A 228,162-nucleotide genomic window follows, 5' to 3' on the forward strand; every position below is an offset into this window, starting at 1 on the left:
GGAACGGACTCTCGACAGAGAGACCGGTCCGTAGGGCTTCAACGGTACCTGTTTCCGCGGGTCTACGGTACGCCGCGCGCATCACATACCCCGGTACAGAACCATCGAGGTGCCCTTTCCTCGCTGGTCAATCGCGATTTTAACCTCTTCTCGAGGCCCGACCCGCCGAGGGGCGTGAGCGAAGTCTCCCCGCGGTCGCTCCGTGGCCCTCCCACGGACGCTCCACGGACTCCTCACGGTCACCCCGCGGCGGGCCGGTCCCCGGTACGGCTAGGCGCGTCGCGCGTCCGCCATGCGCTGCTCGGCGATCCGGTCGGACGCCGCGGCCGGCGGAATCCCATCGGCCTTCGCACGTGCGAAGATCTCGAGCGTGGTGTCGAAGATCTTCGTCGCCTTCGCCTTGCAGCGGTCGAAGTCGAAGCCGTGCAGCTCGTCGGCGACCTGGATCACGCCACCGGCGTTGACCACGTAGTCGGGCGCGTAGAGGATCCCGCGCTCGACGAGGTCCTTCTCGATGCCCGGATGGGCGAGCTGGTTGTTGGCCGCGCCGCAGACGATGCTCGCGGTGATGAACGGGACGGTCTCCTCGTTCAGGGCGCCGCCGAGCGCGCAGGGCGCGTAGATGTCGAGACCCTCGACGCGGATCAGCGCCTCGGTGTCGGTGACGACGGTGACCTGCGGGTGCTTGTCGGTGATCCGGCGCACCGACTCCTCGCGCACATCGGTGATCACGACCTCGGCGCCGTCCTCCAGGAGGTGCTCGACGAGGTAGTGGCCGACCTTGCCGACGCCCGCGACGCCGACCTTGCGGCCGCGCAGCGTCGGGTCGCCCCAGAGGGTCTGCGCGGAGGCGCGCATGCCCTGGAAGACGCCGAAGGCGGTGAGGACGGAGGAGTCGCCGGCGCCGCCGTTCTCGGGGGAGCGGCCGGTGGTCCAGCGGTTCTCGCGGGCGACGACGTCCATGTCGGCGACGTAGGTGCCGACGTCGCAGGCCGTGACGTACCGGCCGCCGAGCGAGGCGACGAAGCGCCCGTAGGCGAGGAGGAGCTCCTCGGTCTTGATCTTCTCCGGGTCGCCGATGATGACGGCCTTGCCGCCTCCGTGGTCGAGACCGGCCATGGCGTTCTTGTACGACATGCCGCGGGCCAGGTTGAGGGCGTCGGCGATCGCCGCGGCCTCGTTGGCGTACGGGTAGAAGCGGGTGCCGCCGAGGGCGGGGCCCAGGGCGGTGGAGTGGAGGGCGATGACGGCCTTGAGGCCGGTGGCGCGGTCCTGGCAGAGCACGACTTGCTCGTGGCCACCCTGCTCCGAGTGGAACAGAGTGTGCAGTACATCAGCAGGAACGCCGGTCACATCGGTCACGGTGGTGACTCCCAAGTACGAAGCGGCGGTTGCGGACCTCCCTAGGGGTGGGGGAGGACCAGTTCGGCAAGAGAGTAAGTCCTACCTGGGCGTAGATCGGCAGCAGTGCTCAGGATCACCCCCTCCCGGAGTACCTCCGTGGAAGGATTCGCGACATGTCGGTCGCCTCCTCGGTCCTCATCCCCTACGCGTCCTATCTGCGGGTGTACGAGCCACTGGCCGCGTTCCCCGAGCCGGAGCGGACCCACTGGGCCCGGTACGCCGGCCGGGCACGCACCCCGGGAGCGCAGGAGGAGCTGCGGCGCTCGCTGGCCGACCTGCTCCCGACGCCGCCGGTCCCGGTGCCGGTCCACGAGAGCGGGGAGGCCTTCGTCGCCCGTCTGGACGGGGTGGTGGTGATCTGTCCGTGGCGGACCCGGCTGCGGGGGTGGCTGGCGCTCCAGGAGCTGGCCGGCCAGTTCCCGGAGCCGGTGCTCGACGCGATGCTGCCGCCGGTGGTGCGCGTCCAGGTGGAGAGCGACTACGAGCGCTGGCTGAGCAGGAACCCGGACGCGCGTCCGTGGATCCGTACGGCGGTCTGGCAGGTGCCGCTGCGCTGGTTCGCGCTCTTCGGGGACGAGGACCGGGAGTACGAGCCGGGGGAGCGCCCGTCCGGTGCGGGCGCGGGAGGCGCGGACCCGGAAGGCGCGGGCCCGGAAGGCGCGGCCGCGGGCGGGGACGGCGCGGGGAAGGCTCCGGTGCTGCGCTACCGGACGACGATGGCGCAGGCGCGCCGCCGTCTCGCGCGGGCGCTGCGGGCCCTGCGGGAGTCGATCGACGACGGTCCGATGACGGAGGGCCTGATCGAGGTGGGGCGCTGGCTGGAGGAGTTCCATCCGCGGGCGCTCGTGGAGCTGGACTTCGGCGGTCTGGTGCACGCGGTCCCGGAGGAGTGGCTGGCGGCGGACCGGTCGGCGGCGCAGATGGCGGAGGGGATCGCGGCGCTGCGGGCCGGCGACGGCGAGCGGGCGAGCGAGGCGTACGGGCGGCTGGCGGAGCGCTGGCGGACGGTCCGGGATCTTCGCTTCGCGAATTGACATCAGTCGGGCATCTTCGTCAGGTCGGTATCGACAAGACATGTCCGACGGGTGTAAATGATCTTCAAGGGTGTCCGGATACCGCCTGCCCGGTTTTGTATGCCGGGGGTGCCGGGCCTTTCGGCACCCGCTGGGCGGGGACGTTGGTCCCGATCCGGGCCTTTGGCTCAAGCGTGACGGACAGCACGTAACGCACCCTTGCGCCCATCACCCACCCTCGTGCCAAAATAGGACAAGGAGTCCGGGGAGGGTTCCTTCCGTCCATCTATGGGCGGAACGCTCAGCATTGCACTCTATGGGGGGTCTGAGGACTCCTGATCGCTCTGTGACTGATCGTCACAGTGGCGTGACTGTCCGTTATGGCATGGTCCATCGACTTCCGCCGCTGATGAACACCTGCGAGGGCAATTCCATCGGTTTGGCCGACGTGGCTGGACGGATGGTGTAGTTGTAGTGCCGAGGACAAGCCGTTCGTCCTATAACCGACTCGGCCCGCTTCTGCCATTTCGGGCAACGCGGGTCAAGGTGCAGAATTTAGAGGAAAGAACCGAGATGGTTCGGTTCTCCCGAGGAGGCCGCTCATGACCGCTCGCACCCCTGATGCCGAGCCGCTGCTGACCCCTGCCGAGGTTGCCACGATGTTCCGCGTGGACCCGAAGACGGTGACCCGTTGGGCGAAGGCCGGGAAGCTCACGTCCATCCGCACCCTGGGTGGGCACCGCCGGTACCGCGAAGCTGAGGTTCGCGCGCTGCTGGCGGGTATTCCGCAGCAGCGCAGCGAGGCCTGAGGTCGCGCAAACACCCCGCAGTACCCCGTAACACCGGGCCTGTCCGGATCCCCCAATCCGGTCGCCCACACCTAGCTCTGCCGACGGATTCCTGCCCCAACAGGCCTTCGTCAACGATCGCGCTGGACTCCGCCGGGTCTGGCGCGATCTTCTTTTGTGCCCGCGCCACTCCTTGGAGGGTGGTGCAATTGCACATATTAAATCGGGCCGGTGTAGGGAGGGTGTAAGTGAAGCGGTTTCTGAAACTGCCTCAGTGACTCCCGTCACACTGGCGAACTCTTGCCAAAGAACAGCCTCCCACTTCGCGGAACGGCCTCAACCCGCCGTTGGTCATGGGTCGGTGGGACTTTCGTCCCCACGGGCGTCCGCCCGCCCCGCGGGCCCCTCTCCCGGCCGGCTCACGCCTTCCGGCCCGGCCGGCGCCTCCTCCGGCGTCTCCCAGGCCCCCTCCGCCGCTTCCCCGGCCCCCTCCGGCTCCTCCTCCGGCCCCTCGGGCTCCGGAAGGTCCATGGAGAGCCGCAGAAGGCGATGACAGACCACGCAATGGCGGGTGAGGTGTCCGTACCGGGACGCGGCCGCCAGATGGGCGCGCAGCAGTGCTCTCGTCTCGTGCCGTGCTGCGGACGCCGCGGCCATGCGCGACCACCTCCGGTGTGGGCCCCCGAATCCCTGATGTCCGGGGTACCGGCGGTCCCGTGGCCCCGTCAAGACACGGGAACACAAAGAAAGGCCCGCATCGCGAGATGCGGGCCTTTCGGTGAGGCGAACCTGACGGGACTTGAACCCGCGACCTCCACCTTGACAGGGTGGCGAGCTAACCAACTGCTCCACAGGTCCTTGCTTGCGGCCCCTCGTGAGCGGCTGCAAGCAAGACTGTACAGCAGGTCAGCGGTCGGGTCGAACTCACCGTCGGCCGCCGCACCGCGACGCCCGGCTACGGGGCCGCCGCGTCGATCGCCTTCACGATCCGCTTGTCCGAGATCGGGTACGCCGTGCCCAGCGCGTGCGCGAAGTAGCTCACCCGCAGCTCCTCGATCATCCAGCGGATGTCGGTGACCTCGGACGGCACCGGGCGCCCCTTGGGGAGCTGTTCGAGCAGCCAGGCGTACTCGTCCAGCATCTCCTGGACCTTCTCCGTCCGGGTGGTGTCCCGCTGGACCCCGGTCGGCATCTGCTGGAGCCGCCGGTCCACCGCCACCAGATAGCGCATCAGGTCCGGGAGCCGCTTCAGGCCCGTGCGGGTGACGAAGCCGGCCGGCATCAGCCAGGCCAGCTGGGTCTTCACATCGGTCAGGTTGTTGATCAGGGCCAGGCTGTTCGTCGACTTCAGCCGGCGCTCGCACGCCTGCCAGGCCGCCAGGATCTGCTGGACCTGGCCCACCGTCCGTACGGTCGTGTCCACCAGGTCCGCGCGGACCTTGTCGAACAGCTTCCGGAACGACTCCTCGTCCCACGCCGGACCGCCGTGCTCGGCGATCAGCTTGTCGGCCGCCGCGGTGGCGCAGTCGTCGAACAGGGCCTGGATCGAGCCGTGCGGGTTCGAGGACAGGGCCAGCTTCTGCTGGTTGGTCAGCTTGTCCGAGGCGAACTTCGCCGGGTTCACCGGGATGTTCAGCATGATCAGCTTCCGGGTGCCCCGCCACATCGCCAGCGCCTGCTCGGCCTCCGTGTCGAAGAGCCGCACGGCGACCGTCGCGCCCTCGTCCACGAGCGCCGGGTACGCCTTGACCGGCTGACCGCCCCGCTTGGTCTCGAAGACCCGCGTGAGCGTCCCGATCGTCCAGTCCGTGAGCCCCGTGCGCTCCAGGGAGGGCCCGGAGCCGTCCGGGCCCCCGGTGGCCGCCGCGGCGGCCTGCGAGAGGGCCTTGCGGGCCTTCGGGCGCAGCCGCAGGCGCAGCGTCTCCAGGTCCTTGTCCTCCGCGAGCTTCCTGCGGCGCTCGTCGACGATCCGGAACGTCACCTTGAGGTGCTCGGGCACCTTCGCCCAGTCGAAGTCGTCGGCCGTCACCGGGACGCCGACCATCCGCTGGAGCTCGCGGGCGAGCGCCCCCGCCAGCGGCTCCTGCACGGGCACGACCGCGTCGAGGAAGCGGGTCGCGAAGTTCGGCGCGGGCACGTAATGGCGGCGGATCGGCTTCGGCAGGGAGCGGATCAGCTCGGTGACGACCTCAGTGCGCAGACCCGGGATCTGCCACTCGAAACCGTCGTCCGTCACCTGGTTGAGGACCTGGAGCGGGACGTGGACGGTCACACCGTCGGCGTCCGCGCCGGGCTCGAACTGGTACGTCACCCGGAACTTCAGCGGACCCTGCCGCCAGGAGTCCGGGTAGTCGTCCTTGGTGACCCCGGCGGCCTTCTCGTTGATGAGCATCTCGCGCTCGAAGTCCAGGAACTCCGGCTCGTCGTGCCGCTTGTGCTTCCACCAGGAGTCGAAGTGGGCTCCGGACACGACGTGTTCGGGCACGCGCTTGTCGTAGAAGTCGAAGAGCGTCTCGTCGTCGACCAGGATGTCCCGGCGCCGCGCGCGGTGTTCCAGCTCCTCGACCTCGGTGAGGAGCTTGCGATTGTCCGCGAAGAACTTGTGGTGGGTGCGCCAGTCGCCCTCGACGAGCGCGTTCCTGATGAACAGGTCGCGGGAGACATCGGGGTCGATCCGGCCGTAGTTGACCTTGCGGTCGGCGATGATCGGGACGCCGTACAGCGTCACCTTCTCGAAGGCCATCACGGCCGCCTGGTCCTTCTCCCAGTGCGGCTCGCTGTACGTCTTCTTCACCAGGTGCTGCGCGAGCGGCTCGATCCACTCGGGCTCCACGCGCGCGTTGACCCGGGCCCAGAGGCGCGAGGTCTCCACCAGCTCGGCGGACATGACGAAGCGCGGGGGCTTCTTGAAGAGCGCGGAACCGGGGAAGATCGCGAACTTGGCGCTGCGGGCGCCCAGGTAGTCGTTCTTCCCGGTGCTCCTCCCGTTCTCACCCCCGGCGTCCTTCACGTCCTTCATGCCGATGTGGCTGAGGAGCCCCGCGAGGAGCGAGACGTGGACGGACTGCTCCGGCGCGTCCTCTTCGTTCACATGGATGCCCAGCTGCTTCGCGACCGTCCGCAGCTGCGCGTAGATGTCCTGCCACTCGCGGATGCGCAGGAAGTTCAGGTACTCCTGCTTGCACATCCGGCGGAAGGAGCTGGAGCCGCGCTCCTTCTGCTGCTCGCGGACGTACCGCCACAGGTTGAGGAAGGCGAGGAAGTCGCTGGTCTCGTCCTTGAACCGGGCGTGCTGCTGGTCGGCCTGCGCCTGCTTCTCCGCCGGCCGCTCGCGCGGGTCCTGGATGGAGAGGGCGGCCGCGATCACCATGACCTCGCGGACACAGCCGTTCTTGTCGGCCTCCAGGACCATCCGGGCGAGCCGCGGGTCGACGGGCAGCTGGGCGAGCTTCCGGCCCTGCTGCGTGAGCCGCTTCTTCGGGTCCTTCTCCGTGGGGTCGATCGCGCCCAGCTCATGGAGGAGCTGCACGCCGTCGCGGATGTTGCGGTGGTCCGGCGGGTCGATGAAGGGGAACTTCTCGATGTCGCCGAGACCGGCCGCGGTCATCTGGAGGATGACGGAGGCGAGGTTCGTACGGAGGATCTCGGCGTCCGTGAACTCCGGCCGGGAGACGAAGTCGTCCTCCGAGTACAGCCGGATGCAGATGCCGTCGGACGTACGGCCGCAGCGGCCCTTGCGCTGGTTGGCGCTGGCCTGGCTGACCGGCTCGATCGGCAGCCGCTGGACCTTGGTCCGGTGCGAGTAGCGGGAGATGCGGGCGGTGCCCGGATCGATCACGTACTTGATGCCGGGGACGGTCAGCGAGGTCTCGGCGACGTTCGTCGCGAGGACGATGCGGCGGCCGGAGTGCGCCTGGAAGACACGGTGCTGCTCGGCATGGCTCAGCCGGGCGTAGAGCGGGAGGACCTCGGTGTTGCGCAGCTGCCGCTTGAGCAGGGCGTCCGCGGTGTCACGGATCTCGCGCTCGCCGGAGAGGAAGACGAGGACGTCGCCGGGGCCCTCGGACTGGAGTTCGTCGACGGCCTCGCAGATCGCGGTGATCTGGTCGCGGTCGCTCTCCTCGGAATCCTCCTCGAGGAGGGGCCGGTAGCGGACCTCGACCGGGAACGTACGGCCGGAGACCTCGACGATCGGGGCTTCGCCGAAGTGGCGGGAGAAGCGCTCCGGGTCGATGGTCGCCGAGGTGATCACGACCTTGAGGTCGGGGCGCTTCGGGAGCAGCTGGGCCAGATAGCCGAGCAGGAAGTCGATGTTGAGGGACCGCTCGTGTGCCTCGTCGATGATGATCGTGTCGTAGGCGCGCAGCTCGCGGTCCGTCTGGATCTCGGCGAGCAGGATGCCGTCCGTCATCAGCTTCACGAAGGTCGCGTCGGGGTTCACCTGGTCGGTGAAGCGGACCTTCCAGCCGACGGCCTCGCCCAGCGGGGTCCGCAGCTCCTCGGCGACCCGCTCGGCGACCGTGCGGGCGGCGATCCGGCGGGGCTGGGTGTGCCCGATCATGCCCCGGACGCCCCGGCCGAGCTCCAGGCAGATCTTCGGGATCTGGGTGGTCTTTCCCGAACCCGTCTCACCGGCGACGATCACGACCTGGTGGTCGCGTATCGCCTCCAGGATCTCGTCCTTCTTCTGCGAGACGGGCAGCTGCTCGGGATACGTGATCGCGGGCACGCGGGAGGCGCGCCCGTCGACGCGCTCCTTGGCCTTGGCCGCCTCGACGGCGATCTCGTCCAGGACGGCCGCTCGGGCCTCGGGCTTGCGGATGCGGCGGGCGCCTTCGAGACGGCGGCCGAGCCGGTGGGAGTCCCGCAGCGAGACCTCGGCCAGGACGGACTGGAGGGCGGCGAAGGAAGTAGACATACGGAATCCAGGATCGCACCTGCGGCCGAGAAGCGGCGAACCGATTTACGAGCGGCGTCCGGCGACGGCTTCCGGCGAAGGGCGTCGTCCGGGCGCCGTCCGGGTGCGGGGTGGTGGAGTGCGTACTATTTCGGGCACGTCGACCGGACCGGAGAGGTTTCGTATGTTCCGCACCACCCGCGTGCCGGCGGCGTTCGCCGCGCTCGTGGGGCTGGTCCTCGGACTCCTGGTGTGCGGAGCGACGACGGTCACGCCCGCGGGGGCGGCCCCGGTCGTCCTGGGCGCCGCCGTACCCGGCTGCGACCCGGGCCACCCCGTCGACGAGGGGGCCGCCGGTCCCGTCGTCCCGCCGCGCGCGCACGCCTTCGCGGAGCTGCTGCCGGCCCTGGCGGCCGACCGCGCGCCGTGCGGGGCCCGGGAACAGGACGCGGCGGGCCGTGGCGTGTCGGCGGGTCGTGAGCCACCCGCGCGCGTACCCCTGTCTCCTGTGGAGCTCTCGGTCCTGAGGGTCTAGACGGACGGCCGTCCTCCGCCGTCCTCATCTCCCCCCTCTCCTCAGGAGCGCTTCCGCATGTCCAGGTCCAAGCCGATCGTCGTCGTCTCCGGGGTGGCCGTCGCCGCCGTCCTGCTCGGCGTCGTCTCGTACACCGCCACCCGGCCCGCGTCTCCCGGCGCCGCCGGTTCCTCCTCCGTCGCCGAGGTCTCCGCCGACCCCTCGGCCGGCGTCTACGCCGAACTGGAGGCGTACGCCCGACGCGACGCCTCCGACAAGCTCGCCCTCGGTCGCGCCGACGCGCCCGTCGTGCTGATCGAGTACGCCGACTTCAAGTGCGGCTACTGCGGGAAGTTCGCCCGGGACACCGAGCCGGTCCTGGTCCGGAAGTACGTCGACAACGGCACCCTGCGCATCGAGTGGCGGAACTTCCCGATCTTCGGCGAGGAGTCGGAGGCGGTCGCCCGCGCGTCCTGGGCGGCCGGGCAGCAGGGCCGGTTCTGGGAGTTCCACAAGGCGGCCTACGCGGAGGGCGCGAAGGAGAAGGGCTTCGGCAAGGACCGGATCGCGGCCCTGGCGGAGGAGGCGGGCGTCCCCGACGCGGCCCGGTTCGCGAAGGACAGCGAGGGGGCGGCGGCCCGCGCGGCCGTGAGCGCGGACCAGGAGCAGGGCTACTCCCTCGGCGCCACCTCGACCCCGTCCTTCCTGATCAACGGCCGGCCGATCGCCGGCGCGCAGCCGCTGGAGACGTTCACGCAGACGATCGAGGCGGCGGCGAAGGCGGCCGCGGCCAAGGGGAAGGGGAAAACGCCGGAGGCGGGTCACGGCACCGCGAAGCCGGGCGCCGGGCAGTGACCTCCGGCATCGGCTATTTCGCCGCCTTCCTCGGCGGGCTGCTCGCCCTGCTCAGCCCCTGCAGCGCCCTGCTCCTGCCGGCCTTCTTCGCGTATTCGATCGACACGCGCGCGAAGCTGGTGGCCAGGACCGGCATCCTCTACGCGGGTCTGGCGACCACCCTCGTCCCGCTCGGTGCGGCCGGCTCGTTCGCGGGCCGCCTCTTCTACGGCCACCGGGACCTGCTCGTCACCGTCGGCGGCTGGCTGATCATCGGCCTCGGTGTCCTGCAGATCCTCGGCCTGGGCTTCGCCTCCCGGCGGATCGCCGAGGCGAGCGGCCGGATCCGGCCCACCTCGGCGCTCTCCGTCTACGCCCTCGGCCTGGTCTACGGCCTCGCGGGCTTCTGCGCGGGCCCGATCCTCGGCAGCGTCCTGACGGTCGCGGCACTGAGCGGCAGCCCGGCGTACGGGGGACTGCTCCTGGCCGTGTACGCGCTCGGGATGGCCGTTCCGCTGTTCGTGCTCGCGCTGCTCTGGGAGCGGTACGAGCTGGGGCGGCGGTCCTGGCTGCGCGGCCGGCCGCTCCGGCTGGGCCCGCTCACGGTGCACTCGACGTCGCTGCTCTCGGGCCTGTTCTTCGTGGCCCTCGGGACCCTCTTCCTGGTCTTCGACGGGACGACCGCGCTGCCGGGCCTGCTGTCGGTGGACGACTCGTTCGCGGTGGAGCAGCGGGTGGCCTCGCTCGGCCGGGCGGTCCCGGACTGGGCGCTCCTCGTCGCGGTGGTGGCCGTGGTGGCACTGGTGCTCGCGCTGCGGGCGCGGCGGGGGAGCCGTTCGGGGGAACGCGAGGAGGTGTGACGGTACGGGGGGAGGCCGCCGCCTCTCCCCGTACGCGTCTCCGCGCGCCGACACACGAAGAAGGCCCCGTTCTTTCGAACGGGGCCTTCTGTTTGTGGCTGGGGCCGGGGTCGAACCGGCGACCTATCGCTTTTCAGGCGATCGCTCGTACCAACTGAGCTACCCAGCCACGAAGCTGTTTCCAGCTTCAGCGACTCTGACGGGACTTGAACCCGCGACCTCCACCTTGACAGGGTGGCGAGCTAACCAACTGCTCCACAGAGCCAAGCTTGTGCGCGATCACTAGTCTCGCACACGGTACTGCGTGCCCCCAACGGGATTCGAACCCGTGCTACCGCCTTGAAAGGGCGGCGTCCTGGGCCACTAGACGATGAGGGCTAGAGGCTCACCTGGGCGCTTCGCAGCGCGTCGGGGACGTGAGAAGCATATGGGATGGCGGGCGCTATCGCCAAAACGGTTTCCGGCGGGGGGACAATGGGCGCGTGCTGGAGATGACGCGCGAGGAGTTCGAAGAACTGGTCGCCGAGGCCCTGGACCGGATTCCGCCGGAACTGACGCGGCTGATGGACAACGTCGCGGTGTTCGTGGAGGACGAGCCCGCCCCGGACGATCCCGACCTGCTCGGGCTCTACGAGGGGACGCCGCTGACCGAGCGCGGTGAGTGGTACGCCGGTGTGCTGCCGGACCGGATCACGATCTACCGGGGGCCGACGCTGCGGATGTGCGAGTCGCGCGAGGACGTGGTCGCGGAGACCGAGATCACGGTGGTGCACGAGATCGCCCACCACTTCGGCATCGACGACGAGCGGCTGCACGCCCTGGGCTACGGCTGAGCGGACCCCCGGGCGCACGCCCGGGCCCTTTCGGGCGTGTCCCTTGCGGCGCCACGGGAGTTGGGCAGTGCGACGCGTTCCGTTCCTGCCCGTTGTGTCCCGGAGGTGCCCCCGTGCCCCATTTGCCCACCCGTGTCAGATGGGCCGCCGCCGCGCTGGCCGTCGCGGCCTGCGCCGGCCTGAGCGGCTGTATGAGTGTGAGTGACGAGGGGGCGAAGCCGACGCCCGGCGCGTCCGGGGGGAAGCGTGGCGTGGCGACCGACTCCGGCGGCGGTACGGCCGGCGGGTCTGGCGGTGACGCCGGTTCGTGGAACGGCCGGCCGGGCGCGGGCGGCCCCGACGTGACCGGCTCCGGTGCGGAGTCCCCGGTGCCGAGCGGCTCTCCCTCGGGCACGGCGAAGCCCTCTCCCGGCGCGGTGCTGCCGGTGGAGGGTCCTGGCGGCCCCGCGGGCCCGTCGAAGCCGCAGCCGACGGGCGGTCAGGACGGTCCGGGCGGCGCGGGCGGGTCCGCCGGGAACGGCAGCGGCGGCGGGAACGGCGGCGGGGCGAACGGCGGAGGCTCCGGCGGACCGGGCGGCGGGGGCACGCCCACGCCGGAGCCGACGGCGGAGCCGACTCCCGAGCCGACGCCCGAACCGACGGCGGAGCCGACTCCCGAGCCGACGCCGGAGCCGACCTCCAACCCGACCGATCCGCCGGCGCCCGGACCGGACACCCAGATGGGTGCGATGCGTGCGGCGGACGGGCCGGGAGCGACCCCGGAGCCGGTGGCGTCTCCGCAGGTCGGACCGGTGTGAGGGAGTCCGATTTGCCATAGGTGGGGGAGGGTGCGTATGGTGGTAGATCGTTTGATCCCATTGCCCGGCGCCGACACAGAAGAGCGCCGCGTGGCGCGTACTCTCCCTAGCCGTGGCTGACCGCATTGAGGCGGTCGTTTGCGAAATCACGGAGTTGACGGGCGCGTGCCGAGACTCCGGAAGGTTTCGCATTTCGCATGTCCATTTTCAGTTCTGACCACGCCGTCATGCCCGAGAACGACGAGATCGTCGACGCCGCCGAGGCTGTCGCGATCGTCGAGATCGACACCGACGACCTCGCCGAGGCCGTAGAGGCCCTCGACATCGACATCGACCTCGACGACGACTCCGCCGAGGAGCCCGCCGAGCCCACCGTCACCTTCGGAGACCTCGGTCTGCCGGACGGCGTGGTGCGCAAGCTCGCCCAGAACGGTGTCACCACCCCCTTCCCGATCCAGGCCGCGACCATCCCGGACGCCCTGGCCGGCAAGGACATCCTGGGCCGTGGCCGTACCGGCTCCGGCAAGACCCTCTCCTTCGGCCTGCCGCTCCTGGCCGGTCTCGCCGGTGGCCACACCGACAAGAAGAAGCCCCGCGGCATCATCCTCACGCCGACCCGTGAGCTCGCGATGCAGGTCGCGGACGCCCTCCAGCCCTACGGCGACGTGCTCGGCCTCAAGATGAAGGTCGTCTGCGGCGGTACCTCCATGGGCAACCAGATCTACGCCCTGGAGCGCGGTGTCGACGTCCTCGTCGCCACCCCGGGCCGTCTGCGCGACATCATCAACCGCGGCGCCTGCTCCCTCGAGAACGTGAAGATCGCGGTCCTCGACGAGGCCGACCAGATGGCCGACCTGGGCTTCCTGCCCGAGGTCACCGAGCTGCTCGACCAGATCCCCGGCGGCGGCCAGCGCATGCTCTTCTCCGCCACCATGGAGAACGAGATCGGCACCCTGGTCAAGCGCTACCTGACCGACCCCGTCACGCACGAGGTCGACAGCGCCCAGGGCAACGTCACGACCATGACCCACCACGTCCTCGTCGTGAAGCCGAAGGACAAGGCGCCGGTCACCGCCGCCATCGCCGCCCGCAAGGGCCGCACCATCATCTTCGTCCGCACCCAGCTGGGCGCGGACCGCATCGCCGAGCAGCTCCAGGACTCGGGCGTCAAGGCCGACGCCCTGCACGGCGGCATGACGCAGGGCGCCCGTACCCGCGTCCTCGAGGACTTCAAGAAGGGCTACGTCAACGCGCTCGTCGCGACCGACGTCGCCGCCCGAGGCATCCACGTCGACGGCATCGACCTCGTGCTCAACGTGGACCCGGCCGGCGACCACAAGGACTACCTGCACCGCTCGGGCCGTACCGCCCGCGCCGGCCGCTCCGGTGTCGTGGTCTCCCTGGCCCTGCCGCACCAGCGCCGCCAGATCTTCCGTCTGATGGAGGACGCGGGCGTCGACGCCTCGCGCCACATCGTCGGCGGAGCCGGCGCGTTCGACCCCGAGGTCGCCGAGATCACCGGCGCCCGTTCGCTCACCGAGGTCCAGGCCGACTCGGCGAACAACTCGGCCAAGCAGGCCGAGCGCGAGGTCGTCGACCTGACCAAGCAGCTGGAGCGCCTGCAGCGCCGCGCCGTCGAGCTCCGCGAGGAGGCCGACCGCCTGGTGGCCCGCGCCGCCCGTGAGCGTGGCGAGGACCCGGAGGCCGCTGTGGCCGAGGTGGCCGAGGCCGCCGAGGCCGAGATCGCCGCCGCCGCCGCGGAGGCCGAGCGTGCCGCTCGGGCCGAGGAGCAGCGTCGCGAGGAGCGTCCGGCCCGCGACGAGCGGGGCAACTACGAGCGCCGTGACAACCGTGGTGGCGACCGCGGTGGCTTCAACCGTGACGACCGCGGCGGCGACCGTGGTGGCTTCCGCGGCGGTGACCGTGGTGGCGACCGTGGTGGTTTCCGCCGCGACAACGACCGTCCGTCCGGTGGCTTCCGTCGTGACGACCGCCCGTCGGGTGGTTTCAACCGCGACGACCGTGGTGGCGACCGTGGTGGTTTCCGCCGCGACAACGACCGTCCGTCCGGTGGCTTCCGTCGTGACGACCGCCCGTCGGGCGGCTTCAACCGCGACGACCGCGGCGGCCGTTCCTTCGAGCGCCGTGACAACGACCGTCCGTCCGGCGGTTTCCGTCGTGACGACCGCCCGTCGGGTGGTTTCAACCGCGACGACCGCGGCGGCGACCGTGGTGGCTTCCGTCGTGACGACCGCCCCTCGGGTGGCTTCAACCGTGACGACCGCGGCGGCCGTTCCTTCGAGCGCCGTGACGACCGTCCGGCCGCCGGCCACCGTGGCAGCGACCGTCCGTTCAACCGCGACCGTCGTGACGACCGTCCGGCCGGCGGCTTCCGCCCGGGTGGCGGCGACCGCCCGTACGGCCGTCGTGACGACCACCGCGGCACCGGCTCGACCGGCTCGACCGGTGGCTCCTTCGGCCGCCGTGACGACAAGCCGCGCTGGAAGCGCAACGGCTGACCTGGCGTAACACGCTGAGCGGGGCCCGTACGACACTTCGGTGACGTACGGGCCCCGCTGCGTCGAACGGGTGGCGACGGCACCTCCGGCATCCGGGTGAAGCCCGGCGGCGGGAGGCAGGCCTCCAGGACGCTTTCTGACGAGTGCCCAGGGACCGGCTCGGGACCCGTCCCGCGCGATGTCCTGGCGACGGTCCCGAGCCGTCCGCGTATACCCGATCGGTTCGGGGGATCTCTCGGGCTATGCTGCACGGGTGTGCTTGTCCACGGGCCGTTAGCTCAATTGGCAGAGCAGCGGACTTTTAATCCGTTGGTTGTGGGTTCGAGTCCCACACGGCCTACGTGTGGCAGGCGGGGGTTTCGGTCTCCGAGCTGCCGAGACGCGCCCCGACCGGTTTCGACCGGTCGGGGCGTTTCCGTACCCGGGACGCGGCGCGCGGCACCGTGGGTGAGCCTGGTTCGTGGACGCTGAGCGTGGAGGTGGGGACCGTGACGGTGAACAGATCGGGTGATCCGATGGGCCAGGCCCGGACGCTGGCGCGGTGGGCGCTCGGCGCCGCCGCGGCGGCGGTCGTGCTGCTGCTGACGGGGCTCGGCGGCGCGGGGGTGCTGGTCCTGCTCGGCGCGCTCCTGGGGCTCGCCTGCTCGGCCGTGGGCATCTGGTGGTTCCTCGCCCATCGCGGCCCGCTGCGGGTGGCCGGCGCGCTGCTCGCCGTCGCCGCGCCGATCGCCGTCCTCGTCCTGTACGTCGTCTGGGGCCCCTGGCTGACCGCGCTCGGGGCCATCGCCTCGTGGAGCGTGTCGCTGGTCTGCGCGCGGGCCGCGCTGCGCCTCATCCGGGACGCGAACGGCGCGCCGAAGCGCCCGAGGCCGAAGCGACGGCCCCGGCCCAAGCGGCCCGTGCTGATCATGAACCCGAAGTCCGGGGGCGGGAAGGTCGCCCAGTTCGGTCTCGTCGAGCGGGCCGAGAAGCTGGGCGCGCGGGTCGTCCTCATCGACCCGTCGGTCGAGACCGATGTCGCCGCGCTCGCCCAGGAGGCCGTCGCCGACGGCGCCGACCTGCTCGGGGTGGCCGGCGGGGACGGCACCCAGGCGCTGGTCGCCGCCGTGGCCGCCGAGCACGACCTGCCGTTCCTCGTCATCTCCGCCGGAACGCGCAACCACTTCGCCCTCGACCTGGGCCTGGACCGCACCGACCCGGCGACCTGCCTGGACGCCCTCGTGGACGGCGAGGAACTCCGCGTCGACCTCGGCTCCGTGTCCGGGCGGCCGTTCGTCAACACCGTCTCCTTCGGTGTGTACGCCGATGTCGTCCAGCGCCCCGAGTACCGCGACGCGAAGGCCGGCACGGCCGTCGAGGTCCTCCCCGACCTGCTCCAGGGCGGCGGCGGCGACCGTCTCGACGCGACCGCCGACGGTCTCCGGCTCCCCGCCCAGCAGGCCCTCCTCGTCAGCAACAACCCGTACGCCGCGCCCGATCCGTTCAGCGCCGCCGCCCGGAGACCGCGCCTGGACGGCGGCGAGCTCGGGGTCATCGCCATCCGGGTCGACGGGGCCGCGCAGGCCGCCGAGATGGCCGTACTGGGCACCCAGTCGACCGGGCTGAACGTCCTGACGGCCGGTCGTGTCGAGGTGACGGGGAAGGCCGCGGCGCCCGTGCCCGTTCCCGCCTCGGCCTTCGTCCCCGCGCCGACCCGCGCCCCCGGCGCCCCCGGCACCATCGCCGTCGCGGTCGACGGTGAGGCGCTGACCCTCCCCACCCCCGTCGTCTGCACCCTGCGCCCCCGCGCCCTGCGGGTGCTCGTGCCGCGGCACCGGCCCGGCGTCATCGAGCCCCAGCCGCCTCTGGACTGGCGGCGCATCACCGAAATCGCCTTCCAGCCCACTTCGAGGAGCAGCGGTTCATGACCGGCACCACCCCCACCCCCGCCCCCGCCACGAACTCCGTCCGGGCCGTCCTCCGGGACCTCCGCGCGATCGACGGGGCCGTCTACGCCGCCGTGGCCGCCACGCCCACGCCCACCCTCGACACGGGCCTCCGCAGGCTGTCGCGCGCGGCGAACCACTCCAAGATCTCGTTCGCCGTGGCGGCCGGGCTCGCCCTGGTACCCGGGCGGCCGCGCCGCGCCGCCCTGGCCGGCGTCGGGGCCGTGGCCGTCGCCTCGGCCACGGCCAACCTGCTGGGCAAGCGGCTCGTCCGCAGGCCGCGGCCGGACCGGGAGGCGGCCCGGGTCGTGGTGGGGCGCCATGTGACGATGCCGGACTCGGCGTCGTTCCCCTCCGGGCACACCGCGTCGGCGGTGGCCTTCGCGACCGCCGTGGGGGTCGTCTTCCCGCCGGTCGCCGTGCCCCTGCAGGTCCTGGCGATGGCTGTCGGCTACTCCCGCGTCCACACCGGGGTGCACTACCCGGGCGACGTCGCCGCGGGCGCCGTCCTCGGCGTCGCGAGCGCCGCCGTCTCCCTGACGGCCGTGGCCTCCTTGGTGCCCGCCAGGGGGAAGTGACCCGGGCACCGGGAGACATCCCTCACCTCGGCCCGCTGTCTCGGTACGTCGCGCGGGCCTCAGTACGTCGCGCGGGCCAGGTCCTCCTCCGCGAGGTCGAGTGTCGCGAGCCGCTCCGGGTCCGCCAGGACCTGGAGCTCGACGATCCGGTCCCCGGCGATCGTGAAGGACATGAGGACGGTCGGGCGGCCGTCGGCGACCGCGACGAACGCCGGCGCCCCGTTGACCACGACCGGCAGTGAGGCCTGACGGAACTTGGCGTACATGAGGGCCTGCGAGATGACGGCCTCGGCGCCCCGTACGACCTTGGAGACGGCCGCGAGCGTCCGGCCGCCGTCCGCGCGCAGCACCACGTCCGGGTCGAGGACGGCGAGCAGCCCCTCGAAGTCGCCGCCCTGCGACGCGGCGAGGAAGGCGTCGGCGATCTCCCGCTGCCGGCGGGCGTCGGGACCCGGGGCGGGGGTGGCGTCCTGGACACGGCGGCGGGCGCGGCTGGCGAGCTGGCGGGTGGCGGCCGGGGTGCGGTCCACGATCCGCGCGATCTCGTCGAAGGAGACGGCGAACATGTCGTGCAGGACGAACGCGAGGCGCTCGGCCGGGCCCAGGGTCTCCAGGACGACGAGGAGCGCGAGGCCGACGGACTCGGTCACCTCGGCCGCGTGCTCCGGGTCGGTCGTGCCGGCGACCCGGACGACGGGGTCGGGGACGTAGTACTCCAGCGGGTCCTCGCGGCGCGAGCCGCGCGAGCGGAGCATGTCGAGGCAGACCCGCCCGACGACGGTGGTCAGCCAGCCGCTCAGGTTCTCCACCGCGCTGATGTCGCTGCGGTTGAGCTTGAACCAGGCCTCCTGGACGGCGTCCTCCGCCTCGCTGAGCGAGCCCAGCATCCGGTACGCCACCGCCCGCAGATGACCCCGGTCCGCCTCGAAGCGGCGGGCCAGCAGGTCTTTGCCGTCGGTCTGGTTCTCGCGGTTCTGGTCCACTCGTCGATCTCCCCGTTCGCGTCCCGTCATGTCGTCATGACGGATCAAACCTGGCCGATGTGACGCCGCCTGTCACCCTCCTTCCGACGGGGCATCGGCGGCCGCGGGCATTCCGGTACGTGAGATCCACGCCGCCTCGCGTCCGACGCCCGGGATTCCCCGGCCGATGCCTCGCAGCGCCGGGGATCATCCCTTCAACGTGGTGATCATGATCCCTAGATTGGTCCTCATGACGACGACGACTTCGCAGGTCAACGCGGTACTCCGGACCCCGCCGGCCTCTCCCGCAGCCGCTGCCGCGTTCTTCTCCGCCAGCCTCGCCTTCCACGCCGATGTCTCCGACGTCGCCTCCGTGCTGGCCGCCGCGGCCGCCGACGGCACCGACCCGGGCTTCGTGGTGATCGACTCGCGCTCGACCGCGTCCTGGGACCAGGGGCACGTCCCCGGCGCCGTCCACCTGCCGACCGCGCTCATCCCGGAGCAGGCCGAGCGGCTGCTCGACCGGTCCGTGCCGGTCGTCACGTACTGCTGGGGCCCCGGCTGCAACGGCGCCACGCGCTCCGCGCTGGCCCTCGCGGAGCTGGGATTCCAGGTCAAGGAGATGCTCGGCGGCTTCGAGTACTGGGTGCGCGAGGGCTTCGCGTACGAGACCTGGGAGGGGCCCGCGGAGAAGGCCGCGGACCCGCTGACGGCGCCGGTGGACTCGGACGACTGCGGCTGCTGACGGAATCCGATTTCCGGATCGCCCCGGTCATGCCGTAGAGTCGTATCTACCGACGCGGGGTGGAGCAGCTCGGTAGCTCGCTGGGCTCATAACCCAGAGGTCGCAGGTTCAAATCCTGTCCCCGCTACTCAGTAGCAACGAAGGCCCGGATCCAGTCACTGGATCCGGGCCTTCGTCGTTCCCGCGCGGCTCCCGCAGGTCGGTGCTTGACCTTTACGCAACGTCAAGATCTAGCGTTCTCGGTATGGAGTGGTCGATCCAAGAGATCGCCAAGAAGGCCGGCACCACCAGTCGCACCCTCCGGCATTACGGGGACCGCGGACTGCTGGAGCCGAGCCGGATCGGCGCGAACGGTTACCGGTACTACGACCAGGCGGCGCTCGTGCGGCTGCAGCGGATCCTGCTGCTGCGCGAGCTGGGGCTCTCGTTGCCCGCGATCGCCGAGGTCCTCGCGGGGCAGCGGGACACGTCCGCCGCCCTGCGCACCCATCTCGCGCTCCTGGAGCAGGAGCGCGAGCGCATCGGACGGCAGATCGCCTCGGTGCGGACCACTCTGCACAAGACCGAGAACGGAGAAGAACTCATGGCCGACGAAGTGTTCGACGGTTTCGACCACACGGTGTACGAGGCGGAGGTCACCGAGCGCTGGGGCCGCGACGCCTACGAGAGCGGCGACCGCTGGTGGCGCTCGCTCACCCCGGCGCGGAAGAAGGCGTTCATGGACGAGCAGGCCGGCATCGCCCGCGACTTCGCCCGGGCGCTCCAGGACGGTCTCGCCGCCGACAGCGACGCGGTGCAGGAGATCGCGCGGCGCCAGGTCGCGTGGCTCTCCACCACCACGACCCCGACCAAGGAGTACGTGATCGGTCTCGGCCGCATGTACGTCGACGACCCGCGCTTCACCGTGAACTACGACCGGCACGGTGAGGGCACCGCGGTCCTCGTCCGGGACGCCATGGAGATCTACGCGGAGCGGAACCTCTAGCGGTGTCTTGCCCGAAGCGCCCCGCCGCCGCAGGCGATCGGTGGTTCGCGCCGCCGGAAGCGATCGGTGGTTCGCGCCGCCGGAAGTAAACGGTGGCCAAAACCGCGCCTGTCACTTTGTGCGCCGCGCTGCCCCACCGTAGTGTCACGCGCACCATGAGTGACGAACGCGTGACTGACGTACGCCGGCGGGCGCCCGCCGTGCTCGTCCTGCTCGCGCTCCTCGCCCTCCTCGTCAGCGTCTGCCACGGCTCCCACGGGCACCTGCTGCCGCCCTCCGGCTCCGCGGCCGTCGTCTCGGCCCCCGCGCTGCCGCACGGTTGCGAGCGGTCGGGGGAAGCGTGGTCCTTCGACGTCCACCTCCCCGCGCAGACGGCCGCCGCCCCCCTCGCCGCGCCGGACGCCGGCGGAGCCGTACTCCTGCCGTACGCGGCCGACCTCCGCACCGACCCCCGCGCGCGCTGTGTCCGGGGCAGGGCGGGACCCGGCCCCGAGCCGGGCCGGCTGCTGATCGCCCTCGGAGTGGACCGGAACTGAGCCGGGTCTCGCCCCCGCGTGACCAGGCCCCCTTCCGCGTACTCCCCAAGGACGTCCCACCCATGAACAACCTGCTGTCCGGCAGCCTGCTGCCCGTCGCCGAGCAGACCGTCGGCAACACCCCCGTCCTCCGCACGGACGACGGCTACTGGGCCAAGCTCGAAGGCTTCAACTTCGGCGGCATCAAGGACCGCGCCGCCCTCTACATGGTCGAGCAGGCCCGCCGGCGCGGTGAGCTGCGGCCCGGCGCGCCGATCGTCGAGTCGACCTCCGGAACCCTCGGCCTCGGGCTCGCCCTCGCCGGGGTCCTCCACGGCCATCCGGTGCACGTCGTCACCGATCCCGGCCTCGAACCGATCGTCGAGCGGATGCTCGTCGCCCACGGCGCCCGGGTCCATGTCGTACGGGAGCCGAGCCCTCGGGGCGGCTGGCAGCAGGCCCGGATGGACCGGGTCGCCGAGCTGCTCGTGAGCCTCGACGGGGCCTGGTGGCCCAATCAGTACGGGAACCCCGACAACCCCGACGCGTACGCGGGGCTCGCCGCCGAGCTGTCCGGGCAGCTCGACCGGATCGACGTCCTCGTCTGCGCGGTCGGCACCGGAGGCCACTCGGCCGGGATCTCCCGGGCCCTGCGCGCCACCAGCAGCCCCGCGCTCGAACTCGTCGGCGTGGACTCCGTCGGCTCCACCGTCTTCGGCCTGCCGGCCGGGGAGCGGCTGATGCGCGGGCTCGGTTCCTCCATCCACCCGGGCAACGTGGACCACGGCGCCTTCGACGAGATCCACTGGGTGGGACCGGCCGAGGCGGTACGGGCGGCCCGCCGCCTGGCCTCGCGTCAGTTCGCCACGGGCGGCTGGAGCGTCGGCGCGGTCGCGCTGGTTGCCCGGTGGCTGGCCCGGACCCGGCCGCGCGGGACACGGATCGCGGCGATCTTCCCCGACGGGCCGCAGCGGTACTTCGACACCGTCTTCAACGACGAGTTCTGCGCGGCCCACGGCCTCCTCGACGGGCCCGTACGGGAGGATCCCGCCGGGTACGTCTCCGCGGACACGGTCAGCGGCTGGACCCGCAGGGTCATGGACCGGACGGAGGCCGCGCGGTGACCACGACGACAGCGCCTCCCCGGGGCGGCGTCTGGAGGCAGAGCCGCACCTTCGAACCGGCCGTCCGGCTGCTGTTCCTCAACCAGCTCACCATCAACCTCGGCTTCTACATGCTCATGCCGTACCTGGCCGCGCACCTCGCGGACGGTCTCGGCATGGCGGCCTGGGCGGTCGGGCTCGTGCTCGGCGCCCGGAACCTGTCCCAGCAGGGAATGTTCCTCGTCGGCGGGGCGCTCGCCGACCGGCTCGGCTTCAAGCCGCTCATCGTGGCGGGCTGCGCCCTGAGGACGCTCGGCTTCGGGGCCCTGGCGTTCGCGCAGTCGCTGCCGATGCTCATCGCCGCCTCCCTCGCGACCGGGCTCGCGGGGGCGCTGTTCAACCCCGCCGTCCGGGCCTGTCTCGCGGCCGAGGCGGGGGAGGAGCGCCGGGTCGAGGCCTTCGCGCTGTTCAACGTCTACTACCAGGCGGGCATCCTGCTCGGTCCGCTCGTGGGGGTGGCCCTGACGGGGGTGTCGTTCCGGCTGACGTGCGTGGTGGCGGCGGTGCTGTTCGCCGGCCTGACGCTGGTCCAGCTCCGGTTCATGCCCGCACGGGGCGAGCGGCGGGAGCGGGACGGGGAGGGGACGGGGCAGTTCCGCACGGTCCTCTCGCACCGCACCTTCTGGCTGTTCTCGCTCGCGATGACCGGCTCGTACGTGCTGTCCTTCCAGGTCTATCTGGCGCTGCCGCTCGCCGCCGGCGGCACGGGGCCCACGACGGCGCTCTTCGTCGTGTCCGCCCTGGTCGCGCTCGCCGGGCAGCTGCGGATCACCGCCTGGTGCAAGCGGCGGCTGAGCCGGGAGCGGTGTCTGGTCCTCGGGCTCGCCCTGATGGGCGGGGCCTTCCTGCTCCCGGCGGCCCTCGGCCGGGGTCTGGTGGGGCTGCTGCTGTGCGCGGCGGTCCTGGCCGTCGCGAACGCGGTGCTCTACCCGTACGAGATGGACACGGTCGTCGCGCTGTCCCGGGGGCGCTGGGTGGCCACCCACTACGGGCTCTACAACACGGTGTGCGGGATCGGGATCACCCTCGGGAACCTGGGGACGGGCGCGCTGCTCGACGTGACCGGGTGGTCGGCTGTGCCGTGGCTCGCGCTCTGCGCGGTGGGGCTGGGGTGCGCGGCGGCGATGGCGCTCCTGGCGCGGGGCGGGCGGCTGGCGGAGGGGACCGCCACCGACTGACCCCCGCGCGCGTGGCGGGGCCGCCTCCCTCCGCCCGCGTGGCCGGGCCGTCCGCCACCGCGTGGTGCCCGCACGCGCGCGTGGCCGGGCCCTGCCCCGGTCCGTACGCCAGTCGGCCCCACGGAGGTCGCCGCCCCGGGCGGCGACGGCCACCCTGGGAGGGCGCGGTACGGGCCGCGGCCGGGTACGGACCGGGCAGGAGACCACAGGTGGGGCACCCTCCAGGAGTGACCGACGGGCGGCGTACGGGCGACCCCCGCCGCTCGTACGGGGGCGCCCGGAGGTTCATCCGGGCGCTGCCGCCGCTGATCATCGTGGGCGGTGTCTTCTTCGACGTCCTGACGCCGCCCAAGTACAGCGCGGCGCCGCTGTTCTCCGCCGCCCCGCTGATCGCGGCACCGTTCTTCTCCACCCTCACCACGCTGCTCACCGGGATCGCGGCCGTCCTCGCCTCCGTCGGGCTGCACCTCTACAACGGCACCGCGAACCAGGTCTCGTCGCTGACCGAGTTCCTGACCGTGTTCACGGTCGCCGCGCTGGCCATGCTGATCAACCGGGTCGTCCTCCGCAGCGGCGAGCGGCTCGCCTCGGCGCGGGTCATCGCGGAGACCGCGCAGAAGGCGGTGCTCCCGACGCCCGCCGAGCGGATCGGCGGACTGCAGTGCGCGGCGCGGTACGAGGCGGCGCAGGCGGACGCGTTCATCGGCGGCGACCTGTTCGCCGTCCAGGACACCCCCTACGGGGTACGGCTCGTGGTCGGCGACGTCCGCGGCAAGGGCATGGACGCGGTCGAGGCCGTCGCCGTCGTCATCGGGGCGTTCCGGGAGGCGGCCGAGCAGGAGCGGACCCTGGAGGGCGTGGCACAGCGGCTCGAACGGGCCCTCGCCCGGGAGGGCACCCGCCGGCACGGGCTCGACGCCTTCGAGGGGTTCACCACGGCCGTCCTCGCCGAGATCCCGCGCGGTGACGGGAGCGGCACCTTCGACGGGTTCGTACGGGTCGTCAACCGCGGGCACCCGCCTCCGCTGATGCTGTACACGGACGGGCGCCTGGACACGCTGGAGCCGGGCGAGGCGGCGCTGCCGCTCGGGATGGGCGATCTGGCGGCGTGGCCGGACCGGGCCGAGGCGCGGCCGTACCCGCCGGGCGCGACGCTGCTCTTCTACACCGACGGTCTCTCGGAGGCGCGGAACGCCGAGGGTGTCTTCTACGACCCGGGGAAACGGCTCGCCGGGCGGATCTTCCCCGGGCCCGAGGAACTCCTCGACGCTCTCGTGGACGACGTACGGCTGCACACCGGAGGCGGGTCGACCGACGACATGGCGCTGCTCGCGGTGAGCCGTCCCGCGACGGGGCAGCCGGAGCGGCGTCGGACCATGCCCGTGGTGCCGCAGGGCAGGCCCTGAGGGCCCCGCGGCGGGTCCGGTCACCGGCCGTAGTCGCGAGGTGTCACTGCGATAACAATTGACATAACGTCAGATCGCGAGGGTTTCGGCGTCCCTTACTGAAGGGGGGTCAACTCGGACCATTCCCTCCCAATTCAATGAATGATCAAGAGGAACGGCTTGGAATCGGGACCCCGTGTCTATTAACGTTCGATAACGCAGCGCGGTCGTCCCAGCCGTCGCAAGAGGCGGCACCGTGCGCACGCGCCGAATCCTGAAAAGGAACCGGGGAACCACTACTTGGGGTGAATCGGGCCCTTCGCACTCGTGCGACCGTGCCCGTAGGAGACCTTCCTGCTCCGAACCCGTCAGCTAACCCGGTAGGCGAGAAGGAAGGAAAGGAGCGCGCCTTCGTGGCGTCCAACACTCCCGCACCCGAAGCCCCCTTCGATGCCTTCGGTGGTGGTGCGGGTCCTGCCGCCCCGGACACCGAGTGGAACCCCACCGAGGGATCCCTCCGCTCCGGCGGCCGCCACCGTGTCGTCAAGCAGCGCTCCAACTTCGCCCGTTCCTCCACCGTCCTCGGCGTCGGTGTGATCGCGGCCGTCGGTGCGGGCGGCCTCGCCACCGCGCAGGAGAAGCCCCCGGTGGCCATATCGCTCCCGGACCTTCCCGACCTCAACCTGCCGGACGCCCACGACCTGCCCGGCGTCGGCGACCTCCTCCCCGAGGAGACCCACGAGACGGTCAGCGCAGACCGCGCCAACCCGAACCCGCTCACCGTCGCCACGTACGCCACCCTCGACGACGAGCAGGGCACGCACACCCCGCGGATGACGCAGGCCGGCCTGGTCACCCAGGACGGCCCGGCCGCGCAGTCCGCGCCCGGCGCCCACGACGCGGGCGAGGCCCTGCGCGCCCGCATCCTCCAGCAGGCCGAGCAGCAGCAGGCCTCCGCCGACGCAGCCGACAAGGCCGCGGCGGAGAAGGCGGCGGCCGAGAAGGCTTCGGCGGAGGCCGTGGCCAAGGCCGACGCCGCGGAGAAGGCGGCCGCCGAGGCGAAGGCCAAGGCCGAGGCGGAGGCCAAGGCGAAGGCGGAAGCCGAGGCCAAGGCGAAGGCCGAGGCGGCGGCCGAGGCCGAGCGCCTCGCCAAGCTGGCCGCGAGCTACTCGCTGCCGCTCTCCTCCTACAGCCTCAGCGCCACCTACATGCAGTCCGGCTCGATGTGGTCCTCCGGCTACCACACCGGCCTCGACTTCGCGGCCCCCACCGGCACCCCGCTCAAGGCGGTCCACGGCGCCACCGTCAAGTCGGCCGGCTGGTCCGGCTCGTACGGCTACCGCGTCGTCCTGGAGCTCTCGGACGGCACCGAGATCTGGTACGCCCACATGTCGTCCATGACCGTCTCCGCGGGCCAGACCGTGGGCACCGGCGAGACGATCGGCCGCGTCGGTGCCACCGGCAACGTGACCGGCGCCCACCTCCACATGGAGGTGCACACGCCCGGCGGCTCCGGCCTCGACCCGGCGGAGTGGCTGCGCTCCAAGGGCCTGACCCTCTGACCCCTCCACCCGCCCCGAGAACCGACGGAACGGTCCTGAGGGAACGTGCCTGAGGGAACGGCCCCGGCGGACGGCCCCGGACGGCGCCCACGGGAACGGCCCTCACGGAATAGCGCCGGCGGCGCGGACGGTTGTCTCGACCATGACGACTCTCCGCCCGCTGGGCAGCTCCGATCTGCATGTCTTCCCGCTCGCCCTGGGTGGCAACGTCTTCGGCTGGACCGCCGACGAGGCCCAGTCCTTCGCCGTCCTCGACGCCTACACCGCCGCCGGCGGCAACTTCGTCGACTCCGCCGACGTCTACTCGGCCTGGGCCGAGGGCAACGAGGGCGGCGAGTCCGAGACCGTCATCGGCCGCTGGCTCGCCTCGCGCGGCAATCGCGCCGAGGTCGTCGTGGCCACCAAGGTCGGCGCCCACCCCCACTTCAAGGGACTGTCCGCCACCACGATCAAGGCGGCCGCCGAGGAGTCGCTGCGCCGCCTCGGCACCGACTACATCGACCTGTACTACACGCACTTCGACGACGAGTCCGTCCCCGTCGAGGAGATCGTCACCGCCCTCGACCGGCTGGTGAAGGACGGCACCGTACGGGCCGTCGCCGCCTCCAACATCTCCCCCGAGCGACTGCGCGCCTCACTCGACTTCGCCGAGTCCGAGGGCCTCGCCCGTTACGTGGCCCTCCAGCCGCACTACAACCTGGTCTCCCGCGACACCTACGAAGGCCCCCTCCTGGAGACCGTCGAGAAGGCCGGGCTCTCCGCCGTCCCGTACTACGGCCTCGCCTCCGGCTTCCTCACCGGCAAGTACCGCCCCGGCACCACCGTCGACAGCGCCCGCGCCGCCGGGGCCGGCGGGCACCTCGACACCGAGCGGGGCCGGGCCGTGCTCTCCGCGCTCGACACGGTCGCCGAGGCGCACGGCGCGGAACTCGCCACCGTCGCCCTCGCCTGGCTCGCCTCCCGCCCGACCGTCGCGGCGCCGATCGCCTCGGCGCGTACGGTCGAGCAGGTCCCGGCGCTGGTCGCGGCGGCGGAACTCACGCTCACGGACGCGGAGCTGGCACTCCTGACCCAGGCGTCGGCCGGCTAGGGCCTGTCGGCACACTCCCGTCTGCCCCGCGACGCCTGGCACTCCCTCTGCCGCCCCTCGGCTCCTGCCCGACCCGTGAGAGCCGTGCAAGAGACGCTCTAGCTCCGGTACGGGTTGAAGCCGTCGTAGTCCAGGTACTGCGGCGGCGCCCAGACCTGGCCCGTGGCCCGCGCCGCGTACGTGAGCGCGGGCGACGCGACCGCCCGGCGCTGCCACAGATGGTGCAGCAACTCCTGCTCCCGGGCCGGGAAGTCTGGCCCCGCCGTCCCCCGGCGGGCCCGGTCCCGAAGGAACGCCAGGGTTGTCGCGAAGGACTCGTACTCACCGACGGCCCGCGCCGCGGCCTGCCCGTACGTCCGGGCGGCGAAGGAGCGGGCCAGCTGGCGGGCGCGCATCGAGGAGAGCGCGAGCGGCTCGGCGGGGGAGAGCCACCCGGCCGCCGCGTACGCCGGGAGCTCGCCGGATATCGTGCGCAGCTCGCGCTGCCGGCTCCAGACCGCGAGCCAGGTCAGCAGACCGAAGGCCGGGACCATGAGCGCCCCGTACACCGCGTAGAAGGCCAGCGGGCCGCCGAAGGTGGCCGAGCCGTTCCAGGCGGCGTGCAGGCCCATGGCGAGCAGCAGCCCGGCGAACGGCAGCAGCACCCGGCGCAGACGCCTGCCGCGCGGCGCGAGGGCGGCGAAGCCGAAGCCGATGCCGGTGAGCACGGTGAAGAGCGGATGCGCGAACGGCGACATCACGACCCGGACGAAGAAGGTCGCGGCGGTCACCGAACCGAGGCCGGTGGCGCCGAACTCCTGGTCCTCGCCGAAGGCGTTGCCGAGGTAGAGGATGTTCTCGGTGAAGGCGAAGCCGGTCGCGGTGAACCCGGCGACCACGACCCCGTCGACGAGCCCGCCGAAGTGCCTCCTGCGGAAGAGGAACAGCAGCAGGATCGCGGCGGCCTTCGCGGTCTCCTCCACCACGGGTGCGACGACGGTCGCGCCCAGGGTGTCCGCCGAGGTGGGATCGGCGGTGGCCGTCGCGATCCAGCGGACCGCGAAGGAGTTCGCCAGGATCGCGACGAGCGCGGCGGCGAAGGCGCCCCAGGCGAACGCGAAGAGCTGGTTCTTCCACGGACGGGGCTCGACCCGGTCGAGCCACCGGAACGCCGCCATCAGCAGCGGTACGGGAAGCACGGCGAGGCCCAGACCGACGAGGAAGCCCTCGGTGCCGGTCTGCTCCCGGACCAGCCCGAGGATGAACAGCGCGCAGATCGCGAGCACGGTGACGAGAGCGACGGCCCGGACCAGCCGGCTGCGCCAGAAGTGCCGGCGGGGCCGGTAGCGCCACTGGGACCGGTCGGCGGCGGCCGGGAACGCCGGCTCCTCGGTGTCCCGGTGGGGGACGGGAGCGGCACCGGCTTCGGTGGGGTCGGGGAAGGACACGTGAGCGACCCTAACGACCGCCACCGACACCGGGAAAAGGGTTAAGCCCGGTGCGAAGGCCCCGGGTCACTTCCTCCGGAAGAGGAGATCGTTCACGACGTGGCCCTTGTCGAGCCCCTGCCCCTCGAAACGGGTGAGCGGCCGGAAGTCGGGCCGCGGCGCGAAACCGCCGTCCGCCTGGGTGTTCTCGAAGTCGGGATGCGCCGAGAGCACCTCCAGCATCTGCTCGGCGTACGACTCCCAGTCGGTGGCGCAGTGCAGCACGCCGCCGGGCTTGAGCCGGGTCGCGAGGAGGCTGAGGAACTCGGGCTGGATGAGACGCCGCTTGTGGTGGCGGGCCTTCGGCCACGGGTCCGGGAAGTAGACGCGGCAGCCGTCGAGGGAGTCCTTGTCGAGCATCTCGCGGAGCAGGATGATCGCGTCGCCGTTGGCCACCCGGACGTTGGTCATGCCGTTCCGGTCGGCGAGACCGAGGAGATTGCCCTGACCGGGAGTGTGGACGTCGACCGCGAGGATGCCGGTGCCGGGGTCGGCGGCGGCCATCTGCGCGGTCGCCTCGCCCATGCCGAAGCCGATCTCGAGGACGACGGGAAGCCCGTCGAACATCTCGCCGAGGTCGAGGACCCGCTTGCCGTCGATGTCGAGACCCCAGTCGGGCCACCGCTTGAGCAGGGCCTCGGCCTGACCGGTGGTGACACGGCTGCGCCGCGGCTGGAAACTGCGGATCCGCCGCTCGTGATGAGACCCGGCGGGATCGGGCAGGGGCCCCTCACCGGGCGCGAACCGCTGACTGCCCCGCTGCGAGACGGGACGGACGGTCTCGGCGGGGTCGGCGGTGGGACGCGCGGAGTTCTCTGGCTGCTCAGACACAATGCCCCAATCCTACGGCGAACCCCGCCGCCCGCCGGGCGGTGGGCTACAGCCGCGCCAGCGCCCTCCCCGCCACCTCTCGGCCGATCGGCAGGGACGCCGTCGCCGCGGGCGAAGGCGCGTTCAGCACGTGGACCGTCCGCGGGGCCTCCCGGATCAGGAAGTCGTCGACCAGCGTCCCGTCCCGCAGCACCGCCTGCGCCCGCACTCCCGCGTCCGCCCGTCTCAGGTCCGACTCCGACACCACCGGCAGCAGTCGCCGTACCGCCTCCGTGAAGGCCCGCTTCGACACCGACCGCCGCAGCTCACCGGCTCCGTACCGCCAGTGCGCCCGGGCGATCGCCCACGAGCCGGGCCACGCGAGCGTGCCGGCGAGTTCGCGCGGGCGGACGACGGACCAGCCGTACCCCTCGCGGGCGAGCGCCGGGACCGCGTTCGGCCCGATGTGGACGCCGCCGTCGATGCCCCGCGTCAGATGCACCCCGAGGAACGGGAAGGCCGGGTCCGGCACCGGGTAGACGAGGCCCCGCACGAGAGAGGGGTCCCGCAGCTCGTAGTACTCCCCCCGGAAGGGCACGATCCGCATGCCCGGGTCGTCGCCCGCGAGACGCGCGATCCGGTCGCAGTGCAGCCCCGCGCAGTTGACCAGGACCCGCGCCCGCACCACGCGGCCGTCCGCCGTGCGGACGGCGACGCCCCAGGGCCGCCGGTCGATGACGGTGACCTCCGCCCCGTAGAGGATCCGGGCCCGGGAGGATTCGGCGAGCCGCCGGGACACCGCCCCGTAGTCGCAGATGCCGGTCGTGCCGACGTGGATCGCGGCCAGGCCCCGCACCCGGGGCTCGTACTCGCTGATCTGGGCGGGGCCGAGCTCGCGCACCGGGATGCCGTTCTCCCTGCCGCGCTGCACGAGCGCGTGCAGCCGGGGCAGCTCCTCGCGCGAGGTGGCGACGACGAGCTTGCCCGTCACCTCGTACGGAATGTCCCACTCCGCACAGAACTTGACCATTTCGGCCGCGCCCTCGACCGCGAAGCGCGCCTTGAGCGACCCCGGCCGGTAGTAGATCCCGCTGTGGATCACCCCGCTGTTGCGCCCGGTCTGGTGGCTCGCGAGCGCGTGCTCCTTCTCCAGGACGGTGACCCGGGTGCCGGGAGCGGCGCGCGTCAGGGCGTACGCCGTCGACAGACCGACGATCCCGCCGCCGATCACCAGCACGTCACAGTCAAACACCAGCGCCACCTCCCACCCCCGATAGTGCACTGGCCCACTGACAATCCCGTGAAACCTCGCGCGACGTCACGAGACGCAGGTCACGCCCGTCGCGTCGGGGGCGACGAGCGGCGCCCCCGCTCCTCACGCCGGTGTGACGAGCAGCGGCCTGGCCCGCTCCCGCAGTTCCATGACCCGGGGCTCGTCCCCGTACGGCTCCAGCCGGTGCAGCAGATCCCGTACGTACTCCGTGGTCCGCGCCGACGAGATCCGCCCCGCCACCTCCACCGCGCGCGTGCCGGCCGCGCAGGCGGCGTCCAGATTGCCCGATTCCAGTTCGGCGACGGCGGAGACCACGAGGCGCAGCCCGTGCGAGCGGACGAACTCCTCCGTCGGCCGTGAGAGCGCCTGCTCGGTGAAGCGGCGCACCTCGCGGGGCGCCTTCAGGTCGCTGTAGCACTCGGCGGCGTCGGCGCAGAACCGGTCGTACGAGTAGAAGCCCAGCCAGGTCGGGTCTCCGTCGCCCTCCCGGGAGCGCTCCAGCCAGCCCTCGGCGGACTTGAGCGCGGCCGCCGCGGCGCCCCCGTCGCCGGCCTTCGCGTGCGCGCGTGCCTCGACCAGCCGGAAGAAGGACATGGTGCGAGCGGTGGCGAGCCCCCGGTTCCGTTCGAGCGCGGCCTGGGCGAGGTCGACACCCTCGTCGGCGAAGCCCCGGTAGGTGGCCTGGAGGGACATCGAGGCGAGGACGTAGCCGCCGAGGGGCACGTCGGCGGCGGCGCGGGCGAGCCGCAGCGCCTGGATGTAGTAGCGCTGGGCGGCCTCCTGCTGCCCGGTGTCGAAGGCCATCCAGCCGGCGAGCCGGGTGAGCTCGGCGGTCGCGCCGAAGAGGGCCCGGCCGACCTCGTCGGAGTACGAGGCGAGCAGCAGCGGGGCCGCGTCCACGCGTAAGCATTCGGGGACCATGGACGAGCGCCAGTCCCCGCCGCCGTACTTGGAGTCCCAGCGGCGCGCGTCCTCGGCGGCCTCGCGGAGCTTGGCGACGTCGCTGTGCCCCACGCGCACGTGCTCGCCGACGGCCGCGGCCGTCGCCGCGCCGCCCGTGACGCCTCCGCCCGTGATCCCGGCCCCCGGCGGGCGCGGTGCCTCGCGCTCCACCGACGGGTCGGCAGGGGTGATCAGCCAGCGGGACGCGGGCGTCGCGTACGCGCTCACCGCGAAGGAGCCGGCGAGCGACTGCCAGATCCCGCCCCCGCCGGCCCGCCGCCCGGCGAGATCCAGCCGGTACAGGTCGGTCGCGGAGCGCACCGCCTCGCCCACGTCGCGCGGGAACGCGAGGCCCACCTCGGGCGCGGGGTCGGCGTCGGCGAGCCCGATCTCGTGCAGCGGCACGGGCCGGCCGAGCTTCTGCCCGATCGCGGCGGCGATCAGATGCGGCGCGGCGCCCTGCGGCACCATGCCCTTCGACACCCACCGGGCGACCGAGGTCTTGTCGTACCGAAGCGTCAGGCCCCTTTGCGCACCGAGGTCGTTGACGCGCCGGGCCAGCCCGGCGTTGCTGATTCCCGCGAGGGCGAGAACCGTGCCGAGCTTTTCGTTCGGCCCGCGTTGCTCCCTGGACATGACGCCACCCCTCGACAACCCAGACGGCCGCCACGACGCCGGGCATAGGCGTGCGGCATTCGTAAACACAGCGTAGTTCGCCGCATCCCTACCGTTAAGGGGCGGTGTTCCGTATGGCGAGATTGTTGTGTGAAAGACCGACAGCCTGGCCTGGCGGACCGGCTCGTGCTCCCGCCGTGTGGCCGTGCGCCCGGCCGTGCGCTCTCTCGGCATGGCCGGGGGAGCGCTTCCATGAGTAGCGCGTGGGTCGGCCCGCTCGGCCGGGAGAGTGTCCCGGACCAGTGGGCTGGGGGATACCGCCGCCCCATTCCCCGCGGGCGGCGGACGGCGCCGGGAGGCGGGAGCGCCTCCCGGGCTGCCGGTGGCCGGTGTGAAGCGGTGTACGTGGGCGGGTGCCCCGGACGCTTCTCACCCCCACCGAAGAGGGGCGATATTTGGCCGAATGACGCCGGTGTTCAACTGGCCCATGCCAGGGGCGCATTCGGCTTTCGCGCGCGTGCACCCGGACTCCGCCCCGTGCGCCGTTGTCGTGGCAGCATGTCTCCCACCGAAACGGATGTGGAGGCGCCGATGCGATGGCTGGTGGGCTGGAGCAGTGTCGCGGCGGGCTTCGCAACGACCTCCGGGACCCGGGCGGGCTCGGTGAGCGGCTCGTACGGCGGCGGATACGGCTCCGGACCGGGCGCCGGCCACGTCCCGGACCCGACCGCCGGCTACGTCTCCGGCTCAGGCTCCGACCACGGCTCTGGCCACGGACCGGGCAGCGGTTCGAACGGCGGCTACGGGGGCGCGTCGAACGGCTACGGCTACGGCTACGGCTACGGCCGCGCGGCCGCCACCGAGGGGCGCACGGTGCAACCGGTCGGCGCACAACTCCTCTGGGGCGACCCGGATCCGCTGTGGGCGGTCGGCGACTGGCGCCCCGACGAGGTGCGGGTCGTAGCCGTCGACGACCACACCCGTCTCGCCGTCCTCGGCTGTTGCGCCGCGAGCGACGAGGAACTGCGGATCGGCCTGCTCACCGCGCGCGGGGGCGCGTTGCGGCATCTCACGGCGTGGCCCGGAAGCTACACCGCCGTCGTCAAGGCCGGCCGCCGCGTCACCGTCACCGGTGACCTCGCGGGCGCCCGGCCGGTGTTCCACACCCCGTGGGCGGGCGGCACCGCCTTCGCCACCGCCGCCCTGCCCCTCGCCGACCTGGTCGAGGCCCAGCTGGACATCGGCCATCTCGGAGCACTGCTCGCCTGCCCGGAGACCCCGGAGGCGCTGCGCGACTCCACCCCGTACGAGGGGGTCAGGCGGGTACCGCCGGGCCACGCGCTGATCCTGCGGGAGGGCTCGCGCGAGATCACCGGGTACGAGCAGGTCGCCTCGCTCGCGGTCGCGGCGGCCGAGACCGACCCCCGGCAGGCCGTCGAGGGCGTCAGGGACGCCCTGATCGAAGCCGTACGCGCGCGGCTCACCGCCCCGCGGCACGCGCCCGAGGCCCCGCTGCCCGACCCGGGACCGGTGCCCGGCATGGGGCCCGCCGACCGGCGCGCGGCCCGGGGCGCGGGCCCGGCGCCCGGCATCGGCGCCGACCTGTCGGGCGGCAGCGCCTCCGGCACCCTCGCGCTGCTCGCGGCGGGTCTCCCCGGGGTGCCGGGCACGATCACCGGGCAGGGCACGGGCGCGGGGGAGCGGCTGCTCGCCGTCACCTTCAACGACCTGGCCACGCGCGCGGGTTCGGAGCGGGAGGACGAGCTGAAGCGGGCCGGGGTGATCGCGGCCGACCCGCGGCTGCACCACGTGGTCGTCGCGGGCGGTGAGGAGGCGCTCCCGTACGCCGCTCTGGACGGACCGCTCACGGACGAGCCGGGGCCCTCCCTCGTGACGGCCGAACGGCACCGGAGGCGGCTCGCGGGCGGCAGCGCCGACCACTTCACCGGCATGGGCGCCAAGCAAGTCCTGGACGCGCACCCGGCGCGGCTCGCGGACCTCCTGATGGACCGCAGGCGCCGCTCCCTGGTACGTCCGGTGACGGCGCTCGCGAAGGCCTCGGGGCCGTCGGCGGGCTCGCTCCTGGTGCCGCTGACGGTGTACCGGGCGGCGCGGAAGCTGGCCCGAACCCCGTACCGGACGGGCCTGGAGGCGGCCGCCCAGCGGGTCCTCGAGGCGAACCGCACGGCCCCGGACGGCTTCGGCCCCCTGGAGGCGTCCCTCTCGGCGCTCACCTGGTCCCGGCCGGGTCCCGCGGCGCGCTGGATGACAGGGGAGGCGCTGGCGGAAGTATCGGTTCGGCTGAACCGGGCGGCGACCCTGCCGACCTCCGTCCAGCGCCCGGGCGAAGCACGCGCGCGTGCCGCGCTCGCGCGTGCGGCGGCCGACCACAGGGTCCTGGAACAGGCCGCGGAGATCCGCGGTCAGCGGCTGCACGCCCCCTTCCTCGACAACCAGGTCGTACGTGCCTGCCGCGCCCTCCCGGAATCGCTCCGGGTCCAGCCGGACGCCCGCGCGGGGGTCCTGCGCACGGTCCTGTCCGGTGCCGGCATCCACGACCTCCCACCGGGCTGGGGCGCCCCCCACCCGGCGGTCCCGGCCGGGGCAACGCGCGCGGGTCTGCGCGCGGCGCTCCCCCATCTGATCGCCCTCTTCGACGCCCCGCTGCTCGCCGACGCGGGCCTGATCGAGGCGCGCGTGGTCCGCGAGGCCCTCCGCACGGCGGCGGACGGCGCCCCCGTCCCCCTCGACGGTCTCGCCGACCTCGTCTCCACCGAACTCTGGCTCCGCCGCCTCATGTCCCGCCGGGGCTCCTGCTGGACGAACACCACGGAACCCCGCGCGCACCGCGCGGTCCAGGGCCCCCTGATCCCGGCGACGCGCTCCCTCCCGGCGTGAACCCCTGACCGGGAGCGCCGGGAGGGGGCAGCCACGACCACGGTGGAACAGGCCTTCGACCCGTCTGCGCGCCGATGGCGTCCGCCGTTCTCTCGGCGACGGCCCCGGCCACCCGGTCCGCCCACAAGCCGGGGACGGCGGTCCGCCTCCCCAGCCGCGCGGTCCCGCCTCCCTACCCGCGCGGTCCCGCCTCCTCACCGGCGCGGTCCCAGGCCCTGGCATCCGCGCGGTCCCAGGCCCTGGCATCCGCGCGGTCCCAGGCCCTGGCATCCGCGCGGTCCCAGGCCCTGGCATCCGCGCGGTCCCAGGCCCTGGCATCCGCGCGGTCCCAGGCCCTGGCATCCGCGCGGTCCCAGGCCCTGGCATCCGCGCGGTCCGAGGTCGCGGCTCCGAGGACACTCCCGGGTAAACCCCGAGGCGTACGTCCGTGCCGCCCGACACAATGAGCCGGTGCGGTATCTCATCCTCGGCACCACCGAAGCCCTCGACCCCCTCGGCCGCCGCCTTCCCGTCGGCGGCGCCCGGCTGCGCGCGCTGCTCGCCGCGCTCGCGCTGCGCGGCGGACGTGCCGCGTCCGTCGCGGAGCTCGCCGACGACGTGTACGGGGACTCCCCGCCGCAGGACGCCCCCGCCGCCCTCCAGGCCCTCGTCGGCCGCCTCCGGCGGATCATCGGCAGCGACGCCGTCGCCTCCACGCCCGGCCCCGGCTACCGGCTGGTCGCCGCCCCCGAGGACATCGACCTGTACGTCTTCGAGCAGCACGTCAGGGACGCCGGCGCCCATCTCGACGCCGGCGAACCCGCACAGGCCTCCGCCCTCCTCGGGCTGGCCCTCGGTCTCTTCCGCGGCCCCGCCCTCGCCGACCTGTCCGACGCGGCGGGCATCCGCCCGGAGGCGCAGCGGCTCGCGGCACTGCGCCGGCGCGTCGAGGCCGATCTGCGCCGGGGCGCCACCGACGGACTCGTACCGGAGCTGACCGGACTCACCACCACGTACCCGTACGACGAGGCCTTCCACGCCCAGCTCATCCGCGCCCTGCGGGCCGAGGGGCGGCACGCCGACGCCCTCGCCGCCTTCGAGTCGGCCCGCCGTACCCTCGCGGACGCCCTCGGCACCGACCCCGGCCCCGAACTCGCTTCCCTCCACCAGGAACTCCTCGCGGCGCCCCCGCCCCGGACGGACGGGCCGCGGGGGCCTGCCCCGTCCACCCGCCCGCGACCGACGACGGCGCCGGACCCGCGGCAGAGCCCCGGGGCGGCGGGGGAGCCCCACTCCGGGCCGCCCGCGGCGGACCGCACGCGCCTGCGTACCGCCGCCCCCGGCAACATCCGACCCCGTCTCACCTCCTTCGTCGGCCGGGAGCCCGAGCTGGCCGCGATCCACGCCGACCTGGACCGGTTCCGGCTCGTCACGCTCACGGGCCCCGGCGGTTCCGGCAAGACGCGGCTCGCCGAGGAGGCCGCCCTGAGGGTCTTCGCCCCGGCCGCCGCTCCTGCCTCCCCCGCCGCTCCCGCCCCTGAGCGTGAGCACCCCGCCCCCGGCTCCTTCACCCCCGACTCCCTGGCCCCCGCCGCCTGGATCGCCGAACTCGCCCCGCTCGACGACCCCGAGGCCGTCCCCGGCGCCGTCCTCTCCGCGCTCCGGCTCCGCGAGGTCAACCTGATCACCCGCGAGGGCGCGACCCCCCAGGACGACCCCACGGCCCGTCTCGTCGAGCACCTCGCCCGCCGTCCCTTCCTCCTCGTCCTCGACAACTGCGAGCACGTGATCGACGCGGCCGCCGCCCTCGCCGAGACCCTCCTCACCGACTGCCCACAGCTCCGCATCCTCGCCACCAGCCGCGAACCCCTCGGCGTACCGGGGGAGTCGGTCCGCCCCCTCGAACCCCTGCCGCCTGACCCGGCGCACCGTCTCTTCGCCGAGCGCGCCCGCGCCGTACGCCCCGACGTCGACCTCACCCAGGGCGGCGGGGCCGTCGACGAGATCTGCCGCCGTCTCGACGGCCTGCCCCTCGCCATCGAACTGGCCGCCGCCCGTCTCCGGCTGCTCACCCCGCGCCAGATCGCCGACCGCCTCGACGACCGCTTCCGTCTCCTCACCTCCGGCTCCCGCACGGTCCTGCCCCGCCAGCAGACCCTCCGCGCGGTCGTCGACTGGTCCTGGGACCTGCTCGACCCCGGCGAGCGCACCCTGCTCCGCCAGGTGTCGGTCTTCGCCGGCGGCTGGGACCTCGCCGCCGCGGAGGCCCTCTCCCCGCGCGCGGCGGACCAGCTCGGCGCCCTGGTCGACAAGTCCCTCGTGGTCGCCGCTCCCACCGAGGGCGGCGAGATGCGCTACCGGCTCCTGGAGACCATCCACGAGTACGCGGCCGAGCGCGCCGCCGAGACCCCGGCGGTTCTCGCCGCGGCCGAGGCCGCCCACACCGCCCACTTCACGGCCCTCGCCGAGACCGCCGAGCCCCTGCTCCGCTCGGGCGAGCAGCTTCCGTGGATCGAGCGGATCGAGCGCGACCTGGACAACATCCGCGCCGCCCTGCACCGCACCCTCGGCACCGCCCCCAAACTCCCGGCCTCGCCGGAGCAGGGGGGATCCCCACCCGACGAGACCGCCGCCCACCGTCTGGTCTTCGCCATGGGCTGGTTCTGGTGGCTGCGCAACTACCGCCCCGAGGGCCTGGCCTGGGTCGAGCGCGCGGTCGCGCTCGGCGACGACCCGGCCGATGCCGACGACCCCCGCTACTGGCCCCGTATGCGCCTGCGCATGCTGCAGTTCTTCCTGGAGGTCGAGAGCCGCACGCTGCGGGACTTCCAGGAACCGGAGGCGATCGCGCTCGCCCGCCGCGTGCGGAGCGCGTTCGGTGAGCCGCCCGGCCCCGAGGGCGCCCGGTTCCCCGGTCTGCTCTGGCCGTTCACCGCGTACCTCACCGAGGAACCGGCCGTGGTCCGTGCCCTCCTCGACGAGGCCGTCGCCAACTGCCGCCGTCACGGCGGCGACTGGGAGGTCGGCGTCAGCCTCATGTTCCGTACGCACATGGTCGTCGACATGCCCGGCGGCATGCCCGGCATCGACGAGGACCTGGCCGAGCTCGAACTCCTCGCCCGGAGCGTCGGCGACCGCTGGATGGGCGCCCAGATCGCGAGCGCGGTGGGCGAGGCCCAGATGCTGCGCGGCCGCAGCGAGGAGGCCGGGGAGGCGTACGAGGAGGCCCTCCGGCTGGCCAGGGAGGTCGGCGCGCACGCCGAGTCCCCGTTCCTTCTGGCCCGTCTCGCCGAACTCGCCTACCAGACGGGTGACATGGAGGCCGCCGAGAAGGGCCTCGAAGAGGCCTCACAGGAGGCGGAGCGCTACCGCGTCCGGGACACGGGGGTGTTCGTGTGCTTCCTGCGGGCCGCCCTCGCCCTGTACCGCGGGGAGACCGCGGAGGCCCGCGCCCAGCTGGAGGAGGCGGGCCGGACGGTCGCGACCGGAGCGCCCCCACCGCACTTCGAAGCGGTGCTCGTGGGTCTCTCCGCGCGCGTCGAGGCGGTCGAGGGGCGGGCTTCCGCCGTCGCCACCGCCATCGACGCGCTGCGCGGCGCGCGGGACGCGCAGTGCGCGGACTTCATCACCTCGGGACTGGCGGAGGGTCTCGCGGTCGTGCTGTCCTCGGCGGGCGAACCGGCCCTGGCGGTACGGATCATGGCGGCCGTCGAGAGCTGGCGCACCGACCTGCCCCGCACGGTCCCGGGCCTGCGGGACCTCCGGGCGGTGAACGACCGGGCGCTCGCCGCGCTCGGTCCCTCGGGTGTCGCCACCGCCCGCGCGGCGGGGGAGGGCCTCGGCGTCGACGAGGTGCTGGACCTCGCGGAGAGCGTCGCCACGAGGCCCGCACCGGGCGAGGACGGGAGCGGGAGCGTCAGGAGCAGCTGATCCGGGACTGCGCCCAGTCGGCCACCGCGGCCCGCCCGAACGGCGTGTGCTCCTCCACGACCAGCCGGATCGTGCTGCGGCCCGAGATGTCGACATGCACCGGGACCGGCGGGTCGCCGGCCCGGACCACGTCCGAGCGCCAGAGCCGTTCCTCGTCCCCGTACACGGAGAACCGGACGCCGCCGACGCCCAGCAGGGCGCTCAGGTCGTCGACGCCGACGACCGCGTCGTACCGCGTGCACTGGCGGTTGAGGTCGATCAGCAGGGACGAGGGTGCGTGGACGCTCACCCCGTGTGCGTACGGGGTGCCGCCGATGGACAGGTCGTCGCGCTGCCACATCCAGCTGCTGTCGGAGAGGGCGACCTCGGGCTTGGTGCCGTCGCCGAAGATCCCGTAGTCCAGCTCGTTGACCTGGTAGACCCTCGGCGGGGCGGGCGTCGGCTTCGGCTTCGGCGAGGGCTTCTCGGGCGGCGGGGTGGGCGCGGGCGTCGGCGTGGGGGTCGGCTTCGGCGGGGGAGTCGGCTCCGGTGACGGCTTCGCGGGCGCCGGCTTCGGCGTGGGCTTCGCCGGCGGGGGCGTGGGGGGCGGCGTCGGGGTGGGCGCCGGCGGTTCGGACGTCACGGGCGGGGGCGGTGGTACGGGCTTCGGCGTCGGCTTCGCCGTCGGCGCGGGCGCCGCCGGGACGACGGGGGTGACGACGGGCTGGGTGGGTCTGGGCGCGGCCACGGGCTGCGGATCGCCGGCCATGGCCCAGACGAGCCCGGCGGCCGCGGCGACGGCCACGGCGGCCGCGATGCCTGCCTTGGCGGGAGCGCCGATTCCCTCGGCCGCGGCGCCCGAGGCCGCGCCGCCGGAGGATCCGGTGGCGGCGGCCGCCGCACCGGCGGCGCCCGCGCCGACGGCGCCACCGGCGACGACGCCGGCGGCCTTGAGCGCGTACCCGGCGGCGAACCAGCCGATGACGGCGACCGGAAGCAGCGCGGGGATCCCGGCGTTGACATGGGCCAGCTCACCGGCGGCGACCCGGCACTTGGCGCACTCGTCGAGGTGCTTGCGCAGTCCGCGTTCGGCGCGCATCCGCAGGCCGCCGCGCGCGTAGGCGCCGAGCCGGTCGGCGTACCGGGCGCAGTCGCCGCCGGCCGTCAGGGACTGGCTGACGTGGGCCTGGAGGTAGGCCTGCTTGAGGCCCTCGCGGGCCCGGCTGGCGAGGACGGCCGTGGCGTTGGCGGTCAGTCCGAAGAGCGGTGCGACCTCACTGGGGGACTCCTCCTCGACGGTGGTGTGCCACAGCACGGCCTGCCAGCGCTCGGGCAGCGAGCGGAAGGCCTGCATGGCGAGCGACTGCTCGGCCTCGTGCATGGCCAGGACGTCGGCGCCGAGGTCGAGGCCCGCCCCGAAGGACGCGTTCGGGTCGGAGCCCTCGGCGGCGCGGGCGGCCTCGTCCGCGAACACCGCGAAGTCCTCGACGAGGTGTTCCCGCTTCTGTGTCTTCGTCCAGTTCGCGGCCACGCGCCGGACGGTGGTCATCAGATAGGCGCGCACGGCCTGTTCGGGACCGGCTCCGCCGCGGACCGCCTGGAGGGTGCGGGCGAAGACCTCGGCGGTCAGGTCGTCGGCGGTGTGGGCGTCCCGGCAGCAGGTTCTGGCGTACCGGCGCACGGCGTCGGAGTGTCTGCGGAAGAGTTCCTCGTACGCGGAGTCGTCGCCGTCCCGCATGAGCTGGACGAGCTCGGAGTCGGAGGGCGGCAGTTCGACGGGCGGCGGAAGGACGGTGTCGTGCTCGTGGTCGTCCTCGGCGGTGGCATCGGGACCGGCCGGGTCGGGTCCGGCGCCCGTCCCCGAACCGGCGCCCCACCCGGAGGCCTTGCCCTCGCGTTGTGGCGGCACGCTCGCGTCGAGCGGCTCGGCGGCGCCGGCCGGCGCCGCAGCCTGCGGATCCGCGCCCGGGGACCCCGTACCGGCCTTGTCCGGGGCGCTGGAGAGGCCTCCCGGCCCACCCTGGCTCGGCACCTGCGGGGAGGGCGGATCCCCCGCCTCGGCGGGGCCGCCCAACGGCTCGTCCCGACTGTCACCGCTCATCGCGGAAGCCCCCGTACGCACGCTCGGACCCGAACAACGGCCAAGCCTGCCACAGAGCGCGGGCACGCCGAGGCGCCGCGTCCACTTACCACTCGTCCGGGGCGACTTCGTGTATCCGGGCGTAACCGCTCACACGTTCGTGTCATGCTCGTTGATCCACCCGGACCACGCAGACACCGGACCACGAAGACCCGGGACCACGAAGTCCCAGAGTCACGAAGTCCCAGAGTCACGAAGACCCACGGCTACTAAGCCCCCGGCCCGCGCCGGGGCGCGGCCGGTCCGTCCCTACCGGGAGCGCAGCCCCTCGATCAGGATGTCGAGGAGACGCGTCGAGGCCGCCGCCTGCTGCACCGCGTCCGGCAGCGCCGGAGCGGCCGTGGCGATGACGAGGAGGACGTCGGCCACGGTCACGTCGGTCCGCAGCTCACCCGCCTCACGCGCCCGGTCGACCAGCCGGCCGACGACCTCGAGCAGCTCCGCGGCACCCGCGTCGTCCTTCTCCTCGGCCGGTACGGCCCGCGGTGCGACCACGCGCGCTTCGGTCTGCTCGACACCTCGCTGGTACGGCACCCGCGCCACGTCGTCCGGGGCGTGGGAGTCACCGCCGAGCGGCAGCACCGTGACGTCGTCGACGCCCACCCGCAGCACCTGCGGCGGAAGGAGCCGACCCGCGCCCGAGGCCACCGAGGTCCGCAGGAACCGGGAGAGCGCCGACCACGGCTCGTCCTCCTGGCCGAGCGCGGCCCGCGCCTGCTCGGTCAGCCGGGAGGTCTCCTCCTCGGCTATCCGCCTGACCAGCACGTCCTTGCTCGGGAAGCGGCGGTAGACGGTGCCGACCCCGACGCGGGCGCGGCGTGCCACGTCCTCCATCGGAGCCCCGTAACCGAGCTCGCCGAAGACCTCGCGCGCGGCGCGCAGGACATGCTCCAGATTGCGCTGGGCGTCCACCCGCAGCGGCGCGGACCTGCCGGACACCGGTGCGCCGTTGCGCTCGGAACCGCCGACGCCCGCGTGCGGGCCGTCGTCCACGGTCGCCGTCCCGGCGCCCGTCTGCCATCGTGAATCCTGAATATGCATAAGCGTTCCCCCGCTCATGATGTCTCCCCCCGGAGACTCCCCGCCCTGAAACGGGGCTCCCGGAGGACGAGCGCTTCGGTCCACGCGCTCCCATCCGACACCCCGACGAAGTACGAACATAGTTGAGTCCGGGTCAATTCAGAAGGGGGAGTTCCGTACGGTGCGCCCCCCGATCGGAGCAAGGACCGGAACACTCCCGATTCCGGCCCTCCACCGAACCCGGCGCGGCTAGCCTGACCTGCGCCGTTGCGCCCGTACTCCCCTCGTGCGCCACCCCGCGCCTCCGTACCCCTCCGGTCACACAATTTGCCGGGGCTGTGGACAAACCACGGACGGGGGTGCGTCATGGGACAGTGACGGAACCTGCGCGCATTCTCGTGGTCGGCGGTGGCTACGTCGGCATGTACACCGCGCTGCGCCTCCAGCGGCAGCTCAGGGCCGAGCTGAGAGCCGGCGACGCCGAGATCGTCGTGGTCACCCCCGAGCCGTACATGACGTACCAGCCGTTCCTCCCCGAGGCCGCCGCCGGCTCGATCTCCCCGCGCCACGTCGTCGTGCCGCTCCGCCGGGTCCTCGACCGCTGCCGGATCGTCATCGGCGAGGTCCTCTCCGTCGACCACGCCAAGCGGACCGCGACCCACTCCACCCTCGCGACCGCCGAGGAGGGCGCCGGCGCGGTCGACCTCACCTACGACGAGCTGGTCATCGCGCCGGGCTCGGTCTCCCGCACCCTCCCGGTCCCCGGCCTCGCCGACCACGGCATCGGCTTCAAGACCGTGGAGGAGGCCATCGGCCTGCGCAACCACGTCATCGAGCAGATGGACATCGCCTCCTCGACCCGCGACCCCGCGATCCGCGACGCCGCCCTGACCTTCGTCTTCGTCGGCGGAGGGTACGCGGGCGTGGAGGCGCTCGCCGAGCTGGAGGACATGGCCCGCTACACGGCGCGGTACTACCACAACATCAAGCCGGAGGACCTGCGCTGGGTCCTCGTCGAGGCCTCCGACCGGATCCTCCCCGAGGTGGGCGAGGAGATGGGCAGGTACGCCATCCGCGAGCTGCGCGGCCGGAACATCGACGTACGCCTGGAGACCCGCCTCGAAACCTGCGAGGACCGGGTCGCCGTCCTCAGCGACGGCACCCGGCTGCCCACCCGCACCGTCGTCTGGACCGCGGGCGTGAAGCCCGCCCCCGTGCTCGCCGCGACCGACCTGCCGCTGAACGAACGCGGCCGGCTCCGCTGCACGGCCCAGCTCGCCGTCGAGGGCGTCGCCCACGCCTGGGCCGCCGGGGACGCGGCCGCCGTCCCCGACGTGACCGCGAAGGAACCCGGCAAGGAGTGCGCGCCCAACGCCCAGCACGCCGTCCGCCAGGCCAGGGTCCTCGCCGAGAACATCGCGGCCTCCCTGCGCGGACAGCCGCTCAAGGACTACGCGCACGCGTACGCCGGATCCGTCGCGTCCCTGGGCCTCCACCAGGGCGTCGCCCACGTCTACGGACGGAAACTCAAGGGATATCCGGCCTGGTTCATGCACCGCGCCTACCACCTGAGCCGGGTCCCCACCTTCAACCGCAAGGCCCGGGTCCTCGCCGAATGGACCCTGTCCGGCCTGTTCAAACGGGAGATCGTCTCCCTCGGGTCGCTGGAACACCCACGCGCCGAATTCGAACTCGCCGCCGCTCCGCCACCCGCCCACGGCGACAAGCCGACGTCCTGACATCACTGTCAGTGCACTCGTCCACACTGGACGTGTGACCATAGGTGGGCTCACACCTGCACAGCGTGACTCTGCACGGCACCGACACCACGAGGCATAGAGATCCGTGAACTTCACCCGTTGGAGCGCCCGGCTCCCCGGTACACAGCGCCGCGCGGCGCGGGGGACCGAAGGCTCCGTGCCCGCCGCCCGCGGTGAGTACGCGCAGCAGCTGGAGCACCTCGCCCACGAGGCTGCCGCGACCGGCGAGCCCGTCGACGTACCCGCCCTGGAGGACTTCTCCGTACGGGAGCTCCTGGGCCGGCTCCCCGGCCTGGTCGCCCTCGCGTACGGCCCGGACCACCGCATCGCGTACGTCAACGACGCCTATGCCGCGGCCTTCGGCCACCGCCCCGCGGGCGTGCCCCTCGCCGACTCCTGCCCGGAGGCGGAGGAGCTCGGCCTGCTGCCGCTGATGGACCAGGTGCTGCGCAGCGGCAAGCCCCGTACGGTCAAGTCCCGCCGCACCCAGGACGGCGGCTCGTACACGGTGACGTGCCTGCCCGTGGACAGCGCGCACCTCGGCGGCGGCGGAGTCCTCGTGCACGCCGCCGACGTCACCGACCACGCGGAGGCCGCCGAGCGGCTGCGGGCCAGCGAGCGCCGCCACCGCGAGACCGCCGTCACGCTCCAGCGCTCGCTGCTCCCGCAGGACCTGGAGCAGCCCGACGACCTGCGGATCGCCGCCACCTACCAGCCCGGCGGAACCGACGCGGCCGTCGGCGGCGACTGGTACGACGTGATCACCCTCGGCGCCGGCCGTACCGCGCTCGTCATCGGCGACGTGATGGGCCGGGGGGTGCGGGCCGCCGCCGTCATGGGCCAGCTCCGCACCGCCGTACGGGCCTACGCGCGCCTGGACCTGCCCCCGCACGAGGTGCTCCAGCTCCTCGACGGCCTCGCCGCCGAGATCGACGCCAGCCAGATCGCCACCTGTGTGTACGCGATCCACGACCCCAGCGAGGGGAAGCTGGTCTACGCCTCGGCGGGCCACCTCCCGATCCTCGTCCGGGACGAGGACGGCAGCGTCCGGTGCGCCGAGGACCCGACGGGACCGCCGCTCGGCACAGGCGGCTGGCTGCACGCCTCCGGCTCCATCGCCCTGCCGCCCGGCTCGACCGCCGTCCTCTACACCGACGGTCTGGTCGAGCGGCGCCGCGAGGACATCGACGAGGGCGTCGCCGCTCTCGCCCGCGCGCTCTCCGGCGCCAGCGGCACCCCGCAGGTCGTCTGCGACCGGCTGCTCCGCTCCCTGGGGGTCACCGCGGAGCACGACGACGACGTGGCCGTCCTGGTCGTCCAGCATCCGTCCCGCAAGGGGGCGGACGCCGAGCTCTTCCACAACGCGGCCCTGGAACTCCTCGGCGGGGTGGAGGCCGCTCCCCGCGCGCGTGCGTTCGCCTCCGGGGTCCTGTCGTCCTGGCGCTTCCCGGTCGAACTGCGCGACCTGGGCGTCCTCGCCACCAGCGAACTCGTGGCGAACTCCCTCCAGCACGGCACACCGCCCATGCGACTGCGCCTGCGCCGCACCGACCGCCGACTGATCATCGAGGTCACGGACGGGGACGACCACCTGCCGCGCCGCCGCAGGGCGGAATCGGAGGACGAGGCGGGCCGCGGCATCTCGATCATCGCGACGATCGCCTCGTCCTGGGGGAGCCGCCGCACACCGGGCGGCGGCAAAGCGGTCTGGTGCGAGTTCGCCCTGCCCGACCAGTAGGTCAGGCGGCCGCCGTCTCCTTCTCGGGCAGGTGCTGCGCCACGACCAGGGACGGCTTCACGGCGAGCGACGGCTGGTTCTGCTCCGGGGTCAGCTGCTTGCCCAGCCGCACCGCGAGGAACGTGATGCCGAGCGAGAAGAGCACGAACGTCACGATGTACGGACCGTGCAGCGCGGCCCCCATGGGCCCGCCGACGGCCGGCCCGACGGCCAGCGCCAGCTGCTTGACCAGCGCGAACGCCGAGTTGTACTGCCCGACCATCGACTCCGGCGCCAGATCGGCGACCAGCGGTGCCACGGTCGGCGACAGCATCGCCTCACCGAGCCCGAACAGGGCGTAAGTCGAGACGAAGGCCGCCGTCGCCATGGCCTGGCTGCCGTGCCCGAGGCCCGCGTACCCGGCGATCAGCCAGGCCACGGTCCAGATCAGACCGACGGCCGCGATCACCCGGGTCCGCTTGCGGCGCTCGACGAACTTCAGCACCAGGAACTGGGCGGCCACGATCACCGCGGTGTTCGCGGCCAGCGCGATACCGAGCGTCGACGGCTGGATGCCCGCGGCCTCGGTGCCGTACGCGGCGAGACCCGACTCGAACTGTCCGTAGCAGGCGAAGAAGAGGACGAAGCCGAGGACGCAGAGCTGCACCATGGCCTTGTGGCCGAGCAGCGCGCGGAGGCCACCCTTGCCGCCCTCGGAGGGACGGGCACCCTGGAACGCCGGGGAGCCCGGCATCCGCACGGTCCCGACGATCGCCGCCAGCACCAGGAACATCGCCGCCTCGATCGAGAACAGCAGGATGAAGCTGCCCGGCCGGGTGGTGTCGACCAGCAGACCACCGATCAGACCACCGACACCGAGACCCAGGTTCTGCAGGAAGAACTGCATGGCGAACGCCCGGGTGCGCCCGACCGGCGTCGAGCACCAGACGATCATCGTCGCGAGGGCCGGCTGGAGCACGGCCGTACCGGCACCGAGCAGCGCCGCGGCCCCCACGGCCGCGGGCACGCTGGAGGCGAAGCCCATCGCCACCGCACCCACGGCGGCGACGACCGAGGCGACAAGGAGGACCGGCACGGGCCCGCGCCGGTCGATGGCCCGCCCGCTGAAGGGCAGCACCACCAGTGCGGCCATGGCGAAGACGGCCAGGACGATGCCCGCCGTGGCCGCGCCCAGATCCCGCACCTGCGCCACGTACACATAGAGGTACGGCACGGTGAAGCCGAGTCCGAACGCGCTCAGCGCGCTGCCTGCCTGAATACGGCGCATCGCTGCGCCCCTCGCCTTGGTCACACTCACCCACTTCGGTCGCAGGTTCAGAGGTGTAGCCCTGAACCTTGAAGACTTCAACACTAAAGTTCGAGCCTTAACAATACACACCGAAGGACTTCAACGCCAACGAGACCCGTGGGATACTCGGCCGCATGTCCGACAACCCCGAGCGGTCCGGCCCGCAGGCTCCGCAGGAGCCGAGCCTCGACGAGCAGATCGCCGCCTATCAGCGCGAGTTCCGCGACCTCGACCTCCAGGTCGAGAAGGTCGTCTCCGCCCTCGGCCGGCTGAACCGACGGATGAACGTGGCGTACGGACGCCAGCTCGCCGACCTCGGCATCAGCAACGCCGAATGGGAGGTCCTCAAGACCCTGGTCCTCGCGGGCGAGCCCTACCGGCTGGGTCCGGGCGAGCTCGCCAAGCGGCTGGGCCTCACCCCGGCCGCCATGACCCACCGCATCGACCGCATGGCCGGCGAAGGCCTGGTCACCCGCGACCGCGACGAGAACAACCGCGTCCGCGTGATCGTCGAGCTCACCGACGAGGGCCGCTCGAAGTGGCTGGAGGCCATGCGCATGGCCACGGACTTCGAGGAGGAGCTCCTCCAGGACCTCACCTCGGACGAGCGGGGCGTCCTCGGCGAGGTCCTCATCCGGCTCCTCCGCCGCGTGGAGCTCACCCAGCCCGATGCCGGCGGCCGTCTGACGGACCTCGACTGAGCTTCCGAGAGGCCACGCGGCCCCATCCGAGGGGGGTTGACACGCCCCTCCCGGATGCGTAGTGTTCTCCGAGTTGTCACAGAGCCGGAACGGTTCTTCGACAACCACCTCCGCCGCTGAGAGCGGCACCTCTACTCCGCACGATCTCCCCACCGGGACGAATTTCGGCATGCCGAAATTCATTTCGAATGACTCGATTATGAGCCGCCGGGGAAATCCGCTAGAGTTTGAGACGTCGGAACGGCCCAACAGCCGGAAAGACAAACCCCGCTGACTGGGAATCAGACGCCGAAAGGTTCTGATAGAGTCGGAACCGCCGGAACGGCCCGGAGCGAAAGCAAAAGGGGCCGGAAAGCACCGAGGAAATCGGATCGAAAAGATCTGATAGAGTCGGAAACGCAAGACCGAAGGGAAGCCCGGAGGAAAGCCCGAGAGGGTGAGTACAAAGGAAGCGTCCGTTCCTTGAGAACTCAACAGCGTGCCAAAAATCAACGCCAGATTAGTTGATACCCCGTCCATCTTCGGATGGCGAGGTTCCTTTGAAAGTCCTGCGGGCCCTTTGTGGTCGGCAGGCAACATACACAGCGAGGACGCTGTGGACAGTCGGCCTTATTCCGGCATGACTGTCCCGCTCAACGCGAGTGTCACCCGATTACGGGTAAACATTCACGGAGAGTTTGATCCTGGCTCAGGACGAACGCTGGCGGCGTGCTTAACACATGCAAGTCGAACGATGAAGCCCTTCGGGGTGGATTAGTGGCGAACGGGTGAGTAACACGTGGGCAATCTGCCCTTCACTCTGGGACAAGCCCTGGAAACGGGGTCTAATACCGGATAACACCGGCTTCCGCATGGGAGCTGGTTGAAAGCTCCGGCGGTGAAGGATGAGCCCGCGGCCTATCAGCTTGTTGGTGGGGTAATGGCCTACCAAGGCGACGACGGGTAGCCGGCCTGAGAGGGCGACCGGCCACACTGGGACTGAGACACGGCCCAGACTCCTACGGGAGGCAGCAGTGGGGAATATTGCACAATGGGCGAAAGCCTGATGCAGCGACGCCGCGTGAGGGATGACGGCCTTCGGGTTGTAAACCTCTTTCAGCAGGGAAGAAGCGAAAGTGACGGTACCTGCAGAAGAAGCGCCGGCTAACTACGTGCCAGCAGCCGCGGTAATACGTAGGGCGCAAGCGTTGTCCGGAATTATTGGGCGTAAAGAGCTCGTAGGCGGCTTGTCACGTCGGGTGTGAAAGCCCGGGGCTTAACCCCGGGTCTGCATCCGATACGGGCAGGCTAGAGTGTGGTAGGGGAGATCGGAATTCCTGGTGTAGCGGTGAAATGCGCAGATATCAGGAGGAACACCGGTGGCGAAGGCGGATCTCTGGGCCATTACTGACGCTGAGGAGCGAAAGCGTGGGGAGCGAACAGGATTAGATACCCTGGTAGTCCACGCCGTAAACGTTGGGAACTAGGTGTTGGCGACATTCCACGTCGTCGGTGCCGCAGCTAACGCATTAAGTTCCCCGCCTGGGGAGTACGGCCGCAAGGCTAAAACTCAAAGGAATTGACGGGGGCCCGCACAAGCAGCGGAGCATGTGGCTTAATTCGACGCAACGCGAAGAACCTTACCAAGGCTTGACATATACCGGAAAGCATTAGAGATAGTGCCCCCCTTGTGGTCGGTATACAGGTGGTGCATGGCTGTCGTCAGCTCGTGTCGTGAGATGTTGGGTTAAGTCCCGCAACGAGCGCAACCCTTGTCCTGTGTTGCCAGCATGCCCTTCGGGGTGATGGGGACTCACAGGAGACCGCCGGGGTCAACTCGGAGGAAGGTGGGGACGACGTCAAGTCATCATGCCCCTTATGTCTTGGGCTGCACACGTGCTACAATGGCCGGTACAAAGAGCTGCGATGCCGCGAGGCGGAGCGAATCTCAAAAAGCCGGTCTCAGTTCGGATTGGGGTCTGCAACTCGACCCCATGAAGTCGGAGTTGCTAGTAATCGCAGATCAGCATTGCTGCGGTGAATACGTTCCCGGGCCTTGTACACACCGCCCGTCACGTCACGAAAGTCGGTAACACCCGAAGCCGGTGGCCCAACCCCTTGTGGGAGGGAGCTGTCGAAGGTGGGACTGGCGATTGGGACGAAGTCGTAACAAGGTAGCCGTACCGGAAGGTGCGGCTGGATCACCTCCTTTCTAAGGAGCACAGTACCGATTGCAGACAAATGTTCTGCACGGTCAGCTCATGGGTGGAACGTTGATTAGTTGGCACGATCTCGAGGATCACTTCACAAGTACTGCTTCGGCGTGGAACGTGATGATGGACCGACGGGTCGTGCTTGGCACGTTGTTGGGTATCTGAGGGTACGGCCGTAAGGTTTGTATCTTCGCGATGCCGGCCCCAGTGAACTCATCTGCTTGTCGGGTGGGGTGATGGGTGGCTGGTCGTTGCTTGAGAACTACACAGTGGACGCGAGCATCTGTGGCCAAGTTTTTAAGGGCGCACGGTGGATGCCTTGGCACCAGGAACCGATGAAGGACGTGGGAGGCCACGATAGTCCCCGGGGAGCCGTCAACCAGGCTTTGATCCGGGGGTTTCCGAATGGGGAAACCCGGCAGTCGTCATGGGCTGTCACCCATGCCTGAACACATAGGGCATGTGGAGGGAACGAGGGGAAGTGAAACATCTCAGTACCCTCAGGAAGAGAAAACAACCGTGATTCCGGGAGTAGTGGCGAGCGAAACCGGATGAGGCCAAACCGTATGCGTGTGATACCCGGCAGGGGTTGCGCATGCGGGGTTGTGGGATCTCTCTTTCACAGTCTGCCGGCTGTGAGACGAGTCAGAAACCGTTGATGTAGGCGAAGGACATGCGAAAGGTCCGGCGTAGAGGGTAAGACCCCCGTAGCTGAAACATTGACGGCTCGTTTGAGAGACACCCAAGTAGCACGGGGCCCGAGAAATCCCGTGTGAATCTGGCGGGACCACCCGCTAAGCCTAAATATTCCCTGGTGACCGATAGCGGATAGTACCGTGAGGGAATGGTGAAAAGTACCGCGGGAGCGGAGTGAAATAGTACCTGAAACCGTGTGCCTACAAGCCGTGGGAGCGTCGCTCATTGAGTTTACTCAATGGGTCGTGACTGCGTGCCTTTTGAAGAATGAGCCTGCGAGTTTGCGGTGCGTTGCGAGGTTAACCCGTGTGGGGAAGCCGTAGCGAAAGCGAGTCCGAACAGGGCGATTCAGTAGCGCGCTCAAGACCCGAAGCGGAGTGATCTAGCCATGGGCAGGTTGAAGCGGAGGTAAGACTTCGTGGAGGACCGAACCCACCAGGGTTGAAAACCTGGGGGATGACCTGTGGTTAGGGGTGAAAGGCCAATCAAACTCCGTGATAGCTGGTTCTCCCCGAAATGCATTTAGGTGCAGCGTCGTGTGTTTCTTGCCGGAGGTAGAGCACTGGATAGGCGATGGGCCCTACCGGGTTACTGACCTTAGCCAAACTCCGAATGCCGGTAAGTGAGAGCACGGCAGTGAGACTGTGGGGGATAAGCTCCATGGTCGAGAGGGAAACAGCCCAGAGCATCGACTAAGGCCCCTAAGCGTACGCTAAGTGGGAAAGGATGTGGAGTCGCAGAGACAACCAGGAGGTTGGCTTAGAAGCAGCCACCCTTGAAAGAGTGCGTAATAGCTCACTGGTCAAGTGATTCCGCGCCGACAATGTAGCGGGGCTCAAGCGTACCGCCGAAGTCGTGTCATTGCAGCATGAGGGCCAACGCCCGCTGTGATGGGTAGGGGAGCGTCGTGTGCCGGGTGAAGCAGCCGCGGAAGCGAGTTGTGGACGGTTCACGAGTGAGAATGCAGGCATGAGTAGCGATACACACGTGAGAAACGTGTGCGCCGATTGACTAAGGGTTCCTGGGTCAAGCTGATCTGCCCAGGGTAAGTCGGGACCTAAGGCGAGGCCGACAGGCGTAGTCGATGGACAACCGGTTGATATTCCGGTACCCGCTTTGAAACGCCCAATATCGAATCAGGCGATGCTAAGTCCGTGAAGCCGTTCCGGACCCTTCGGGGAAAGGAAAGTGGTGGAGCCGACGAACCAGACTTGTAGTAGGTAAGCGATGGGGTGACGCAGGAAGGTAGTCCAACCCGGGCGGTGGTAGTCCCGGGGTAAGGGTGTAGGCCGTGTGATAGGCAAATCCGTCACACATTAAGGCTGAGACCTGATGCCGAGCCGATTGTGGTGAAGTGGATGATCCTATGCTGTCGAGAAAAGCCTCTAGCGAGTTTCATGGCGGCCCGTACCCTAAACCGACTCAGGTGGTCAGGTAGAGAATACCGAGGCGTTCGGGTGAACTATGGTTAAGGAACTCGGCAAAATGCCCCCGTAACTTCGGGAGAAGGGGGGCCACGTCTGGTGATCGGATTTACTCCGTGAGCTGGGGGTGGCCGCAGAGACCAGCGAGAAGCGACTGTTTACTAAAAACACAGGTCCGTGCGAAGCCGTAAGGCGATGTATACGGACTGACGCCTGCCCGGTGCTGGAACGTTAAGGGGACCGGTTAGCTCTGTTTCGACAGGGCGAAGCTGAGAACTTAAGCGCCAGTAAACGGCGGTGGTAACTATAACCATCCTAAGGTAGCGAAATTCCTTGTCGGGTAAGTTCCGACCTGCACGAATGGCGTAACGACTTCTCGACTGTCTCAACCATAGGCCCGGTGAAATTGCACTACGAGTAAAGATGCTCGTTTCGCGCAGCAGGACGGAAAGACCCCGGGACCTTTACTACAGTTTGATATTGGTGTTCGGTTCGGCTTGTGTAGGATAGGTGGGAGACTTTGAAGCCGTGACGCCAGTCACGGTGGAGTCGCCGTTGAAATACCACTCTGGTCGTGCTGGATGTCTAACCTCGGTCCGTGATCCGGATCAGGGACAGTGTCTGATGGGTAGTTTAACTGGGGCGGTTGCCTCCCAAAGGGTAACGGAGGCGCCCAAAGGTTCCCTCAGCCTGGTTGGCAATCAGGTGTTGAGTGTAAGTGCACAAGGGAGCTTGACTGTGAGACCGACGGGTCGAGCAGGGACGAAAGTCGGGACTAGTGATCCGGCGGTGGCTTGTGGAAGCGCCGTCGCTCAACGGATAAAAGGTACCCCGGGGATAACAGGCTGATCTTCCCCAAGAGTCCATATCGACGGGATGGTTTGGCACCTCGATGTCGGCTCGTCGCATCCTGGGGCTGGAGTCGGTCCCAAGGGTTGGGCTGTTCGCCCATTAAAGCGGTACGCGAGCTGGGTTTAGAACGTCGTGAGACAGTTCGGTCCCTATCCGCTGCGCGCGCAGGAATATTGAGAAGGGCTGTCCCTAGTACGAGAGGACCGGGACGGACGAACCTCTGGTGTGCCAGTTGTCCTGCCAAGGGCATGGCTGGTTGGCTACGTTCGGGAGGGATAACCGCTGAAAGCATCTAAGCGGGAAGCCTGCTTCGAGATGAGTATTCCCACCTCCTTGAGAGGGTAAGGCTCCCAGTAGACGACTGGGTTGATAGGCCGGATGTGGAAGCCCAGTAATGGGTGGAGCTGACCGGTACTAATAGGCCGAGGGCTTGTCCTCAGTTGCTCGCGTCCACTGTGTTAGTTCTGAAGTAACGAACTGTGCCGATATCCGGTTGGTTAACTTCATAGAGTTTCGGTGGTCATAGCGTTAGGGAAACGCCCGGTTACATTCCGAACCCGGAAGCTAAGCCTTTCAGCGCCGATGGTACTGCAGGGGGGACCCTGTGGGAGAGTAGGACGCCGCCGAACAATCATTGTGGGAAAGCCCCGCACCTTATGGTGCGGGGCTTTTCTGCGTTTACGGGCCGGAACCCCTGTGGGGCCCTTGCGGGCCCCTTTCGGGTCAGGCCGGCGTGACCAGTTGGGTGTCGTACGCCAGGATCACCGCCTGGACACGGTCCCGGGCGCCCGTCTTCGCCAGGATGCGGCCGACGTGGGTTTTCACCGTCGATTCCGCGAGGTGGAGGCGTTCCGCGATCTCGGTGTTCGTCCAGCCCTGGCCGATGACGGTGAGGATCTCGCGCTCCCGCTCCGTGAGGGAGGAGAGCCGCGGGTCCTCTGCGGGCGGGTCCGTCGTGGCTGAGGCCGGCAGATGGTGGATGTAGGCGTCCAGGAGGCGGCGGGTGAGGCTCGGGGCGACGACCGCGTCGCCGCTCGCCACCGCGCGTATCCCGGCGAGGAGTTCCTCCGGCTGGGCGTCCTTCACCAGGAAGCCGCTGGCGCCGGCCCGCAGACCGTCGTACGCGTACTCGTCCAGATCGAAGGTGGTGACGATCAGGATGCGGGTGCGGGCGCCCGTGGCGACGATCCGGCGGGTGGCCTCGATGCCGTCGAGGCCGGGCATCCGGATGTCCATCAGGACGACGTCGGGGTGGTGACGGTCGACCAGCCGGATCGCCTCCGTGCCGTTCGCGGCCTCGCCGATGACGGTCATGTCGTCCTGGCTCTCCAACAGCATGCGGAAGCCGAAGCGTTGCATCGGCTGGTCGTCCGCGATGAGAACGGTCGTCACGAGGGGGAGTCCTCCCGGGGGAGTCGGAGTCCGACGCGCCAGCCGCCGGTCGGCAGCGGGCCGCTTTCAAGGGTGCCGTCGTAGAGTGCCGCGCGCTCGCGCATGCCCGTGAGCCCCTGGCCCGTGAGCCCCTGGCCAGGGGGTGACGCGGGGGCCGGGGCTCCCGTGTCCGTGATCTCCACGCGTACCTCCTGGGGGGTGTGGGCCAGGAGGACCGTGGCCCGCGCGCCGGGGCCGGCGTGCTTGAGGGTGTTGGTCAGGGCCTCCTGAACGGTCCGATAGACCGTCAGCTGTGCGCCGGGCGTGAGCGGTCGCGCCCGTGGGGAGTCGCGGAGGTCGAGCCGTACCGGCAGGCCTGCCTTCCGTACCCCGGTGATCAGGGTGTCGAGGTCGGCCAGGGTGGGCTGGGGGTCTCGGGCCGCCTCCTGCTCGTCGTCGCGCAGGACGCCGAGCAGTCGGCGGAGTTCGGCGAGGGCCTCGCGGCTGGTCGTACCGATGGCGTCGAGTGCCTGGGTCGCGCGCTCGGGGTGCTTGGCCGCCGCGTACCGGCCGCCGTCCGCGAGGCCCGTGATGACCGAGAGGTTGTGGCCGATGATGTCGTGCATCTCGCGGGCGATCCGGGTGCGTTCGGCCGCGGCGGCGAGCCGGACCTCCTGGTCGCGTTCGATCTCCAGTCGGCGGGCCCGGTCGACGAGGGCCGCCGTGTGGTCCTTGCGGGAGCGGACCGCGATGCCGAGGAGGGCGACGAGCGCGTACGACGACAGGGTGGGGACGACCTGCTGGTCCCAGCTGCCCCGGGGGAAGCGGACCGCCCCCGTCAGCAGCGGTGGCAGGAGCAGGGCGGAGGCCCACAGGAGGGCCCGGGGCGGGCGGGTGAGAGCGATGTGGAAGACCGGGACCAGCTGGAGGTAGCCGGCCTGGAGGGAGGCGCCCGAGGCGGCGCTGACCAGCGCCGCGCAGCTCATCACGGTGAGGACGGCCAGAGGGTTCCGGCGCCGCAGGTACAGCGGGAGGGAGAGACAGAGGCTCAGGGTGACCACGAGCCAGGAGGGGACGGTCGGGTCGGGGGCGGTGTTCCGCCAGCCGCCCGACGCGTCCACCGCCGCCGCCGCCGTCCAGAAGAGCGTCAGCGTCGCGTCCCACGGCCAGGGGCGGTGGGCGTCGAACGCGCGGACCCGCGCGAGGAGTTGCTGGAGGGAGCGGCTGAGGCTCGTCGTGGCGGTCGCTTCCGTGGTCACCCGCTCATCATCCTCATACGTCCCGGCGCTTGAGCAACACCGCGGGGAGTGCGATCGTCGCGGCCGCCCAGAGGAGCAGGGCGAGGAGGGCGCCGCCCGGGGAGGCCGCTCCCGGGAGGGGGGTGGCCGAGCCGAGGGCGCCGGCGGCCTGGGTGGGGAAGTAGCGGACGGCCGTCTCCACCGCGTCGTACGGGAGCATTCCGAGGACCTCGGGGAGGATCATCACGCCGCCGACGAAGGCGCCGATCGCGCCGGGTACGGAGCGGAGGGTGGCGCCGAGGCCGAGGGCGATCAGGCCGAGGAGGGTGATGCCGGCGGCGTTGCCCGCGAGGGCGGCGAGGACACCGTCGTCGGTGAGGGAGGCGGCCTGGTCGGAGTCGGAGAGGAAGATCTGCGCGGTGACGAAGGTGAGCAGGTTGGTGACGAAGGTGAGGGTGAGGACCGTGCCGGTGTAGACGGCCGCCTTCGCGCCCAGGACGGGGAGGCGGGCTGGGACGGCGGTGAGGGAGGCGCGGATCATGCCTGTCGCGTACTCGCCGGCCGTGACCAGGATGCCGAGGACGGCGAGGGCGATGGCGCCGAGCTGGCTGCCGTAGAGGGTGAGGATGACGGTGTCGACGTCGGAGTCGCCGCCGTCGGAGGTGTAGGTGGCGCCCATGAGGATGCCGACGCCGAGGACGAGTGCCGTGGCGGTGAGGACGGTGATCCAGGTCGAGCGGACGGTCCAGAGCTTGTGCCACTCGGAGCGGAGCACGCGCGCGTGGGTGAGGCGCGGGGTGACGGTCGGGGTGGCGTCCGGGCTGAGGGTCGGGGTGCTCATGCGAGGGCTCCTTGGTATTCGACGGAGTCGTGGGTGAGGGCCATGAACGCCTGCTCCAGGGAGGCGGCCTGAGGGGTCAGTTCATGGAGGGGGAGGCCGTGGGCGGCGGCCGTGCGGCCGATCTCCGGTGCGTCCGGGCCGGTGACGAGGAGGGTGTCGGGGGCCTCCAGGGTGACGGCGGCGCCGGGGAGCAGGTTCCGCAGCCGGTCGGCCTCCGGGGTGACGACCTTGACGGAGGCGCCGCCGGAGGCGCGGACGAGTTCGTCGACGGTGGTGTCGGCGAGGAGCCGGCCCTTGCCGATGACGATCAGGTGCTCGGCGGTGAGGGCCATCTCGCTCATCAGGTGCGAGGAGACGAGGACGGTACGGCCTTCGGCGGCGAGGGACTTGAGAAGGGTGCGGATCCAGAGCACGCCCTCGGGGTCGAGGCCGTTGACCGGCTCGTCGAGGACGACGGTCGCCGGGTCGCCGAGGAGCGCGGCGGCGATGCCGAGGCGCTGGCCCATGCCGAGGGAGAAGCCCTTGACGCGCTTGTCGGCGACATGGGTGAGGCCGGTGACGGCGAGGACCCGGTCGACGCGCGAGCGCGGGATGCCGTGGGTGAGGGCGAGGGCCGTGAGGTGGTGGCGGGCGGAGCGGCCGGGGTGCACGGAGCGGGCTTCGAGGAGGGCGCCGACGCGGGTGAGCGGGGCACCGTGCCGGGCGTACGGGCGGCCGTCGACGGTGGCGTGGCCGCGGGTGGGCGCGTCGAGGCCGAGGATCATGCGGAGGGTGGTGGACTTTCCGGCGCCGTTAGGGCCGAGGAAGCCGGTGACGGCGCCCGGGCGGACGGTGAAGCTGAGGTCCTGGACGACGGTGGTGTCCCCGTACCGCTTGGTGAGGTTCTCTGCTCGGATCATGCTGACGACGCTAGGGAGCGGGCGGCGGGTGTTCGTCCGACCGGGGGCGGGAGGTGGGGCGTCGGCGTAGTACCGGGGTACGACGGGGCCTCCGCGCAGTAATTGTTGTTGTCGGTGGGGCGGCGAAGGGCGAGGATGCCGGGCATGGACCTTTCGATACGTGTCATCCGTTCCGACGAGTGGGAGAAGGCGCGGGAGCTGCGGCTCGCGGCGTTGCGGGACCCGGTCGCGCATCTCGCGTTCCTCGACACGTACGAGGCGGCCGTCGTGCGCCCGGACTCGTTCTGGCAGGAGCGGACGGAGGGCGGTTCCGAGGACGGTCCCGGTACCGTGCGCCAGTTCGTCGCGGAGGCGCCGGACGGCCGGTGGCTCGGCACCGCCTCGGTGCTCGTGGAGCGGGCCGGGGCGGAGTCGTTCTTCGCGGACGTCCCCGAGGGCGAGCAGACGCATGTCGTCGGGGTCTTCGTGCGGGAGGAGGCGCGGGGCTCCGGAGCGATCGACGCGCTGTTCGAGGCGGCCGTGGAGTGGTCGTGGTCGCTGGCGGAGCCGCGGGTCGAGCGGGTGCGGCTGTTCGTGCACGCCGAGAACGCCCGGGCCCAGGCGGTCTACCGGCGGCTCGGGTTCGCGCCGACCGGGGTGCGGGTCGCCCTGCACGGGAGCGAGGACGCGCACGAGGTGGAGTACGAGGTGCTGCGGCCGGCCGCGTAGACGCGGGTCCTTCCGGCGGCCCGTCTCAGCGGCTGAGCGTCGTCTCCGGCCACCGGGTGCGGGCCTGTTCCGGCGAGCGCATCAGGGCCAGGGTGGGGAGGCCCTGCGCGTGGCCGGTGGCGAGGAGCTCCGGGAGCTGGGGGAGCGGGGCCACGGCGGCGACGTCGTCCAGGACGAGGGTCATTGGTGGGTCGAGCCGACCGTCGGATGACCGTGCGGCCATGCGGCGGCCGTGCTCGACCACGCTTGCGGCGAGCGCCGTCAGGAGCGGCATCGCGCCGGGGTGGGTGCGGGGATCCTCGATGGGTTCCCCCACCACGTAGAGGGTGCCCCCTTCGGGGAGGAAAGATGCCAGCGCCAGCGAATCCGTTCGATTCGGGGTGCAGGCCTCCCGGATGTGGACCGAGGAGAGCGACGCCAGCGCACGGGCCGTCAGTTCCTGTGCCATGCGGCGGCTTTCCGGGTGCGCGGTGAGTGCCGACTCGAGCAGTCCCGCGTGGCCGGAGGCCGCCTTCGGGTGGCTGCGGAGGATCCGTACCGGTTCGTGCGCGCCGGTGCCCTGGGCCCAGCGGTGGACCTGGCGGAACGGGCGTCCGTCCACGGCGGCCGCGTGCAGCCAGCAGCGCAGGAGCGTTTCCGCAGTGTCCGCGGTGGCCGCGTCCAGGCGGGAGTGCGGGCGTACCGGGGCCAGCAGGGCGACCGCCCGTTCGGCGGCGACGGCCGGGTCCTCGCAGCGCTCGGACGGCGACCAGTGGAGGCGGGCGGGGGTGTCGCACAGGTGGCCGGGGTCGTGGACGAGGACCGGGCCGAGCTTGCCGCGGGCGTCCTTGGTCGCGGACCAGAGGCCGGGGTCTGAGGTGACGACCAGGACGGGGCCCTCGGCGTCCTGGACGGCCTGGACGGCCGCGGGGCGGCGGGCCTCCGGGAGGCCGTAGAACGTGCCTGTCGCCCGGCCGGCGGGGGCGGTGACGAGGCCGTGGGCGGAGGCGGGTGCCGGGACCGGGGCCGCCGCGGTCGGTGCCGGTGCCGGGACGGGGGCGGTGGGTGCGGTCGGCGTTGCCGGGGGTGGCGTCGGGATCGGGGCCGTGGGCGGCTCCGGTGCGTGCGTGGCGGCCGGGCGGCGGGGGGCCGGGGGAGTCGGAGCGGCCTCGTGCACGGGCTCCTCGCCGGCGGGCTTCTCGTGCGCCGGCTTCTCGTACCCCGGCTTCTCGTGCGCCGGCTTCTCGTACCCCTGCTTCTCGTGCGCCGGCGTGCGGGGGGCCCGTACCGGCTCCTCGCCCGCTGCGTACACCCCCGCCTTCCGGTTGGCGCGCACCGCGCGCCAACGGGCCAGGGTGCCCAGGGCGAAGACGGCGAGGACGAAGAGGAGCATCGCCTCGCCGATCAGCAGGCCCCAGAACAGGCCGTACCCCGACAGCTGGCCCGGCGGAGTGGTCGGCCAGGCCGCCGCGAGGTCCGTCGGGGCCGTGGCCAGCGAGCGCAGGGCCGAGGGCGTGCCCGTGTAGGCGACGTCCTGCGGCCAGGCGCCGTGGGAGAGGAGACCGGCCAGGCCGGTCGCCGTCCACACCAGGACCGTGAGGCAGAGAAGGAGGCCGAACAGGCTGAGCAGCAGCCCGTCGGAGATCCCTCCCCCGCCCTTCCGCGCCGATTCCATCTACGCCACCGTGGACTGCGACGTGCCGTTCATCTGCTGCTCGACGAGGATCGCGCGCTGCTCCGTCTCCCATTCGAGGTCCGGGTCCCCCGACGGGGCGGAGGCCTCCGTCATGGCGCGGTCCGTGTAGACCAGTGGGCGTTCTCGTTCGGTGATGAGGTGTTTGACCACCTGCACGTTGCCGTTGACGTCCCAGACCGCGATGCCGGGGGTGAGGGTCGGGATGATCTCGACCGCCCAGCGTGGCAGGCCGAGGACCCGGCCCGTATTGCGCGCCTCGTCCGCCTTCTGGGCGTAGATGGTCCGGGTGGAGGCCATCTTGAGGATCGCCGCGGCCTCCTTCGCCGCCGCTCCGTCGACGACGTCGGAGAGGTGGTGGACGACGGCGACGAAGGACAGGCCGAGGCGGCGGCCGAACTTGAGCAGCCGCTGGAACAGCTGGGCCACGAACGGGCTGTTGATGATGTGCCAGGCCTCCTCGACGAGGAAGATGCGCTTCTTCCGGTCGGGGCGGATCCAGGTGTGCTCCAGCCAGACGCCGACGATCGCCATGAGGATCGGCATGGCGATGGAGTTGCGGTCGATGTGGGAGAGGTCGAAGACGATCAGGGGCGCGTCGAGGTCGATGCCGACGGTCGTCGGGCCGTCGAACATGCCGCGGAGGTCACCGTCGACCAGCCGGTCCAGGACGAGGGCGACGTCCAGGCCCCAGGCCCGTACATCGTCTATGTCGACGTTCATCGCCTCGGCGGATTCCGCCTCGGGGTGGCGGAGCCGCTCCACGATGTCCGTGAGGATCGGCTGGCGGTGGGTGGTGTGCTCGACGACATGGGCGTGGGCGACCTTGAGCGCGAAACCGGAGCGCTCGTCGAGGCCGTGGCCCATCGCCACCTCGATGATGGTCCGGAGCAGGGCGAGCTGCCCGGTCGTGGTGATCGACGGGTCGAGCGGGTTGAGGCGGATCCCGGAGTCGTTGGCGACCATGGGGTCCAGGCGGATGGGGGTTATCCCCAGCTCCTGCGCGATGAGGTTCCATTCGCCGACGCCGTCCTCGCCCTGGGCGTCGAGGACGACGACCTGCCGGTCGCGGAAGCGGAGCTGGCGGAGCACGTACGTCTTCTCCAGCGCCGACTTGCCGTTGCCGGACTCGCCGAGGACCAGCCAGTGCGGGGCGGGGAGCTGCTGACCGTACAGCTGGAAGGGGTCGTAGATGTACCCCTTGCCGCTGTAGACCTCGCGGCCGATGATCACGCCGGAGTCGCCCAGGCCCGGGGCGGCGGTCGGCAGGTAGACGGCCTGGGCCTGCCCGGTGGAGGTGCGGACGGGCAGGCGGGTCGTCTCCACCTTGCCGAAGACGAAGGCGGTGAAGGCGTCGGTGAGGACGGACAGCGGATCTCGCATGGGTCTGTGCCCCTTCGGCCCTAGCGGCGGATGCCGGTCGCGAACGGCAAGGTGTTCACAAAGGCCCGGTGGTGCTCGCGGTCGCACCACTCCAGCTTCAGATACGACTTGCCGGCGGAGGCCCTGATCGTGCGCTTGTCCCGGGCCAGGGCCTCGGGTGAACGCGACGACACCGTGATGTACCCGACGAGGTTCACTCCGGCCGCGCCACTGGCGAGATCTTCACCCCGCTGGTCGAGCCGGCCGTGGGCGGCGATGTCGCGCGGGTCGACCGTGCGGTTCATCTTGGCGGCGCGGCTGGCGTCCGCCTCGTCGTTGGTCTTCTCGGTGAGCATCCGCTCGATGGCGACCTCGGTGGGCTCCAGATCCATGGTCACGGCGACCGTGCGGATCACGTCCGGGGTGTGGACGAGCAGCGGGGCGAGGAAGTTGACGCCGACGGGGGTCATCGGCCACTCCTTCACCCAGGCGGTGGCGTGGCACCAGGGGGCGCGTGTGGAGGACTCGCGGGTCTTCGCCTGGAGGAACGTGGGTTCCATCGCGTCCAGTTCGGCGGGCCAAGCGTTTCGTTTCGTCATGGCCTGGATGTGGTCGATGGGGTGGTCCGGGTCGTACATGGAGTGCACGAGGGAGGCGAGCCGGGACTGGCCGAGGGGCTGGCGGACGCGGATGTCGGCCTCGGCGAGGCGGGCGCAGATGTCGGTGAGCTCGCGGGCCATGACGACGGCCAGGCCGGCGTCGCGGTCGAGCTTGCGGGCGCCGGAGGCGTGCCTGGCGGCGCGGGCCATGGCGTTGGCCTCGGCGGCGAGTTCGCGCGTGTAGTGCATACAGGCGACGAGGTAGGCGCGGTGCTGCTCGCTGGAGGTGGAGACCATCGACTGGAGCTGGTCGTACGACTCCATGAGCCACACGGGCGCGTGGGGGTCGCCGCGCTGGCCGACGTCCTTGGCGTGGGCGTCCGGGTCGGCGGGGAGGGTGCGGGCCAGCATCTGGAGGCGGGTCACGAAGCCGTCGCCGTTGGCGACGTGCTTGAGGAGGGTGCCGAAGCGGTCGACCAGGGCCTCCTGGTCCTCGCTGTCGCGCAGGCCGACGCCGGGGCCCTCGATCTCGATGGCGGCGGTGACGGTGCGGCGGTCGGCGTGCAGGAGGACGGCGATCTCGTCGGGGCCGAAGGGGGCGGCGAGCCAGCCGACGCGGCCGATGCCGGGCGGCGGGCCGACCTCGACCTCGCGGCCGTCGAGGTGGGTGCCGGCCTCGGAGACGACGGAGCGGTAGGCCGTGCCGCGCTTGAGCATCCGCTTGTAGCTGCGGTTGATCTCGAACCACTTGTAGAACGTGCGGTGCTTGTACGGGAGGTACACGGCGGCGATCGCGAGCATCGGGAGGCCGGCGAGGAGCGCGATCCGCAGGGGGAGGAGGGGGACGAGGAGTCCGCTCATCATGCCGAGGAAGGCGCCGACGATGATCAGGGCGATCTCGCCCGTCTCACGGTTCTTGCCGACGATCGCGTTCGGCCGGGCGCGGCCCACGAGATACGTACGGCGGGGCGCGACCGGCTGGGACTGGGTCGTCAACGCCCTGCACCTCCAGAGTTCTTGCGGCTACTGTGCGGGGTTCCCGCGGTGGGACTGCTGCTGCGGGGCGGGGGCGGGGGAGTCGCGCCGCCGCTGCCGCCGCTTCCGCCACGGCTGCTGTGGGCGGCCATGCCGCCGGACATGGGGTTGGCGGGGCGGGCGGGCTGGGCGCCCTGGCCGCCACCGCCGTCGCCGCGGGAGCTGTGGGTCTTGATGCCCTGGGAGACGAGGGAGGCGGGGGAGGAGATGACGGCGGCGGCCGCGTTCTCTCCGGCGCGGTGGAGGCGGTTGTTGCGGGAGGCGGCGATCTCGTCGCCGAAGCCGGGGACGAAGCGGTAGATCATCGCGGAGGCGAAGATCGCGAGCAGGATGATCGCGAGGCCGGAGACCACGGCGGAGAACGAGTCGGGTCCGGTGCCGGAGGAGAGCGCGCCGGCCAGGCCGAGGACGATGACGATGACCGGCTTGACCATGATGATCGCGATCATGATGCCGGCCCAGCGGCGGACGTGGCCCCACATGTTCTTGTCGACGAGACCGGAGTAGACGACGACGCCGAGGAGGGCGCCGACGTACAGCATGACGGCGCGGAGGAAGAGCTCCAGGTAGAGCACGCCGGCGGCGATGACGGTCACCAGGGACACGATGATCAGCATGATGGGGCCGCCACCGATGCTGTCGCCCTTCTGGAGGGCCTCCTTGAAGCTGCCGAAGAAGACGTCGGTCTGCTTGCCGGTGCCGGAGGCGATGACCTCGGTGACGGCGTCGGTGGCGTTGACGACGGTGTAGAGGATCAGCGGGGTGAAGGCGGAGGCGAGGACCGTCAGCCAGAGGAAACCGATGGCCTCGGAGAGCGCGGTGGTGAGGGGGACGCCGCGGATGGCGCGCTTGGCGACGGCGAGGAGCCAGAGGAGGAGGGTGAGGACGGTGGAGGCGGCGAAGACGATCGCGTACCGGCCGAGGAACTCCGTGTTGGTGAAGTCGACGTCGGCGGTTTCTTTGACGGCCTTGGAGAGGTAGTCGATGGTGGCGATGGCGGCGTCGGAGAAGCCGCGGGCGAGGGACTTGAGGGGGTCCTGCTCGTTGTTGGTCTCGGGGAGGGGCACCGAACCGCCGTCGGGCTGGCTCCGCTCGCAGAGTGTCCTGGCTTCTCCGACCAGGAACCTGCATTCGTCCTTGCCTGCGCTCGCGCTCGGGGAGGGCGTGGGCGCCGATGGGGTCGGCGTGGGAGCCGCCTGGGCAGCCGAGGCGAGCAGGAGGGGCAGGAAGAGGAACACGGCCACCATGACGGTCGCCGCGCGTACTGCCAGGCTTCGCTCAGCGGGCATAGGTGAACCCTCCGTATCCCTCGACGGCTCCGGCGATCTCGTCGGCCATGGAGGCGCGGTTGTCGCCGTTCACCGGGGTGGGTCCCTCGCGCTGGTCGAGGGATTCCAGGCGCCAGTCGCCCTCGACCCACGTGAGCTTCTCCGTGATGGTGAACCACGTGGACGTGACGGGCTTGGTCGAGCCCGTGCCCGCGAGGCCGCCGAGGCTCGTGCACCAGACCTCGACCGTCGCCGAGTTCTCGGTGTGGTTCAGGACCTTCGAGCCGATCGGGATGGTGCGCGCCACGAGGGTCATGCCGGAGGGGGCGCTTCCGTCCTTGTTGAGTCCGGCGCTGGCCATGAGATCGGCCGTGTAGGAGGCGTCGAACTTCTTGAGGAGGTCGTCCACGACCGCAGGGGCGTGGACGGCGCGCACGATCTCTCGACGCTGGTCGGCGTTGAACATCTCGACCGACCCCAGCGCCACCGCGTAGTTCGTCGCCGCGCTCTGCGCCCCCTGCTCGTCCTGGGCGTAGCCCGTGGGGATCTGGCCGTTCTTGCCGGTGACCGGGCGGGTGCCGGTGGCGGCTGTGGGGGCCGAGGTGCCGGGGGTGTCGGAGGAGGGGCCCGTCGCGTCGGCCGGGTCGCCGCCGCCTCGGTTGGCGAAGGCGATGGCCGCGACGAGGAGGACCACCACGCCGACGACCGTGATGAGGGAGCGGGAGCTGCGGACGGGGCGGCGGGCGCCGCCGTACACGTCGCCGCTGTTGCCCTCGGGCAGGCGGGTCCGGGTCTGGCCCGAGCCGCCCACGCCGCCGAAGCTGTCGTGCTCGTCACCGGGACTCATGCCGGGAACGCCCCCTCACTGGTTCGCGGTACGGGCAGTACGGGCGGTGCTGCAACATGGCTGGTCTTGCTCGTCTTGCTGGACATCTGGGGAACGCATTTCTCGGTGGGCCGGTGTCCGACGGGGGGTCAGACCGCCATCCCGTACACGATGGTGAACAGCGTTCCCAGGGACCCGATGATGAAGACGCCGGTCAGACCGGCCACGATGAGGCCCTTGCCCTGTTCCGCGCTGAACGTGTCGCGGAGGGCGGTCGCGCCGATGCGCTGTTTGGCCGCTCCCCAGATGGCGATGCCGAGGCAGAGCAGGATGGCCACGGCCATCACCACCTCGATCATGATCTTCGCCTCGGCGCCCAGGCTGCCGAAGGGGCCCCAGTTGGGGGCGATTCCACCGATGATGGTGGTGATGTCGCCTTTTTCTGCCGCCAGGTACATGTAACTCACCGCCCCTGTATGGGTAGTTCGTCGCCCCTGCCGGACGGCATGGGTCATCGCCCTATCTTCGCTGATGAAACCGCCCGCGTGTGACGGCTTGGCGGCTCTCTTTACCCGATCCCCGCACATCTGACCGACTTGACCGTCTTGACCTGCGGTGGTCTGGCCGGTTTTGATGCAAAGAAGCGTATGGTCACTCTGTGTATCACGGAGAGTGACTCCGGGCAATGATTGTCGTTGTTGCACTCTTGGGGCGGTGTCGGCGGCTCACCGCCTAGACTCGTTCCAGGGGGCGTACTGCCATGAGCCGAGGGGTGGTTGACGGTGCGTAGGGCCGGCAAGGCGTGGCTGGTGGCCGGTGGGGCCTTCGGGGTCTGTCTGAGCTTCGTCGCACTGCTCGTCGTCGGTACGTACTCGGCGGCGGCGGGGCTCGTCGGCGGCGCGGGCGGCAGCGCGAACGGCAGCGTGGCGCTCGCCAAGGGCGCGGTCCCGGCGCTCTACCAGGGCCTCGTGCAGCAGTGGGGCAACCTCTGTCCCGCCATCAACCCGGCGCTGCTCGCCGCCCAGCTCTACCAGGAGAGCGGCTGGAACCCGCGGGCCGTCTCCCCGGCCGACGCGCGGGGCATCGCCCAGTTCATCCCCGGCACCTGGGCCGGTCACGGGGTGGACGGCGACGGGGACGGCGACCGGGACATCTGGGACCCCAAGGACGCGATCCCCTCGGCCGCCTCGTACGACTGCGCGCTCGCCGGCTATGTGAAGAACGTGCCCGGGGACCCGGCGAGCAACATGCTGGCCGCGTACAACGCGGGCGCGTACCGGGTGATCAAGCACGGCGGGGTGCCGCCCATCAGCGAGACCCAGAACTACGTGCGCATCATCAAGTCCCTGGAGAAGAGCTTCGCCCGGCCCGTCGGCCGTGTCGATCCCTCCCGGCAGGCCGCCAGCGCGATCCACTACGCGCAGGAGAAGCTCGGCACCCCGTACCTCTGGGGCGGTACGGGCACGGCCGCGCAGAACGGCCGGTTCGACTGCTCGGGGCTCACCCAGGCCGCGTACGAGAGCGTCGGCATCCGGCTGCCGCGCGTGGCCAACGACCAGTACAACGCGGGACCGCACCCCTCGCGCGAGGAGCTGCTCCCCGGGGACCTGGTCTTCTTCTCCGACGACCTGACCAACTCGCGGACCATCCGGCACGTGGGCATCTACGTCGGCGGCGGGTACATGATCGACGCGCCGCGCACCGGGGCGGTCATCCGTTTCGACCGGGTCGACACCCCGGACTACTTCGGTGCGACCCGGGTCACGGCGGAGGGTGCGGCGGCGCTGCCCACTCATCTCCCGCAGGCCTGAACGGAGCAGACGGACCGTCGGCCGGAGCGCCTTCCGGTCGTACCGGACATGGCCGGAACTCTCCGTCATGCACAGGCCCTGAGCTGCGGTGAACCGTCACTCTTCGATAACGTCATCATGATCCACCGGAGGGATCGGAACGCGCGCCTCAGCCGGTTCGTTCCTTGGTCCGACCGCTCTGACCACGGGGGTTGGAAAACACAGACACGAGAGCAAGGGGCCTCAGCAGATGGCTGGACTCGCATCGGACGGTACGAACCCCGATGTCGGCCTGCTCTACGGCATCAACGGGCTGGCCAAGGCCGCCCCGCCGTGGTTCGACCGCGTCATGGAGTTCGTCGGCGAGTACGGGATCATGCTCGCGATGGCCCTCGTCGTGCTGTGGTGCTGGTGGAGCGTGCGCCGCCGCGGCACCCCGGCCGACTCCGTCTCGGCCGTCGCCGGGCTCGTCTGGGCCCCGCTGGCCGCCGGCATCGCCCTCCTGGTGAACATCCCCATCCGCGGCTTCGTCGAGCGCCCCCGGCCCTTCAGGGACCACCAGGGGCTCGAGGTCCTCGTCGACGGGAAGACCGACTTCTCCTTCGTCAGCGACCACGCCACGCTGGCGATGGCCCTCGGCGTCGGTGTCTTCGTCGCCCACCGCAGATTCGGCCTGGCCGCGATCGGCCTCGCCCTCACCGAGGGCTTCGCGCGGGTCTACATGGGTGTCCACTACCCGACTGATGTGATCGGCGGCTTCGCCCTCGGTACGGCGGTGGCGCTGCTCCTGGCCCCGCTCGCCCTCGCGCTGCTCACCCCGGTGGTCTCCGCCGTCGCCCGCTCGGGCCGCTGCGCGGTCCTGGTCCGCTCCCGCCGTGCCGAGCCGGCGCGGCACCCGGAGGCGGTCGGCATCCCCGAGCCCCGCGTCGGCGGCCCGGCCTCGGGCCCCGGCCACAACGACCTGGCCGCCTAGGTCCTAGTCCTCCGGCCCCGTCGCGGAACGGAGGTGGTCCGCGGCGTCCGTGCGGGCCCGGTCGCGGGATCTTCGGGCCGGGCCCGTCCAGCCGCAGCTGCAGCGTGCCAGCGCGAACGAGCCGCGCTCCGACATCGTCGTGGTGTGAGGAGAGGACTGCGCGTGCACCTCACCACGGTACTGCGCGTGACGGCACGCCCCGACCGTCGTTATGCGGATCGGGCGTCCCCAGGGCCCGCGGGGCCCGGGGAAGGGCGGGTCCCGGGCGAACAGCGGTGAGGCGTTGGGGGTGGGCAGGCGATGGTGGTGCATCTGCGGTACGGCCTTCCGGGTGCGCGGGGGAGCGGGGCGTTCGCCGTCACCGCCGTCCTGGTCGGCTCCCTCGTCGGGACCGCGGCGGTCACGGGGTGCGCCGCCCCCGAGGACCCGAAGCCGAAGGGCGACCCCGTCCTCGCCGTCCGGAACGCCCCGGACGCGCTGACGAAGGCCGGCACCTCCAAGGCGAGCACCTCGATGGAGATGGCCGCGGGCGGCACGCGGGTCACCATCCGGGGCGAGGGCGGCTACGACTTCCGGCGCCGTACCGGCCGCCTCCAGGTGGTGCTGCCGAAGGACGCGGCCGGGACCAGCGAGCACCGGCCGATCACCGAGCTCCTCACCCCCGGCGCCCTCTACATGAAGAACCGGGGGGCCGGGGTACCCGCCGACAAGTGGGTGCGGGTCGACACCACCACCCTCGACGACGGGAACCTCGTCACGGGCGGGGCCACCGATCCTGCCGCAGCGGCGGAGCTGCTGAGGGGCGCCCGGCAGGTCACGTACATCGGTGAGGTCGATCTGGCAGGGGTGAGAGTCAGCCACTACCGGGGGGTCGCGGACATCGCGCACGCCGCCCGGGTCGCCTCGCCGCAGCTCCGGGGCGCGCTCGCCGCGGCGGCGAAAGGGTTCACCACGGACACCGTCCCCTTCGACGCGTACCTCGACGCGGAGGGGCGGCTGCGGAAGGTGCGCCACCAGTTCAGTTTCAGCAACCAGGGCCGTACGGTCGCGGTCGCGTCGACGACCCTGCTGTACGGATTCGGGGTCCCCGTCCAGGTGGCGCTGCCGGACCGCCGGGACATCTACGCGGGGAAGATCGAGGGCTGAACGGCCTGACCTGGCCCGGTACTGGCGTGGACCATCGGCAAATGGTCCGGACGTGTCATGCGCGGTGCGTGTCGCCGTCCCTACGCTGGGAGACCGCTGGGAGACCGACGCCGGCAGGAAGAGGTGGATGCGCGTGGCCCCGCCCGGTACAGCAACCGTGACCGCAGACCCGGACTGCGTCGCCCTCGCCGAGATCGAACTGTGCGGTGAACTGATCATCGCCGCTTCGGCCGCGGACGGGGAGCGGCTCAGCGCCGACCGGATCGACGAGGTGCTGAGGGTGGCGGTGGAGCGGGCCGTGGAGGACCTCTGACGGAACGGCCCGGCTCGTCACCGCGTACGGGAGGAGCGGGAGGGAGGCCTCAGGTCCGCATCATGCGGGCGATGGCCTTCGTGGCCTCCTCGACCTTGGCGTCGATGCCCTCGCCGCCCTTGGCCGCCGCGTCCGCGACGCAGTGCCGCAGGTGCTCCTCGAGGAGCTGGAGGGCGAACGACTGGAGGGCCTTCGTCGAGGCGGAGACCTGCGTGAGTATGTCGATGCAGTAGACGTCCTCGTCGACCATCCGCTGGAGACCGCGGATCTGGCCCTCGATGCGGCGGAGCCGCTTGAGGTGCTCGTCCTTCTGCTTGTGGTAGCCGTGCACGCCGTGCTCGTGGTCGGCCGGTCCGACGGCCTCGACGGCCTCGGGGGTGACCTGGTCCGCCTCGGTGGTCGTCATGGCGTCCTCCCGTTGTCCAATAAGGGGGTGTATACCCCTCGTGGGTATATGGTACCGATCCCCGCCGATCCGGGCGGGGGCCCGTGCTGTTCACTGTGCCTGATGGGCGACACTGAGAGACGCCGGTTAGCCGTGGCCGGATGATGCGCCTAGCATCAGCCTGACCGAAACCCAGCACCCCGAGGACCTCACGTGCGATTTCGTCTGACCCCCAGGGAGACGAGCTTCTACGACATGTTCGCCGCGTCCGCGGACAACATCGTCACGGGCTCGAAACTCCTGATGGAACTGCTCGGAGCGGAGCCTTCCGCCCGGGCCGAGATCGCGGAGCGGATGCGGGCAGCGGAGCACGCCGGCGACGACGCGACCCATGCCATCTTCCACCAGCTGAACTCCTCGTTCATCACGCCCTTCGACCGTGAGGACATCTACAACCTCGCGTCCTCCCTCGACGACATCATGGACTTCATGGAGGAGGCCGTCGACCTGGTCGTCCTCTACAACGTCGAGGAGCTCCCCAAGGGTGTCGAGCAGCAGATCGAGGTGCTGGCGCGGGCGGCGGAGCTGACCGCCGAGGCGATGCCGAACCTGCGGACGATGGCCAACCTGACCGAGTACTGGATCGAGGTCAACCGGCTGGAGAACCAGGCGGACCAGATCCACCGCAAGCTGCTCGCGACGCTCTTCAACGGCAAGTACGACGCCATCGAGGTGCTGAAGCTCAAGCAGATCGTCGACGTGCTGGAAGAGGCGGCCGACGCGTTCGAGCACGTGGCCAACACGGTGGAGACCATCGCGGTCAAGGAGTCCTGAGGCTTCGTGGACACCTTTGCTCTGATCGTGACCATCGGTGTCGCGCTCGGCTTCACCTATACCAACGGCTTCCACGACTCGGCCAACGCCATCGCCACCTCGGTGTCGACGCGTGCGCTGACCCCCCGCGCGGCCCTGGCCATGGCCGCCGTCATGAACCTCGCCGGCGCCTTCATGGGCAGCGGGGTCGCCAAGACGGTCAGCGAGGGCCTGATCGAGACACCGCACGGCGACAAGGGGATGGGCATCCTCTTCGCCGCGCTGGTCGGCGCGATCATCTGGAACCTGGTGACCTGGTACTTCGGTCTGCCGTCCTCCTCCTCGCACGCCCTCTTCGGCGGCATGGTGGGAGCAGCGCTCGCCGGCGGTACGGAGGTCATCTGGGGCGGCGTCCTCGACAAGGTCGTCATCCCGATGTTCATCTCGCCGGTGGTCGGCCTCGTGGCCGGTTACCTGGTGATGTGCGCGATCATGTGGATGTTCCGCAAGGCCAATCCGCACAAGGCCAAGCGCGGCTTCCGTATCGCGCAGACGGTGTCGGCGGCCGGCATGGCGCTCGGCCACGGTCTGCAGGACGCGCAGAAGACGATGGGCATCGTCGTGATGGCCCTCGTCATCGCCGACGTGCAGTCGGCCGGCGACGACATCCCGGTCTGGGTCAAGATCGCGTGCGCCGTGATGCTCTCGCTCGGTACGTACGCGGGTGGCTGGCGCATCATGAGGACGCTCGGCCGGAAGATCATCGAGCTGGACCCGCCGCAGGGTTTCGCGGCGGAGACCACGGGTGCGTCGATCATGTTCGGCTCGGCGTTCCTCTTCCACGCGCCGATCTCGACCACGCACGTCATCACCTCCGCGATCATGGGCGTCGGTGCGACGAAGCGGGTCAACGCGGTCCGGTGGGGTGTCGCCAAGAACATCATCCTCGGCTGGTTCATCACGATGCCCGCGGCGGCGCTGGTGGCCGCCGGCAGCTACTACGTGGTGCAGCTCTTCTTCGGCTGACGAGCGGCTTCCCGCCGTCGTGCCGGGGGTCCGGGGGTCGTCCCCCGGGGGATGGAGTATCACGATGCCGGCGGCGGCGCTGGTGGCCGCCGGCAGCTACTACGTGGTGCAGCTCTTCTTCGGCTGAGGCCGGTGAGTGGCTTGAAATGGTCGGGCCCGGCTCCCCTGTGGGGGAGCCGGGCCCTTCGTCTTACGGTGGCACCGCCATGCAGCACCGCAGACGAGTCTCTATCCGAAGCGGCCGGAGATGTAGTCCTCGGTCGCCTGGACGCTCGGGTTGGAGAAGATGCGCTCGGTGTCGTCCAGCTCGATCAGCTTCCCGGGCTGGCCCACGGCCGCCAGGTTGAAGAAGGCCGTACGGTCCGAGACGCGGGCGGCCTGCTGCATGTTGTGCGTCACGATGACGATCGTGAAGCGCTCCTTCAGCTCGCCGATCAGGTCCTCGATCGCCAGCGTCGAGATCGGGTCGAGGGCCGAGCAGGGCTCGTCCATCAGCAGGACGTCGGGCTCGACCGCGATGGCGCGGGCGATGCACAGACGCTGCTGCTGACCGCCGGAGAGGCCGGAGCCCGGCTTGTTCAGGCGGTCCTTGACCTCGTTCCAGAGGTTGGCGCCCTTGAGGGACTTCTCGACGATGTCGTTGAGCTGCGACTTCTTGTACTTGCCGTTGAGCCGCAGGCCCGCCGCCACGTTGTCGAAGATCGACATGGTGGGGAAGGGGTTCGGGCGCTGGAAGACCATGCCGACCGTGCGGCGCACGGCGACCGGGTCGACGTTGGTGCCGTACAGGTTCTCGTCGTCCAGCATCACCTTGCCCTCGACGCGGCCGCCGGGGGTGACCTCGTGCATCCGGTTCAGGGTGCGCAGGAAGGTGGACTTGCCGCAGCCGGACGGTCCGATGAAGGCCGTCACGGAGCGGGGCTCGACGGTCATGGAGATGTCGTCGATCGCCTTGTGGGCGCCGTAGTAGGCGGAGAGGCCGCTGACGTCGATTCGCTTGGCCATATCAATTCACTTCCAGGGTGACCGCGTCAGCGGCCGGTCTTGGGGGCCTTCCAGCGGGCGATGCCGCGAGCCACCAGGTTGAGGATCATGACGAAGGCGATCAGGACGAGCGCGGCGCCCCAGGCGCGGGCCACGGCTGCGTCGGTGCCGACCGCGTACTGCTCGTACACGTAGAGCGGCAGGGAGGACTGAGCGCCTTCGAAGGGGTTCGGGTTGATGAGCTTCGTACCGAACACGAGGAGCAGGATCGGGGCCGTCTCACCGGTGATACGGGCGACCGCGAGCATGACGCCCGTGGTGATGCCGCCGATCGCGGTGGGGAGGACCACCTTCAGGATGGTGCGCCACTTGGGGATGCCGAGGGCGAGGGAGGCCTCGCGGAGCTCGTTCGGGACGAGCTTGAGCATCTCCTCGGTGGAGCGGACCACGACCGGCATCATCAGGATGGCGAGGGCCATCGCGCCGGCGAAACCGGAGGGGCCGAAGCCCAGCATCAGGTTCCAGGTGGCGAGGATGAAGAGGCCGGCGACGATCGACGGGATGCCCGTCATGACGTCGACGAAGAAGGTGACCGCCTGGGCGAGCTTGCCGCCGCCGTACTCGACGAGGTAGACGGCGGTGAGGAGGCCGATCGGGGCCGCGATCACGGTCGCGATGGCGACCTGCTCGATGGTGCCGAGCAGCGCGTGGTAGACACCGCCGCCGGCCTCGGCGTCGAGGACGCCGTTCATCGAGTGGCTCAGGAAGTACCCGTCGAGGACGTCCATGCCCTTGCTGATCGTGACCCAGGCCAGGGAGAGCAGCGGGATGACGGCGAGGACGAAGCAGACCCAGACGAGGCTGGTGGCGACGCGGTCCTTGGCCTGGCGGCTGCCCTCGACCTTGGTGGTGAGCGCGTACGTGATGAGCACGAAGAGCAGCGCGGCGATCATGCCCCACTGGACCCTGCTGTGCCAGCCGGCGCCGAGGCCGATGCCGATGCCCGCGGCGATGGAGCCGGCGGCGATGGCGATCGGGCTCCAGCGGGGGAGACGGGCGCTGGAGAGCGAACTGGCGCGCTTGACCGCCGTGACCGGACGATCCTGTATGGCGTGGCTCATGCCGCTGCCCCCGAGTACTCCTTGCGGCGGCCGATGATCCAGCGGGCGGCGCCGTTGACCAGCAGAGTGATGGCGAAGAGGACGAGACCGGACGCGATCAGGGCGTCCCGGCCGAACTCGTTGGCCTCGTTGAACTTGGCGGCGATGTTCTGCGCGAACGTGCCGCCACCCGGGTCGAGAAGGTGGCCCGAGATGAGGAAGCTGGGGGAGAGGACCACGGCGACGGCCATGGTCTCGCCGAGTGCGCGGCCGAGGCCCAGCATGGAGGCGGAGATGATGCCGGAGCGGCCGAAGGGCAGCACCGACATGCGGATGACCTCCCAGCGCGTGGCGCCGAGGGCCAGGGCGGCTTCCTCGTGCATCTTCGGGGCCTGGAGGAAGACCTCACGGGTGACGTTGGTGATGATCGGCAGGATCATGATCGCCAGCAGGATGCCCACGGTGAAGAGGTTGCGGGCCGGGCCGTCGTTGGCCTTGTCGAAGATGTACGTCCAGCCGAAGTACTCGTTGAGCCACTTGTTGAGGCCGTCGAGGTACGGGACGAGGAAGATCGCGCCCCAGAGGCCGTAGATGATGCTGGGCACGGCGGCGAGCAGGTCGACGACGTACGCGAGCGGCTTGGCCAGCTTGCGCGGGGCGTAGTGCGAGATGAAGAGCGCGATGCCGATCGCGACGGGCACGGCGATGGCCATGGCGATGATCGACGAGACGACCGTGCCGAAGGCGAGGACGGCGATGCCGAAGACCGGCGGGTCGCCCGCCGGGTTCCACTCGAAGGTGGTGAAGAAGTTCGTGCTGTCCTTCGAGATCGCGAGGACGGCGCGGTAGGTGAGGAAGCCGGCGATCGCGGCCATGATCACGAGCAGGGTGATGCCGGAGCCTCGCGACAGACCGCTGAAGATGCGGTCCCCGGGGCGGGACGCGCTCTTGGCGCTCCGGCTCCTGTTTATGTCTGGTGTGGTGGTAGCCATCTGCTTCTCCGGTCTGCGGGGCCCCTACGCGTGTACGGGCTCCTGGCGGCGGTGCACCGGATGCCGGGTCCGGCCCCCCGGTGCGGGGGGCCGGACCCGGCCGGGGGTCAGGACAGGGTGGGGACGATCGCGCGGACCTTCGCGGCGATCTCGGCCGGGAGCGGGGCGTAGCCGGCGTCGGCGAGGACCTTCTGGCCCTCCTCGCTCACGGTGTAGTTGAGGAACGCCTTCAGGGTCGGCAGGGTCTCCGCCTTGTTGCCCTTGTCGCAGGCGATCTCGTAGGTGACGAGGACGATCGGGTAGGCACCCTCGGCCTTCGTGGCGTAGTCGAGGGAGAGGGCGACGTCGCTGCCCGTGCCCTTGACCTTGGCGGCGGCGATGGCCTTGGACGCGTTCTCCGAGGAGGCGGCGACCGGGGCGGCGGCACCGGTGTTGATGCTGACGGTGGAGATCTTGTTCGCGGTGGCGTACGAGAGCTCGAAGTAGCCGATGGAGCCCTCGGCGTCCTTCACCGCGGTGGCGACACCGGAGGAGCCGTTGGCGGCCTGGCCGCCCTGGGCGGGCCACGACTTCGACTTCGGGTCGTGCTTCCAGTCGGCGGCGGCCGCGGTCGAGAGGTACTTGCCCAGGTTCTGGGTGGTGCCCGACTCGTCCGAGCGGTGGAAGGCCTGGATCGTGCTGTCGGGGAGCTTGGCGCCCGGGTTCAGCTTGGCGATCGCCGGGTCGTTCCACTTGGTGATCTTGTTGTCGAAGATCTTGGCGATGGTGGAGGCGTCGAGGACCAGGTTGTCCACGCCGTCCAGCTTGTAGCCGACGGCGATGGGGCCACCGACCATGGGCAGGTTGACGCCCTTGCCGGTCTTGCAGATCTTCGCCGACTCGGCGACCTCTTCGTCCTTCAGGGCGGAGTCGGAGCCCGCGAAGGCGACCTGGCCCTGGTTGAACTTGGTGATGCCGCCGCCGGAGCCGATGGCCTGGTAGTTGATCTCGACACCGGAGCACGCGGCCTGGAAGTTCTTGACCCAGAGGTCCATCGCGTTCTTCTGCGCGCTGGAGCCGGCGGCGAGGAGCTGGCCCTTGGCGCCCTCGCAGGCGATGTTAGAGGCGGCGGCGGAGGTCTTGGTGCCGCCTTCCTTGGCCGGCGTCTCCGTGTTGTTGTCCGAGCCACACGCCGAGAGGACGAGCGCACCGGAGACGACGAGGGCACCGATCGCGGAGGCGCGAAGCCCGTTCTTGCGCGAAAGCTTCACTTTCGGGTGTTCCTTCCAGAAGCCGCCTTGTCGCGGACCGAGTGTCCTGAACGTTCTACGGCGGCGTGTGTCGGTTGGCGGTGCGTCGTGGAGCGCTGTGCACCGTGTAAGGCCGAAATTAGGCAGAACAGGTGAAGCGGTCGACCGAACAGGGTGAACGGAAAGTGAACCGTGCCGTAAGGCCGGGTGCGGGTGGCGCGGGGACGCTTGCCGCGGCAGGGCCGGCCGGTCGTCGGCGGTCAGCCCGCGGTCGTCGCCGTCAGGGCGTTCAGAAGCTCGCGGTCCCGCGGCTGGGTGAGGCGGAGGCGGGCCGCCGAGGGCGGCAGCCAGACGACGCGGTCGACCTCCCGGCTCGGGGTGAAGACGCCCCCGAGGGCGCGGGCCGCCCAGTACTCGACCTCTTTGGGGCGGCCGTCCACCGTGTAGCGGGCCGTGGGCAGGCGGAGGCCGAGCGCGCACTGCTGCCCCGTCTCCTCCTCGACCTCGCGCAGCGCGCAGTCCTCCGCCGACTCGCCCCGCTTCCGTTTCCCTTTCGGATGGGACCAGTCGTCGTACTTCGGTCTGTGGACGAGCGCGATCTCGATGCCATGGCCGGAAAGCGCCGGGCGCCACAGGACGCAGCCGGCCGCCCGGACATGATCCCGGCGCTCCCCGGTCATGGGACGGGCGCCGTCGTTCTGTGCCAGGCCCTCTGGAAGGCGAAGCGGGAGGCTTCCACCTCGTGGCGTTGGTCGGCGTGGAGGACGCCCAGGGCGTACGCGGTGGCGGGGGCGATGCGGGGGGTGCGGGCGGCCGCGGCGGCGGCCGCCGCGGCTTCGGCGGCGTCCCGGTGCCGGTCCAGGGCGCGGGCGGCCTCGAACAGGACGGCGTCGGGTTCGCCCCCGGTGTGCAGGGCCTCGGTGGCGTAGCGGTGCAGCCGGAGCAGGAGCCGTGTCTGGTGCCAGGGGGCGTCCTGGCTCTCTCCGGTGGCCAGCGCGAGGGCGTCCGCGTTGTACGGGTGGGCCGCTCGGGTCAGGGGCAGGGCGGCGACCGAGTCCAGGAGGCGCCGCTCAGCGACCTCGGCCGTACTGTCCAGGACCTCGACGGCCGGGGCGCTGCCCACCGGGCCGAGCGGGACCTCGGAGGCGAGGAGTGCGACGGCGTCGGCGACCGCGTGGAACCGGGCCGAGCCCAGTGCCTGGAGCGAGGCGGAGTGGGCGCGCGTCCGGGCCAGTGTCAGCTGGCGTTCCAGGAGGGCGCCCGCGCGGGCGGCGCCGACGGTGAGGCCGGCCGTGTCGCCGCCGCGGGCGGCGGGGACGGGGCCGTTGCCGTTCATCCCGCTGCTGTTCGACAGGCGGGACAGCGCGTCCACCAGGCGGACCAGCCGCGAGGTGCAGGCGTGTTCCAGGGCGAGGGTGCCCGAGAGCCAGGCGAGCTCGGTGCGCAGCTGGTCGGCCCAGGCGGTGTCGAGCAGCGGCCGGAAGGTGTGGAGCGTGCCGCCGATGCGGCGGGCGGCGGCGCGCAGGGTGCGGGCCGCCTCCTCGGATCCGGCCGAGTCCGATCCGCTCTCGCCGTGGAGCCGGAGGCCGCGGAGGAAGTCCGCGGCCCGGGCGTGCAGGTAGGGGGCCAGGACCTCGCCCGCCGAGACGTCCTGCGACTGGTCAGGGTTGTGCACGCCGGCGCCTCCGCGCGTCGATGAGCATCTCCTGGACGTGCCGGAGCGGTCGGCCCTCGGGGTCGGTCGCGTGCCGCGTCCAGTTCCCGTCGGGGCCGAGGTGCCAGGAGGAGGTGGTGTCGGACATCCCGGTCTCCAGGAGCCGGGTGAGCGCTGCCCGGTGCGCCGGGTCCGAGACCCGCACGAGGGCCTCGATCCGGCGGTCCAGGTTGCGGTGCATCATGTCGGCGCTGCCGAACCACACCTCGGGTTCGCCGCCGTTGCCGAAGGCGAAGATCCGGGAGTGCTCCAGGAAGCGGCCGAGGATGGAACGGACCCGGATGTTCTCCGAGAGGCCGGTGACCCCGGGGCGTACGGCGCAGATGCCGCGGACCCAGATGTCGACCGGGACGCCCGCCCGCGAGGCCTGGTAGCAGGCGTCGATGACGGCCTCGTCGACCAGCGAGTTGACCTTGATCCGTACGTAGGCGGGCCGGCCGGCGCGGTGGTGGGCGATCTCCTTGGTGATCCGGGAGACGAGGCCGTCGCGCAGCGACTTCGGGGCCGTGAGCAGCCGTCGGTACGTCTCGCGGCGGGAGTAGCCGGAGAGCCGGTTGAAGAGGTCCGAGAGGTCCGCGCCGACCTGCGGGTCGGCGGTCAGCAGGCCGAGGTCCTCGTAGAGGCGGGCCGTCTTCGGGTGGTAGTTGCCGGTGCCGACGTGGGAGTAGCGGCGCAGGAGCTCGCCCTCCTGGCGTACGACGAGCGACAGCTTGCAGTGGGTCTTGAGGCCGACGAGGCCGTACACGACGTGGCAGCCGGCCTCTTCCAGCTTGCGTGCCCACTTGATGTTGGCCTGCTCGTCGAAGCGGGCCTTGATCTCGACGAGGACGAGGACCTGCTTGCCGGACTCGGCGGCGTCGATGAGGGCGTCGACTATCGGCGAGTCGCCGGAGGTCCGGTACAGCGTCTGCTTGATCGCGAGGACGTCCGGGTCGGCGGCCGCCTGCTCCAGGAAGGCCTGTACGGACGTGGAGAAGGAGTCGTACGGGTGGTGGAGCAGGACGTCCCGCTCGCGCAGCGCCGCGAAGATGTCGGGCGCGGAGGCGGACTCGACCTCGGCGAGGTCGCGGTGGGTGCCGGCCACGAACTTGGGGAACTTGAGCTCGGGCCGGTCCTGGCCGGCGATCCCGAAGAGGCCGGTGAGGTCGAGCGGGCCGGGCAGCGGGTAGACCTCGGCGTCGGAGACCTTCAGCTCGCGGACGAGCAGGTCGAGGACGTAGGGGTCGATGGACTCCTCGACCTCCAGGCGCACCGGCGGGCCGAAGCGGCGTCGCATGAGTTCCTTCTCCAGGGCCTGGAGCAGGTTCTCGGTGTCGTCCTCCTCGACCTCCAGGTCCTCGTTCCTGGTGACCCGGAACATGTGGTGCGCGAGCACCTCCATGCCGGGGAACAGCTCCTCCAGGTGTGCCGCGATGACGTCCTCGAGAGGGACGTAGCGCTGCGGGGAGGCCTCCAGGAAGCGGGACAGCAGGGGCGGCACCTTGACGCGCGCGAAGTGCCGGTGGCCGCTGACCGGATTGCGTACGACGACGGCGAGGTTGAGCGAGAGCCCCGAGATGTAGGGGAAGGGGTGGGCCGGGTCCACGGCCAGCGGGGTGAGGACCGGGAAGATCTGCTGCCGGAACAGGGTGAAGAGGCGCGCCTGCTCCTTCTCCGTGAGCTCGGGCCAGCGGATCAGGTGGATGCCCTCGTCGGCCAGGGCGGGGGCCACGTCCTGCTGGAAGCAGGCGGCGTGCCGGGCCATGAGCTCGCGCGAGCGCGTCCAGATCAGGTCCAGGACCTCGCGGGGCTGGAGGCCGGAGGCGGAACGGGTGGCGACGCCGGTGGCGATGCGGCGCTTGAGGCCGGCGACCCGGACCATGAAGAACTCGTCGAGGTTCGACGCGAAGATCGCGAGGAAGTTCGCCCGTTCGAGGAGCGGGGTGGTGGGGTCCTCGGCCAGTTCGAGCACGCGCTCGTTGAAGGCGAGCCAGCTGCGCTCCCGGTCGAGGAAGCGGCCCTGCGGCAGCTCGTCGCCGAGCCGGCCGTCGTCCTCGTAGGTGTCCGGGTCGGCGTCGAGATCCGGGTCGATGTCGGTCACGACGGCACCGTTGACCACCTGCGCGCGGCGCGGGGCTATGGAGTCGCCGGACCGCCCGGCGGACGACGGGACGGACGGCGTGGCGGAGGACTGGACCGGGACCTCGGCGGGCTGCTGGCTCATGGCCCCATTCTTCCGCGCGAAGGGGTGGTCGGGCGCGTCGGAGCGGGCCGTGGGGGAGGGAAGTCTCCCCTTGGGGAGGGCCGCCCGGCCGGGCGGCGTCACGGAGCGCTTCATTGCGTGAGCGTCGCAAGCGCGTCTGAATGGCCGGTAACGACGACATGTCGTACGGGAATCGGGGGCGGGGCCGTGTGCGGGCCCCGTCCCTTGATCGTTCGCGTGTTTCAGGGGTGCCGGTGGATCTCTACGGGTGCCGGGCGCGCAGGACGCGGAAGGCGGCGAAGAGCGCGAGGGCGGCGAGCGCGAGGAGGATGCCGGTCTCGATGAGCTGGGTGGGCCAGAAGTGTGACGCGGGGTGGTAGTCGGTGTACTGGCCGGTGAACGGCTCGTCGGGGCGGCAGGCGGTCCCGGGGGCCGGATCCGGGGAGCAGAAGTAGCCGGACATGCGCCGGCCGGATTCGTGGACCAGCCCTTGGTCCACGACCAGGGCGTCGGCGGGTGCGCCGAGGGCGCCTGTGCTCCGGTGCGCCGGTCCGGTGACGGTCTCCACCGGCAGGAACGTCCAGCGGACCGAGCCGAGGATCAGCAGGACCAGGCCGACGGCTCCGCCGGTCACGGCCATGGCGAGAAGCGTGCGGCGGACGAGCTGGCCGACGAGGGCGCCGATGCCGATGGCGAGCAGGACGTAGGCGACGACGACGGTGCCGGTGGCCTCGTACGGTCCGCGTTCCGCCCAGTGGAAGCCCCAGGAGTCCGAGACCCGGGTCCAGCCGAGCCGGTAGACCGCGATCAGGGCGAGTGTGGCGCCGAGGGCGGCGGCGGTCGCCGTGAGGAGCTTGGAGCGCAGCCAGGCCGCCGGGCTGATCGACTGGGTGAGCGAGAGCTTGTACGTGCCCGACTCCAGCTCGCGGGCGATCAGCGGGCCCGCGACGAACGCGCCGACGAGCAGGGGCAGCGCGATCATGCCGTAGGAGAGTTGCTCCATGGCGCCGCGCAGCATGTCGTAGCCGAGGCGGTGTTCGTACGGGAAGTCCCCCGAGGCCCGGTTCTGCGCGTCCCAGATCCGCAGCCCGCCGATCACGGTGAGGGTCAGGGCCACGAGTCCCGCCGTCAGCCACAGCGCGCGCCGGTACTGGCGGGCCGTCACCCAGTAGGGGCCCTTCAGGGCGAGGGTGCTCATGCCGGGGCTCCTTCGGTGGTGCGGAGGTGGGCGAGGAGGAGGTCCTCAAGGGAGGGGTCTCTCGTCTCCCAGGGGCCTTCGAGGGGGCCCTCGCGGCGGATCAGGGCGGTGAGTTGACGGCCCGTCGTGCGGGCCTCGACGACCGTGTGCGGGGCGAGGTCGGCGACCGGGCCGGTGAGCAGGGTGTGGGCGGCGATGAGTTCGTCGACGGGGCCGTCGAGGCGGATGCGGCCGCCGTGGAGCAGCAGGAGGTGGTCGCAGGCGCCCTCCAGCTCGGTGAGGATGTGGGAGGACATGACGACGGTGGTGCCGCGTTCGGCGGCGTCGGCCATGAGCAGGCCCATCAGCTGGTGCCGGGCGAGCGGGTCGAGGTCGGCCATCGGCTCGTCGAGGAGCAGGAGTTCGGGCCGTTTGCCGAGGGCGAGCGCGAGGGCGACGCGGGTGCGCCGGCCGCCGGACAGGGTCCGTACGACGGCCTCGGGGTCGAGCGTGTCGGCGAGGACGCGCCGGGCGGTGGCGTCGTCCCAGCGGCCGGGGTTGAGTTCGCGGCCCATGCGCAGGGTGTCGGCGACGGTGAGCCGGGGGTGGAGCGGCTTGTCCTGGGCGACGTACGCGAGGTGTTCGCGGGCGGGGGCCTGGACCGTGCCCTCGGTGGGGCGGAGGAGCCCGGCGGCGAGGGCGAGGAGGGTGGACTTGCCGGCGCCGTTGGGCCCGACGAGGGCGCAGACGCGGCCGGCGGGGAGGGCGAGGTCGCAGTCCCGCAGGGCCCAGCCGTCGCCTCCTGCCCGTCCTCTTCCTCCGTACCGTCGGCCGAGGCCTTCGGCCTTCAGCGCGATGCCTTCACTCGTCATGCGTCGTCCCCCTCGAAGTGTTCCTTCAGTACGGATGTGAAGAGCGCTGCCACGTCTTCGCGGTCCAGGCCGGCGGTGCGGGCCCGGCGGGCCCAGTCGGCGAGTTCGCCGCGCAGGGGCGAGTCGGCCGGGTTGGTGCCGAGCGTGGCGCGGACGAAGGTGCCGAGGCCGCGGCGGGCCTCGACGAGGCCTTCGCGTTCGAGCTCCCGGTAGGCCTTGAGGACCGTGTTGGGGTTGATGGCCGTCGTTTCGACGACCTCGCGTGCGGTGGGCAGTCGGTCGCCCGGCTCCAGGAGGCCCATCCGGAGGGCCTGTTTCGTCTGCTGGACGATCTGGAGGTAGGTGGCGACGCCACTGCGCCGATCGATGCGGTACTCGACCACGATGCCTTTCCACCACCCTTTCACTAATCAAGTAGTGAAAGGGTGGTGGAAAACAGGGGGCGGTGTCAACCGCCCCCTGTGGCCGCTGTGTTCGGGACTCCGAGGCTATGACTCCGTGCGGTACATCAGGTCCACCTCGTGCGTGACGAAGCCCAGCCGCTCGTACACCGTCACCGCCGCCGTGTTGTCGGCGTCCACGTACAGCATCGCCGTCGGCAGCCCCTGCGCCGCCAGGTGCCTCAGGCCGGTCGCCGTGAGCGCCTTGCCGAGGCCGCCGCCCTGGGCGTCGGGCAGGATGCCGACGACGTACACCTCGCCGAGCTGCTCCTCGGCGTGGGTCTTCGTCCAGTGGAAGCCGACGAGCCGGCCGTCCTTCTCGGCGAGGAAGAAGCCCTTCGGGTCGAACCAGGGCTCCGCCGTCCGGTCGTCCAGGTCCCGCTGGGTGAGGGAACCCTGCTCGGGGTGGTGCGCGAAGGCCGCGGAGTTGACGGCCAGCCAGGCCGCGTCGTCCTGACCGGGGACGAAGGTGCGGACCGTGACGCCCTCGGGGAACACCGGCTCCGGGATGTCGAGCGGGGTCAGGGAGCGGCGGAGCTGGCGCAGTTCGCGGAACAGCGTCAGGCCGAGGACCTGGGCGAGGTGCCGGGCCGCGGACTTTCCGCCGTGCGCCCAGACGCGCAGCCGCTTGCCGGAGGCGGCGAGCAGGGCGGTGCCGAGCGCCCGGCCGTGACCGCGGCCGCGGTGGCCGGGGTGGACCACGAGTTCGGCGGCCGGGGCCTCGATGGGGTCGGTCTCCTCCAGCTGGGCGTAGCCGTAGAGACGGGGGCCGACGGTGAGGAGGAAGTGCCGCACGCCCTCGCGGCCGCCGTGCCGGAGATAGAGCCTGCCCTGCTCGGAGACGGCGTGCACGCCGTCGGCCTGGTCCGCGGCCTCCAGCAGGTCCAGTACGTCCTGGATCTGCTCGGGCGTGAGCTCGTCGTAGGTGTGGATCTGCCGTCCGGGTTCGAGGGCCGGCGCCGCGTCGGAAGTCATGGACCCGAGCCTACGGTGACGTGCGGCCGCCCCGGGGAAAGGCGACGGCAACTGTCTCGTAACCCGCTACCCCCTGTTGCGCTACGCGCGTTGACTCTAGGCTTCGCTGGCACGTCAGCAGTCGAGAGGCGCACCGGAACGGGCGCGGGGACAAGGGGAGCGATGGCAGCGACACCGAAGAAGAAGAGGACAGCCGCGCGGATACTCGCCGTCGGTGCGGGTCTCGCCACCGTGGGCGCGCTCGTCGCCGCGCTGCCCGCCGGCGCCTCGGGGACGAAGGGCGGCAGCAACCACGGGCGGTACGTCGACGTCCAGCTGCTCTCCTTCAACGACCTGCACGGCAACCTGGAGCCGCCGACCGGCTCGGCGGGCCGGCTCACCCACCTCAAGGAGGACGGCACGACGGAGACCGTCAACGACGTCGGCGGCGTCGAGTACCTGGCCACGCACCTGCGCCAGGCCCGTGAGGGCAACCGGTACTCCATCACCGCCGCCGCCGGCGACATGATCGGCGCCTCCCCGCTGGTCTCCGGTCTCTTCCACGACGAGCCGACCATCGAGGCGCTCAACCGGCTGGACCTCGACGTCACCTCGGTGGGCAACCACGAGTTCGACGAGGGCGCCAAGGAGCTGGCCCGGATCCAGAACGGCGGCTGTCACCCCACCGCCGGCTGCTTCGAGAAGGGCAAGCGGTTCCGTGGGGCGGACTTCCCCTACCTCGCCGCCAACGTGACGAACGAGAAGAGCGGCAAGCCGCTGCTCGACCCGTACTTCATCTGGGAGCGCAACGGGGTCAAGATCGGCTTCATCGGCGTGACCCTGGAGGGCACGGCGAACATCGTCTCCGCCGAGGGCATCAAGGGCCTGAAGTTCGGCGACGAGGTCGAGACGATCAACAAGTACGCCAAGGTGCTGGAGCGCAAGGGCGTGAAGTCGATCGTCGCGCTGCTCCACGAGGGCGGCCTGCCGGCCTCGGGCGCGTACAACTACGACTGTGACAGCCCGGGCGCCGGCGCCGGCATCTCCGGCCCGATCGTGGAGATCGCCAAGAACGTCACCCCGCAGGTCGACGCCCTGGTCACCGGCCACACGCACCAGGCGTACGCGTGCACGATCCCGGACCCGTCGGGCAAGCCGCGCACGGTCACCTCGGCGGCATCCTTCGGCAGGCTCTACACCGACACGACGCTCACCTACGACCGTCGTACGAAGGACATCGTCCGCACCGCCGTCGCCTCCGCGAACCACGTCGTCACCCGTGACGTGCCGAAGGCCAAGGACATGACCCGGCTGATCACCCGCTGGAACACGCTGGCGGCGCCGATCGCGAGCCGTCCCGTCGGCTACATCTCCGCCGACATCGACAACCCCGTCGACGCGACGGTGTACGAGAAGCCGCTGGGCGACCTGATCGCGGACGCGCAGCTGGAGGGCATGGCCCCGGCCGACAAGGGCGGCGCGCAGCTGGCCCTGATGAACCCGGGCGGCGTCCGCGCGCCGCTGGTCCACAAGGCGTCCGGCGTCGAGGGCGACGGTGTGGTGACCTACGGCGAGGCGTACACCGTCCAGCCGTTCACCAACATGATGACGGCGGTCGACCTGACCGGCGCGCAGCTCATCACCACGCTCCAGCAGCAGGTCAGCGGCGCGAACCAGGCCGCCCCGAAGATCCTCCAGATCTCGAAGGGCTTCACCTACACCCTCGACCTGACGAAGACCGGCGCCGACCGGATCGTGACGTCCTCGGTGAAGCTGAACGGCGAGGCGATCGACCCGTCGAAGACCTACCGCGTCGCGATGAACGAGTTCCTGGCCGGTGGCGGTGACGGCTTCGCCGTCCTGAAGGAGCACAAGAACAAGCTGGTCGGCGCGTCCGACCTGGACCTGTTCACCGCCTACCTGGCGGCGCACTCCACCGCGACCGCCCCGCTGGCCCCGCCGGCCACGGGCCGGATCACGGTCGTGAAGTAACTCCGCGTGTCCGAGGGGGCGGTGGACCGTTCGACGGTCCACCGCCCCCTCGTCTTTCGCGTGCGCGGCACCCTGGCGCGTGCTGACGCGTACACGTCATACTCCGCGCATGGACCGTAGAAGCTTTCTCGCGGGAGCCGCGGCAGCCGGTGCCGTCCTCCTGGTCGGCGCCCCCTCCGCCCGGGCGGCCACGACCCAGGACTGGATGGCCGGCCACGGCGACCCCACCGCGCTCCAGAAGCTCACCATCCCCGGCACCCACGACTCCGGCGCCCGCTTCGGCGGCCTCTGGTCCGAGTGCCAGAACACCACGATCGCGCAGCAGCTCGCCGCCGGCATCCGGTTCCTCGATGTCCGATGCCGGGTCACCGGCGGCTCCTTCGCCATCCACCACGGCGCCTCGTTCCAGAACATCATGTTCGGCGACGTCCTCGTCGCCTGCCGCGACTTCCTGGCCGCCCACCCCTCCGAGACCGTCCTGATGAGGGTCAAGCAGGAGTACTCCTCGGACTCCGACGCCACCTTCGGCGCGATCTTCACCGACTACCTCGACAACCGGGGCTGGCGCTCGCTGTTCCGCATCGGCGACACCGTCCCCTCCCTGGGCGAGGCCCGCGGCAAGGTCGTCCTCATCGCCGACAACGGCGGCCTGCCCGGCCTCAAGTGGTGGGACGGCGGCGCCATCGCCCTCCAGGACGACTGGAACGCCCTGCCGAACGCCAAGTACCCCAAGATCGAGGCCCACTACCGTGCCGCCGTCCAGCAGCCCGGCAAGCTGTACATCAACTTCGTCAGCACCTCCGCCTCCCTGCCGCCGCGGTGGAACGCCGACAACCTCAACCCCCGCGTCCACGGCTTCCTGGACGGCACGGCGAACACCTGGAAAGGCCTCGGCATCACCGTCCTCGACTACCCCAACACCCGCTCAGGCCTCGTCGAGTCCCTCATCCGCCACAACTGACGGCGGCGGGGTCGGCGCCCCCGGCAGCCGGAGCGTCGCCACGGTGCCGCCGCCCTCCGCCGGGGTCAGTGCGATCGTGCCGCCCGCGTGGAGGACCGTGCGGGCCACGATCGAGAGACCCAGGCCCGAGCCCGGCAGGCTGCGGGCCGACGGCGAGCGCCAGAACCGGTCGAAGACGTGCGGAAGCTCGTCCGGGGCGATGCCCGGGCCCTCGTCGCGGACGGTCAGTTCACCGCGCATCAGGGTCACCTCGACCGTGCCCCGGGGCGGCGAGAACTTCACCGCGTTGTCCAGGACGTTCATCAGGGCCCGCTCCAGGCCGGCCGCCTCCGCCCGTACGTACCAGGGAGCCAGGTCGGTCACGAAGGTCAGCCCGGGGCCGCGCAGCCGCGCCCGGTCCAGGGCCGCCCGCAGGATCGTGTGGAGCGGGACCACTTCGAGGGGGCCCCGCTGTGCCGCGTCCGGGCGGGCCAGCTCCTGGAGGTCACCGATCAGCGCCGCCAGCTCCGTCATCTGCGCCTTCACCGAGGCCATCAGGGCCCGCCGGTCGTCCGGCGGGATCGCCCGGCCCGTCTCCTCGCTGCGCGCGAGGAGTTCGACGTTCGTGCGCAGCGAGGTCAGCGGTGTACGGAGCTCGTGGCCCGCGTCCGCGATCAGCTGCGCCTGCCGGTCCCTGGACGTCGCGAGCGCCGCCGTCATCGCGTTGAACGAACGCGACAGCCGGGCGATCTCGTCCTCGCCCTCGACCGGGATCCGCACGGTCAGGTCCTCGGTCGCGGCCACGTGCTCGACCGCGCCGGTCAGCCGGTTCACCGGCTCCAGACCCGTCCGCGCCACCCACAGACCGGCCGCGCCCGCACCGACGACGCCGATCCCGGAGACCAGGAGCAGCACCCAGCGCAGGGTGGACATCGAGTTGTCGATCTCGTACAGCGGACGGGCGACCGAGACCGCGACCGGCTGATTGCCGATCGACACGGCATACGAGTAGACCCGCATCTCCGTGCCGTTCGCGGCGTTCGTGGTGTGCAGCGCGAACGGCTGCTCGCCCCGTGCGACCGCGAGGTCCCCGCCCTGGGCGGGGATCGGGGAGGTGCCGAGGGTGCAGAGCTCGCCGGTGGCGGTGACGATCTGCAGGGTCTGCGCGGGCCCGGCGGGCACCGGCCGGCCCTCGGCCCCCGGGGCGCAGGAGGCGAGCAGCATCCGCGCCTGCCCGTCCGTGAGCCGGGTGTCGCGCAGCGAGGAGTCCAGCTCGTTCTCCAGCTGCGCCCGTGTCACGAACCAGCACGCGAGCGACACCGCGGCCACGGCCACCGCCACGGCGACCGCCGTGAGGAGGGCGAGCCGTGAGCGGAGCGGGCGGGAGCGGAACCAGGCGAGGGGACTTCTCACTCCCCGCCCCCTCCGCGCAGCGCGTATCCCACGCCCCGCACCGTGTGCACGAGGCGCGGCTCGCCGCCCGCCTCGGTCTTGCGTCGCAGGTACATCACGTACACGTCCAATGAGTTGGAGCTCGGTTCGAAGTCGAAGCCCCAGACGGCCTTGAGGATCTGCTCCCGGGTCAGCACCTGCCGCGGGTGCGCCAGGAACATCTCCAGGAGGGTGAACTCCGTCCGTGTCAGCTCCACCGTCCGCCCGCCCCGGGTGACCTCGCGGGTCGCCAGGTCCATCCGCAGGTCCTCGAAGGACAGGACGTCTGCGTCGGCCGGTCCGGAGGCCGTGGCGGAGGCGTACGAGCTGCGCCGCAGCAGTGCCCTGATCCGGGCGAACAGCTCGTCCAGCTCGAACGGCTTCACGAGGTAGTCGTCGGCGCCCGCGTCGAGCCCGGTGACCCGGTCGCCGACGGTGTCGCGCGCGGTGAGCATCAGGATCGGCACGGTCGAGCCGGACGCCCTGATCCGGCGGGCCGCCGTCAGCCCGTCCATACGGGGCATCTGGACGTCGAGGACGACGAGATCGGGGGCGTACGACTCCATCCGGGAGAGCGCGTCGAGTCCGTCCACGGCGTCCTGCGTCCCGTACCCCTCGAAGGCGAGGCTGCGGCGCAGGGCCTCCCGTACGGCGGGCTCGTCGTCGACGATGAGGATGCGTTCGGGCTCGTGTCGCAGGGCGGTCATGGGCTCAGCGTCGCACGCCGCCCCGTCGCCGGTCAGCTGCCGCCGCCCGCGCGCAGGCCGTCCAGGTCGGCCTTCACGGTGTCGACCGGGATGGCGAATCCGAGACCGACGCTGCCGGCCGTCGAACCATTCGAAGAGCTGGGCGAATACATGGCCGAATTGATCCCGATGATCTCGCCGTTCATATTGATCAACGCGCCGCCGGAATTCCCCGGATTGAGCGAGGCGTCGGTCTGCAGCGCCTTGTACGTGGTCTTCGACGAACCGGTGTCGCCGTTGAACTGCTGTCCGCCGAACTCGAACGGCCAGCCCTGCCGCGGGTCGTACTGCTGCTGCCCCTGCTGCTGGTCCCGGCCGGAGCCGTCGTCGTCCTTGGCGACGGTCACGTCCCGGTCGAGGGCGGAGACGATGCCGCTGGTGACGGTCCCGGTCAGGCCCTCGGGGGAGCCGATCGCGACGACCTGGTCGCCGACCCGCACCTTGGACGAGTCGCCGAGGGTGGCGGTCTTGAGGCCGGAGGCGCCCTGGAGCTTGATGAGGGCGAGGTCCTTGTCGGGGTCGGTGCCGACGACCGCGGCCCGGTAGGACTTGCCGTTGCTGAGCTGCACGGTGATCTCGGACGCGCCGGAGACGACGTGGTTGTTGGTGACGATCTCGCCGTCGGAGGTGATGATCACGCCCGAGCCGGTGGACTTGCCGGAGGTGGAGCTCGCGGAGATCTCGACGATCGAGGGGGAGACGGCCGCGGCGACGCCGGCGACCGTGCCGGTGTCGCCGGCGGAGACGTTGGTGCCGTTCACGTGCGAGGCGGCGGCGACGGGGGTGTCCTCGGTGGCCTGCTGGATCAGTGTCGCCGTACCGCCGCCGATCGCGGCGGCCGTGATGGCCACGGCGGCCATGAGGCCGACCCCGCGCTTGGCGCGGCGCCGGGAGCCGGGGCCTCCGGCGGGGGCGCCGGCCGGGGCGCCCGTGGCCGCGGCCGGCGGAACGGGCGGACCCGACGGCGGTACGTGCCCACCGGACGGCCACACGGTGGTGCCGGGCTCGGTGACGATCGGCGCGGTGGCGTGCTCCCACGTCGCGTGGGGCGGGTCGGTGACGATCGGCTGGGTGGCGGTCTGCTCGGCACCCGCCGGCGGCTGCGCCGGGGCGTAGGGCGGCCTCGGCGGGTGCGGCGGGTAGGGGGGCTGCTGCGGCTGCTGCTCCTGGAAGTCCGTCATGGTCCGACTCTCGGGGCCGTTCATGAGAGCTGTCTGAGGACCGGCTGAGAAGCCCGACAGAAGCCTGTATGCCCGATATAAGGACCCGGGGGAGGGGCCTGCCGCGGGGATCGTCCAGCGTGCGGCCCGGAGTGGTTCCGGCGGCGCGGGCCGGCCGGAACGGGAAGGGGAAGCCGAACGGCGGCTTCTGACGCCCGCCACCCCACGCGAAGAGCCCGTACGGAGGCGGCGGACGCCGACCGTACGGGCTCTGTCGTGAAGCGGGACGGGCCCGCCCGGCTCAGCCGCCGTCGCAGCCGCAGGAGCGGCGGACGACCAGCGACGACGGGAACACCTTCACCCGCTCGCGGCGCGAGCCCGCCACACGGAGCGAGTCGTCCAGGACCAGGTCCACGGCCGCGCGTGCCATGGCCGGCCGGTCCGAGGCGACCGTGGTCAGCGGCGGGTCGGTGAGCCCCGCCTCCTTCACGTCGTCGAAGCCCGCGACGCCCAGCTCGGAAGGCACCTCGATGCGCAGCTCGCGCGCCGCCCGCAGCACGCCGAAGGCCTGGTCGTCGGTGGAGCAGAAGATGGCCGGCGGCCTGTCCGGGCCGGCGAGCAGCTTGAGGGCCACCTGGTAGGCGTCGTAGCGGTTGTACGGGGCCTGGAAGAGCCGGCCCTCGATCGAGAGGCCCGATTCCAGCATGGCCCGCCGCCAGCCCTCCTCGTGGTCGGCGACCGGGTCGCCGACGGCCGGGGTGTTCGGGATGCCGCCCATGCAGGCCACGTACGGGTAGCCGTGGTCCAGGAGGTGCTGGGTGGCGAGCTGGGCGCCGATGATGTCGTCGGTGACGACGGCGACGTCGTCGAGGGCCTCGGGCCGCTCGTGCAGCAGCACGACGCGCGCGTCCCAGGCCTCGACCTCGCTCGCGGCCCGCTCGCTCATGCCCTGGCTGACCAGGATCAGTCCGGAGACCCGCATGCCGAGGAAGGCCCGCAGATAGTGGACCTCGCGCTCGTCGCGGTAGTCGGAGTTGCCGACCAGCACCATCTTCCCGCGCTCGGCGGCGGCCTGCTCCACCGCGTGCGCCAGCTCCGCGAAGAACGGCTGCCGCGCGTCCGGCACGATCATGCCTATGAGATCCGTGCGCCGGGACGCCATCGCCTGGGCGACCCGGTCGGGGCGGTAGCCCAGCTCCTTGATCGCGGCGAGGACACGCTCGCGCGTGGCCGGGGCGACCGGCCGGGGTCCGTTGTTGATGACGTAGCTCACGACCGCGGTCGAGGTACCTGCCAGTCGAGCTACGTCATCCCGCGTCACCTTGGCCACGCGCGGCAGTCTACGCGGGGTGACCTACCTACCGGCAGGTCGCACTGTGGCATCTGCCACGTTCCTGTCCGCCAGGGGGGTGATGTCCCCCGTGGCGTCCTTGACGCGGGCGGCCGCACGCGCCTCTTCCTGCGCACGGGCCTCATCGGCCTTGGCGCGCGCCTCCTCCGCCGCCCGCTCGACCTTCTCGGGGGTGACGAAGCGGTAGCCGACGTTGCGCACGGTGCCGATGAGCGACTCGTGCTCGGGGCCGAGCTTGGCCCGCAGCCTCCGTACGTGGACGTCGACCGTTCGGGTGCCGCCGAAGTAGTCGTACCCCCACACCTCCTGCAGGAGCTGCGCGCGGGTGAAGACCCGGCCCGGATGCTGGGCCAGGTACTTGAGGAGCTCGAACTCCTTGAAGGTCAGGTCCAGGACCCGGCCCTTGAGCTTCGCGCTGTACGTCGCCTCGTCGACCGACAGGTCGCCGTTGCGGATCTCCATGGGGGAGTCGTCCGCGACGATCTGCTGGCGGCCCATCGCGAGCCGCAGCCGCGCCTCGACCTCGGCGGGTCCCGCCGTGTCGAGGAGGACGTCGTCGATGCCCCAGTCGGCGGTGACGGCCGCGAGACCGCCCTCGGTGACGACGAGGATGAGCGGACAGCCGGGCCCCGTGGAGCGGAGCAGCTGGCAGAGCGACCGGACCTGTGGGAGGTCGCGCCGCCCGTCGACGAGGATCACGTCCGCGCCGGGGGTGTCCACGAGGGCGGGGCCCTCGGCCGGGGCGACCCGGACGTTGTGCAGGAGCAGGCCGAGGGCGGGCAGCACCTCGGTGGAAGGCTGGAGAGCGTTGGTCAGGAGCAGCAAGGCGCTCATCGCGCACCACCTGCCGTCCCTGCCGTCGGTCGGTCGTGCTTCGGTCGCTCGCTCATAACGTCGGTTCCTCCTCGGTCCCTGCGAGGACGTGCACTGCTTCGTACGGATCACTGCGGGCTCCCGCGCCCCGAGAGCTTTTGTTCATCCGTCCGTAACAACGGTCGGAAAACGCAAAAGGACCCGGGGGCTGCGTCGCCCGGATCCTCTGCCAAGGAGAATAGCCCACATGAGTTCAGAGGGAGAGGGCGGATTTCATATGGCGGATGTCTCCCTGATCACTCCCGGCTCCCGTCGGGCAATGTTGCGTACGGATGACGATGTCCGGATCGAGGCGGTTTACGAACCCTCTTCGGTCAGTGTCACCGATACGGCGGTCGTCGTCGCGCACGGGTTCACCGGGTCGGCCGACCGCCCCGCCGTCCGCCGCGCCGCACGGGTGTTCGGCGAGCGGGGCGCGGCCGTGATCACCTTCTCCTTCCGGGGGCACGGCGCCTCCGGCGGCCTCTCCACCCTCGGTGACAGGGAGGTCCTCGATCTGGCCGCCGCCGTCCGCTGGGCACGTGAGTTCGGCCACGCGCGCGTGGCGACGGTCGGCTTCTCCATGGGCGGCTCCGTGGTCCTGCGCCACGCGGCCCTCGCCCGGGAGACGGACGGACGCGCCGACGCGGTGGCCGCCGTCTCCGCGCCCGCCCGCTGGTACTACCGGGGGACGGCGCCGATGCGCCGCGTCCACTGGGTGGTCACCCGGCCCGCGGGCCGCCTCGTCGGGCGGTACGGGTTCCGCACCCGGATCGACCGGCGCGCCTGGGACCCCGTACCCCTCTCTCCCGTGGAGGCGGTGCCGCTGATCGCACCGACCCCCCTGCTGATCGTGCACGGCGACCGGGACGCGTACTTCCCGCTCGACCACCCCCGGATGCTCGCCGGGGCGGGCGAGGCGGAACTGTGGCTGGAACGGGGGATGGGCCACGCCGAGAACGCGGCGGACGAGGAGCTGCTCGCCCGGCTCGGGGACTGGCTCACACGCGCATAGCCCATCATGGGGGGCGGCGCGCACACGAACGAAGGGAGCGCCGCTATGGCAGCGGGAACCATCCGCTACTGGGCCGCGGCCAAGGCCGCCGCCGGTGTCGCGGAGGAGCCGTACACCGCCGAGCACCTCGCCGAGGCCCTCGACGCGGCCCGCGCGAAGCACCCGGGCGAGCTCGTCCAGGTCCTCAAGCGGTGCTCGTTCCTGGTCGACGGCGACCCCGTCGGGACCCGGAGCCATGAGACGGTACGGCTTGCCGAGGGCGGCACGGTCGAGGTGCTCCCCCCGTTCGCAGGAGGGTGAACCCCAGCACATGAGCAACGACCAGTACTACGGCGGTCAGCAGTACGACCCGTACGCGAACGGGCACGCGAACGGGACCGGGAACGGGCACCAGGAGCAGCAGGGCCCCGACGTCACGCAGACGTGGGAGGGCCAGACCTGGGACACCCAGTTCCAGCCGGCCGTCACGTACGAGCAGGTCCAGGCCGACCGGGCGCGGGCCGCGCAGGCCCCCCAGTCCCAGCAGGCCTACCAGCAGCACCCCCACCAGCCCCAGCAGCAGCCGTACGAGACGTACGCGCCGGGTCAGGCCTCGTACGAGTCGTACGGGACGCCCGCCGCCTCCTACACGGAGCCGCAGCAGCAGCCTCAGTACCAGGCGCAGCCCCAGCCGGTGGCGGCTCCCGCTCCCGCCCCCGTCGTGGAGCCCGCTCCGGCGCCGCCCGCGGCCTCCGGTGAGGCGGGTCCCGGCTGGTCCTCGCCGACCACCTCCGGGAACACCCGCGTCACCGACGCCCAGCGCGCCCGCGCCGAGGGCCGCTCGCCGATCATCGCGCCGGGGATGCAGCCCGCCGCGCTGACCGCCGTCCTCGGACTGCTGCTCGCGGGTGGCGCCGCCCTCGGCACGTACGGACTCCTCGTCCCGCTCGTGCTGCTCCAGGGCCTCACCGCCGCCGGCTGGTTCCGGCTCAACGGCATGTGGCCCGCCCGTCAGGGCATCGCCCTCGCCTTCGCCGGCGGCCTGGCCGCCGACGCCGTCCTGCTCGTCACCGGCCGGGAGAACGCGGCCGCCGCGATCTTCGGCACGCTCGGCGTCTGGGTGCTGCTCTGCCTGGTCCTCCAGCTGCGCAGCCACGCCGACCCGGACGAGCGCATGTACGGCCTGATGGCCACCATCGCCTCGGCCGCCCTCGCCGTCGTCGCCACCGGACACCTGGGCGCCGACCCGGACGCGGTCGTCGTCGGCGGGGCCGCGGTCGCCGCGGCCGTCCTCGCCCGGGCGCTCCCGCTGCCCGGACCCGTCTCCCTGGTCGCCGGGCTGCTGGCGTCGGCGGGCGCGGGGATCGCCGCCGGCGGTCTCACCGGCCTGGGTTCCTCCGGTGCGCTGCTCGGCCTCGGGGCCGGGGCCTGCGCGCTGGTCGGCCTGCGGGTGGCGAGCTACGACTACCCGTCCCGTTTCGTGCACATGACGGCCGGTGTGGCGCTGCCGCTGACGGCCGCCGCACCCGCCGTCTACCTGCTGGGCCGGGTCCTGGCCTGACCCCCCGGGTCCTGTCGTCGGGACCTCGCGGAACCCGCGGGGGAACCAACCGGCCCCCCGACGCGTCGATCTTCGTGTCGGGGGGCCGGAACACATCCATTTCCAGTGGGGGGACGCACAGCCCATGCGAGCACTGCGGATTCTGTTGATCGTGGCCGTCGTGCTGGGCGGGGTCCTGGTGGGGATCGACCGGCTGGCCGTGGCGTACGCCGAGGACGAGGCGGCGGGCCGGGTGAAGCTGGCCTCCGTCGACAGCGACGCGATAGAGGTCGACATCAAGGGCTTCCCGTTCCTGACCCAGGTCGCCGGCAAGCACTTCGACGAGGTCGACGTGAAGGCGACCGGCGTCCGGGCGCAGGCCGGCAGCAAGCGCATCCGCGTCGGCGAGCTGACCGTGGCGCTGCGGGACGTGACCGTGACCGGCGACTGGGCGGGCGCGAAGGCGGGTTCCGCGAGCGGCACCGCCCTGATCTCGTACGCGGACCTCACGGCCGCCTCCGACCAGGAGGCCACCGTCGCCTACGGCGGCAACGGCAAGGTGAAGGTGACCGGCGGTGTGAAGGTGATGGGCCGCACCCTGACCCGTACGGTCGTCTCGACGGTGACCGTGGTGAACGGCGACACGATCCGGGTCCGTGCCGACGAGGTGCCCGGTGAGGGCATCCCGGGCATCGAGGACCTGGTCCGCGCCCGGACCGACTTCGAGCGGCCGATCGGCGTGATCGCCGGGATGAAGGTGGAGAAGGTCGAGCCGAGGCCGGACGGTCTGGCCGTCACCGTGGCCGGCAAGGACGTCGTCCTGGCGGGCTGACGGCCCCGTGGAGCCCTCCGGGCGGCCCCCGGCGTGTACCCGTTGGTCACATGCTGAGACACCGCTGTCCGACCAGCAGAATCAGAACCGGACGCCTCGGTACGGAGGCGTCCGGAGCTGTTTCGCAGGGTGATCGCGTCTCGCATCTCGGACGATCGCGTCTCAAAATACGACACGCCGGTGACACGGCCGCCTGTCCGTCCCTACGATCGAGGCATGAAGCGACAGGCGGATCTCACGAAGCGGCGGGCAGTAGACCTGTGCCGCGTCGCCGCCATGCTCTGTCGCTCCGTCTGAGCGGGACTCACCACTCCCGTATTCCTCAGGCCCTCCGACCGCGGTCGGGGCCGCCCCGTGTAGCCGTACGCACGTCCGTCACGCACGTCCGCTTGCCCGACACGTCCCTGACACGTCACCCGACGAGCCGCCCGCGACGAGGCGTACCGCACCACATCGCACACCCGCACCACACCGCCGCACACTGCCCCGGAGGAGAACAGCATGGCTCGCAGCGACGTCCTGGTCGACGCGGACTGGGTCGAGGCCAACCTCGACAACCCGCAGGTCGCCCTCGTCGAGGTCGACGAGGACACCTCGGCCTACGAGAAGAACCACATCCGCAACGCCATCCGTATCGACTGGACCCAGGACCTGCAGGACCCGGTCCGCCGCGACTTCATCGACCAGGAGGGCTTCGAGAAGCTCCTGTCGGCGAAGGGCATCGCGAACGACACCACGGTCGTCCTCTACGGCGGCAACAACAACTGGTTCGCCTCCTACGCCTACTGGTACTTCAAGCTCTACGGCCACCAGGACGTGAAGCTCCTCGACGGCGGCCGCAAGAAGTGGGAGCTCGACTCCCGCGACCTGGTCGACGGCTCCGAGATCCCGGCCCGCCCGGCCACCGAGTACAAGGCCAAGGCCCAGGACTCCTCGATCCGCGCCTTCCGCGACGACGTCGTGGCCGCGATCGGCGCCCAGAACCTGGTCGACGTCCGCTCGCCCGACGAGTTCTCCGGCAAGCTGCTCGCCCCGGCGCACCTCCCGCAGGAGCAGTCGCAGCGCCCCGGCCACGTGCCGAGCGCCCGCAACATCCCGTGGTCGAAGAACGCCAACGACGACGGCACGTTCAAGTCGGACGACGAGCTCAAGGCCCTCTACGAGGACGAGCAGGTCGATCTGGCGAAGGACACCATCGCCTACTGCCGCATCGGTGAGCGCTCCGCACTGACCTGGTTCGTGCTGCACGAGCTGCTCGAGGTCTCGAACGTCAAGAACTACGACGGCTCGTGGACCGAGTACGGCTCCCTCGTCGGCGTGCCGATCGAGCTCGGCGCCAACAAGTAACCCCGGACCCTCCCTCCTCCGGACCCCTCGACCGTAAGGACAGAACGACATGTGTGGAGCGCAGCCCGGCGGCCCCGACGCCTCGACGATCAAGCCCGGTGAGACCACCATCCAGGGCTTCGTGACCAAGGACGGCCAGCCCGTCACCGGTTACGTCCGCCTCCTGGACTCGACCGGCGAGTTCACGGCCGAGGTCCCGACCTCCGCCACCGGCCAGTTCCGTTTCTACGCGGCCGAGGGCACCTGGACCGTCCGTGCCCTGGTCCCCGGCGGCACCGCCGACCGCCAGGTCGTGGCGCAGCACGGTGGCCTCGCCGAGGTCGCCATCGCGGTCTGATCCGCGACACCGTACCGGCCGAAGGGCCGTGCCTCCTGGGGGGTTGGACGCCATTTCCAGGACTTGAGGCACGGCCCTTCGGTCGTACCCTGAAGGTGTGTACGCACGACGTCGCCACGTCTACTTCTGGATGATGGGCGCCTGCCTGCTGTTGTTCGTCGGCGCCTGGGCCGTCGTGCGCCTCTTCTCGATGCCGGTGGCGATCGGCATGTGCGTGGTCGCCATGGTCATCCCGCCGGTCGCCGCGATGGTCGCGAACCGCCGGGGCCCGGAGGACCGCTGGTGGGACGACCCCTCGGGCGACCCGAAGTCGGACGAGTGGTGGGACGAGCTGGACGGCAGGAAACGCCGGGAGCCCTGACAGCAGGCCCTAGTAGACGAGCGCCTGCGTCCCGTCCGCCATCGCCTCCTGCACGAACAACTGGGCGCCGGCGATGCGGAAGCCCTCCAGGAGGTCCTTCTCCTCGATGTCACGGCGGGCCGCGCATTGCGTGCAGACCGTGATGCGCCCGCCGCCCGCCACGATCCCGTCGATGAGGTCCGGGAGCGGCGCGGCGTGCGGGAGCTCGAACTCGGCGGCGCGGCCGGGGAGGGCGAACCACGAGGACTCGCCGGTCAGCCAGAGCGAGACCTCGACGCCGCTGGCGGCGGCCACGGCGGCCACCGTGAAGGCCTGGGAGCAGCGTTCGGGGGCCTCGGCCCCCGCGGTCACCTTGATCACGAGCTTCTTCGGCATATGCCGAACTGTAATGTGCGGCACCGCAACCCCCGGTGTCCCCCACGTGTCTGGTGGGTGCGCGGATGACGGAATCCGCGCTTCAGGTCTCGTGGGGGGACATTTGAGCAACGAAGAAAGCACCCGAAATCCGGAAACGGCACCACCGCCGGACCCGGAGCCGGGAACGGAGACCGCGCCGCCGGTCATGCCGCGGGCCACGCCGGAGGATGTGGCTCCGGTCACAGCGCCGGTCGCAGCGCCGGTCACAGAGCCGGTCACAGAGCCGGCGGCACCGCCCGCCGAGCCTGCCGCGGAGGCGACGGCCGAGCCCGTCGCCGGACGGACCCGCCGCCGCGGGCTCCGTACCGCCGGGCTGATCGCCGTCGCCGCCGTCATCGGCCTCGTCGGCGGTACGGCCGTCGGCTACGGCATCCAGGCGGAGCGCGAACCGACCGCGCTGCCCGCCCTGAACCAGCCGGGTCTCGCGTACCCCGCGAAGGCGCTTCCGAAGGGGCAGAAGGCGAAGCCGCTCCCCGCCTCCGAGGACCTCAGGGCGAAGGCGCAGGGAGACCTGCGGAAGCTGCTCCTGACGAGACCCGCCGGGGCGAAGAAGCCCGAGTTCGCCGATGCCGACGGCTGGATGGCGGTCTCCACGTTCGCCTCGCAGTTCAACAGGCCCGACAACGCTCTCGACGACCAGCTGGAGATGGGCATCCGGCGGATCGCGGTCACGTCCTGGGCGACGGGCGAGTACAAGGAGACCGAGATCCGGCTGGTCCAGTACCGCGCCGGCGACGTCCTCGGCGCGCAGGAGTTCGTCGAGGACCAGCAGGCCTACATGCCGGAGGAGGACTTCGCCGAGAGCGAGGGCACGGAGCTCAAGGGCTCGGCCAACGGCCGCTACTACGTCTTCCCGGTGCGGAAGAAGGCCGGCTACCTGGACCTCTACGAGGCCAGGGCCTACTTCTACCGCGGCGACATCGCCGTGGAGATCTACGTCATCGACACCAAGAAGGTCTCCGCGACGGAGATCCGTTCGCTGGCCGAGCGACAGCTGGGGCGCCTGTGAGAGAGGACCGGAACGACGTGACCGAACCCGTGACCGACCCTGCGCCCGCGGCGGCAGCCACGCCCGAAGCGGCGCCCGCAGCCGTGGCCGGGCCCGTGGCGAAGCCGGGTGCCCGCCGGGTCCTGCTCGGGGTCGTCCTGCCCTCGGTGCTCGTCCTCGGCCTGATCGGCGGCGGCGTCGCCTACACCGCGGTCACCGTCTCCTCCGCCGACCGCACCGCGCCGACGCAGGTGTGGGGCGCGGCCGGGAAGCCCGCGCGGAACGACGACCCGGCCGCGCCGCTGGCCCGCGGCGAGACCGGAACGCCGCTGAGCAAGCTCCTCCTGCCGCTCCCCGAGGGGTACGAGTTCGGCCCTGACGAGGAGCTGTACGGCAACGACGGCGAGCTCGGTGCCGCGGAGGCGACCGCCCTGATGAAGCAGTCGGGCGAGGGGCTCTCCGGGAAGAAGCGCCGCACCTTCGAGAAGAACGTCGAGAAGCTCGGCATCCAGGGCATCGGGGTCCGCTCCTTCGCCAACCTGGAGAACGACGTCGTCGTCTCCGTGGAGCTGGCGCGGATGAAGGACAAGAAGCGGATCAAGGACAGCTACCGACTGCGCAAGGAGGTCATGGAGTTCCTGGAGTTCCCGAAGGGGCCCAAGGTGAAGGACCACGGGAACGCCGTCTGCTACCTCGCGCCTGTCGACGATTCGCTGGACAAGAAGGAGCGGGCCGCGGCGCTGGAGCAGATGTTCTGCCTCGCGTACGACTCCGAGGTCTTCGTCACCGTCAAGGCGGCCGGTGCCAAGCCGTTCGACAAGGCCCGCGTGGCGAAGCTGCTGACGCAGCAGCTCGACCACATCGCATCCCCGGGGGAGTACGTATGACCGAGCAGACCCTGCCCCAGCCCGAGGCCCCGGCGGCCCCGGCCCCTGCCCCGCCGCAGGTGCAGGTGCAGGCCTCCGCCTCCGTGCCGGAGAAGCCGGAGAAGCCGGAGAAGCCGAAGAAGTCCCGTCGGCCGCTGGTCCGGGGCATCGCCCGCTGGACCGCCGCCGTCCTCGTCCTCGCCGGTGCCGGCACCGGTACGGCCATGGGGATCACCGCCATGGACCGCACCGACGTGCCGGGGCTCGCGACCGAGTCCGACGGCCGCTGGGAGTACCCGAAGCTCACCCTTCCGGCGCTTCCCGCGGACGCTCCCCGCCCGTGGACGGAGGGCAACGTCGCCGAGATCCACCACGCCGACCTGCGGCAGCTCCTGCTGCCCGCCCCGGCGGGCGCCACGGTGGACCCGAAGTCGAAGGGCGGCTGGACCGGCCTCGACTCGTACCTCGCACTGCTGGCGGAGAAGGACCGGCGCGAGGTGAAGGAGTACATGGCGGAGTCGGCGCTCCGGCACGTCGCGGCCCGCGGCTGGACCACGCCGGACGGCACGACCACCCGGATCCACCTGCTGCGGTTCTCTTCGGTGGCGTTCTCCGAGGCGTTCAAGGACGACGTCACGCGCGAGATCTCCCAGAGCCGCCGACTGCCCCTCGGCGTCGACGAGGCGGAGATCGACACGTCCACCCAGGACGTCGACGTACCGAACCTCTCCGTGTACTCCTACAAGGAGATGGAGCCGTTCGGCCCGCAGCAGACCCGCTGGTCCTACATCCAGGCCGGCGACACCTTCGCGGTCGTCACCCAGACCCGTAAGGGCGGGACGCTCGCCGTTCCGTTCCAGCAGACGGTGGCGCTCCAGGCGCAGCTGCTCGGCTAGTCGCCGCACCGGTCACAGCCTGCGAGACCCACCTCACCGAGTGGGCCCGGGCCCCGCCCACTAAGCTGGGGTCCGGCCCGTTCCGCCTTCACCGCTCAGTCGAGGAGCACCCTGTGATCATCTTCTTCGAAATCCTCCTGGTCCTGGTCGCCGTCGGCGTGATCGCCTTCGCCGGTCTGGCCGTGAAGAAGCTGTACCAGGGCCAGCGCTAATCCTTCTCGCCAACCACTTCTAGAGAACGCCAGAGCTGCTCATGATCGAGATCCCGTCCGACCTCAACCCGGACCTCGTCCCCCTCGCGTTCCTGCTCGGCACGTGGGAGGGCGCGGGCGTCTCCGACTTCCCCGGCGCCGAGAAGTGCAACTTCGGGCAGTCCGTGACCTTCAGCCACGACGGCCGGGACTTCCTCGAGTACGCGTCCCACTCCTGGGTCCTGGACAACGAGGGCAACAAGGTCCGTCCGCTGGAGAGCGAGAGCGGCTACTGGCGCATCGACAAGGACCGCAAGGTCGAGGTCGTCATGGTCCGCGACCAGGGCATCGTCGAGATCTGGTACGGCGAGCTGGCCGACCAGAAGCCGCAGATCGACCTGGCCACGGACGCCGTCGCCCGGACCGCGGCCTCCGGCCCGTACTCCGGTGGCAAGCGCCTCTACGGCTACGTCAAGAGCGACCTCATGTGGGTGGGCGAGAAGGCGACCCCCGAGGTCCCGCTCCGGCCGTACATGTCGGCGCACCTGAAGAAGGTCGTGACGCCGGAAGAGGTCGCGGACATGGCCCGCAACCTGGGCGACCTGCCCGACGACGGCATCGCCTTCTTCCGCTAGGCCCTGGGGCTGAGCGCCACGCCCTCCTACACTGGGGGGCGTGGTGAGTACCGACTGGAAAAGCGACCTGCGGCAGCGCGGCTATCGGCTGACGCCGCAGCGTCAGCTCGTCCTGGAGGCCGTCGACGCGCTCGAGCACGCGACGCCCGACGACATCCTCGTCGAGGTCCGCAGGACCGCGTCCGGGGTGAACATCTCCACCGTCTACCGGACCCTGGAGCTCCTGGAGGAGCTCGGGCTGGTGAGCCACGCCCATCTGGGGCACGGGGCTCCGACGTACCACCTCGCCGACCGGCACCACCATCTGCACCTGGTGTGCCGGGACTGCTCCGAGGTGATCGAGGCGGATGTCGAGGTGGCCGCCGAGTTCACCGGGAAGCTCCGGGAGACCTTCGGCTTCGAGACCGACATGAAGCACTTCGCCATCTTCGGGCGGTGTGCGGACTGCACGCGGAAGGCGCTGGACAGCGAGTCGTAGGCTTGCCCCATGCAGCGACATTCAACGACCAGCCCTCTGCTGTCCCTGCCCGGCGCCGTCGCCGCGGAAGGCCGCGACGAAGGTGTCGCCGCGCACTACGGCGACCTGTTCCGTGAGCAGCGCGCCCTCGCCGACGGACGCGGTTTCGTCGACCTCTCGCACCGCGGTGTCATCGCCGTCACCGGCGGCGACCGGCTGAGCTGGCTGCACCTGCTCGTGACCCAGCACATGACCGACCTCGCGCCCGGACAGGCCACGGAGGCGCTGATCCTCTCGGCGAACGGGCACATCGAGCACGCCCTGTACCTCGTCGACGACGGCGAGACGGTGTGGGCCCACGTCGAGCCGGGGACGCGCGAGGAGCTCGTCGCGTACCTGGAGTCGATGAAGTTCTTCTACCGGGTCGAGGTCGCCGACCGTACGGACGAGATCGCCGTGGTCCATCTCCCGGCCGGTTCGATCGCCGAGGTGCCCGGTGGAGCGGTCGTACGGGAGACCCCGCACGGCCGTGACGTCTTCCTGCCCCGCGCGGACCTGGAGGCCTTCGGGGCCTCGCACGGCCCGGCCGCCGGCATCCTCGCGTACGAGGCGCTGCGCGTCGAGGCCCACCGGCCCCGGCTCGGCTTCGAGACCGACCACCGGACCATCCCGCACGAGGTCGGCCTCATCGGCAGCGCCGTCCACCTGCAGAAGGGCTGCTACCGGGGCCAGGAGACCGTCGCCCGGGTGCAGAACCTGGGGAAGCCGCCGCGCCGCCTGGTCTTCCTGCACCTGGACGGCAGCGAGGTGCTGCTGCCCGGGCACGGCACCCCGCTGCGGCTCGCCGCCGACGGCGAGGAGGGCCGCCAGCTCGGTTTCGTGACCAGCTCCGTCCGCCACCACGAGCTGGGACCGATCGCCCTGGCCCTGGTGAAGCGGAACGTGCCGGTGGACGCCCCGCTGATCGCGGGGACGACGGCCGCCGCCCAGGAGACCGTGGTCGAGCCCTGAGTCCTGTCGTCACTGACGACAGGACCAGGACCTGGGGCCGTCCGGAGGCCTCAGACCTCCAGCAGCACCGTGAACGGGCCGTGATTCGTGAGCGAGACGCGCATGTCCGCTCCGAACCGGCCCGTCTCCACGTGCGCGCCCAGTGCGCGCAGCCGGGCCACGACCTCGTCCACGAGGGGCTCGGCCACCGGGCCGGGCGCGGCCGCGTTCCAGGTGGGGCGGCGGCCCTTGCGGGCGTCGCCGTACAGCGTGAACTGGGAGATGACGAGCAGCGGCGCGTTCACGTCCGAGCAGGACTTCTCGTCGTCCAGTACCCGGACGGACCAGAGCTTTCTGGCCAATTGGGCGGCCTTCTCCGGGGTGTCGTCGTGGGTCACCCCGACCAGTACGCACAAGCCCTCGCCGGTGATCTCACCGACGGTCTCCCCTGCGACGACGACGCTCGCGCCGTCCACCCTCTGCACCACTGCACGCATACGCCCCAACCTACCGAGTGGTGACCAGTCCGGCGGATGAGGGGCCGAACGGGTGCAGAGCGCCTGCACGCGCACATGCATGAGTGGCACGATGCGTGTCAGGCGGTGCGGCTCCGCACCGGTCGAGGGGACGATTCTCATGAGTGCACCTGGCACCGGGCCGACGCCGTCCGGCCCCGTACCGCTGATCCGCGCCGGAACCAGGGGCGGTGGACCGGGCGGAGGCCCGGCCACGCGCCCACCCGTACAGAGGACCGCCGAACCCGCCCTGCCGGACCGGACCCAGCCCGAGCTCGGCGCGCTGCGGCTGCCCGAGCTGCGCGCCCTGCGCCGGGACGCGCAGAGCGACGAGGCCGACCTGAGCTACGTGCGCCGGATGCTCCAGGGCCGGATCGACATCCTGCGGGCCGAGCTGGCGCGACGGACCGACCCGGAGGCCCCGGTCCTCGACCGGCTCTCCGAGATCCTCGCCGACGTGCCCTCGCGGCACCGTTCGTCGGCCCGGCACGTGACGCTGTCGACGCCGCGCGGCGAGGAGTACCGGCGGCTCGCGTCCGAGATGCTGTCGGAGGTCGAGCTGTCGGACCTCACGGCCCGCACGGACGACGAGCTGCACGCGGGGATGGGGCGGCTCGCCGGGTACGAGCAGCAGATCTCCCGCCGCCGGCAGCACCTCCAGCGGACCGCCGACGACTGCAGCGCCGAGATCGCCCGCCGCTACCGGGAGGGCGAGGCGCAGGTCGACGATCTGCTGGCGTGAGCCGCGGAGGCGGGCCGAGGAGCCGCTGAGACCGGCCGCGGGGCCGTGGAGGCCGGGGCCGCGGGGCCGTGGAGGACCGCCGGGAAAACTCGGGTGCGGGTCCCTCGGGGCCCTGCGTAGGGTCGAAGGATGACTGTCGACGTACGCGCGGTGACGGAGTCCGAGTTCCCTGATTGGCACCGTGCCCTGCGCACCGGGTTCCTCAACCCGCCCGTCGTGTCGGAGGAGGTGGTCGCCGACCGGCTGCCGCATCTCGACCTCGCCCGGACGCTCGGGGCCTACGACCGCGGCCGGACCGTCGCGACCTTCCGGTCCTTCCGGCAGGAGGTGAGCACGGTCGGCGGCGGCAGCCTCACCGCCGACGCGATCACCCAGGTCACCGTCGCCCCGACGCACCGCAGGCGCGGACTGCTCCGCCGGATGATGAGCGCCGATCTCGCCGCCGCGAGGGAGCGGGGCGACGCGATCGCCACCCTGATCGCCGCCGAGTACCCGATCTACGGGCGCTACGGCTTCGGTCCGGCGAGCTCGACGGCCGCGTGGAGCGTGGACGTCGGCCGGACCGGACTCGATCCGCGCCGATCGGGCCGCCCCGAGGACGGCGGCCGGATCGATCTGACCGACGCCGACGAGATCCGCAAGATCGGCCCCGAGGTGTACGCCCGGCTCGCCGGGGTCCGCGCCGGCGTGACCGACCGCACCGCGCGCGGCTGGGACGTCGGTACCGGCCGTGCCGTGTCGGACGAGCCGTGGCGGGAGCCCTACTACGCGGTGTACCGCGCGGAGTCCGGCGAGGTCGAGGGGTACGTGGCGTACACGGCCGACGACAAGTGGGACGACGCCAAGCAGCCGATGAACACGGCGACCGTGCGGGACCTGATCGCCGTCACCCCGGCCTCCGAGCGCGCCCTGTGGCACTACCTCTGCTCCGTCGACTGGATCACCACGGTCCGTTCCGGCTACCGGGCGCCCGACGACCCGCTGCCGCTGCTTCTGCCGGATCCGCGCGCCGCGAAGCTGCTGACGTACGCGGACATGCTGTGGGTCCGGGTCCTCGACGTCGTCCGGGTCCTGGAGAGCCGGACGTACCCGGTGACCGACGGCATCGTGCTCGACCTGCGGGACGGGGACGGGCTCGCCGGCGGGCGCTACCGGCTCGACGCCTCCCCGGAGGGCGTCTCCTGCGCGCGTACGGACGAGTCCGCCGATCTGGCCTTCGACATCGCCGAGCTGGGGGTCCTCGCCTTCGGTGACGAGTCGGCGGTACGGCTCCACCGGCTCGGGCGGATCGAGGAGCTGACGGCCGGCGCGGCCGTCCGCGCCGACCTGCTGTTCCGTACGCCGCTGCGGCCCTTCTCACCCGACATCTTCTGAGGTTCCGCCCGTCAGCGGGTCCGGAGCCGGAAGAGGAAGCCGGACGCGGCGACCGCCAGGGCCAGCAGGCCCGTGCACCAACCCAGCGCGATCCAGGGCGAGTCGCCCACCGGCCGGTCGAGCAGCAGGCCCCGCATCGACTCGATCAGCGGGGTCACGGGCTGGTGCTCGGCGAAGCCGTGCAGCCAGCTCGGCATGGTCTCGATCGGCACGAACGCGCTGCTCGGATAGGGCAGGAACATCATGAAGAACGTGACCGCCCCGGCCGCCTCGGGTGTTCTGGTGACCAGGCCGATCGCCGCCGAGAGCCATGACACGGCGGTGATGTAGGCGAGCAGGAGTCCGATCGCCGCGAGCCAGCCGCCCGCCGATGCGGTCGGACGGAAGCCGATGACGAAGGCGGCGCCGAGGACGAGCGTGGTGGAGAGCGCGTTGCGGGTGACGGCGGCGGCGACGTGCCCGGCGAGGAACGGCGTCCCGCCGATGTCGAGCGTGCGGAAGCGGTCGACGACCCCGAGCCGCATGTCCTCGCTGACGGAGAGGGCGGTGCTCGCGGCGCCGAACCCGGCGCAGAGGACGAGCACGCCGGGGACGACGTAGGTGACGTACCGGGTGCCGGTGTCGATGGCTCCGCCGAAGAGGTAGACGAAGACCAGCATCAGCATGATCGGCAGCATCATCGAGGTGATGACGGCGTCGAGGTTGCGGCGGCTGAGGCGGATGCCGCGCCCGGCGAGGGTGCTCGCGGCGGTGAGCGTGTCAGACACGGCTGGGCTCCTTGTCGGCGGTGAGGGTCAGGAAGACGTCGTCGAGCGTGGCCGTGTGCAGTCCGAAGCGGGAGATGTCCCGGCGCTCGGGGTCGAGGCCGTCGAGCAGTTCCCGCACGTGGGCGGCGGTGCCGTCGGTGGGGATGCCGAGCGTGCGGGTCTCGGGGTCGCGGGTCGCCGAGGGGCCCGTCCGGTCGGTGAGCCGCGCGTAGCCCGGCCCGTCGGACGCCACGACGTCGAGGCGGTGGGCGGCGTACCGGGCCTTGAGTTCGGCGGGGGTGCCCTCGGCGAGGGTGCGGCCCGTGCCGAGGACCGTGATCCGGTCGGCGAGCCGGTCCGCCTCCTCCAGGTACTGGGTGGTGAGGAAGACCGTCGTGCCTGCGTCGGAGAGTTCGCGGACGGCCTGCCACAGCTCCTGGCGGCTGCGTGGGTCGAGTCCGGTGGTGGGTTCGTCGAGGAACATCACCTGGATCGTTCCGGGGTCGCGGACGAGACCGGCGGCGAGGTCCAGACGGCGGCGCATCCCGCCCGAGTACGTCTTCGTGAGGCGGCCGCCGGCCTCGGTAAGCCCGAAGCGGTCGAGGAGTCCGGCGGCGCGGCGGGCGGCGGCGGGGCGGGAGAGCCCGGAGAGCCGGGCCGCCGTCCAGAGGTTCTCGGAGCCGGTCTGGTTCTCGTCGACGGCGGCGAACTGTCCGGTGAGGCTGATCGCGCGGCGGACCCGGGAGCGCGCGGTGACGACGTCGTGCCCGGCCACGCGCGCGTGGCCGGCGTCGGGCGTGGTGAGGGTGGCGAGGATGCGGACGGCCGTGGTCTTTCCCGCGCCGTTGGGGCCGAGGAGAGCGAAGACGGTGCCGCGCGGGACGTGGAGGTCGAGGGCGTCGAGGACGCGGAGGTCTCCGTAGGTCTTGGTCAGGCCGGTGGCTTCGATGGCCGGAGGCATGGGTGCTCCTTGGGCGGGTGGGTGACGCGGGTGGGTGACGGGGTACGCCTCGATCCGTACTGCGTATGCCGTACGCGTTACTGCGTAAGGGTTACGCATTACTAGGATGGGCGTCAAGCGTGCGAGGTGGAGGCGGGTCATGGCGGACGGCGGCAGGGGCGGCGAAGGTGAGGGCGGGAGCTTTCTCCCGCCGGGCATCGAGGCGGCCTGGGGGCTGCGGGAGCGCCCCTCGAAGGGGCCCAAGCCCGGTCTGACCCTGGACCGGATCGTCGACGCGGCCGTCTCCCTCGCCTCGGCCGAGGGGATCGGCGCCGTCTCCATGGGCCGGGTCGCCAAGGAGCTCGGCGCCTCGACCATGTCGCTCTACCGGTACGTCTCCGCCAAGAGCGAGCTGTACGTCCTCATGCAGGAGGCCGCCACCGGCGCCCCGCCCGAACTCTTCCCGCCCGGCACCGACTGGCGCGCGGCGCTGGAGGCCTGGGCCTGGGGGATCCGCGAGGTCTACCTCCGCAACCTCTGGCTGCTGCGGCTCCCCGTCTCGGGCCCGCCCGCGACGCCGAACCTGGTCGCCTGGTGGGAGCGGGCCCTCGTCGCCCTGCGGGACACCGGCCTCGACGCGGGCGCCAAGATCTCGGTGACCCTGCTGGTCGGTGGCTTCGTCCGGAGCGACGCCCTCGTCATGGCCGACCTCGCCACCGTCATCGCCTCCGGGGACGCGGCCCCGGAGGAGGTCGTCGCCCGCTACGGCCGCACCCTGCGGCGGCTCGCCGACCCGGAGAGGTACCCGGAGGTGGCGCGCATGCTGGACTCGGGCGTGATGGACGAGGGCGACGCGCCCGAGGTCGAGTTCCGGTTCGGCCTCACCCGGATCCTGGACGGGGTCGCCGTGCTGGTGGAAGGGTGTGCCTCGTGAGCGACGAGTCCGTCGCGGCCCCGGGGCTGCGCGAGCGGAAGAAGGAGCGGACCCGTCGGGCCCTGTCGGACGCGGCCGTCGCGCTCTTCCTGGAGCGCGGCTTCGACGCCGTCTCGGTCGCCGAGGTGGCGGCCGCCGCCGAGGTCTCGAAGCCGACCCTGTTCCGCTACTTCCCCGCCAAGGAGGACCTGGTCCTCCACCGGTTCGCCGATCACGAGGACGAGTCGGCCCGGGTGGTGGAGGCGGGCCGCCGTACCGGTGCGGACCCGCTCGACGCGCTGTCCGCGCACCTGCTCGACGGCCTCGCCCGGCGCGACCCGGTCACCGGGCTCTGTGATCACCCGTCGGTCCTGGCGTACCTCCGGCTGCTGTACGGCACGCCGGCCCTGGTCGGCCGCCTCCACGCGTACCGCGTGCGGTCGGAGGCGGCGCTGGCGGACGCGCTGGCCGCCGGTTCCGGGGGCCCGGGCGCGGATCCGCTCCTCGCCCGGCTCGCCGCCGGGCAGATCGTGACCGTGCTCCGGGTCCTCGCGGAGGAGAACACGGCCCGGATCGCGGCCGGGGAGACGGCCGACGCGGTGGAGGCGGACGCGGTGGCGGCGGCGGGGCTGGCGTTCCGGGCGCTGCGGGAGGGGCTTCCGTATTAGCGCGGATGGGCGGCGCGACGGGACACGGATCACGTAGACAAGTAAAAAATGTAACCCGGTAACGTTTTCCGTTAGGCTTGTCGGAATGACGTCACCGGAACTCGTACCCGACCCCGGCCTCGGCTCCCTCACCTCCGAGCTCGCTCGCGAACGCTGCCACCACGACGCCTGCCGCGCCGCCCTGATCCGGATGACCGAGGACGTCGCCGAACAGGTCGTCACCGGCGAGGACACCGCAGCGTCCGGCGCCGACGCCGAGGCGCTCGGCCGCCATCTGCGCAGCCGCGCGAAGGAGATGCGGGAGCAGCCGCCCGGGCCGCTGTTCTTCGGGCGCCTCGACCTCGACGACGGTCAGGTCCACCACATCGGCCGCCGCCGGATCGGCGAGGACCCGGCCGCCCCGCCCCTCGTCGTCGACTGGCGCGCGCCCGTCTCCCGCGCCTACTACCAGGCGGGCGCCCACGACCCGCAGGGCGTGCTGCGGCGCCGCCGCTTCGGCTGGGCCCCGTACAGCGAGGGCGCTTCGGAGGATCTGACCGCACTCGAGGACGAACGGCTCACGGCCGGCGGGGAGGTGACCGTCAGCGCGCTGCTCGCCGGCGAGATCGAGCGCCCCCGGGTGGGCCCGATGCGGGACATCGCGGCCACCATCCAGCCCGAGCAGGACGACCTCGTACGCTCCGGCCCGGCCGCCTCCCTGTGCGTGCAGGGCGCGCCCGGAACCGGCAAGACGGCCGTGGGCCTGCACCGGGCCGCGTACCTCCTCTACACCCATCCGCAGCGGATCCGGCGTTCCGGGCTGCTCGTCCTCGGCCCCCACCGCGCGTTCCTCGCGTACATCTCCGAGGTGCTGCCCTCGCTCGGCGAGACCGGTGTCCGCCAGGCGACCCTCGACGACGAGATCGCCCGGCACCCGGTCCGCGCCGAGGACGGCGAGGCGGCGGCCCGGGTCAAGCACGACGCCCGGATGGCGGAGGTGCTGCACCGCGCGCTGTACGGCAGGGTCGACCCGGCGCCCGCGGCGGACCTCGCGGTGCCGGACGGCTCCTACCACTGGCGGCTGCCGGCCGGGCAGCTCGCCGCGATCGTCGCGGACGTACGGGAGGAGGCGCCGCCCTACGCGACGGGCCGCGAGCGGGTCCGCGCCCGGATCGTGCGGGAACTCCAGCTCCGGGCCGAGCGCCGGTGGGGGCCGATGGGCGCGGCCTGGGCGCGTCGGATCGAGCGGGCGCGGGCGGTGACGGCCTTCCTCGACGCGTGCTGGCCGAAGGCGGTGCCGGAGGAAGTGCTCGCGGCCTTCCTCGCCGACCCCTCCGACCCCGCCCTGACGGCGGCCGAGCGGGCCGCCGTCCGCTGGGACCGGCCGCCGCGCTCGTACCGTTCGGCGCGCTGGACCGCCGCCGACCTGGTGCTCCTCGACGAGCTCGCGGGTCTGATCGAGCGGCCCGAGAGCTACGGCCATGTCGTCGTCGACGAGGCGCAGGACCTCTCGCCCATGGAGTGCCGGGCGATCGCCCGCCGCACCGAGTTCGGTTCGCTCACCGTGCTCGGCGACCTCGCCCAGGGCACCACCCCCTGGGCGGCCCGCGACTGGGACGGGCAACTGGCCCACCTGGGCAGGGCCGGGGCGCCCGTGGTGCCGCTGATCCTCGGCTACCGGGTCCCGGCCGCCATCGTGGACCTCGCCAACCGGCTCCTGCCGCACCTGGGCGTGGACGTGCCGGTGGGGCGTTCCGTCCGCAGGGACGGCGAGGTGACGGTCGTCCGGACGACGGACCGCCTCGATCTGACCGGCGCGACCGCCGGGGCCGTCCGCGCGGCGCTCGCGGCGGAGGGCTCGGTCGGGGTGATCACGGCCGACGGACTGGTGGGCCCGGTGACGGAGGCCGTACGGGGATGCGGGGCGGGGGAGCGGGTGACCGTGCTTCCCGCGACGGTCGTGAAGGGCCTGGAGTTCGACCATGTCGTCGTGGTCGAACCGGCCGCGATCGTGGCGGCCGGGACACGGGGACCGAACCGGCTGTACGTGGCGCTCACACGGGCGGTGTCACGGCTGACCCTGGTGCACGAGGCGGACCTTCCGGAGTGCCTGGCGGAGTCGACCGGCCGTAGAGCAGGGTGAGTTCGGCTCCGATGCGGGCCAGGGCGGTACGGGCCTCCGGCGGGTCCAGGAGCTCCACGCGGCCGCCGAGGCCGGCCAGCCGGGCGGCGGCCGCCTCGGGGGAGGGCCCGTCGGCCTCGAAGGGGGCCCAGCCGTCCGCGGCCCGTTCCCCGTACCGTATCCGTCCGCCGAGCAGGCCTTCCAGGACCGGCTCCGTGCCGGGGGCGGCCCGGCCGCGTACCGTCACGGCGACCATCCGGTCCTCCATGCGGGCGGCGAGCGCGCGCCAGGCGGTGGGGAGGTCGAAGCCGTCGGGGCGTACGGCGGGGGCGCCGGTCTCGGTGACGGAGGCGACCCGGCTGATCCGGAAGGTCCGCAGGCCGTTCTCGGTGCCGGCGACGAGGTAGCGGACCCCGGACTTCGCGGCGATGCCGAGCGGCTGGACGGTGCGCTCGCGGGGTTCCCGGCCGGGGCGGGCGTATCCGATCCTGACCTCCCGCGCGTCGACCACCGCCCGCTGGAGCGGGGCCAGTCGCGCCTCCTCCGTCTCCGTGCCCGCCCAGTCCGTGCTGTCGGAGACGCCCGCGCGGGCCGCCGCCTCGGCGCCTTCCCTGAGGGTGGCGGGGAGGGCCCGCACGAGCTTCCGCAGGGCGGTCCTGGTCCGGGGGTCGGCGGCGGTGTCCGGTCCGGTGAGGAGGAAGAGCGCGCGGATCTCGGGGGCGGTGAGGCCGGTCAGATCGGTACGGGCTCCGCCGACGAGGGACCAGCCGCCGCCCTGGCCCGCCTGCGAGTACACCGGGATCCCGGAGCTCGCGAGAGCTTCGAGATCCCGGCGTGCGGTGCGCTCGGACACCTCCAGTTCCGCGGCCAGTTCGGCGGCGGTGACGCGCTGCCGCGTCTGGAGGAAGAGCAGGGCGGCGACGAGTCGGTCGGCTCTCATACCGCCATTGTCGCGGGGGACTTCGTCTTCGTCGCCGACTCCGGCGTGCCCGGCGTCCCCGGCTTCCCGGGGCGGCGCAGGACGGTGAAGGCGAGGGCCAGAGAGGCGAGCAGGAGGCCGGCGCCGACGGCGAAGGCCAGGTGGTAGCCGCCGGTCAGGGCCTCGGCGGCGGGCCGGCCGGCCGCGGCCAGCGACTCGGTGCGGGTGGCGGCGAGGGTGGAGAGGACCGCGATGCCGAGGGCCATGCCGATCTGCTGGGTGGTGTTGAAGAGACCGGAGGCGAGGCCCGCGTCCCGCTCCTCGGCGCCCGACATGGCGAGCGAGGTGAGGGCGGGGAGCGCCAGGCCGAAGCCGGCGGCGAGCAGCATGACGGGGAGCAGGTCGGTGACGTAGGAGGCGTGGACGGGGACGCGGGCCAGCAGGCCGAGGACGCCGACGAGCAGGACGAGGCCGGTGAGCAGGACGTTCCGTTCGCCGAAGCGGGCGATGAGGCGGGCCGAGACGCCGAGGGAGACGGCGCCGATGACGGCCGCGGCGGGCAGCATCGCGAGACCGGTCTCGGCGGCCCCGTACCCGAGGACCTTCTGGAGGTAGAGCGCGACGAGGATCTGGAAGGAGAAGAGGGCGGCGACCATCAGCATCTGGACGGCGTTGGCGCCGGAGACGCTGCGGGAGCGGAGGATCCGAAGCGGCATGAGCGGGTTCGCGGTCCTCGCCTGGCGGACGAGGAAGCCGGCGAGGAGGGCGAGCGCCAGGGCTCCGAGGCCGAGGGTGTGCGCCGAACCGGCTCCGTGCTCCTCGATCTTGACGACGGCGTAGATACCGGTCATGAGGCCGGTCGTGACGAGCACCGCGCCGAGGACGTCGGCACCCGCCCTGAGTCCGAGGCCCTGGTCGGAGGGGAGGGCGCGGAGGGCCACGAAGAGGGTGGCGAGGCCGATGGGCAGGTTGATGAAGAAGATCCAGTTCCAGGTGAGGGCGTCGGTGAGGATGCCGCCGAGGACCTGGCCGAGGGAGGCGCCGGCGGCGCCGGTGAAGCTGAACACGGCGATGGCGCGGGCCCGTTCGCGCGGCACGGTGAAGAGCGTGACGAGGATGCCGAGGCCGACGGCGGAGGACATCGCGCTGCCGACGCCCTGGAGGAAGCGGGCGGCGATGAGGAGGCCGGGGGAGGCGGCTGCCCCGGCGAGGAGCGAGGCGGCGGTGAAGATCCCGGTGCCCGCGAGGAACATCCGCTTGCGGCCGATCAGGTCGCCGAGGCGGCCGGCGAGGAGGAGGAGCGAGCCGAAGGCGATCAGATAGGCGTTGACCACCCAGCTGAGGCCGGCCGGGGTGAAGCCGAGGTCGCTCTGGATGGCGGGCATCGCGACGGTGACGATGCTGCCGTCGAGGATCGTCATGAGCATGCCGGTGGCGAGGACGCCGAGGGCGAGCTGTCGGGAGCGGGAGTGGGGGAGGCGGGGGAGGTGCGCGGGGCTGTGGGCACGGGGATCACTCCTGTTCGGTGGAGCCGACAGGAGTGACGCTAGCAGAAGGTTTTGTTGCAGACTATTTTTTACGGAACGAGTTTGGGGGGTGACGTGTTCGCTGTGCGTCCGCCGCGCGTGCGCCGTGCGCCTGTCGCGCGTCCGCCTCAGCCGCGCTGACGAGCCCGCCGGGCCGGCCTCGGGCTCTCGGCCGGAGTCTCCAGATGGCCGGTGGTCAGCAGGTTCAGGGCCTTCAGCAGGGCGGCGCGCGCATCGTCGGGGAGGGAGGCGAGAGCGCTCTCGTGGACCCCGTCGACGATCTTCTGACTCTCCTGGGCGAGCTCGGCTCCCGCCTCGGTCACGGCGATGATCCGCGCACGCCGGTCGGTGCTCGACGGCCGGCGCTCCGCGAGCCCCGCCTTCTCCAGGGCGTCGACCGTGACGACCATGGTCGTCTTGTCCATGTCCCCGATCTCCGCGAGCTGGGCCTGGGTGCGCTCCTCCTCCAGGGCGTGGACGAGGACGCAGTGCATCCGGGGGGTGAGCCCGATCGCGTCGAGCGCGGCGGTCATCCGGGTCCGCAAGACGTGACTGGTGTGATCGAGCAGGTAGGAGAGGTCGGGCTCGGTGCGGGTGGGCGCCATGGCGGTCATGCCTGCCAGGGTAACGAGGATCGATCCGTGACGGATTGTCGCGAAGCGGACGAGTGGGCCGCGGCGGGCCCGGCCAGGATGGATCCATGGTGACCCCGCTGCTCTTCCTGGACGTCGACGGCCCGCTCATCCCCTTCGGGGCGGTCGGGGGGCGGTACCCGGCGTACGCACCGTCACCGCCCCCGTCGGTGAGCCCGCTCCTCGCGCGGCTCGACCCCGCGCAGGGACCGCGGCTCGCGGCGCTCCCGTACGCGCTCGTCTGGGCGACGACCTGGGAGGACGAGGCGAACGCCTGGGTCGCGCCCCGCCTCGGGCTTCCACCGCTGCCCCTGGTCCGGTGGCCCGAGGGCGGGCCCGAGCCCGCGCCCGGGGTGCACTGGAAGGCGCCGGGGCTCGTGGCCTGGGCCGACGGGCGGCCGTTCGCCTGGGTCGACGACGAGATCGGCGCGGCCGACCGCGACTGGGTGGCCGCCCACCATCCCGGCCGCGCACTGCTCCACCGGGTGGATCCCCGGCGGGGGCTCAGGGCGCCGGACTTCGCGGCGCTCGCCGCCTGGGTGGGGTGAACAGCGACCCTCGTATCACCCCACACCGAACGGTGTGGGGTGATACGAGGGTCGCCCCGCCGACCTCTCGTGTCATCTGCCGGTACGGCGGGCGGGTCGGCGCCACGGAGGTCCTCGGCGTCGGCATCTCCGTCGAGAGGATCGCCGCGGCGCGGGAGTTCGAGGAAGGCGAACCGCTGGGCGGGATGCGCTACGAGACTGGGTGCCGCTGGAGGTGTCGGAGGCGCGCGACGTCTCCGTCCCGGCGGCGGGCGTGCCGGTCCGCCCGAGGCCGACAGGGTGTCGTGGACGTCAGGAGGAGCGGGGCTGGGTGAAGCGCAGCATGTTGCCCGCCGGGTCCCGGAAGGCGCAGTCGCGGACGCCGTACGGCTGGTCCACCGGTTCCTGGAGGACCTCGCCGCCGGCCGCCCGGACGTGCTCGAAGGTGGCGTCGACGTCCTCGGTGGAGAAGATCACGCCACGCAGCATGCCCTTGGCGAGCAACTCGGCCACGGCCTGCCGGTCGGCGGGGGAGGCGTTGGGGTCGGCGAGCGGCGGTTCGAGGACGATCTCCACGTCCGGCTGTGCGGGGGACCCGACGGTCACCCAGCGCATCCCCTCGAAACCGACGTCGTTCCGCACCTCGAGACCGAGGGCGTCGCGGTAGAAGGCGAGGGCCTTGTCGTGGTCGTCGACTGCGATGAAGCACTGCGAGAGCTTGACGTTCATGCCTTCGAAGCTACGGCGGACCACAGGTTTCCGCTTCTCCGGAACTGATCGATGCGCGGGCTCATGATCTCCGGACCGGCCGGGTACGGACCTTCGCGACGCATGCCGGGATCGCGGCCCCGTCCTCGTGGCGCCGCGCCCGGTAGGCGGACGGCGTCTCACCGACGAGTTCGGTGAAACGGGAGCTGAAGGAGCCGAGCGAGGTGCACCCGACGGCGAAGCAGACGTCCGTGACGCTCATGTCGCCCCGCCGCAGCAGGGCCTTGGCCCGCTCGACGCGCCGGGTCATGAGGTAGCTGTACGGGGTCTCGCCGTAGGCGGCGCGGAAGCTGCGGGCGAAGTGCCCGGTCGACATCAGGGCGACGGAGGCGAGTGCGGGGACGTCGAGCGGCAGCGCGTAGTCGCGATCCATCACGTCCCGCGCCCGGCGCAGCCGAACCAGGTCCTCCAGTGCCACGCCCACCAGCATGGCACGGCGGCCCGCCGCCGGGTCAGGCCTGCCGGTTCGCGGGCGCCGACACGTGGGCGAGCAGGCGGTCCAGTGGGCGGGGTACCTCGGCGAGGTCGAGGGCGTCGATCAGCGAACGGGCGTACTGGCTCTTGCGGCCGCTGATGGTGCCCATGAAGCGCCGCAGCTGCCGCTCGACGTCCCGCTCCCGCTGGGCGGGCTGCTTCTGGAAGATGCGGAAGGCCCGCAGGTCGCCCTGGGCGTCGACGACCCGCTGCACCGACTCGGCGCCCAGGGCGCGGATCAGCTCCTCCTCCAGGTCTGCGTCGCACACGTAGAAGCCGAGCGGCTCCATGCCGGCGCGGCCGAGCCCGTGGCCGAGTCCTTCGCGTTCGAGCGCGCGCGAGAAGTGGCCCTCCTCGCCGGCGTCGCACAGGCCCGCCAGCGTCACGCCGAGCCCCTGGGGCCCGAGCAGGTGCACGAACCTGCCGATGTTGGTCGCCCCGCCGAGCGGAACGACGGCGATGCCCTCCGCGTCGAGGGAGCGGCCGTGGCGGGCGGCGAGCGCGTCGAGCGCGACGTGGTCGCTGACCCCCTCCACGAGCACGGCGGTACGCAGCTCGGTGCCGGCCGCGAGTTCGCGCGCGACGTCGGCGGCCGCCGAAGCCGCCGCGCCGTCGGCCGCCCATTCCCTGACCGCCGCCCGGAAGCGCCCCGCCGTCGTGTCCATGCGGCCCAGTCTCGCAGCAGCGGCGGCGGAGATCACGGGGATTACGGGGGCCGCCGGGGCTGCACGGGCCACCCTGTGGCTGCGGGTGACGACGGGCTCCTGGGGCCCGCCGAGGATGACGGGGCCGCAGGGGAGTGGGGGGAACTCGCGAGGGCGACTCCTGCAAGCGGCTGCTTGCAATAGTTAGCAAAGGCTGGCATGGTCGGGGCATGGCATCGCTCAACGTCGGCAATCTCGGTGAGTACCTCCGCGAACAGCGGCGGACCGCCCAGCTTTCCCTGCGGCAGCTCGCCGACGCCGCCGGCGTGTCGAACCCGTACCTGAGTCAGATCGAGCGGGGGCTGCGGAAGCCCAGCGCCGAAGTGCTGCAGCAGGTCGCGAAGGCACTGCGGATCTCCGCGGAGACGCTCTACGTACGGGCCGGGATCCTCGACGAGAAGGAGCGGGACGAGCTGGAGACGCGCGCCGTCATCCTCGCCGACCCCTCGATCAACGAGCGGCAGAAGCAGGTGCTGCTCCAGATCTACGACTCGTTCCGCAAGGAGAACGCCGCCGAGGCCGCCGAAGCGGCCGAAGCGGCCGCCCGGGCCGCGACAGAGACCCCCGCGGGCACCCGCGCCGAGGCCGCCGAGCGGCCCGCCGACGCGACGCCCGATGCCTGACCGCCCCTGAGCCAGCGCTCGCTCGCACGTCACATCCGGGAGGACCACCAGCATGGCCATCATCGACGAACTGCGTACCCCTCTCTACTTCGCCGCCGGCACCGCGGACCTCGCCGTGCAGCAGGCGAAGAAGGTTCCCGGCCTGATCGAGCAGATCGCCGCCGAGGCGCCCGCCCGCATCGACGCCGTGCGGAACACCGACCCCAAGGCCGTGCAGGAGAAGGTGACCGCGCAGGCCAAGGAGGCCCAGGCCACCGTGCAGTCGAAGCTCGCCGATGTCGTCGGCGGTCTCGACACGGACTTCAAGAAGCTCGGCGAGACCGCCCAGGACCTCGCCCTGCGCGGTGTCGGCGTCGCCGCCGAGTACGCCGTGAAGGCCCGCGAGAAGTACGAGGAGGTCGCCGCCCACGGCGAGGAGGCCGTCAAGGCCTGGCGTGGGGAGGTCGCCGAGGAGATCGTCGAGATCGCCGTCGTCGTCGAGCCGGAGGAGACCAAGGCCGAGGAGCCGGTGACGGCCCCCGCCGAGCCCGCCGCGTCCGAGCCCGCCGAGGCCAAGAAGACGCCCGCCCGCAAGACCACCGCCCGCAAGGCTCCCGCCAAGAAGGCGGCCGTCACCGCCGAGAAGGAGTAGGACCGGGCACCAATGCGGGTACCCGGTGCGTTGAACCGGGTACCTTGACCGCGAGGCGCTCTTCCCCTCTTCCCTAGGCGGTGCTCAGCATGTTGCGCGCGGGATTCGACTCCCTCCTCACCCTGGTGATGTTCCTGATCTTCACCGGCTTCGCCGTCGCCGCGCTCGTCTTCGCCGCCATGGCGCGCGAGGACGCCTACCGCGCCGCCGAGAAGCAGACGAAGAAGTTCTGGCTGATCGTCCTGGGCATCAACCTCGCCCTGAACCTGCTCTACCCGATGCTGTTCCTGCAGATCGCGGGCGTGATCGCCGCCATCGTCTTCATGGTCGACGTCCGCCCCGCGCTCCGGCAGGTGTCGGGAGGCGGCGGTGGCCGACGGGGCGGCGGCTCCAGCAGCGACGGTCCGTACGGCCCGTACAACGGCGGCCGCTAGCCGCGCGGTCTCTTCCGGCCCGGCCGCAGGAGCCGGCCGTGAGGGCGGCCTCCGCGCGCCGGCCGTGAGACGTGACATCAGGGCCCGGGGTCATCCCCGGGTCCTGTCCCTTTCCAGGGCCAGGACCGCGACGTCGTCCGTCAGCTCGCCGCCGTTCAGGGACCGGACCTCCGTCACCGCGGCCTCCAGGAGCTCGTCGCCCCGCAGGCCCGAGGTCAGCTGCCGGTTGATCATGTCGACCATCCCGTCCTGGCCGAGCCGCGGCGAGCCGGGTCCGGCCGAGCGGCCCTCGATCAGTCCGTCCGTGTACATGAGCAGGCTCCACGCCCCGCCGAGCTCGACCTGCCGGCGCGGCCAGCGGGCGCGCGGCAGCAGTCCGAGGGCCGGGCCGCCGTCCTCGTACGGCAGCAGCCGGGCCGCCCGCCCCTGCCGGGCGATCAGCGGAGACGGGTGCCCCGCCAGGCACAGGCCCGCGCGGCGACCGTCGGGCGCGATGTCGACGGTGCAGAGGGTCGCGAAGATCTCCTCGCTCTCCCGCTCGTGCTCCAGGACCTGCTGCATCGTCGAGAGCAGTTCGTCCCCGCACAGCCCCGCGAAGGTCAGGGCGCGCCAGGCGATCCGCAGTTCGACGCCGAGCGCGGCCTCGTCGGGGCCGTGGCCGCAGACGTCGCCGATCATGGCGTGGACGGTGCCGTCGGGCGTACGGACCACGTCGTAGAAGTCGCCGCCGAGCAGGGCGCGCGAGCGGCCGGGCCGGTAGTGGGCCGCGAAGCGGAGTTCGGAGCCCTCCAGGAGCGGCGTGGGGAGCAGCCCGCGCTCCAGGCGGGCGTTCTCCTGCGCGCGGAGCCGCGACTCGGCGAGCTTCACCTGGACGGCGTCGGCGCGCTTGCGCTCGACGGCGTACCGGATGGCCCGGCTGAGCAGCCGCCCGTCGAGTTCCTCGCGGAAGAGGTGGTCCTGGGCTCCGACGCGTACCGCCTCGGCGGCCAGCTCGGCGTCGGCGGAGGCCGCGAGCGCGAGGACGGCGTGGCGCGGGGCGAGCCGCAGGATGTGCCGCAGGGGGGCGAGCGGGTCGTCGCCGGCGGCGGCCCGGGGGCCGGGCAGGGACAGGTCGACGAGGATGCAGTGGACGTCGTCGGTGAGGAGCCGCTCGGCCTCGGTGAGGTTGCGGGCGGTCCGGATGCGGACCCGGGTGCCGGCGGCGTCGGCCGCGTCCAGCAGTTCGGGTACGGCAAGGGCACCCGCCGGGTCGTCCTCGACGACCAGGAGAGTGAGATCGGTGCGATCGCTGCCTGTGACTGTGCCTGTCATAGCGGTGGCGTCCATGGCGGTGGCGTCCGTAGTGGCGACGTCGCCGGGTCCCGCAACGGCAGAGACGTTTCTCTGACGCGGTACGGATACGGGCATCGGTCCGGGTTTCCTTCCCTCCCCCCGAGGGTGCGCAGGGCGCCGGGTGGCGTCCCGCCCGTCCCGGACCATAGCGGTAGGGCGGTGCGCAGCGGAATGGTGATCAGCGGGTCGGCGTCCGCGTCTCGATTGGCATATGCCGCGGAAGGGGAGGTACTTGCCCCTGTGCGGGCGACGGGGCGGCCCCGAGGCAATGAGAAAGGTCACGCCGGGGGTGGCGCCCGTGGTTCCCCCGCCGCGCGTGGACTCCGTCACGTCGGGGGAGAGGGGGAGTGCGAGAGGGAGCGGCGCGCGAGGTGATGTCCGCCGTCACACCGGCGGGCGGCGCCCCGTCACGCCGGGCGGACGACGCCCAGGATCTCCATCGAGCCGGCCCCCGTGAGCGTCACGTTCCGTCCGGGGCGCGGCGCGTGCACGATCGTGCCGTTGCCGACGTACATCCCGATGTGGCTCGCGTCCTTGAAGTAGACGATCAGGTCGCCGGGCCGCATGTCCTTGATGTCCACGCGCGGAAGCAGGCGCCACTGCTCCTGCGAGGTGCGCGGTATCGGACGGCCCGCCGTGCCCCAGGCGAGCTGGGTCAGTCCGGAGCAGTCGTACGAGTCCGGGCCCTCGGCGCCCCACACGTACGGCTTGCCGATCTGCGCGGTCGCGAACTCGATCGCCTTCTTCGCCGCCGGCGTCGTGTCGCCCTTGAGGCCGGCGAGGACACCGGTGCCGAGCCAGGTCGTCTGGGCCCTGGACAGCGCCAGCTCCTCCAGGCGCCGCAGCCGCTCCCGCTCCTCGGCGGCGAGTTCGGACTCCAGCTTCTTCGCGGCGGCGATCTTGCCGTCGATCTCCTTCTTCGCCTGGGCCTGCCGTACGCGGTTGGCCTCCAGCTTGGTCCAGTTCACGCCCGCGTCCGTGGCGTAGACGTCCAACTGGGCCTGGGTGCGCGTCATTTCACCGAGCAGGTCCGTGGTGGCCTTCGCCCCGGCCTTGAGGCGCCCCGCGTTGTCGAGGAAGAGCTGGGGGTCGTTCGTGAGGACGAGCTGCGCGCCGTCGGGGAGCCCGCCGTTGCGGTACTGGGCGCGGGCGGTGGCGCCGGCCTTGGCCTTGAGGGCCTCGATCTTCTCGCGGCCCTCCACGATCATCACGGCGACCCGGACGATCTCGGCGGACTGCTCCTTCGACTTCTCCTCCGCGAGGTTGTACGCGTCGGTGGCGACGGCGGCCTGCCGGTACAGGGCGTCTATCTCCTGGCGCACCTCCTCCAGGGTCTTCTTCGGAGGCGGCGGCGGGAGCGGCGCGGCGGCCGCCTGCAGGGTCAGCGCGGGCGAGGCCAGCACGGTCAAGGCGCAGATCATCGTGATCGCGGCGGTGGCGTGGCGGCGTCGGTTCACGAGCTCCCCCTCGAGTGACCAAATCTGATTTACCGTCAGTAACTTAGCGGTGACCTTGGCGATAGTGCCATGCGAAACCGTAAAGCGACAGGGGAAACGGGGGCCTGTCGGGCCTGCTCCCCCCACCAGTGACGAGGGATACGCGTGTGGCGTTCCCGACGTACCGGAAATTCAGCGGCAGTTGAGAAAAGAGAGGTCTCGTTCACTCAGCCCCGCGGCGCCAGTGCCCCCCACCGCACCGTCACCTCGCCCTGGCGCCACCGCCGGGGCCCGTCCGTCAGCGGCCAGTCCACCGCCAGGTCGCGGACCGAGCGGATCCACCGCTGCCGTGCGCCGAGCGAGGCGTACGGGGCCGCCGCCGCCCACGCCCGGTCGAAGTCCCGGAGGAACGCGTGCACCGGTTCACCCGGCACGTTGCGGTGGATGAGCGCCTTCGGCAGCCGCTCCGCCAGGTCCGACGGCCGGTCGAGCGAGCCGAGCCGGGTCGCGAAGGTCACCGTCCGCGGCCCGCTCCCGTCGAGCGCGACCCAGACGTGCCGGCGCCCGATCTCGTCGCAGGTGCCCTCCACCAGCAGTCCGCCCGGGGCGAGGCGTCCGCACAGCCGCTCCCAGACGGCCGCGACCTGCTCCTCGTCGTACTGGCGCAGCACGTTCGCCGCCCGGATCAGGGCGACCCGGCCGGGCACGGGCACCTCGAAGCCACCGTGCAGGAAGGAGAGCCCCTCGTGCTCGTACGGCTTCGCGGCCTCGACGCGGGCGGGCTCGATCTCGATGCCGTACAGGCGGGTGCGGGGTTCGGCGGTGCGCAGCCGGGCGAGGAGTTCGACGGCGGTCCAGGGGGCGGCCCCGTATCCGAGGTCCACGGCGAGCGGCGGCTCGGGCGAGCCGCGCAGGGCGGGCCCGTGGACGGCGGCGATCCAGCGGTCCATGCGGCGCAGACGGTTGGGGTTGGTGGTCCCGCGGGTCGGGGTGCCGACGGGGCGGGTGGTGCGCGGGGCCATGCCGAAAGGTTACGGGGTGGGGGAGAAGGGTGATGCGCCCCGGTAATGAATTGGCAAAGCGGCGTGCGCGATGGAAATGAAAGGTTCCGTTCCGGTGTTGTCCCGGCCGGAGGGCGCACCACGTCCTCCCGCCGCCATGCCCATGGCGCCGAGTTCGGCCCGATCTGATCAGCCCGACGTGCTCAGCCCCGAGTGCTCAGCCCCGACGTGTCGGACCCGATGCGTTCGTCCCCGAGCGGAAGGACCGCCGACGTGAGCCAGTACGTGTCCCGGTTCGCCGGCACCCGGCACCGGCATCCGGCGCCGGCCCGGCTCCGGCTCCCCGGCCGGAACCGCACCCCGCGCCGCGTGGCCATGCTCAGCGTCCACACCTCCCCGCTGCACCAGCCCGGCACGGGCGACGCGGGCGGCATGAACGTCTACATCGTGGAGCTGGCGAAACGACTCGCCGCCATCGACATCGAGGTCGAGATCTTCACCCGGGCCACCACCGGTGGTCTCCCCCCGGTCGTCGAGCTCACTCCCGGCGTCCTCGTCCGGCACGTCGACGCCGGTCCGTACGAGGGCCTGGCCAAGGAGGAGCTGCCGGCCCAGCTCTGCGCCTTCACGCACGGCGTGATGCAGGCCTGGGCGGGTCACCGGCCCGGTCACTACGACCTGGTCCACTCCCACTACTGGCTCTCCGGCCACGTCGGCTGGCTGGCCGCCCAGCGCTGGGGCGTCCCGCTCGTCCACGCCATGCACACCATGGCGAAGGTCAAGAACGCGGCGCTCGCCGAGGGCGACACCCCCGAGCCCGCCGCCCGGGTGATCGGCGAGACGCAGATCGTCGACGCCGCCGACCGGCTGATCGCGAACACCGCCGAGGAGGCCGACGAGCTCGCCCGCTTCTACGACGCGGACCCCGGCAAGATCGCGGTCGTCCACCCGGGGGTCAACCTCGACCACTTCCGCCCGGCCGACGGCCGCGCCGCCGCCCGGGCACGGCTCGGGCTGCCGCAGGAGGCCTTCATCCCGGTCTTCGCCGGCCGCATCCAGCCGCTGAAGGCCCCGGACATCCTGCTGCGCGCCGCCGCCGAGCTGGTCGACCGGGACCCCTCGCTGCGCTCGCGCATGATCGTTCCCGTGGTCGGCGGCCCGAGCGGCAGCGGCCTGGCGAAGCCGGAGGGGCTGCAGAAGCTGGCCGCCCGGCTGGGCATCGCGGACATCGTGCGCTTCCACCCGCCGGTGGGCCAGGACCGGCTCGCCGACTGGTTCCGCGCGGCGAGCGTCCTCGTCATGCCCTCGTACAGCGAGTCCTTCGGTCTGGTCGCGATCGAGGCGCAGGCGGCCGGCACCCCGGTCGTCGCGGCGGCGGTGGGCGGTCTGCCCGTGGCCGTACGGGACGACGTGACCGGCTTCCTCGTCCAGGGGCACGACCCGGTGGACTACGCCCGTGCGCTCGGGCGCTTCGTGGCGGACCCGTCGCTCGTGGCGCGGATGGGCGCGGCGGCGGCCCTGCATGCCGGGTCGTTCGGCTGGGACACGGCCGCCTCGGGCACGGCGGATGTGTACACGGCCGCCGTGCACGACCACCGGCTGCGCGACAACCGCCGTCGCGTACGCTCCCACCATGGCTGATCTCGAGGACGTCCGGCGGACCGTCGAGGACACGTTCAAGGACGCGGAACTGGAGTGGGAGTCCCCCGAGCCGGGCTCCTACGTGGTCAAGCTCCCCGGCACGCGCAAACTCTTCACCACGCTCTCCCTGCGTGTCGGACGCCACTCGCTCTCCCTCAACGCGTTCGTCATCCGCCACCCCGACGAGAACGAGGCGGGCGTCCACCGCTGGCTGCTCGAACGCAACCTCAGGCTGTACGGGGTGAGTTACGCGGTCGACGGCCTCGGTGACATCTACCTGGCCGGCAAGCTGCCGCTCGCCGCCGTGACGCCCGAGGAGCTCGACCGGCTCCTCGGCTCGGTCCTGGAGGCGGCGGACGGGGACTTCAACACGCTCCTGGAGCTGGGCTTCGCCTCGGCGATCCGGCGTGAGTACGAGTGGCGGGTCTCGCGCGGTGAGTCGACCCGGAACCTCGACGCGTTCAAGAACCTGACCCAGAAGTCGTCGGAGAAGCCTGCCGGCTGACCCCTCTCCCGCAAGGGCCTTCTGCTGCCATGCTCTCGCCCACGGCAGATCTGAACACCATTCATATAAGTGAAGAGGTCGGGTTCGTGGCGGCGCTCGTCGCGGCCAGGCCCGCCCGGTACTGCCCCGGGGTCGTGCCGAACTCCCGGCGGAAGGCGTGCGACAAGGCGTACGGCGTGCTGTAGCCGACGCGCCGGGCGACGGACGCCAACGGATCCGGGGTGTCCCGGAGCAGGGCGGCGGCCCGGGTGAGCCGCCACCAGGTGAGGTACGCCATCGGGGGCCGGCCGACGAGGGCGGTGAAGCGGCGGGCCAGGGTGGGCCGGGAGACCCCGGCCTCGGCCGCCAGTGACACGTTGGTCCAGGGGGCGGCCGGGTCGGAGTGCAGGGCCCGGAGGGCGGCGGCGGTCACCGGATCGCCGAGGGCGGCCGGCCAGGTTCCGGCCGTGCCGCCCCGGCCTCCCGGGGCGGCGTTCTCGGCCGTCCAGGAACGGATCATGTAGACGAGAAGCAGGTCGAGCAGGCTCGGCAGGGCGACCTCCGACCCGGGAAGCCGCTCCCCCACCTCGTGCCCGAGCAGGGCGATGGCGGCGCGGAGCCCGGGATCGGTGGCGGCGGTACGGACCCCGTCGGCGCGGTCCTCCCGGTCCTCCCGACGCTCCCGCCCCTCCCGGTGGGGCAGATGGACGAGCGGCGGGAGCTCCGCGAGGAGCGGGTGGACGTGGCTGCGGTCGAGCCGGTACTTGCCGCACAGCATCTCGACGGCGCCGTCCCCGGGGACGGCGCCCCCCTCGGGGACGACGGGCGCGGGTGGCCGCGGCCCGGACGCGTCCAGCCACCGCTCGAAGGGCACGGCGCGGGCGAGCCCCGCCGCGTCGGCAGGCCCGTCGGCGATCACGTGCCCGGTCCCGTGCGGCAGCAGGACGGCGTCGCCCGGGCCGAGTTCGACCGGATCGCCGCCGTCGGGCAGCAGCCAGCAGCGCCCCTCCAGGACGACGTGGAAGCCCGCGCCGTCGTACGGCGCGAGGCGGGTGCACCAGCTCCCGGTGACCCGCACCCGCTGGGAGGAGGGCCGTCCGATCCGTACGGCCGAGATCGCGTCGCTCACCACGTCCATCGCGCCAGCGTAGCCGCGGCACGGCCGCCGTACGGCCGCTCGGTGAGACGTACGCGTATCCGGCGGAGTCGTACGGGCATTGAGACGCTCATGTGCGCTCCCTAACGTCGACGGCATGACAGCGGACAGCGCACAGCGCATCGTGATGGGGGACGTCGAGGTCATCCGGGTCGTCGAGTGGCAGGGGCCGTTCGCGGCCGCGGGCGAGCTCGTCCCCTCGGCCGGCGAGGAGACCTGGAAGGACAACGAGGACTGGCTGGCACCGGACCACTGGGATCCGGAGAGCGACCGGGCGGTCATGGCGCTGCAGACGTGGGTGCTGCGCAGCGGGGGACGGACGGTCCTGGTCGACACCGGGGTGGGCAACGGACGCGAGCGGCCCGGCGCGCCGCAGTTCCACCACTGGCAGGGGGACTTCCTCGGCCACCTGGAACGGGCCGGGGTCCGCCCCGAGGACGTGGACGTCGTCGTCAACACCCACCTCCACGCCGACCACGTCGGCTGGAACACCCGGGCCGCCGACGACGGCGACGGCACCGGCGGTGGGGAGTGGGTGCCCGCCTTCCCGCGCGCCGAGTACCTCGTACCGGCGGCGGACGACGCCCACTTCGGGCCGGACAACTCCTACGGCGGCGGCCGCGACCTCGCCGACCGGTTCGTCTACGAGGACAGCGTCGCGCCCCTCCACCGCGCGGGGCGGATCGTGCTCTGGGACGGCGAACACCGCATCGACGAGCACCTCACCCTGGAGTCCGCGCCGGGCCACACGCCCGGCTCGGCCGTGCTGCGGCTCTCGTCGGCGGGGGAGCGGGCGGTCTTCGTCGGGGATCTGCTCCACAGTCCCGTGCAGATCCTCGACCCCGCGCACAACAGCTGCTTCTGCCTGGACGCGAGGGCGGCGTCGGTGAGCCGCCGCCGGATCCTCGGCCGGGCCGCCGACGAGCGGGAGCTGGTCGTGCCCGCGCACTTCGGCGGGTCGGGTGTCGCCGAAGTGCGCAGGGAGGGGGAGGGGTTCGGACTCGCGGGGAGGGGGCTCGGGGTCAGGCGGTGACGGGGGACTTCCCGGCGGAGCCGAGGCCGTCGGCACCGTCACCGTTCCCGATGCCGACGACCCCGTCGCCGGTCCCGACACCGACGGCCCCCTCGGCGTTGCCGACACCGACGACGCCCTCGGCGACGACCCCGCCGCCGACCTCGACGCCGTCACCGCCCAGGTCACTGCCGAGGTCGCTGTCGCCGCGGCTGTCGCCGTCGTCGTCGAGGGCCTTGCGGAGCCGCACGGTGTAGCCGACGGCGGCGAGGACGCCGATGGCGAAGGTCGCCGCCCAGAGGACGTTCGGGCCGGGGCCGCCGACGATGGCGCCGGCGCCGATCGGGGCGACGAAGCCGGCGACGGCCCAGGACATGCCCATCACGCCCTGGTAGCGGCCGCGGGCGTGCTCGGGGGCGAGACGGGCGGTGGCCGCGGCGTTCGTCGGGACGTGGATCATCTCGCCGACGGTCCAGACGACGACGGTCGCGGCGAAGGCCACCACGGAGGAGCCCGCGAGGGCGGTGGCGCCGGTCCCGAGGGCGAAGAGGAGGGAGGAGAGCGTCAGCAGGAGGACCGGGGAGCGCTTGTCGGTCAGCTTGTTGACGAGCAGCTGGAAGCCGACGATCACGATGCCGTTGACGGCGATGACGACGCCGTAGGACGAGGGCGAGAGGCCCTTGTCCGCCATGGTGAGGGGGAGACCGATCCAGGGTGCGGTGAAGACGAGGCAGACGAAGAGGTTGAGGAGGACGAGGGTGCGGAAGGGCGCGTCGCGCAGCACGGTCAGCATGCTGACCTCGGCCTCGACGACCGGCTTGCCGGCCGTGTCGGTACGGGCCTCGGGGCGGGTCTCGGGGAGGCGGAGGAAGACGATGAGGGCGCACAGGGTCGTGGCGACGGCGTCGACGACGAACAGCGTCCGGTAGCCGAGGAAGATCGCGGCACCACCGCCGATGGAGGCGATGGCGAAGCCGAGGTTCAGGGCCCAGTAGTTGAGGGCGTAGGCCCGGCGCACCTCGTGGGCGGGGACCATGTCGGCGATGGTGGCGTTGATGGACGGCCGGACGGCCTGCATCGCGACGCCCATGAGGAGGACGACCGTCGCGATGGCCCAGGCGCTGGTGACGACGGCGAGGGCGGCGGCGGACGCGGCGGCCGCCAGGTGCATGGTGACCATGGTGGGGCGGCGCCCCCAGCGGTCGGTGAGCGCGCCGCCGAGCGGGGAGCCCACGACGCCGCCGAGGCCGTGGAGGGCGACGACGAGTCCGGCGAACCACGCCGAGTGCCCGAGCTCCACCGTCAGATAGAGGGAGAGGAACGTCAGGACGAAAGCCCCGGTCCGATTGACCAGGGTCGACAGCCACAGCCACCAGAAGCCCGGGGGAAGACCGGAGACGGTCGCGCTGGCTGATCGTCTGAGCGAGTCGATGGACATGTGTGGCCGGCCCCCTGCTATCTGTAAGTCCCTCTTGCGGCACTCGTAACTTACGCATCTCATGTGCCGGACGCCAGCGGATTGACGACGCGCGTCAATCGTCAGAGGTCCATTAGGCTCGTACGCATGGCCGACGCACCGTACAAGCTGATCCTCCTCCGCCATGGCGAGAGCGAGTGGAACGAGAAGAATCTGTTCACCGGTTGGGTGGACGTGAACCTCACCGCGAAGGGTGAGAAGGAGGCGACGCGCGGCGGCGAGCTGCTCAAGGACGCCGGCCTGCTCCCCGACGTACTGCACACCTCCCTCCAGAAGCGCGCCATCCGCACCGCCCAGCTCGCGCTGGAGTCCGCGGACCGCCACTGGATCCCGGTGAACCGCTCGTGGCGCCTCAACGAGCGCCACTACGGCGCCCTCCAGGGCAAGGACAAGGCCCAGACGCTCGCCGAGTTCGGCGAGGAGCAGTTCATGCTGTGGCGCCGCTCGTACGACACCCCGCCGCCGCCGCTCTCGGACGACAGCGAGTTCTCGCAGGCGCACGACGCGCGCTACGCGACGATCCCGCCGGAGCTGCGCCCGGACACCGAGTGCCTGAAGGACGTCGTGGAGCGGATGCTCCCGTACTGGTACGACGCGATCGTCCCGGACCTCCTGTCGGGCCGCACGGTCCTGGTCGCGGCCCACGGCAACAGCCTCCGCGCGCTGGTGAAGCACCTCGACGGCGTCTCGGACGAGGCCATCGCGGGCCTCAACATCCCGACGGGCATCCCGCTGGCGTACGAGCTGGACGAGAACTTCAAGCCCCTCAACCCGGGCGGCACCTACCTCGACCCGGAGGCCGCGGCGGCGGCGATCGAGGCGGTCAAGAACCAGGGCAAGAAGTAGCCCGACACGCTGACGCATCGACAGGGCCCCCTCCCCGCGGACACCGTGCGGAGGGGGCCCTGTCCGTCGGCTTCGGCGGCCGGCTCCGGAGCGCCGGATTCGGAGCGCCGGCCCCGTAGCCCCCGCTCAGAAGGCCTCGCACGCCTTCTCGCGGAACTCGTCCGTCGTGACCGTCCTGATCTCGTCCCCCCGCTCGTACCGCACCCGCCCCGGTACGAGTGCCTCCAGGTCCGCCGTCGTGAAGGAGACGCGCGCCGCGGCCCAGGAGCTGTCCTCGGTCCAGCCGTACAGCGCGTACCGCTGCCCCGGGACCAGTCGACCCGGGGTCTCCTCCGCTGTCCAGCCGTCGGCGGGCGCGGTCAGCGACCAGCTCGTGAAGCCGGTGACCGGGGCGTCGTGGCGCCAGTACCCCTCGTTCTCCGGGGTTCCGGAGGTGTCACCGCCGTCGGGGTGGAGCGTCGCCCCGTCGACGTGGTCGTGGCACATCACGATCACCCCGACCGGCGAGCCGTCCGCCGCCACCGTCACGCCGGCCAGGCCCGCGAGCGGCACGGTGCAGCCCGAGAGCACGGTCGCGGCCACGGCCGCGAAGGCGGTGAGCAGCAAGGGGCGTGGGAAGCGGCGCGAGGCGGACATGGGCCCATTCTGGCGTGCGCACGTAAATTCGCGGGCCGAACGCGTACGTTCTCGCTAGCCTCCGCGCCATGAGTACGTCGCTCCGCCTGGAGAAGGTCACCCCCGACACGATCGACGCCGCCCTCGGCCTGCGCGTCCATCCGCATCAGGAGCAGAACGTCGCCCCCGTCGCGCGCTCCCTCGCCGAGGCCTACGCCTTCGGGGAGGCCGCCTGGCCGCGACTGATCTTCGACGGCGACGAGCTCGTCGGCTTCCTGATGGCCTTCCTCGACCTCCCGTGGGACGCGAAGAAGGACCCCACCGACCGGCGCAGCGGTCTCTGGCGTCTCAACATCGCCGCCGAGGGGCAGGGCAAGGGGTACGGCCGCTTCGCCGTCGAAGCCGTCCGCGACGAGCTGCGCCGGCGCGGCGCCCCGCGGCTGTACGTCACCTGGGAACCCGGCGACAACGGCCCCGGCGCCTTCTACGACCGGCTCGGTTTCCGTACGACGGGGGAGACCAGCGGCGACCAGATCGTCGGCGTGCTGGACGTCTAGCCGGACGCAGTGGAAGAGGGGGTGGGGTGCGGACGCCGCACCCCACCCCCTCCGCGCATCCGATCAGCCCGAGCAGCCGCCGCACTGGCACGGGCCGCCCGACTGGCAGCCGCAGCCGCAGCCCGAGCCGCACCCGCAGGCGCCCAGGAGGGGCAGACGCACCGCGGTGCGCGGTGCCTCCGCCCCGGATTCGGTCACGGTCGTGTCGGGGGATTCGGCCATGGGGGTCCCTCCCTTTCGAGGCGCACATCGCCTCCCCCCATTGCATGCCCACCCGGACCGGCGCATCAACGGCGCATCGGCGCCCGCCCGCTACGCGCCCTCGACCGGGGCGTCCGCCGCCTGGAGCTCGTCCGCGTGCTCACCCGTCACCAGGTACACCACACGCTTCGCCACCGACACCGCGTGGTCGGCGAACCGCTCGTAGTAGCGGCCGAGCAGCGTCACGTCGACCGCCGTCTCGATGCCGTGCTTCCAGCGGTCGTCGATCAGGTGCTGGAACAGCGTCCGGTGCAGCAGGTCCATCTCGTCGTCGTCCTGCTCCAGCTGGAGCGCCAGGTCGACGTCCTTCGTGATGATGACCTCCGCCGCCTTCGCCATCAGGCGCTGCGCCAGCTGCCCCATCTCCAGGATGGTCGCGTGCAGGTCCCGCGGCACCGCCGACTCCGGGAACCGCAGCCGCGCCAGCTTCGCCACGTGCTGCGCCAGGTCGCCGGAGCGCTCCAGGTCGGCGCTCATCCGCAGCGAGGTGACCACTATCCGCAGATCCGTCGCCACCGGCTGCTGCCGCGCGAGCAGCGCGATGGCCCGGGCCTCCAGCTCGTGCTGGAGATCGTCGACCTTCTGGTCCGCAGCGATCACGCTCTCCGCGAGCTTGAGGTCCGCGTCGAGCATCGCCGTGGTGGCGCGCCCGACCGCCGACCCGACGAGTCGGGCCATCTCGACCAGGCTCTCGCCGATCGAGTCCAATTCCTCGTGGTACGCGTCCCGCATGGATGTCCCTCTCTACGCAATGCTCCGGGGTCCGGGTGGGGCTTCGGACCCCCACGCTCCCACGTTCGGCCCTCCACGCGTCCGGTTCCACCCCCTCACATGAACCGGCACCGTCCCCAAGGTGAACTCTGGGCGACGCACGCCACCGCGCCCCGCGGGGCAAGTGAACCGGCCCCGTCTTCACAGTGAACTCTGAGCGACGAGTGTTCGAGCAGCCACTCGTACGGCTGGGAGAGAGTCCTCGCACCCGCATAACCTGGGAGGCATGGACGTGAACGCGGCGGTCGCCGCATTGGCCGCGATCGCCGGCGTGTGCACCGGCGTGATCGCCATGCTGGCGTTCCGCTGGAGCGAGCGCGACCAGGCGAGACCCACCCGAACTTCCCTGCACACCGACGCCGTGCTCCCGCCCGGCGTCGACACCGTGCTGTCCGTGCTGCGCTCCTCCGCGGTCGTCCTCGACGAGAGCGACTCCGTGGTGAAGGCCAGCTCGGCAGCGTACGCGCTCGGCCTGGTCCGCGGCGGGAAACTGGCCGTCGAGCCCATGCTCAACATGGCCCGTGACACCCGCAGGGACGGAGAGATACGACAGGTCGAACTGGACCTGGCCGGGCGCGGCAGCGGACGCGGCGAGGCCCTCGCCGTCTCCGCCCGGGTCGCCCCGCTGGGCTCGCGCCTCGTACTGCTGCTGGTCGAGGACCTCACCGAGGCCCGTCGTATCGAGGCGGTACGGCGCGACTTCGTCGCCAACGTGAGCCATGAGCTCAAGACCCCGACGGGCGCGCTCTCCCTGCTCTCCGAGGCGGTCATGGACGCCTCGGACGACCCCGAGGCGGTCACCCGCTTCGCCGGCCGCATGCAGATAGAGGCGACCCGCCTGACCAACCTCGTCCAGGAGCTCATCGACCTCTCCCGCGTGCAGAACGACGACCCGCTGGAAGACTCCGAGCCCGTGTCCGTGGACGAACTCGTCGCCGAGGCGATCGACCGCTCCCGGCAGCCCGCCTCCACCAAGCAGATCACCATGGTGTCGGGGGGTGCGGCCGACCTCCACGTCTGGGGCAGCCGCGGTCAGCTCGCCGCCGCCCTGGGTAACCTCGTGGAGAACGCCGTCAACTACTCACCGGCCCGTACGAGGGTGGGCATCGCCGCCCGCCACATCGCGGCGCCGGGCGGGGACCTCATCGAGATAGCGGTGACCGACCAGGGCATCGGCATCTCCGAGAGGGACCGCGAGCGCATCTTCGAGCGCTTCTACCGCGTCGACCCGGCCCGCTCCCGTGCCACCGGCGGCACGGGACTCGGCCTGGCCATCGTCAAGCACGTGGCCGCCTCCCACGGCGGAGAGGTCACCGTCTGGAGCACCGAGGGTCAGGGCTCCACCTTCACCTTGCGGCTGCCCGAGGCGGGCGCCGTACGGGACCGCCGACCCGCCTCGTCCCCCACCCCTGATCTCATGACCGAACCGCTTCCTGCCCCGGAGGTCCTTCCGTGACCCGAGTGCTTGTCGTCGAGGATGAGGAATCCTTCAGCGACGCCCTGTCCTACATGCTTCGCAAGGAGGGCTTCGAAGTCGCAGTAGCGGCGACCGGGCCCGACGGCCTCGACGAGTTCGAGCGCAACGGGGCCGACCTCGTCCTCCTCGACCTGATGCTTCCGGGGCTCCCCGGTACCGAGGTCTGCCGCCAGCTGCGCGGCCGCTCGAACGTCCCCGTCATCATGGTGACGGCCAAGGACAGCGAGATCGACAAGGTCGTCGGGCTGGAGATAGGAGCCGACGACTACGTGACGAAGCCCTTCTCCTCGCGGGAGCTGGTCGCCCGCATCCGCGCGGTGCTGCGCCGCCGCGGCGAGCCGGAGGAGGTCACCCCCGCGGCCCTGGAGGCCGGCCCGGTCCGTATGGACGTCGACCGCCACGTGGTGACGGTCGCGGGCGGCAAGGTCGACCTGCCCCTGAAGGAGTTCGACCTCCTGGAGATGCTGCTGCGCAACGCGGGCCGTGTGCTGACCCGTATGCAGCTCATCGACCGGGTCTGGGGCGCGGACTACGTCGGCGACACCAAGACCCTCGACGTCCACGTCAAGCGCCTCCGAGCCAAGATCGAGCCGGACCCGGGCGCCCCGCGCTACCTGGTCACGGTCCGAGGCCTGGGCTACAAGTTCGAGCCGTAGACCGTAGACGGTAAAGACCGCAGACGGTAAAGACCGCACACGGTAGAGACCGCAGGCCGTGGGCCCGTGGGCCCGTGGGCAGTGGCTGTGGACCGTGATCCGTGGCCCGCGGAGCCCTGGCCGTGCGCGGTGACCGTGTGGACCCGAGTACGTGAGAGGGGCGCCCCCAGGCGGGGGCGCCCCTCTCACGCATGCCGTACGTACGGTCAGTGGCCGGCCGCGTGGCTCGCCTCGCCCGACGGCTCGCCGGTGGCCTCGCCGCCGTGCTCGCCCTCGGCCTCGCCGGACGGCGTCGCGGTGGCGCTCGGCTCGGTGGCGGGGGGCGCCGGGATGATCGTCGGGCCGAAGTCCTTGAAGTAGCTCGTCGCCGGGACCACGAAGGCGCTCAGGCTCACGTCGCCGGTGCGGCTGAGCTTGAAGACGACCTGCTGCGCGTCGCCGTCGCGGGCGGACGCGCTGCCGTTCTCGATGACGGCGGAGGCGTTGCCCTCGCCGCCGATGACGACGGAGCCGTTGGCCGGGACGACGACCGGACCGGAGCCCGTGGCCGGCTTCAGCGTCACGGTGCCGTTGCTGCCCGGCAGGGTGATGGACTGGATCGTCTGGGGCAGCCGGCCGTTGTTGAAGACGGTGGCCGAGACGACGGCCGGGCCCTTGGCGATGTCCAGGGGCTGGGTGATCACCAGAGCGTTCTGGATCTTGACGTCGTCCACGGTGACGGCGGCGTTGTCCGGCTTGATGCCGAGCGTCTGCGCGTCGTTGCCCGCACCACAGGCGGACAGCGCGGCGATGGAGAAAACGATGGCGGTGGCGGCGAGGGCGCCGCGTCGAAGGCTGCGGCTCACGGCGGCGGCATCTCCTAGGACGTTCGGACTGGCTACGGACAGGCTTCGGACCGCTTCGGGACCGAAGACCAACTAAGGGTGTGTCAGCGCGCTCAGGTTACCGAGCCGCACTCTCCGTCCCGCACCCGACCCGCCCCTTACCGGCCACGGGGTCTCCCGGGGTGGTTCCGGGGCGGTTCCGGAATGGCCGCCGGATGGCCGCGCCGACCGCCTGCCGCTGACATCGCTCACCGGCCGCCGTGGCCGGATCACGACCCATTGACCTGTTGTTCACATAACCGCCTTGATCAATTCGAGGGCCGCCCCGCATTCACCGGAGCCGTACCTCCGGAAAATCCCGGACCGGCGTCAGCTGATCAATTACGGAATCGCCCCGTGATGCATCCGTACGGGTGGACGATCCTCGAACGGAGTACGGTGGGAAGGCCACGCCGAACCCGACAAAACGGGACATCAGGCCTCCTTCGGGAGGGTGCGGGTAGGTGTAACGTGCGCGTTTCTCTCCGTCCGCGCAGCCGCTCCGACCTGCGAATACCGCCTTCCGGAAGCCCTCCGCAGCACGATCGTGTTGCTGTTGTCAAGCCCCGAGATATGCCCTGACCTGCGAAAACGCCATTCAGAAGAAGCCGTATCCGTGTTACCCTGGATAGCCACGGAAGGGGTACCTGTCACATGACGTTCAAGGTTGGCGACACCGTGGTCTATCCCCATCACGGGGCCGCGCTGATCGAGGCCATCGAAACTCGCCAGATCAAAGGCGTGGACAAGACCTACTTGGTGCTCAAGGTCGCGCAGGGCGACCTGACGGTTCGTGTGCCGGCGGACAATGCGGAGTTCGTCGGTGTTCGCGACGTAGTCGGTCAGGACGGGCTGGACCGGGTCTTCGAGGTGCTGCGCGCGCCGTACGCCGAAGAGCCGACGAACTGGTCCCGTCGCTACAAGGCAAATCTCGAGAAGCTCGCCTCCGGCGATGTCATCAAGGTCGCCGAAGTAGTCCGCGACCTGTGGCGGCGTGAGCGCGAGCGCGGTCTCTCCGCCGGTGAGAAGCGCATGCTCGCCAAGGCCCGGCAGATTCTGGTCAGCGAGCTGGCCCTCGCGGAGAACACGAACGAGGACAAGGCCGAGGCTCTCCTCGACGAGGTCCTCGCGTCCTGAAGCGTGCTCTGAGGACATCTGAGCGCGCTACCAAGTGAAGCGATGCCGCGGTGCCCGCTGGCGTGCTGTGATCCACACAGTGCGGCCGCCGGGCACTGCGGCATTTCACGATCGCGGCGCTCACGCGCCGTGATCGCGGCGTCTCACGAGCGCCGGTGCACGACCGCGACAGCACGCATGTTCCTGTACGCACTTTCGCGTACGCGTGTTCATGTACGTATGCTCTCGTTCCCCCTGTTACGTCCGAACCCCTGTGCGCGGGCGTCAACGCCTCGACCGTCGTCACGGAAAGGGCCCGGTCAAGGCGGAGCGTCCGGCACGGTGAGGCCATACCCATGTCGGCCGCGGAAACAAACCTGCCGGAGTGCAACCGATGTCAGACGAAGCGCGTCCTCCTCGTACCGCCGTGGTGATTCCGGCTGCCGGACGGGGCGTACGCCTCGGTCCGGGCGCCCCCAAGGCGCTGCGCGCGCTGAACGGCACCCCCATGCTCATCCACGCCGTCCGCGCGATGGCCGCCTCCCGCGCGGTCTCGCTCGTGGTCGTGGTGGCACCCCCCGACGGCGCGGCCGAGGTCAAGAACCTCCTCGACGCCCACGCCCTCCCCGAGCGCACCGACTACCTCGTCGTCCCCGGCGGTGACACCCGCCAGGAGTCCGTCCACCTCGGACTCCAGGCGCTCCCCGAGGGCATCGGCACCGTCCTCGTCCACGACGCGGCCCGCCCGCTCGTCCCCGTCGACACCGTGGACGCGGTCATCGAGGCCGTACGGGGCGGCGCCGTCGCCGTCGTCCCCGCGCTGCCCCTCGCCGACACCGTCAAGGAGGTCGAACCGGCCGAGAAGCCGGGCGACCCCGAGCAGGTCGTCGCCACCCCGGTCCGGGCCCGGCTCCGCGCCGTCCAGACCCCCCAGGGCTTCGACCGCGACACCCTGGTCGACGCCCACGCCACCATCGCCCTCACCGGCGAGGGCGCCACCGACGACGCCGGTATGGTCGAGCGGCTCGGCGCGCCCGTCGTCGTCGTGCCCGGCCACGAGGAGGCCTTCAAGGTGACCCGCCCCCTCGACCTCGTCCTCGCCGAGGCCGTACTCGCCCGCAGGAGGGCCAACGATGGCTTCTGAGCCGATGGAACCGATGATCCTTCCCCGTACCGGCATCGGCACCGACGTCCACGCCTTCGAGGAGGGCCGCGAACTCTGGTGCGCCGGCCTCCTCTGGGACGCCTCCGCGAGCGACGGGTACGGCCTCGCCGGACACTCCGACGGTGACGTCGCCGCGCACGCCGCCTGCGACGCGCTCTTCTCCGCCGCCGGCATCGGCGACCTCGGCGCCCACTTCGGCACCTCCCGCCCCGAGTACGCCGGCGCCTCCGGCGTCACGCTGCTCGCGGAGGCCGCCCGGATCGTCCGCGCCGAGGGATACGAGATCGGCAACATCGCCGTCCAGGTCATCGGCGTCCGCCCCAAGGTCGGCAAGCGGCGCGACGAGGCGCAGAAGGCGCTGAGCGAGGCGGCCGGCGCGCCGGTCTCCGTCTCCGGCACCACGACGGACGGCCTGGGTCTGACGGGCCGGGCGGAGGGCCTCGCGGCCCTCGCGACGGCCCTCGTGTACCCGGTGCCCCGCGCGTAACCGCGCCCCGGAGCGTCGGTCGTCACGTTCACCGGTACCGGCATCCACCGGTACCGGTGAAAAACGTCATCGGAGACGGCGAACAGGTATCGGGGCACTACCACACGCCCACTACCCTGGAGTGGTGACTATTCGCCTGTACGACACCAGCGCCCGGCAGATCCGTGACTTCACCCCGCTCACGCCGGGCCAGGTCTCGATCTACCTCTGTGGTGCCACCGTCCAGGCGGCCCCGCACATCGGCCACATCCGGTCGGGGCTGAACTTCGACATCATGCGCCGCTGGTTCGCGTACCGCGGCTACGACGTCACGTTCATCCGCAACGTCACCGACATCGACGACAAGATCATCAGGAAGGGCGCCGAGCAGGGCCGCCCCTGGTGGTCCATCGGCTACGACAACGAGCGCGCGTTCAACGCGGGCTACGACGCCCTCGGTTGCCTGCCGCCGACGTACGAGCCCCGCGCCACCGGGCACGTCCCCGAGATGATCGAGATGATGCGCGGCCTCATCGAGCGCGGCCACGCGTACGAGGCCGACGGCAGCGTCTACTTCGACGTGCGGTCCTTCCCGGGCTACCTGCAGCTGTCCAACCAGGACATCGACGACCTCCGTCAGCCCGACGAGGGCGTCTCCGGCAAGCGTGACCCGCGCGACTTCGCCATGTGGAAGGCCACCAAGCCGGGCGAGCCCGACTGGGAGACCCCGTGGGGCCGCGGCCGTCCCGGCTGGCACCTGGAGTGCTCGGCGATGGCCCACAAGTACCTGGGCTCCGCCTTCGACATCCACGGCGGCGGTCTCGACCTGATCTTCCCGCACCACGAGAACGAGATCGCCCAGGCCAAGGCCTTCGGCGACGACTTCGCCTCGTACTGGGTGCACAACGCCTGGGTCACCATGGCCGGCGAGAAGATGTCGAAGTCGCTCGGCAACAGCGTGCTGGTGTCCGAGATGGTGAAGAACTCGCGCCCCGTCGTCCTGCGCTACTACCTGGGCACCCCGCACTACCGCTCGATGATCGAGTACAGCGAGGAGTCCCTGCAGGAGGCCGAGTCGGCGTTCGCCCGGATCGAGGGCTTCGTCCAGCGCGCCACCGAGAAGGCGGGGAAGGACATCGCCCCCGCCGCCGAGGTGCCGCCGGCCTTCGCCGAGGCCATGGACGACGACCTGGGCGTGCCGCACGCGCTCGCGATCATCCACACCACCGTCCGTCAGGGCAACAGCGCCCTCGCCGCGGACGACAAGGACGAGGCCATCGCCCGCCTCGCCGAGGTCCGGGCCATGCTCGGCGTCCTCGGCCTGGACCCGCTCGACCCGCACTGGGCCGAGGAGACCGGTGGCGGCGACGAGCTCCACGGCGCCGTCGACACCCTCGTACGGCTCGTGCTCCAGCAGCGCGAGTCGGCGCGCGAGCGCAAGGACTGGGCGACCGCGGACGCGATCCGCGACCAGCTCAACCAGTCCGGCCTCGCCATCGAGGACAGCCCCGACGGCCCCCGCTGGACGCTGGGCAACCGTTAGAAGACGTGCCGCTCGGACCTCCGGGCGGCACACTTCAGTTACAGACCTTGTACGAGGGCCGAGTACGCCTCCGTACGCAACACCCAGGATGAGAGTAGTCATGGCCGGGAACAGCCAGCGCAGGAACCGTCGCACGTCCAACAAGAAGGGTGCGACGATCGGCAGCGGTGGCCAGCGGCGCAAGGGCCTCGAAGGCAAGGGCCCGACCCCCAAGGCCGAGGCCCGCAAGGGCCACAAGGCATTCCGCGTCAACAACGCGATGGCCCGGAACGCGGCCAAGCGCAAGCCCGTCGTCCGCCGCGGCGGCAAGGGCCAGTCCGAGATGGTCGTCGGCCGCAACCCGGTCTACGAGGCCCTGCGCGACGGCGTGCCCGCCTCGACGCTGTACGTGCAGCAGTTCATCGACAACGACGAGCGCGTGCGCGAGGCCCTGAACCTCGCCACCGGCCGCGGCAACATCAACATCATGGAGGCGCCGCGCCCCGAGCTCGACCGGATGACGAACGGCCTGAACCACCAGGGTCTCGTCCTCCAGGTCCCGCCGTACGAGTACGCGCACCCCGAGGACCTCGTCACGGCCGCGTTCGACGACCACGACGACCCGCTGATCGTCGCCCTCGACGGCGTCACCGACCCGCGGAACCTCGGCGCCGTCGTCCGCTCCGTCTCCGCCTTCGGCGGCCACGGTGTCGTCGTCCCCGAGCGGCGCGCCGCCGGCATGACCGCCGGTGCGTGGAAGACCTCGGCCGGCACCGCCGCCCGTACCCCGGTCGCCCGCGCCACCAACCTGACGCGCTGCCTGGAGCAGTACCAGAAGGCCGGTGTCACGGTCGTCGGCCTCGCCGCCGACGGTGACCGCGAGGTGCACGAGCTGGAGGAGCTGGGCGGTCCGGTCGTCATCGTCGTCGGCTCCGAGGGCAAGGGCCTGTCCCGCCTCGTCGGCGAGACCTGCGACTTCCTCGTCCGCATCCCGATGCCGGGCGGCGCCGAGTCGCTCAACGCCGGTGTCGCCGCCGGTGTCGTGCTCTACGAGGCGGCCCGCCGCCGGATGGCCCGCTGACACCGGTCGCGTAGCCCACGGGCCGGTAGCCCGTGGCCCACGGGCTCCGTAGCTCACGAGTCCCGCAGCTCACCGGCCCGGAGGACCACCGGGCCGGCGAGGACTCACCGGCAGGACACCCGCGCCCTCGCCTCCGTGCGCGGGCGCGCCCTCGCCTCCGCCCGCCACCGCGCCCTCCGCCCGCCTCAGGTCGTCAGGCCCGCGAGGCGGGCGCGGGTCATCGCGGCGATGGTGAAACCGTCCGTGATGCGGCCGTCGGCGATCATCCCCTCCGCCTCCGCGAAGGGGATCGTCAGCGCACTCCGGATGGCCTCCGCCTCCGCCAGCCGGCCGATCGCGTCGATCCGGGCCGCGAAGAGCAGGACACGGTCGCCCGTTATCCCGCTGTCCGGATGCAGCTCGCCCAGCGGGATCAGCTCCTCCACCCGCGCCCCGATCTCCTCGTCGAGCTCCTTCGCCGCGTTCGCCCGGCTCGACAGGCCCCGGGTGCCGAAGCCCCGCGGCAGCTCCCACTGCCAGGACCGGGTGGCGTGCCGGTAGTGCTCGATGAGCACGATCCGGTCGCCGAGCAGCGGCAGCACGACACAGCCGGGCTCGGCCGTCACGCTCAGGGAGCGGATGTACGTGCCCTCCCGGCCGTCCGGGAAGCGCACCGGATCCCGGACGAGCAGGACGTACGGATCCTGGTAGAGCACCCCCCCGGCGGCCGCGACCGCGTCCGGGTCGGTCAGGATCTCGATGCCGCCCGGCTCGTTGCGGAACAGCTCCGGCCGTTCGGCGCGCAGCTGCTCGTAGCGGCGCGCGGGCTCCCTGCTCATGCGCGGACCCTGCCTTTCCCGGCCCCTGGCCGGCTCGTCACTGGTCGGGCTGGCACTGCTGGTCGGCCTGGCGGGGTACGCCGGGCAGCCGTCCCGTCTCGACGATCGGCCCTCCGTACGCCCCCCGGATCGCCTCCCAGTCACGCTTCAGGTTGCCCAGCCGCAGCGTCGGCAATGTCAGCGAGTGCCCGAGACCTCCGCGACGGCCCTTCGAGCCGCGGTCGCGGAACTCGAGCCGGATCGTCAGCGCCCCCGCGGCCGCCGTCAGCAGCTGGATCGACCCGGCGAGCAGCGACACCTCCTCGCCGCTCGTCACCTGGAGGGCGACCCCGCCCGCCTCGATGACCAGGACCGAGACGATGTCCCGGGCGAACCCGTTGCCGCTGCCGCTCGTCGCGCGCGCGGTCCGCAGCATCCGCGCGTGCCGCCGCGCCACCTCGGAGGTGCCCGCCGAGAACTCTTCGGGAGAGGGGATCCGCCCGTCCTCGAAGCCGCCGCGGACGAAGGCGTCGAGCGCGTCCACGTACGCCCGCCACTCCTCCTCCCGCCGCAGCCGGTTGATGTCGGCCAGCGAGAGACCGGCGTACGAGTTCGGCCCGTCCACCGCCCGGTGCAGCGAGTCCGCGAACAGATCGCGCAGCAGCCGGCCGATCGCCTCCGGGTCGTCGTCGCGGGGCCGCAGGTCGCTGCGCAGCTCCTGGAGCGTCGAGCGGGGCGGGGAGTCCGGCGGGGTGACCGGGATCAGCCCGCCGGCCCGGGGCACGCCCAGGCTGTAGAGCAGGTCGATCAGCTGCTTGGTGGGCACGATGTGATCGCCGTCGCGCAGCAGGTTCTCGTACGGGTCGGTGCCGGGCCGGGTGATGAACCGCTGGTAGAGCGCGTTACGGGTGATGTCCCGGTCGTTGTCCTGCTCACCGGCCCAGAAGTAGATGTCCTTGAGGACGCCCTCGCGCATCGACCGGGCCAGCTCCTCCGGGATGCCGAGGTCCTGGGCGAGCTGCGGCGCCCGCAGCCGGCGGAGGGAGGAGACGTGGGTGGAGAAGAAGTTGCCGACCTGGCCGGCCTTCTCGCCGTTGGCCTCGTCGTCCCAGTCGAAGCGGACGAGCGCGGGTTCGGCCTCCTCCGTCACGAGGCGGCGCCAGGCGTGTCCGACCGCCCGGTCGTGGGCCCAGGTGAAGTCCGCGGCGGGTTCCCGCTCCGTGTACAGGTACGGGATCAGCACCCGGTCGTTCAGGAGCCGCACGAACGCGTCCCGCTCCACCGGGTCGGCGGACGGCAGGTAGTTCGTGTACAGCGCCTCGTTGTTGAGGAGGAACGCGCGGTTGACCACCAGGGTGCCGCTGTTCACAAGTGAGCGGCGCAGTTCCGCGGAGGCGGCCTCGACCGCCTCCACGGGCGGTCTGGCCGGCGCGGAGGCGTGCTGGCGGGCGCCCGCGAGTCCGGCGGGCAGCCACTGGTTGTCGAGGGCTTGTGCCATCACCGGATAGTCGTGGAGATCGCCGAAGACCAGCTGGTGGGGCTCCCGTTCGGGACCGGCGGGAGGCGCGGCGGCTCGTACGGGACCGGCCTGAGGGGTGGCGTCCCGTGAGGGACGGCTCGGAGCTCCGGTCGCGGAGGTCGCGGCGGGTGCGGAATCCCCGGGAGAGCGGGGCTCGGGCACCCTGTCGAGCGCTGTGTCCGGGCCCTGCGCGGTCCCCGGCTGCGGGACGGGATCGTTCATGGCGGCGCTCCCTGTGCTCGTCCGGGTCAACTCATAAGATTCTAAGGAAGATTGACGATCAATAACCGAACGTCGGTTCCTCCGGCACCGTTGATCTTGACGGGTCTCGGACATTTGCGAGCCGTCAAGGCAGTGTCCTAAACCCAGATCACTCGGTTAGATGAGTGTGGACACCAGAACGCCCCGGCCGGGGTTCGACGATCAGCCCGCGTTGAGCATGGTCAAGGTGGATTCCGATCCCGCCCAGGTGATCGTGAACCACGCCAGCTTCCGGGTACGGCTCGCGCCTGCCCCGCAGCCGAAGATCGGCGCCCGCACCGCGGCCCTGTCCGGGGCGGGAGCGGGCGGACCGCGCCGTCGTCCCGTCGTATGGACCGGAAAGTCCTCGCCGGGCGCGACCGGCCTCCTCCAGGCCGTCCGCGAGTCCTCCGTCTCCACGCTCGAACCGGCGGTCGGCCGCGGCGGTCACGGCCGCCACGCGGGTCTGGACGGGGGCTCCACCCAGGCCATCCCGCGCATCGACGACACCATGCCCACCCCCGTGGTGACCGCCGACTCCGGCCCCCTGCTGCCGCCGATGCGCCGCGCCGAGGGCGCGTACGACGATCTGTACGAGCTCCGCCCCGAGAGCGGCGGACCCGGCTCGGCGACGTACGAGGACGAGACGGCCGAGGCACGCCCCGCGCAGCGCCACGGACAGGACACCGTCCGGCACGCCTACTACCCCGGCCGCCGGATGAACCTCGGCGTCGTCCTCCTCCCGCTCCGCGTCTTCCTCGGCTTCATCTCCATCTACGCGGGCATGGGCAAGCTCTGCGACCCCGTCTACTTCGACGGCGGCGAGCGCGGCTCCATGGTGAAGTGGCTCAACTCCCTGCACCCCTGGCCCCTCGCCGAACCCCTCCGCGACTTCGCCCTGCAGCACCCGGTCGGCGCCGGACTCACCGTCGCCTTCCTCCAGGTCGTCGTCGGCGTCCTCACCGTCCTCGGCCTCTGGCAGCGCGTCGCCGCCGTCGTCGGCGCCCTGCTCTCCGCCGCGCTGCTGCTCACGGTCAGCTGGAAGACCGTCCCGGTCTACGACTCCGCCGACATCATCTTCCTGGCCGCCTGGTCCCCGCTGATCATCGCCGGCGCCCCGGTCTACTCGATCGACGGCCGCCTCGCCGGAGAGGCCTGGCGCACCCTCGGCCCGCGCGCCGACCTGTGGGACCTGCGCCGCCGTGTCATCCGCCGCAGCAGCCTCGTCACCGCGGTCGTCGTCGGCCTCACCCTCCTCATCGGCTCCGTCCTCGGCGGCGCCGTCCGCTCCACCGAGATGGTCACCGTCCCGGGCCCCAACGACGACCCGATCAACCACCTCCCGGGCCGTCCGCTCCCCACCGAGCCGACGCGCCGCGCTCCCTCCAAGGCCGCGTCCACCGTGCCGGCGCCCGCCGCGACCAGCGAGGCCCCGGCGGAGCGCGAGGAGACGCGGGAGGCGACCAAGCCCACCGAGACCACCCGCGAGGCCACCCGTACGCAGCAGCGGCGCCCGACGGCCACGCAGGGCACGGGCACCGGTGGCGGCGGCAGCAGCCGTACGCCGACGCGGTCGAACCCGGAGCCCCCGCCGTCCACCAGCGACACCCCGAGCAGCACGGGCGGCAGCGCGTCGAGCGGCGGCTCCGGCGGCGGCTCCGGCGGCGGCTCGACGGGCACCCCGTCGGAGAGCGGCTCCACGTCGGGCGGGGCGAAGAATCCGATCGGCGGACTGCTGGGCTGAGAACGCCGGCAGGGACACGAAGGGGCGGCACCGCGCGAACGCGGTGCCGCCCCTTCGTGCGGAGCCGTACGGGTACGGGGGTGTCGGGGGTGTGCCGTCCCCGCTGTGTCATCCCCGCTGGGCGGCAAGCTCCTTGGCGGCCTCGGTGAGGTCCTTGGCGGTGTCGATGGCCCGCCAGTAGGCGCCCTGGGGCAGCGGGAAGCCGGCCAGCCGCTTCTCACGGGCGAGCCGGGGGAACGTGGTGCGCTCGTGGTCGCCCAGGTCCGGCAGGAGCTCCGTGAAGGCCGCGGAGAAGACGTACACGCCCGCGTTGATGAGGAACGGCGACGGCGGCGCCTCGATGAAGTCGGTGATGTGGCCGAAGGTGTCGGTCTCGACGGCGCCCCACGGGATGCGGGGGCGGGCCAGGGCGAGGGTGGCGACGGCGTCGCGCTCGTCGTGGAAGGCGGCCATCTCGCGCAGCGAGAACCGGGTCCAGATGTCGCCGTTGGTGGCGTACCAGGGCTGGTCCGGCGCGGGCAGACGCGCGGCGGCGTACTTCAGGCCTCCGCCGCGGCCCAGGGGCTCGGACTCGACGACCGTCGTCACCTTGAGGGGGAGGTCGGCGCCCTCCAGCCACTCCTGGAGCACTTCGGCGAGGTGGCCGCAGGAGACGACGGCGTCGGTCACGCCCTCGGCGGCAAGCCAGGAAAGCTGATGGCCGATGATCGGGGTCCCGGTGCCCGGGATCTCGACCATCGGCTTGGGGCGGTCGTCGGTGTACGGGCGGAGCCGTGAGCCCTGGCCGCCCGCCAGGACCACGGCCTGCGTCGGAGAGGTGTGCATACGGGGAACGATAGGCGCCCCGTACGTCCGGCGGTCGGACTCCCGACGGCCGGACGCGCGTCGTGGCTCAGCGTCGTCGCTCAGCTCGCGCGCATCACACCGGTGGCGTACGAGGTGTCGCAGACGGGACGGGAGAAGCCCTGGGCGCGGGAGGGGCCGTACTGCTCGACGGCGGCGCGGCCGAGGGAGCGGGCGATGGACATGCAGTGCTTGGCGAGGGAGGGCCGGTTCTCCACCTCGCGCTGGAGGTGGGTGAGGGCGACCCCGGGGTCCTTCTCCTGGAGCTCGGCGAGGAGCTGGTCGCGCAGAACGTCCTGCGGGGCACGGGACTTGGCCCGGACGGAGACCTCGGAGGAGGACGCCGTCAGCTGGGTCCCGGAGTCCTCGCCGGCCCACGGAACGGCGGACACCGCGAGCGTTCCCGAGAGCACCAGGACGACGGGCAGGACGAGGGCGAGAGAGCGGCCGATTCGGCGGGCAGTAGGCGTCACGCAGGCGAGCGTAGCGGCCGGTAGTGATATGGCGACATTTAGTCACTCTCGCGGGGGATGGTTCGAGGCGTCTTTTCGAATTCCGTGTTGACGCCGGGGGTGGGGGCGGGCCGGGAATGCCGGGGTTTTCGCCGGTAAACCCCCACGGGCCCCTCGGGATCCTCCATGAAGACGAACGACCCCGCATCCACGAGGGATACGGGGCCGTTCAGCCACACGTCCGGTCGGCTGGGAGTCAGCCTCCGGGGGCCGGCCGTCGAATTCCGATCGGCCGGCGCTCGGTCGGCCGGAGGTCAGTCGCTGAGGCGGGCACCGGTCGACGTCGAGAAGACGTGGAGCTCGGCGGCGCGCGGGACGACGTGCAGCGTGGTGCCCTTGGCGGGGACGTCACGGCCGCCGACGCGGACGACCAGGTCCTTGTCCTCGCCGCCGACGCGGGTGGAGCCGTACACGAAGCCGTCGGAGCCGAGCTCCTCGACGACGTTGACGGTGACGGCGAGGCCGTCCTTGCCGGTGGGGCCCTGCACGTCGAAGTGCTCGGGGCGGACGCCGACGGTGACGGTGGTGTCGCCGTTGGCGGAGGCGGCGGCGATGGCGTCACGGGAGACCGGGACGATGCTGTTGCCGAACTTGACGCCGCCGTCGGTGATCGGGACCTCGACCAGGTTCATGGCGGGGGAGCCGATGAAGCCGGCGACGAAGAGGTTGGCCGGCTTGTCGTACATGTTGCGCGGCGAGTCGACCTGCTGGAGCAGACCGTCCTTGAGGACGGCGACGCGGTCGCCCATGGTGAGGGCCTCGGTCTGGTCGTGGGTGACGTAGACCGTGGTGATGCCCAGACGGCGCTGGAGGCCGGCGATCTGCGTACGGGTCGAGACACGGAGCTTGGCGTCGAGGTTCGACAGCGGCTCGTCCATGAGGAAGACCTGCGGCTCACGCACGATGGCGCGACCCATGGCGACACGCTGACGCTGACCGCCGGAGAGCGCCTTCGGCTTGCGGTCGAGGTACTCGGTGAGGTCCAGGATCTTCGCGGCCTCTTCGACCTTGGCGCGGATCTCGGACTTGTTGACACCGGCGATCTTGAGCGCGAAGCCCATGTTGTCGGCGACGCTCATGTGCGGGTACAGCGCGTAGTTCTGGAACACCATCGCGATGTCCCGGTCCTTGGGCGGCAGGTGCGTGACGTCGCGGTCACCGATGCGGATGGAGCCGGCGTTGACGTCCTCGAGACCCGCGAGCATGCGCAGGGAGGTCGACTTGCCACAGCCGGAGGGCCCGACGAGGACGAGGAACTCGCCGTCGGCGATCTCGATGTCGAGCTGGTCGACGGAGGGCTTGGTGGCACCGGGGTACACCCGGGTCGCCTTGTCGAAAGTGACGGAAGCCATGGTGATGTGTCCCTTCACCGGCAGGAACGTGCCGGACGATCCGAGTAAAGGAAGGATTGAGGTCTAGTCCATCTGGATGAACTGCACGTGACGCTACCTGGCGCCACGGGATCTGTCAGCACTCCACCCGGGGTGAGATTTCCGACCGTCGCCGGGACGAGGTTGGTTACACTGCACTCGCTGCCTCCTTAGCTCAGCTGGCCAGAGCACCGCTCTTGTAAAGCGGGGGTCGTCGGTTCGAACCCGACAGGGGGCTCCAGGTAGGAAACGCGAAGACCCCCAACCGATCATGGTTGGGGGTCTTTGACATCTACGGGTTACATCAACGGCGTCGGTCGGCCGAGGACGGCCGCGAGCGCGTGGAGCGAAATGTGGATGCCGGCTCCCGGGCCTGGCAGGCAGGATCACACCATGTCGACCGATGTCAGCGGAATGATCGAGTGCCGACCGGGGGCCCGGCTGTGGGGCCCGGACGATGAGGACACCGTCTGGGAGGCGGGCATCGACCTCTTCCTGCTGAACAGGGGCAACGCCTACGACGGCCTTGCCTGTCTCTTCGGAATCCGCAACTCCTTCGGCTTCCGGCCGCTCGCCGAAGACCGTGGTTTCCCGGATGACGCGTCGGAAGGGCTGCGGCGTGAGTTCGCCGACTACGGCGGTCCCGAAGACGTGCACGGGACGACTTGGCTGACCTGGGCCGAGCTGTCTGCCACCGACTGGCAGGAGACGGACGCCACCGGCACGCGAAGCCGTGCGTCGGCCGCAGGCGCCGACACAGACTGGGGCCGAGTCTGGAGCGTCATGCGCATCCTCAGCGAAGTCCACGGCGCGGAGAACGTGCGTCTTGTCGTCTGGTTTCACTGACTCGGCCCCATGCTGACCATGGGGCCGAGTCAGATCGGCAACCAGCACACTCGGCCACAGGCGGAGCGGAGCTACGGGCGCCTTCGTTTGAGGAGCCGGTCCATGTGGCTGATCGCCTCGCGCTGGGTGTCCTGGACGACGTGGGTGTAGACGTCCATGGTCAGGCTGATCTGGCTGTGGCCGAGGATCTCCATGACGACGCGGGGCGCCACACCGGCAGCGGTGAGGAGCGTGGCGCAGCCGTGCCGGGCGTCGTGCAGGCGAATCTGGCGGAGGCCGGCGGTCTCGCTGACGCGGACGAAGGAGCGGTGGACGTTGCGTGGCTCGACGGGACGGCGGGTGCGGGTGGCGAAGACGTAGCCCGCGGTCGTCCACTCCGTACCGGCGGCTTCGTACGTCGCCTTCTGCCGCATCCGATGCCAGCGCAGGCCGACCAGCTCGCCGCGGCGCAGCCCCATGGCGATGGCGCGCGGCGCGGCGCCCGGGCCTGCGCTCCTGTCTGCGCCCCGTTCCAGCCCGGCCGTAGTCCGCACGCCTGCGGCTCGGGTTGATGGGCAGTCAATGCGCGCCTTCAAGCACGGCAACCGTCACATGGCACGCGTAGCCACGAGCGCTGCCGGCTGCGGCCAAGACGGGCAACCTAAAGACTGCCAGCGGCGAGGGAGGGGTGGCCCCTTCCGCACGGCCGGCCGACTGCCGGGCCTGAGTAGGCGCGGCGCCGTACCCCAGCCGTCACGGATGACGAGAGCGTGAGGCGACCGCACCACCGGGAAGGGGCGGGGAGCAGCTGCTGCCGCGATGCGGCGGGGGCCGGTGTGGTCGCTCCGCGGCGGTACCGGTGTCACCGTGGCCGATGAGCGTGTCGTCTGAACACCCGACCGTGCACGCTCCACGGTATGTAGGTCGACGGTAGACGGGACGGGAGTCAGGGCGAGTATCGACGACGGTGGGCAAACCGTGGCAGCTCCGCCCCAAAGCCGTCGACCTACTCCTGAATTGGCAGGTCCGGATGGGCGAACACGAAGAGCATGTACGCAACGGCGGCTGCCGTACCCACCGACGAGAGCGCCAGGCTTGTCAGAGGCTGCGCACGGCTGACGCCCTGTCGTGAGGCAGCGCGGTATTCGACGCCACCCAGGACGAGGCCCGTGAGGCCGAGCGGCAAGGCCAGAGCCCAGACGAGCATCCAGACCGGGCAGCAGAACCAGAACGCAACGGAGGCCGCACCGAAAACGACGGAACGGCTCACCCGCCCAGACCTGTCGCCGGCCGGATCATCAGAGTGGGTCATGCTCTGATCAAAGCAGCAGGGTAGGGAGGTTCAGCAGCCGCCCTGACGATCATCGTGTCCCTCGCGTGCCCGATCCGGCGGGAAGCCACGGGGAGCTTCAGGTAGTCACGGTGCCCAGACATGTAAGCGGCCCCCGGTCGAGTTGCCTGTTCAGGGGCCGTTCACCTGCGGTGGGTGTGGGATCTGAACCCACGGTGACTCGCGCCACGACGGTCTTCCAAACCGAACATCCAGCAGCTTCCAGGAGCCTGGTTGAGCCGTGGGGACGTCAGTGGTCTCACTGGGCCGTTACCGTACGGATCACTCACACTGGAGGTCACATGGCTGACTACGCCGCTCATGCACACAAGGCTCAGGAGTTGCTCGAAACGGTGGAGCGGGAGTCCAAGGGACGCCTGAGTGCTGAGACCCGCGTGCGGATGGCCCAGACCGAGGCGCTCCTTGCCCTCGCCGCTGCGATAGGCAAGCAGGAGTCAGGCACCACTCCTCGCTGAGGGTGGGTCCGCCAGCGTTGTTGTGACGCAGGCGCCCGGGCTCCGGGCGGGCGGTGTCGCCATCCCAGCGGCTGCACCCGTCCGGCGCACGGTCGAGGCCGGCTGTCGTCAGTTCCGTTGCGCGGGTCCGATGACCGTAAGTCCCACCTGGGCGGCAAGCCAGTGGGCGTATGGCTCTCTCCTCTGGTGACCGTCGATCAGGACGCTGCGGACGTGGACGAGGACGGTGTGATCGTCGGTGAGCTCGTCCGTGTAGCGGGTGTGCGTGTTGAAGAGAAGTGTGACTTCGGCGTGCTTGGACTCGCCGTGGAATCCCGCCCCGGGAGCGTCTGGCCACTGCAGTGAGTCCCAGTTGATCTCGCCTATGTTGGGACCGATCGCCGCGGTGAAAGCGTCCTCGACACTGCCGACCGGCCGGTCCGACACCTCCCACTCCACCGGTAGCCGCCCCTCGAACGCGGCCGCCTCGGCCGGCAGGTCGGCCGCCGTGACACCCACCACGAAAGGGGGCTGGTCCTCCAACGGCACCCCGTCGAATTCCTCCAGCTCGGACGCCCCGCGGAACCATCCCCCGGGCATGTTCTTCACCACCCGCCGCACTTCGGCGACAGAGGAGAACTCCGCGAACGCGGACACCCGGGAGTGCTCGCAGCGGCCGAACTCCATGAGGCGGCGCGCGGTGCTCAGGGCGAGTATCGGATCGGGGGTACGGAAGACGGGATATGCGACGTCGTTGGACATCCGTTGACTGTGCCACGGCCCGTCTCACAGGGCCTCGCAATAACAGCACGCCTGCTGGGGTCACGGATCAGGGCGTTCTGCCTCCCAGTCGGCCATGGGGTTCATCGTGCCGGCGAGCTCGCATGGCCGTGCCGCCTACGTGCCGGATGGCCCCGGATCGCTGGCCTTACGGGCCTGGCGGATCGTCTCGCCGAGCTTTCCGGCGATGTGCCGATCACGGTCGCTCGTCATGTGCTGGTAGATCAGCGCGGCCCGGGTCGTGCTGAGTACGAGCGCCAGTGCCAGGGCGGATTCGCAAGCCGTCTTCCCGGAGATACCGACTGCCAGATCCTCACGAGCGCCAACCAGGAGAGCCGGACCCGTCCGCAGAGGCCTTCGCGGCTCGGCCTTTCAGCGCCTCATGTCAGTACTCCACAGCAGAATGGACCTATGAGCGATGCGGCTTCGATTGCACTGATCACTGCGTTGTCAACGCTTGCTGGCGCCGGTATCACCAGTTGGCTCAGTCTGCTGACCAATCGTCACCAGTTCGGGCACCAGGAGAGGTTGACGAACAGAGAGCGAGATGAGGCCAGACGGGACCAGTACCGCACATCACGTAAGGAAGCGTACGTACAGTTCATCGATCAGGCAGTGCGGACCGCACACGCGATAGGTGCGATGGTCAAGCCGGAAGCCCGGGTCTCCGAGGAGGCTTACCTCGACGCCGCTGCACAAGCCGACGACAGACTGGCGGAGTTGTGGCCACTTCTTGCGCTGGTAACCATCGAAGGGCCTTCCGAGGTGGCCGACCTGGCGGACCGGGCCGCGAGCGCTCTCATGGCCGAAGGTGCGAAGGCCGGCAAGTTCCATCGTCACCCTGATTCGAAGGCAGAGTTCGTCGCAGCGTCGCGCGTCCGTTGGCAAGCACAACGCGACTTCGCACGGGCTGCTCGGGATACCGTCGCCATCCCTGCACAACCAGGCGGGAGCGAGTTGCCCGCACCGCCGCCTTCCCCCGAACTTGCGGCTTGACATCCCTTCCCGCGACGCCCTGACCGCGGCGCCGGAACGCGTATGTTCGCCGTCTCCGGGCGAGGAGCGGTGCGCGGTCGGCGCTGGCAGGTCATCTCCTGGCCATCGACGAAGCCCGACCGTCGGTTAGGTCCCGGACGAGTCTCCGGGCCGCCCCCAGACAGGCCGGGGATGCAACCATTCCCTTCAGAGCTGGAACCCCCGGAAGCCGACCGCGCGCTTGAGACCATAGAGGCCGGCACTGACAGCGGCTCTGTCCCGTGATCGGTCGTTGAGCGGTGAGTGCCTGACCGTGTGACGACGTCGGCGAACAGTGGCGGACGGGTGCCGCCCCGGGTGCCATGCAGGCGTCTCGGCTCTCGGCGGGGCGCCGGGGCCGCAGGGTGGTGCTTGCCGGGAATCGGATCGCCGTCGACGGGGTTGGTGGTGGGCGAGCCGATATTGGAGGGTCATGCGAGCGATCCAGGTGTACGAAGTGGGCGGTCCCGAGGTGCTGCAGGAGACCGAGGTGGACCAGCCGCGGCCGGGTCCGGGCGAGGCGGTCGTGGAGGTCGCCGCATCCGGGGTCAACTTCCTCGACGTCTACCACCGCGAAGGCCGGTACAGCCTCCCGCTGCCCTTCACCCCGGGCGCTGAGGGCGCCGGCACGGTCGTCGAAGTCGGACCCGGCGTCGCTGACGTGGCAGTCGGGGACCGGGTCGGCTGGGTGGAGATTCCCGGCACGTATGCCGAGCGGGCCGTCGTGGACTCCTCCCGGCTGGTGCCGCTGCCGGACGACATCGGCTTCGAGACAGCCGCTGCCGTGCTCCTCCAGGGCATGACCGCGCACTATCTCGTCAAGGACGCCTACCCGGTTCAGGGGGGCGACACGGTGCTCGTGCACGCGGCCGCCGGTGGCATGGGGCTGCTTCTGACCCAGCTCATCACCCATCTCGGCGGCAGGGTGATCGGTACGACGTCGACCACGGCGAAGGCCGAGCTGGCGAAGCGTGCCGGGGCCGCCGAGGTGATCCTCTCCTCCGCGGTCGACGATCTCGCAGCCGAGGTGAGGCGGCTCAACGGCGGTCAGGGACTGCCGGTCGTCTACGACGGCATCGGCGCGCACACCTTCGACGCGAGCCTCGCCAGCCTGCGAACCCGCGGCCATCTCGTGCTCTTCGGCGCGGCGAGTGGTGCCGTGCCGCCGTTCGATCCGATGCGGCTCGCCCACGGCGGTTCGCTGACCCTGATCCGGCCGAGCCTGGGGGACTTCATCGCCGATCGGTCCGAACTGCTCCGACGGGCGGCCGATGTGTTCGAGTGGGTGCGCTCCAAGGCGCTTGAGGTCACCGTGACGGGCCGCTACGCATTGTCCGAGGCCGCCCGGGCCCACAGCGATCTGGAGGCTCGGCGTACCACCGGCAAGCTGCTCGTCGTACCCGCTGCGGCGGCCTCTGCGTGACGGGCCGTTGCTTCTACCGCACCACGACGTTGTGCGCCGGAATGATCGTGGGCTGGACGTCGGCGTGGCCGAGGTCGGCCAGGACCGGGCCGAAGGTCTTCGCGTGGGCTTCGAGGGCCTCCGCGCTCTCCCAGACCTCCGTGACACGGAACCCTCCGTCGACCGGTCCCGCCGCGTGCGAGATGAGGCCCGGGTTCCGCACGTCCGCGAACCGCGTGAAGCCCCGTCCGTCGGTCACGCGGTCGATGACCGTGTCGTAGAGCTCCTGCCCGGCGCCCGGCAGGTCGAACGTCACGATGATGGCCATGCGGATGCTCCTTCTCGGTCCGCCGCTCGGGCTGCGGCGACGTCGGAGATCCTAGCGCTCGGTGATCGTGTGCGTGCACAGGGTGAGCGTGATGGTCTGTGCGACGGGGATTCTCAGCGCTGCCGTTGGGCGTTCGTGTGCTGAGGCGGTGGGTGGTCCGGGACACTTGGTCGCTACGGGGGCGTACTGGTGGCTGGGGTGTTCTGCGGGAGGGGTGGGGCTGATGGGGCGGCGTTCCGGGGGGCTGATCGGGGTGTGGGCCGAGCAGCAGCGGGTCGCGCAGCGGCAGCGGGAGGGGCAGCATCAGGCCGTGCTGCGGCAGCAGCGGGATGCCGAGCGGGTGCAGCGGGCGTACGAGCGGGACGTCGCCCGCATGCAGCGGGAGCAGAAGGCCGCCTACCGGCAGCAGCGCGAGGCCGATGCCCTGCGGCGGACCCAGGAGTTGGACGCGCGCGTCGGTGAGCTCGAAGGGCTGCTGGCCGCCGGGTGCCGGGCGCCCGCCTTCAGTGTCGCCGGGCTGCGCAGGACCGAGGAGGTCGAGCCGTTCTCGCCCGGGCCGCTCGGGGAGCCGGTACCCATGCCCGATCAGCGGTTCTATCAGCCCGAGGCCGCCTGGACCGCCTCCGGGCGGGCCCAGGCCGAGCGGGACGCGCGGGCCCGGTTCGAGCGGGACTGGTACGCCGCCCAGGCCGCCGAAGCGCGGCGCGTCGAGCAACTCGCCGCCTACCGGCAGGCGTACGACACATGGGCCGCCGGCCGGCTCGACGAGATCCGCGCGCACAACCGTGGGGTCGCCGGGACCGAGACCGCCCTCACCGGCTGTGATCCCGAGACGGTCGTCGAGTTCTTCTCCGCCGTGCTCTTCGCGTCCACCGCCTGGCCCGAGGGCTTCCCCCGCGAGGTGTCCGCCGCCTACGAGCCGGGCCGCCGCCGGCTCGTCCTCGACTGGGACCTACCCGGGTACGACGTCGTCCCCGAGGCCAGGGGCGTCAAGTACCTTCCCAGCACCGACCAGGAGCGGGACGTGCCCCGGCCCGTCGGCCAGCGGCGCTCCCTCTACCGCGACGTGCTCGCCCAGAGCGTTCTCCTCGCCCTGCACGAGCTGTTCCGCGCCGATCGCTCCGGCGCCCTGGAGGCCGTCACCCTCAACGGGTACGTCGGTGGCGTCGATCCCGCCACCGGGCTCGCCGGGCGCGTGTGCGTCGCCACCGTCTCCGTCGGGCGGGACGTCTTCGAGCGGCTCAACCTCGAACTCGTCGGAGCCGTGGAGTGCGTGACCGGCGCACTCGACGGCCGGCTCTCCGCCAAGCCCGACGAACGCGCCGCCGTCGCCCCGCTGTGGACTCCCGAGCAGGTCGGGGCCGAGGTCGGGGCCGAGGTCGTCGTGCAGGGGGACGGGGACGAGCCCGATCTGCTCGCCATGGATCCGATCGCCTTCGAGGGGCTCGTCGCCCAGCTCTTCCGGGCCCGGGGCCTGCAGGCCGTCACCACCCAGCGGTCCAACGACGGCGGCGTCGACGTCGAGGCCCTCGACCCGGACCCCATCAGCGGCGGGTCCATCCTCGTGCAGGTGAAGCGGTACCGGAACACCGTCCCGCCCTCCGCCGTACGCGACCTCTTCGGCACCGTGCAGGGCGCCGGCGCCAACAAGGGCGTCCTCGTCACCACCTCCGGGTTCGGTCCCGGCTCCTACACCTTCGCCAACGGCAAGCCCCTCACCCTGATCTCCGGCGTCGAACTCGTCGATCTGCTGCATCAGCACGGCCTGCGCGGGCGGTTGGGGTCCGGCACGGCCCCCGTGTCGTCGCCGGCCCCGCCCGTCGCACCCGTCACCGCCCCCACTGCCGAGGCCGACGCCGACTTCAATCTCCTCGGGATGGACTGGGCCGGGTCCGCCGCCCTCGACGTCTGCGCCCTCGTCTGCTCCGGTCAGCGGGTCCTCGGCGACGAGTGGTTCGTCTTCTTCAACAATCCCTCCACGCCCGACGGTTCCGTCGCCATGGTCGCCGCCCCGCCCGGCGACCGGGCCGCCGTCCGGGTCGGCTTCGACGCCCTGCCGTCGTCCGCCGACCGGCTCGTGCTCGTCGCCGCCGTCGATCCCGAGGTCAATCCGGACGCCGACCTCGGCGGGTTCACCGACGCCGGCATCGGGCTGCGCGACGACTCCGGCGCCGAGCTCGACCGGCTCGTCGTGTCCGACGGCCGCCCCGGCGAGACCGCGCTCGTCCTCGGCTCCTTCCGGCGGCGGGCGGGCGGCGACTGGGACTTCGTCCTCGGCGGGAAGGGCTACCGGGGCGGGCTCGAGGAGCTCGTCGGGGACTTCGGTATCGAAGTGGAGTGACGGGAGGGCCGCGCGCTGGCTCTTCGTCCGTGTCGGCCCCGCTCTCAGCGGCCGCTCAAGCGGTTCGCCAGGAGCGCCACCCTGTCCGTCGCCGCCGCGTGGCCCGTCGTCTCGCGGCGGTCCGCGCCCCGGAAGGCCGCGTACATCGTCTGCACTCCCAGCCAGCGCAGCGGCTCAGGCTCCCACTTGCGGACCTTGTGGTTCACCCAGGGGAGGGCCGTGAGGTCGGTCGGCCCCGACTGGCCCGAGTCCTGCTGGATGAGGTCGCGCAGGGTGCGGGCCGCGAGGTTGGCCGTGGCGACGCCCGAGCCGACGTAGCCGCCCGCCCAGCCCAGGCCCGTCGAGCGGTCCAGGGTGACCGTGGCGCACCAGTCGCGCGGGACGCCGAGGACGCCGGACCAGGCGTGGTCCACCCCCACCCCCGCCAGCTGGGGGAAGAAGCGGACCAGGATGTCGCGGAGCGCCTCGATCGTCTGCGGCTGGGTGCGCCCGTCGTTGTCGGTCTTCGAGCCGAAGCGGTACGGGACTCCCCGGCCGCCCAGGGCGATGCGGCCGTCGGCGGTGCGCTGGGCGTACATGTAGGCGTGCGCCATGTCGCCGAGGGTCTCGCGGCCGTCCCAGCCGATCGACTCCCACTGCGCGTCGGTGAGCGGCTCGGTGGCGATCATCGAGGAGTTCATCGGAAGCCAGGTGCGGCGCTGCCCGGCGAGGGAGGCCGTGAAGCCCTCGGTGCAGCGCAGGATGTACGGGGCGCGGACCGTGCCGTAGGGGGTGACCGCGTGCTTCGGCCTGATCTCGGTGACCGGGGTCGATTCGTGGAGGGTGACGCCGAGCGCCTCGACGGCCGCGGCGAGGCCCTTCACCAGCTTCACCGGGTGGAGGCGGGCGCCGTGCGGGGTCCAGGAGGAGCCGACGGCGCCGGTGACGCGGATGCGGTCGGAGGTCTCGCGGGCCCCGTACATCTCCCGGTCCGTCTCGCCGAAGGCGATCTCGACGGCGTGGAAGTCCTTGAGGCGGGCGAGCTGGGCGGGGGAGAGGGCGACCTCCAGGACGCCGCCGCGGTGCTGGTCGGCCTCGATCTTCTCGGTCTCGCAGACGTCGAGGACCTCGGTGACGGTGGCGTTCATGGCCTGCTGGAGGCGGACGGCGGCCTCGTGGCCGTGGAGCTTGGCGTAGCGGTCGCGGCCGGCGATGCCGTTGTAGAGCCAGCCGCCGTTGCGGCCGGAGGCGCCGTAGCCGCAGAACTTCGCCTCCAGGACGGTGATGTTGAGGAAGGGGACGGCCTTCTTGAGGTAGTAGGCGGTCCACAGGCCCGTGTAGCCGCCGCCGACGATGCAGACGTCGGCGGTGGTGTCGCCAGGGAGCGGTTCGCGGGGATCGGGGGCGCCGTCCTGCGCGTACCAGAACGAGATGCCGCCGTTGACCGTACTCATGTGTATCCCTCTTCCGGGTGCGTGGGCGGGAGGTTACCGGGGGCCTTGGTCCTGTGGATACGGGTCGTTCGGCGGCGGTTCGCGGGCGGGGCCCGGCCTAGCTTCGAGGGTGGACGGCGCAGGCGTGGCCGCCACGGATTCCGTCGTTCCGGAAGGACTCTCCCATGCCCGTACGCAGGACCCGGCGGCTGCTCGCCGCAGCTGTCTCGGCAGGTCTCATCGGCCTTGCGGCGGTGGGGTGTTCGGGGGGCGGGTCGCCGGCGGCGGCCGTGGTGACGGTGGTTCCGGAGGGGTACGGGGAGGTGCTCGGGAAGCTTCCCGCGGCCGTGGACGGTACGAAGATCGTCGTCGGCGACGCGAAGGCTCCGCACACGGTCACGGTGTACGTCGACCCGCGGTGCGGCTACTGCGCGAAGTTCGAGGCGACCGGCGGGACGGTGCTCGCGGAGGAGGCCGCGGCGGGCACGGTGAGGGTCGAGTACGTCGTCGCCTCCTTCCTCGACGAGCGGACGGGCGGTAGGGCCTCGGCACGGGCCGCGAACGCGCTGCGGGCGTCGGTGGAGGCGGGTCCGGGGGCGTTCGCCTCGTTCCAGGCGGCGCTGTTCGCCTCGCAGCCGGGCTCCGGGTCCCGGGACGGTTTCTCCGTGGAGCGCCTGCTGCGGATCGCGGACGGGGTGGAGGGGCTGCGGAGCACGGCCTTCGACCGGGCCGTACGGGGGGACGCGTACCAGCGGTGGGTGGCGGACGTGGAGCAGGCCTTCGAGGACTCGGGGGTGGGCGGTACGCCGACCGTCCTGGTCGACGGGTCGGCGCTGCCGGGCGGGGACGCCCTGTACGACGCCGTCCGATTCTCGGAGGTGCTGCGCGACGCCGGTGTCTAGGGTCGTCGGGTGATCCACGTACCGGAGCAACTCGTCGCGTCCCAGGTGAAGTACAACGGTGAGGCCGGGCGGGCGTTCGTCGCCGCGCTGCCGGAACGGGCCGAGGAGTTCCTCGGCCGGTGGGGGCTACGGGTCACGGGGCCTTCCATGTACGGCATGGCGTCGCTGGTGCTGCCCGTCGAGCGGGTCGCGGACGGCACGCCGGCCGCGCTGAAGATGCAGATCCTCGACGAGGAGACCGAGGGGGAGCCGGTCGGGTTGCGTCTCTGGGACGGCGGCGGGATCGTGCGGCTGCTCGACCACGACGCCGGTACGGGGACGATGCTGCTCGAACGGCTCGACGAGGCACGGCCGCTGAGCGCCGTCCCCGACACGCGGGAGGCGATGGGCGTCGTCGCGGGGCTGCTCGCCCGGCTGGTGGCGCTGCCGGCGCCGGAGGGGATGCGGGGACTCGGCGACATCGCGGCCGGGATGCTCGCGGACGTGCCGGACGCGGTCGGACGCCTCGGCGCGGCGGACGCGGCGGTGCTCCGGGACTGCGCGGCGGCCGTACGGGAGGTGGCGGGGGAGCCGGGTGACCGGCTGCTGCACTGGGACCTGCACCTCGACAACGTCCTCGCGGCCGAGCGCGAACCGTGGCTGGCGATCGACCCCAAGCCGCTCGCGGGCGACCCGGGCTTCGACCTGCTGCCGGCCCTGATGGACCGCTTCGACCCGGCCGACGTCCTGTGGCGCTTCGACCTCCTCGCCGAGGTGGTCGGCGACCGGGGGAGGGCGGTGGCGTGGACGCTGGGGCGGGTGCTGCAGAACGGGCTGTGGGACGTGGAGGACGGGGAGCCGGGGCTGGACGCGGAGCAGGTCGAGGTGGCACGGATCCTGCGGGCGGCGCGGGGGTGAGGGGGCCGGGCCCCGTGAAACCTCCTGGCCAGGACCGGTCCGTCCGGGGCAGGCTTGCGCCATGATCCGTACAGCCACGCCTGCCGATGTCCCCGTCATCCACGCCCTCGTCCGTGATCTCGCGGAGTACGAGAAGGCCCTCGACGAGGTCCGTACGACCCCCGAGCAGCTCCAGGAGGCCCTCTTCGGCGAGCGCCCCGCCGCCTTCGCGCACGTCGCCGAGACCGAGGACGGCGAGGTCGTCGGCTTCGCGATCTGGTTCCTCAACTTCTCCACCTGGCGCGGGGTCCACGGCATCTACCTGGAGGACCTGTACGTCCGCCCGGAGGTGCGCGGCGGCGGCCACGGCAAGGCACTGCTGACCGAGCTGGCCCGGATCTGCGTGGAACGCGGGTACGAGCGCCTGGAGTGGTCGGTCCTGAACTGGAACAAGCCGTCGATCGACTTCTACGAGTCCCTCGGCGCCCGCCCTCAGGACGAGTGGACGGTGTACCGGCTGACGGACGGGGCGCTGGCCGGGCTGGGTGGGGCGGGGGTGTAGGAAGGGGGCATGGATACGGATATTGCGGAGCGGTTCCAGCGGATCACGGCGTTCATCGAGGCGCGGCTGACGCCGCTCTTCGACCCGGCGAACGGGAGTGACCACGGGTTCGGGATGGACGACACCTCCCGGGCGCTGCGGGCCACGCGGTACACCGTGCAGGCCGCCTCGGCCGTCAACGGGCTCGTGGAGAAGCGGGAGACGGCGCCCGAGCTGCGGCAGGTGGTGGACCAGGCGCTGGAGCACAACTGGGACGTGCTGCGCTCCGTCGCCCGGATGTGGGAGGACCACCCCGACTTCCTGAAGGAGTTCAAGGCGCACTCCTGGGACGTGGTCGGGGCGGCCGTCTGACGAGCCCTAGGGGATCAGGACCACCTTGCCCGTCGTGCCCCGCGTCTCCAGGGCGCGGTGCGCGCCGGCCGCGTCCGCCAGCGGGAAGCGGTGGACCGCCGGGCGGAGGGTGCCCGTGGTGGCCGCGGCCAGGGCGGCGAGTTCGAGGTTGCGGATGTCGCCGCCCGCCTTGCGGATCATGACGGGGCCGAGGACGGATTCCGACGTGATGCCGCGCGCGGCGAGTTCCTCCGGGGTGAAGGTGAGCGCCTCGCCGTCGTGGAGTCCGGCGCCCGACCAGCCGAAGACGACGTGCTGCCCGCCCTTGCCGAGGAGGTCGACGGCCGCGCGGCCGGTGTCGCCGCCGACGGAGTCGAAGACGACGGTGGCGGTGCGCTCGCCCAGGTACGCGCGGACCTTCTCCGGCCAGTCGGGCCGCTTGTAGTCGACGGCCAGGTCGGCGCCGTTCTCCTCGACGAGCGCGACCTTCGCCGGGCCGCCGGCCAGGCCGATGACGGTGGCGCCGGCGTTCTTGGCGTACTGGACGAGCAGGGTGCCGATGCCGCCGGCCGCCGCCGGGACGATCGCCACCGAGTCGGGACCGAGCTCGGTGAACCGCAGGATGCCCAGGGTGGTGCGGCCGGTGCCGATCATGGCGACGGCCTCCGCCTCGCCGAGGTGGTCGGGCAGGGCGTGCAGGCGGGCGGCGTCGGCGACGGCGAGTTCGGCGTAGCCGCCGGGTGCCATGCCGAGGTGGACGACGACCCGCTTGCCGAGCCAGGACGGGTCGGTGCCCTCGCCGAGCGCGTCGACGGTGCCGGCGACCTCGCGCCCCGGGACGGTGGGCAGTGCGGCGGGTGCCGGGAACGGGCCCGTCATCCCCTGCCGGAGCGCGGTGTCGAGGAGGTGCACCCCGGCCGCCGCGACCTTGACGCGGACCTGGCCGGGGCCCGGTACGGGGTCGGGGGTCTCCTCGTACGTGAGGTTCTCGGCGGCGCCGAAGGCGTGGAGGCGGATGGCGTGCATGGCGTTCCCCGTTCGTCGTGCGGGTGGGTGTGGTCCGACGAGGAACAGCCTCCGACCTCAAGCATGCTTGAGGTCAAGCCCCTTCCTGAGGACACCCCGCTCCGCGCGCAGCGCCAGTGACACCGCCTCCACCGCGCTCGTGAACGACACCTCCGCGAGCACGCCGGGCGCCGCCACCTGGTCGCCCACCAGGTACACCCCGTCACCCCGGTCGACGGCCGGCCGGTCGCGCCAGGTCGTGCCGGGCCGGTCGACCGCTCCCGTACGTCCCTGGGACACCGCGTCCCGCCGCCACACCGTCCGCTCGCGCCAGCCCGGGAAGCCGAGGTCGAGCAGCCGCTCGGCGTGGGCCACGCCGTCCGCCTTCGACTCGCCGGGGCCGATCGGCAGCTGCGCCTGGATCAGCTGCCGCCCGGCCGGGGCGAGCGTGGGGTCCTGGGCCGTGAAGCGCTCGATCCAGCCCGGCGCGTCCAGGTCCGAGATCACGAAGGGGTCCCCCTTCCGGGTGCGCAGCGCCAGGTCGAACAGGACCGTACGGCCGCTCTCCCAGGTCAGCGACGGGTCGCCGAGCAGCCGGGCGGCGGCCGGCAGGGCCGTCGCGACGATCACGGGTCCCTCGCCGAGCGGCAGCGCGTCGAGGCTGTCGATCCGCGACGAGGTCTCGATCCGTACGCCCGTCTCCCACGCGCGCGCGACCATCCGCTCGATCAGCTGACCCCAGCCGCCCTTGACGAAGTGCGCCTCCGGCGGCACGGAGGTGGCCCGGTGGAGCCGTTCCTGCACGAAGCGGGCGGAGAGCGAGCCCGGGTCGTGGTGGTAGGTCGCGACCGCGGCGTACGAGGCGGCGGCGTGCGCCGCCCGCTCGCCCACGAGCCCGGTGGCCCAGGTGCGGAAGTCGACGTCCGCGGGGGCCTGTTCGGCGTTGCGGCGGGACTGGCGGAACATGCCGAGCGGCGGGGTGCGGTGCAGGGCGCCGCCGCGGTGGAAGCGGAGCCGCAGGGCCTCGGAGACCGGCAGCGGGGCCAGCGCGCCGAGGAGGCCGCGCTGCTTGAGCCAGGTCCAGTGCGGGCCGCCGGAGTAGATCGCGTGCGGGCCCTCGTTGGTGAGGTACGGGCCCTCGGCGGTACGGGCCCGGCCGCCGGGGGCCCGGTGCGCCTCGTGGACGGTCACCTTGACGCCCGCCTCGGCGGCGGTGATGGCCGCGGTCAGTCCGGCGAAGCCGCCGCCGATGATCGTGAGCTTCCGCATGTCGCTCTCCCTCTCGATCGGGTCGACCTCTCGTCGGCCCCGTGTCCGGTCTCGCAAGGGGGACGAGGGGCGGGGCCGCGTTCGTGACATCGGGACGCTGTCAGTGGCGTACATCACCATGGAGGCATGGCGACGACTCGGAAGAAGAAGACGGCGGTCGCGGGGGCGCGACGGCCTGAGCTGCGGCTCCCTCCCCTGGAGGCGTACGAGGGAGGGCTCGAACCGGACGGGGACTACGACGGCCTGGAACTGACCGGGCTGGACCTCACGGGCCAGTCGGGGGAGGGCGCGCGGTTCCTGGACTGCGCGCTGCGCGAATGCGCGCTCGACGAGGCGCGGCTGACGGGCGCCCGCTTCCTCGACTCGGTGCTCACGGGCGTACGCGGGGTGGGGACGGTCCTCGCCGGGGCACAGCTGAGGGACGTGGAGCTCGTGGACGCCCGGCTCGGCGGGGCGCAGCTGCACGGGGCGGTGCTGGAGAGAGTGGTCGTACGGGGAGGGAAGAGCGACTACCTGAACCTGCGGTCGGCCAAGCTGAAGGACGTCGTCTTCGAGGGGTGTGTGCTGAGCGAGCCCGACTTCGGGGGCGCCTCGCTGGAACGGGTGGAGTTCGTGGACTGCGTGCTCACGGGCGTGGACTTCGGCGGGGCGCGGCTGAGGGACGTGGACCTGAGAGGGGTCCAGCGGCTGGAGATCGCGCGCGGGGTCGAGTCGCTCGCGGGCGCGGTGATCTCGACGGCCCAGCTCCTCGACCTCGCGCCGGTGCTCGCGGCGCAGCTGGGCGTGCGGGTGGAGGAGTAGGGACCGTCGGGCGGCCGCCCGGGGGTCAGGGCAGGCGGGGGAAGCGGGCCTGGAGGGACCAGATGGCCGGGTTGTCGGCGAGGCCCTCGTGCATGTCCGTGAGGTCGGCGATCAGGTCGTGCAGGAAGTCGCGGGCCTCACGGCGGAGCACCTTGTGGTTGAAGGTGAGCGGCGGCTCGTCGCCCGGCATCCAGTCGGCCTCGACGTCCACCCAGCCGAAGCGGCGCTCGAACAGCATGCGGTCCGAGGACTCGGTGAAGTCGAGTTCGGCGTACTGCGGCTGGGAGGCGCGGTTGCCGCGCGGGTCCTGGTCGACCTGCTCGACGATGTCGCACAGGGCCCAGGCGAAGTCGAGGACCGGCACCCATCCCCAGGCTGTGGACACTTCGCGGTCCGTCTTGGTGTCGGCGAGGTACACGTCCCCGCAGAACAGGTCGTGACGCAGGGCGTGGACGTCCGCGTGGCGGTAGTCGGTCTGCGGCGGGTCGGGGAAGCGACGGGAGAGGGAGTAGCCGATGTCGAGCACGGAACCGATGGTGTCACGGCGCCGGGCCCGCCTCGTACGCGAGGATCACCGGCCGCACCCGGTCCACCGCCGGGACGTGTGAGGGACGCTCAGCGGCGACCGTGCACCGCACGTGCCACGCGCGGGCCCAGCCAGCGCTTGAGGCGGCGCAGCGGCTCCAGCTGTTCGGCGGCCCGGTCGATCCGGTAGTAGAGCTGCGGCGGGATGTGCGGGAGCAGCGGCGAGTGGCGCTGGCCCAGGAGCGCGAACATCTGGGCGGGCTCCAGGCGCATGTACCGCGGGAGGTTCTCGTACCACTGGGCGCTGTAGCGGGCGGCGCTCTGCGCGGAGACGAGCTCGGCGCGGCGGCGCTTCCCGTACGTGGTGAGGGCGGCGTCGAGGTCTCCGCCGGAGCGCAGCGCGTCCGCCAGGCCCAGCGCGTCCTCCAGGGCCAGGGTCGTGCCCGCGCCGATCGAGTAGTGGGTGGTGTGGGCGGCGTCGCCGAGGAGGACGAGGTTGCCGCGGTGCCAGACCCGGTTGGTGAGGGTGCGGAAGGTGAGCCACTGGGCGGCGTCGTCGGCCCGGTCGCGGCCGATCAGCTCGTGCCCGTCGAGGAGGTCGTGGAACAGCTTCTCGAGGAGGTGCAGGCTGTCGGCCTCGCCGAGCATGTCGAGGCCGAGGCCGGTCCACGTCTCCCGGGAGCACTCGACGACACAGGTCGACCGTTCGCCGCTGAACCCGTAGGCGTAGCACCAGATCCAGCCGTGCTCGGTCTCCTTGAAGGCGAAGCTGAACGAGTCGAAGACCTTGGTGGTGCCGAGCCAGATGTACTGGTTGCGGCCGCTGGAGACCGTGCTGCCGAAGTGCTCGGGGTGAGCCTCGCGGAGCACGCTGTTGACGCCGTCGGCGGCGACCACCAGGTCCGCGTCGGCCAGCTCGGGCGCCTCCGGGCCCGTGATGTCGTGCTCGAACTCGACGCGCACGCCGAGCTCTTCGGCCCGGCCGGCGAGCAGCGCCAGCATCCGCCGCCGCCCGATGCCGAAGCCCGCGTCGCCCCGGTGGACGGTCCGTTCGTCGCGGACGATCGCGACCCCGTCGGTCCAGGTCACCGAGGCGTCGGCGACGGCGGCCGCGGACTCGGGGTCGCCCGCGCGCAGCTTGTCGAGGAGACCGGCCCAGTACGTCACACCCCAGCCGTACGTGGAACCCTCGGGGTTCCGCTCGTACACGGTGATCTCATGGGCGGGGTCCTGCCGCTTCAGCAGGATCGAGAGGTAGAGGCCGGCGGGTCCGCCGCCGACGATCGCGAGCTTCACGTGCGCTCCCACTGGACTGACCGGGCCTGAGGCATGACACCGCGCTGTCGAACGGCAACGCACAGTAGCAGGGGTGGGCGCCCGGGCGCGCACGAAGCGCGGCCTACGGCAGCAGGCGCCGTTCCTTGGCCACCGCGACGGCGCCCGCGCGGGTGTCGACGCCGAGCTTCGCGTAGATGCGGCCGAGGTGGGTCTTCACCGTCGCCTCGCTGATGAACAGCGCCCGCGCGATCTCGCGGTTGCCGAGGCCACGTCCCAGCTGACCCAGGATGTCCCGCTCCCGGTCCGTGAGGCTCGGGCCGGCCGCGCCGCGCATCCGGTCCATGACGCGGCTGGCGACCGGCGGGGAGAGGGCGGTGCGGCCCTGGGCGGCCGCGTGGATGGCGGCGAACAGCTCCTCCGGCCGTTCGGCCTTCAGGAGGTAGCCGGTCGCGCCGGCCTCGATGGCCCGGGTGATGTCGGCGTCCGTGTCGTACGTGGTGAGGACGAGGACGTGGACGCCGGTGGGCGCGATCAGCCGGGTCGCCTCGACGCCGTCGATGCCCGCGCCCAGCTGGAGGTCCATCAGGACGACGTCCGGCGTCAGCTTGGCCGCCATCGCGACGGCCTCCTCGCCGCTGCCGGCCTCGCCGACGACCTCGATGTCGGGGGTGCTGCCGAGCAGGGCGAGCAGGCCGGCGCGGACGACGACGTGGTCGTCGCAGAGGAGGATCCGTACGGACATCACGACTCCTGGGAGGAGGGATTCGGGGGCGGATTCGAGGGCGGGTTCGGATCCGCGAGCGGGTGCGGGGACGGGTACGGGTTCGCGTGGGTGCTCGGGAGCGGGATCGCGGCCGAGAGCACCGTGCCCTCGCCCGGGGCGGACTCGACCGTCAGGGTGCCGCCCAGCTGCTGCGCCCGCACGCGCATCGCGGGCAGCCCGTGCCCCCGTACCCCGCCGGGCCGGTCGGCCGGGTCGAAGCCCCGGCCGTCGTCCGCGATGTCCAGGACCACCTGGTCGTCGAGGTAGGTGAGGGTCAGGGCGGCGGAGTCGGCGCCGGCGTGCTCGCGGATGTTGGCGAGGGCGCCCTGCGCGATCCGCAGGAGCGCCGACTGCACCCGTTCGGGGAGCGGGACGGCGGTCCCGTCGACCCGGAACGCCGTCGACTCGCGGGCCGCCAGGCCGCGCAGGGCCTCTTCGAGGCCGCCGCCCTCGGCGAGGTCGGCCGGCGCCAGGTCGTGCACGAAGCGGCGGGCCTCGGCGAGGTTGCGTTCCGCGATGGACTCGGCCGTACGGACATGGCGGCGGGCGGTGGCCGGGTCGCTGTCCCAGGTGCGGTCGGCGGCCTGCAGCAGCATCTGCTGGCTGGAAAGGCCCTGCGCGAGGGTGTCGTGGATCTCCATGGACAGCCGCTGGCGTTCGGCGAGGGTGCCCTCGCGGCGCTCGATCGCGGCGAGTTCCCGACGGGTGCGGATCAGGTCGTCGATGAGTGCCCGCTGGCGGGCGGCCTGCCGGTCCGAGTACACGAAGACGCCGGTGGCGATGGCGGCGACGGCCGGCGGGGCGACGATCAGGTTCGGGTCCCAGCCGCCGTGCGCGAGCTGCACCTGCGCGAACACCACGAACGCGGTGAGCAGAGTGACCAGCCCGAGCGCTGCCCGGGCCGGGAGGGTGCGCAGGCCCGTGTAGAAGAGCGGCACCGCGCACCAGGCGAAGCTCGGCGCCAGGACGACGAGCAGGATCCAGACGGCGACGACGGTGCCCAGCCAGGCGATCCGGCGGGGCGCGGCGCGCGTGCCGACGACGGGGCCGAGGAGGTAGAGGGAGGCGAGGGCGCCGGAGAGGGCGACGATCCAGGGACTGCGGTCCTCCCAAGGGTGGCGCAGCAGGAAGCGGGCGAGCGAGGCGCCGAGGAGGAGGAAGAAGGCGATGTGCATGACCCGCGCCAGCCAGGTCGCGTCGGGGTCCCGCTCGGTCTCCGTCGGCCGTGTCACGTTCTCACCTTCCTGACCTGGGGATATCTGTCCATCCTGACCCGGGGGGACCACAGGGGCATCAGCCGATCGGCTGACCCGGCCGTCCTCCAGTGTGCGTGAGGAGGGCAGCCGGACCGTGGACCGGACGGCCCGGGTCGCGGCCACAGGATGGAGGCAGAGCGAAGGAACGGACCGCCGACACGGTCCACCTCGGCTCGGCTCACTTCTCCTCGCAGTTCCTCCCCTCCTCACCCTCACGGAGTTCCTCATGAAGAAGATCCTCTTCGGTGCCGCCGCCGCCGCTGTCGTCGCCGCCGGTACGTTCGGCGCCGTCTCCGCGAACGCCTCCGCCCCGGCCGCCGCCCCCGCCGCCGTGGTTCGCGCCGACGCCGGCAACGACAACCTGCAGCAGTCGACCCACCTGACGATCGAGGCCGCGACGAAGGCCGCGCAGGCCACGCTCGACGCCGCCGAGAAGGAGAACCAGCGCGTCTCCGTCGCCGTCGTCGACCGCAACGGCAACACCATCGTCACCCTCCGCGGCGACGGCGCGGGCCCGCAGTCCTACGAGTCGGCCGAGAAGAAGGCCTACACCGCCGTCTCCTGGAACGCCCCGACCTCCGTCCTCGCCGGCCGCCTCGCCCAGGCCCCCAACCTCAAGGACATCCCCGGCACCCTCTTCCTCGCCGGCGGCGCCCCCGTCACCGCCAAGGGCGCCCCCATCGCGGGCATCGGCGTCGCGGGCGCCCCCTCGGGCGACCTCGACGAGAAGTTCGCCCAGGCCGGAGTCGCCGCCCTCGGCAAGTAACCGCACCAACGGCCCAAGGACCGCGACGGCGCCCGGACCCCCGCCAGGCGCCGTCGCCTTCTTCCGTGTCGCCCTGCTTAGGATCGATACGTGACCCAGCGCGACCGGACGGACCGGTACCACCGGAAGGGCCGGCACCACCGGACCGGAGCAGCCGCGGGCGGCCTCGCCGCCGCCCTCACCGCCCTCGCGCTCCTCGCGGGCGGCTGTACGGAGGCCTCCGGCGGCGTCCGGGGGACCCCAGGGGCCGCCGGGCTGCGCGACCCGTACTTCCCGAAGCTCGGCAACGGCGGCTACGACGTCAGCCACTACGCCCTCACCCTGGCGTACGACCCCGGGACCGGGCGTCTCGACGGCACCGCCGAGATCACCGCCCGCGCCACCCAGGACCTCAGCGCCTTCAACCTCGACCTCGCCGGGCTCACCGTCGACCGGGCGTCCGTCGACGACGCGCCCGCCGCGGTCAACCGGGCCGGGAACGAGCTGACGCTCCGGCCGCGCGAGGAGATCCGCGAGGGCGCGGAGTTCCGGACCACCGTCGTGTACGGGGGCGTGCCCGAGCCGATCACGGACGCGGACGGCTCCGAGGAGGGCTGGCTGCGCACCGGCGACGGTGCCGTTGCGGTCGGCGAACCCGCGGGCTCGATGACCTGGTTCCCGGGCAACCACCACCCCTCCGACAAGGCCGCGTACGAGGTGACGCTCACCGTCCCGGCCGGGCTCGAAGGGCTCTCCAACGGTGTCAGGACCGCCCGCCGGACGGCGGCCGACGGCCGTGTCACGACCGAGTGGCGAGCGGCCGAGCCGATGGCGAGCTACCTCGCGACGGTCGCGATCGGCCGGTACGAGACGGCGACCGCAGCCCCGGGCTCAGGCCCCGTTCCCGTGCTCACGGCCGCCGAACGCCCGATCGCCGCCGCGACCGCCCCGCTGCGCGGCGAGATCCCCGGGATCGTCGCCCGGCAGGCCCGGCGCTTCGGCCCGTACCCGTTCTCCACGGCCGGCGCGATCGTCACCGAGGACGGGACGCTCGGGTACGCGCTGGAGACCCAGACACGGCCCGTCTTCCCGGCCGCCTCCTTCGACCGGACGACCCTGGTCCACGAGCTGGCCCACCAGTGGTTCGGGAACTCGGTCTCGCCCGCGAGCTGGCGGGACCTGTGGCTCAACGAGGGCTTCGCGACGTACGCCGAGTGGCTCTACACGGAGGAGTACGAGCACGTCCCCGCGCGGACGCACTTCGAGCGGGCCTTCGCCCAGGAGGCCAACTGGGCCTTCCCGCCGGCCGCCCCGCCCACCGCCGAGAACCTCTTCGACCCGCCCGTCTACCAGCGGGGCGCGATGGTCCTGCACAAGCTCCGCGAGACGGTCGGGGACGAGACCTTCGACGAGATCCTGCGCGGCTGGCCCGCGAAGTACCGTCACGCCAACGCCTCCACGGACGACTTCACCGCCTACGCGGAGAACGTGGCCGGACGCGACCTCGACGAGCTGTGGGCCGTCTGGCTGTACGGCGACGGGAAGCCGGCGAAACCCTAGCGGGACCTGTGTCCGGGGGACCAGCGCGCCGTGGCGGCCGGACGCGGGCCGGAACGGCACGGGTGGGAGAGCCCTGAGCCGGTGCCGTGCCGCACCTGCTGTGGGTCAGGCCAGGGCCTTTCGCATGACCACGCACGCCCGGCCGTGGGCGAGGTCCGGGCGGCGACCGGTCTCCTCGTAGCCGAGGGAGGTCCAGAAGGCGAGCGCCTTCGGGTTGTTCTCCAGGACGGCGAGCCGCAGGCCCGTACGGCCCTCGGCGCGGAAGCGGTCCTCGACGTATGCCGCGAGCCGGCGTCCGTGGCCCGTGCGCCGTTCGTCCCCGTGGACCATGAGGAGGCCGAGCCACGGTTCGGGGTCCGCGGGGTCGGGGTGCCTGCCGAGGGTGATCGCGACAGCGACGAGCCGGCCCTCGGAGCGGGCCAGCAGGACCTCGGCGGTGGGCTGGGCGAGTTCGTCGGCGAGGGCGGCCGCGACCTGCTCGGGCCGGACGTCGGACGGGTCCGGGAAGTCGCCGCTCAGCTGCTGGAACTCCTCGTTCGAGGCGTACAGCGCGGTGATTTCGGTGAGCAGCGGGCCGGGGAGGGCCGCACCGTCCTCCAGGGCCTTGGGCGTGAGGGCTTCGACGATCACGCGGCAAGGGTAGAGCCCCGGCGGGACGATCCGGCCGGGGCTCAAGGGTGCCGCGGGGCGTCGGTCAGAGGTTGACGCCGAAGTCGCGGGCGATGCCCTCGAGGCCCGAGGCGTAGCCCTGGCCGACCGCGCGGAACTTCCACTCGGCGCCGTTGCGGTACAGCTCGCCGAAGACCATGGCGGTCTCGACGGCGGCGTCCTCGGAGAGGTCGTAGCGGGCGAGCTCGGCGCCGCCGGCCTGGTTCACGATGCGGATGTAGGCGTTGCGCACCTGGCCGAAGTTCTGCGAGCGGTTGACCGCGTCGTAGATGGAGACCGGGAAGACGATCTTGTCGACGGTGGGCGGGAGGCCCGCGAGGTTGACGTTGATCTGCTCGTCGTCGCCGCCGCCCTCGCCGGTGCGGTTGTCACCGGTGTGGACGATGGTCTGGTCCGGCGTCGACTTGTTGTTGAAGAAGACGAAGTGCGCGTCGGAGGCGACCTTGCCCGCCGCGTCCACGCCGATCGCCGAGGCGTCGAGGTCGAAGTCGGTGCCGGTGGTGGTGCGGACGTCCCAGCCGAGGCCCACGGTGACAGCGGCGAGGCCCGGGGCCTCCTTGGTCAGAGAGACGTTGCCGCCCTTGGACAGGCTCACAGCCATGGAAAGTCCCTTTCATCGTGGTGTCTTCGCCTGGAGAAACGCGTGGTGCCCCCGGACGGTTCCCGGAGCACTCCCGGCGAAAACAGGATGACTCCGATGGCCCCCTGCGGGGAACATGGAGGGCATGTCCGGTCCGTATCCCATCCGCGGCTCCGTCTCGCTCCCCGAGGCCGAGCTCCAGTGGCGTTTCTCGCGTTCCTCGGGCCCGGGCGGTCAGCATGTGAACACCAGCGACTCCCAGGTCGAGCTGCGCTTCGACCTCGCGGCCACCGACGCCCTTCCCGAGGTGTGGAAGGCACGCGCCCTGGAGCGCCTCGGCGGCCGCCTGGTGAACGGCGTCGTGACGGTCCGCGCCTCGGAGCACCGCTCTCAGTGGCGCAACCGCGAGACGGCGGCGGTGCGGCTCGCCGCGCTGCTCGCCGAGGCCACGGCCCCGCCGCCGAAGCCCCGCCGTCCGACGAAGATCCCCCGCGGGATCAACGAGCGCCGTCTGCGCCAGAAGAAGCAGCGCTCGGAGACGAAGCGGACCCGCCAGTCCCGCGACTGGGGCTGAGCCGGTCCCGGTACCGGCGCCGTACGGCCCGGGCTCACGACAGGCTTCGGTACTTCCCCTGGTAGTACGCCAGCGGGCCGCCGCCCGCCACCCCCGCGTCCACGGTCAGGACCCGGCCCACCACGAGCGTGTGGTCGCCGGCCACGACCCGGCTCTCCGTGCGGCACTCCAGGGTCGCCAGCGCGCCGCCCATGAGCGGGGCGCCGCTCTCCTCGCCGCGGGTGTACGGCAGGTCGGCGAAGAGCAGCCGGTCGCTGACGCGGTTCTTCATGGCGAAGCGCCCGGCGATGTGACGCTGGTTCTCGCCGAGGATCGACACCGCCCAGACGGGTACGTCGGCGAGCAGGTCGTCCATGCGGGAGCCGTTGCGGAGGCTGACCAGGACCAGGGGCGGGTCGAGGGAGACCGACACGAAGGCCGTGGCGGTCATGCCGACGTCCTCGCCGCGCGGGCCGTCGTCGGGGTCGTGCGCGGTCACCAGGACCACACCGGCCGCGAGGCGGGACATCGCCGCCCGGAACTCGTCGTTGCTCACCCCCTCAGCATGAGGGATGGCCAGATCGGACACGGGGGGCGAGGGAGGGGTCTTCTGCAGCACACCCGCACGCTAGCCCCGGCCTTCCGGGAGCCGCATCGGGCCGGGGGACCAGGCCGCCACCCCCGCCGGTCCTAGGACCCGGGGCCCCGGGGCGGGAGCCGGGCGGAACCCGCGGCGACCCGCCATGACCTGCTGTGACTTGAGTCACAGCGACCAGTATTTGCTGACCCTGTGTACCGGGTGCGCAGCTCGCTGTGATTCAGTGGCAGTGACAGTGCAATACGAACGGTGACTGTGCAACACGAAGCCGATGAGAACCCTGGAGTTGCTGTCGAGGTCTCGGGGAGAGCGAGCGATGGAGACCGAGTCGGAGCCGTACGTCCGTCTCTCGACCCTGCGGCAGCTGCATCAGGTCGTGGCGGAGCTCAACACTGCGCGCAGCCTGGCGGACACCCTGCAGACCGTCGCCGACGGCGTGGTCGCCGGTCTCAACTACGAGCTGGCCTGCGTCAACCTCGTACGCCCCGACGGTGACCTCGTCGTCGCCGCCTTCGCCGGCAGCTCCGCCGCCGAGGCCCTGATCACCGGCAGGGTCGGCTCCCGCGCCTCCTGGGACCGCCGCCTGTCCATGGCGACCGCCTGGGGCGACCTGCGGTTCATCCCGCACACCGAGGGCTGGGTGCTGATGGAGGACGACGTCCCCCAGTGGCACACCGACGGCCCCGCGCCCCGCTTCGAGGACGAGTGGCACCCGCACGACCGGCTCTACGCCCCCATGTACTCGCCCCGGCTCGGCTCCGGCCGCCCGGGCGGCCCGCCACCCGGCTCCGGCCGTGAACTCCTCGGCGTCATATCCGTCGACCGCCCGCGCAACGGCCGGCACCCCGGCCCCTGGGGCCAGGAGGCGCTCCAGATGTACGCCTCCCAGTCGGCGATCGCCATCAGCAACGCCCGGCTCCGCTCCAACATGCAGCGTGCCCTCGTCCGCCTGGAGCGGGAGCAGCAGGCGCTCCGCGCCAGCGAGGAGTCCTTCCGGCAGGCCTTCGAGTACGCCCCCTCCGGCATGGCGATCGCCGAGATGGGCGGCGACCAGCACGGCCGGCTCCTGCGCACCAACGACGCCCTGTGCCGGCTCCTCGGCCGGCCCGCCGCCGCCATGCGGCGCTACTCCTTCGCCGACCTCGTCTACCCCGAGGACATAGGGACGCTGCTGCGGACCTCCGCCGAGGGCGGCCGGGCCGAGCTGAGGCTCGGGCGGCGCGACGGCACGTACGTGTGGGTGTCCCTCCGCAACTCGGTCGTCGCCGACGCGGCCGACGGCCCGCGGTTCCTCCTCACCCACGTCGAGGACATCGAGGAGCGCAAGCGGCACGAGCTGCAGCTGGCCCACCGCGCCTCGCACGACGCCCTCACGGGCCTCCCCAACAGTGCCGAGCTGCGCTCCCGGCTCTCCGCCCGGCTGTGCGAGCGCCCGGCAGCGCACGTCTCGGCCGACCAGGCGGCGGGGTACGGCGGCGGGTACGAGTCGGGGCGGGACGGCGGCTACGAGACGGGCTACGACCAGGGGCACGCCGATCAGACCGGTCACCCCGGGTACGACTCCGGTGGCCCCGGTCACTCCGGCTACGAGTCGCCGTACGAGCACGAACACGAGCACGGCTTCGGTTTCGAGCCGGCGGGCGTCGGCCCGTACGACCACCATGTCCACATGGTGGCCCCCTCGGGGGGTGACATGGACGACGGCACCAAGGGCCTCGCCGTCCTCTTCTGCGATCTCGACGGCTTCAAGTCGATCAACGACCGCTTCGGGCACCACACCGGTGACGCGGTGCTCATCGAGGTCGCGCGCCGTCTCACCACCGGCGTCCGCGACGGCGACACGGTCGCCCGGCTCGGCGGTGACGAGTTCGTCGTCCTGGCCGACGGGCTCGGCTCGGCCGACGCGGCCGACCTGGCCGTACGCCTGCGGAACGCGATCATTCCGCCGATCCGGGTGGACGGCCGGGCGGTCCGGGTCGGGGCGAGTTTCGGCATCGGCTGGGCCGAATGCGGGATGACCGTGGAAGAGGTCCTGAACTCCGCCGACCAGCGGATGTACGTGGAGAAACGCTCCCGCGCCAAGGTCCACCGGCGCGCCGGCTGAGGCTCCTGACACGCCCGGGGCCGCTTCGGGGGCTGGTCCGTTCGGGGTAGGCTCGGCCGGTCGGCGACGGCTGGCGAGCATGGAGAGGAACCCGGATGGCTGCCGGTAACGACGGCGCGAACAAGCCCGAGAACGACGACCCGTTCGGCTACCTGTACGAGGACGGTCAGGCCGCGGGCGCCCAGCCCCCGGGCGGGGGCGGCTACGGCTACCCCGGCCCCGCTGCGGCTCAGCCCGGCGTGCCCCGGACCTCGTACAACCAGGTCAGAACGGTCGGCGAGCGCCAGTACGGCGGTCAGCAGCAGCCGTACGTCCCGCCGCAGCAGCAGTCCCCGTACGGCCAGCCGCAGGCGCAGTACGCCGCCCCGGAGACCTACGGCGGCCCGCCGACCCGGCAGGGCCCCCCGCCGCAGCACCACCACGGCGGCTCCGGTCGCGGCCCCAACACCCGGGGCATCCTCATCGGCGCGGTCGCGGTCGTCGCGGTCGTCGTGGTGGGCATCGCCGCCGCGGTGATCACGAACTCGGGCAACGACGACGACAAGAACAAGCAGGCCGGGACCGGTGGCACCACCGCGACCACGCCGGTGAAGCCCTCCGACGATCCGACCACGGAGCCGAGCACGGACCCGACGTCGGTGGAGCTGCCGAAGCAGGAGGCGGCGACGCTGAAGCTGGGCGGCAACGCGTCCCTCGCCACGGACGTCAAGGGCGCCGAGGGCTCGAACGGCAACTACGTCGCGGGCTTCAACCAGGTCGGTTCCTCGGTGACCTGGAAGGCGAAGATGCCGGCGGCGGGGCACTACAAGCTGACCGTGCGCTACACCATCCCCGCCGTGGACGCCAACGCCACCCTGACGGTGAACGGCAAGCCGAACTCCTCGCCCCTCGGGCTGAAGAACTTCGTCCACTCCACGGACCCGAACCTGGAGAAGAACTGGCAGACCACCTGGGCGCCGGTCGACCTCCAGAAGGGCGAGAACGAGATCAAGATCTCGTGCGAGACGGGCAATCAGTGCGACGTGCTGCTCGACTGGCTCGAAGTCGGTCCGCCGAACAGCTAGAGGGTTTCCTGCCGGTCAGGGCTGGCTCGCGGCGACAGGACACCCCCTGGTCCGGCCTCGGCCGGCCGTGTGTCACGGCCGGTCGGGTTCCTCGGTGACCTTCACGCGGGCCAGCAGTTCCTCATAGGCCGTCGCGTCGAACTCGCCGGCCACCGGGGACAGCACCGTCGCCGCCGAGAGGGCGACCGCGCGGGACAGGCGGTCGGGCCAGGGGGCGTTCTCGACCAGGCCCGACAGCAGGCCCGCGACGGCCGAGTCGCCCGCGCCCGTCGGGTTGCCCTTCACGGCCGCCGGCGGGGCCGCGCGCCACAGGCCCTCCGGGGTCGCGGCGAGGAGCCCGTCGGGCCCGAGCGAGGAGACGACCGTACGGGCGCCCCGGCCCCGTGCCTCGCGGGTCGCGCGCAGCGGGTCGCGGGTGCCGGTGAGCTGGGCGAGTTCGTCCGCGTTGGGCTTGACGAGGTCCGGGCGGGCGGCGATGCCGCGCCGGAGGGGTTCGCCGCTGGTGTCGAGGAGGACGGGGACTCCTGCGGTACGGGCGAGGCGGACGAGCTCCGCGTACGCCCCCACATGGATGCCCGGCGGGAGACTGCCACAGAGGGCGACCCCTTCGGCGCCGTCGAGGAGTGCGGTGAAGCGGGTGCGGAAGACGGCCCACTCGGCCGCGGTGACGGTGGGGCCCGGTTCGTTGAGCTGGGTGGTGTCGCCGGTCGCGGTGTCGACGATCGCGACGGTGCGGCGGGTGGGGCCCGCGGTCTCGACCAGCTCGTCGCGGACCGGGGTCGCGGCCAGTTGCTCGCGGAGCACGGCACCCGTGGCGCCGCCCGCGAAGCCGGTGGCGACGGTCTCGTGGCCGAGCGCGGCGAGCACCCGGGCGACGTTGAGGCCCTTGCCGCCGGGGCGCTCGATGACCTGGGTGACCCGGTGGGAGGCGTGCGGGGTGAGGGCGGGGACCCGGTAGGTCAGGTCCACCGCCGTGTTGAGGGTGACCGTGAGAATCATCTGACCAACCCCCGTACTCCGTGTGAAGTCCTGCGGAACGCACGCTCCGACGGGCACTGATCATGCCAAACGAAAGGCGGTTGGCCCAGCCCCCGGGCCCACCGCCGTTCCGTGTGACTCCTGATCAGGAGCGTGCTCAGACCTTCGGGTCGACGATCCACTCGCCCTTGCGCATGACGCCCTTGAGGTTGAACTCGGCGTCCAGGACCACGATGTCGGCGTCCTTGCCGGGTTCGAGGGAGCCGACGCGGTCGTACACGCCGAGCAGCCGGGCCGGGTTGGCGGAGATCGCCTGGACGACCGACTCGACGGGGAGGCCGTCGATGGTGGCGGCGCGCTTGAAGGCGCGGTCCAGGGTCAGTGTGGAGCCGGCGATGGAGCCGCCCTCGACGAGGCGGGCGACGCTGTCCTTCACCTCGACCTCCAGGGGGCCGAGCATGTAGCGGCCGTCGCCGAAGCCGGCGGCGTCCATGGCGTCGGTGATGAGGGCGACGCGCTCGGGGCCCGCGTGGTGGAAGGCGAGCTCCAGGGCGGCGGGGTGGAGGTGGGTGCCGTCGTTGATGAGCTCGACGGTGATCCGCTCGTCCTCCAGGAGGGCGGCGATGGGGCCGGGTGCGCGGTGGCCGAGTGCGGGCATCGCGTTGTAGAGGTGGGTGGCGACGGTGGCACCGGCGTCGATGGCCTCGACGGTCTGCTCGTAGCTGGCGTCGGTGTGGCCGATGGCGGCGATCACGCCGTGTTCGGCGAGCAGGCGGACGGAGTCGATGCCGCCGGGCAGTTCGGTGGCGAGGGTGACCATCTTGGCCTGGCCGCGGGCGGCGTCGATCAGCTTGCGGACATCGGCCGGGTCGGGGTCGCGGAGCAGCGTCTCGTCGTGGGCGCCCTTGCGGCAGGGGGAGATGAACGGGCCCTCGAAGTGGAGGCCGGCGATCTCGCCCTGCTCGGCGAGCTCGGAGAGCAGCCCGGCCCGCTGGGTGAGGAAGTCCATCTCGCCGGTGACGAAGGAGGCGACGACGGTGGTCGTGCCGTGCAGCCGGTGGGTGTGGACGCCCTTGAGGACCTCGTCGACGGTGCCGGAGGTGAAGGAGGCGCCGCCGCCGCCGTGGTTGTGCATGTCGACGAAGCCGGGGACGAGCCAGTGCCCGGTCAGGTCGAGGGTCTCGGCGCCTTCCGGGATGCTCCCGGCGATGCGCTCGCCGTCGACGATCACACGTCCGTTCTCGACGATTCCGGTGGGCAGCACGACGTGTGCGCCGGCGAGAACCTTGTGATCGGCCATCAGGCGGAAACCTCCGAGTCGGTGGGGCGCTGGGGGCTCTGGTCGGCGAGCAGGTCCCAGGCGAGGAGGCCCGCGCCCAGGCATCCGGCGGTGTCCCCGAGGGCCGCCGGGACGATGGCGGGCAGCTTCTGGAACGTGACTCGCTCCTCCACCGCGGCCCGAAGTGGTGTGAACAAGGTTTCCCCGGCCTCGGCGAGTCCGCCACCGATGATGAGCGTGCGGGGGTCCAGCAGGGTGAGGGCCGTGACCAGGCCGTCGGCGAGGGCGTCGACGGCGTCCTGCCAGATCCTGAGGGCGGCGGCGTCGCCGGACTCGACGGCCTTGGCGCAGTCGGCGGCGTCGGCCTTCGGGTCGCCGCTCGCCTCTGCCCAGGCCTGGGAGACGGCGGAGGCGGAGGCGTACCGCTCCAGGCAGCCGCGCTGGCCGCAGCCGCAGACGGTGCCGCCGGGGCGGACGACGATGTGGCCGATCTCGCCGGCGTAGCCGTGGGCGCCGGCCTCGATGCGGTCGCCGATGCCGATGGCGCCGGCGATGCCGGTGCCGAGGGGCACGAAGAGGAAGCGGTCGGCGCCGTTGCCCGCGCCGATGCGGCCTTCGGCGAGGCCGCCGGTGCGGACGTCGTGGCCGAGGGCGACGGGGATGCCGTCGAGTCTGCCGCTGAGGAGTTCGCGCATGGGAACGTCGTGCCAGCCGAGGTTGGCGGCGTAGACGGCGATGCCGTTCTCCGCGTCGACGATGCCGGGGACGGCGACTCCCGCGGCCGCCGCGGGCTCGCCGTACCGCTCCTGGCCGAGGGCGCGGAGCTCGGCGGCGAAGCCGAGGATCGTCTCCACGACGGCCTCGGGACCGCGGTCGCGTCCGGTGGCTCGGCGGGCCTCGTGGAGCAGGGTGCCGTCCGCCCCGACGAGGGCGGCCTTCATGCCTGTGCCGCCCACATCCAGGGCGATGACGTGTCTCACGGGTGACAGTTTGGCCCTCGGGGACCCAAAAGGTCTAGTCCACTGCCGAGGATTGTTGCGTACGGATACAAATTCGGGTCCCGTCATGGGCCCATCGTCCCGTCGACGTTGCGGAAGTGATACCCGAGTGGTGTAGACCTCATACCCGCGCACGCGAGAGACTTACGGCCCTGCGCAGAGCAAACGTGCGGCTCGATGCAGCTCAACGACGAGCAAAAGGTGGATGAAGCCGTGGAGCGGCGACGATTTCTTGGATGGACCGCGGCCGTCGCCGTACTCGGAATGACCGCCACGGTCTCCGGCTGCGGATCCCTCGGAGGCGACTCCGGCGATGTGACCCTGAGACTGGTCGCGGCCGACTACGACCTCACCGGCGGCGACACCACCAAGAAGTACTGGGCCGACCTCGTCACCGCCTTCGAGGCCGGACACCCCGGAGTCAAGGTCGAGGTGCAGGTCGAGTCCTGGGACGACGTCGACCGCAAGGTCGCCGAGATGGTCAAGGCCGACAAGGCCCCCGACATCGCGCAGATCGGCGCCTACGCCGACTACGCGGCCGCCGACCAGCTCTACGCCGCCGACGAGCTCCTCTCCATACCCGTCCAGTCCAACTTCCTCGCGCCGCTCGTCGAGGCCGGGGAGCACAAGCGGACCCAGTACGGGATGCCGTTCGTCGCCTCCACCCGGCCGCTGTTCTACAACAAGGCCCTCTTCGCCGAGGCCGGCGCCAAGCCCCCCACCACCTGGGCCGAGCTGGCCGAGGCCGCCGACAAGCTGAAGGACGACGGTGTCCGCACCCCCTTCGCGCTGCCGCTCGGCCCCGAGGAGGCCCAGGCCGAGGCCCTGATGTGGATGCTCAGCGGCGGCGGCGGCTGGACCGACGGCACCGACCACTACGCGGTCGACTCCGACGCCAACATCAAGACCTTCGACTGGCTCAAGAACAACCTGGTCGCCAAGGGCCTCACCGGCCCCGTCGCCCCCGGCAAGCTCAACCGCAAGGCCGCGTTCGCCGCCTTTGCGAACGGCGAGGTCGGCATGCTCAACGGCCACCCCTCGCTCCTCAAGGAAGCCGCCAAGAAGGGCGTCCAGGTCGGCCAGGTCCCGCTCCCCGGCGTCGACGGCCAGGCCGAGGCCGCCATGGGCGTGGCCGACTGGATCATGGGCTTCAAGCAGAACGGTCACCGCAAGGAGATCGGCGACTTCCTCAACTTCGTCTTCAGCGACGAGAACGTCCTGAAGTTCGCCGGTGACAACGACCTCCTGCCGGTCACCGTGACCGCCTCCACGCGCATGGAGACCGAGCCCGAGCACGCCAACCTGCGCGTCTTCCTCAAGACCCTCCCGGAGAGCCAGCTCCCGCCGGTCGGTAAGACGTCCTGGGCCGAGGTCAGCGAGAACGTCAAGCAGAACATCGGCAAGGCCGTCACCCCGGCCGGAGTCCCCTCCCAGGTCCTCGGGGCGATCGGACGCGCGGCGACGGCGGCGGAGAGCGCCGAGTAGCGGGCCCGCGCGACCGGGCGGCCGGGGCGTCGACGGGCGCCGGGTAATAAGTTGTTCGTATGACCGAGGAGCGGGAGACGGCGGACAGCGGCGACGAGGGCGGGCTCGGTGAGCGTGAGCAGGCTCTCCTCGCCGTCGAGCGCCGCTCCTGGCCCGGCCCCGGCGCCAAGGAGCGCGCGGTCCGCGAGAGCCTGGGGCTCTCCCCGACCCGCTACTACCAGCTGCTCAGCGCCCTCCTGGACGATCCCCGGGCCCTCGTCCACGATCCGGTGACGGTGAACCGGCTGCGGCGGGTGCGGGAGGAGAAGCGGCGGAGACGGTGAGCGAGGGCATCTTTCGGTGCGGCCGCCCGGCGCCGTCTCGTTCGTGCCCCTGACGCGAGGCGGCGCGCGTCGGTAGGGTCGGGAGCATGGTCAGCCTCCCGCACCCGACCACATCCGCCGGCCGTGACGGTCTGGCCGCGCTTCTCGCGCGGCCCGCGAAGGCCGTCGTCGCCCTCGACTTCGACGGCACGCTCGCCGAGATCGTCCCCGACCCCGAACAGGCACGCGCCCACCCCGGCGCCGTCGAGGCGCTCGCCGCCCTCGCCCCCGAGGTCGCCTCCGTCGCCGTCGTGACCGGCCGCCCCGCCGGGGTCGCCGTCCGCTACGGCGGCTTCGCCGGTGTCCCCGGCCTGGAGCACCTCGTCGTCCTCGGCCACTACGGCGCCGAACGCTGGGACGCCCTCACCGGTACGGTCCGGGCAGCCGCCCCGCACCCGGGCGTCGCCTCCGTCCGCGCCGAGCTCCCCGGCTTCCTCGACCGGGCCGGCGCCTGGCCGGGCGTCTGGATCGAGGAGAAGGGCCGCGCGGTCGCCGTCCACACCCGCCGCGCCCTTGACCCGGAGGGCGCCTTCGAGGCACTCAAGGGCCCGCTGGGCGACCTCGCCACCCACCACGGCCTCGTCCTGGAGCCCGGCCGCATGGTCCTGGAGCTGCGGCCCCCGGGCATGGACAAGGGCGTCGCGCTCGAGGAGTACGTACGAGAGGTGGGCGCCGGGTCCGTGCTCTACGCGGGTGACGACCTGGGCGATCTGCCCGCCTTCGCCGCCGTCGAGAAGCTGCGCTCCGACGGCACCCCGGGCCTGCTGGTCCGCAGCGGTTCCACGGAGGTCCCGGAACTCACCGACCGCGCGGACCTCGCGGTCGCGGGCCCGTCGGGGGTGGTGGACTTCCTGGCCGCCCTCGCCGCGGCCGTACGGGAGGGCTGAGGCCCGTCGGACCCGGAGGCGACGGATCCCGGCGACGGGCTGGGGCGACGGACCCGGTCAGCCCTCGTGGACCAGCAGGTCCACGAGGCCCGTCAGGTCCTCCTCGCCGCTGCCGACGTCGAGCCGACGGCGCATCAGCGCGAAGTAGGGGGCGAGGAGTTCGGGGCTGACACCCTGCCCCGCGGCCGTGTCCATGAAGGTGGGTGTGCCGGCCACCTGCATCGCCAGGTTCGACACCACACCGGTGGTGTAGTCGCCGGACCTCAGCTGCCGGGCGGTCTGCCCGACCGACGCGCCGGCCATCGCCCCGATCCAGTCGCCGAGCAGCGGCGCGAACGCGACCGGGTCGATGTCCTCCCGCCGGATCAGGGCGAAGGCGTGCGCGACCCCGGCGAACATCCCGTACATCGCGCTGAGCAGGGCCACGTCGTGGAGGGCCGCGAAGCCCGCGTCCTCCCCGACGTACCTGGTCCCCGCCGGGACGGCCAGGGTCGCCTCGTGCTCCTCGAACAGCTCCCGCGAGCCGCTGTAGAAGACGTAGCCGCCGGCCTCCGGGACGCCGATCATCGGAGGGACGGCCATGATGCCGCCGTCCAGGTGGCGGGCGCCCCGCTCCTCGGCCCACGCGGCCCGGTCGCGGGCCTCGGCGGGCGTGCCGGTGACCAGGTCGACCACGTCCTTGCCGGTCAGGTCGGTGCCCGCGAGGGTCTCCTCGACGGAGGCGTCGTCGAGGAGGCAGACGACGATCAGGCTGCTCGCCGCGACCGCCTCGGCGGCGGTGCCGGCGACCTTCGCGCCCTCGGCGGCGAGCGGCTCGGCGCGGGCCGGGGTGCGGTTCCAGACGGTGAGCGGATGCCCGGCGGCGAGCCAGGCGCGGGCGAGGGCGGTTCCCATGGCGCCGAGGCCGAGCAGGGTGACGGGGGTCTTCTCCCCGGGGGTCGTTGTCATGCCCTTAGGCTGGTTCCGGGCCCGGGGATGCTCAAGTACCCACTTCGGAGTGGGTGGTTACCCCGGGGGAAGCGAGCAGGTCGGAAGGGTGCGGACATGACGACGCTGAACCGGCCCGGCGCACCGGACGGGCACGTCTGCGGGATCGACACCGCGATGGAGATCATCGGCGGCAAGTGGAAGGTGCTCATCCTCTGGGCGCTGCACCAGCGGCCGTACCGCCGTTTCGGGGAGCTGCGGAGGCTGGTCCCGGGCATCACGGAGAAGGTCCTCGCCTCGCACCTGCGGGAGCTGGAGGCGGACGGCGTCGTCGACCGCACGTCGTACGACGAGGTGCCGCCGCGCGTCGAGTACTCCCTGACCGAGGCCGGCACCCGGCTCAACGCGGCCCTCGAACCCCTGGCCGCGTGGGGGCGGGAGCGGGCCGTCGGCTAGGGCGTCTCCTCCCGCAGGGCGTCCAGCTGGTTCAGGAACCAGCGCTGCGGGGGCAGGGCCGTCGCCGTCGCCGCGAGGCGCTTCGTGCGGTCGGCTCGTTCCGGCAGGGGCATCGCGAGGGCGGTGTGGAGGGCCTCGGCGGTCTCCGAGACGTCGAAGGGGTTCACCGGGAGGGCGTCCTCCCGCAGCTCCTGGTACGCGCCCGCGCCGGTCGACAGCACCAGAGCGCAGCCCGCGTCCGAGACCACCGGTATCTCCTTGGCGACCAGGTTCATGCCGTCGCGCACCGGGTTGACCAGGGCCACGTCCGCCAGGCGGTACGCGGCGAGGGAGCGGGTGAAGTCGTCCTCCACGGAGACGATCACCGGCTGCCAGCCGGCCGTGCCGAACTCCGCGTTGATCTCGGCGGCCAGCCCGGCCACCGAGGCCGTGTACGCGCGGTAGGACTCCAGGTCCTGCCGGGAGGGGTACGCCGAGGCCAGATGGACCACCCGCTCGCGCCACTCGGGGTGGACGGTGAGCAGCTCCCGGTAGGCGAGGAGGCCGCGCAGGATGTTCTTCGACAGCTCGGTGCGGTCGACGCGGACGATGGTCCTGCGCTCGCCCACCTCGGCACGGAGCCGGGCGAGGGCCTCGTCCACCTCGGGGCGGTGGGCCAGGGCCCGCAGCTCGTCGCCGTCGACGCCCAGGGGGTACGCCCGGACCCGGGTGCGGCCCTTCCCGGCGCCGTGGCGGCGCCACTCCACGCCGTGCCAGGGGTCGCCGCTCGGCCGGACGCCCTGGGCCGTGCCCGTGGAGTCCTCGCGTCCGGAGCAGCAGCGGATGAACGCCGACGCCCATCCCCAGGTGTGGAAGCCCAGCTCGTCGGCGCCGAGCATGCCCCACAGGAGTTCCTCGACGATGTCGTCCGGCACCATGCGCAGGTACTCGGAGGACACCCACGGCGTGTGGGTGAAGTGGCTGATCCGCAGGTCGGGGCGGAGTTCCCGCAGCATCCCGGGGACGAGTGCCAGGTGGTAGTCCTGCACCAGGACCGCCGCGCCTTCGTCGGCCTCGGCGGCCAGGGCCTCGGCGAAGGCGCGGTTGTAGGCGCGGTACGACGCCCAGCGGCGCCGGAACTCCGCGTCGAAGACGGGCTCGCGCGGGGTCTCGTACAGGTGGTGGTGGAGGAACCAGAGCACCGAGTTCGCGATGCCGTTGTACGCGTCGGCGTACACGTCCGGGTCGATGTCCAGCATGCGGACGCCCGGTTCGCCGATGCCGCGCCGGACGGCCTCCCGGTCTCCCTCGCCGAGCGCCGCGCACACCCACAGGCTGCCCTGCGAGGAGACGGCGCTCAGCCCGGAGACCAGGCCGCCGCCGCCCCTGCGGGTGTCGAGCTCGCCGTCCTCGCCGCGCACGTACGAGACGGGTCCCCGGTTGGATGCCACGAGCACAGATGCCATGGGGCGAACCTAGCCCGTCCCGTAAACGCTCAAACGTACGTATACGAGACGGGTGGATCCGGCCACGGAGGGTGGCCGGGCCTCCGGCGGGCCGTCAGCCCTCGCGCCGGCCGCGCATCGCCGCCTTCGCGACCAGGCCGGTCGCCGCGAGGGCGAGGCCCAGGGCGCCCAGCAGCCACAGCCGCTCGCCGTTGCCGCCGGTCTCGGCCATCGAGCCGCCGGCGGCGTTCCCGTGGGGCCCGGGGGCCGGGGGCGCGGGGGCGGCCCCGGCGGGGGCCGCGGCGGGCGTGGGCCCGACCCGGGCCGGTTCCGGGTCCGCGGGCGTGGGCGTGGGGTCCACCGGCGTAGGGGTCGGATCCACCGGGCTCGGTGTCGGGGTCGGTCTGGGCGCCGTCTTCGGCCTGTCGAGCTTCGGTGCCGCCCCGCAGGCCGGGTCCTCGCTGCCGGCTCCGCAGTTGGAGCGGGGTGTCCCGGCCACCACGCGGGTGCGGAGGAGGCCGTCCCCGGCCACCGGGTCCTTGATCTTCACCGAGTAGGTGACGGTCGCGGTCTTCCCGGCCGGGACGGTTCCCACGTACCCGATTCCCGGCGCCGTGTACGTCGCCGTGCCCAGGTCCGTCCTTACGTCGCCCCGGTAGTCGGCGTCGTCGAGGATCCCGGTCAGGTCGTCGCCGAACGTGGCGTTCGGGTAGTCGAGCGTGCCGGTGTTCCTCGCCGTGATCGTGTACGTGACGGTGTCGCCCGGCTTCACGGCGCGCGGGCTCGCCGTCTTGGTGATCTCCAGGTCGGGGACGGGCACCGAGAAGGCCAGCGCGGAGGGCACGTAGGCGTCTCCGCGCGTCGAGAAGGTCAGGTCGGCCGAGGTGGCGCCCTGGGGGACGGCACCGTCGGGGAGGTCGAAGGACTTCGCGTCGATGCTCAGGTTGTCGACCGGCCCGGGGGCGACGGCACCGTCGGCCCCGCCGATGAAGAAGTTGTCGGTGTTGCCCGAGCGGGGCTCGGTGACGTTCTTGCCGTCGACGAGGAAGGCGTCACCAGGGGTGTTCCGGTCGCCCTCGTACGCGGTGACGCCGGCCCGCGCCCTGCCCCCGATCCGGTGGAAGCCGTCCACGGTGACCGTGGTCGCCGGGGACGTCGAGCGCTGGAGGACGTGCCCGCCGTACACGTGCACCTGGCGCCGCTCGGGCGCGCGGACCGGGTCCGGCCCGGGGAACCTGTGCACGACGGTCAGCGACCAGCCCGCGACGCAGCCCTTGCCGTCGGACGCCCAGATGTTGCCGACGGCCACCTGCGCGTCCGTCCCCGACGTGCCCGCGAACGCGGCCGTCACGTCCGACTCGCCCGTGTACCAGTGCGGGCCCTCGGCGTCGGCCGGGTCGGCGACCATGCTGTCGATCGAGACCGGGGTCACGGGACCCGCGCCGACCTTGATCACCGGGGTGGTCGTCGTGGGATCGCCGGGCGAGCGCGGGCCATCGGTGCCGGAGATGTCGCAGCGCTTCAGCGGCGCCCCGCCCGGCCCCTTGTACGTGCCGTCGTTGCCGCCCCAGAAGAGCCGGGCGTACGCCACCTCCGCGCCCGCCGGGATCCGCACCCGGCCGGTGCTGGAGCCGTAGTCGCTCCCCAGGGCGCCGGCGTCGATCCGCCGCATCACGAAGGTGTTGTCGCTGTCCGGGCCCTGGCCGCTCGCCGCCGTCGCGCAGCGGGCGGCCGGGTCGGCGGGGGCCGCCGGGCAGCCCATGACCGTGTTGCCGATCATCGTGAAGTCGCCGTACAACGACGCGTCGTACCGCTTGCCGAAGGGCTCGACCACGTCCGCCGCGGCCGGCCCCGCCGCCGTGAACGCGAGCGAGCCCGCGAGGAGGCCGATGACCGTCGCCACCCTGCCCAGGTGAGGTTGTCTGAAGCGCATAAAAGGCAAAATAGGCAAAACGGATCATCATTCGGCGTTACGCCACGCGGCGGCGGGCGTACTCCACGATCTCCGCCATCGGCGGCCGCTCCTCCGTGTCCACCGCGTACGTCCGCGGCTCGAAGCCCTTCTCACCCCGCTCGAACTGCGTCAGCCGCGGCCGCACCAGATGCCCCCGCGACAGCCGCAGCTGCGCCGTCCGGTAGATCGCCGCCGCCATCCTGCCCAGCGCGAGACCGTCCTGGTGCCGGTGCTTGCGCACCCCCACGTCCACCTGCGCGAGCGCGTCCAGACCCACCGTGTGCAGCGCGTCCACGAGCAGACCGAGCTCCACCCCGTACCCGACCGGGAAGGGCAGCCGTTCGAGCAGGGACCGGCGCGCCGCGTACTCGCCGCCCAGCGGCTGGACGAAGCCGGCCAGCCGCGGCCAGTGCAGATTGAGGAGCGGGCGGGCCACCAGCTCCGTCACCCGACCCCCTTGGCCGGAAGCCCTGCCGGCGGCGACCCCGTCGAACTCGGCGCCGAACGGGCGGTCGTACATCGCCTTCACGAAGTCCACGTCCGGGTCCGTCAGCAGCGGGCCCACGATCCCCGACACGAAGTCCGCCGAGAAGTCCCGCAGGTCCGCGTCGATGAAGCACACGACGTCCCCGGTCGTCACCATCAGCGACCGCCACAGGACCTCGCCCTTGCCCGGCACGGCCGGTATCCGGGGGAGTATCGCGTCCCGCGCGACCACCCGCGCCCCGGCCGCGGCCGCCACCTCCGCCGTACGGTCCGTGGAGCCCGAGTCGATCACCACCAGCTCGTCGACGAGCGGCACCGCCTCCGACATCAGCTCGCGCCGGATCACGGCGACGATGTCACCCACCGTCGCCTCCTCGTTCAGCGCCGGCAGGACGACGCTGACCTTCGTGTTCCGCTTCGCGGCGAGGATCCGCTCCAGCGGCCGGTCCGCCACGGACCAGGACCGCCGGTCCAGCCAGCGCTCCACCTCTTCCAGCACGTGATCTCCATCTCGCGGTTCGGACGGCCGGTCCAAGCGTCCGGGCCTTCGGTTACAGTCTTGAACAACGCGGATGCCCGATGCACGTCGGGGTGCCGCCCGCGCCGGAGCGCAGGAACGAAAGTTCACCGCGCTTCACAATCGAATACCGCTCATCCAGAGGGGCAGAGGGAAACGGCCCGTTGAAGCCCCGGCAACCCTCCAGTCGGTTACTCGTCCTCCAGCGAGGCTCCCGGCTAGGGAAGGTGCCAAATCCGTCTCATGGCGAAAAATTCGTCATGGGAAAGATGAGGAGAAAGGGCCTCGCCTCCATGGCTGTACAGACTGTTACCCCCGCCACTTCGGTCGACCTCGGTCCCGCGTCCGGGCTTTCCTGTCGCGAGTGCGGTGAAATCTTCCCGCTCGGCCCGATCTTCGCCTGCGAGCTGTGTTTCGGACCGCTCGAAGTCGCGTACGACCTCCCCACCGGCGACCCCGAGGCGCTGCGCAAGCAGATCGAGGCCGGCCCCGCCAACATCTGGCGCTACGCCCCGCTGCTGCCCGTCCCCGCCGACGTCGCCGACAAGCCCAACCTGAACCCGGGCTGGACCAAGCTCGTCCAGGCCGACAACCTCGCCCGCGAGATCGGCGTCGCCCCCGGCAAGCTGTTCGTCAAGGACGACTCCGGCAACCCGACCCACTCCTTCAAGGACCGGGTCGTCGCCCAGGCCATCGAGGCCGCCCGCGCCTTCGGCTTCACCACCCTCTCCTGCTCCTCCACCGGCAACCTGGCCGGGGCCGTCGGCGCCGCGGCCGCCCGCGCCGGCTTCCGCTCCTGCGTCTTCATCCCGCACGACCTGGAGCAGGGCAAGGTCGTCATGGCCGGTGTCTACGGCGGCGACCTCGTTGCCATCGAGGGCAACTACGACGACGTCAACCGCTTCTGCTCCGAACTCATCGGCGACCCGCTGGGCGAGGGCTGGGGCTTCGTCAACGTCAACCTCCGCCCGTACTACGGCGAGGGCTCCAAGACGCTGGCGTACGAGATCTGCGAGCAGCTCGGCTGGGTCATCCCCGACCAGCTCGTCATCCCGATCGCCTCCGGCTCCCAGCTCACGAAGATCGACAAGGGGCTCCAGGAGCTCATCAAGCTGGGCCTCGTCGAGGACAAGCCGTACAAGATCTTCGGTGCCCAGGCCGAGGGCTGCTCCCCGGTGTCGGTGGCCTTCAAGGCCGGCCACGACGTCGTACGGCCCCAGAAGCCGAACACGATCGCCAAGTCGCTCGCGATCGGCAACCCGGCCGACGGCCCGTACGTCCTCGACATCGCCCGCCGCACCGGCGGCGCCGTGGAGGACGTGAACGACGAGCAGGTCGTGGACGCGATCAAGCTCCTCGCGCAGACCGAGGGCATCTTCGCCGAGACCGCGGGCGGCGTGACCGTCGGCGTCGCGAGGAAGCTCGTCGAGAACGGGCTGATCGACCCGAACCTCACCACCGTCGTCCTCAACACCGGCGACGGACTCAAGACCCTGGACGCGGTGGCCGACACCTCTCAGGCGACCGTCACCATCCGCCCGAGCCTGGACGCGTTCCGCGACGCCGGCCTGGCCCTCTGAAAGGTTCCGAAGACATGGCCGTGAACGTCCGCATCCCCACCATCCTCCGCACCTACACGGGCGGGCAGTCCGAGGTCCAGGCCGAGGGCACGACCCTCGCCGAGGTCATCGCGGACCTGGAGAAGAACCACACCGGCATCGCCGCCCGCGTCCTGGACGACCAGGGCAAGCTGCGCCGCTTCGTCAACGTCTACGTGAACGACGACGACGTGCGCTTCGAGCAGGGCCTGGAGACGGCCACCCCGGCCGGCGCCGGCGTCTCGATCATCCCGGCCGTCGCCGGAGGCTGCTGAGCCCGCGCCGGGCCGCCGGTTGTCCCGTCTTTCTTGAATTGCCCCTTCCGCGTCATAAAGCGGAAGGGGCAATTCTGCATGGTTGAGCGCGGTAGAGTTGGGGAAGTCCCCTCCGCTGCTCATGCCAGGCGCATATGAGAATGCGTCCCCGCGCGACAAGAAGCAGCCAAAGTGTGTGTGCGATGTGTACCCTCTGCACGCTTTGCCGGGCCCGACTTGCCCCGTGATTCAAGGGATTCTCCCCAATTCGCCTTTCCTCGGCGCCCAGAATTCTCGCTCGATTGACCTGTTGCAGAGGGCAGTTGGGCAGATACATTCAGCGGCGGTCGACGCGTTCCGGCGCAGGGTCTGACCCGGGTCCGCGAAGTGCGGGTCCCGCGCAAGGGCCAGTAATAGGGGAGTTAGGCATGGCTCAGGGCACCGTCAAGTGGTTCAACGCGGAGAAGGGCTACGGCTTCATCGCGGTCGACGGTGGTGCGGATGTTTTCGTCCACTACAGCGCGATCCAGATGGATGGCTACCGCAGCCTCGAAGAGGGACAGCGAGTCGAGTTCGAGATCTCGCAGGGCCAGAAGGGTCCGCAGGCGGACATGGTCAAGCTCGCCGTCTGAGCGCGGCGCGATCGGCCACCGACGCAACGCCGTCGAGGGGTCCGTATCCCTGAGGGGATACGGACCCCTCGCGCGTTCTCCGGCCCCGTCGACGCAGGTCCCGCGCGCCTTCCGTGCCACTCTCCTCCTCGTTCCGCAGGCCTCCCGAGGCCGTTCCGCGCCCCTCTCGCGCCCCTCCCGTCACCCCTCGCCCCGTGTCCCGATCATCGAGAGTCGCTTGCACTCTCATAGGGCGAGTGCTAATCATTGGCGTTAGCACTCGGAAGGTGAGAGTGCTACGAGGATCGGGCAGACGAGGCCGCCGGCCGGGTGGGGCAAGGAACCACGCGGAGCTGCGGAGGCCGTCCGTCGCGGGCGTCGGCGCGGTCCTGGAGCGTTATCCACCCCATGTCCGGGAGGACCACTTCACATGGCCAAGATCATCGCGTTCGACGAGGAGGCCCGGCGCGGTCTCGAGCGCGGCATGAACCAGCTCGCTGACGCCGTCAAGGTCACCCTCGGCCCCAAGGGTCGCAACGTCGTCCTCGAGAAGAAGTGGGGCGCCCCCACGATCACCAACGATGGTGTTTCCATCGCCAAGGAGATCGAGCTCGAGGACCCGTACGAGAAGATCGGCGCCGAGCTGGTCAAGGAAGTCGCCAAGAAGACGGACGACGTCGCCGGCGACGGTACGACCACCGCCACCGTTCTCGCCCAGGCGCTCGTCCGCGAGGGCCTGCGCAACGTGGCCGCCGGTGCCAACCCGATGGCCCTCAAGCGCGGTATCGAGAAGGCCGTCGAGGCCGTCTCGGGCGCCCTGCTCGAGCAGGCGAAGGATGTCGAGACCAAGGAGCAGATCGCTTCCACGGCCTCCATCTCCGCCGCCGACACCCAGATCGGCGAGCTCATCGCCGAGGCGATGGACAAGGTCGGCAAGGAAGGCGTCATCACCGTCGAGGAGTCCCAGACCTTCGGTCTGGAGCTGGAGCTCACCGAGGGCATGCGCTTCGACAAGGGCTACATCTCGGCGTACTTCGCCACCGACATGGAGCGCATGGAGTCGTCGCTCGACGACCCGTACCTCCTGATCGTCAACTCCAAGATCTCTTCGGTGAAGGACCTGCTCCCGCTCCTGGAGAAGGTCATGCAGTCGGGCAAGCCGCTGCTGATCATCGCCGAGGACGTCGAGGGCGAGGCCCTGTCGACCCTGGTCGTCAACAAGATCCGCGGCACCTTCAAGTCCGTCGCGGTCAAGGCCCCGGGCTTCGGTGACCGTCGCAAGGCCATGCTGAACGACATCGCCATCCTCACGGGCGGCACGGTCATCTCCGAGGAGGTCGGCCTCAAGCTCGAGAACGCGGGCCTCGACCTGCTGGGCCGCGCCCGCAAGGTCGTCATCACCAAGGACGAGACCACCATCGTCGACGGTGCCGGTGACAGCGAGCAGGTCGCCGGTCGCGTGAACCAGATCCGCGCCGAGATCGAGAACAGCGACTCGGACTACGACCGCGAGAAGCTCCAGGAGCGCCTGGCGAAGCTCGCCGGCGGTGTCGCGGTCATCAAGGCCGGTGCCGCGACCGAGGTCGAGCTCAAGGAGCGCAAGCACCGCATCGAGGACGCCGTTCGCAACGCGAAGGCGGCCGTCGAGGAGGGCATCGTCGCCGGCGGCGGCGTGGCCCTGCTCCAGGCTTCCTCGGTCTTCGAGAAGCTCGAGGCCGACCTCGCGGGTGACGAGGCCACGGGCGCGAACATCGTGAAGCTGGCCCTTGAGGCCCCGCTGAAGCAGATCGCGGTCAACGCCGGCCTCGAGGGCGGCGTCGTGGCGGAGAAGGTCCGCAACCTGCCCGTCGGCCACGGCCTGAACGCCGCGACCAACGAGTACGTCGACCTCATCGCCGAGGGCATCATCGACCCGGCGAAGGTCACGCGCTCCGCGCTGCAGAACGCCGCGTCGATCGCCGCGCTGTTCCTCACCACCGAGGCCGTCATCGCCGACAAGCCGGAGAAGGCGTCCGCGCCGGCCGGCGGCGGCATGCCGGGCGGTGACATGGACTTCTGATCCTCCGGGATCGGTGGTTCATCGCGGAACGCGCAGGCGGGACGCACGAACGGACCGAGGGCGGCACTCCCAGCCGGGAGTGCCGCCCTCGGGCGTTCTCACCGGCCGCCCACCCGGTGCACGGAGGTGCCGCAGGTGCCGGACGTGCTGGGCGGGAGCGGCGGGGCGATCCTGGAAGTGCCCCTTCGTGAAGGGAACGGACCATGGTCACCCTCCTGACGACCCCGGCCGACCGCGAGCTGGTCATCACCCGCACCTTCGACGCCCCGCCGGCCCGGGTCTGGGAGGCATGGACGGTCCCCGAGCACGTACGGCAGTGGTACGGGGTGTCCGGGCTGACCACGACGGTCGTCGACATCGATCTGCGCGTGGGCGGTTCGTGGCGCTGGGGCCAGACCGCCCCGGAGGGCCAGCAGATCGTCTTCTCGGGCAGGTACGAGGACGTCGTCCCGGTCGAGCGGATCGACTACACGGAGGTCTTCGAGCAGATGCCGGACGGGGAACCGGTCCGGGTCACGCTCACCTTCGACGCGACTCCGGACGGCGGTACGGCCCTGACCAGCACGTCCTTCTGGCCGTCGAACGAGATCAGGGACCAGTCGCTGGCGGCGGGCATGGAGGCGGGGGTGCGGGAGCAGTACGACCGGCTCGCGGAGCACCTGAGGGCGATGTGACGGCGGCGGCCCCGCGGGCGGGGGCGCGAGCCCCGTCCCGGTGGGCCGCGGCCGCGGCCCCCGCCCGTCGGTTCAGGGGCGCCGGAAGAGCGCCGTCCAGAGGAAGGCTTCGCCGAAGGCGGGGGAGTCGGCGCTCTCGTCGCGCATACGGCGGACCTCGACGTCGGTCAGGTCGGCGAAGACGGCGCGCAACGAGTCGTCCGTATAGGCGAGTCCGCCGTCCAGCGCGCCCTTCCGGTAGAAGTCGGCGTCGGGCAGTTCGGAGCCCATTCCGCCCTCTCCGGCGGCGAACGTGGTGAGCGCGAAGTGCCCGCCGGGCGCGAGGACGCGGTCCAGGAGCGCGAGGTAGCCGATGCGGCGGTGCGGCGGCAGGTGGTGGAAGCAGCCGGAGTCGTAGACGAGGTCGTACGGCCCGTCGAGGGCGGTGCCGGGCGCGAAGGCGTCGCCGCACACGAACCGGATCCCGGTGGCCCCGGCCTCCCGGGCGCGCTCCTCCGCCCAGCGGACGGCGGTGGGGGAGAGGTCGACGGCGTCCACCTCGTACCCGAGCGACGCGAGGTGGAGGCTGTTGCGCCCGGGTCCGCAGCCGAGGTCGAGGGCGCGCCCGCCACCGGCCGGGAGCAGTCCCCGCTCGACGTACGAGACGAGGTTCTCGTCGGGCTTGGCGACGAAGAAGGGCACGGGCTTGTCCCGGTCGGCGTAGAACCGGTCCCACCAGTCGGCCCCGCCACCGGACCACCGGTCGGCATCGGGCGCGAAGAGCCCGTCGAGCAGGCCGAGGACGTCGTCGACGGTGCGGATGTGGCGGGCGGCGCGGACAGTGCCGCCGGCGCCGTCGTGGCGGTCGTTCGGACTCATGTGGATCTCCCCTCCGAGTCCCCCAAGAATAACGGGAGTTGAGGTAAAAGCCCAGGTCAGTGGTGGTGTGCGGAGGGGCTGGAGGGCTGCAGAGGGGTGCCGGGGGCGTGTCGCGGCCCCGTGGGGGCGGGTCCTCCCGCGCGGGGCCCCTCGGGCCCCCACAGTCCCGGGAAGGGGCCTTCCGGGGCGTCGCGGGGGCCGGTTTCCGTGGAGGTTCGGGCCCGGTGCGGCGGGCGGGGGCCGGGGCGGATTGAACGGGTTCGAAAATCAGGTTCCGTCGTCACCGGCCTCTGCTACTGTCGGCCTGCTTGCGCGGGGGACGAGCGGCGAGACCATGAGACCCCTTCCCCGCGCCGAATGCCCTGGGGAGGGACTTCTACGTGATCAGACCGCTGGACCGACGGCCGCGCCGTCGTGCGCTCGGCCGCATCGCACTCACCGTCAGCCTCGCGGTGACGGCCGGCGTCGGCACCACCGTGGGGGCGGTGGCCGACACGCCCGGCGCGACCGGCGACGCGGTCGTCGTCGGCCCGGGCGCCCGCTTCGTGCCCCGCGCCACCCTCGTCCTGAACGCGGGGGAGACCGGCTTCCTCACCGCGCAGGAGGGCGACGACCGGCTGCGCTGGATCGACTACGCGACCGGCGGGACCACCGTCCTCGACCACCGCCTGCCGAAGCCGCTCTCGTACGACGTCGACGAATTCCGCTTCGCCGAGTACCCGGCGGACTTCGGGCACGGCTCCGACACCGTCGCCGTCCACTCGGAGAGCCCCACCCCGCACGTGACGCTCCAGCAGCGGGCCGGCGGCGGCCCGACGACCACCGTCGCGATCCCGGAGGGACAGACCTACGTCGGCACGTACGGCGACACGGTCATCACCCGGACCGGCACCGAGCGCGACGTCACGAGCCTGCACCTCCTCCACCCGGAGGCCGGCGGGGTCAGGGAGCAGAAGCTGGAGGGACTGCCCGAGGGCTGGAACCTCTCCGTCAACGAGGGCGACGCCCGGTCGATCGCCGTTCGCGGCATCAAGTGGGTGGACTCCACGATGAGCCAGGGGTGGTGGGTCGTCGACCTGGCGAGCGGGAAGCTCACGGCGCTCTCCACCCAGGGCGAGAGCGTCTCCTTCGACAACGACACGGTCCTCCACGTCGGCGCCCCGTCCACCTACGAGGCGCAGGTGTACCGCCGGGACGACCTGGGCGCCGCCCCGACCACCCTCGACCTGCGGGACGTCGCCTCGTACGACGACGTCGTCCGCCGGCTCGGCGACGACCTGGTCACCGTGAGCCCGCCCAACCCGGGCAACAACGAGTACCGGGGGAACCGCCTCGTGCGGCAGGCCCCGGACAACAACGACACCCCCCTGCTGGAGGTCGCCTCCACCGCCCTCAGCCGGCTGCCCGACGGCTCGCTCCTCGTGGCCGGTGCGGAGCAGCGCACCGACTACGGCGCCCTCGACTGGGGGTACTACCGCTTCACCGCGGCCGCCGACGGCACCGTCACGCGCAAGCGGCTCGCGGACATCGAGGACATGGAGGCCAGGCCCGCGGGCATCTCCCTCGGCAGCGGCATCCTGACCACGGCCGACGACTCGAAGCTGTACCAGCCGGGCGGCATCCTCGGCGGATACCGCAGCACCTGGCTCAAGACCTCGGGGCGCCCCGAGGAACTGCGCACGACCACCGACGGCTTCGTCGCGGGCCGGGACGACGACTGCAGCACCACGTGGCGCGTCTACTGCGTCTCCATGTTCGCCAGCGGCGACGGCCACCACGGGCGCAAGGCGGGCACCGAGCAGGACCTGACCATGCTCTACCGGAACGGCTCCAGCAGCTGGGGCCCGAGGCTGACGACGGGGCTCAGCAGCCCGCGGCTCATCGACCTGTCCGGCCGGTACGGCGTCGCGAACCAGGCCTCGGGCGGATCCCAGGCGGTCATCGAGTTCCGCGGCACCGACTCCGGGGCCGTACTCCAGAAGCGCGAGCCGGTCGCGTCGGCCCTCTGGGGCAACACGCTCTGGAGCGCCACGGACAACGCGAACACCGTCACCTCCAAGACCCTTCCGGCGGGCACCGCGGGCGAGTCGTTCACGACGGTCAACCGCTGCGAGCCGACCGAGCTCCAGGCCGTGGGCCGCTGGGTGTACTGGAAGTGTCGGGACGACTCGTGGGACGTCCGCGGTGGCGGCCTCTACGACCGGTCCACCAAGCGCTTCCTGAGCCTCGGCTCGGACGAGACGCTCCTCGGCGACGACTACCTCGTCTCCCGCTCGGACAGTACGGGCCTCACCCTGGTCGACCTGCACAACGGGATCCCAGCCAGCGGCAAGGTCGCCGACCTGCCGCAGCGCGTGGTGGCGACCCCGGCGCAGCTCGGCGCGAACACCACCCGCCGCGCGGGCTGGACCGTCGACCGCTTCGGCGGACACGTCGCCTACACCGGTGACGACCGCCGGGTGCGGATCGTCCCGTCCGGAGTCCCGGCCCCCCGGATCGCGGTCATCGACCGGGACACGGCCGCGTCCGCCGACGTCAAGTCCGCCGGCTGGCGGCCCCGTTGGTGGCTGTCCAAGCCCGCCGCCTCCTGGTCGCTGGCGCTCAGGGACAAGGCGACCGGCACGGTCGTCCGTACCCTGACGGGCGGCGAGGCCCGCGGTGTGGTCGCTCCCGCGTGGGACGGAAAGAACACGGCGGGCCGGACCGTCGCGAGCGGGTCGTACACCTGGACCCTGACGGCCAGGGCCGCAGACGGCCAGGGCGCCGACCTGTCGGCCTCCGGGGCGCTGTCGGTGACCGGCGGTGCCGCGGTGTGGCGGGACATGGGCGCCGACGGCGTCGGCGACCTGCTGGCGATGGACGCGGCCGGTGCGATGTCGATGTACCGGGGCACGGGCACGGGCGCGCTCTCGGCGCGGATCGCCGGCACGGGCACGAAGTTCGCCGCGTCGTCGGTGTTCGTGCCCTTCGGCGACGTGAACGCCGACGGCTGCGCGGACGTCCTCGCCCGGGTGGGCGACGAGCTGCGCGCCTACCGCCCCGGGTGCGGGACGGTCGTCTCCGCCTCGTCGCCGTACACCTCGATCGGCTCGGGCTGGGGCCAGTACGACGTGCTGACGTCCCCCGGCGACGCGAACGGCGACGGCTACAGCGACCTGGTGGTGCGCCAGGCGTCCACCGGTGACCTGTACTTCTACGCCGGTACGGCCGATCACCGGCTGAAGCCGCGTGTGAAGATCGGCGCCGACTGGAGGCTGTACAAGAAGATCGCCGGCGCCGGTGACCTGAACGGCGACGGCCGCGGCGACCTGCTGGGCGTGGACGCGGCGGGCGTGCTCTGGCGGTACTACGGCACCGCGACCGGCGGCGTCACCGCGCGGGTGAAGGTCGGCGGCGGCTGGGGCGGCTACTCGTCCCTGGTCGGTGTCGGCGACCTCTCCGGCGACGGCCGGGCGGACCTTCTCGCCCGTGACACCGCCGGCAGGCTGTGGCGGTACAGCGGGACCGGGACCGGCCCGTACGGTGCCCGGGTGCTGGTCGGTGCGGGCGGCTGGAACGTCTTCAAGGGTCTGTACTGACCCTCGCCCCCACCCCACCTCTCCGAACCCACCGCGATCCCGCCCGGATCGCACCCCGAGGGCCCGGCCGCGAGGCCGGGCCCTCGGGCGTTCGCGCGGCCGCCGGGGAGTGCGGAGGAATGGCGCCAATCTGGCAGATGCCCCGGGCTTACGCCAGGCCGAAAGCCCACTGGTGCGAATCATGGTGTTTCGGTGCGAATAGGATGTTCGCGTCACATGGTGCTGTCCGGTACCTGACGCGCACGATTGGCCGGACTCCTCCGTTGCCCCCGAACCGGGCCACCGGTAGGCCCATTGGCGGCCCGGGCATCGACTCCTCATCATCGTCCCGGGTGCGCCGCACCAGCCATCGGTGAGGCCTTCGAGGAGGCAACGACCGTGCAGACCGCCGACGTCCCGGTGGTGAGGAACGGGTGACCGTCTTCACCGGTCACCGCCTCGCCCGACTCATCGCCGACCGCACCGGGCAACCCGCCCTCGCGCACGAGGCCGACATCGTCGGCCGCGTCCTGCCGATCGGGCTCGCCGCCCACGCCGCCGACGCGCTCATCGACTGGTCACGCGCCCCCGACGACCCCCTCTACCGGCTCCTCGTGCCCCACCGCGACCTCCTCGCCCCCGCCGACTTCGCCGCCGTCGAACAGACCCTGCGGGACGACGACCGGTCACGACTCGTCGTCGACGGACTGCGCGAACGACTCGACCCGCACCCGTCCGGCCGGAACGCCGAGGCCGTCCGGCACCCCTACCCGGGCACCCTGCTGGTCCTCCCTGACCGGCACTCGACCTGCCCCGCCCCCTGCGCGTCCTGCTTCCGCGCCCCCCGGTACACCGGCGACCCCGCCCTCGGACGGTCGCCGGGCGGGCCCGAGACGATGAAGGCCGCACTGGCACGGCACCCGGAGATCACGGACGTCGTCCTCGACGGCGAGGACCCGCTCGCCATGAGCGCGGCGGATCTCGACGCGTACCTCTCACCGCTCCTGGCCACACCTCGGGTACGGACGATCCGCATCCGGACGAGAGCCCTGATCCACACCCCGGAACGCTTCCTCACCGCGACCGCGACCGGGGACGCCGCCGCCGATTCCGGGGCTCGGTCCGGCGCCGCCTTTGACGCCGACGACCTCCTCCGTCTCCTCGAACGGGTCGTCGCGGCCGGCCGCCGTCTCTCCCTGCTCCTCCAGGTCGCGCACCCCCGCGAGCTCGACCCGGCGCCCACCCGCCGGGCCCTCGCCCGCGTCCTCGCGACAGGAGCGGAGATCCTCACCCAGGCACCCGTCCTGCGGCACGTCAACGACGACGCCGAGGTCTGGGCGCGCATGTGGCGGGAACAGACCGCGCTCGGGCTCGTCCCGTACCGCATGCTCGTCGAGCGCGGCACGGGCGCACGCCGGTGCTTCGGCCTGCCGCTCGCCGTGGTCGTGGACATCCACGCGGAGGCGGTACGCCGACCGGTCCAGGGGCTCGCGCCCGCCGTCGCCGGGCCGGTGATGTCCACGGAGCTGGGCGCGCTCGCCGTGGACGGCGTCGTCCGCCTCGGGCAGGGCCCGGCCTTCGCCCTCCGCGCGCTCCGGGCCCGCGATCCCGCCCTGACCGGCGCCGTGGCCCACGCCCGCTTCGACCCGGCGGCGAGGTGGTGGGACGAGCTGACCCCGTACGGGCCCCGGGACCGGATCCTGCTCCCGGGGGAGCCGTTGACGCCGTCGGACGTGGTGGGCTGAACCGCCTCGCCGCCTCCCGGTGCGTCAGGCCGCCGGCGGGGCGAGCAGCCCCGCGTCCTGCCCGGCGCGACGGAGCGAGTCCGCGACGAAGCCGTTCGCCTTCAGCTCCTCGACGGTGGAGCGGAGGAACGCGACGGTCTCGGGCGCGCGGCCGGCCGTCGTGCCGACCGCCTGCCGGATCTCCATGAACCGGCCGTCGATCAAACGGACTTCGGGGTGCGCCCGGACGTAGGAGACCATCGGCTGCCGGATGCCGGCGCCCGCCTCCAGACCCTCCGCCCGGAAGGTGTCCACACCCTCCGCCCCGCGGACGACCGTCGCGTGCGCCAGGGACCGGGAGAGGAAGAGGTCGTACGCGGAGCCCTGCTTGACGCCGATCCGGACGCCGGGCACGTCGACGTCCTCGACGGTGGCGAGGCCGGAGTCGCGGGGGACGGCGTACACGCCCTCGATGACGACGTACGGAGCGGTGAACGCGACCTCCGTCTCCCGAGCGGGATCCACGGCGAGGAAACAGAGATCGGCCCGTCCTTCGGCCATCGCCTCGAAGGACTTCCGCGCCGCGTCGAAGCAGAGCAGCTCGACGGGAAGCCCGAGCCGGTCCCCGATCTCACGCGCCAGATCGACGGTGATCCCGGAGGGCGCCTCGGGGGTGCCCTGGGCGAGCACCGGGTTCCCGAGGTTGATGGAGGCCCGGAGGGTGCCGGTCGGGGCGAGGTCGGCGGCGAGGGCGGGGACCGGTGTGATCGTCATGAGGAGGGAGTCTAGGCAGCGGGCCCGCGGTGGAGACGGGCCAGGACGGCCAGGTCCTCGTCGGTGAGCCGGATCGCGCCGGCGTCGATGTTGGCGGCGAGGTGGGCGGGGTCGCCGGTGCCGGGGATGGCGAGCATGTGCGGGCCCTGATGAAGGGTCCAGGCGATCCGGATCTGGGCGGGGCTCGCGCCGTGGGCCTCGGCGACGGCGAGGACCTCGGGGCTCTCGGGGGCGGTGGCACCGCCCTGACGGCCGGCGGCGGCGATCGCGTAGAAGGGCACGAAGGCGATGCCCTGCTCGCCGCAGCGGCGGACGAAGTCCTCGTACTCGGGGCGGACCCCGATGCCGTACATGTTCTGCACACAGACGACGGGGGCGATGGCCTGCGCCTCGGTGAGCTGCTCGGGGGTGATGTTGGAGACGCCGAGATGGCGGATGAGACCGGCGTCGCGGAGCTCGGCGAGGGCGCCGAAGCGCTCGGCGATGGAATCGGTGCCGACGATACGGAGGTTGACGACGTCGAGGTGGTCGCGGCCGAGCTGGCGCAGGTTCTCCTCGACCTGGCCGCGCAGGGCGGCGGGGGTACGCGCGTGTGCGGCCCACGCGCCGGAGGCGTCGCGGCAGGGACCGACCTTGGTGGCTATGACGAGGTCGTCGGGGTAGGGCCCGCCGAGGGCGCTGCTGATGAGTTCGTTGGAGGAGCGGAGCGGGGAGAAGTAGAAGGCGGCGGTGTCGATGTGGTTCACACCGAGGTCGACGGCCTTGCGCAGCACGGCGATGGCCTCGGCGCGATCGCGCGGGACGGCGTTCTCGACGAGCGCCTCACCACGCTGGGGCAGCCGCATGGCCCCGAACCCGACGCGATGGACGGTGAGGTCCCCGAGGACCCAAGTGCCGGCGGCGGACGCGGGGACGGGGGCGGCGGGGGTGGGGATGGGGGTTGGGGTGGGGTTCGCGGTGGGGGTGGCGGTCATGCGGGGGATGATCCCTCAGCGGGTGGGGGACCGCCATCGGATAAAGGGTTCCGGTTGGGCGGGGGTGCTGGGGTGGGGTGTCGGGGGTGGGCCGGGTTCGTGGGTCTCGGGTGCGGCCGCCCTCTTTCCGAGTGTGGCGTCCTGCACCACCGGGTCAAGGGCGCTCCCTGCGGTCGCGTCGCTGCGCGATGGGCTGTGCCCACCCTTGACCCGGCGGCGCAGGCCGCCTTTTCCCACTCGGAGGGCGGCCGGGGGCGGGGCCGCGCGGGGGGTCCGGGCAGTGGCCGGGGTCGGCGTGGGCGCCTTGCGGGCCGGTGGGGTGGGGCTGGGTTCGCGGTCGGGGTGGACGGGATTCCGTCGACTCGTGCGTGGTGCGCGTTGTTGAGTGGGGCGGCCCGGCTTGGCTTGGCGACTGCCCACCGTCGTCGGGTGGGGTTCAGGCCCCGCTGGTCGCTGTCCGTGGGTGGTGGGAGCGGGTGGGCGAGAGTTTCCTGCACTTCATCGCCCGATAAGGGCGATTAATCCTCTTCGCCCGTCTCTCCCCGGTGGGTTACTCGGAGTAATGTCGAGTTACTCACGCCCAGACCCGCCGGGAGTGACCAGCGGGGCTTGAAGCCCCGCCCCGAGCCGGCCTTCCGTCGCTGAGCGCCGCCCGGCCGCCCCACTCAACGACCGCGCACCCCGCACGAGTCGGCGGATCCCCACTCGCCCCGGCCGCGAACCCAGCCCCACCCCACCGGCCCGCAAGGCGCCCACGCCACCCCGGCCACTGCCCGGGGCCCGGCGTGGACCCCGCCCCCCGGACCGCCCTCCGAGAGTGTCTTCGCTCCTGGAGGTGGTGGGTCAAGGGTGGCCGAAGGCCATCGCGCAGCGACGCGACCGCAGGGAGCGCCCTTGACGCGCCGCCGGAAGGAGCGACTCTCGGAAAGAGGGCGGTCCCACCCGCCACTCACTCGGCACGCTCACCCCTCACGCCCACCCGCGCCCCAACACCTCCCGCCGCCCCGCCCGACCCCCGCCGCCGCCCCCGCCGCCCCCGTCCCCCCATCCGCCCGAACACCCCCCGTCCCCCCGGGGGTTGGCCCCACCACCGGGTCGCGTGCCTGCCGGATGGGGTGGGGGGTTCGGGTTCGACAGGCTGGGGGCATGACAGCGAATCCTGGACGTAGCGCCTCTCTTCTCGGTCTCTCCGTCGCCATCGTCGCCGGTCTCGGTCTTGCCGGTGGAGGCGTTGCCGCTCCCGCCTCCGCCACCGGGCTCGACTGGGGGGTGTGCGACCCCGGCGTCAAGGCCCTTCCCGGGCAGCAGTGCGCCAAGCTCTCCGTACCCCTCGACTACGCCGACCCCGACGGGCCGCGGATTCAGCTCGCCGTGTCCCGTATCGCCAGCACCCGCCCCGACGTCCGGCGCGGCACCCTCATGGTCATTCCCGGCGGCCCCGGCAGTTCCGGTGTGCAGCGGCTCGCGCTCAAGGGCGCCGCGCTCGCCGGGGAGACGGGTGGCGCCTACGACCTCGTCGCCTTCGACCCGCGTGGTGTCGGCGGGTCCGCCAAGGCCACCTGCGGGCTCGCCGCCGCCGATCGCTGGATGGTCACCCTGCGGTCCTGGCCCGGCGCCGACGGGTCCGTCGACGACAACGTCGCCCGGTCCAAGCGCACCGCCGAGGCCTGCGCCCGCAACGGCGGCGCCATGCTGCGCGGCCTCACCACCGCCAACCAGGTGCGCGATCTCGACCGGCTTCGGCAGGCGCTCGGGGAGCGCAGGCTCTCCGCCTGGAGCGTCTCCTACGGGACCTACGTCGCCGCCGCCTACGCCCAGAAGTTCCCCGGACGGACCGATCGCTGGGTCCTCGACAGCAGCAACGACCCCGACCCCGGCCGCGTCGCCCGCGGCTGGCTCGAAGGCATGGCTCAGGGCGCCGAGGACCGCTTCCCCGACTTCGCCGCCTGGGCCTCCCACCCCGACCGGAGCGACGCCGGTCTCCGGCTCGCCCAGCGACCCGAGGACGTCCGGCCCCTCGTGCTCGACCTTGCCGCCCGGCTCGATCGTGCACCCCGTCCCACCAGCACATCCGGCGTGGCTCTGACCGGCACCATGCTGCTCCAGGCCCTCCAGCAGGCGCTCTACTCCGACGCCGCCTTCCCCGCCTTCGGCCGGCTCGTCGCCACCGCCCTCGATCCGAAGGGCACGCCCGTGCTGCCGCCCGAGCTGGCCGGCCCCATGCCCGATGACGCCGCCGCCATCACCATGGGCGTCATCTGCAACGACGTCGACTGGCCCCGTAAGTCCGTGCGGTCCTACGAGCGGGCGGTCGCCGCCGAACGCGTGCGGCACCCGCTGACCGCCGGCATGACCGTGAACGTCACCCCCTGCGCGTACTGGAAGGGCGGTGCCGTCGAGAAGCCCGTCCGCATCACCGACCGCGGGCCGTCCAACATCCTCATGATCCAGAACCTGCGGGATCCCTCCACCCCGTACGGCAAGGGCCTCGCGATGCGGCGTGCCCTCGGTGACCGCGCCCGGCTCGTCTCCGTCGACCACGGCGGGCACGGCGTCTACCTGGGGAACGGGAACGCCTGTGGGGACGGGGCCGTGACCCGCTTCCTCACCGAGGGTGTCCGGCCCGACGGGGACGTGCTCTGCCGGTAGGTCCCGCCCGCGGACCTCCGACGTGCGGGAGCCCGGTCGGAATCCTTCCGACCGGGCTCCTTCCCTCCTCGCTCAGACCTTCGCCGGTTCCGGCTCCGGGGTGGTGGGGGCCGGGTTTGGGCCGCCCTTCGCCACCGTCACCTCCGGCTGTTCCGTCTCCGTGTCCACGTTGAACTCCTCCAGGAGTTCCCTGCTGAAGCCCCAGAAGTACGTCGCCACGAAGCCCGCCAGGTAGCCGACGAGCAGGCCGCCCGCGTAGATCGCGATCGTCTCGCCCAGGCCGTTGTTGCCGTCGAGGAGGGGGAAGAGGGCCCAGCCCGAGGGGCCGATCGCCGTCGAGCCGACCGAGTCGCCCAGCATGCTGAACAGTCCGACGAAGCCGCCGCCGAACGCTCCGCCGACGCAGGCCGTGACGAAGGGGCGGCCGAGGGGGAGCGAGACGCCGTAGATGAGCGGTTCTCCGACGCCGAGGAAGCCGGCCGGGAGCGCGGACTTGATCGTGCGGCGGATCGAGCCGTTGCGCGGGAGCTTGAGGTAGACGGCCATCGCCGCGCCGACCTGGCCCGCGCCCGCCATCGCCAGGATGGGAAGGAGGACCGTGTAGCCCTGCTGCTCGATGAGCGTGGTGTGGATCGGGATGAGGGCCTGGTGGAGGCCGAGCATGACGAGCGGGAGGAAGAGGCCGCCGAGGAGGAAGCCCGCTCCGGCGCCCGCGTTCGCGAGGAGCCAGTTGGCGAACTCGCCGATGGCGGTGGAGATCTCGCCCGCCACGAACATCAGGCCGAAGATCGTGACCAGGCCGGAGATCAGGACCGTCAGGGTCGGGGTGACCAGGACGTCGAGGGACTCCGGCACCCAGCGGCGGCACCATTTCTCCACGTACACCGCGAGGATCGCCGCGCCGAGCGCGCCGAGCACACCGCCCTGGCCGGGGGAGAGCGTCTGGCCGAAGGCGTCGATCTTGGCGACGCCCGGGAAGACGATGATCGCCGCGACCGCGCCGCCGAGGATCGCCGTACCGCCGAACTCCTTCGCCGTGTTGTAGCCGACGAAGACCGCGATGAGGGCCATGAAGCCGCTCGCCATCGCCGCGAGCGCCGGGGTGACGCCGGGGAGCCAGCCGAGGTTGACGAGCAGGCCGTTGAGGCCGGCGATGATGCCGCAGCCGATGAGGGCGGGGATCAGCGGGACGAAGATGTTCGCGATCCGGCGGAGGAAGAGTTTGAACGGGGTGGCGTTCTTCGCCTTCCGCGCCGCCTTGAGGGCCGCACCCCGGTCCGCGAGGTCCTCCGCGGCCGTGTGCTGGGGGGCGGTCTCGGCGATCAGCGTTTCGAGCGCGGGCGTCACGCGGGCGACGGTGCCCGGGCCGAGGACGATCTGGTACGTGTCGTCCTCCACCACACCCATCACGGCGGGCAGTGCCTTGAGGGCCTCGTCCTGGACGAGCGAGCGGTCGCGCAGACCCAGCCGGAGGCGGGTCATGCAGTGGGCCACGGAGCTGATGTTCTCGGCGCCGCCGACGAGGGGGAGGATCGCGGCGGCGGTGGCGCGGTTCTTGTCGTCTGTGCTCATGGTGCGGTGGTGCCTTGCTGTGAGGAGTGCCTCTGGGGGGAGGGGGCCGGCGGGTGGTGCCCCCGGGGGTTACGGGGTGGGGCCGGTCGCGTGCAGCGCCGCGCGCAGGTGGCCCCGGGAGACCGTCAGCCGCTCGGCGGCCGTGGGGGCGTCGATGTCGGCGAGGATCATGAGGATCGCGTTCTTCACCTCCCCGTCGGCGGCGGCGAGAGCGGTCTCGATCTGCTCGTCCGGCGCGCCGGTGGCCAGGGCGACGATGCGCCGCGAGCGGGCCTGGAGCTTCTCGTTGGAGGCGCGGACGTCGACCATCAGGTTTCCGTAGGTCTTGCCGAGCCGGATCATCGTGATGGTCGAGATCATGTTGAGGACGAGCTTCTGGGCGGTGCCCGCCTTGAGCCGGGTGGAGCCGGTGAGCAGCTCCGGGCCGGGGACGACCTCGATGCCGTGCTCGGCGGCGGCGGCGAGTGCGCTGTCCTCGTTGCAGGAGAGGCCGATGGTGAGCGCGCCTTGTGTACGGGCGTGCTCGACGGCGCCGATGGCGTACGGGGTGCGGCCGGAGGCGGAGATGCCGACGACGGTGTCGTCCGCGGTGACGCCGAGCGCGGTGAGGTCTTCGGCGGCGAGGTCCTTGGAGTCCTCGGCGCCTTCGACGGCCTTGACCATGGCGGAGGGGCCGCCCGCGATGAGGCCGACGACCTCGCTGGGGTCGGTGTTGAAGGTGGGCGGGCACTCGCTGGCGTCGAGGACGCCGAGGCGGCCCGCGGTGCCGGCGCCCATGTAGATGAGGCGCCCGCCGCGGGCCATGCGCGCGGCGGTGGCGTCGATGGCGGCGGCGATGGCGGGGAGCTGCCGGGCGACGGCGGCGGGGACGGTGGCGTCCTCGCCGTTCATGAGGGCGGCGATCTCGGCGGTGGGCAGCTGGTCGATCTCGGCCAGTTCCGGACGGAACGCTTCGGTGGTGAGCGTGGCCAGCTGGGCGCGGAGTTCGGAGTACGTAGCAGACACGAGCGGCTCTTTCGGTGCTGTGGTCGTCAGCGGGTGCGGGGTGAGTGGCGGTGCGCCAGGGCTTCGTACGAGGCGGCGAGGGCAGGGGCCGCCGTCTCGTACGTGCGCTGGGTGACGCAGGTGAACAGGCAGTCCACGACCAGGAGTTGGCTGGTCCGGGACGACATGGCCGCGGGGCGCAGTTCGCTCTCGCGGGCGGTGGAGGTGGTGAGGACGTGGTCGGCGTACTGGGTGACCGGCCCGTCCGGGCGGCCGGTGATCGCGACCGTCGTGGCCCCGTGGTCGAAGGCGACGCGGAGCGGTTCTATGACGTCGCCGGTCGAGCCGGAGTGGGTGATGGCGATGGCGACGTCGCCGGAGCGGAGCTGCACGGCGTTGGTGACGGCGAGGTGCGGGTCGCTGTGGGCGTGCGCGATGAGGCCGATGCGGAGGAGTTTCTGGCCGAGGTCCTGGGCGACGAGGCCGGAGGCGCCGATGCCGTAGATGTCGATGCGGCGGGCGGTGGCCAGGGCGCCCACGGCGGCGCCGAGCTGGACGGTGTCGAGTCCGGCGGCGGTGTCGGCGAGGGTCTGCTGCTCGTCGTAGGCGAGCTTGGCGACGACGTCGGCGATGGGGTCGTCGACGGCGATGTCGGCGGTGACGGCGGGTGCGCGGCCGGACTGCTGCTGGGCGGCGAGTCCGGCGAGGGCGAGCCGGAGGTCGCGGTAGCCGGGGTAGCCGAGGAGGCGGGCGGTGCGGACGACGGTCGCCTCGCTGGTGCCGGTGAGCTCGGCGAGGCCGGTGACCGTGAGCGCGGCGCAGCCGGCGGGGTCTCCGGCGACGGCTTCGGCGACCCGCTGCATCGAGCGGGTCATGGACGGCGCGAGGGTCCGCACCTTGGCCGCGAGCGCGGCGGGGGCGGGGGGTGCGTCGCCCGTGAAACTTTCCTTCACGTCATTGGTCACATCTGAAAGATACTTTCGGAGGGGTGGTGCGACAAGACCCCGTCGGTCCCGGACAGGGGAGGGACCTTCGGCCTTTCGCGAGGGGCGCTCGCCCCGGGTGACAATGGGGGGATGGACGACATCGACCCCGTGGAGCAGGCGCTGCACGCCGCTCGCGCCCTGGTTCTGGCCGATCTGGTGGCCCGCGAGGTCGCCGCTGCCGAGGTGGTGTCGATGGTGGAGGACGCGGTGACCCATCGGCGCTGGTGGGTCGAGCAGTGGCCCGAGGGGCTGACGTACGTCGCCGGTCTCGTCGCCCAGGACGTCCAGGACGCCCTGCTCGAACGGTACGGCCGCTGGCCGCTCTGCCCGGTCTGCTCCGCCGGTGACCCGCACGCCCTGGACGTGGAGCCCGAGCTGGGCCCGGACCCGCACTGGGTCTGCGGGAAGCAGGGCGTGGTGGTCGCGCCGGTGGGCGGCCTGACGTGACCCTCTACATCGATCCGCCGACCTGGCCGGGCCATGGCCGCATGTGGTCGCACCTGGTCAGCGACGTCTCCTTCGAGGAGCTGCACGCCTTCGCCGCCTCGATCGGCGCCCCGCCCCGCGCCTTCGAGCGGGACCACTACGACATCCCCTCCCACCGGTACGCGGACGCCGTGGCCGGCGGTGCGGTCGAGGTCGGGTCGAAGGAGCTGCTGCGCCGCCTCACGGCCGCCGGCCTGCGCCGCCCGAAGGGCCGCCCGGCCGCTTCCTGACGGACGAGCCCGGTGTCTAGCGGACGAAGGCGGCGATCGTGCGCGCGCACTCCAGCGACTCGGTGTGGGTGGTGTCGACCTCGACGTCGTAGGCGACGCCCTGGTGCACGACGGCCGCCTGCTTAGCGGCCATCCCGGCGACCCGGTCGCCGCGCGCGATCTCGCGGCCCTCGGCGACGGCGCTGTCGCACCGGACGCCGACCCACAGCACGTCGAGGTCGCCGACGAAGGTCTGCCAGCGTTCCTGGGCGGCGGCTCCGCCCAGGAAGACGTCGTCGATGATGACGCGGGCGCCGGAGCGGGCCATGGTGACGACACCCGCGGCCCAGGCGCTTTCGAGGGTGCGGAAGCCGGCGCCGACGTTCACTCCGCCGTCGGCGTCGAACTCGATGCCGTCGTCGGAGCTCCGCAGCTTCAGGGGCATCGCGTCGATGAGCGAGTCGACGCCGAACGCGAGCCAGGGGTCGGGGAGTACGGCCTGGAGGCACCGTACGATGCCCGACTTCCCCGCGCTGGAGCCGCCGTTGAGGATGATCATCCGTGTGGTCACCGCGTCACCGTACGGGGAGGGCGGGGCGGCACCAAGGGGATTCCGGCCGGGCCGGGCCGTACCGAGGGATGTCGGACGGGGCCGGAGAGCGTCAGCGGGCCGTGGGCGAGACGGCCTTCTCGGGCCGTGGGGTGCCGGAGGTCACCACGCGGGACGGCGACCGGTGGAGCTTGAGTGCGACGGCGGCGGTGGCCAGGCCGACGGCGGTCATCGCCGCGCCCGCCCAGGCCGTGGAGGCGAAGCCGAGGCCCGCGTCGATGACCGTGCCGCCGAGCCAGGGGCCGCCGGTGTTGCCGAGGTTGAAGGCGGCGGTGGTGGTGGCGCCCGCGAGGGTGGGGGCGGCGCCGGCGACGTTGAACATGCGGGCGTTGAGGGCCGGGGCCGTGTAGAAGGCGGAGACGCCGAGGAGGAAGGTCAGCACGATCGTGGCGACCGGGCTGGACGCGAAGAGGGCCAGGGCGACCAGGAAGACCGTGGAGGCGGCGATGCCGGTGAGCAGCACGCCGAAGAGGTGCGCGTCGGCGACCCGGCCGCCGATGGTCGTACCGATCACCGCGCCGATGCCGAAGAGCCCGAGGACGCCCGAGACCCAGCCCTTGTCGAGGCCGGACACGTCGGTGAGCAGCGGGGCCAGGTAGGAGAAGGCGCAGAAGACGCCGCCCGCCGCGAGGGCGGTGACGACGATCGAGAGGAGGACCTGCCGGTCGTGGTAGATGGCGACCTCGCGTGCGAGGCGGGGCTTCGTCTCGGGGAGGGGGATGCGGGGGATGCGGGTCACGACGCCGGCGAGGGCGATCGCGGAGGCGAGGCCGACCGCCCAGAACGCGGAGCGCCAGCCGAGGTGCTCGCCGAGGAACGCGCCGGCCGGGACGCCGAGGACGTTGGCGATGGAGAGGCCGCCGATCATGACCGCCATGGCGCGGGCGCGCGAGCCGACCGGGACCATCGCGATCGCCACGGCCGCGCCGACCGCCCAGAATCCGGCGCAGGCGAGTGCGCTGACGATGCGGGAGGCGAAGAGGATCGCGTAGTTGGGCGCGAGGGCGCCGGCTATCTGGCCGAGGCCGAAGACGGTGATGAGGGCGATGAGGGTGGTCTTGCGGGGGAGCCGCAGGGTGGCGACGGCGAGCAGCGGCGCGCCGACGACCATGCCGATCGCGAAGGCCGAGATGAGCAGGCCGGCGCGGGGGATGGAGACGTTCATGTCCTCCGCGATGGGCGGCAGCAGTCCGGAGAGCATGAACTCGCTCGTGCCGAGCGCGAAGACGGACAGGCCGAGGATGTAGACGGCCAGCGGCATGCGGGTGGCGGATCCGGTGCTCGCCGCGGCGGCCTCGGAGGCCGGTGCGGCGGGGTCGGGAGCGGGTGTCGTGGGCTCGGCGGAGGAAGACGGCATGACATGGGTCAACCTGGTGTTTGTGCCTGTCATTCCCGGTCGGCCGGGGATCTCGCCATGCGGACGGGTGTCGCCCGACGGTTCTTTACGCCCGGTAACAACATGATCAACCAGGCGGTCGCGTTGCCCGCTCCTGGGGCGTTGTGTGCCCTTCGTGAAGGTTATTTGATCTTCACGTGGGACGTTGATCATGACAAGGTCGCGGAGTAAAGCGGCAGCGCCGGTTCGTGGGGGGCGAGCATGCCGGTGGTGTCGTGGCAGGGGGGATTCCTGCCTGCTCGGCGGACCGTCAAGCGTGTCATGCCCATGTTCAAGATGCGCTGCCGGTCGATCGCGAGACTGCAAGGCAGAACATGTCATTGCTCAGAGACGTCGGCAGACGCCGGCGTCGCATACGGTCCGCCCTGACACGGGCGACCAGCATCACCGCCCTCCTGACCGCCTCCGCCGTCCTCGTCGGCGCGATCCAGGCCTCGCCCGTCGCGGCGGCCGACACCGAGCCCGAGCAGGACACCGGCTACGGACGCAACAGCATCGGTGAGGACCGCCGTCTCGACCGCTGCCTCACCGGAGTGGCACTGCACGTCGGCGGCCCGCTCATGAAGGCCAAGGCCATCGCGGGCCTCACCGGCACCGAGTCCCAGCTGCGGGAGACCGTCGGGGACGTCGGCTGGATCGGCTACGGCCCCCTCGGGGTGGCCCGCGACGCGGACGAGGACGCCGCCGGGGTCTACTCCGCCCTCGTCGGCAGCCGCAGGACCGCCCTCGACGACGCCAACAAGGTCTACCGCGAATCGGCCTGGGCCAGCGATGACATGGAGTGGCACGCTCCCGCGTTCGGCGCGGACGTCACCTACTTCACCGGCGTCACGCAGAAGGAACTCGCGTGGCAGCTCGGCTGGGACGGCCACAGCAACGCCAGCCCCGAAGCCGTCGCCCGCGCCCGCGCCATCATGCAGGAGAACCTGGGCAAGGACGACTGGCACGACTTCTACGTCGAGTTCATGCTGCGGGACAGCGAGGTCAAGAACACCCAGTACACCCGGGGTACGACCTCCAGCGACATCGCGTCCTACCTGCGGCACGGCGGCTACGCGACCGAGACGCCCGCGAGGGACTCCGCCGAGTACCGCGTCGAGGTCGAGAACCTCAAGCAGGCCTGGGCCGCCTGTGACTTCCAGAACCCGGTCGACCCCCGCCGCGTCCTCAACGCCCCGGTCATGAGCGCCATGGTCGAGTGGGAGCAGGAGTACGCCGGTCAGACCACCCAGCGCGCCACGATCATCCAGGCCGAGGCCGACGCCGCCCTCGCCACCCGCGAGGCCGCCGACGACATGGTCGAGGCCATCGGTCTCGCCTGGTTCGCCGACCAGATCACGACCTGGCGCGCGTACTGGACGGACCTGCTCGCCAGGGACCCCGGCACCATCTTCGACAAGCCCGACCAGGCGATGTACGACAAGGCCACGGCCGATCTCGCCCGGACGCGCGCCGACGCGGCCGCCGCGGTCACGTCGGCCAAGGCGTGGGCCGCGAAGGCCGCCGTCGCCTCGCAGAAGGCCGCCGCCGCGCAGCAGCAGGCGTGGGCCGTCGCCGACGCCGACCATGTGCCGCGTGGCCGGGGTCTGATGTACGCCCAGCAGTCGGTCCAGGTCACCCGCGCCTCCGCGGCGGCCGCCGCGGCCGCCGCGAAGGCGACCGAGACGGCCATGAACGCGGCGAACGCCACGGCCGCCACCAGCGACGCGCTGCTCGCCAAGGCACAGACCGAGTCGCACGCGATCAGCACCGAGTTCCGTCGCGTCGCCGCGGAGGAGGCCGCCTCCCAGGCGAAGGCCGCGGCCGACAGCGCCGAAGCCAACGCCGCCGCGGCCGCAGAGAGCGCCGCCACCGCGAAGTCCGCGCGGACGACGGCCGAGCAGAAGCGCGACCAGGCCAAGACCGCCGCCGCCACGGCCGCCGCCGAGCGGGCGAAGGCGGAGGCCGAGAAGGCCACCGCCGTCGCCTCGCGCACCAAGGCCGCCACCGAGCGGACCAAGGCGGAGGAGGCCGAGCAGCGGGCGACGACCCAGCAGACGACGGCCAAGAACGCCGACACCGCCGCCGGGACGGCGACCGTCGACGCGACGGCGAAGCGCAAGGTCGCCGACGAGAAGGCGAAGGCCGCGCAGACCGCCCGGGAGAAGGCCATCGCCGCGCTCCGGGCCAAGCAGGCCACCGCGGCCCGTGCCGCGGCTCTGGAGGCGGCGGCGACCGCCGCCGCGGGCAGCGCGGCCGCCGGGGAGACCCGGGCGGCGGCCACCGCCGCACGGACGGCCGCGAACGAGGCCGTGCAGGCCGCGGCCGCCGCGCAGACGGCGGCCGACCAGGCCACCGCCGCGGCGGTCTCCGCGCGCACCGCCGCCACCACGGCCGAAGGCGCCGCCCAGCGGGCCCAGGCCAACGCGGTGAGCGCGTGGTCGGCTTACCACACCTCCCTCGGCGCGGCCTCCACCGCGCACGCCGCCGCAGCCGTCGCCCTCGACGCGTCCCAGGACGCGGCCACCCGGGCCGACAACGCCGCCACCGCGTCGGAGAACGCCACCACGCTCGCCAAGAAGGCCGAGCAGGAGTCGCTCGCGGCCGGGACGAGTGCCGCCGAGGCCGTGAAGTCCGCCGGGACCGTGGTGGGCCGGGCGTACGCCGCCGGCCAGGCCGCGCTCGCCGCGCGCGACAGCGCCAACGCGGCCGTCGCCGCCTCCAGCGAGGCCATCTCCATCGGCACGCCGTACAAGGAGAAGGACAGTTCGGCCGCGCTCGCCGTGCTCGTCGGCCAGTCGTCGAAGACGCTCGCCGAGCAGCAGGCGGCGGCCGCGGAGGCCAAGGCCACCGAGGCGGCCGCGGCCGCGGAGTCCGCGCAGCAGACCGCCGCGCAGGCCACCGGCGACGCGAAGCTCGCGGCCGAGGCCGCCGCGCGCGCCGCGAGTGATTCGGCCCGGGCCGCCGAGGCCGTGACCCGCGCCCAGGCGTCGGCGGCCGGCGCCTCCGACGCGCAGAAGGGCGCGAAGTCCGCTTCCGACGCCGCGTCCGGCCACGCACAGCAGGCCGGGAACGACGCCCTCACCGCCCGCGGCACCGCGGACGACGCGAGCAGCGCGGCCGCCGAGGCCGACCGTGAGGCCACCGCGGCCGAGAAGCACGCTGCCGAGGCGAACGAGAAGGCGGGCCGGTCCTCCGAGGCCGCCGAGGAGGCCGCGAAGAAGGCGGCCGAGGCGGAGAAGAACGCCAAGGACGCCGAGACGAAGGCCGGTGACGCGGAGGGCGACAGCTCCGCCGCGGAAGAGGCCGCGAAGAAGGCCGAGCAGGAACAGCGCGAGAAGAACGAGGCCGCGCACCAGGCCGCCCTGGAAGAGGGCACCACGCCCATCAAGGGCGGTGCGAACAACTGGCCGGCGCTCGGTGAGCGCGAGGAGAAGATCCTCCTCGACGCCTGTGGCCAGACCTGCGTCGACGACTACCGGAAGGGCCTCGCGGCCGTCTCCGTGAACGTCGTCGAGTGGGCGACCGCGAACGGCGGGCAGATCCTCTTCGACCAGCTCGACGCGGCCAAGGTCAAGGAGTGCCTGGCCTCGCGAGACGTCGACGACTGCCTCTGGGAGCTCGTCGACGTCCCCTCGTCGTCCGTGATCGTGGGTCGCATCCCCGCGCTCGCGCTGGCGATCGAGAAGGTCTCCGACGGCATGCGGACGATCTTCAACGCCGCGGACGACGCGCTGCGCAGGCTCAACGAACTCGCCGCGGTCATCAGCGACGTGCGCTCCACCCCGCGCCTCGACCGGTGCGTCGCGGGTGTCGCCCTGCACGCGGGCGGCGCCAGGACGAAGTCCGTGGCCATCCAGGGCCTGTCCGGCACCGACGACGACCTCGCGTCCGTCATCGGCGACCGCGGCTGGATCGGCTTCATGCCGCTGGGCAAGGCCAACGACCAGGACCGGGAAGCCGGTTACGCCTACCTGGACGCCTTCGCGGCCCAGCGGGCCCTCCTGGAGGACGCCAACCGGCCGTACGCGATGAGCTCGTTCGACGACGGGATCACGCTGCACGCGCCGGAGTTCGGCGCCGACGTCGCGGGCTTCACCCTCTCCGTCCAGGCGAAGCTGGCCGGCCGTCTGGGCTGGGACGCGCACACCAACGCGAGCCCCGAGGCGATCGCCAAGGCCCGCCAGATCACCGAGCAGAACCGCGGCAAGGACAGCTGGCACGACTTCGCGGCCGACTTCATGCTGCGGGACTCCAACGTCAACAACAGCCGTTTCTACGGCGGTACGACCTCCGCCGACATCGCCACGTACCTGCGGCACGGCGGCTTTCCTGCCCAGAAGGTCACCGAGGGCAGCGCGGCCTTCCGTATCGAGGTAGAGAACCTGAAGCAGGCGTGGGCCACGTGCAACCACGCCGACCCGGTGGACCCGCGCAACGCCCTGAGCGAAGCCGTCTCGCAGGCCTCGGCCGAGTGGGAGGCGGAGTACGCGGGTCAGGCCGCCCCGCGGGCCGTCATCATGCAGGCGGAGGCCGACGCGGCCGCCGCGACCCGGGCCGCCGCCGCCCACATGATCGAGGCCATCGGCCAGGCGTGGCGCGCGGACCAGATCCTGCGCTGGCAGAAGTACTGGCACGACCAGCTCGCCCGCGACCCGGACCACATCCTCAAGCCGAAGCAGGCCCTCTTCGACAAGGCGAAGACCGACCTGACGAACGCCCAGGGCCGGGTCCGGACGCTGGTCACCAAGGCCGACGAACAGGCAGCCCTGGCCACCGCCGCCGCGCAGCGCGCGGTGACCGGCCAGCAGCAGGCCTGGGCCATCGCGGACGCCTCCGAGGTACCGCGCGGCCGGGGTCTGATGTACGCCCAGCAGTCGGTCCAGGTCGCCCGCGCCTCCGGCGCGGCCGCCACGGCCGCCGCGAAGGCGACGGAGACCGCGTTCAACGCGACCACGGCCACGGTGTCGACGTCCCAGACGCTGCTCGCGCTGGCCCAGACGCAGTCGCACGCGGTGAAGACCGAGTTCCGCCGCATCGCCGCCCAGGAGGCCGCCGCCCAGGCGAAGGCCGCCGCGGACAGCGCCGACCGGCAGGCCGCCGAGGCCGAGGCGAACCTGAAGATCGCCAAGGAGGCCCAGGCCACCGCGGAGAGGGAGGAGCAGGAGGCCAAGCAGGCCGCCGCGACGGCGCAGGCCGAGCGCGCCGAGGCCGAGATGGAGCGGGCCGTCGCCGCCGCCGAGCGGGCGACCGCCGAGGCGGAGCGGGACAAGGCCTCTGCGGCTGAGGCCCGTGCCCTGGAGGAGCAGGGCAAGGCGAGTACCGCCCGCGCCACCGCGGACGGCGCCGGCGCCACCGCGTCGACCAGGCGTGCCGACGCGGAGGAGGCGGAGGCGCAGGCCAGGCTGGCCCGCGACCGGGCCGTCACCGCGGAGCGGGCCAAGAAGGCCGCGGACGCGAGGGCGGCAGCCACGGAGGCGGCCGCTCAGGCCGCCGCGGGCACCGAAGCCGCGACCGAGACCCGGGAAGCGGCGAACGAGGCCCGTGCGGCTGCGGACGAGGCGACGACCGCCGCGACCAACGCGCGTGCGGCGGCGAACGCGGCGACCACCGCCGCGACCAACTCCCGTGCGGCGGCGACCCGTGCGCAGGGGGCCGCCCAGCGGTCCAGGGCCTCGGCGGACAACGCCTGGGCCGCGTACATGACCGCCGCCGGTTCGGCCGCGGCCGCCCACGCGGCGGCAGCCGAGGCGATCGACGCCTCGGAGGCGGCGGCGCGCAACGCGAAGCAGGCCGAGGAGGACTCCAAGAAGGCGTCCGCCGCGGCGGCCCTCGCGAAGAAGGAGGCCGCGGCGGCCCACGTCGAGGCGGTCAAGACCGCCCAGTGGGCGGCCAAGACGGCCGGGTACGCGTACGCCGTCGCGACGGCGGCGGGCGCGGCGCGGGACACCGCGACGCAGGCCGTCAAGCCGGCCAACGAGGCCATCGCCATCGGCACTCCCTACCAGGAGACCGACGCGTCGGCGGCGTTCGCGGTCCTCACCGGTCAGAGCGCGCTGACCCTCTCGGAGCAGCAGGCGAAGGCCGCCGAGGCGAACGCGGCCCTGGCCGCGTCCTACTCGGCCGAGGCCCAGCGTCTCGCGGCGCAGGCGGCGGCCGACGACAAGCTGGCCGCCGAGGCGGCAGCGGCGGCGGCCAAGGACGCGGAGCGCGCGGCCAAGGCGTCCAAGCGGGCGCAGACCGCGGCCGCGGAGGCGGAGAAGGCGGCGAAGGCCGCCGACGCCGCCGCCAAGCGGGCCGACGGCTACGCCATGCAGGCGGGTACGGACGCGGTCCAGGCCTCGTTCGCCGCCGGCGCGGCGGAGGCCGACGCGTTCGCGGCCGACAGTGCCGCGACCGAGGCCGAACGGGATGCCTCCAGCGCCCGTGCGGCGGCGACCACGGCGGAGAACGACGCGGCGAGCGCCCGCTCCACGGCCACCCGGGCCGAGAGCGACGCGGACGCGGCCGAGACCGCCGCGTCGAACGCGGACTCGCTCGCGAAGGAGGCCGACGAGGCCGCCAAGCGGGCCGAGGAGGAGGAGCGCCAGCGGCTGATCGCCGAGCGCGCCGCGCAGGTCGACGCGGGGTCCGTCTTCGACGGGCCGCAGCTCACGCAGGACGACGAGGCACTGCTGCTCGCGACGTGCGGTCAGACGTGCGTCGACGAGTACAGGGCCGCGCGGGACCTGGCGGCGGGGGACATCATCGAGTGGGTCAAGGCCAACGGTGGCGCGATCCTGCTCGAACTGTTCGGCCTCGCCAACATCAAGGAGTGTCTGTCCACCTGGGACTTCGAGGCCTGCATGTGGGCCCTCCTCGACGTGGCGGCGAATCTCGTCCCCGTCCTGAAGATCCCCGCGGTGGCGAAGGCGCTGTACCGGATCGGCAGGGCGGTCGACAAGTTCTTCGACGCGTCGAAGGCCGCCAAGCGGCTGGTCGAGAAGTACCAGGACATGCTGGCGCGGCTGAAGAAGGTCGCGCCGTCCTGCCCGGTGCCTCCGAAGTCGTCCGCGTCGGGGGTGTCGTACGCGACGTACACGACGTACGCCTCGTCCTCCTCCGTGCGGCAGGCTTCCTTCACCGCCCGGGCGGCCGCCGCCCCCAACTTCGGCAACTGGTCGATCCCCGGGCTGTGCATGGAGGTGGTGCTCAACGACTGGTTCTACGACGACGTCCGCGACTACCACTTCGAGGGGGGCAGCCAGGTCGATTCGGGCAAGGGAATCTGGAAGGCCTCGACGGGCAACGACGTGCTCAAGAAGGTCTTCCACATGGCCGAGACGAAGTGTGCCCGCGGCGACTGGCGCCAGGGTACGGCTCCGGACTACCGGGTCTGCTCGTTCGACCCCGGACTCGGGATCATCGGCAAGAAGAAGCCGAACGGCGAGGAGACCAATCTGGTGGAGGTCGTCATTTCCATCTACGGCGACTCGATCACCATGTACCCGAAGTAGTCCGACCGGATTGCTGAAACCGCTCCACTGAACAGAAACGCCCGACCGGGTAATTCCCGGCCGGGCGTTTCTGTTCGGTGGGGATGCTCGGTGTGCACGGGGGTCTTCGTGTACACGGGCGCGGGGCTCAGCCCAGCTGGGCCACCTGGGCCTTGACGATGCCCTCCGGCATTGCGCTGTTCTTCGGGGTCAGCATGTTCACGCCGTAGAAGACCGCGACCGCACCGTCCTTCCGGACCACGGTGTAGGTCATGGTGACGTTCTGCTTGCCGACGACATTGGTGATGCGGTAGCCGAGGGACTCGTCGCCCGTGGTGGGGGCTTTCACCGTCTCGACCGACGTGTAGGTCAGGCCGAGGGTCTTGAAGCCGCCGGGGCATTCCTTGACGGAGGTCCGCAGGTCCGCCATGACCTTCTCCGCGTTCTTCACCGAGTGGGAGGCCAGCCACATCGAGCCGACGGTGGCGTTCTTCGCCTCGGCGGGTTCGAGCGAGCGGTGTTCCACAGCGACCGCGGGGACCTGGGTGAAGCCGCCGGCCAGGCTCGCGAGCGGCTGGCACTCGGCCTTGTCGGCCTTCATGCTGCGGCCGGCCTCGACGTCGGCCTCGGCGACCTTCTTGATCTCGAAGCCGTTGCTCGTGCCGGAGAGTGTCGCCTTCTCCAGGGTCCGCGGGGCCATGGCGCCGATGCGCTCGGCCTCTGCGGCCGCCTTGTCATCGGCGCTCGGGGCGCCGGGGGTGCTCTTCGCGCTCGCGCTCGCCTTTGCCTTCCCGTCGCCTGAATCCGCCGATTCCCCGCTGCACGCGGATATCGCGAGGAGGGCCGGCAGCGCGGCGGCGATCGGAAGGGCCCTTCGCAGTTTCATGTGCTTTCCTGGCATCTCTCGCGGGTGAAGACAAACGAAAATGATCTTACCGGCGGCAGAAGTCGTTCCTCGTCACATTTTGGCGTCGGCTCGTGAGCGCGCTCACCCCGTACCGGACATGTCCGTCAATTCAGCGAGTTCGCGTTCCAGGTTCTCCCGCGCCCTCTCCTCCCACACCGCCGCCCCATAAGGCGTACGGAAAAGGCGGGGCAGTCCGAGGAGTTGGCGGAGGACCGTCGCGCGGCCCGTGCGGAAGGCGTCTTCGGGGACGAAGCCGTACTCCTCGCGGACCGCGGCCGCATACCCCGCGTAGGTATCGGGGTCGGTCGCCAGGATCGCGAGGTCCGCGTCGCAGAGGGTCTCGCCGTTCAGGTCCCCGGGGGCCGGGTCGTGAGTGACCGTCAGGCGGACCAGGCGGGCGACCTCGGCGACCTCGTGCGGGGTGAGTCCGGCCTCGGTGAGTGCCTTCTCGGCGAGGACGGCCGAGCGTTCCTCGTTCTCGGAGCGGTCGGGCCGGTAGACCGCGTCGTGGAACCAGGCGGCGAGCCGTACGAGCTCCAACTCCCCTCCCTCGCCGCCCTGGTCGGCCAGTTCGTCGATGCGGGTGAGGACCGCCCGGAGGTGGTCGACCGTGTGGTAGCGGCGCTGCGGCTCGGCCCAGCGGGTCAGCAGGTTGCGGCCGTACGGGGTGGGGTCGGGGCCCTCGCGGCCGGCGCGGGCGGCGCGCAGGGTGGCGTTCCAGCGCTGGAGGAGCGCGGGGTCCGGGGCTGCGGTGTGGTCGTGCTGCTCTTCCTCGGCGGTCATGGGGGCATTCTGCCCGGCGGGCGGGCCGGAAGGCTCGCTTCACCCGCGTCCCCGGTAGCGCTTTCATCTCACCCTTACATACCCCCCATGGGTATGCTACGGTGCTGCGCACAGGTACCCCCTAGGGGTATGCCCCGAGTCCCGGTCGGGATCGCTCGGGGGCCGCTGCGAGTGAAGGGTCAGGGCAATGTCAACCGTCAATCCCCGGCGCTGGTGGGCACTTGTCGTGCTCGCCGCCGCACAGTTCATGGTCATCATGGACACGTCGATCATCGGGGTCGCGCTCCCCGAGATGCAGAAGGACCTGGGCTTCTCGCAGAGCGAGCTCCAGTGGATCTTCAACGCCTACGTGATCGTCTTCGGCGGCCTCCTGCTCCTCGGCGGACGCCTCTCCGACCTCGTCGGAGCCCGCAAGATCTTCGTCGCCGGCTGGGCCGTCATGATCGCCGGTTCGGTCCTGGCCGCCGCCGCCCAGACCGCCTGGGTCGAGATCGCGGGCCGCGCCGTCCAGGGTGTCGGCGGTGCGCTCATCGCGCCCTCCGCCATGACCCTGCTGATGATCCTCTTCATGCACGACCCGAAGGAGCTCGGCAAGGCGATGGCGCTCTACGGTGCCGCCGCCCCGGCCGGAGGCACCGCGGGCGTCTTCCTCGGCGGCGTCTTCACCGAGTGGATGAGCTGGCAGTGGGTCTTCATCATCTACATCCCGATCGGCCTCGCGACCCTCGCCGCCACCAGGCTCCTTCCGAACGTCGAGTCCCGCCGCGGCTCCGTCGACATCCTCGGCGCCGTCGCCGTCACCGCCGGTCTCGCGCTCGCCGTCTTCGCCGTCGTCCGCGCCCCCGAGGTCGGCTGGGGCTCCACCGGGACGATCCTCCAGCTGGTCGGTGCCGCCGCCCTCCTGGTTCTCTTCTTCGTGATCCAGAAGAGCATCAGCGAGCCGCTCATGCCGCTCAGTGTCTGGCGGGTCCCGCGCCTCGGCTCCGCCAACCTGGCCATGACGCTGCTCGGCGCCGCCTGGATCCCGATGTGGTACTTCCTCAACCTGTACCTCCAGCAGGTGCTGGGCTTCGGTGCCTTCGAGTCCGGTGCCGCCCTGCTCCCGATGACCGTGCTCCTCATGATCTTCATGACGGCCATCACGGCCCGGCTCATGATGAAGGTCGGCGCCAAGCCGCTCATCGCCGGAGGTCTGCTGGTCCTCGCGGCCGGTCTGGTCTGGCTCGCCGCCGTCCCGCCCACCGGCTCCTTCCTCGTCGACGTCCTCCCGGCCTCGCTGGTCGCCGCGCTCGGCATGTCCCTCGCCTACATCCCGACGATGATGACCGCCATGTCCGGCGCTCCGCAGGAGCAGGCCGGTCTCGCCTCCGGCATCGTCAACACCACCTACAACGTCGGCTCCGCGCTCGGTCTCGCCGCGCTGACCGCCGTCGCCATGTCCCAGGGCGCCGACCAGCTCGGCAACCTGCCGAAGCTGACGGACGGCTTCTCGTCCGCCTTCATCGGCGCCGCGATCATCGCCGCCGTCGGCGGTGTGATCACCCTCCTCGTCATGAAGAGCGACAAGGCGGTCGCGGCCGAGGCCGCCGCCCCCGCGCCGCAGGGCGAGAAGGTCTCCGCCTGATCCCCGCCCCGAAGGGGCCGCCCGATGTCCGCCCCCGGACGTCGGGCGGCCCCTTTCCGTATCCCGTCTCCCGTACAGCATCCGGAAAGGGACTTCCGTGGAACTCAGCACCCGCGCCGTCCATGTCGTCAACGAGCCGCTCCCGTCGGGCAGTCGGCCGCTCTCCGTGCCCCTCGTGCAGTCCTCCGCCTTCGCCTTCGAGTCCGCCGCCGACCTCGCCGACGCCATGGCGGGACCCGACGGGGCGTACGTCTACAGCCGCCGCGGCAACCCGACCGTACGGGCCCTGGAGCAGACCCTCGCCGGCCTCGAGGGCGGCGCCGGGGCCCTCGCCTTCGCCTCGGGCATGGGCGCCCTCAGCGGGGTCCTGCTCGCCCTGCTGCGGCCCGGTGACCGGGTGGTGGCCCAGCGCTGCCTGTACGGCGGGACCCATGCCGTCCTCGCCGACCTGGCCGAGCGGTACGGGATCGAGGTCGTGCGGATATCCGGCGAGGATCCGGCCGAGTTCGAGGCCGCCGCTGTGCACCCCGCCACCCGGCTGCTCGTCCTGGAGACCATCGCCAACCCCACGGGCCAGGTCCCCGACCTTCCGGGGCTGCTCTCCGTCGCCCGCGCGCTCGGGGTGACCGGCGTCGTCGACAACTCGCTCGCCTCGCCCGTGCTGTGCCGCCCCCTGGAGCACGGCGCCGACATCGTGGTGCACTCCACCACCAAGTACCTCTCCGGGCACTCGGACGTCCTCGGGGGCGCCGCCGTCTTCGCCGACGACGGGCTGCGCCGCCGGATCTGGCCCCGCACGGTCGAACTCGGCGCCTGCGCGGACCCGTTCGCCGCCTGGCTGACCCTGCGCGGGATCCCCACCCTGCCGCTGCGGATGCGCGAGCACTGCGCCGGCGCCGCCGCCCTCGCCGAGCGGCTCGCCGCCCACCCCGGCGTCACGGCCGTCCACTACCCAGGGCTGCCCGGCCACCCCTCGTACGAACGCGCCCGGAAGGTTCTCTCCGCGGGCGGGGGGCTGCTCGCCTTCGAGCTCGCGGGGGGCCGGGAGGCCGGCCGGGCCTTCATCGAGCGGGTGCGGGTGGCCCGGCTCGCGCTCTCCCTCGGCGGCGTGGAGACCCTCGTGACCCATCCGGCGTCCACGTCCCACCGGGAGCTCGACGCGGCCGCCCTGGAGGCCGCGGGGATAGCCCCGGGGCTCGTACGGATGTCGGTCGGCATCGAGGACGTCGAGGACCTGTGGGCCGACATCGAGCAGGCCCTCGGCCGGACGGCCGGCCGGAGCGACACTCCGGCGCCCGAACAACCCCTCGGATAGCACCTCTTGAGGGCTTCTTTTGGGTTGACAAAATAAATGACTGATTCGTAGATTGGTGGGTGCCAGGGAAAGACCACTCCTAGGTCAAGGGGGGCGCACGATGCGCTACTTCGAGGACTTCCGGCCCGGCGACGTCCATGAGCTGGGCGCCGTCACCGTCACGGCGGAGGAGGTGCTGGAGTTCGGCAGGCGCTTCGATCCGCAGCCCTTCCACACGGACCCCGAGCGCGCGGAGCAGTCGCAGTTCCGCGGACTGATCGCGAGCGGATTCCACACCCAGGCGATGTTCATGCGCCGCTACGTCGACGGACTGCTCGCCTACAGCGCCTGTATGGGCTCGCCCGGCATCGACGAGGTCCGCTACCTGCGGCCCGTCCGCCCGGGCGACGTCCTCGCCGCGCGCGTCGAGATCCTCGGCTCCACCCCGTCGCCGTTCAATCCCGCCACCGGCACCGTCAAGCCGCGGTGCACCCTGGTGGCCTCCGACGGGACGGCCGTGTTCAGCATGATCCTGCACAGCATCTTCCGCCGGCGCCCCGCCGACTCCGAGGCCGACCATCTGTCGTCGATGCCCGCGGCCGAGGACCCCGTCGCCTGTGCGCGACCGGCCAAGACCTGTGTCCCGGTCATGAGCGCCTGACGAACCGTCCTTCGTCGGGCGCCTGAACACGGCCGTCCGTACCACCGGTCCGTCCGTACGCACGGACCGCCCGAAGCCCCGTACATCCACCGAAGTGAAGGGGGACCTCCTGTGGAGGCCGTATCCCGCACCGCCCAGTGGACCGCCGCCGCGCGCGCCCTGGAGACCGAGCGCGAGGACCGGCTGTTCGCCGATCCCTACGCGCGCACCGTCGCCGACCAGATCGGCTTCGAACTGCTCGAGCGCTACGCGGGCGGCGGCACCGTGCCGTTCCTCGCCATCCGCACCACCTACCTCGACCGCGCCATCGTGCGGGCCGTGGAGGAGCGGGGCATCCGCCAGGTCGTCTTCCTCGCCGCCGGCATGGACACCCGTTTCTTCCGGCTGCCCTGGCCCGACGGCGTCACCGTCTACGAGCTCGACCGCCCGGCCCTCCTGGAGGCCAAGGCCGAGATGCTCGCGAAGGAGCCGAAGCCGGCCGGCCGTGACCGGATCACCGTCCCCGTGGACCTCACCCAGGACTGGACCGGCCCCCTCAAGGAGGCGGGCTGGAAGAGCGAGGAGCCCGTCCTGTGGGTGGTGGAAGGACTGCTGTTCTTCCTGCCGGAGCAGGCCGTACGGACCCTCATATCGACGCTCTCCGCGCACGCCGCCCCCGGCTCCGTGCTGCTCGGCGACGTCATCTCCAAGGCCGCCCTGGAGAACCCGCTCGCCCGCGGCTTCATGAAGGCCCTGGACGAGGACGGCAACCCCTGGCTCTTCGGGACCGAGGAGCCCGAGGCGCTGCTCGCCGACTGCGGCTGGGACGTACGCGAGGTCAGGCAGCCCGGTGAGGACGGCGCCGACTTCGGGCGCTGGCCCTACCCGGTGCCGGCCCGCTCGGTCCCTCGCGTCCCCCGGTCCTTCCTGTTCACCTGCGACCTGCCGGGCGCGAACGGCTACGAGGAGGCGGCCGCGTGAGCGCCCACGACTTCCACCAGAGGGTCATCACCGACGCGGGCGCGGCCGTCCGCGGCCTGACCGTCTCCCTCGGCCAGCGCCTCGGTCTCTACCAGGCCCTCGCCGAGCGGGGCCCGCTCACCTCCGCCGCACTCGCCGAGGCGACCGGCACGAACGAGCGGTACATCGAGGAGTGGCTGCACGCCCAGCTCTCGGCCGGGTACGTCGAGCGGCACCCCAGCTCCCTCACGTACACGCTGCCCGCCGACCACGTCGAGGTGCTCGCGGACCCGAAGGCCGTCACGTACGCCGCCGGGTTCTTCACCGCCCTCAAGGCGCTGTACGCCACCGAGGACCTGCTCGTGGAGGCGTACCGCACCGGTGACGGGGTCGGCTGGGCCGAGCACGACGCGGCCCTCGACACCGGCATGGGCTCCTTCTTCCAGCCGACGTACGAGCACAAGCTCGTCGCCGACTGGCTGCCCGCCCTCCACCAGGTCACCGACAAGCTCGCCGGCGGCGGCACCGTCGCCGACGTGGGCTGCGGCGTCGGCCACACCACGCTGCTCATCGCGAAGGCCTTCCCGAACGCCACCGTGCACGGCTTCGACTACTCGGAGGAGGCCATCTCGATCGCACGGGAGCTCGCCGAGGAGGCGGGGCTCTCCGAGCGGGTCGTCTTCGAGGTGGCGTCGGCCGACGACTACCCGGGCTCCGGCTACGACCTGGTCTGCTTCTTCAACGCCCTGCACGACATGGGCGACCCGGTCGCCGCCGCCCAGCACGTCCACAAGTCCCTCGACGCGGAGGGGACCTGGATGCTCGTCGAGTCGAACGTGTCCCCGCAGGACATCGACGCGCAGACGCCCGCCGCCCGCATGTTCATGGCCCTGTCCGCCGTCATGTGCCTGCCCGTCGCGGTCGCCCAGCGCGGCCCGCACGCGCTCGGCAACCACTCCGGCGAGAAGGCCTTCCGGGCCATCGCGCAGGAGGCCGGCTTCACCCGCTGGCGGCGTGCCACCGAGACCCCGGTGAACGCGGTCTACGAAGTCCGGCCCTGAGGGCCCCAGGCCCCGCACCCCTTGAGCCTGAGGGCGAGTGAGCCCGGCTCAAGGCCCCCGGAGGCGAACCGAGCCCCGAACGAAGAGGAGCACCATCATGGGCGCCACCGCCCCCCTGCCCGTCACCGACCGGTTCATGGAGGTCCTGGAGCGGCTCAGCGAGCGCTCCGTCGAGGACTACTACAACCCGTACCAGACCTTCCAGTGGCCCGAGACGCTGGAGGAGAACCGCTTCTGGATGACCCCGGAGCTGCTCACCGTCTACGGCACCGAGCACTACGACGCCCTCGACGAGGAGACGCTTCAGCGCCTGTCGAAGTGGGAGTCCGTCAACTTCTACAGCCTCAACGTGCACGGCATCCGCGAGCTCCTCATCGAGGTCGTCGGCCGCATCCACATGCCCGGCTTCGAAGTGCCCTCGGACTTCTTCCACCACTTCATCGGTGAGGAGAACGAACACATGTGGTTCTTCTCCGAGTTCTGCCGCCGCTACGGCCACAAGATCTACGGCTCCACCGCCATGCGCGCCGACGCCGCCTGGGAGCCCGAGGTCGAGAACTTCCTCGTCTTCACCCGCATCCTCTTCTTCGAGGAGCTCGTCGACCACTACAACGCCCGGATGGCGAAGGACGCCTCGCTCTGCCACACCATCCGCGAGGTCAACCGCATCCACCACCAGGACGAGTCCCGCCACATCGCCTTCGGGCGCGAGCTGGTCTCCCTGCTCTACGGCCGGATGTGCCAGGCCGTGAGCGCCGAGCGGGTCCGCGAGGTCGAGGCGTACCTCAAGCGGTACGTCGTCTACAGCGTCAACTCCCTCTACAACCCCCACGTGTACCGCGACGCCGGCATCCCCGACCCGCTGGCCCTGCGCAACGCTCTGGTCGCCGACGCGAACCGCCGCCCCCACGAGCGCAAGGCGATCCGCAAGCCGCTCGCCTTCTTCCTGAAGACCGGGATCTTCTCCGACGACACCCTGCCCGTCGTCTGAGCGGCCGGGGCCCGGACCTCCCACCCGAGAGGTGAAGAGATCATGACCGTGACGACCCCCGCGCACGCCGGGGAGAACGTGGGCTCGACGAGGGGTCTCCCCTCGCTCGGGCCGGAGGGGACCCGCCTGCTGCGGCTCCTCGACGACACCTTCGAGAGCTGGGGTGTGACCGCGGGCGCCCGCCCGATGACCATGCCCCCGCTCCTGCCGGCCGCCGACCTGGCGAAGCTGGACTACTACGACAACTTCCCGCACCAGGCCGTCCTCGCCGCCCCGCTCGACCTGGAGGGTCGCCTCGGCGCCCCCTTCGACGGCGAGCGCGGCGAGTGGCCCACGGCCGCCCTCGAACCGGCCGGCCTCGGACTGCCCTCGGCGTCCTGCTACGCCGTCTACCTCGACCACCAGGGCACCGCGGTCGCCGACGACACCCTCGTCACGATCTGCTCCTGGTGCTTCCGCAAGGAGACCCACTACGAGGGCATGCGGCGCCAACTCGGCTTCCGCATGAGGGAGATCGTCGCCATCGGTGCGCGCGAGCACGCCGAGACGCACCTCGCCGACTTCACCACCCGCATCCAGTCCTTCGCCGCGGCGCTCGATCTGCCGCTGCGCAGGGAGGCCGCCTGCGACCCGTTCTTCGACAAGGGCGGCTCGAAGGCCGTCCTCCAGCGGCTCACCCCGGTGAAGTACGAGTTCCTGTACGAGGACCTGGCGATCGCCTCGGTCAACACCCACCGGAACTTCTTCGGCGACCGCTGCGACATCACCCTGGAGTCGACCGGCGGACCGGCCTTCACCAGCTGTGTCGCCTTCGGCCTCGAACGCTGGTTGTCCGCCCTGACCCGCCGCCACGGCGACTGGCAGGCGGCGACCGAGGCGGTGCTCGACGCGAACGCCCGCATGCGGGCCGGTGCGAGTGGCGCGGCCGGGCCGGTGATCTGACGTGCCGGCCCGTCCCGCCGCCCCGCCGGCGGGCGGCCTGGGGTGGGCGAACCTCGGCATGGACATCGTGTCCGTCAACCGTGTCCGCAGGCTCCTCGCCCAGTACGGGGAGCGGTTCTTCGAGCGGATGCTCACCCCCGGCGAGCTCGCCGACTGCCGTACCTCCTCCGGGCTCGACGTACTGAGCCTGTGCGGGCGGATCGCGGCCAAGGAAGCGGCCTTCAAGACCTTACGGGTCAGGGGCAGGTTCCTGCCCTGGCCGGACATCGTGGTGCGGCGTTCCGAGGGCGGCTGGCCGCTCGTGGAACTCCACCGGGCGGCCGCCGAGATGGCCGCCGAGTCCGGCATCACCGAGATCACCGTGTCCATCAGCCACGACGTGGACTACGCGGTGGCGGTGGCCGCACCGATCATCGCGCCCGCCACACCCATCCATTAGCAGCTAAAGGAGAGCAACCATGGCCGACGGCCTGCAGACGGTGAAGAACTGGATCCTCGAGCGTCACCCCGAGCGCGACGACATCGCGGCCGACCTCGACCTGATCGAGAACCGGCTCATCGACTCGCTGTCCTTCGTCGAGTTCGTCTTCCTCCTGGAGCAGGAGAGCGGCACCGCCATCCAGATGGAGACCCTCGAGGTCGAGTCCATCCGCACCCTCGGTGCCATCGAGCAGCACTTCTTCAAGACCCCGGTGGAGGCCCAGGCATGAGCCGCCGCCTCTTCACCTCCGAGTCGGTGACCGAGGGACACCCCGACAAGATCGCCGACCGGATCAGCGACACCATCCTCGACGCGCTGCTCACCGAGGACCCGTCCTCGCGGGTCGCGGTGGAGACCCTGATCACCACGGGTCTCGTGCACATCGCCGGCGAGGTCACCACGACGGCGTACGCGCCGATAGCGAAGCTGGTCCGCGAGGCCGTCCTCGACATCGGCTACGACTCCTCCGCGAAGGGCTTCGACGGCGCCTCCTGCGGCGTCTCGGTGTCCATCGGCGCCCAGTCGCCGGACATCGCGCAGGGCGTGGACACGGCGTACGAGTCCCGGGTCGAGGGACGCTCCCGGACGGGAGAGGACGCCGAGCTCGACGCGCAGGGCGCCGGGGACCAGGGCCTGATGTTCGGCTACGCCTGCGACGACACGGCCGAGCTGATGCCGCTGCCGATCGCGCTCGCCCACCGGCTCTCCCGCCGCCTCACCGAGGTCCGCAAGAACGGCACCGTGCCGTACCTGCGCCCGGACGGGAAGACCCAGGTCACCATCGAGTACGACGGGGACCGCCCGGTCCGCCTGGACACGGTCGTCGTCTCCTCGCAGCACGCCGCCGACATCTCCGTCGAGGGCCTGCTCACCCCCGACGTGCGCGAGTACGTCGTCGAGCACGTCCTCAAGGAGCTGGTCGAGGAGGGCGTCAGCCTGGAGTCCGACGGCTACCGGCTCCTGGTCAACCCCACCGGGCGCTTCGAGGTCGGCGGCCCCATGGGCGACGCCGGACTCACCGGCCGGAAGATCATCATCGACACGTACGGCGGCATGGCCCGGCACGGCGGCGGCGCCTTCTCCGGCAAGGACCCGTCGAAGGTCGACCGGTCGGCGGCGTACGCGATGCGCTGGGTCGCCAAGAACGTCGTCGCGGCCGGCCTCGCCCGCCGCTGCGAGGTCCAGGTGGCGTACGCCATCGGCAAGGCCGAACCGGTCGGTCTCTTCGTCGAGACCTTCGGCACGGGCACCCTGCCGGACGAGCGGATCCAGGAGGCCGTCAGCGCGGTCTTCGACCTGCGGCCCGCGGCGATCATCCGCGATCTGGACCTCAAGCGGCCGATCTACGCGAAGACGGCCGCGTACGGCCACTTCGGCCGCGAGCTGCCCGAGTTCACCTGGGAGCGCACGGACCGCGTGGAGGCCCTGCAGAAGGCGGCTCATCCGGGACAGGAGGGCTGAGGGCCATGCGTATCGCTGTCACGGGATCCATCGCGACCGACCATCTGATGACCTTCCCCGGCTGGTTCAGCGAGCAGCTGCTCGCCGACCGGCTCGACCGGGTCTCCCTGTCGTTCCTCGCCGACAACCTGGAGGTCAGGCGTGGCGGAGTGGCAGCGAACATCGCCTTCGGACTCGGCGTCCTCGGCCTCCGCCCCGCCCTCGTGGGCGCGGTCGGCGCCGACTTCGAGCCGTACCGGGTCTGGCTGAAGGACCACGGTGTGGACACCGACTCGGTGCGCGTCAGCGAGTCGCTCCACACCGCCCGGTTCGTCTGTACGACCGACCGGGCCCAGAACCAGATCGCCACCTTCTACGCGGGGGCGATGGCCGAGGCGCGCGAGATCGACCTCCGCGAGGTCGTGGCGCGCACCGGCCGACTGGAACTGGTCCTGGTCTCCCCGGACGACCCCGAGGCCATGCTGCGGCACACCCGCGCCTGCCGTGACCTGGGGATTCCCTTCGCCGCCGATCCGTCGCAGCAGCTGGCGCGGCTCGACGGCGAGCAGGTGCGGGAACTGGTGGACGGGGCGCGCTTCCTGTTCACCAACGAGTACGAGACGGCGCTCCTCCTGGAGAAGGCCGACTGGACCGAGGCGGACGTCCTGCGCCGCGTCGGCACCTGGGTCACCACCCACGGCGAGGCCGGCGTCCGCATCCGGGGCGAGGGCCGCGAGCCGCTCGCCGTCCCGGCCGTGGAGGTCGCGGCGGTCGTCGACCCGACCGGGGTCGGGGACGCCTTCCGGTCCGGGTTCCTCGCCGGCCTGCTGTGGGGCGTGCCGGAGCGGTGCGCGGCGCAGCTGGGCTGCGCGGTGGCCGCGACCGTCCTCGACTACGTGGGGACGCAGGAGTACCGCCTGCACCGGGATTCGCTCCTGGACCGGATCAGGACGACGTACGGCGTCGGGTGCGCCGCCACGCTCGTCACCCATCTGAGGGGGCTCACGTGACCGTCGTACGGAGGTCCCTGCGGGAGGAGTTCGCGAAGCGGGTCGTGGTGGCCGACGGGGCGATGGGCACGATGCTCCAGGCCGCCGACCCGACGATGGACGACTTCCAGAACCTCGAGGGCTGCAACGAGATCCTCAACCTCACGCGCCCCGACATCGTCGCCTCCGTCCACGACGCCTACTTCTCGGTGGGCGTGGACTGCGTCGAGACCAACACCTTCGGGGCGAACCTGGCCGCGCTCGCCGAGTACGGCATCGAGCACCAGGTCTACGAGCTGTCCGAGGCCGGCGCCCGGATCGCCCGCGCCGCGGCGGACGCGCACACGGCCGCCGACGGCCGACCCCGCTGGGTCCTCGGCTCCATGGGACCCGGCACGAAGCTGCCGACCCTGGGCCACGTCACGTACGAGCCGCTGCGCGAGGCCTTCCAGCAGAACGCAGAGGGCCTCGTCCGGGGCGGCGCCGACGCCCTCCTCATCGAGACCTCGCAGGACCTTCTCCAGACGAAGGCGGCCGTCATCGGCGCCCGCCGGGCCCTGGACTGGGTCGGCGTCGACCTGCCGGTCATCGTGCAGGTCACCGTGGAGACGACCGGCACCATGCTGCTCGGCTCCGAGATCGGCGCGGCGCTGACCGCCCTGGAGCCGCTCGGCATCGACATGATCGGCCTGAACTGCGCCACCGGACCGGCCGAGATGGCCGAGCACCTGCGGCACCTGTCCCGGCACGCCCGTGTCCCGATCTCGGTCATGCCCAACGCCGGCCTGCCCGTCCTCACCTCCGACGGCGCCCACTACCCCCTGTCGCCGGCCGAACTGGCCGACGCGCAGGAGTCGTTCGTCCGCGAGTACGGGCCCGCGCTGGTCGGCGGCTGCTGCGGTACGACCCCGGAGCACCTGCGGGAGATCGTGGAGCGGGTGCGGGGTGCGGCCGTCCTCGACCGCCGCCCCGAACCGGAGCCGGGCGCGTCCTCGCTCTACAGTCATGTGCCGTTCCGCCAGGACACCGCGTACCTGGCGATCGGCGAGCGCACCAACGCCAACGGCTCGAAGAAGTTCCGCGAGGCGATGCTCGACGGCCGCTGGGACGACTGCGTCGAGATGGCGCGGGACCAGATCCGCGAGGGCGCGCACATGCTCGACCTGTGCGTGGACTACGTGGGCCGGGACGGCACCGCGGACATGGCGGAGCTGGCCGGCCGTTTCGCGACGGCCTCGACGCTGCCGATCGTCCTCGACTCCACGGAGATCGGGGTGCTGCGGGCGGGCCTGGAGAAGCTCGGCGGCCGGGCGGTCGTCAACTCGGTCAACTACGAGGACGGCGACGGCCCCGAGTCACGCTTCGCTCAGGTCACGACCCTGGCCAGGGAGCACGGGGCCGCGCTGATGGCGCTCACCATCGACGAGGAGGGCCAGGCCCGCAGCGTCGCCCACAAGGTGGCCGTCGCCGAGCGGCTGATCGAGGACCTGACGGGGAACTGGGGGATCAGGGAGTCGGACATCCTGATCGACACCCTCACGTTCACCATCTGCACCGGTCAGGAGGAGTCCCGCAGGGACGGCATCCACACGATCGAGGCGATCAGGGAGCTCAAGCGGCTCCACCCGGACGTGCAGACCACCCTCGGTCTGTCCAACATCTCCTTCGGCCTGAACCCGGCCGCGCGGATCGTCCTCAACTCGGTCTTCCTCGACGAGTGCGTCAAGGCCGGCCTCGACTCGGCGATCGTCCACGCCTCGAAGATCCTGCCCATCGCCCGCCTGGAGCCGGAGCAGGTGAAGGTCGCCCTCGACCTGATCCACGACCGCCGCGAGGAGGGCTACGACCCGCTCCAGCGCTTCCTGGAGATGTTCGAGGGCGCGACGGCGAAGTCCCTCAAGGCCGGCAAGACCGAGGAGCTCCTCGCCCTGCCGCTGGACGAGCGCCTCAAGCGCCGGATCATCGACGGCGAGAAGAACGGCCTGGAGGCCGACCTCGACGAGGCCCTGACGATCCGGCCCGCTCTGGAGATCGTCAACGAGATCCTGCTCGACGGCATGAAGACGGTCGGCGAGCTGTTCGGCTCGGGCCAGATGCAGCTGCCGTTCGTGCTCCAGTCCGCCGAGGTCATGAAGACCGCGGTGGCCTACCTCGAACCGCACATGGAGAAGACCGCCGACGGCGAGGGAGATGTCGGCAAGGGCACGATCGTCCTCGCCACCGTCCGCGGCGACGTCCACGACATCGGCAAGAACCTCGTCGACATCATCCTCTCCAACAACGGCTACAACGTCGTCAACATCGGCATCAAGCAGCCGGTCTCCGCGATCCTGGAGGCAGCCGAGGAGCACCGGGCCGACGTGATCGGCATGTCCGGGCTCCTCGTGAAGTCCACCGTGATCATGAAGGAGAACCTCCAGGAGCTGAACCAGCGCGAGCTGGCCGCCAAGTACCCCGTGATCCTCGGCGGCGCCGCCCTCACCAGGGCGTACGTCGAACAGGACCTCCACGAGATCTACCAGGGCGAGGTCCGCTACGCCCGCGACGCCTTCGAGGGCCTGCGCCTCATGGACGCCCTCATGGGCGTGAAGCGCGGCGTCCCCGGAGCCGTACTCCCGCCGCTCAAGGAACGCCGGGTACCGAAACGCGACACCCCGCTCCTGGTCACGGCGGAACCCGAGCAGGCGGGCCGCTCGGACATCGCCGCCGACAACCCCGTACCCGAGCCCCCCTTCCTCGGGACCAGGGTCGTCAAGGGCATCCAGCTCGCCGAGTACGCCTCCTGGCTCGACGAGACCGCCCTCTTCAAGGGCCAGTGGGGCCTCAAGGACACCGAGACCATCGAGACGGAGGGCCGGCCGC

The 228,162-nt window shown here is 71.8% G+C and carries 201 protein-coding genes, 7 tRNA genes, 3 rRNA genes, 1 pseudogene and 2 riboswitches (1 of these 214 only partly in view); of the genes and pseudogenes, 115 read left to right on the plus strand and 97 right to left on the minus strand.

The window, feature by feature from the left end; all coding sequences use genetic code 11:
- Window positions 1-270: 270 nt before the first annotated feature.
- The gene (locus OG392_RS19415; protein ID WP_329281075.1) at window positions 271-1,362 is read right to left on the minus strand and encodes a Leu/Phe/Val dehydrogenase; all 1,092 of its coding nucleotides are present in this window, start codon (window positions 1,360-1,362) and stop codon (window positions 271-273) included.
- A 155-nt stretch (window positions 1,363-1,517) separates the two neighbouring features.
- Here OG392_RS19415 and OG392_RS19420 point away from each other — a divergent pair, with 155 nt between their 5' ends.
- On the plus strand, window positions 1,518-2,438 hold the full coding sequence (locus OG392_RS19420; protein ID WP_329281078.1) for a hypothetical protein: 921 nt from the start codon (window positions 1,518-1,520) through the stop codon (window positions 2,436-2,438).
- Between the two features lie 581 nt (window positions 2,439-3,019).
- Entirely contained in the window at window positions 3,020-3,226 is a 207-nt protein-coding gene (gene bldC / locus OG392_RS19425; RefSeq protein ID WP_003949541.1) for a developmental transcriptional regulator BldC, read from the plus strand.
- A 330-nt stretch (window positions 3,227-3,556) separates the two neighbouring features.
- Here bldC and OG392_RS37545 read toward each other — a convergent pair whose 3' ends face one another.
- The 3 genes from OG392_RS37545 to hrpA all read right to left on the minus strand — a co-directional run bounded on the left by OG392_RS37545 (window position 3,557) and on the right by hrpA (window position 8,123).
- Entirely contained in the window at window positions 3,557-3,862 is a 306-nt protein-coding gene (locus OG392_RS37545) for a DUF6274 family protein (protein WP_443054816.1), read from the minus strand.
- A gap of 127 nt (window positions 3,863-3,989) precedes the next feature.
- Window positions 3,990-4,063: transfer RNA gene (locus OG392_RS19430), tRNA-Asp, on the minus strand.
- Between the two features lie 97 nt (window positions 4,064-4,160).
- Complete coding sequence (hrpA, locus tag OG392_RS19435; RefSeq protein WP_329281079.1) at window positions 4,161-8,123, minus strand: ATP-dependent RNA helicase HrpA; 3,963 nt, start codon at window positions 8,121-8,123, stop codon at window positions 4,161-4,163.
- Between the two features lie 163 nt (window positions 8,124-8,286).
- On the opposite strand from hrpA, the gene OG392_RS19440 reads away from it, so the two are divergent.
- Genes OG392_RS19440 through OG392_RS19450 form a run of 3 tightly spaced genes read left to right on the plus strand, consistent with a single transcriptional unit; the run spans window position 8,287 to window position 10,310 of the window.
- A complete protein-coding gene (locus OG392_RS19440) occupies window positions 8,287-8,637 on the plus strand; it encodes a hypothetical protein (RefSeq protein WP_329281081.1) in 351 nt (116 codons plus the stop codon).
- 57 nt (window positions 8,638-8,694) lie between these two features.
- Window positions 8,695-9,471, plus strand: a complete 777-nt coding sequence (locus OG392_RS19445) for a DsbA family protein (RefSeq protein ID WP_329281083.1) — start codon at window positions 8,695-8,697, stop codon at window positions 9,469-9,471.
- Window positions 9,468-10,310 carry a cytochrome c biogenesis CcdA family protein gene (locus tag OG392_RS19450; RefSeq protein WP_329281085.1) on the plus strand — a complete coding sequence of 281 codons (843 nt, stop codon included), beginning with the start codon at window positions 9,468-9,470 and terminating at the stop codon, window positions 10,308-10,310. Before OG392_RS19445 ends, OG392_RS19450 begins: the two co-directional genes overlap by 4 nt.
- A 95-nt stretch (window positions 10,311-10,405) precedes the next feature.
- On the opposite strand, the gene OG392_RS19455 is transcribed toward OG392_RS19450, so the two are convergent.
- The 3 genes from OG392_RS19455 to OG392_RS19465 form a co-directional block, all read right to left on the minus strand.
- A tRNA-Phe gene (locus OG392_RS19455) sits at window positions 10,406-10,479 on the minus strand.
- 22 nt (window positions 10,480-10,501) lie between these two features.
- Window positions 10,502-10,575, minus strand: a tRNA-Asp gene (locus OG392_RS19460).
- A gap of 40 nt (window positions 10,576-10,615) precedes the next feature.
- A tRNA-Glu gene (locus OG392_RS19465) sits at window positions 10,616-10,688 on the minus strand.
- Window positions 10,689-10,792: 104 nt separating this feature from the next.
- On the opposite strand from OG392_RS19465, the gene OG392_RS19470 reads away from it, so the two are divergent.
- The 6 genes from OG392_RS19470 to OG392_RS19495 all read left to right on the plus strand — a co-directional run bounded on the left by OG392_RS19470 (window position 10,793) and on the right by OG392_RS19495 (window position 16,962).
- Complete coding sequence (locus OG392_RS19470; RefSeq protein WP_187622110.1) at window positions 10,793-11,143, plus strand: metallopeptidase family protein; 351 nt, start codon at window positions 10,793-10,795, stop codon at window positions 11,141-11,143.
- A gap of 251 nt (window positions 11,144-11,394) precedes the next feature.
- Window positions 11,395-11,940: a hypothetical protein gene (locus tag OG392_RS19475; RefSeq protein WP_329281088.1), complete on the plus strand. Its 546-nt coding sequence runs from the start codon at window positions 11,395-11,397 to the stop codon at window positions 11,938-11,940.
- A gap of 197 nt (window positions 11,941-12,137) precedes the next feature.
- Window positions 12,138-14,459, plus strand: a complete 2,322-nt coding sequence (locus OG392_RS19480; protein ID WP_329281091.1) for a DEAD/DEAH box helicase — start codon at window positions 12,138-12,140, stop codon at window positions 14,457-14,459.
- 267 nt (window positions 14,460-14,726) lie between these two features.
- Window positions 14,727-14,799, plus strand: a tRNA-Lys gene (locus tag OG392_RS19485).
- A gap of 175 nt (window positions 14,800-14,974) precedes the next feature.
- Window positions 14,975-16,366, plus strand: a complete 1,392-nt coding sequence (locus OG392_RS19490; protein WP_329287362.1) for a diacylglycerol/lipid kinase family protein — start codon at window positions 14,975-14,977, stop codon at window positions 16,364-16,366.
- On the plus strand, window positions 16,363-16,962 hold the full coding sequence (locus OG392_RS19495; protein ID WP_329281094.1) for a phosphatase PAP2 family protein: 600 nt from the start codon (window positions 16,363-16,365) through the stop codon (window positions 16,960-16,962). The genes OG392_RS19490 and OG392_RS19495 overlap by 4 nt, the downstream gene beginning before the upstream one ends.
- A 59-nt stretch (window positions 16,963-17,021) precedes the next feature.
- On the opposite strand, the gene sigJ is transcribed toward OG392_RS19495, so the two are convergent.
- On the minus strand, window positions 17,022-17,975 hold the full coding sequence (gene sigJ / locus OG392_RS19500; protein ID WP_329281097.1) for an RNA polymerase sigma factor SigJ: 954 nt from the start codon (window positions 17,973-17,975) through the stop codon (window positions 17,022-17,024).
- Between the two features lie 199 nt (window positions 17,976-18,174).
- Here sigJ and OG392_RS19505 point away from each other — a divergent pair, with 199 nt between their 5' ends.
- The 9 genes from OG392_RS19505 to OG392_RS19545 all read left to right on the plus strand — a co-directional run bounded on the left by OG392_RS19505 (window position 18,175) and on the right by OG392_RS19545 (window position 26,547).
- A complete protein-coding gene (locus OG392_RS19505) occupies window positions 18,175-18,669 on the plus strand; it encodes a rhodanese-like domain-containing protein (RefSeq protein WP_329281099.1) in 495 nt (164 codons plus the stop codon).
- Window positions 18,670-18,722: 53 nt separating this feature from the next.
- Window positions 18,723-18,796, plus strand: a tRNA-Met gene (locus OG392_RS19510).
- 117 nt (window positions 18,797-18,913) lie between these two features.
- The gene (locus OG392_RS19515) at window positions 18,914-19,654 is read left to right on the plus strand and encodes a MerR family transcriptional regulator (protein ID WP_329281101.1); all 741 of its coding nucleotides are present in this window, start codon (window positions 18,914-18,916) and stop codon (window positions 19,652-19,654) included.
- Between the two features lie 170 nt (window positions 19,655-19,824).
- Window positions 19,825-20,190 (plus strand): hypothetical protein, encoded by a 366-nt coding sequence (locus OG392_RS19520; RefSeq protein ID WP_329281103.1) that lies wholly within the window; start codon window positions 19,825-19,827, stop codon window positions 20,188-20,190.
- 62 nt (window positions 20,191-20,252) lie between these two features.
- Entirely contained in the window at window positions 20,253-21,293 is a 1,041-nt protein-coding gene (locus tag OG392_RS19525) for a PLP-dependent cysteine synthase family protein (RefSeq protein WP_329281105.1), read from the plus strand.
- A complete protein-coding gene (locus OG392_RS19530) occupies window positions 21,290-22,510 on the plus strand; it encodes an MFS transporter (RefSeq protein WP_329281106.1) in 1,221 nt (406 codons plus the stop codon). The genes OG392_RS19525 and OG392_RS19530 overlap by 4 nt, the downstream gene beginning before the upstream one ends.
- A gap of 209 nt (window positions 22,511-22,719) precedes the next feature.
- Window positions 22,720-23,916, plus strand: coding sequence for a PP2C family protein-serine/threonine phosphatase (locus OG392_RS19535; protein ID WP_443054817.1), 1,197 nt, complete (start codon window positions 22,720-22,722; stop codon window positions 23,914-23,916).
- A gap of 234 nt (window positions 23,917-24,150) precedes the next feature.
- Window positions 24,151-24,297: riboswitch (cyclic di-AMP (ydaO/yuaA leader) on the plus strand.
- An 11-nt stretch (window positions 24,298-24,308) separates the two neighbouring features.
- Window positions 24,309-25,457, plus strand: coding sequence for a M23 family metallopeptidase (locus OG392_RS19540; protein WP_329281110.1), 1,149 nt, complete (start codon window positions 24,309-24,311; stop codon window positions 25,455-25,457).
- A gap of 142 nt (window positions 25,458-25,599) precedes the next feature.
- Window positions 25,600-26,547, plus strand: coding sequence for an aldo/keto reductase (locus OG392_RS19545; RefSeq protein WP_329281112.1), 948 nt, complete (start codon window positions 25,600-25,602; stop codon window positions 26,545-26,547).
- Window positions 26,548-26,645: 98 nt separating this feature from the next.
- Here the strand turns inward: OG392_RS19545 and OG392_RS19550 are convergent, their stop codons facing one another.
- The 4 genes from OG392_RS19550 to OG392_RS19565 all read right to left on the minus strand — a co-directional run bounded on the left by OG392_RS19550 (window position 26,646) and on the right by OG392_RS19565 (window position 31,674).
- The gene (locus OG392_RS19550; protein ID WP_329281115.1) at window positions 26,646-27,974 is read right to left on the minus strand and encodes a PrsW family intramembrane metalloprotease; all 1,329 of its coding nucleotides are present in this window, start codon (window positions 27,972-27,974) and stop codon (window positions 26,646-26,648) included.
- Window positions 27,975-28,040: 66 nt separating this feature from the next.
- Window positions 28,041-28,844, minus strand: coding sequence for a tRNA (guanosine(46)-N7)-methyltransferase TrmB (trmB, locus tag OG392_RS19555; RefSeq protein WP_329281117.1), 804 nt, complete (start codon window positions 28,842-28,844; stop codon window positions 28,041-28,043).
- A gap of 46 nt (window positions 28,845-28,890) precedes the next feature.
- Window positions 28,891-30,075, minus strand: a complete 1,185-nt coding sequence (gene lhgO / locus OG392_RS19560; RefSeq protein WP_329281119.1) for an L-2-hydroxyglutarate oxidase — start codon at window positions 30,073-30,075, stop codon at window positions 28,891-28,893.
- Window positions 30,076-30,198: 123 nt separating this feature from the next.
- Window positions 30,199-31,674: an MFS transporter gene (locus OG392_RS19565; RefSeq protein ID WP_329281121.1), complete on the minus strand. Its 1,476-nt coding sequence runs from the start codon at window positions 31,672-31,674 to the stop codon at window positions 30,199-30,201.
- A gap of 570 nt (window positions 31,675-32,244) precedes the next feature.
- Here OG392_RS19565 and OG392_RS19570 point away from each other — a divergent pair.
- A complete protein-coding gene (locus OG392_RS19570; RefSeq protein ID WP_443055084.1) occupies window positions 32,245-34,551 on the plus strand; it encodes an asparagine synthase-related protein in 2,307 nt (768 codons plus the stop codon).
- A 450-nt stretch (window positions 34,552-35,001) separates the two neighbouring features.
- Window positions 35,002-38,460, plus strand: a complete 3,459-nt coding sequence (locus OG392_RS19575; protein WP_329281125.1) for an AfsR/SARP family transcriptional regulator — start codon at window positions 35,002-35,004, stop codon at window positions 38,458-38,460.
- On the opposite strand, the gene OG392_RS19580 is transcribed toward OG392_RS19575, so the two are convergent.
- Together OG392_RS19580 and OG392_RS19585 are read right to left on the minus strand one after the other, a co-directional pair.
- On the minus strand, window positions 38,447-40,540 hold the full coding sequence (locus OG392_RS19580; protein WP_329281127.1) for a sigma-70 family RNA polymerase sigma factor: 2,094 nt from the start codon (window positions 40,538-40,540) through the stop codon (window positions 38,447-38,449). The two genes, OG392_RS19575 and OG392_RS19580, sit on opposite strands and share 14 nt — an antisense overlap.
- Before the next feature lie 288 nt (window positions 40,541-40,828).
- Entirely contained in the window at window positions 40,829-41,620 is a 792-nt protein-coding gene (locus OG392_RS19585) for a TetR/AcrR family transcriptional regulator (RefSeq protein WP_329281129.1), read from the minus strand.
- Between the two features lie 353 nt (window positions 41,621-41,973).
- Between OG392_RS19585 and OG392_RS19590 the strand changes: the two genes are divergently transcribed.
- Window positions 41,974-43,338: an NAD(P)/FAD-dependent oxidoreductase gene (locus OG392_RS19590; RefSeq protein ID WP_329281131.1), complete on the plus strand. Its 1,365-nt coding sequence runs from the start codon at window positions 41,974-41,976 to the stop codon at window positions 43,336-43,338.
- A gap of 106 nt (window positions 43,339-43,444) precedes the next feature.
- A complete protein-coding gene (locus tag OG392_RS19595) occupies window positions 43,445-45,097 on the plus strand; it encodes an ATP-binding SpoIIE family protein phosphatase (RefSeq protein WP_329281133.1) in 1,653 nt (550 codons plus the stop codon).
- A 1-nt stretch (window position 45,098) separates the two neighbouring features.
- On the opposite strand, the gene OG392_RS19600 is transcribed toward OG392_RS19595, so the two are convergent.
- Window positions 45,099-46,364, minus strand: coding sequence for an MFS transporter (locus OG392_RS19600; protein WP_329281135.1), 1,266 nt, complete (start codon window positions 46,362-46,364; stop codon window positions 45,099-45,101).
- Between the two features lie 155 nt (window positions 46,365-46,519).
- Between OG392_RS19600 and OG392_RS19605 the strand changes: the two genes are divergently transcribed.
- The 4 genes from OG392_RS19605 (at window position 46,520) to rrf (ending at window position 52,879) form a co-directional block, all read left to right on the plus strand.
- Window positions 46,520-47,086, plus strand: coding sequence for a MarR family winged helix-turn-helix transcriptional regulator (locus OG392_RS19605; RefSeq protein WP_329281138.1), 567 nt, complete (start codon window positions 46,520-46,522; stop codon window positions 47,084-47,086).
- Between the two features lie 665 nt (window positions 47,087-47,751).
- Window positions 47,752-49,277, plus strand: a 16S ribosomal RNA gene (locus OG392_RS19610).
- 288 nt (window positions 49,278-49,565) lie between these two features.
- Window positions 49,566-52,688: ribosomal RNA gene (locus OG392_RS19615) — 23S ribosomal RNA — on the plus strand.
- A gap of 74 nt (window positions 52,689-52,762) precedes the next feature.
- A 5S ribosomal RNA gene (gene rrf, locus OG392_RS19620) occupies window positions 52,763-52,879 on the plus strand.
- Together the 16S, 23S and 5S rRNA genes form the textbook arrangement of a ribosomal RNA operon.
- Before the next feature lie 94 nt (window positions 52,880-52,973).
- On the opposite strand, the gene OG392_RS19625 is transcribed toward rrf, so the two are convergent.
- Genes OG392_RS19625 through OG392_RS19640 form a run of 4 tightly spaced genes read right to left on the minus strand, consistent with a single transcriptional unit; the run spans window position 52,974 to window position 56,599 of the window.
- Window positions 52,974-53,642, minus strand: coding sequence for a response regulator transcription factor (locus tag OG392_RS19625; RefSeq protein WP_329281140.1), 669 nt, complete (start codon window positions 53,640-53,642; stop codon window positions 52,974-52,976).
- Entirely contained in the window at window positions 53,639-54,880 is a 1,242-nt protein-coding gene (locus OG392_RS19630; RefSeq protein WP_329281142.1) for a sensor histidine kinase, read from the minus strand. Before OG392_RS19630 ends, OG392_RS19625 begins: the two co-directional genes overlap by 4 nt.
- A gap of 13 nt (window positions 54,881-54,893) precedes the next feature.
- Window positions 54,894-55,700 carry an ABC transporter permease gene (locus OG392_RS19635; RefSeq protein ID WP_329281144.1) on the minus strand — a complete coding sequence of 269 codons (807 nt, stop codon included), beginning with the start codon at window positions 55,698-55,700 and terminating at the stop codon, window positions 54,894-54,896.
- Window positions 55,697-56,599 carry an ABC transporter ATP-binding protein gene (locus tag OG392_RS19640; protein WP_329281146.1) on the minus strand — a complete coding sequence of 301 codons (903 nt, stop codon included), beginning with the start codon at window positions 56,597-56,599 and terminating at the stop codon, window positions 55,697-55,699. The genes OG392_RS19635 and OG392_RS19640 overlap by 4 nt, the downstream gene beginning before the upstream one ends.
- A 144-nt stretch (window positions 56,600-56,743) precedes the next feature.
- On the opposite strand from OG392_RS19640, the gene OG392_RS19645 reads away from it, so the two are divergent.
- The gene (locus OG392_RS19645) at window positions 56,744-57,307 is read left to right on the plus strand and encodes a GNAT family N-acetyltransferase (protein ID WP_329281148.1); all 564 of its coding nucleotides are present in this window, start codon (window positions 56,744-56,746) and stop codon (window positions 57,305-57,307) included.
- A 25-nt stretch (window positions 57,308-57,332) separates the two neighbouring features.
- Here OG392_RS19645 and OG392_RS19650 read toward each other — a convergent pair whose 3' ends face one another.
- From OG392_RS19650 to OG392_RS19675, 6 genes are all read right to left on the minus strand, one after another.
- Entirely contained in the window at window positions 57,333-58,961 is a 1,629-nt protein-coding gene (locus tag OG392_RS19650; protein ID WP_329281150.1) for a type IV secretory system conjugative DNA transfer family protein, read from the minus strand.
- Window positions 58,962-60,362 (minus strand): ATP-binding protein, encoded by a 1,401-nt coding sequence (locus OG392_RS19655; protein WP_329281152.1) that lies wholly within the window; start codon window positions 60,360-60,362, stop codon window positions 58,962-58,964. It lies immediately after the preceding gene.
- 20 nt (window positions 60,363-60,382) lie between these two features.
- A complete protein-coding gene (locus OG392_RS19660; RefSeq protein ID WP_329281154.1) occupies window positions 60,383-61,936 on the minus strand; it encodes an SCO6880 family protein in 1,554 nt (517 codons plus the stop codon).
- Window positions 61,933-63,264 (minus strand): hypothetical protein, encoded by a 1,332-nt coding sequence (locus tag OG392_RS19665; protein ID WP_443054818.1) that lies wholly within the window; start codon window positions 63,262-63,264, stop codon window positions 61,933-61,935. Before OG392_RS19665 ends, OG392_RS19660 begins: the two co-directional genes overlap by 4 nt.
- Window positions 63,254-64,090 (minus strand): hypothetical protein, encoded by an 837-nt coding sequence (locus OG392_RS19670; RefSeq protein WP_329281156.1) that lies wholly within the window; start codon window positions 64,088-64,090, stop codon window positions 63,254-63,256. Before OG392_RS19670 ends, OG392_RS19665 begins: the two co-directional genes overlap by 11 nt.
- Before the next feature lie 128 nt (window positions 64,091-64,218).
- Window positions 64,219-64,527, minus strand: coding sequence for a hypothetical protein (locus tag OG392_RS19675; RefSeq protein ID WP_017242359.1), 309 nt, complete (start codon window positions 64,525-64,527; stop codon window positions 64,219-64,221).
- A 324-nt stretch (window positions 64,528-64,851) separates the two neighbouring features.
- Here OG392_RS19675 and OG392_RS19680 point away from each other — a divergent pair, with 324 nt between their 5' ends.
- The 4 genes from OG392_RS19680 to OG392_RS19695 all read left to right on the plus strand — a co-directional run bounded on the left by OG392_RS19680 (window position 64,852) and on the right by OG392_RS19695 (window position 68,291).
- Entirely contained in the window at window positions 64,852-65,880 is a 1,029-nt protein-coding gene (locus OG392_RS19680; protein WP_443055085.1) for a C40 family peptidase, read from the plus strand.
- A gap of 229 nt (window positions 65,881-66,109) precedes the next feature.
- Complete coding sequence (locus OG392_RS19685; RefSeq protein ID WP_329281160.1) at window positions 66,110-66,832, plus strand: phosphatase PAP2 family protein; 723 nt, start codon at window positions 66,110-66,112, stop codon at window positions 66,830-66,832.
- Between the two features lie 303 nt (window positions 66,833-67,135).
- Complete coding sequence (locus OG392_RS19690) at window positions 67,136-67,978, plus strand: hypothetical protein (RefSeq protein ID WP_443055086.1); 843 nt, start codon at window positions 67,136-67,138, stop codon at window positions 67,976-67,978.
- A gap of 127 nt (window positions 67,979-68,105) precedes the next feature.
- Complete coding sequence (locus tag OG392_RS19695) at window positions 68,106-68,291, plus strand: hypothetical protein (protein WP_030323327.1); 186 nt, start codon at window positions 68,106-68,108, stop codon at window positions 68,289-68,291.
- Window positions 68,292-68,340: 49 nt separating this feature from the next.
- Here OG392_RS19695 and OG392_RS19700 read toward each other — a convergent pair whose 3' ends face one another.
- A complete protein-coding gene (locus tag OG392_RS19700; RefSeq protein WP_148003210.1) occupies window positions 68,341-68,697 on the minus strand; it encodes a metal-sensitive transcriptional regulator in 357 nt (118 codons plus the stop codon).
- Between the two features lie 192 nt (window positions 68,698-68,889).
- On the opposite strand from OG392_RS19700, the gene OG392_RS19705 reads away from it, so the two are divergent.
- Window positions 68,890-69,510, plus strand: coding sequence for a DUF47 domain-containing protein (locus OG392_RS19705; protein ID WP_015035093.1), 621 nt, complete (start codon window positions 68,890-68,892; stop codon window positions 69,508-69,510).
- Between the two features lie 6 nt (window positions 69,511-69,516).
- Entirely contained in the window at window positions 69,517-70,515 is a 999-nt protein-coding gene (locus OG392_RS19710) for an inorganic phosphate transporter (protein ID WP_329281169.1), read from the plus strand.
- A gap of 228 nt (window positions 70,516-70,743) precedes the next feature.
- Here OG392_RS19710 and pstB read toward each other — a convergent pair whose 3' ends face one another.
- The 11 genes from pstB to mshD all read right to left on the minus strand — a co-directional run bounded on the left by pstB (window position 70,744) and on the right by mshD (window position 82,180).
- Window positions 70,744-71,520: a phosphate ABC transporter ATP-binding protein PstB gene (gene pstB / locus OG392_RS19715; RefSeq protein WP_121830846.1), complete on the minus strand. Its 777-nt coding sequence runs from the start codon at window positions 71,518-71,520 to the stop codon at window positions 70,744-70,746.
- 26 nt (window positions 71,521-71,546) lie between these two features.
- Window positions 71,547-72,620, minus strand: coding sequence for a phosphate ABC transporter permease PstA (pstA, locus tag OG392_RS19720; protein WP_329281173.1), 1,074 nt, complete (start codon window positions 72,618-72,620; stop codon window positions 71,547-71,549).
- Complete coding sequence (pstC, locus tag OG392_RS19725) at window positions 72,617-73,591, minus strand: phosphate ABC transporter permease subunit PstC (protein ID WP_329281174.1); 975 nt, start codon at window positions 73,589-73,591, stop codon at window positions 72,617-72,619. Before pstC ends, pstA begins: the two co-directional genes overlap by 4 nt.
- 107 nt (window positions 73,592-73,698) lie before the next feature.
- The gene (gene pstS, locus OG392_RS19730) at window positions 73,699-74,841 is read right to left on the minus strand and encodes a phosphate ABC transporter substrate-binding protein PstS (protein ID WP_329281176.1); all 1,143 of its coding nucleotides are present in this window, start codon (window positions 74,839-74,841) and stop codon (window positions 73,699-73,701) included.
- Between the two features lie 239 nt (window positions 74,842-75,080).
- Entirely contained in the window at window positions 75,081-75,500 is a 420-nt protein-coding gene (locus OG392_RS19735; RefSeq protein ID WP_329281178.1) for an NUDIX hydrolase, read from the minus strand.
- The gene (locus OG392_RS19740) at window positions 75,497-76,495 is read right to left on the minus strand and encodes a CHAD domain-containing protein (RefSeq protein WP_329281180.1); all 999 of its coding nucleotides are present in this window, start codon (window positions 76,493-76,495) and stop codon (window positions 75,497-75,499) included. Before OG392_RS19740 ends, OG392_RS19735 begins: the two co-directional genes overlap by 4 nt.
- The gene (locus tag OG392_RS19745; RefSeq protein WP_443054819.1) at window positions 76,482-78,851 is read right to left on the minus strand and encodes an RNA degradosome polyphosphate kinase; all 2,370 of its coding nucleotides are present in this window, start codon (window positions 78,849-78,851) and stop codon (window positions 76,482-76,484) included. The genes OG392_RS19740 and OG392_RS19745 overlap by 14 nt, the downstream gene beginning before the upstream one ends.
- Window positions 78,852-78,978: 127 nt before the next feature.
- On the minus strand, window positions 78,979-79,914 hold the full coding sequence (locus tag OG392_RS19750) for an ABC transporter permease (RefSeq protein WP_329281184.1): 936 nt from the start codon (window positions 79,912-79,914) through the stop codon (window positions 78,979-78,981).
- Window positions 79,911-80,765 (minus strand): ABC transporter ATP-binding protein, encoded by an 855-nt coding sequence (locus OG392_RS19755; protein ID WP_329281186.1) that lies wholly within the window; start codon window positions 80,763-80,765, stop codon window positions 79,911-79,913. Before OG392_RS19755 ends, OG392_RS19750 begins: the two co-directional genes overlap by 4 nt.
- Window positions 80,762-81,148, minus strand: coding sequence for a GntR family transcriptional regulator (locus tag OG392_RS19760; protein ID WP_329281188.1), 387 nt, complete (start codon window positions 81,146-81,148; stop codon window positions 80,762-80,764). The genes OG392_RS19755 and OG392_RS19760 overlap by 4 nt, the downstream gene beginning before the upstream one ends.
- 105 nt (window positions 81,149-81,253) lie before the next feature.
- Complete coding sequence (gene mshD, locus OG392_RS19765; protein ID WP_329281190.1) at window positions 81,254-82,180, minus strand: mycothiol synthase; 927 nt, start codon at window positions 82,178-82,180, stop codon at window positions 81,254-81,256.
- Between the two features lie 162 nt (window positions 82,181-82,342).
- Here mshD and OG392_RS19770 point away from each other — a divergent pair, with 162 nt between their 5' ends.
- Together OG392_RS19770 and OG392_RS19775 are read left to right on the plus strand one after the other, a co-directional pair.
- Entirely contained in the window at window positions 82,343-84,151 is a 1,809-nt protein-coding gene (locus OG392_RS19770; protein ID WP_329281192.1) for a bifunctional metallophosphatase/5'-nucleotidase, read from the plus strand.
- A 109-nt stretch (window positions 84,152-84,260) separates the two neighbouring features.
- Window positions 84,261-85,112, plus strand: coding sequence for a phosphatidylinositol-specific phospholipase C (locus OG392_RS19775; protein ID WP_329281195.1), 852 nt, complete (start codon window positions 84,261-84,263; stop codon window positions 85,110-85,112).
- On the opposite strand, the gene OG392_RS19780 is transcribed toward OG392_RS19775, so the two are convergent.
- The 5 genes from OG392_RS19780 to OG392_RS19800 form a co-directional block, all read right to left on the minus strand.
- The gene (locus OG392_RS19780) at window positions 85,077-86,504 is read right to left on the minus strand and encodes a sensor histidine kinase (protein ID WP_329281198.1); all 1,428 of its coding nucleotides are present in this window, start codon (window positions 86,502-86,504) and stop codon (window positions 85,077-85,079) included. The genes OG392_RS19775 and OG392_RS19780 overlap by 36 nt on opposite strands.
- Window positions 86,501-87,229, minus strand: a complete 729-nt coding sequence (locus OG392_RS19785; protein WP_329281200.1) for a response regulator transcription factor — start codon at window positions 87,227-87,229, stop codon at window positions 86,501-86,503. The genes OG392_RS19780 and OG392_RS19785 overlap by 4 nt, the downstream gene beginning before the upstream one ends.
- Window positions 87,230-87,261: 32 nt before the next feature.
- Window positions 87,262-88,449: a S1C family serine protease gene (locus OG392_RS19790; protein WP_329281203.1), complete on the minus strand. Its 1,188-nt coding sequence runs from the start codon at window positions 88,447-88,449 to the stop codon at window positions 87,262-87,264.
- 280 nt (window positions 88,450-88,729) lie between these two features.
- Window positions 88,730-89,758, minus strand: coding sequence for a LacI family DNA-binding transcriptional regulator (locus OG392_RS19795; RefSeq protein WP_329281205.1), 1,029 nt, complete (start codon window positions 89,756-89,758; stop codon window positions 88,730-88,732).
- Between the two features lie 24 nt (window positions 89,759-89,782).
- The gene (locus OG392_RS19800) at window positions 89,783-90,613 is read right to left on the minus strand and encodes a response regulator transcription factor (protein ID WP_329281207.1); all 831 of its coding nucleotides are present in this window, start codon (window positions 90,611-90,613) and stop codon (window positions 89,783-89,785) included.
- A 226-nt stretch (window positions 90,614-90,839) separates the two neighbouring features.
- Between OG392_RS19800 and OG392_RS19805 the strand changes: the two genes are divergently transcribed.
- From OG392_RS19805 to OG392_RS19835, 7 genes are all read left to right on the plus strand, one after another.
- Window positions 90,840-91,646 carry an alpha/beta hydrolase gene (locus OG392_RS19805; protein WP_329281209.1) on the plus strand — a complete coding sequence of 269 codons (807 nt, stop codon included), beginning with the start codon at window positions 90,840-90,842 and terminating at the stop codon, window positions 91,644-91,646.
- Window positions 91,647-91,691: 45 nt separating this feature from the next.
- The gene (locus tag OG392_RS19810; RefSeq protein ID WP_030323286.1) at window positions 91,692-91,946 is read left to right on the plus strand and encodes a MoaD/ThiS family protein; all 255 of its coding nucleotides are present in this window, start codon (window positions 91,692-91,694) and stop codon (window positions 91,944-91,946) included.
- A gap of 10 nt (window positions 91,947-91,956) precedes the next feature.
- Window positions 91,957-93,186 (plus strand): hypothetical protein, encoded by a 1,230-nt coding sequence (locus tag OG392_RS19815; protein ID WP_329281212.1) that lies wholly within the window; start codon window positions 91,957-91,959, stop codon window positions 93,184-93,186.
- 124 nt (window positions 93,187-93,310) lie between these two features.
- Window positions 93,311-93,997 (plus strand): LmeA family phospholipid-binding protein, encoded by a 687-nt coding sequence (locus tag OG392_RS19820; protein WP_329281214.1) that lies wholly within the window; start codon window positions 93,311-93,313, stop codon window positions 93,995-93,997.
- 501 nt (window positions 93,998-94,498) lie between these two features.
- Window positions 94,499-95,344, plus strand: coding sequence for a sulfurtransferase (locus tag OG392_RS19825; RefSeq protein ID WP_329281216.1), 846 nt, complete (start codon window positions 94,499-94,501; stop codon window positions 95,342-95,344).
- 49 nt (window positions 95,345-95,393) lie between these two features.
- Window positions 95,394-95,681, plus strand: coding sequence for a DUF1416 domain-containing protein (locus OG392_RS19830; RefSeq protein WP_015035121.1), 288 nt, complete (start codon window positions 95,394-95,396; stop codon window positions 95,679-95,681).
- A gap of 97 nt (window positions 95,682-95,778) precedes the next feature.
- The gene (locus tag OG392_RS19835) at window positions 95,779-96,042 is read left to right on the plus strand and encodes a DUF3099 domain-containing protein (RefSeq protein WP_329281219.1); all 264 of its coding nucleotides are present in this window, start codon (window positions 95,779-95,781) and stop codon (window positions 96,040-96,042) included.
- 9 nt (window positions 96,043-96,051) lie between these two features.
- On the opposite strand, the gene OG392_RS19840 is transcribed toward OG392_RS19835, so the two are convergent.
- The gene (locus tag OG392_RS19840; RefSeq protein WP_329281221.1) at window positions 96,052-96,417 is read right to left on the minus strand and encodes a DsrE family protein; all 366 of its coding nucleotides are present in this window, start codon (window positions 96,415-96,417) and stop codon (window positions 96,052-96,054) included.
- A 211-nt stretch (window positions 96,418-96,628) separates the two neighbouring features.
- Here OG392_RS19840 and OG392_RS19845 point away from each other — a divergent pair, with 211 nt between their 5' ends.
- From OG392_RS19845 to ygfZ, 6 genes are all read left to right on the plus strand, one after another.
- Window positions 96,629-97,468 carry a hypothetical protein gene (locus OG392_RS19845; protein ID WP_329281222.1) on the plus strand — a complete coding sequence of 280 codons (840 nt, stop codon included), beginning with the start codon at window positions 96,629-96,631 and terminating at the stop codon, window positions 97,466-97,468.
- Between the two features lie 17 nt (window positions 97,469-97,485).
- On the plus strand, window positions 97,486-98,334 hold the full coding sequence (locus OG392_RS19850) for a hypothetical protein (protein WP_329281224.1): 849 nt from the start codon (window positions 97,486-97,488) through the stop codon (window positions 98,332-98,334).
- Window positions 98,331-99,209 carry a hypothetical protein gene (locus tag OG392_RS19855; protein ID WP_329281227.1) on the plus strand — a complete coding sequence of 293 codons (879 nt, stop codon included), beginning with the start codon at window positions 98,331-98,333 and terminating at the stop codon, window positions 99,207-99,209. The genes OG392_RS19850 and OG392_RS19855 overlap by 4 nt, the downstream gene beginning before the upstream one ends.
- 253 nt (window positions 99,210-99,462) lie before the next feature.
- Complete coding sequence (locus tag OG392_RS19860) at window positions 99,463-100,035, plus strand: FABP family protein (RefSeq protein WP_329281229.1); 573 nt, start codon at window positions 99,463-99,465, stop codon at window positions 100,033-100,035.
- A 40-nt stretch (window positions 100,036-100,075) separates the two neighbouring features.
- The gene (locus OG392_RS19865) at window positions 100,076-100,513 is read left to right on the plus strand and encodes a Fur family transcriptional regulator (protein ID WP_055600541.1); all 438 of its coding nucleotides are present in this window, start codon (window positions 100,076-100,078) and stop codon (window positions 100,511-100,513) included.
- A gap of 9 nt (window positions 100,514-100,522) precedes the next feature.
- On the plus strand, window positions 100,523-101,503 hold the full coding sequence (ygfZ, locus tag OG392_RS19870; RefSeq protein WP_329281232.1) for a CAF17-like 4Fe-4S cluster assembly/insertion protein YgfZ: 981 nt from the start codon (window positions 100,523-100,525) through the stop codon (window positions 101,501-101,503).
- Between the two features lie 50 nt (window positions 101,504-101,553).
- On the opposite strand, the gene dtd is transcribed toward ygfZ, so the two are convergent.
- On the minus strand, window positions 101,554-101,979 hold the full coding sequence (gene dtd, locus OG392_RS19875) for a D-aminoacyl-tRNA deacylase (RefSeq protein ID WP_329281234.1): 426 nt from the start codon (window positions 101,977-101,979) through the stop codon (window positions 101,554-101,556).
- Between the two features lie 139 nt (window positions 101,980-102,118).
- Here dtd and OG392_RS19880 point away from each other — a divergent pair, with 139 nt between their 5' ends.
- The gene (locus tag OG392_RS19880) at window positions 102,119-102,739 is read left to right on the plus strand and encodes an RsiG family protein (RefSeq protein ID WP_329281235.1); all 621 of its coding nucleotides are present in this window, start codon (window positions 102,119-102,121) and stop codon (window positions 102,737-102,739) included.
- A 129-nt stretch (window positions 102,740-102,868) separates the two neighbouring features.
- Entirely contained in the window at window positions 102,869-104,113 is a 1,245-nt protein-coding gene (locus tag OG392_RS19885; protein ID WP_329281237.1) for a GNAT family N-acetyltransferase, read from the plus strand.
- An 11-nt stretch (window positions 104,114-104,124) separates the two neighbouring features.
- Here OG392_RS19885 and OG392_RS19890 read toward each other — a convergent pair whose 3' ends face one another.
- Both OG392_RS19890 and OG392_RS19895 read right to left on the minus strand, forming a co-directional pair.
- Window positions 104,125-104,880, minus strand: a complete 756-nt coding sequence (locus OG392_RS19890; protein WP_329281239.1) for an ABC transporter permease — start codon at window positions 104,878-104,880, stop codon at window positions 104,125-104,127.
- On the minus strand, window positions 104,873-105,820 hold the full coding sequence (locus OG392_RS19895) for an ABC transporter ATP-binding protein (protein WP_329281241.1): 948 nt from the start codon (window positions 105,818-105,820) through the stop codon (window positions 104,873-104,875). The genes OG392_RS19890 and OG392_RS19895 overlap by 8 nt, the downstream gene beginning before the upstream one ends.
- Window positions 105,821-105,959: 139 nt before the next feature.
- Here OG392_RS19895 and OG392_RS19900 point away from each other — a divergent pair, with 139 nt between their 5' ends.
- From OG392_RS19900 to OG392_RS19910, 3 genes are all read left to right on the plus strand, one after another.
- Window positions 105,960-106,733, plus strand: a complete 774-nt coding sequence (locus OG392_RS19900; protein WP_329281244.1) for a TetR/AcrR family transcriptional regulator — start codon at window positions 105,960-105,962, stop codon at window positions 106,731-106,733.
- Entirely contained in the window at window positions 106,730-107,380 is a 651-nt protein-coding gene (locus tag OG392_RS19905) for a TetR family transcriptional regulator (protein WP_329281246.1), read from the plus strand. Before OG392_RS19900 ends, OG392_RS19905 begins: the two co-directional genes overlap by 4 nt.
- 85 nt (window positions 107,381-107,465) lie before the next feature.
- Window positions 107,466-109,502 (plus strand): HelD family protein, encoded by a 2,037-nt coding sequence (locus tag OG392_RS19910; protein ID WP_329281248.1) that lies wholly within the window; start codon window positions 107,466-107,468, stop codon window positions 109,500-109,502.
- Here the strand turns inward: OG392_RS19910 and OG392_RS19915 are convergent.
- The 3 genes from OG392_RS19915 to OG392_RS19925 all read right to left on the minus strand — a co-directional run bounded on the left by OG392_RS19915 (window position 109,414) and on the right by OG392_RS19925 (window position 112,540).
- The gene (locus tag OG392_RS19915; protein WP_329281250.1) at window positions 109,414-110,421 is read right to left on the minus strand and encodes a helix-turn-helix transcriptional regulator; all 1,008 of its coding nucleotides are present in this window, start codon (window positions 110,419-110,421) and stop codon (window positions 109,414-109,416) included. The two genes, OG392_RS19910 and OG392_RS19915, sit on opposite strands and share 89 nt — an antisense overlap.
- A complete protein-coding gene (locus OG392_RS19920) occupies window positions 110,418-111,827 on the minus strand; it encodes an MFS transporter (RefSeq protein WP_329281252.1) in 1,410 nt (469 codons plus the stop codon). The genes OG392_RS19915 and OG392_RS19920 overlap by 4 nt, the downstream gene beginning before the upstream one ends.
- A gap of 227 nt (window positions 111,828-112,054) precedes the next feature.
- A complete protein-coding gene (locus tag OG392_RS19925; RefSeq protein WP_329281254.1) occupies window positions 112,055-112,540 on the minus strand; it encodes a MarR family winged helix-turn-helix transcriptional regulator in 486 nt (161 codons plus the stop codon).
- An 86-nt stretch (window positions 112,541-112,626) separates the two neighbouring features.
- On the opposite strand from OG392_RS19925, the gene OG392_RS19930 reads away from it, so the two are divergent.
- The gene (locus OG392_RS19930; RefSeq protein ID WP_329281256.1) at window positions 112,627-113,106 is read left to right on the plus strand and encodes a hypothetical protein; all 480 of its coding nucleotides are present in this window, start codon (window positions 112,627-112,629) and stop codon (window positions 113,104-113,106) included.
- Window positions 113,107-113,397: 291 nt separating this feature from the next.
- Here OG392_RS19930 and OG392_RS19935 read toward each other — a convergent pair whose 3' ends face one another.
- The 3 genes from OG392_RS19935 to OG392_RS19945 form a co-directional block, all read right to left on the minus strand.
- Complete coding sequence (locus OG392_RS19935; RefSeq protein ID WP_266967640.1) at window positions 113,398-113,814, minus strand: VOC family protein; 417 nt, start codon at window positions 113,812-113,814, stop codon at window positions 113,398-113,400.
- Between the two features lie 61 nt (window positions 113,815-113,875).
- Complete coding sequence (locus tag OG392_RS19940; RefSeq protein ID WP_329281259.1) at window positions 113,876-114,283, minus strand: helix-turn-helix transcriptional regulator; 408 nt, start codon at window positions 114,281-114,283, stop codon at window positions 113,876-113,878.
- 22 nt (window positions 114,284-114,305) lie between these two features.
- Window positions 114,306-114,992, minus strand: coding sequence for a TOPRIM nucleotidyl transferase/hydrolase domain-containing protein (locus tag OG392_RS19945; protein WP_329281261.1), 687 nt, complete (start codon window positions 114,990-114,992; stop codon window positions 114,306-114,308).
- A gap of 209 nt (window positions 114,993-115,201) precedes the next feature.
- Between OG392_RS19945 and OG392_RS19950 the strand changes: the two genes are divergently transcribed.
- From OG392_RS19950 to OG392_RS19960, 3 genes are all read left to right on the plus strand, one after another.
- A complete protein-coding gene (locus tag OG392_RS19950; protein ID WP_329281263.1) occupies window positions 115,202-115,654 on the plus strand; it encodes a helix-turn-helix domain-containing protein in 453 nt (150 codons plus the stop codon).
- Window positions 115,655-115,706: 52 nt separating this feature from the next.
- On the plus strand, window positions 115,707-116,285 hold the full coding sequence (locus OG392_RS19955; RefSeq protein WP_329281265.1) for a hypothetical protein: 579 nt from the start codon (window positions 115,707-115,709) through the stop codon (window positions 116,283-116,285).
- A gap of 89 nt (window positions 116,286-116,374) precedes the next feature.
- Window positions 116,375-116,719, plus strand: coding sequence for a DUF2516 family protein (locus OG392_RS19960; protein WP_329281267.1), 345 nt, complete (start codon window positions 116,375-116,377; stop codon window positions 116,717-116,719).
- Between the two features lie 90 nt (window positions 116,720-116,809).
- Here the strand turns inward: OG392_RS19960 and OG392_RS19965 are convergent, their stop codons facing one another.
- From OG392_RS19965 to OG392_RS19975, 3 genes are all read right to left on the minus strand, one after another.
- Window positions 116,810-118,045 carry a PP2C family protein-serine/threonine phosphatase gene (locus tag OG392_RS19965; protein ID WP_443054821.1) on the minus strand — a complete coding sequence of 412 codons (1,236 nt, stop codon included), beginning with the start codon at window positions 118,043-118,045 and terminating at the stop codon, window positions 116,810-116,812.
- A gap of 413 nt (window positions 118,046-118,458) precedes the next feature.
- Entirely contained in the window at window positions 118,459-119,508 is a 1,050-nt protein-coding gene (locus tag OG392_RS19970) for a C40 family peptidase (protein WP_329281272.1), read from the minus strand.
- Between the two features lie 206 nt (window positions 119,509-119,714).
- The gene (locus OG392_RS19975) at window positions 119,715-120,509 is read right to left on the minus strand and encodes a class I SAM-dependent methyltransferase (RefSeq protein WP_329281274.1); all 795 of its coding nucleotides are present in this window, start codon (window positions 120,507-120,509) and stop codon (window positions 119,715-119,717) included.
- 252 nt (window positions 120,510-120,761) lie between these two features.
- Here OG392_RS19975 and mshA point away from each other — a divergent pair, with 252 nt between their 5' ends.
- Both mshA and OG392_RS19985 read left to right on the plus strand, forming a co-directional pair.
- Window positions 120,762-122,129: a D-inositol-3-phosphate glycosyltransferase gene (gene mshA, locus OG392_RS19980; protein WP_329281276.1), complete on the plus strand. Its 1,368-nt coding sequence runs from the start codon at window positions 120,762-120,764 to the stop codon at window positions 122,127-122,129.
- On the plus strand, window positions 122,122-122,634 hold the full coding sequence (locus tag OG392_RS19985; RefSeq protein ID WP_329281278.1) for a YbjN domain-containing protein: 513 nt from the start codon (window positions 122,122-122,124) through the stop codon (window positions 122,632-122,634). The genes mshA and OG392_RS19985 overlap by 8 nt, the downstream gene beginning before the upstream one ends.
- A gap of 61 nt (window positions 122,635-122,695) precedes the next feature.
- On the opposite strand, the gene OG392_RS19990 is transcribed toward OG392_RS19985, so the two are convergent.
- On the minus strand, window positions 122,696-123,751 hold the full coding sequence (locus OG392_RS19990; RefSeq protein WP_329281280.1) for an AraC family transcriptional regulator: 1,056 nt from the start codon (window positions 123,749-123,751) through the stop codon (window positions 122,696-122,698).
- 115 nt (window positions 123,752-123,866) lie between these two features.
- Here OG392_RS19990 and OG392_RS19995 point away from each other — a divergent pair, with 115 nt between their 5' ends.
- Window positions 123,867-124,802, plus strand: a complete 936-nt coding sequence (locus OG392_RS19995) for an MBL fold metallo-hydrolase (protein ID WP_329281282.1) — start codon at window positions 123,867-123,869, stop codon at window positions 124,800-124,802.
- On the opposite strand, the gene OG392_RS20000 is transcribed toward OG392_RS19995, so the two are convergent.
- Window positions 124,792-126,219 carry an MDR family MFS transporter gene (locus OG392_RS20000; protein ID WP_329281285.1) on the minus strand — a complete coding sequence of 476 codons (1,428 nt, stop codon included), beginning with the start codon at window positions 126,217-126,219 and terminating at the stop codon, window positions 124,792-124,794. The two genes, OG392_RS19995 and OG392_RS20000, sit on opposite strands and share 11 nt — an antisense overlap.
- Before the next feature lie 126 nt (window positions 126,220-126,345).
- Between OG392_RS20000 and OG392_RS20005 the strand changes: the two genes are divergently transcribed.
- Entirely contained in the window at window positions 126,346-127,104 is a 759-nt protein-coding gene (locus tag OG392_RS20005; RefSeq protein ID WP_329281287.1) for a phosphoglyceromutase, read from the plus strand.
- A gap of 126 nt (window positions 127,105-127,230) precedes the next feature.
- Here OG392_RS20005 and OG392_RS20010 read toward each other — a convergent pair whose 3' ends face one another.
- Window positions 127,231-127,740, minus strand: a complete 510-nt coding sequence (locus OG392_RS20010) for a hypothetical protein (RefSeq protein ID WP_329281289.1) — start codon at window positions 127,738-127,740, stop codon at window positions 127,231-127,233.
- Window positions 127,741-127,808: 68 nt separating this feature from the next.
- Between OG392_RS20010 and OG392_RS20015 the strand changes: the two genes are divergently transcribed.
- Window positions 127,809-128,276 carry a GNAT family N-acetyltransferase gene (locus OG392_RS20015; protein ID WP_329281291.1) on the plus strand — a complete coding sequence of 156 codons (468 nt, stop codon included), beginning with the start codon at window positions 127,809-127,811 and terminating at the stop codon, window positions 128,274-128,276.
- Between the two features lie 63 nt (window positions 128,277-128,339).
- Here OG392_RS20015 and OG392_RS20020 read toward each other — a convergent pair whose 3' ends face one another.
- Both OG392_RS20020 and phoU read right to left on the minus strand, forming a co-directional pair.
- Window positions 128,340-128,498, minus strand: a complete 159-nt coding sequence (locus tag OG392_RS20020; protein WP_329281293.1) for a hypothetical protein — start codon at window positions 128,496-128,498, stop codon at window positions 128,340-128,342.
- Between the two features lie 90 nt (window positions 128,499-128,588).
- Window positions 128,589-129,269, minus strand: coding sequence for a phosphate signaling complex protein PhoU (gene phoU, locus OG392_RS20025; protein WP_030323218.1), 681 nt, complete (start codon window positions 129,267-129,269; stop codon window positions 128,589-128,591).
- Window positions 129,270-129,534: 265 nt separating this feature from the next.
- On the opposite strand from phoU, the gene OG392_RS20030 reads away from it, so the two are divergent.
- Both OG392_RS20030 and OG392_RS20035 read left to right on the plus strand, forming a co-directional pair.
- Window positions 129,535-130,764, plus strand: coding sequence for a sensor histidine kinase (locus tag OG392_RS20030; protein WP_329281296.1), 1,230 nt, complete (start codon window positions 129,535-129,537; stop codon window positions 130,762-130,764).
- Entirely contained in the window at window positions 130,761-131,441 is a 681-nt protein-coding gene (locus OG392_RS20035; protein WP_015035162.1) for a response regulator transcription factor, read from the plus strand. Before OG392_RS20030 ends, OG392_RS20035 begins: the two co-directional genes overlap by 4 nt.
- A gap of 206 nt (window positions 131,442-131,647) precedes the next feature.
- Here OG392_RS20035 and OG392_RS20040 read toward each other — a convergent pair whose 3' ends face one another.
- The gene (locus OG392_RS20040; protein ID WP_329281301.1) at window positions 131,648-132,286 is read right to left on the minus strand and encodes a DUF461 domain-containing protein; all 639 of its coding nucleotides are present in this window, start codon (window positions 132,284-132,286) and stop codon (window positions 131,648-131,650) included.
- 672 nt (window positions 132,287-132,958) lie between these two features.
- Between OG392_RS20040 and OG392_RS20045 the strand changes: the two genes are divergently transcribed.
- The 5 genes from OG392_RS20045 (at window position 132,959) to rlmB (ending at window position 137,654) form a co-directional block, all read left to right on the plus strand.
- Entirely contained in the window at window positions 132,959-133,441 is a 483-nt protein-coding gene (locus tag OG392_RS20045; RefSeq protein ID WP_003953493.1) for a CarD family transcriptional regulator, read from the plus strand.
- Window positions 133,442-133,814: 373 nt separating this feature from the next.
- Window positions 133,815-134,564, plus strand: a complete 750-nt coding sequence (gene ispD, locus OG392_RS20050) for a 2-C-methyl-D-erythritol 4-phosphate cytidylyltransferase (RefSeq protein ID WP_329281303.1) — start codon at window positions 133,815-133,817, stop codon at window positions 134,562-134,564.
- Window positions 134,554-135,072, plus strand: coding sequence for a 2-C-methyl-D-erythritol 2,4-cyclodiphosphate synthase (gene ispF, locus OG392_RS20055; RefSeq protein ID WP_329281305.1), 519 nt, complete (start codon window positions 134,554-134,556; stop codon window positions 135,070-135,072). Before ispD ends, ispF begins: the two co-directional genes overlap by 11 nt.
- 124 nt (window positions 135,073-135,196) lie before the next feature.
- Window positions 135,197-136,594, plus strand: a complete 1,398-nt coding sequence (gene cysS, locus OG392_RS20060; RefSeq protein ID WP_329281307.1) for a cysteine--tRNA ligase — start codon at window positions 135,197-135,199, stop codon at window positions 136,592-136,594.
- Between the two features lie 100 nt (window positions 136,595-136,694).
- Window positions 136,695-137,654, plus strand: coding sequence for a 23S rRNA (guanosine(2251)-2'-O)-methyltransferase RlmB (rlmB, locus tag OG392_RS20065; protein WP_329281309.1), 960 nt, complete (start codon window positions 136,695-136,697; stop codon window positions 137,652-137,654).
- Between the two features lie 185 nt (window positions 137,655-137,839).
- Here the strand turns inward: rlmB and OG392_RS20070 are convergent, their stop codons facing one another.
- Together OG392_RS20070 and OG392_RS20075 are read right to left on the minus strand one after the other, a co-directional pair.
- Window positions 137,840-138,472, minus strand: coding sequence for an NUDIX hydrolase (locus OG392_RS20070; protein WP_329281311.1), 633 nt, complete (start codon window positions 138,470-138,472; stop codon window positions 137,840-137,842).
- 37 nt (window positions 138,473-138,509) lie between these two features.
- Window positions 138,510-140,192, minus strand: a complete 1,683-nt coding sequence (locus tag OG392_RS20075; RefSeq protein ID WP_329281314.1) for a hypothetical protein — start codon at window positions 140,190-140,192, stop codon at window positions 138,510-138,512.
- A gap of 160 nt (window positions 140,193-140,352) precedes the next feature.
- On the opposite strand from OG392_RS20075, the gene OG392_RS20080 reads away from it, so the two are divergent.
- On the plus strand, window positions 140,353-141,954 hold the full coding sequence (locus OG392_RS20080) for a DoxX family membrane protein (protein ID WP_329281315.1): 1,602 nt from the start codon (window positions 140,353-140,355) through the stop codon (window positions 141,952-141,954).
- A 108-nt stretch (window positions 141,955-142,062) separates the two neighbouring features.
- On the opposite strand, the gene OG392_RS20085 is transcribed toward OG392_RS20080, so the two are convergent.
- From OG392_RS20085 to OG392_RS20095, 3 genes are all read right to left on the minus strand, one after another.
- A complete protein-coding gene (locus tag OG392_RS20085; protein WP_329281317.1) occupies window positions 142,063-142,779 on the minus strand; it encodes a nucleotidyltransferase family protein in 717 nt (238 codons plus the stop codon).
- Window positions 142,780-142,859: 80 nt separating this feature from the next.
- Window positions 142,860-143,270, minus strand: a complete 411-nt coding sequence (locus tag OG392_RS20090) for a hypothetical protein (protein WP_329281319.1) — start codon at window positions 143,268-143,270, stop codon at window positions 142,860-142,862.
- A gap of 293 nt (window positions 143,271-143,563) precedes the next feature.
- A complete protein-coding gene (locus OG392_RS20095; RefSeq protein WP_329281321.1) occupies window positions 143,564-144,661 on the minus strand; it encodes an ABC transporter ATP-binding protein in 1,098 nt (365 codons plus the stop codon).
- Between the two features lie 182 nt (window positions 144,662-144,843).
- Between OG392_RS20095 and OG392_RS20100 the strand changes: the two genes are divergently transcribed.
- Window positions 144,844-144,920, plus strand: a tRNA-Thr gene (locus OG392_RS20100).
- Between the two features lie 152 nt (window positions 144,921-145,072).
- The gene (locus OG392_RS20105; RefSeq protein ID WP_329281323.1) at window positions 145,073-145,525 is read left to right on the plus strand and encodes a hypothetical protein; all 453 of its coding nucleotides are present in this window, start codon (window positions 145,073-145,075) and stop codon (window positions 145,523-145,525) included.
- Between the two features lie 71 nt (window positions 145,526-145,596).
- Here OG392_RS20105 and OG392_RS20110 read toward each other — a convergent pair.
- Together OG392_RS20110 and OG392_RS20115 are read right to left on the minus strand one after the other, a co-directional pair.
- Window positions 145,597-145,953 (minus strand): annotated as a pseudogene (locus OG392_RS20110) (tyrosine-type recombinase/integrase); the annotation flags it as partial.
- A gap of 557 nt (window positions 145,954-146,510) precedes the next feature.
- On the minus strand, window positions 146,511-146,816 hold the full coding sequence (locus tag OG392_RS20115) for a hypothetical protein (RefSeq protein ID WP_329281326.1): 306 nt from the start codon (window positions 146,814-146,816) through the stop codon (window positions 146,511-146,513).
- A 320-nt stretch (window positions 146,817-147,136) separates the two neighbouring features.
- Here OG392_RS20115 and OG392_RS20120 point away from each other — a divergent pair, with 320 nt between their 5' ends.
- Entirely contained in the window at window positions 147,137-147,310 is a 174-nt protein-coding gene (locus tag OG392_RS20120; RefSeq protein WP_329281328.1) for a hypothetical protein, read from the plus strand.
- 108 nt (window positions 147,311-147,418) lie between these two features.
- Here the strand turns inward: OG392_RS20120 and OG392_RS20125 are convergent, their stop codons facing one another.
- Complete coding sequence (locus OG392_RS20125) at window positions 147,419-148,051, minus strand: hypothetical protein (RefSeq protein ID WP_329281330.1); 633 nt, start codon at window positions 148,049-148,051, stop codon at window positions 147,419-147,421.
- A gap of 429 nt (window positions 148,052-148,480) precedes the next feature.
- Between OG392_RS20125 and OG392_RS20130 the strand changes: the two genes are divergently transcribed.
- Both OG392_RS20130 and OG392_RS20135 read left to right on the plus strand, forming a co-directional pair.
- Window positions 148,481-149,065, plus strand: a complete 585-nt coding sequence (locus OG392_RS20130) for a hypothetical protein (protein WP_329281332.1) — start codon at window positions 148,481-148,483, stop codon at window positions 149,063-149,065.
- 451 nt (window positions 149,066-149,516) lie between these two features.
- Window positions 149,517-150,506: a quinone oxidoreductase family protein gene (locus OG392_RS20135; RefSeq protein ID WP_329281334.1), complete on the plus strand. Its 990-nt coding sequence runs from the start codon at window positions 149,517-149,519 to the stop codon at window positions 150,504-150,506.
- 13 nt (window positions 150,507-150,519) lie between these two features.
- Here the strand turns inward: OG392_RS20135 and OG392_RS20140 are convergent, their stop codons facing one another.
- Window positions 150,520-150,813, minus strand: a complete 294-nt coding sequence (locus OG392_RS20140; RefSeq protein ID WP_329281336.1) for a hypothetical protein — start codon at window positions 150,811-150,813, stop codon at window positions 150,520-150,522.
- 223 nt (window positions 150,814-151,036) lie between these two features.
- Between OG392_RS20140 and OG392_RS20145 the strand changes: the two genes are divergently transcribed.
- Entirely contained in the window at window positions 151,037-153,154 is a 2,118-nt protein-coding gene (locus OG392_RS20145; RefSeq protein ID WP_329281338.1) for a restriction endonuclease, read from the plus strand.
- A 44-nt stretch (window positions 153,155-153,198) separates the two neighbouring features.
- On the opposite strand, the gene OG392_RS20150 is transcribed toward OG392_RS20145, so the two are convergent.
- The gene (locus OG392_RS20150) at window positions 153,199-154,587 is read right to left on the minus strand and encodes an NAD(P)/FAD-dependent oxidoreductase (protein WP_329281340.1); all 1,389 of its coding nucleotides are present in this window, start codon (window positions 154,585-154,587) and stop codon (window positions 153,199-153,201) included.
- A 164-nt stretch (window positions 154,588-154,751) separates the two neighbouring features.
- Between OG392_RS20150 and OG392_RS20155 the strand changes: the two genes are divergently transcribed.
- From OG392_RS20155 to OG392_RS20170, 4 genes are all read left to right on the plus strand, one after another.
- Window positions 154,752-155,468, plus strand: a complete 717-nt coding sequence (locus OG392_RS20155; RefSeq protein WP_329281342.1) for a DsbA family protein — start codon at window positions 154,752-154,754, stop codon at window positions 155,466-155,468.
- Window positions 155,469-155,477: 9 nt separating this feature from the next.
- Window positions 155,478-156,365 (plus strand): aminoglycoside phosphotransferase family protein, encoded by an 888-nt coding sequence (locus OG392_RS20160; RefSeq protein ID WP_329281345.1) that lies wholly within the window; start codon window positions 155,478-155,480, stop codon window positions 156,363-156,365.
- A 61-nt stretch (window positions 156,366-156,426) separates the two neighbouring features.
- Window positions 156,427-156,906, plus strand: coding sequence for a GNAT family N-acetyltransferase (locus OG392_RS20165; protein WP_266967719.1), 480 nt, complete (start codon window positions 156,427-156,429; stop codon window positions 156,904-156,906).
- 9 nt (window positions 156,907-156,915) lie between these two features.
- A complete protein-coding gene (locus tag OG392_RS20170) occupies window positions 156,916-157,257 on the plus strand; it encodes a hypothetical protein (RefSeq protein ID WP_329281348.1) in 342 nt (113 codons plus the stop codon).
- A 6-nt stretch (window positions 157,258-157,263) separates the two neighbouring features.
- Here the strand turns inward: OG392_RS20170 and OG392_RS20175 are convergent, their stop codons facing one another.
- Both OG392_RS20175 and OG392_RS20180 read right to left on the minus strand, forming a co-directional pair.
- A complete protein-coding gene (locus OG392_RS20175; RefSeq protein WP_329281350.1) occupies window positions 157,264-158,262 on the minus strand; it encodes a zinc-binding dehydrogenase in 999 nt (332 codons plus the stop codon).
- 57 nt (window positions 158,263-158,319) lie between these two features.
- A complete protein-coding gene (locus OG392_RS20180) occupies window positions 158,320-159,510 on the minus strand; it encodes an NAD(P)-binding protein (RefSeq protein WP_329281352.1) in 1,191 nt (396 codons plus the stop codon).
- A gap of 126 nt (window positions 159,511-159,636) precedes the next feature.
- Between OG392_RS20180 and OG392_RS20185 the strand changes: the two genes are divergently transcribed.
- A complete protein-coding gene (locus tag OG392_RS20185; RefSeq protein ID WP_329281355.1) occupies window positions 159,637-160,311 on the plus strand; it encodes a pentapeptide repeat-containing protein in 675 nt (224 codons plus the stop codon).
- Window positions 160,312-160,336: 25 nt separating this feature from the next.
- Here the strand turns inward: OG392_RS20185 and OG392_RS20190 are convergent, their stop codons facing one another.
- The 4 genes from OG392_RS20190 to OG392_RS20205 all read right to left on the minus strand — a co-directional run bounded on the left by OG392_RS20190 (window position 160,337) and on the right by OG392_RS20205 (window position 164,052).
- Window positions 160,337-160,837, minus strand: a complete 501-nt coding sequence (locus tag OG392_RS20190; protein ID WP_266967729.1) for a hypothetical protein — start codon at window positions 160,835-160,837, stop codon at window positions 160,337-160,339.
- An 89-nt stretch (window positions 160,838-160,926) separates the two neighbouring features.
- The gene (locus OG392_RS20195; RefSeq protein WP_329281358.1) at window positions 160,927-162,132 is read right to left on the minus strand and encodes an FAD-dependent monooxygenase; all 1,206 of its coding nucleotides are present in this window, start codon (window positions 162,130-162,132) and stop codon (window positions 160,927-160,929) included.
- Between the two features lie 103 nt (window positions 162,133-162,235).
- The gene (locus OG392_RS20200) at window positions 162,236-162,856 is read right to left on the minus strand and encodes a response regulator transcription factor (protein ID WP_329281360.1); all 621 of its coding nucleotides are present in this window, start codon (window positions 162,854-162,856) and stop codon (window positions 162,236-162,238) included.
- Window positions 162,856-164,052 carry a sensor histidine kinase gene (locus OG392_RS20205; protein WP_329287369.1) on the minus strand — a complete coding sequence of 399 codons (1,197 nt, stop codon included), beginning with the start codon at window positions 164,050-164,052 and terminating at the stop codon, window positions 162,856-162,858. The genes OG392_RS20200 and OG392_RS20205 overlap by 1 nt, the downstream gene beginning before the upstream one ends.
- Before the next feature lie 307 nt (window positions 164,053-164,359).
- Here OG392_RS20205 and OG392_RS20210 point away from each other — a divergent pair, with 307 nt between their 5' ends.
- Both OG392_RS20210 and OG392_RS20215 read left to right on the plus strand, forming a co-directional pair.
- Complete coding sequence (locus OG392_RS20210) at window positions 164,360-164,899, plus strand: GlcG/HbpS family heme-binding protein (protein ID WP_329281362.1); 540 nt, start codon at window positions 164,360-164,362, stop codon at window positions 164,897-164,899.
- 90 nt (window positions 164,900-164,989) lie between these two features.
- The gene (locus OG392_RS20215) at window positions 164,990-166,438 is read left to right on the plus strand and encodes a M1 family metallopeptidase (RefSeq protein WP_329281364.1); all 1,449 of its coding nucleotides are present in this window, start codon (window positions 164,990-164,992) and stop codon (window positions 166,436-166,438) included.
- Window positions 166,439-166,543: 105 nt separating this feature from the next.
- Here OG392_RS20215 and OG392_RS20220 read toward each other — a convergent pair whose 3' ends face one another.
- Together OG392_RS20220 and OG392_RS20225 are read right to left on the minus strand one after the other, a co-directional pair.
- Entirely contained in the window at window positions 166,544-167,068 is a 525-nt protein-coding gene (locus tag OG392_RS20220; protein WP_329281366.1) for a GNAT family N-acetyltransferase, read from the minus strand.
- A 64-nt stretch (window positions 167,069-167,132) separates the two neighbouring features.
- A complete protein-coding gene (locus OG392_RS20225) occupies window positions 167,133-167,708 on the minus strand; it encodes a TerD family protein (RefSeq protein WP_329281368.1) in 576 nt (191 codons plus the stop codon).
- 115 nt (window positions 167,709-167,823) lie between these two features.
- On the opposite strand from OG392_RS20225, the gene arfB reads away from it, so the two are divergent.
- The gene (gene arfB / locus OG392_RS20230; RefSeq protein ID WP_329281370.1) at window positions 167,824-168,261 is read left to right on the plus strand and encodes an alternative ribosome rescue aminoacyl-tRNA hydrolase ArfB; all 438 of its coding nucleotides are present in this window, start codon (window positions 167,824-167,826) and stop codon (window positions 168,259-168,261) included.
- Between the two features lie 34 nt (window positions 168,262-168,295).
- Here the strand turns inward: arfB and OG392_RS20235 are convergent, their stop codons facing one another.
- Entirely contained in the window at window positions 168,296-168,859 is a 564-nt protein-coding gene (locus tag OG392_RS20235) for a flavin reductase family protein (RefSeq protein WP_329281372.1), read from the minus strand.
- Window positions 168,860-169,154: 295 nt separating this feature from the next.
- Here OG392_RS20235 and cdgB point away from each other — a divergent pair, with 295 nt between their 5' ends.
- Both cdgB and OG392_RS20245 read left to right on the plus strand, forming a co-directional pair.
- The gene (gene cdgB, locus OG392_RS20240) at window positions 169,155-170,942 is read left to right on the plus strand and encodes a diguanylate cyclase CdgB (RefSeq protein ID WP_329281374.1); all 1,788 of its coding nucleotides are present in this window, start codon (window positions 169,155-169,157) and stop codon (window positions 170,940-170,942) included.
- 95 nt (window positions 170,943-171,037) lie between these two features.
- Complete coding sequence (locus OG392_RS20245; RefSeq protein ID WP_329281376.1) at window positions 171,038-172,006, plus strand: CBM35 domain-containing protein; 969 nt, start codon at window positions 171,038-171,040, stop codon at window positions 172,004-172,006.
- Between the two features lie 72 nt (window positions 172,007-172,078).
- On the opposite strand, the gene OG392_RS20250 is transcribed toward OG392_RS20245, so the two are convergent.
- From OG392_RS20250 to OG392_RS20260, 3 genes are all read right to left on the minus strand, one after another.
- The gene (locus OG392_RS20250) at window positions 172,079-173,005 is read right to left on the minus strand and encodes a 1-phosphofructokinase family hexose kinase (protein WP_329281378.1); all 927 of its coding nucleotides are present in this window, start codon (window positions 173,003-173,005) and stop codon (window positions 172,079-172,081) included.
- A gap of 136 nt (window positions 173,006-173,141) precedes the next feature.
- Window positions 173,142-174,284: an N-acetylglucosamine-6-phosphate deacetylase gene (nagA, locus tag OG392_RS20255; protein ID WP_329281380.1), complete on the minus strand. Its 1,143-nt coding sequence runs from the start codon at window positions 174,282-174,284 to the stop codon at window positions 173,142-173,144.
- Entirely contained in the window at window positions 174,284-175,243 is a 960-nt protein-coding gene (locus tag OG392_RS20260) for an ROK family protein (RefSeq protein WP_329281382.1), read from the minus strand. The genes nagA and OG392_RS20260 overlap by 1 nt, the downstream gene beginning before the upstream one ends.
- 219 nt (window positions 175,244-175,462) lie before the next feature.
- Between OG392_RS20260 and OG392_RS20265 the strand changes: the two genes are divergently transcribed.
- From OG392_RS20265 to otsB, 3 genes are all read left to right on the plus strand, one after another.
- Window positions 175,463-176,746 carry an ABC transporter substrate-binding protein gene (locus tag OG392_RS20265; protein WP_443054823.1) on the plus strand — a complete coding sequence of 428 codons (1,284 nt, stop codon included), beginning with the start codon at window positions 175,463-175,465 and terminating at the stop codon, window positions 176,744-176,746.
- Between the two features lie 59 nt (window positions 176,747-176,805).
- The gene (locus OG392_RS20270) at window positions 176,806-177,069 is read left to right on the plus strand and encodes a DUF3263 domain-containing protein (RefSeq protein ID WP_329281387.1); all 264 of its coding nucleotides are present in this window, start codon (window positions 176,806-176,808) and stop codon (window positions 177,067-177,069) included.
- An 86-nt stretch (window positions 177,070-177,155) separates the two neighbouring features.
- Window positions 177,156-177,995, plus strand: coding sequence for a trehalose-phosphatase (otsB, locus tag OG392_RS20275; protein ID WP_329281389.1), 840 nt, complete (start codon window positions 177,156-177,158; stop codon window positions 177,993-177,995).
- 57 nt (window positions 177,996-178,052) lie between these two features.
- Here the strand turns inward: otsB and OG392_RS20280 are convergent, their stop codons facing one another.
- On the minus strand, window positions 178,053-178,943 hold the full coding sequence (locus OG392_RS20280) for an NAD(P)-dependent oxidoreductase (RefSeq protein ID WP_329281391.1): 891 nt from the start codon (window positions 178,941-178,943) through the stop codon (window positions 178,053-178,055).
- Between the two features lie 96 nt (window positions 178,944-179,039).
- Here OG392_RS20280 and OG392_RS20285 point away from each other — a divergent pair, with 96 nt between their 5' ends.
- Window positions 179,040-179,378 carry a winged helix-turn-helix transcriptional regulator gene (locus OG392_RS20285; RefSeq protein ID WP_329281393.1) on the plus strand — a complete coding sequence of 113 codons (339 nt, stop codon included), beginning with the start codon at window positions 179,040-179,042 and terminating at the stop codon, window positions 179,376-179,378.
- On the opposite strand, the gene OG392_RS20290 is transcribed toward OG392_RS20285, so the two are convergent.
- The 3 genes from OG392_RS20290 to OG392_RS20300 all read right to left on the minus strand — a co-directional run bounded on the left by OG392_RS20290 (window position 179,375) and on the right by OG392_RS20300 (window position 183,741).
- Window positions 179,375-180,823, minus strand: a complete 1,449-nt coding sequence (locus OG392_RS20290; protein ID WP_329281395.1) for an alpha,alpha-trehalose-phosphate synthase (UDP-forming) — start codon at window positions 180,821-180,823, stop codon at window positions 179,375-179,377. The genes OG392_RS20285 and OG392_RS20290 overlap by 4 nt on opposite strands.
- Before the next feature lie 94 nt (window positions 180,824-180,917).
- Window positions 180,918-182,735 (minus strand): DUF7927 domain-containing protein, encoded by a 1,818-nt coding sequence (locus OG392_RS20295; RefSeq protein ID WP_329281397.1) that lies wholly within the window; start codon window positions 182,733-182,735, stop codon window positions 180,918-180,920.
- Between the two features lie 37 nt (window positions 182,736-182,772).
- A complete protein-coding gene (locus OG392_RS20300; RefSeq protein WP_329281399.1) occupies window positions 182,773-183,741 on the minus strand; it encodes a glucosyl-3-phosphoglycerate synthase in 969 nt (322 codons plus the stop codon).
- 149 nt (window positions 183,742-183,890) lie between these two features.
- A riboswitch (SAM riboswitch) is annotated at window positions 183,891-184,035 on the plus strand.
- On the opposite strand from OG392_RS20300, the gene thrC reads away from it, so the two are divergent.
- The 5 genes from thrC (at window position 184,029) to OG392_RS20325 (ending at window position 188,955) form a co-directional block, all read left to right on the plus strand.
- Window positions 184,029-185,339, plus strand: a complete 1,311-nt coding sequence (gene thrC, locus OG392_RS20305) for a threonine synthase (protein ID WP_329287372.1) — start codon at window positions 184,029-184,031, stop codon at window positions 185,337-185,339. Its footprint overlaps the riboswitch before it by 7 nt.
- Before the next feature lie 14 nt (window positions 185,340-185,353).
- A complete protein-coding gene (locus tag OG392_RS20310) occupies window positions 185,354-185,632 on the plus strand; it encodes a MoaD/ThiS family protein (protein ID WP_055598878.1) in 279 nt (92 codons plus the stop codon).
- A gap of 407 nt (window positions 185,633-186,039) precedes the next feature.
- Window positions 186,040-186,243, plus strand: a complete 204-nt coding sequence (locus tag OG392_RS20315) for a cold-shock protein (protein ID WP_015035246.1) — start codon at window positions 186,040-186,042, stop codon at window positions 186,241-186,243.
- Window positions 186,244-186,652: 409 nt separating this feature from the next.
- The gene (gene groL, locus OG392_RS20320; protein WP_189836124.1) at window positions 186,653-188,281 is read left to right on the plus strand and encodes a chaperonin GroEL; all 1,629 of its coding nucleotides are present in this window, start codon (window positions 186,653-186,655) and stop codon (window positions 188,279-188,281) included.
- A gap of 203 nt (window positions 188,282-188,484) precedes the next feature.
- Window positions 188,485-188,955, plus strand: a complete 471-nt coding sequence (locus tag OG392_RS20325; RefSeq protein WP_329281405.1) for an SRPBCC domain-containing protein — start codon at window positions 188,485-188,487, stop codon at window positions 188,953-188,955.
- Between the two features lie 72 nt (window positions 188,956-189,027).
- Here OG392_RS20325 and OG392_RS20330 read toward each other — a convergent pair whose 3' ends face one another.
- Window positions 189,028-189,813, minus strand: coding sequence for a class I SAM-dependent methyltransferase (locus OG392_RS20330; protein ID WP_329281407.1), 786 nt, complete (start codon window positions 189,811-189,813; stop codon window positions 189,028-189,030).
- Window positions 189,814-190,193: 380 nt separating this feature from the next.
- Here OG392_RS20330 and OG392_RS20335 point away from each other — a divergent pair, with 380 nt between their 5' ends.
- A complete protein-coding gene (locus OG392_RS20335) occupies window positions 190,194-193,391 on the plus strand; it encodes an FG-GAP-like repeat-containing protein (RefSeq protein ID WP_329281409.1) in 3,198 nt (1,065 codons plus the stop codon).
- Between the two features lie 413 nt (window positions 193,392-193,804).
- Window positions 193,805-195,115: a lysine 2,3-aminomutase gene (locus OG392_RS20340; protein WP_329281411.1), complete on the plus strand. Its 1,311-nt coding sequence runs from the start codon at window positions 193,805-193,807 to the stop codon at window positions 195,113-195,115.
- 24 nt (window positions 195,116-195,139) lie between these two features.
- Here the strand turns inward: OG392_RS20340 and OG392_RS20345 are convergent, their stop codons facing one another.
- Entirely contained in the window at window positions 195,140-195,868 is a 729-nt protein-coding gene (locus OG392_RS20345; RefSeq protein ID WP_329281412.1) for a transporter substrate-binding domain-containing protein, read from the minus strand.
- Between the two features lie 11 nt (window positions 195,869-195,879).
- Window positions 195,880-196,842: an aldo/keto reductase gene (locus tag OG392_RS20350; RefSeq protein ID WP_329281414.1), complete on the minus strand. Its 963-nt coding sequence runs from the start codon at window positions 196,840-196,842 to the stop codon at window positions 195,880-195,882.
- 1,146 nt (window positions 196,843-197,988) lie between these two features.
- Here OG392_RS20350 and OG392_RS20355 point away from each other — a divergent pair.
- Entirely contained in the window at window positions 197,989-199,491 is a 1,503-nt protein-coding gene (locus OG392_RS20355; protein ID WP_329281416.1) for an alpha/beta hydrolase, read from the plus strand.
- 72 nt (window positions 199,492-199,563) lie between these two features.
- Here OG392_RS20355 and OG392_RS20360 read toward each other — a convergent pair whose 3' ends face one another.
- From OG392_RS20360 to OG392_RS20370, 3 genes are all read right to left on the minus strand, one after another.
- A complete protein-coding gene (locus tag OG392_RS20360) occupies window positions 199,564-201,063 on the minus strand; it encodes a PTS transporter subunit EIIC (protein ID WP_329281418.1) in 1,500 nt (499 codons plus the stop codon).
- Between the two features lie 69 nt (window positions 201,064-201,132).
- On the minus strand, window positions 201,133-202,068 hold the full coding sequence (gene murQ / locus OG392_RS20365; protein ID WP_329281420.1) for an N-acetylmuramic acid 6-phosphate etherase: 936 nt from the start codon (window positions 202,066-202,068) through the stop codon (window positions 201,133-201,135).
- 26 nt (window positions 202,069-202,094) lie between these two features.
- The gene (locus OG392_RS20370) at window positions 202,095-203,012 is read right to left on the minus strand and encodes a MurR/RpiR family transcriptional regulator (protein WP_329281422.1); all 918 of its coding nucleotides are present in this window, start codon (window positions 203,010-203,012) and stop codon (window positions 202,095-202,097) included.
- A 111-nt stretch (window positions 203,013-203,123) separates the two neighbouring features.
- Here OG392_RS20370 and OG392_RS20375 point away from each other — a divergent pair, with 111 nt between their 5' ends.
- Both OG392_RS20375 and OG392_RS20380 read left to right on the plus strand, forming a co-directional pair.
- Window positions 203,124-203,480, plus strand: coding sequence for a hypothetical protein (locus tag OG392_RS20375; protein ID WP_329281424.1), 357 nt, complete (start codon window positions 203,124-203,126; stop codon window positions 203,478-203,480).
- Window positions 203,477-203,749, plus strand: a complete 273-nt coding sequence (locus OG392_RS20380) for a DUF4031 domain-containing protein (protein ID WP_329281426.1) — start codon at window positions 203,477-203,479, stop codon at window positions 203,747-203,749. Before OG392_RS20375 ends, OG392_RS20380 begins: the two co-directional genes overlap by 4 nt.
- Before the next feature lie 16 nt (window positions 203,750-203,765).
- On the opposite strand, the gene cpt is transcribed toward OG392_RS20380, so the two are convergent.
- Both cpt and OG392_RS20390 read right to left on the minus strand, forming a co-directional pair.
- On the minus strand, window positions 203,766-204,299 hold the full coding sequence (gene cpt, locus OG392_RS20385; protein ID WP_329281427.1) for a chloramphenicol phosphotransferase CPT: 534 nt from the start codon (window positions 204,297-204,299) through the stop codon (window positions 203,766-203,768).
- Between the two features lie 91 nt (window positions 204,300-204,390).
- Window positions 204,391-205,599 carry a Cmx/CmrA family chloramphenicol efflux MFS transporter gene (locus OG392_RS20390; protein WP_329287374.1) on the minus strand — a complete coding sequence of 403 codons (1,209 nt, stop codon included), beginning with the start codon at window positions 205,597-205,599 and terminating at the stop codon, window positions 204,391-204,393.
- Between the two features lie 449 nt (window positions 205,600-206,048).
- On the opposite strand from OG392_RS20390, the gene OG392_RS20395 reads away from it, so the two are divergent.
- Window positions 206,049-213,209: a hypothetical protein gene (locus OG392_RS20395; RefSeq protein ID WP_329281429.1), complete on the plus strand. Its 7,161-nt coding sequence runs from the start codon at window positions 206,049-206,051 to the stop codon at window positions 213,207-213,209.
- Between the two features lie 127 nt (window positions 213,210-213,336).
- Here the strand turns inward: OG392_RS20395 and OG392_RS20400 are convergent, their stop codons facing one another.
- Together OG392_RS20400 and OG392_RS20405 are read right to left on the minus strand one after the other, a co-directional pair.
- Complete coding sequence (locus tag OG392_RS20400) at window positions 213,337-214,074, minus strand: hypothetical protein (RefSeq protein ID WP_329281431.1); 738 nt, start codon at window positions 214,072-214,074, stop codon at window positions 213,337-213,339.
- A 102-nt stretch (window positions 214,075-214,176) separates the two neighbouring features.
- On the minus strand, window positions 214,177-214,878 hold the full coding sequence (locus tag OG392_RS20405; protein ID WP_329281433.1) for an HD domain-containing protein: 702 nt from the start codon (window positions 214,876-214,878) through the stop codon (window positions 214,177-214,179).
- 187 nt (window positions 214,879-215,065) lie between these two features.
- Between OG392_RS20405 and OG392_RS20410 the strand changes: the two genes are divergently transcribed.
- From OG392_RS20410 to metH, 12 genes are all read left to right on the plus strand, one after another.
- On the plus strand, window positions 215,066-216,502 hold the full coding sequence (locus OG392_RS20410) for an MFS transporter (protein WP_329281435.1): 1,437 nt from the start codon (window positions 215,066-215,068) through the stop codon (window positions 216,500-216,502).
- Between the two features lie 97 nt (window positions 216,503-216,599).
- On the plus strand, window positions 216,600-217,817 hold the full coding sequence (locus OG392_RS20415) for a trans-sulfuration enzyme family protein (RefSeq protein WP_329281437.1): 1,218 nt from the start codon (window positions 216,600-216,602) through the stop codon (window positions 217,815-217,817).
- Between the two features lie 100 nt (window positions 217,818-217,917).
- Complete coding sequence (locus OG392_RS20420; protein ID WP_329281441.1) at window positions 217,918-218,457, plus strand: MaoC family dehydratase; 540 nt, start codon at window positions 217,918-217,920, stop codon at window positions 218,455-218,457.
- Between the two features lie 111 nt (window positions 218,458-218,568).
- Window positions 218,569-219,417, plus strand: a complete 849-nt coding sequence (locus tag OG392_RS20425) for a class I SAM-dependent methyltransferase (RefSeq protein ID WP_329281444.1) — start codon at window positions 218,569-218,571, stop codon at window positions 219,415-219,417.
- The gene (locus OG392_RS20430) at window positions 219,414-220,457 is read left to right on the plus strand and encodes a class I SAM-dependent methyltransferase (protein WP_329281446.1); all 1,044 of its coding nucleotides are present in this window, start codon (window positions 219,414-219,416) and stop codon (window positions 220,455-220,457) included. The genes OG392_RS20425 and OG392_RS20430 overlap by 4 nt, the downstream gene beginning before the upstream one ends.
- Window positions 220,458-220,554: 97 nt before the next feature.
- Window positions 220,555-221,448, plus strand: coding sequence for a diiron oxygenase (locus OG392_RS20435; protein WP_329281448.1), 894 nt, complete (start codon window positions 220,555-220,557; stop codon window positions 221,446-221,448).
- Between the two features lie 42 nt (window positions 221,449-221,490).
- Window positions 221,491-222,390 (plus strand): hypothetical protein, encoded by a 900-nt coding sequence (locus OG392_RS20440; RefSeq protein ID WP_329281450.1) that lies wholly within the window; start codon window positions 221,491-221,493, stop codon window positions 222,388-222,390.
- 1 nt (window position 222,391) lies between these two features.
- Window positions 222,392-222,829 carry a holo-ACP synthase gene (acpS, locus tag OG392_RS20445; protein ID WP_051820623.1) on the plus strand — a complete coding sequence of 146 codons (438 nt, stop codon included), beginning with the start codon at window positions 222,392-222,394 and terminating at the stop codon, window positions 222,827-222,829.
- A gap of 19 nt (window positions 222,830-222,848) precedes the next feature.
- Window positions 222,849-223,100, plus strand: a complete 252-nt coding sequence (locus tag OG392_RS20450; protein ID WP_328943334.1) for an acyl carrier protein — start codon at window positions 222,849-222,851, stop codon at window positions 223,098-223,100.
- Window positions 223,097-224,332: a methionine adenosyltransferase gene (gene metK / locus OG392_RS20455; protein WP_329281453.1), complete on the plus strand. Its 1,236-nt coding sequence runs from the start codon at window positions 223,097-223,099 to the stop codon at window positions 224,330-224,332. The genes OG392_RS20450 and metK overlap by 4 nt, the downstream gene beginning before the upstream one ends.
- Window positions 224,333-224,337: 5 nt before the next feature.
- Complete coding sequence (locus OG392_RS20460; RefSeq protein ID WP_329281455.1) at window positions 224,338-225,321, plus strand: carbohydrate kinase family protein; 984 nt, start codon at window positions 224,338-224,340, stop codon at window positions 225,319-225,321.
- Window positions 225,318-228,162: the 5' portion of a methionine synthase gene (gene metH / locus OG392_RS20465; protein WP_329281457.1), read on the plus strand. It continues 635 nt past the right edge of the window; the window shows 2,845 of its 3,480 coding nt (coding positions 1-2,845); it begins with the start codon at window positions 225,318-225,320; its stop codon lies beyond the right edge, outside the window. Before OG392_RS20460 ends, metH begins: the two co-directional genes overlap by 4 nt.

Source organism: Streptomyces sp. NBC_00691, assembly GCF_036226665.1.
In the GTDB taxonomy this organism is placed as follows: domain Bacteria; phylum Actinomycetota; class Actinomycetes; order Streptomycetales; family Streptomycetaceae; genus Streptomyces.

Coding starts and splice junctions, on each gene's coding strand:
- OG392_RS19480 (WP_329281091.1), top strand. CDS start 12,138: ATGTCCATTTTCAGTTCTGACCACGCCGTCATGCCCGAGAACGACGAG.
- OG392_RS19920 (WP_329281252.1), bottom strand. CDS start 111,827: ATGCTCATGACGATCCTCGACGGCAGCATCGTCACCGTCGCGATGCCC.
- nagA (WP_329281380.1), bottom strand. CDS start 174,284: ATGGCCGATCACAAGGTTCTCGCCGGCGCACACGTCGTGCTGCCCACC.
- ygfZ (WP_329281232.1), top strand. CDS start 100,523: ATGCAGCGACATTCAACGACCAGCCCTCTGCTGTCCCTGCCCGGCGCC.
- OG392_RS20400 (WP_329281431.1), bottom strand. CDS start 214,074: ATGAAACTGCGAAGGGCCCTTCCGATCGCCGCCGCGCTGCCGGCCCTC.
- OG392_RS20315 (WP_015035246.1), top strand. CDS start 186,040: ATGGCTCAGGGCACCGTCAAGTGGTTCAACGCGGAGAAGGGCTACGGC.
- OG392_RS19965 (WP_443054821.1), bottom strand. CDS start 118,045: ATGGACGCCACCGCTATGACAGGCACAGTCACAGGCAGCGATCGCACC.
- OG392_RS20075 (WP_329281314.1), bottom strand. CDS start 140,192: ATGAACGATCCCGTCCCGCAGCCGGGGACCGCGCAGGGCCCGGACACA.
- OG392_RS20130 (WP_329281332.1), top strand. CDS start 148,481: ATGAGCGATGCGGCTTCGATTGCACTGATCACTGCGTTGTCAACGCTT.
- OG392_RS19580 (WP_329281127.1), bottom strand. CDS start 40,540: ATGAGCGGTGACAGTCGGGACGAGCCGTTGGGCGGCCCCGCCGAGGCG.
- OG392_RS20125 (WP_329281330.1), bottom strand. CDS start 148,051: ATGTCCAACGACGTCGCATATCCCGTCTTCCGTACCCCCGATCCGATA.
- OG392_RS20070 (WP_329281311.1), bottom strand. CDS start 138,472: ATGAGCAGGGAGCCCGCGCGCCGCTACGAGCAGCTGCGCGCCGAACGG.
- OG392_RS20140 (WP_329281336.1), bottom strand. CDS start 150,813: ATGGCCATCATCGTGACGTTCGACCTGCCGGGCGCCGGGCAGGAGCTC.
- OG392_RS19640 (WP_329281146.1), bottom strand. CDS start 56,599: ATGATCCGAGCAGAGAACCTCACCAAGCGGTACGGGGACACCACCGTC.
- OG392_RS20095 (WP_329281321.1), bottom strand. CDS start 144,661: ATGGCTTCCGTCACTTTCGACAAGGCGACCCGGGTGTACCCCGGTGCC.
- otsB (WP_329281389.1), top strand. CDS start 177,156: ATGGTCAGCCTCCCGCACCCGACCACATCCGCCGGCCGTGACGGTCTG.
- OG392_RS20115 (WP_329281326.1), bottom strand. CDS start 146,816: ATGACCCACTCTGATGATCCGGCCGGCGACAGGTCTGGGCGGGTGAGC.
- OG392_RS19605 (WP_329281138.1), top strand. CDS start 46,520: ATGTCCGACAACCCCGAGCGGTCCGGCCCGCAGGCTCCGCAGGAGCCG.
- OG392_RS20295 (WP_329281397.1), bottom strand. CDS start 182,735: ATGCGCTTCAGACAACCTCACCTGGGCAGGGTGGCGACGGTCATCGGC.
- OG392_RS19945 (WP_329281261.1), bottom strand. CDS start 114,992: ATGGACACGACGGCGGGGCGCTTCCGGGCGGCGGTCAGGGAATGGGCG.
- OG392_RS19910 (WP_329281248.1), top strand. CDS start 107,466: ATGACGTCACCGGAACTCGTACCCGACCCCGGCCTCGGCTCCCTCACC.
- OG392_RS20245 (WP_329281376.1), top strand. CDS start 171,038: ATGGCTGCCGGTAACGACGGCGCGAACAAGCCCGAGAACGACGACCCG.
- sigJ (WP_329281097.1), bottom strand. CDS start 17,975: ATGACGGGACGCGAACGGGGAGATCGACGAGTGGACCAGAACCGCGAG.
- OG392_RS19525 (WP_329281105.1), top strand. CDS start 20,253: ATGAACAACCTGCTGTCCGGCAGCCTGCTGCCCGTCGCCGAGCAGACC.
- OG392_RS20310 (WP_055598878.1), top strand. CDS start 185,354: ATGGCCGTGAACGTCCGCATCCCCACCATCCTCCGCACCTACACGGGC.
- OG392_RS19645 (WP_329281148.1), top strand. CDS start 56,744: ATGGACCTTTCGATACGTGTCATCCGTTCCGACGAGTGGGAGAAGGCG.
- OG392_RS19665 (WP_443054818.1), bottom strand. CDS start 63,264: ATGCCCGCTGAGCGAAGCCTGGCAGTACGCGCGGCGACCGTCATGGTG.
- OG392_RS19800 (WP_329281207.1), bottom strand. CDS start 90,613: ATGAGCGCCTTGCTGCTCCTGACCAACGCTCTCCAGCCTTCCACCGAG.
- OG392_RS20435 (WP_329281448.1), top strand. CDS start 220,555: ATGGGCGCCACCGCCCCCCTGCCCGTCACCGACCGGTTCATGGAGGTC.
- OG392_RS20045 (WP_003953493.1), top strand. CDS start 132,959: ATGACGTTCAAGGTTGGCGACACCGTGGTCTATCCCCATCACGGGGCC.
- OG392_RS19940 (WP_329281259.1), bottom strand. CDS start 114,283: ATGCTGGTGGGCGTGGCACTGGAGGACCTGGTTCGGCTGCGCCGGGCG.
- OG392_RS19950 (WP_329281263.1), top strand. CDS start 115,202: ATGGCATCGCTCAACGTCGGCAATCTCGGTGAGTACCTCCGCGAACAG.
- OG392_RS19490 (WP_329287362.1), top strand. CDS start 14,975: ATGGGCCAGGCCCGGACGCTGGCGCGGTGGGCGCTCGGCGCCGCCGCG.
- OG392_RS20395 (WP_329281429.1), top strand. CDS start 206,049: ATGTCATTGCTCAGAGACGTCGGCAGACGCCGGCGTCGCATACGGTCC.
- OG392_RS20250 (WP_329281378.1), bottom strand. CDS start 173,005: ATGATTCTCACGGTCACCCTCAACACGGCGGTGGACCTGACCTACCGG.
- OG392_RS19565 (WP_329281121.1), bottom strand. CDS start 31,674: ATGTCCAGGGAGCAACGCGGGCCGAACGAAAAGCTCGGCACGGTTCTC.
- OG392_RS19790 (WP_329281203.1), bottom strand. CDS start 88,449: ATGACGGACTTCCAGGAGCAGCAGCCGCAGCAGCCCCCCTACCCGCCG.
- thrC (WP_329287372.1), top strand. CDS start 184,029: ATGAGGAGAAAGGGCCTCGCCTCCATGGCTGTACAGACTGTTACCCCC.
- OG392_RS20285 (WP_329281393.1), top strand. CDS start 179,040: ATGACGACGCTGAACCGGCCCGGCGCACCGGACGGGCACGTCTGCGGG.
- OG392_RS19750 (WP_329281184.1), bottom strand. CDS start 79,914: ATGAGCACCCTCGCCCTGAAGGGCCCCTACTGGGTGACGGCCCGCCAG.
- OG392_RS19900 (WP_329281244.1), top strand. CDS start 105,960: ATGGCGGACGGCGGCAGGGGCGGCGAAGGTGAGGGCGGGAGCTTTCTC.
- OG392_RS19955 (WP_329281265.1), top strand. CDS start 115,707: ATGGCCATCATCGACGAACTGCGTACCCCTCTCTACTTCGCCGCCGGC.
- OG392_RS20010 (WP_329281289.1), bottom strand. CDS start 127,740: ATGTCCGCCTCGCGCCGCTTCCCACGCCCCTTGCTGCTCACCGCCTTC.
- OG392_RS20120 (WP_329281328.1), top strand. CDS start 147,137: ATGGCTGACTACGCCGCTCATGCACACAAGGCTCAGGAGTTGCTCGAA.
- OG392_RS19745 (WP_443054819.1), bottom strand. CDS start 78,851: ATGAAGCGCTCCGTGACGCCGCCCGGCCGGGCGGCCCTCCCCAAGGGG.
- hrpA (WP_329281079.1), bottom strand. CDS start 8,123: ATGTCTACTTCCTTCGCCGCCCTCCAGTCCGTCCTGGCCGAGGTCTCG.
- OG392_RS19420 (WP_329281078.1), top strand. CDS start 1,518: ATGTCGGTCGCCTCCTCGGTCCTCATCCCCTACGCGTCCTATCTGCGG.
- OG392_RS19515 (WP_329281101.1), top strand. CDS start 18,914: ATGGAGTGGTCGATCCAAGAGATCGCCAAGAAGGCCGGCACCACCAGT.
- OG392_RS19830 (WP_015035121.1), top strand. CDS start 95,394: ATGTGTGGAGCGCAGCCCGGCGGCCCCGACGCCTCGACGATCAAGCCC.
- OG392_RS19855 (WP_329281227.1), top strand. CDS start 98,331: ATGACCGAGCAGACCCTGCCCCAGCCCGAGGCCCCGGCGGCCCCGGCC.
- OG392_RS19915 (WP_329281250.1), bottom strand. CDS start 110,421: ATGAGAGCCGACCGACTCGTCGCCGCCCTGCTCTTCCTCCAGACGCGG.
- OG392_RS19670 (WP_329281156.1), bottom strand. CDS start 64,090: ATGAGTCCCGGTGACGAGCACGACAGCTTCGGCGGCGTGGGCGGCTCG.
- OG392_RS19815 (WP_329281212.1), top strand. CDS start 91,957: ATGAGCAACGACCAGTACTACGGCGGTCAGCAGTACGACCCGTACGCG.
- OG392_RS19755 (WP_329281186.1), bottom strand. CDS start 80,765: ATGACGAGTGAAGGCATCGCGCTGAAGGCCGAAGGCCTCGGCCGACGG.
- OG392_RS20405 (WP_329281433.1), bottom strand. CDS start 214,878: ATGACCGCCGAGGAAGAGCAGCACGACCACACCGCAGCCCCGGACCCC.
- OG392_RS19735 (WP_329281178.1), bottom strand. CDS start 75,500: ATGACCGGGGAGCGCCGGGATCATGTCCGGGCGGCCGGCTGCGTCCTG.
- OG392_RS19885 (WP_329281237.1), top strand. CDS start 102,869: ATGACTGTCGACGTACGCGCGGTGACGGAGTCCGAGTTCCCTGATTGG.
- ispF (WP_329281305.1), top strand. CDS start 134,554: ATGGCTTCTGAGCCGATGGAACCGATGATCCTTCCCCGTACCGGCATC.
- OG392_RS20205 (WP_329287369.1), bottom strand. CDS start 164,052: ATGCACATCGCCTTCTTCCTCCTCCTCGGCGCCTCGCTCGCCCGCTTC.
- dtd (WP_329281234.1), bottom strand. CDS start 101,979: ATGCGTGCAGTGGTGCAGAGGGTGGACGGCGCGAGCGTCGTCGTCGCA.
- cdgB (WP_329281374.1), top strand. CDS start 169,155: ATGGAGACCGAGTCGGAGCCGTACGTCCGTCTCTCGACCCTGCGGCAG.
- OG392_RS19925 (WP_329281254.1), bottom strand. CDS start 112,540: ATGACCGCCATGGCGCCCACCCGCACCGAGCCCGACCTCTCCTACCTG.
- OG392_RS19895 (WP_329281241.1), bottom strand. CDS start 105,820: ATGCCTCCGGCCATCGAAGCCACCGGCCTGACCAAGACCTACGGAGAC.
- OG392_RS19695 (WP_030323327.1), top strand. CDS start 68,106: ATGCGCGTGGCCCCGCCCGGTACAGCAACCGTGACCGCAGACCCGGAC.
- OG392_RS19585 (WP_329281129.1), bottom strand. CDS start 41,620: ATGCATATTCAGGATTCACGATGGCAGACGGGCGCCGGGACGGCGACC.
- pstA (WP_329281173.1), bottom strand. CDS start 72,620: ATGAGCCACGCCATACAGGATCGTCCGGTCACGGCGGTCAAGCGCGCC.
- OG392_RS20180 (WP_329281352.1), bottom strand. CDS start 159,510: ATGCGGAAGCTCACGATCATCGGCGGCGGCTTCGCCGGACTGACCGCG.
- OG392_RS20330 (WP_329281407.1), bottom strand. CDS start 189,813: ATGAGTCCGAACGACCGCCACGACGGCGCCGGCGGCACTGTCCGCGCC.
- OG392_RS19820 (WP_329281214.1), top strand. CDS start 93,311: ATGCGAGCACTGCGGATTCTGTTGATCGTGGCCGTCGTGCTGGGCGGG.
- OG392_RS20135 (WP_329281334.1), top strand. CDS start 149,517: ATGCGAGCGATCCAGGTGTACGAAGTGGGCGGTCCCGAGGTGCTGCAG.
- OG392_RS20360 (WP_329281418.1), bottom strand. CDS start 201,063: ATGAGCACAGACGACAAGAACCGCGCCACCGCCGCCGCGATCCTCCCC.
- bldC (WP_003949541.1), top strand. CDS start 3,020: ATGACCGCTCGCACCCCTGATGCCGAGCCGCTGCTGACCCCTGCCGAG.
- OG392_RS19930 (WP_329281256.1), top strand. CDS start 112,627: ATGGTGACCCCGCTGCTCTTCCTGGACGTCGACGGCCCGCTCATCCCC.
- arfB (WP_329281370.1), top strand. CDS start 167,824: ATGGAGGGCATGTCCGGTCCGTATCCCATCCGCGGCTCCGTCTCGCTC.
- OG392_RS19770 (WP_329281192.1), top strand. CDS start 82,343: ATGGCAGCGACACCGAAGAAGAAGAGGACAGCCGCGCGGATACTCGCC.
- OG392_RS19985 (WP_329281278.1), top strand. CDS start 122,122: ATGGCTGATCTCGAGGACGTCCGGCGGACCGTCGAGGACACGTTCAAG.
- OG392_RS20290 (WP_329281395.1), bottom strand. CDS start 180,823: ATGGCATCTGTGCTCGTGGCATCCAACCGGGGACCCGTCTCGTACGTG.
- OG392_RS19600 (WP_329281135.1), bottom strand. CDS start 46,364: ATGCGCCGTATTCAGGCAGGCAGCGCGCTGAGCGCGTTCGGACTCGGC.
- OG392_RS20085 (WP_329281317.1), bottom strand. CDS start 142,779: ATGCACACCTCTCCGACGCAGGCCGTGGTCCTGGCGGGCGGCCAGGGC.
- OG392_RS19700 (WP_148003210.1), bottom strand. CDS start 68,697: ATGACGACCACCGAGGCGGACCAGGTCACCCCCGAGGCCGTCGAGGCC.
- OG392_RS19975 (WP_329281274.1), bottom strand. CDS start 120,509: ATGGCCCCGCGCACCACCCGCCCCGTCGGCACCCCGACCCGCGGGACC.
- OG392_RS19805 (WP_329281209.1), top strand. CDS start 90,840: ATGAGTTCAGAGGGAGAGGGCGGATTTCATATGGCGGATGTCTCCCTG.
- OG392_RS19635 (WP_329281144.1), bottom strand. CDS start 55,700: ATGAGCACCCCGACCCTCAGCCCGGACGCCACCCCGACCGTCACCCCG.
- pstC (WP_329281174.1), bottom strand. CDS start 73,591: ATGGCTACCACCACACCAGACATAAACAGGAGCCGGAGCGCCAAGAGC.
- OG392_RS19995 (WP_329281282.1), top strand. CDS start 123,867: ATGACAGCGGACAGCGCACAGCGCATCGTGATGGGGGACGTCGAGGTC.
- OG392_RS20175 (WP_329281350.1), bottom strand. CDS start 158,262: ATGCACGCCATCCGCCTCCACGCCTTCGGCGCCGCCGAGAACCTCACG.
- OG392_RS20345 (WP_329281412.1), bottom strand. CDS start 195,868: ATGACGATCACACCGGTCCCCGCCCTCGCCGCCGACCTCGCCCCGACC.
- pstB (WP_121830846.1), bottom strand. CDS start 71,520: ATGGCCAAGCGAATCGACGTCAGCGGCCTCTCCGCCTACTACGGCGCC.
- OG392_RS20280 (WP_329281391.1), bottom strand. CDS start 178,943: ATGACAACGACCCCCGGGGAGAAGACCCCCGTCACCCTGCTCGGCCTC.
- OG392_RS19960 (WP_329281267.1), top strand. CDS start 116,375: ATGTTGCGCGCGGGATTCGACTCCCTCCTCACCCTGGTGATGTTCCTG.
- OG392_RS19860 (WP_329281229.1), top strand. CDS start 99,463: ATGATCGAGATCCCGTCCGACCTCAACCCGGACCTCGTCCCCCTCGCG.
- OG392_RS19650 (WP_329281150.1), bottom strand. CDS start 58,961: ATGGAATCGGCGCGGAAGGGCGGGGGAGGGATCTCCGACGGGCTGCTG.
- OG392_RS20440 (WP_329281450.1), top strand. CDS start 221,491: ATGACCGTGACGACCCCCGCGCACGCCGGGGAGAACGTGGGCTCGACG.
- OG392_RS20080 (WP_329281315.1), top strand. CDS start 140,353: ATGAGTGTGGACACCAGAACGCCCCGGCCGGGGTTCGACGATCAGCCC.
- OG392_RS20020 (WP_329281293.1), bottom strand. CDS start 128,498: ATGGCCGAATCCCCCGACACGACCGTGACCGAATCCGGGGCGGAGGCA.
- OG392_RS20350 (WP_329281414.1), bottom strand. CDS start 196,842: ATGACCGCCACCCCCACCGCGAACCCCACCCCAACCCCCATCCCCACC.
- OG392_RS20105 (WP_329281323.1), top strand. CDS start 145,073: ATGTCGACCGATGTCAGCGGAATGATCGAGTGCCGACCGGGGGCCCGG.
- OG392_RS37545 (WP_443054816.1), bottom strand. CDS start 3,862: ATGGCCGCGGCGTCCGCAGCACGGCACGAGACGAGAGCACTGCTGCGC.
- OG392_RS19810 (WP_030323286.1), top strand. CDS start 91,692: ATGGCAGCGGGAACCATCCGCTACTGGGCCGCGGCCAAGGCCGCCGCC.
- OG392_RS19445 (WP_329281083.1), top strand. CDS start 8,695: ATGTCCAGGTCCAAGCCGATCGTCGTCGTCTCCGGGGTGGCCGTCGCC.
- OG392_RS19775 (WP_329281195.1), top strand. CDS start 84,261: ATGGACCGTAGAAGCTTTCTCGCGGGAGCCGCGGCAGCCGGTGCCGTC.
- OG392_RS20165 (WP_266967719.1), top strand. CDS start 156,427: ATGATCCGTACAGCCACGCCTGCCGATGTCCCCGTCATCCACGCCCTC.
- mshD (WP_329281190.1), bottom strand. CDS start 82,180: ATGACTTCCGACGCGGCGCCGGCCCTCGAACCCGGACGGCAGATCCAC.
- OG392_RS20270 (WP_329281387.1), top strand. CDS start 176,806: ATGACCGAGGAGCGGGAGACGGCGGACAGCGGCGACGAGGGCGGGCTC.
- OG392_RS19570 (WP_443055084.1), top strand. CDS start 32,245: ATGCGATGGCTGGTGGGCTGGAGCAGTGTCGCGGCGGGCTTCGCAACG.
- OG392_RS20030 (WP_329281296.1), top strand. CDS start 129,535: ATGGACGTGAACGCGGCGGTCGCCGCATTGGCCGCGATCGCCGGCGTG.
- OG392_RS19935 (WP_266967640.1), bottom strand. CDS start 113,814: ATGAACGTCAAGCTCTCGCAGTGCTTCATCGCAGTCGACGACCACGAC.
- rlmB (WP_329281309.1), top strand. CDS start 136,695: ATGGCCGGGAACAGCCAGCGCAGGAACCGTCGCACGTCCAACAAGAAG.
- OG392_RS19685 (WP_329281160.1), top strand. CDS start 66,110: ATGGCTGGACTCGCATCGGACGGTACGAACCCCGATGTCGGCCTGCTC.
- OG392_RS20355 (WP_329281416.1), top strand. CDS start 197,989: ATGACAGCGAATCCTGGACGTAGCGCCTCTCTTCTCGGTCTCTCCGTC.
- OG392_RS19785 (WP_329281200.1), bottom strand. CDS start 87,229: ATGACCGCCCTGCGACACGAGCCCGAACGCATCCTCATCGTCGACGAC.
- OG392_RS20185 (WP_329281355.1), top strand. CDS start 159,637: ATGGCGACGACTCGGAAGAAGAAGACGGCGGTCGCGGGGGCGCGACGG.
- OG392_RS19495 (WP_329281094.1), top strand. CDS start 16,363: ATGACCGGCACCACCCCCACCCCCGCCCCCGCCACGAACTCCGTCCGG.
- metK (WP_329281453.1), top strand. CDS start 223,097: ATGAGCCGCCGCCTCTTCACCTCCGAGTCGGTGACCGAGGGACACCCC.
- OG392_RS19505 (WP_329281099.1), top strand. CDS start 18,175: ATGACGACGACGACTTCGCAGGTCAACGCGGTACTCCGGACCCCGCCG.
- OG392_RS20150 (WP_329281340.1), bottom strand. CDS start 154,587: ATGAGTACGGTCAACGGCGGCATCTCGTTCTGGTACGCGCAGGACGGC.
- OG392_RS20450 (WP_328943334.1), top strand. CDS start 222,849: ATGGCCGACGGCCTGCAGACGGTGAAGAACTGGATCCTCGAGCGTCAC.
- OG392_RS19825 (WP_329281216.1), top strand. CDS start 94,499: ATGGCTCGCAGCGACGTCCTGGTCGACGCGGACTGGGTCGAGGCCAAC.
- OG392_RS20210 (WP_329281362.1), top strand. CDS start 164,360: ATGAAGAAGATCCTCTTCGGTGCCGCCGCCGCCGCTGTCGTCGCCGCC.
- OG392_RS20200 (WP_329281360.1), bottom strand. CDS start 162,856: ATGTCCGTACGGATCCTCCTCTGCGACGACCACGTCGTCGTCCGCGCC.
- OG392_RS20155 (WP_329281342.1), top strand. CDS start 154,752: ATGCCCGTACGCAGGACCCGGCGGCTGCTCGCCGCAGCTGTCTCGGCA.
- OG392_RS20000 (WP_329281285.1), bottom strand. CDS start 126,219: ATGTCCATCGACTCGCTCAGACGATCAGCCAGCGCGACCGTCTCCGGT.
- OG392_RS20145 (WP_329281338.1), top strand. CDS start 151,037: ATGGGGCGGCGTTCCGGGGGGCTGATCGGGGTGTGGGCCGAGCAGCAG.
- OG392_RS20410 (WP_329281435.1), top strand. CDS start 215,066: ATGTCAACCGTCAATCCCCGGCGCTGGTGGGCACTTGTCGTGCTCGCC.
- OG392_RS20225 (WP_329281368.1), bottom strand. CDS start 167,708: ATGGCTGTGAGCCTGTCCAAGGGCGGCAACGTCTCTCTGACCAAGGAG.
- OG392_RS19675 (WP_017242359.1), bottom strand. CDS start 64,527: ATGTACCTGGCGGCAGAAAAAGGCGACATCACCACCATCATCGGTGGA.
- OG392_RS19545 (WP_329281112.1), top strand. CDS start 25,600: ATGACGACTCTCCGCCCGCTGGGCAGCTCCGATCTGCATGTCTTCCCG.
- OG392_RS19880 (WP_329281235.1), top strand. CDS start 102,119: ATGAGTGCACCTGGCACCGGGCCGACGCCGTCCGGCCCCGTACCGCTG.
- OG392_RS19840 (WP_329281221.1), bottom strand. CDS start 96,417: ATGCCGAAGAAGCTCGTGATCAAGGTGACCGCGGGGGCCGAGGCCCCC.
- phoU (WP_030323218.1), bottom strand. CDS start 129,269: ATGCGGGACGCGTACCACGAGGAATTGGACTCGATCGGCGAGAGCCTG.
- OG392_RS20015 (WP_329281291.1), top strand. CDS start 127,809: ATGAGTACGTCGCTCCGCCTGGAGAAGGTCACCCCCGACACGATCGAC.
- ispD (WP_329281303.1), top strand. CDS start 133,815: ATGTCAGACGAAGCGCGTCCTCCTCGTACCGCCGTGGTGATTCCGGCT.
- OG392_RS20375 (WP_329281424.1), top strand. CDS start 203,124: ATGGACGACATCGACCCCGTGGAGCAGGCGCTGCACGCCGCTCGCGCC.
- OG392_RS20170 (WP_329281348.1), top strand. CDS start 156,916: ATGGATACGGATATTGCGGAGCGGTTCCAGCGGATCACGGCGTTCATC.
- OG392_RS20460 (WP_329281455.1), top strand. CDS start 224,338: ATGCGTATCGCTGTCACGGGATCCATCGCGACCGACCATCTGATGACC.
- groL (WP_189836124.1), top strand. CDS start 186,653: ATGGCCAAGATCATCGCGTTCGACGAGGAGGCCCGGCGCGGTCTCGAG.
- OG392_RS20390 (WP_329287374.1), bottom strand. CDS start 205,599: ATGCCGCTGGCCGTCTACATCCTCGGCCTGTCCGTCTTCGCGCTCGGC.
- OG392_RS20420 (WP_329281441.1), top strand. CDS start 217,918: ATGCGCTACTTCGAGGACTTCCGGCCCGGCGACGTCCATGAGCTGGGC.
- OG392_RS19990 (WP_329281280.1), bottom strand. CDS start 123,751: ATGGACGTGGTGAGCGACGCGATCTCGGCCGTACGGATCGGACGGCCC.
- OG392_RS20005 (WP_329281287.1), top strand. CDS start 126,346: ATGGCCGACGCACCGTACAAGCTGATCCTCCTCCGCCATGGCGAGAGC.
- OG392_RS20325 (WP_329281405.1), top strand. CDS start 188,485: ATGGTCACCCTCCTGACGACCCCGGCCGACCGCGAGCTGGTCATCACC.
- OG392_RS19655 (WP_329281152.1), bottom strand. CDS start 60,362: ATGCGAGATCCGCTGTCCGTCCTCACCGACGCCTTCACCGCCTTCGTC.
- OG392_RS19440 (WP_329281081.1), top strand. CDS start 8,287: ATGTTCCGCACCACCCGCGTGCCGGCGGCGTTCGCCGCGCTCGTGGGG.